We start from the raw sequence: 230,686 nt of genomic DNA, 5'->3' as shown, positions 1-230,686 counted from the left end.
CAAAAGTTATCCCTTCTATGATTTTTATGTATTTTATTTTATTTCTGTTAACGCTTACATTAAGGATGTAAATAACTTATATCATGTAGGGGGCTTACATTATGAATAGAATGGAAGATAAGATTGCGATTGTTACTGGTGGAGCAAGGGGCATCGGCCGCCAGATAGTGGAAACGTTTGCCCATGAAGGAGCGAAACTGGTATATTCTCTGGATATGGGAACCGGTGATTATGAAATGCCAAATGTACGACATGTTCAACTGAATGTAACGAATCGTGACCAGGTTGCGAAATTTGTCGAAGAAGTAAAAAATGAGTTCGGCAAAATCGATGTTTTGGTAAATAACGCAGGCATCACTCGCGACGCATTAATCCAAAAGATGACAGAAGATATGTGGGATGCAGTAATTGACGTAAACCTTAAAGGTGTGTTCAACCTGACTCAGGCAGTTGCGCCAATCATGATGGAAAATGGCAAAGGGTCGATTGTCAGCATCTCTTCTGTTGTCGGTGTCTATGGCAACGTTGGCCAGACAAACTATGCAGCAACTAAAGCCGGTGTAATCGGCATGACTTATACTTGGGCAAAGGAATTCACCCGCAAAGGTGCTGCTGTCCGCTCAAACGCAATCGCTCCAGGATATGTTGAAACAGAAATGATGGCAACTGTGCCAGATAAAGTCCTTCAGCCGATCAGGGAGAAGACTCCGCTTGGACGTCTGGGACAGCCACAGGAAATCGCAAATGCAGTCCTCTTCCTTGCAAGCGATGAATCAAGCTATGTCAATAGCCATGTCCTTGAAGTGACAGGCGGTTTAAGACTGTAATCGACAGAATAAGAATACGACAATGAGGTGTTGAACATGTCTTCTGTTAAAATTATTTCATCACAAGAAGCAGCAGGTCTGATCACCGACAATGCGGTAGTTGGTCTGGGCGGTTTTATCGGCGTAGGCGTCGCAGAAGAGATTTATATAGAGGTAGAAAATAGATTCCTGAAAAATCAATCTCCGAGGAATTTGACCTTGGTATATGCTGCAGGTAACGGAGATGGAGTCGAACGCGGCATGAATCACTATGCCCACGAAGGACTCGTAAAAAGAATTATCGGCGGGCACATGGGACTTGCCCCTAAGTTCCAGCCACTTGTTGTAAATAACAAAATCGAGGCATATAACCTGCCTCAAGGTGTCATTTCGCAAATGTTCCGTGATGGTGCTGCAGGTAAGCCGCGCACGATCACCCATGTCGGGCTTGGAACGTTTGTTGATCCTGATATTGATGGCGGCAAGCTTAATCAAGCTACAAAAGATGAAATCGTCGAAAAGGTAACCTTTGACCAAAAACCTTATCTTGCCTATAAAACGCAGGAACTTGATTTTGCTTTGCTTAAAGGTTCGGTAGCTGATGAAAGCGGTAACATTAGCTTTGAAAAAGAACCACTAACACTAGAAATCCTTTCGATAGCTATGAATGCACGCAACAGCGGCGGCAAAGTGATTGTCCAGGTAGAAAAAATCGTCAAAAACGGTTCGATCGATCCTAAGCTGGTAGCTATTCCGGGAATTTTGGTAGATTACGTGGTTGTTGTGGAAAATATGGCTAACCATATGCAAACATTCGGTACACAGCACAATGAAGACTTTTACCGTGGCGATATTGTTCATCAGCAGTCAAATAAGAAATATCCGCTAAACGAGCGCAAGGTAATTGCCCGCCGTGCCGCGATGTTATTAAACGAAGATATAAAAGTACTAAACTATGGAATCGGAGTTCCGGAAATCATCGCGAATGTCCTTCAAGAAGAGGGAATGAGTGACCTGTTCACTCCAACGCTTGAACCTGGAGCAATTGGCGGTACAGCAGCAGGCGGACTGGATTTTGGCTGCTCAATCGGCCCACAGGCGATTATTGACCAGCCATATATGTTCGATTACTACGATGGCGGCGGAATTGATGCAGCGTTCCTTGGCCTGGCTCAATGTGACGTAAAAGGTAATATCAACGTATCAAAGTTTGGCCCTAAAATTGCCGGTTGCGGCGGATTCATAAATATAACCCAAAATGCTGGACAGATTGCTTTTTGCGGTACATTCACTGCAGGCGGCTTAAAGGTGGACGCTAGCAATGGCAGGCTTGAAGTCCTCCAGGAAGGTAAAGCTAAAAAATTTATTGAAGTCGTAGAACAAATCACTTTCAGCGGTGATGTGGCACGTGAAAACAATAAAAAGGTAATCTATATTACTGAACGCGCTGTTTTCGAGTTGCTACCCGAAGGTCTGACGCTTACGGAAATTGCACCAGGTATCAATCTAGAGAGAGATGTACTTTCCCAAATGAATTTCCGACCATTGATTGCCAAAGACTTAAAGTTGATGGACAGCAGGATTTTCATGGATGAACCAATGGGACTGAAAAATGAAAGCAAAGTTGCTCTTAATAGTAATATTGCAGCAATCTAAGAAATGATCATTTGAGTATTAGAGAGGGGTTCCCTATATGGAGCTATTTATTATACTTTTAGCGCTCGGCTTGCTGATGTTCACTGCCTACAAAGGATACTCAGTCATCCTGTTTGCACCAATCGCAGCATTGCTTGCTGTCCTGCTGACAGATCCAAGCCATGTGCTTCCATTCTTCAGCAACATCTTCATGGAGAAGATGGTAGGATTCATTAAAAACTACTTCCCGGTATTCTTGCTAGGCGCGATTTTTGGTAAGGTCGTCGAGATGTCAGGGATTGCCGAATCAATCGCGAAGTCCATCATTAAATTGGTAGGCGGCACCCGTGCGATTCTTGCCATCGTATTAATGGGGGCAATTTTAACATACAGCGGCGTCAGCTTGTTCGTTGTTGTATTTGCCATCTATCCTTTTGCTAAAAACTTATTCAGGCAAGCGAATATCCCGAAAAGACTTATTCCTGGAACGATTGCGCTTGGAGCGTTCACCTTCACAATGGATGCTCTTCCGGGTACACCACAAATCCAGAATGTTATTCCAACAAGCTTCTTCGGAACTGATATATACGCAGCACCAGGCCTCGGAATCATTGGTGCAATCTTTGTTTTCACATTAGGTATAATTTATCTTGAAACGCTGCGAAAGAAAGCTGACAAGCGAGGAGAAGGCTTCTATGGATTCGATAACGCTGAATCTGCTGCTGCAGCTGAAGCTGATGCTCTTGAGGAAGGCGTTAACAAGATTGATATGACTGCAAAAACAAGCACTTTAAGAGCAGTCCTGGCTTTTGCACCTTTAGTGCTTGTTGGTGTCGCTAACAAATTTTTCACAGTGAATCTGCCAAAATGGTATCCAAATGGATTTGATTTTTCAACAATCGGGTTAGAGTCATATGGAACCGTCCAGATGTCTGGAGTAGTTGGAATTTGGTCAGTTGAACTAGCACTCATTCTTGGAATAATCGCTACTCTTTTATACGACTTTAAAAAGGTTACTGGCGGCTTCAAAGTTGGTGTCAACACAGCAATTGGTGGGGCATTGCTTGCTGCGATGAACACAGGAGCAGAATATGGATTTGGCGGAGTCATTTCCTCACTTCCAGGATTCTCCGTTGTAAGTAAGGGAATTTCATCTACATTTACAGATCCGCTTGTCAATGGAGCCATTACAACAACTGCACTTGCAGGTGTTACAGGGTCTGCTTCAGGCGGTATGGGAATTGCATTGAGCGCCATGGCAGATACGTATATGAAAGCAATAACTGAGTTCAACATCCCGCCTGAGGTTATGCACCGCGTCATCTCGATGGCATCCGGCGGCATGGATACACTCCCACATAACGGAGCTGTCATTACCTTGCTCGCTGTTACAGGATTAACTCACAAACAGTCTTATAAAGATATCTTTGCGATCACAATCATTAAAACGCTAGCCGTATTCTTCATTATTGCAGTCTACAAGCTAACTGGACTAGTATAATACGAAAAGTGCAAGCGCCTTGGTCAACCCCGACAAGCGCTGTCCGCCTAAAACCGCAACGTCCTGTGGCAGGCGGATCAGCACATCGTGTGCCACAGAGGGCCGACCGGTGAAGTCGTTCTTTGACTACATCAGGCGGACCGAAACCGAAAAGTATAACCGACTGTCCAGAAACGCAGAAACTGGAGGCTCCGATAAAGCGCTTTTTGCTTCTGCCGGCGGAGTTGAAGTTTCGGAGTTTCTAGGAGACGACACTAGACAATTCGAAAAGCGGAGGCGACTGCCCAACTCCGACAAGCGTTGGAGGGCCTGACAGTGAAGTCGCTCTTTGACTTCATTGGCAGGAACGAAACGTCTCGAGAAGTTAGGAGCCGCAGCTAGACAAGCGACTCGAGGGGCTAGGCGCTGGAGCTGGAAAATTCTCGAATTGATAATTTATACTTTCTTATATAATAACAACAACAGAAAAGGGAGCTAATCTCCCTTTATCATTTCAATTTTGAAAGGGGCAGTAAAAATGGAAAACACAATCGTTATTGCAAGTGCGGTAAGGACCGCAACTGGAGCATTTGGCGGTGCATTTTCTAATGTCTCAGCTGTGGACTTAGGAGCAGCAGCTATTAAATCGGCACTAGAAAAAGCGAATGTCAGCTCGGATGTTGTCGATGAAGTCATCATGGGGAATGTCCTCCAGGCTGGACTTGGTCAAAACCCGGCACGCCAGGCTGCGATGAGAGCTGGACTTCCTGAAACATGCCCTTCCATGACGATCAACAAGCTGTGCGGTTCAGGTTTAAAGGCCGTACACCTTGCTTATCAAGCGATCGCCTCCGGTGAAGCTGATATTGTTGTAGCAGGCGGCATGGAAAATATGAGCCAGGCTCCATTTTTACTTAAAGGCGCACGCGAAGGCTTCAAAATGGGGGACCAGAAGCTTGTTGACACATTGCTTGGTGATGGACTCGTATGTGCGTTCAATGATTATCATATGGGAATCACAGCCGAAAACCTTGCGGAAAAGTATGAAATTTCTCGTAACCAGCAAGATGAATTCTCTGTAAAGAGCCAGAATAGAGCGGAAGCGGCGATTACTTCCGGACGCTTCAAGGATGAAATCGTCCCTGTAGCTGTAAAACAAAGAAAAGGCGACCCAATCATCGTTGATCAAGATGAGCATCCGAAATTTGGCAGCACGCTTGAGAAAGTTGGCAAGTTAAGGCCTGCATTCAAAAAAGACGGTACAGTTACTGCAGCAAACGCTTCTGGAATTAATGATGGCGCAGCAGCCGTAGTTGTTATGAGCGGCAAAAAAGCAAAAGAACTTGGTGTATCACCGCTTGTGACAATCAAGGCAAATGGCTCTGCGGGCGTTGACCCTTCCATCATGGGAATCGGCCCGGTTAGTGCTGTTAAAAAAGCACTGAAAAAAGCGGGAATGGAGTTAACCGACATAGATTTAGTTGAGGCAAATGAAGCATTTGCCGCACAGGCCCTTTCAGTGATGAAAGAGCTTGGCATGAGAGAAGATAATGTTAACGTAAACGGAGGAGCAATCGCACTCAGCCACCCAATTGGCGCGAGCGGTGCGAGAATTCTTGTAACACTGATCCACGAATTGAAGAAGAGAGAGCAAAAGTATGGATTGGCAACTCTCTGTATCGGCGGCGGCATGGGTGTTGCGACCATCATTGAAAATTTTATAGATTAATAGTAAAAAGCCTGTGGATCGGTCCACAGGCTTTCATATTTCCGTCAGCTTTCAAACTAATTGATCTTCTGTTAATTTACTGCAAGCATTCGATAGATTCTGCAAACATTCCATTCTTAGCTTCTCGTCGCATATAAAATCATTCAGCAGCTCTTCTTCAAGCTTCATTTGAATTTGATTGATTTCTTCTCTCAGCCGCTCTCTTTTTTCAACCTCTGATAAATGAAACTCAATTTCCCGTTCGAAGTACTCTATTGTCCCGAATAAAACAGTCAACGCTTCCTCCACCTTCCGTTTAAATTTTCAAATTCTGCGCAAAAACTAAACCTGCCAAAAGGATTGTTTTATTTTTCCTGTCAAGTATCTTAAGTATTATTTATCCCATCTCACAATATACAAACTTAAAATTCAGTTCTTTTTGCAATATTGGACAGAAAGAGACATTCCAAAATAAAAATCCCTAAAAAGATGGCGGAATTTTGACAAGAAGGAAAACGAAACCATTCACCTATCTGTTATGTACGTCCGATCTTTTTTTGGCAGCCCGACGATCATAGCTGAAATGCCTTAGACTCGCGGCTTTGCGTCCTTACCTTTCGATAAGTTTGCCTTTTTCAGTTCTAATTAAAATATAAATCTTAAGAACTATTTTATCAACAAAATTCGCCAATTACTTACAAACATGAGTCTATTATCCTACAAAGAAGTGAAGTGAACTTATGAACTAATTATTGCTGGATAAACGACAAATTTTTTTAAGAAAAAAATTACCTATTCGAACTTCCACCCTTGACTCTGCGATAATTTTTCACGAAGTTATCCCGGATTCGAACTTTTTTACACTCTGTCACTTTATTTTCGCCAATGCCTGCTTCGGTTCAGAGTAGATTGTTTTAACAATGTAATACTGCAGCAATCAACATGTAAAATTCAGTTGCTAGAATAGAAAGAAGAAGCTTTAATACAGGCGAATGGCAGGAGGATCCATATGGAACAGCATGTTAAGATGTCGCTAGATGAATGGAAAGCAGAAATCGAAGAGATTCTTAAAGAAATTGACGCGGAATATGAAGAAGTGAAAAACGAGCTAAAGGTATATACATATAAATTCAACATTACAAAGCAGGTTGTCCAGTCAACCGTCAATCCTGATTTGAACAGGAAGATCCGCGAGTTGTACCATCAGCCATTTGAGGAAAAATTCAATGATTTGAAGGAATATATCAAGGAGCTGGAAGAGAAGAAAAGAGTCTTCCAAATGTTCACTGATAAAATAGAGAAAGTTACTGAAAAAGAAGAAACACCCCAGTTGGCAGTGGCACAATCAGAGTAAAATCAAAGCCTGGCTGATGAAACTCATCAGCCAGGCTTTTTTAATTTATTTCTTCCACCAGGAGTCGAACATGGATGCAGGTATATGACGTTTGTGCTCTGAAGTAAGGTATCTTCGTTCAATTTTAGCTGCATCTGCTTCGTCAATCTGCTTTCCTTCCAGATAATCATCGATGGCTTCATAGCTCACACCAAGCTCAGTTTCATCTGCCTGAAGCGGCTTGTTGTCGAGAAGGTCTGCTGTAGGCTCTTTAAGATACAGTCTTGGTTCTGCGTTCAATGCTTTGAGCAGCTCCCTTCCCTGCCTCTTGTTCAGTCCAGTTAGTGGAAGCAAATCGGCTCCGCCATCTCCGTATTTTGTAAAGAATCCTGTAACGGCCTCCGCTGCATGGTCTGTCCCAATCACAAGCAAGCCTTCCTGGCCGGCAATCGCATACTGAGTGATCATCCTCATGCGGGCTTTCGCGTTCCCTTTATTAAAATCGGTCATCTTATCACCAATTGCATCTTCAAACTGTGAGTTGAAAGTATCTACTGCAGGCTGGATGTTAAAGGTGATTGTTTGATCGGCCTGGATGAATTCCAGCGCTTTCTGAGCATCATCTTCATCCTTTTGCACTGAATATGGAAGTCTTACCGCCACAAATTTTGACTCTGTACCCTCAGAGCGCAGTTCCTCGACTGCCAGCTGTGCCAACCTGCCAGCTAGTGTAGAATCTTGCCCGCCGCTGATACCCAGAACGAACCCTTTTGCTTTTGAGTTCTGTAAATACTCTTTAAGAAAGTCAATTCTTTTCCTGATTTCCTCCTGAGGATCGACTTCCGGACGGACATTTAATGCTTCTATAATCTGTTTTTGTACGATCATATTATACCTCCTAAATCACTATTAACTATTTATCATGCTCTTTCGCTAATTTAGGTTAGAACACCATTTTTAAAAAAGCATATCTCTAAAAAAGTTTAAAGTCCAGATGTTGGTCAGAAAATCTAACATTCCGATTAATGCGTTCACGATTTATTTTACCCATTTGCTTATTGTTCGTAACATTTTGTCCGACAAGAGTTTTTTGCTAGACTATAATCTAGACTATAAATGTATTCAAATTGGAGGCATTCACAATGGCAGCAAATGAAAAATTCACAGGCTATTTCGGTACATATACAAAAGGTGATAGTGAAGGGATCTATTCTTTTTCACTGGATGTAACTAATGGGAAAATTAATGATGTTAAGGCAGCAGCAGCTCTTGAAAATCCAACCTACCTGACAATCAGCGAAGATAACCGCTTCTTATATGCAGTTGCAAAGGAAGGAGCATCAGGCGGTGTGGCAGGATTTGGCATTAGTGATACAGGACAATTATCGTTCATCAACACCCTGCTCTCTCCAGGAGCCTCTCCATGCCATGTGAGCGTGAACAGAGAAAACAACCTGCTATTATCCGCAAATTATCATAAAGGATCTGCAGATTCGTATTTACTAAACTCTGAAGATGGAAGCATTGAAGCTGCTTTATCAAGTGCTGTACACGAAGGCTCAGGTCCAGATGAACGTCAGGAAAAAGCTCATACCCATTATACCGGCTTTACCCCGGATGGAAACTTTGTTGTTGTTGTAGAACTTGGCATTGATCAGGTCCTCACTTATTCACTTGATAATGGCCAGTTAATCGAGAATCATGTATTGAAAGTAGAGCCTGGAAGTGGTCCAAGGCACTTAGTCTTCCACCCAAATAATCAAATCGCCTTTGTGATGACTGAGTTCAGCTCAAAGGTTCTTGTGCTGAAGTACAACTCAGGTGATGGCAGCTTTGAACAAATTCAAGCGATTTCAACGTTGCCAGCAGAATTCACTGAAAACAACCAGGGCAGCGCCATCCACCTTTCATCCGATGGGAAATTTGTCTACGCTGCCAACCGCGGTCATGACAGCATCGCTATTTTTAGCGTTGACCCTGAAAGCTTTGAGCTTACCTTTGTTGAACATACTTCTACAGAGGGAAATTGGCCAAGGGATTTTGTACTTGACCCTAGCGAGAAATTCCTGATTGCAACGAACCAGAATTCCAGCAATGTCGCTCTCTACTCACGCGACGAAGAAACAGGCAGATTGACATTGCTGCAGTCTGATGTGAAAGTTCCAGACCCGGTATGCGTGAAATTTTTGAACTACTAAGAAAAACAGGGCAAGTGCCGTTAAGTGCACCTGCCCTGGTTTTTACTTGTCGCTTGGAAATTTGACACCCATTTGCGACCTTGCTTCATCAAGAATCTTCATTGTGATTCTCGAGTTCTCAAGCGAGTTGTTACATGATTCCGATTTCCCTTGCTGAATTAACGTCATGAACTCATCTGCTTCATAGTACATATTATCCGCCAATTGCTCTCTCGATATATCTTCATGCTTGCCATCACGATAGATGATTTCGACTTTTTCAGGTGAACTGATTTTATCAATTTTGATGTTGCCATCCTCGCCGTGAATTTCAGATGGAAGCGAAGAATCCGTGATTTTTGAGAACATGATGACAGCATCCATTTCCTCGTACTTCAATATCAGGCTGCCTTCTCCATCTACTCCTGACTCAAGCACATAGCCATTCGCCTGGACTGATTTTGGCTCTCCATACAAGACTACCAGCGGATAGATGCAATAAATGCCGATGTCCATCAAGGAACCTGCCGAAAATTCCGGGTTAAAGGCATTCATCACTGTGCCCTCTTTATATTTGTCATATCGGGAAGAATACTGGCAATAGCTTGCAAAGTATCTTCTGACCTTGCCGATTTTATCAATATGATTCTGGACAGCTTTAAAGTTAGGCATGAGGGTTGATTTTAACGCCTCCATCAACACTACCTGATTTTCTTTTGCAGTCTTAATCATGTGTGAAAGCTCAACGCTATTGGACGCGATCGCCTTCTCGCACAGCACATGCTTGCCATTTTCCATGAATGTAATCGCCTGGCTTGCATGCATGGAATTTGGGCTAGCGATATAGACCGCATCAATCACATCACTTTTCGCCATCTCTTCCAAGTTGGTAAAAATTCTATTCACACCGTATTTATCTGCGAATTCCCCAGCGCGTTGCTCTGTGCGCGAAAAAACGGCCGCAAGCTGAAAATCCTCATGATGACTAGCGCCTTTTATAAAAGCTTCTGTAATCCAATTCGTACCTACCACTCCGAAACGTACCATGTTGTTCACCCTTTCAATTAGCAAAAGCTGACGGCAATGCTTGCAGCTCTTTTTCAATCTTATCGAAATGGAAGCTCGATCACAAACTTTGTCCCTTTGCCGTGTTTGCTTTCCACTGAGATTTTTCCATCGTGCATTTGTACAAGCTGTTTAACAATCGACAAGCCGAGCCCGAATTCCCCGAACGGATTGCTCGTCCTTGAGATGTCCGCTTTGTAAAAGCGATGCCAGATTTGTTCGATTTCAGCAGGGTCGATTCCGATCCCCGTATCCTCGATTTCAATCACCGTACTGGTTCCATCCATCCTGCCGCGCAGCCAGATTCTCCCGTTTTCAGTGAACTGAATGCTGTTTTTCGTAATATTGATTAAAATCTGGACCAATCGATCATAATCAGCTTGAACAATAGCCGACTCTTCAGCTTCGATCTCGATGTTGTTATTGCGCTCCTCAGCCTGAAACCCGAGCTGATCCTGGATGATTTCCAGCACCTCGACCAATTCAATAGCTTCCTTAAATAGCTGGACCTGATTCGAGCGGATCTTATCATAATCGAGGTTTTCATTCACCAGCCTGATCAGCCGCCTCGTTTCCTTGCTGACCAGATTGATGCCGCGCTCTTTTTCTGCTTCGGGGATCATATCAGACTTAAAGCCCTCGATGATTCCGCTGATCGTCGTTAGCGGGGTCCTCAATTCATGGGATACATCCGACATGAACTGGCGACGCCGGTTTTCCAGGTTTTCTATCTCGGCCTTCGATTCGTGGAGTTTGCTCACCATACTGTTAAAATCATTCGCTAATTCCCCAATCTCATCGAAATCCGAGGTTGGAACTTTTACGGTATAATCCCCAGATGATACAGCAGAGGTTGCTTCCTGCAGCTTTTTGATCCGGTTGACATGGATGCGCGACAGCAACCAGCTCAACAGAAACGAAACAGCAAGCGCGATCAGCACTGTATAAAATAGATATTTATTGATTTCTGCAATCATTTCCCGTGTCCCGCTGATTGGGGAGGTGAGAAGGATTCCGCCGATGAATCGACCTTGGTCCAAATATGGCAAAACAACCAGGGTCACGGCCCTGTCAAAGCGTTGAAGGTCATAGTTTTTCACAATCGGATCACCGTTTGTAAGCTGGCTCCACTCATTCTCTGTCAATTCAATGGCTGGCCCTCTCCACCTGATTGGATTCAGGAGCTGGATATTCTCGTCAAACACACTGAACTGGATATCCCTGCCGAAAAGAACGCGTGCATATTGATTGATCACCGGGTCCGGCAGTTCTGCACCGCGGTCGAGGTCGCGCAGGATATTCTCTCCGTAGGAAATCAGCTCCTCGGTCTTGTTTTTATAAACGAGCGTTTCAACATATTGTGTGAATACGAGACTTAAGATGAGGAAGGCGACGATGATGATGCTGATATGGCTGAGGAATTGCTGGTAAATATACTTAACCTTCATGCCCATCCATACTTTCATCAAATTTATAGCCCACGCCCCACACAGTATGGAACAATGGCTGTTCAGGCGTGCCAATCTTTTTCCTCAGACGCTTGATATGAACATCTACAGTACGCTCATCCCCGTAAAACTGGTAACCCCAGACACGCTCGAGAAGCTGCTCCCTTGTAAAAACCTGCCGTGGATGCTGGGCGAAGAAGATAAGCAGATCGAACTCCTTCGGTGTCAGGTTAGTGACTGGTTTGCCGGCCAGAGTCACTTCACGTGTTTCTTTATTTATTTTAATGAGACTTGTCCCAACTTCACTGTTCTCTTCTGGCTTTAACTTCTGATAGCGGCGAGCCACCGCCTTGATCCTTGCCATCAAAGCCAATGGACTGAAAGGCTTCGTCACATAATCATCAGCACCCATTTCCAGACCAAGAACCTGATCCGACTCACTGTCCTTTGCCGTCAGCATGATGATTGGCACATCGCTGCCCTCCTGCCTGATCTTCCGGCACAAAGTCACACCATCCATCCCAGGCAGCATCCAGTCGACAATCAGCAAATCCCATTCTTCATTTTTAAAAGCCTCGTACCCCTTCAGTCCATCATTCACAAACTCGCCCCGGATGCCCTCTTTTGAAAAGAACATCTCAATCATCGCGCAGACACTTTCATTATCCTCAATGACTAAAATTTTCACGCTAATCCCCTCTTATCGGATATCTGTTATATCTAAATTATAGCTCAGAGCCAGCAGAATCAACTGTTTCGCCTGATGTTACAGATTATTTAATATGTTGGTCATAGTTTGTTCATGATTTTAGCGGACTTGGTTTCAGTCATATTGCATAGATTGCTTAGATTACTCATCGCAGTATTCAGGGTATGCCCTTCTTCAGTTTCTTACATTTTCGGACGCCAATGCGGACTATTGGTCATTTCTTTTTCCTGTATTCTTACATTTTCAAGCAACAATGCGCCTTATTGGTTACATTCTTTTCCTATATTCTTACATCTTAGGGCGCCAATGCGGTTCATTGTTTACCTATTTTACCTTATTTTTACAAATTTAGGGCGCCAATACGGTCTATTGGTATCCTATTTTCCCGTATTTTTACAAATTAGTGCACCAATACGGTCTATTGGTATCCTATTTTCCCGTATTTTTACAAATTAGTGCACCAATCCGGCCTATTGGTTACCTTCTTTTCCTATATTCTTACATTTCAGGGCACCAAACGGTCTATTGGTTACCTCTTTTCCTTAGGACACCAATAAGCTCCATCGGCTACCTCTTTTCTCGTATCTCAGGATTTAGGACACCAATACTCTCAGTTGGCGTCTTTTTTTCATACCTTCACTTATTCAGGTCACTACTAACAATCTTTTCTCCTTTACACAAATAAATAAAGCCAGCTCATCAACTGAGCTGGCCCTCATTCTTTAGTTTTTTTTCACAGGTAGTCCTTCTTCTTCCCATGCGGAGAAGCCGCCTTCGAGATTGACTACGTCCTTAAAGTCATTTTTCAAAAGCAGGCTTGTACCGATTGCCGAGCGTGCGCCTGACTGGCAGTGTGCGATGATTTTCTTGTCTTTAGGAACCTGATCAAGGTTATCATTCAGGTTTCCCAGCATCAGATGGTGGGCACCTGGAATATGGCCGCTGTCCCACTCACTCTGGTTGCGGACATCGATCACAAAGTAGTTTTCGTCTTCCATCAATTCTTTTGCATCGCTTGCCGTTACGGTCTTGTACTCTTCCAACTGACCATCAAGTTCTTTCGGATCGATGAAGCCAATGACCTGGTCAAGTCCGATTGACTGCAGGGACTTTTCCACATCAGGTAATATTTCAGGATCAGCAATCAGCACGATATCCTCATCATAGCTTAATAGCCAGCCTGCCCAGTTCGTGAAGGATTTATTGTACGGGATATTAATTGTCCCTTCTGCATGTCCGTCCGCGAACTCCTCTGCCGGGCGGGTGTCAACAACGGCTGCATTGCCAGCAGCAGATAATGAAACCTTAGGTGTTTCTTCACGACGAAGTAATTCTGGTCCAACTTTATTGAGCTTTTTCATTTCTGCGAAGTACTTTGGAGGTTCTGGCTGACCTGCAAGCAGTTCTTCAACGAATTTATCCTCCTCGTTGATCTGAAAAGCCCAATTGAATTTTTTTTCATAGCCTAAAGTGGACATCGGCACAGCGCCGAGGGATTTTCCGCATGCACTGCCTGCGCCGTGTGCTGGCCATACCTGCAGAAAGTCCGACAGTTTTTCCACTTTACGAAGCGATTCGAACATTTGGCGTGCCCCTGATTCAGATGTATCTTTGATGCCTGCCGCTTTTTCCAAGAGGTCTGGGCGGCCGACATCGCCTACGAACAGGAAGTCACCGGTGAATATGCCCATCGGTTCATTAGCTCCGCCGCCCTTGTCAGTCAATAGGAATGAGATGCTTTCGGGTGTATGGCCCGGTGTGTGGATAACTTCGAAATAAATATTTCCGATATGAAAAGTCGATCCCTCAGTCAGCAATTCATGCTCATATTGATTGACATACTGATACTTCCAGTCTTTATCCCCTTCGTCTGATACATAAAGCTTGGCCCCATGATGGTGGGCAAGCTCTCTTGCACCTGAGAGATAGTCTGCGTGAATATGAGTTTCTGTTGCTGCAGAGATATTGAAGCCTTCTTTTTTTGCGATATCCAGGTAAGGCTGGATGTTTCTCGCCGGGTCAATGACAATAGCTTCACCCGTTCGCTGGCAGCCTATCAAATAAGACATATGTGCTAGTTGATCATCAAAAAAAGATTTGAAATACATAACGATTCCTCCTGCATTTTTTGTTTTCATAGGTTCATGAATTCCGTACTCTTCTATACCCTGCACCATATTTTTTAAAAGTATTAAAATATGTCAGCGGGCGCTGCCTTAATTCCAATATATACCTACAACTGTATTTTACTTTGTATAACCCATTGCTTCAAATAAAAAACCTGCTCCGGTATGGAACAGGTCTAATTTCTCACGGTTCTTCTTCCCATAAAAATATATAAGATAATCGAGATGGAAACGGAAATGGTTGAGGCAATGTAGATGCTGCCATATCCGAGCCAGTGCCCAATCTGGCCAAAAGCCATTGCGCCGACCCCAACCCCTAAATCGAAAAAAGAGAAGAAGGTTGCGTTTGCCATACCCTTGCGATTCATTGGCGCATCCTGGACTGCCCATGCTTGCAGTGCCGGCTGGACGGACCCAAACCCGAATCCATATAACCCTGCTGCGATGAACATAACTAGGCTATTCGGCAGCCATGCCAGCAGAATCATCGCGACCATGATTAAAAACGTCCCTGGCAGGAAAATCGCACCGTGCCCCTTTTTATCATAGATCTTGCCTGCAAAGGAACGTGACAGCATCAGAGCCATCGCAAAAATAAAAAAGTACCACTGAATTCCCTCAATACCTTTCTGGGCGGAATAGAGGGGCAGAAAGGACGCGATTCCTCCAAAAGTCACCGTGATGAACAATAATAATAAAGATGGCTGTAATGCGGATTTCTCATATACATCCCATCTGCGCCGTTCCACTTCCCTGTCGCTTTTTTCAACTTTTTTATACGTGATCCTTGATGCTAATAGGAACGCAGTCAGGCCGAGAAAGGCACTAGCTAAAAACAGCTGTTTGAATGTAATAATTTCAGCAAGTGCGAGTCCGAGAGTCGGTCCCATCGCAAGCGCAACGTTTCCGGAGAGCCCAAAGTAGCCCATCCCTTCCCCTCTGCGGCGTGGAGGGATTAAATCCGTAGCAATTGTGCCAGAAGCAGTAGTAGAAAAACCCCAGCCAACTCCCTGCACTACCCTCATTAAAAACAAGAAGGCGATGCTGACTGCAAACCCAAATGAGCCCACCGAGACCACGAATATGGCCAGGCCAATCAAGTAAACAAAGCCTCTCCCCTTCGTTTCAAGCATTCTCCCTGCGAAAGGACGGACAAGCAATGCTGAAAAAGTGAAGATTCCTACGACGAAACCAATCAGCTGGTCATTGCCACCAAGCTGCTCTACAAACAATGGTATCGTTGGCAATGTCATTTGAAATCCAAGAAAAATAAAAAAGTTAGCAAGGAAGATGAATAAAAAATCCCTGCTCCAGATTTTCTCAGTGCCCGGATTTGGTTGAGTTGCTCCTGATTGTTGGTCCATGCTTTTCATCCTTTCTGTTAGCCCCTTTGCTTAGGCACTGTAACCAAAAATGTATCCTTTTTTTAGAGGTCATGTTCATCATTCCGTCAATTTGTTGTTGCATTTTTGTGAAAAACTTCACAATTAACTCATTTTTATTTCGGATTTTGATATATTGTAAGTGTAATCAATAATTACTTTTTTTTGAAGGGAAGCGATTTATATGTTTGCTAATTGGTTAAGAGAAAACAATATTGCTGCTGGCCTGTTGACTGTCATCAGGGTTTGGCTCGGATATAACTGGATGACTGCCGGATGGGGCAAATTGACTGGTGATGGATTTAATGCGACTGGATATTTGAAAAACGCAGTGGCGAATCCAGTTAAAGGTCCTGACGGTCACATGGTTTATGGTTGGTACGTGAACTTCCTTGAAAGCTTCGCGATCCCGAACGTCGAAATATTCAACTTCATCGTGCCGCTAGGTGAATTCCTTGTAGGACTTGGATTATTGCTTGGAACACTGACAACTGCCGCTATGTTCTTCGGCCTGGTAATGAACTTCAGTTTCTTCCTGGCGGGAACAGTATCTCACAACCCAACTGACATCTTCTTCGGCTTCATCATCCTGTTCGCCGGCTACAACGCTGGTAAATACGGTCTGGACCGCTGGGTCGTTCCATTCATCCGTAAAACTGTATTCAAAAGAGAAGTTGAGACTGCGCATAAAGCAGTTTAACTCATACTATTAACAGCGAGCCTGGCATTTGCCTGGCTCTTTTTTTTCGTATCAGCTCTGACTATTGTTTTGACTAGCTGTTTTTTGCGGGTAACTCTCTTGCCTGATATTTTGAATGGCTTCTTTCTGCCGTAAATTCCTCTGCATGTATTTTGACTGGCTTCTTTTTGCCGTAAATTCCTCTGACATGTATTTTGACTGGCTTCTTTTTTGCCGTGATCTCCTTCGTATTTGCTTCCCTCGCTATTTTCCGTTAATCCTCCACATGAGCACTTCTAAACTAATTTACCGTCATCACCTTCCCAAAGTGTTCAAATTCCTGACAATATGTTTTTGCTAATTTGTGAACAAGGACATTCGGTTCGCATTTAAATTAAGAAAGTAAATATATTGTAGTGTAATCAAATAATAATTCATTCTTGAAAGGGAGCGATTGATATGTTTGCTGAATGGCTAAGGGGAAACAAGATTGCTGCTGGCCTGCTGACGGTTATAAGATTATGGCTAGGCTACAACTGGATGGTTGCTGGATGGCATAAAATGACTGGGGAAGGCTTTGATGCAACTGGATATTTGAAAAATGCCGTCGCCAATCCGGTAAAAGGTCCTGATGGAAACATGGTTTATAGCTGGTATGTCTCTTTTCTGGAAAACTTCGCGCTGCCGAACATTGAGCTTTTCAACTTCATAGTACCGGTTGGTGAATTCCTTGTCGGTGTGGGACTCATCCTCGGCTGCCTGACAACTGCTGCCATGTTCTTCGGGTTATTGATGAACTTCAGCTTCTTCCTTGCCGGTACCGTATCCCACAATCCAACAGATATTTTCTTCGGATTCATTATCCTCTTCGCCGGTTTTAACGCAGGCAAATACGGGTTGGACCACTGGGTAATACCATATATTCGAAAAACAATCTTCAAACAGAAAGCATCTACTAAATGATTTGTCACGCCTCCTGAGCTTATGCAGGAGGCTTTTTGTACTCCCTTGTCTCAACTGGAGAACTTGGCTATAATTTCACATAGTACGCCTACTAGAATTGGAGCGATCCCTTTGTTCAATCTCGATGCAATAAAAAATCAACAAATTTTAAATAAAATCAATGAGAATATTTTGATTGCAAATGAGGATTACAAAATCGTTTTTATTAATGATTCTGCAATGAAATTATTAGCGCAAATTGGCCCTTATGTAGGAATTAATGATCCAGAAGAATTTATCGGGAGGGACGTAGGAGAGTTCCATGGCAGCCGCCCACAGAAAATCCTCGCCAAAGGTGAGTTCCCTCATTCTGCAAGCATCACTTTTTTCAATAAATTTTCGGCTGAAATTATGGTGGATATACTAACCAATAATGAAGGAAAGGAATGCGGATTTATCCTTACGTGGAAGGATGTAACCGAATTTGAAGAAACACTGGAGGAAAACAGAAAACAGCTTCAAATTCTTGATATGCCCGTCATCCCGCTTTCGGTGGACTCAGCAGTACTCGTTCCGATTATGGGAAAATTAACTGAAGATCGACTGGAATTGCTAGGGGAAAAAATCCTCTCACACAGCGCCCATCAAGGCAATCAGTTTGTCATTTTTGACTTTACCGGTGTTTCGGATGAACTGGATGCATCCATAGCGTTCCATCTGCAGCAGGTCATCAATGCCTTGAAGCTCATGGGTGTGCAATCAATTTATGTAGGAATCAGTCCAGAAATGGCCAAATCCATCGTGTTGAATGGTTTGCATGTTAATGTTCCAACTTTTAATACATTTGTCCATGGAATTCGCTACGTGTGGAAAGAAACTGGATTTGAACTAGTGAAAATTGAAGAATAATGAACAAAAATCATTGGATTAAGAAAACTGCATAATTAGTTATCCATAACTTAACAACTTGATAAATTCCTTTCCTATTAAGAAAAGCGCAAACGCCTCGTTCAGCCCCGACAAGCGCTGGAGGGTCGACCGGTGAAGTCGTTCTTTGACTTCACCTGAGCGGACCGAAATCGAATTGTATAGCCGACTGTCCAGAAACGGAGAAACTGGAGACTCCGACAAAGAAGCGCTTTTTGCTTCTGCCGGCGGAGTTGAAGTTTCGGAGTTTCTAGGAGGCGACACTAGACAATTCGAAATGCGGAGGCGACTGCCCAACTCCGACAAGCGTTGGAGGGCCTGACAGTGAAGTCGCTCTTTGACTTCATTGGCAGGACCGAAACGTCTCGAGGAGTTAGGAGCCAAAGCTAGACAATTCGAAATGCGGAGGCGACTGCCCAACTCCGACAAGCGTTGGAAGGCCTGACAGTGAAGTCGCTCTTTGACTTCATTGGCAGGACCGAAACGTCTCGAGGAGTTAGGAGCCAAAGCTAGACAATTCGAAATGCGGAGGCGACTGACCAACTCCGACAAGCGTTGGAGGGCCTGACAGTGAAGTCGCTCTTTGACTTCATTGGCAGGACCGAAACGACTCGAGGGGCTAGGCGCTGGAGCTGGACATTTCTCGAAGTGAAATTTATCCTTTCTTATCTATGAAAAAAGGCTTGGTCATAAACCGAGCCTATTAAGCTATTTATATAGATGAAAGATCGGAAACTGTTCTTTCATTCACTTCTTCACCTGTATTAACGGTTGATTTTGGTTCAAAGAAGATGACATGCGCTTCCTCCTCCGCAATGGGAAGATGCTCCACTCCTTTTGGAACAATCATGAATTCTCCTTCTTCCAGGTGCACATCATTATCCCTGAACTTAAGCAGCAGCTTTCCTTTCATGACGAGAAACATTTCATCCTCATGATCATGTTTATTCCAGATGAACTCACCCTTCAGCTTGGCGAACTTAACATGCATATCATTGATTTCCCCGGCAATTTTTGGACTCCAATAGTCACTAAAAAGCGAGAACTTTTCGCTGATATTTACCTTCTCCATCTTTGCCACTCCCCTATTCTGATGTATTTCCGAAAGGAAACTCTGTGTCTATCTCCCAATATTTCGTGACTGTATTCCCATTTGTTAAAATAACCCCTATTTGTACTTTTTTTGTTTTATTTTCAAAGGTCATGATGCCATGGGGTAAATAATCGTATGTTAAGCCGTTGTCAAATTTGAAATTACGCGGGCTTTCATTAATGTCTGATATGATTTTTGCAATCTCGTTCCTGTCTTTTAAAACCTGGATTGTCTCGCCTTTCATGCCGTGGATGGTCAGTTTATCAAAATCCCCGGAAAGTATCTTGTGATGGTACGCCCAATATAATGTAAAAAGGACGACACTCACCAGAATGAAAATTAATGATAAAAGTAATTTCCTTCTTGCCATGAATCCCCCTCCCATAATCATACTACCATTTATTTCATATCGGCTGATACAGTAAAAAGACCAATCCCGCAGTGGATTGGCCTTTCATTAATTTTCACAAAACAATAAGCTTAAAAATCGTCAAGCCGATACCAATCAGGAATCCACAGACAGCACCGTTCACCCTGATCCATTGCAGGTCTTTACCGACGTTGTTTTCCATCATATCAATCAGTGTTTCCGTATCAAGCTTGTCTAGATTCTCACGAACAAGCTTGCCGATCTTCGAATGATTTCTTTCAATCAGGCCTGCTATTTTAGCGTGGAGCCAGCTCTCGATCGCCGCCACTTTACCCTCATCTTCTTTGATCTCCTGTATGAACCTTTTCACCACTGGAGTCACGGTATTGTCAACAAAGCTGTCTGCTTCGATGAAAGCAATGACACGATCCTTTGACTTTGCCAGTACACCCCTGATTTGTCCAGTTAGATCCATATTCTCAACCATCATGTTTTTCCAATTCTGGATTTCGGACATTAATGCTTCGCGCTCATTTATGCTGCCAAGTTCTTTGCGGATTTTCTCAAGAATCATATGGCGGTAGCGATTATCTTCCTCCTGCAGGTTTTTCATTCTTTTTAAAATAAAGGACTGCAAAATGTTGCCGACTTTTTCTTCGGTGATCATATTGCTGAATGATTGAATGGCAAATTTCAACAGACCATCCGCTTCCGTAGTATCAATTGCTTGTTTTCCAAGTTTGCCAAGAACTATTTTTGCTTCATCCTGCGACGCCCACTTCTCCGTCTCCTTCAGTACATAATTAAATGCTGCCGCATCATATTCTTTCGCCAATACGTGGCTGGAGGCTTTCTGCAAGAGCTCAGAGGAATCTGCTGATAGAAGGAAGCCTTTGATTTCCTGTTCAATATTTGGCGCAAATCTTTCTACATCTATTTTTTTCACGACATCCAGGCTGAATGACTGGATGCTCTGCTTAACAGACTCAGAATGCAGTTCCTTCTCAACCGTTTCAAAAATTTTATCCAGAATATGAATCTGCTTGAACTTATCCATGATGCTCTCTTTCGTGAGCCAGTCATTTTCAAGCATATTAATTAACGCGCGCGTTACTTTATCACGATTTTTCGGCAGAAGCGCGGTGTGAGGAATTGGGATGCCCATCGGATGCCTGAATAGTGCTGTTACAGCAAACCAGTCCGCAAGTCCCCCGACAAGCCCGGCTTCAAAGCCTCCCATAAGCAGTTTGCCAATCAATGACTCCTGAAACGGCATCGTCGCGAGGAACCCCGCCCCCATAATCGCCAGCGAAATAGCCGCCAAATGTCTAGATCTCTTATCTCGATTTTCCATAAATCTCCCTCTGTTACTGTTAGATTGATTTCAAATGACATTCCATTACCTGTGAAAGGCTCGCAATGTCCTTTCAACTGCTCGTCCCGCTTGTATAGAGTTTACCTATGTGACCGTTGTTGTTTCGCAGCCTCATTTTGGCTTCTCATTTTGGCTAATAGATTTATTCTGTCGGACCTTTTTTGCTCTGCAGCATCATTTGACTAGTTAGTGCAGATTCTACTATAAAAGAACTATAGAGCCTACCAAAAAGAGTCTCTTCAATATTTTACCCAATATATAGGTGAGAAAGCTATAAAAAAGGAAAAGTCCCGGGAGCTTGGCGCCGGGACTTCATTATTATGGGTCTTTTACTTCATCCATTCTGGCTTTCCGAAGCCTTTGAATTCTTCATCGATGATTTCTTCAAATTCTGCAGATTCTACGACTTCTTTGATGTCCTTTGCAAATAGGGCATCCTCGTCTTTTGTATTGATGACGACACGGTTGCGGTATTGGTCTGGCATATTTTCCAGCTGCAGTGCCTCAAGCAGGTCCATTTTTGCTGCAAGCGCAAAGTTGCCAGGTACAGCTGAAAGGTCGACGCTATCTACTGCTCTTGGAAGCTGTGCTGCTTCAATTGGCTTGAACTGCAGTTTCTTGACATTGTCTTTTACATCTTTTTCAGAAACGGTAAGTGGGTCAGCATTAGGGTCAAGCTTAATCAAGCCAGCGTCTTCAAGAATCAAGAAGGCGCGTGCTGCATTTGTCGGGTCATTTGGAATCGCGATGGCAGAACCCTCTGCAACTTCATCCAGTGAATTGAACTTCTTAGAGTAAATCCCCATTGGCGCTGTTGGCACGACGATGACTTCCGATAGTTCAAGCTTATGTTCTTTCGCGAAGTTTTCCATATAAACCTTGTGCTGGAACAGGTTAGCGTCAAGATCATCCTTTGACAATGCCAGGTTCGGCTGGATGTAATCGCTGAACTCGACTACTTTCACTTCATAGCCTTTTTTCTCAAGAAGTGGCTTGATGGCTTTTGAGACCATATCGCTGTATGGACCGGATGTCGCTCCGAATGTCACTTTTTTTGCATCTCCGCTGGATGATGAGTCGCTGCCGCATGCAGCGAGCAGTCCGATTGATAAAAATAACACTACTGAAAAGAATAATTTTCTCATTTTAAAAGAACCTCCTATTATTTACCTTTTGTCTACTACTCTTGCAATTCTGTCTCCGCCAAACTGGATCAGCTGGACGAGGCAAATCAGGATGATGACTGTCGTGATCATGATTGTATTGTCGTATCTGTAATAACCGAAGCGGATCGCGAGGTCACCGACTCCGCCACCGCCGACAATGCCGGCCATTGCCGAATAGGCAACAAGGCTGATGATCGTGATGGTCACACCCTGAACGATGCCAGGCTTAGCCTCTGGTATAAGGACATCTTTAATAATCATCCACGGCGTTGCGCCTGTCGCAACAGCAGCTTCGATGACACCCTTATCGATTTCCCGAAAGCTTTGTTCTACGATTCTCGCAAAGAACGGGATTGCCGCGACCGATAAAGATACAGATGCGGCTGTCGGCCCGATTGTCGAACCCGCAATCAAATTCGCGAGTGGCAAGAGAGCGATCAACAAGATGATGAATGGAACCGAGCGAATCATATTGACGATGAAGCTGGCAATATTTTTAAAAACTTGATTTTCCAGAAAAAGTCCTTTATCAGTGACAAAAAGCAGAACCCCAGTAGGCAAGCCGACAATTATTGCGACAAGGATGGAGATGCCAACCATATAGATTGTTTCAAAAAATGCTTTGTTCAATTCAGGCAATAGTTCAATAAGGTTATCAAGCAGCATCACCAATCACCTCCAGATTTGTCGTCCTTGCCGCTATGTAGGCAATCGCCCGCTCAATCTCCATTTGTTCTCCCGTGACCTCCATGATGAAAATCCCCAGTGGAATGTCCTGAATATATTCGATTTTCCCATGGAGGATATTGCCGCGCACCTTAAAGGTTTGGAAAACATCTGAAATGACACCCTCTTCAGCAATCTCACCCTGGAAATAAATCTTGATCAGCTTTCCTTGACGCTCCTCCAGCAACCTTTCCGGCAATTCGAATTGAAGGATGGAGTTGACGAAGTCCTTTGTGAGCGTCTGCTGGGGATTCGCGAAAACATCATAAACATTGCCTTCTTCAATGATTTTCCCATCCTGCATGACCGCCATCCTGTCACAGATCGTCTTGACGACTTCCATCTCATGGGTGATGAGGACAATGGTGATCCCCAATTCACTATTAATCTTTTTAAGTAGAGATAGAATCGATTTCGTCGTGCTCGGATCAAGAGCGGAAGTAGCTTCATCACACAAAAGCACTGATGGATTGTTCGCCAGCGCCCTGGCGATGCCGACACGCTGTTTCTGTCCGCCTGACAATTGTGCCGGATAGACATCCTTTTTATCCGAAAGACCAACCATATCAAGGAGCTCTGTCACTCTATCCTGTATTTTTGCTTTCGGAAGGCCGGCTGCTTTCAACGCAAATGCAATATTTTCACTAACTGTCTTTGCGCTGACAAGATGGAAATGCTGAAAGATCATCCCAATTTTCAAGCGCGCCTTTCTAAGGTCATTTTTATTCAAAGAAGTAAGCTCTACTCCGTCAATATGTATCTCTCCTGATGTCGGCTTTTCAAGGAGGTTCAGGCATCGTATCAAAGAACTTTTCCCGGCACCGCTATAACCGACAATTCCATATATCTCGCCCTTTGCTACTTTTAATGAAACATGGTCAACACCTGTAACTGACCCTTTTTTCGTTTCGTATATCTTGACCAGGCTTTTCACTTCAATCATGTTTGCACCCCCGTTTTTTAAAAATAAGGCTCTGTTAAAGCCCAATCTTGTTATTACACCGTGTTGATTGTAGTGGAAGGCGCATAGACTCCTGCGGCATGAGCAAGTCATAGGGAGACCCCGCAGACGCATATAGCGCCGAGGAGGCTCCCCCACTGCCCTCGGGAAGCGAAGCGCCTGGAACGGAAATCAACAAACAGAGCTAAAAATAAAAATGCCTCTTTCATTCAAAGAAAGAGGCATCGTAAACATCTATACGACTTATCTTTCAGAATGAACTCATTCTGCAGGAAGTGGCACCTTTCCTAAAAAGGAGGTTGCCGGACGTCACAGGGCCTAATCCCTCAGTCTCTCTTGATAAGTAACTTATTCAATTAATTTCGATAATTGAAATATTAAAACTATCTGATATATTTGTCAATATAGTTTTTTCAGCGTTTTTTAATGACACCGCTTACATGATTGTCGGAGTAAGGAAATGTTTTTAAAAAAAGAAAAACCCTTGTTCACGATAAAACAAGGGCGCCGTAAACAAGGGAACCTGCGATGACATATGCAGGGTGGACTTTCAATTTTTCCATCAGGATGAAGCTGATTCCGCCAATCAGAATGGTCTGCATTAGACCGACCCCCTCATAGGAAGAGAAAAAGAAATCATAGGTCATGACTCCTAAAAGGACGGCAATGACAGGGCGGACGACGATTGTCAGCCTTTTGACACGCGGGGAATCTTTGAACTTCATTAAAAGTCCGAGCAGGCTGATCATTAGGATTAAGGATGGTGCGACCGTGGCAAATACCCCAACGATAGCACCGAGGATTCCGCCTTCTGCATATCCAATATACCCAGCCATCTTAGTTGCAATCGGGCCTGGCAGGGCGTTGCCCATTGCCAGCACTTCACTGAATTCGTTGACAGACATCCATTCATAGCGGTCAACAACTTCATTTTCAATTAACGGTATGGAGGCAGGTCCACCTCCATATCCTAAAATCCCGGGAATGAAAAAGTCCAAAAATATATGAAAGTAAATCATTGCTGCTCCCCTCCTGTTTGTTTGTTTTCAACTGGAGCAGGGTCTTTTTTCAGCAAGGCACCGAGCAGCAAGACAAAAATCAAAATAGCGGGATGCAGATTGAAGAATTGAAGAAGAACCAGACTGCCTATTAGCGCCACAGCTGTCCAGACCCATCCAAGCTTTGATTTACCTGACTTCTTGATAAAATCCCATGTAAGGACAGCAAGCATGACTGCAACAACTGGAACAACAGCCTCCGCCATACCTTTCACCCATGGCTCATCTTTGTATGAGTTCAGGCCGGTCAAGAGGAGGATCATCAGGATAATCGCCGGGATCATCGTTGCTGCCAGAGCATTGATCATGCCAAGATATCCCCCTACTCGATAGCCTATATAGCCAGCCATTTTCGTAGCAATCGGGCCTGGCAGTGCATTTCCCAAAGCAAGGACATCACCGAACTCATCAGAGTCCATCCATTTATATTTTTCTACCACTTCCTTATGTACAAGCGGAATCGAAGACGGGCCGCCTCCATAGCCAAGGATTCCCACGCGAAAAAACGCTAAGAATAAATCTCGTTGTTTCAAAACTTCACCTTCTCTTTGGTTATTGGTGCCTAAAGCGGTCTCTTTCTATAAATCTTATTGCTTTAATTTTATTATAGACTCCTATATTCGATACTGCATGTCAAATTCATATTAATTTGCAGGTCGATTGCCACACTAATTTACATCTTCCCCTTTAAAAGGTTCAGATCAGTGAAAATTCTCCTCGTCCCTTGACTTATTGGCGAATTTTTAATTTTCCCGACCACATTTTAAGTTATTTTGACCACATTTGTAATTAATTCGACCACATTTACACATATTCCGACCACATTTTGAATTAATTCGACCACTTTTTCAAATAATTCGACCACATACCCAATTAATTCGACCAAGTCGCATTTTTGCAGGTAAAAACACTTCCTCTGATTGAGTAACCAGCACGTCGGATAAAAAAAGTACCATAGCCCTAAGGCTATGATACTCTCTAAATTATCTATTAAACTTAAAAACAGAAACAGAATCATTCAACTCATTTGTCAGCTTTCTCAAGTCAGTAACCTTTTTCGATAGGTTGTCAAACGCCGATAATTGTTCAGTGGTGGAAGCAGAGATTTCTTCGCTTCCTGCTGCTGTTTCTTCGACGACCGCACTGATGGATTCGACATTATGAAGGACCCTGGCACCCAGTTCTTTAGATGCCTCCATACCTTCGACAAGCTGGGTGATTTTTTCAGAAATGCCGGTTACCTTTGACTCGATATTTCCAAATGCACTCATCGTTACATTCATTGACTCCATCTGCCAGTCTGCGATGGTAACGCCTCTTTTCACTGCCTCCCCAATCTCAGCGAGACCGCTTTTCAACTGGTTGACCATGTCGAAGATTTGTGTTGTGGCAGTGTTGGATTCTTCCGCCAGCTTTCTGACCTCTGCGGCGACTACCGCGAAACCTTTTCCTGCCTCACCTGCCCTTGCTGCTTCGATCGCAGCGTTTAAAGCGAGCAAATTCGTTTGAGCAGCGATTGCCGAAACGGAGGCGGTCATATCTTCAATTTTTGCTGCATAGCCTACAAATTGGTCTGTTGCCGACTGGATCGAATGGGAGGCGTCCTTGTTTTCCGAAATCAAGGCTTTTTGTCCTTCGATAGCCCTTCTTCCTTCGCCAATTGCTTGCACAGCTTCCAAGCTGTAAGAAGACGATTCCTGGGTATGGTCCAGGTTAAGCATAATTTCTTTATCCATATCTTCTATCAGTTCGACTGATTGCTGCAAATCTTCTGAAACGGTTTGTGCCCCTGCAGACAGCTCATCCGTTGAGACAGCGACTTGATTGGAGATTTCGGTCAATGCGATATTTTCCTGCTCAATTCCTTCTGCAAAATGCTCTACTTCCTTGCTCGCCATATTCACCTTTTGCAGCAAGGTTGTCAATTGTGCAGCCATCAGATCAAACGACTCATTCAAAGTTCCCAGTTCATCATTATGTTTATAAGAAATTTTTTTAATCATCAAGTTTCCTTTGGCGATTTCCTGTGCATTTATAGCAATCTGCTTCAATGGCTTGGTGATCGAACTAGTCAGCCTGATTCCGATTCCTCCGGCAACTAACACAAGCAGAATGCTGCCTATGATTGCCGACAATATAATGAATTGGATCTGATTATCCAGGTCCTCTTGCATCAAATCGTAATAATCATTGACCTGTATATTCAACAGGTGAAGATCATTCAGGATTCCTTCAATGCGCAGGGACTGGCGCTTCACTTCCGCACTATTATTCTCATCAAGTGCTTTTTTAGCTTCACTTTCCAAGGCAGTGAACTTTTCAAAAGCCTTGTTTAAAACATTTTTGCTATCATCCTGTTGAATCAAACCTTTGGCGTTCGTGAAAATTTGGGAAGTATTCTCCATTTTTGTCAAAGCATCCTGCCTGTTCCCTTCGGTAGGGTTGAACGAAAAATTGCTCAGGGATTGCTTCGCAGCAGATGTTTCGGACTGAAGATTCTGCACTGTCAGCAGGACCTGTACGTAATCCTGGTTGGATGCCTGGACCATCAGCATCCTGTAGATAATGAATGAGATCATCACAATCGATAACCCAATCGCAAGTAATAAGTTAAGTAGTAATTTCTTTTTTATTGTCATGTCGGCTCCCCCAGTTGCACCTTGTTAATCTAGCTGTATTGAAAGCTCATTTCTTGATAGTTTAGCTTCCAGGTCTTTTAAGCTTTTTTCCTGTTCTGGCGTCAGCTTGATCACCCTGATAGGCGCAAGCCCGACACCTTTTTCATTTATGCCTAATTCGATTTGCTTTGCTTTAAGCTTACTTTCCGTCTGAAACTCCTTGACTGTTTCATAAAGCGCGACATCGACATTTTTCAGCATCGAGGTAATGATGGCTTTTTCGGCAAAAAAGTACTGGTCACTATCCACACCAATAGCAAACTTTTTCTTGGATTGTGCTTCCTTCAATACACCGACACCCGTAAAACCTGCCGCAGCATATAGAACATCCGCACCTTCCTCAATCATTCCTGAAGCAATCTTTCCTCCAAGCTCTGCGTTGCCAAAATCATTTGCGTATGCAATTTTGACCACTGCTTCCGGATTCACAGCCTTTACTCCCTGTTCAAATCCAGCTTTAAACTTGCGGATCAGCGGAACATCCGCTCCGCCTACAAATCCAACGACATTTGATTTTGACGCCATTCCAGCCAAGGCACCCGCGAGGAAACTGCCTTGTTCTTCTTTAAAAGTAATGGAGGTGATGTTATCCAATTGTGATACAGAATCAACCAGGATAAATTGCTGTTCAGGATATTTTTCAGCTACTTTCTCCAGATCCTCAAGAACCATGAAGCCCAACCCGATGACAATATCATTTCCTTCTTCTACTAGCTCAGTGAACCCTTTTTCATAAGTACCTACAGACTGAAGTTCTCTATAATCAAATAGAATATCAAGCTCGTCTCTCGCTTTTACCAGTCCGGCAAAAGCCGAATCACTGAAAGATTGGTCTCCAAGTCCGACGTCAGACAACATTATGCCGATATTGACCCTTTCTTTCACTTTCCGTTCCGAGTTTGCACACCCAGCAAGGGTGCCAATCAGTAATAATAAGATTACAAGCATATTCATAATTGGTTTCATCTAGATGTCATGCTCCCTTTTCATCATTTATATGTATTTCATCGACCATAGCCATTTATTGTTTACGGGTATACAGAAAGTCTATCTTTTGTTAATTTTCTCACTACTCAAGGATAGAAAAAGCAGACTGTGCAAAACAGCCTGCTTCGATTTTTCATTATTTAATTTTCGTAAACCTGTTCAAGTCGCCATTTTCGCCAAGTACAATCAAGATATCCTCTGCTCTCAGCGTTTTCTCAGGATCTGGAGAGATGTCGACCTTGTTGGCAGTTTTAACGCCAATTACTGTGATATTGTATTTAGCACGCAGATTGATTTCAATCAAATTTTTTCCAGCCATGCTCATAGGAAGCTTTATTTCCTCAATACTGTAATCATCGGAGAGCTCGATAAAGTTCAAAACATTTGGTGATGCCATCAGCTGATGGGCGACTCTCTCCCCCATATCCCTTTCCGGGAAAATGACCTTGTCGGCTCCTACCTTGAACAATACTTGCGCATGGTGTTTGTTAAGAGCCTTGGCAACGACATTGGCAACTCCCATCTCTTTTAAAATAAGTACCGTGAGGATACTAGCCTGAATGTCATCCCCAATCGCTACAATGACAGTATCAAAGTTCCTTATCCCTACTGCCTTCAATGTTTGCTCATCCGTTGAGTCACCGATTACTGCATGAGTGACATGTTCTTTGTAGTCCTCAATATGTTGTTCACTTTTATCAATCCCCAACACTTCGACTCCTTCATTGTATAAAGTCGTCGCTACACTTGATCCGAAACGGCCCATGCCGATTACTGCGTATTGCTTTGCCATAAAAAACATCCTCCTACCCAATCATCACTTTCCCAGCCGGATATCGATAATGATCCTCTTTTCTTCTTTTCGCTACTGCAAATGCCAGTGTTAGCGGACCAACTCTGCCCGCGAACATGGTAATCGTTATTAATATTTTTCCGTATGATGACAGTTCTGGCGTCAAGCCCATTGAAAGTCCTACTGTTGAAAAGGCTGAGACTGTCTCAAAGAATATCATCAAAAAATCTTTTCCTGGTTCAGTGATGGTCAGCATCATTGTAATTAAAATCACTAAAAAAAGCGCAATCATTGTAACCGTCAATGATTTGGAAATGATGCTATGCTCCATTCTTCTGCCAAAAAAAGTGACATCCTCCCTGCCGCGAATTTGTGACTTGACTGCACCGATCAAGACGGCAAATGTCGTTGTTTTAATCCCGCCGCCTGTCGATCCTGGAGACGCCCCAACAAACATCAGGAAAATAATGAAAAACAAGGTCGATTGCTTCAGGTCCGGAATATTCAATGTATTGGATCCCGCTGTCCTTGGGGTGACAGCCTGATAAATTGCACCAAATATATTACCAGTCATTGTTAACGGCTTCAAGGTGGATGGGTTGTTAAATTCAAGAATGAAAATCAGGAGAGCTCCTCCGAATACCAGAACTCCCGATACAAATAAGACGATTTTTGTATGCAGGGAAATTCTTTTCGTGCTTCGATATTCAAACAGCTCATTCATGACGATGAACCCAATCCCTCCTAAACTAATAAGAGCAATCATGGTGAGATTGATAATCGGGTCTTCAGCATAGGCAGTGAGCCCGTTGAATCCACCCATCAAATCAAATCCAGCATTATTAAAATTAGAAATGGCATGAAAAAAACCAAAATAAATCGCTTCTCCTGCAGCCATTTCCTGTGAAAACCTCAGTGAAAGAATGATTCCACCAGCAATCTCGATCACCGCTGTAAAAAGAAAGATTCGTTTGACAAGCCTGACAATCCCTTCTACAGTCGCGTTATTCAATGATTCCTGGATGATCAGCCTTTCTTTAAATGAAATTCTTTTTCCTAAAATAAATGCAAATAAAGTGGCGAAACTCATGAAACCCAATCCGCCAATCTGAATCATCGAAAGGATGACCATTTCCCCGAATCTTGTGAAGGTATCACCGGTGTCAACTACGACAAGCCCTGTTACACATGTTGCGGAGGTTGCAGTAAACAATGCATCCAAAAACGGAAGTCCTTTCCCATTTACTGTTGAAGATGGCAATGACAGCAACAGTGTCCCTAAGAAAATAATTGCTCCAAACCCAAAGACAAGAACTTTCGGTGGGTCCAGCCTAAAAAATATTTTCCTGCGCATGATCCTTCCTTCTTTCCTTAGTATGAGGAATTATGCGTCTAATATTTCTATTCAGGGATTTTGTTCATACTGGAATTTTAAAATAGGCGACATATCTAAAATACAGCAAAACAAAAAAGCCCCCAGAGGCTAAAAGATTGCAGCCTTGTGGACTTATCAAAATTCTCGTCGCACAAGCTTCATCTTCCTCTTCTGCAACGCTTACGGAGTTAGCTGTCGGATTAGGGCTCAGAATAGCCCCGCCTAATATTAGGCCTCACCCCAAGTGGATTGCCTCCACAAAGTTGGTTCCCCCGCTCCAATCGGATTCAGCGATTTAGAAATATGAAACTCATTAAATTTTCGTTCAGAAATCTGAAACTGTTGTAATCATACTCCTGCGGCATTCCATTGTAAACACGAAAAGGAAGCCAAAAATGACTCATTTTATTCAATTTAATCCAATATTGATGACAAATCTTCGTTTCTCTTACTGAATCGCTGTTTTTCTTTGTTTTTCATTTTGGGCATAAGGATGACTTTCACTCCAGCGCTCGCGGTTTATAGCCATTCATTTAAAGGTAAATAATAGGGTTGATATTGTTAGTTTTAAATGTTTTGCAAACATTTTTTTTGGGAGGTTAGCGGGATGAAAGCCATGATTATATTAAATCCATCGTCAGGAAAAGAAAAAGCGACTGACTACGCTGAAAAAATAGAGGAAACCTTACAGGATAGGTACGATGTTATCGATATACGGAGAACCGAGAAAGAAGGCGACGCTTCTGCATTTGCTACTGAGGCCTGCATTGGTTTATACGATGCGGTCATTGCAATGGGGGGAGACGGGACAATCAACGAGGCCATTAATGGACTTGCCGAACAAGCCCACCGGCCTGCTCTCGGCATCATCCCACTCGGAACGGTCAATGATTTTGCCAGGGCACTCAGTATTCCGCTTGATCCCTATAAAGCCATTTCAATTCTGGCTGAGCAAAACCTCAAGCCTGTGGATATAGGTAAAATCAATGAGAATTATTTCGCCAATGTTATAGCATTAGGGGCCCTTGCAGAAGCTTCTTACAATGTAAGCCCTGAACTAAAAACCAGACTTGGTTCGCTTGCTTACTTTATGGAAGGGGCAAAATCTTTCTTACATGGAGAGGCAATCGATTTATGTGTCGAACACGAAAACGGTAGATGGGAAGGGCATACGTTCCTGTTGATCGCCTCCCTCACGAATTCTGTCGGCGGGTTTGAAGATCTGGCCCCCCGAAGCAAGCGTGAATGATGGAAAGTTCCATGCTTTTATAATCAAGAAGATGTCCGTCCCGAAAATCGCGTCACTCATCCCATCGCTTCTGAAGGGTGAATTGGAGGAAAGTGAAGAAGTTGAATATATCCGGACCTCCTTCCTTAAGGTAACTTCTGACAAACAGCATGTGGTGAACATCGACGGTGAAGAAGGCGATCCATTGCCTTTCAATGCCAAAGTCCTACCTGGACATGTTGATGTTTTTGTTCCTTTTAAAAATGAAAAAAACTGAGCGGGAATGTAATCCTTGCTCAGTTTTTTCGTATTTACTTCATACTAGAATTAAAGTTATAGAAGAACTTAGCTGTGATTGAGCCATCTTCGTTTTCCTTGATGTCCGTTACGTGAATACCAGAATCAGCCGGTGTTGCACCATAGCCCTTCCAGAAGTAGTAAGAACCTGTGTGGTACTCGGCAGGCACTTGTCCTGGCATGTCACCAACCGGCTCATCACCGTCAGGATATTTAGCCAGCAATACGAGCACAGGAACATAGCCTGTTGCTTCATTGTATGCCACATGATTAGGCTCTTCAATTGAAACCTGTCACAATAACGATGTTTTCTTGACAGCTATAGACTTCCTACCTTTTATCTAAAAAAACAAGACTTCGCAGGAGCGAAGTCTTGTTTAAATATATCCTACAGGATATCCATCCAAATCTTAATCGCAGTACCCAAAATCAATACTGCAAGAATGTACTGAAGGATCTTCGTATTTACTTTCTTACCTGCATTGGCACCGAGTGGTGATGCGATTAGACTCGCTACAACCATGATCAATGCTGGCCAGAATTCTACCTGTCCCGTGGCAAGTTTACCTACTGTGGATCCAATTGAAGAAATGAATGTAATGGCAAGTGATGTTGCTATTGTCATTCGAGTAGGGATTTTCAACACAACTAGCATGATTGGTACGAGCAGGAATGCACCAGCTGCACCTACGATACCTGCTCCAATCCCAACAATAAATGCGAAGAATGCTGCAAGCCATTTATTGAAAGTTACCTGGTCTAGCGGAATATCATCTACGCCCTTTTTCGGAATAAACATCATAACAGCTGCAATCAAGGCAAGGATACCGTAAACAAGGTTGATGCCGCCTTCAGACATGAAGCGGGATCCGTAGCTTCCGATCAATGAACCAACAAGGATTGCTGAACCCATATAAATGATCAATGTCTTGTTTAAGTACCCGCCCTTACGGTATGCCCAGACACCGCCGATAGTGGCGAAGAATACCTGGACCGCACTGATACCTGAAACCTCATGGGCACTGAATGCCGCGATGCCGAACAATGGCGGTATATATAATAGCATTGGATACTTAATGATTGAACCGCCGATTCCAACCATCCCGGAAATATAAGACCCGATAAAACCAATTAAAAATATGACGATAAGAAAAGTCAAATCCATTAGGCTTCCTCCTTATAAAAAAACTTTGTTGGTTAAGGAATAATAAAAATCTATTAAAAACCAAAAGAAAAGGGAGACAAACTCCCCCTTTTTCAATTACGCTTTCTTCATCCAGAACTTGAACACACCGTTTTCTTCTTCGTGATTCAGAAGTTCATTGCCAGTGGATTGTGCCCAAGCCGCCAAATCTTTTACAGCGCCTTTGTCAGTTGTATGGATTTCTAATACTTCTCCAGATTGAAGGTCAGTGATTGCCTTCTTCGTTTTGACGATTGGCATTGGACAAGCCAGTCCTTTTGCGTCTAATACTTTTGCTACATTCATGTTAAAATCCTCCTTGGTTGTTAAAAAAGTAATGTTTTCCTAATTGAATTATCTTACCGCACAGCGGTTTGGCCCGATTTCCCATTTCTCTTTGCTTTTCATCGTCCGGGTTGATTTTACCCATGTTTGTTTCACGAATCTCCTGGTATGCATTCGGCTGCGGTGGCAGATTCTCAGTGACCAGTTTTCTGAACTCAGCTTCGTCTTCAATGTTCAATCCGTGGTTTTTCGCGAATAGTGTACCTAATTTTTCAGATACGCTGCCATCTTCGTTTAACTCGTCGATGATCATGAAGTGTGCAGGAAGAACGACGAGCTCATCAGAAAGCTGCTTGTAACGAGTATAAAGAGAGTTTCTCAGGTCTGCTACCCAGTCTTCTGCTTTACCAGCCAGGTCAGGGCGTCCAATTGAGTCAATGAATAGTATATCCCCAGAAAGAAGATATTTTTCATCTACCACAAAGGATGTAGAACCGATTGTATGGCCTGGAGTGTAAAGTGCATTGATGTCGATGTTTGTTTCACCGATTTTTACAAGGTTGCCATCTTCTAGTGGCTGATAGCTGAATGTAACCTCATCAGCGTCTTTCGGTGGCAGCCAATAAGTGGCACCTGTTGCTTCTGCGATTTTTCTGCCGCCGGAAATGTGGTCTGCGTGCAGGTGAGTATCAAATACGTGCTTGATTTGAACGCCATGTTCTTTAGCGAAATCAAGATACACATCAGTCATTCTTGTAGCATCGATCAAAGCAGCTTCACCGTTTGAAACAACTGCGTAAGATAGGCAGCCTTTACCGATACGGACGAACTGGTACATGGCTCCTCCATCTTTAAGATCGCCAACCTTGACTGGCTCAAGGTGTTCGCTCCATGCTTTCATTCCGCCTTGAAGGTAAGATACTTCACGGCCTGCTTCTTCAAGCATTTCAGCAACCATTACTGATGAACCTTCTTTTGCACAGACAACAAGAACTTCTTTATCAGTTGGTACTTGATCTAGGATTTCTTCCACTCCGTCAAGAAGATCGAAGTAAGGAACATTCAGGTATTCGAAGTTTTCGCCTTCGATTTTCCAGTCGCTGAAGTCGCTCTCGTTACGTACATCTAAGATGAAGAATGATTCTTTATTGAATACTTTTGTAGTTACTTCTTTAGACGTCATTGCTTTCATAAATCACTTTACCTCCCAGGGTATAATTTTTCCCAAAAAATAATTACTGAACCTTATTTTCAGTTGGGCCATTCCAATCAGTCATGCCTGGTACTACATTCCAGACTTTCTCGAAGCCTTTACTAGTAAGTGTCTGGGATGCCATGTCACTCCTGTTGCCTGTGCGGCAAACAACAAGGATTGTTTTTGATTTATCAAGTTCTTCAAGTCGATTTTCAAGTTCCCCAAATGGAATAGATACAGCATTTGGGATATGTCCAAACGCATATTCAGCTGGCTCTCTTACATCAAGGACAACAACATCCTCATTTGCTTCAAGCTTTTTTACAACATCGTCGTTTGAAACAATGTTTGGATATTTTGTTTCTTCCTGTTCTTCACTTGCACCGCCTTTGCGGATATAGTGCTTAAGAACGGCGCCTTCTTCAATCGTTCCAAGGTACTGATTGCCTGAGCTTTTAGACCAAGCCTGGATATCCGCCCTAGAACCTTTATCCGTTGCAAGCACTTCTAAAACCTCGCCTGGATTTAAATTGTTAATTGCTTTTTTGGTTCGGACAATCGGCATTGGGCACGCAAGCCCTTTTGCGTCGACTGTGAAATTTGTTTTTACAGATTCCATTTGTAGACCTCCAATTTTAGTATCTATTAGATGAACAGGTTGACGTTTCCGTTCTCAGCATCAGCCAGGTAAGCAGCTACACCAGCAAACTCTACGCCTTCCATGATCTCTTCTTGCGTAAGACCGAATAAGTCTACTGTCATTTGACAGGCAACAAGCTTAACATCCTGTTCTTTTGCCATGTCAATCAAGTCTGGAAGCGGCATGGCATTATGCTTCTTCATAACGTCCTTGATCATTTTAGGACCGAAACCTGCATAGTTCATTTTTGATAATCCCAATTTGTTCGCGCCTCTTGGCATCATCTTGGCAAACATCTTCTCAATGAAGCCTTTGTCAGCCTGGATTGGCTCATCTTTCCTAAGAGCGTTCAATCCCCAAAATGTGTGAAAGATTGTCACTTCATGATCATAGGCAGCAGCACCATTAGCAATGATATAAGCAGCCATGACTTTGTCATAATCTCCACTGAATAAAATAATCGTGGTTTTTTTCTGTTCTCCCATTATCTCTCATCCCCTCTTTAATTACCGCAACGGGTATTTATGACTGCAAAAAAATATAATATCTTTTGTAACGTGATTACGTTGTTAAATACCTCACAGGGTATATATTATAAAAGATTAATACTTTTGTCAACCTTAATTATGAATTTTTTATGACTTTCTTATCGTCATTAGTACGCAGATAATAACATCCTATGAGTCGCTGTTGAATTGTTGAACTGAATTTGTGTTAGATCAATCTAGGTAAATGTAAAAGACGTGAGGTTGGCGACATCTTTATATAGAAGAAAGTAGTTTTTTGGAATAGTAAAATCATGAAATATCAGCAAGTCGAATCAGAGATCGACAGTGATTGGAGTTTGAAGTAGCAATAGTGGGATAGTAAAGTTAAACAGAAGCCTGGAAAAAATATATCTTTATAATTAGCAGATTGTAAAGATTGTGAATCCAGGTTTGATCATTCTTCATCAAGCATTCGATATTTTACACTTTCATCGTAAAGCCGGTTTTTCTTGCTCCAAGCCCAGACAATCCCTGCTGAAGCAGTGAATGCGAACATAACCATGAGTAAGAGCCAAGCTCCAGGTACCATAATTGCACCCCCTTTTTGAAAATTGTCCTATACTATCGCATTACTCTAACAGAAATTCCGGAAACCGTCCAGAGTATATATTAGGGGGTTGTAAAAAAAAAACTTTGAGATTACAATGTGTTCAAATTAATTTGGGAGGTAAACGAATGGAACATGAATCCCTGGGTTTTTACTTCGATTTGCTTTATTATATCGGAGTCCCTATCCTGATTATCTTCGTCCTTGATACACTGCGCAAAAATTATAATAAAAAAGAAGAACAAAACGAATAATCTCTGACAGAACGAAATTTTTTCGTTCTGTTTTTTTTTGCCAAAATTGTAAATAAGGCTAGATTTTTTCCAATTAGGCAGGTCGTATAAAACAATTGGATAAGGCTATAAAAAACTTGAATAAATTTAATTCTCTATGGGATGTATCATGTAACATAGCAGATTGTGAAGAAATCGTGAAATGTTTGTGTTTATTTTATGAACAAGGGAGTGTCAAGATGTTTACAGACGAAAAATGGAGTTCATCCAAGAATTGGTTCATCGCTGCTGTCTTTTGGATCATCATCGGCATGAGCATGGGACTTCTTACTGCAACAAAACAAATCTGGCCAGAATTATTGAACAATCGCTGGACAACTTATGGGCATGTTCGCTCGGCGCACGTAATGCTCGTTATCTACGCTTGGTTATCAATGGCTTATGTGGGATCCATGTTCTACATGATTCCTAAGCTTTCTAAAACGAGGGTTTATAGCGAGAAACTCGGGAATTTCGCTTTAGTATTTTATAACATCGTCATTTTAGAAGGATTCTTCGCATTGCTTTTTAGCCAAACCGAGGTCATCGAATATGGAGAATTTCCATTATGGGTAGACGTTCAGCTTCTTGTCGCAATTGGACTTGTTGCTTATAACCTTTTTAAAACAGTTGGACGCCGCCAGGAAAAAATGCTTTATGTCAGCCTATGGTATTTCCTTGGCTCATTGCTATGGCTGCCATTGACTTGGATTGTCGGAAACTTCCCGGCCCAATGGATTCCAAGTGGAGTACAGCAAGGTTTGATGGGCTGGTTCCTTGGACATAACGCAATCGGCCTTTGGATGACAACAGTCGGTGTCGGACAGATCTACTACTTGCTGCCTAAATTGACAGGACGTCCATTATACAGCCACCAGTTATCCATGATTGGTTTCTGGGCAATCGCCACTTTCTATGTTTGGAATGGTCCTCACCACTTGATGAACGGACCAATCCCAGGCTGGATCTCGAAAGCGGGGGTCATTCCCTCCATCGTCCTATTGATTCCTGTTTGGGACGTTCTAGCCAACTTCTGGGGAACGATGAAAGGTTCTTGGTCACAAACAAGATCAAGTGTACCGCTTCGTTTCACAGTGGCAGGTACAATTTTTTACCTGTTCGCATGTCTACAGGGACCATTGCAAGCCCTTCCATCAGTAAGTTCAGTCATTAAGTTCACTCACTGGACTGTCGGGCATGCTCATATGGGACCCTTCGGTGCGTTCTCATTCACATCTTTCGCAGCACTCTATTACATCCTTCCTAAAATCGTAGGACGCGAAATGTTCAGCAAGAGAGCAATGGAAGCTCACTTCTGGTTCTCTACGGTTGGTTTCCTGGTATTCGCATTCTCATTGTGGATCGCAGGTGTTGTACAGGGATTCGCCTGGATCGAAGGTGTTCCATTCCTGCAGACTGTATTGATGATGGAGCCTTACGTACAAGGCCGCGCAATTGGTGGAACAATGATGTATGTAGCTCAGTTCTTCCTTGCATGGAATATGTATAAAACTATTAAACTTGCAAAACTTGAGAAAAAACAGCAAGCACAGCAGCAAGCTGCTACTGCTTAATGAGGAGGGAACACGTTGGAACGTAAACCATCAGCTGTATTAATCGTTGCTTTAATTCTATGGACTTTCGGTGTAGCCGGAACGGTCATCCTTCCCCTCTTCGACCAGGAAATCAACTCTGCGACCGCGAGCGGTGAGCTTCGCAACTATGCAGAAGATTCTGCTGAAGCAAGAGGAAGAGAAGTATATGTCCAGAATGGCTGCCAGACTTGCCACACTCAATTCGTCAGAGCCTTGCCTGCCGATACAAATCAAAATCTTGGCCCTGTATCAAAAGGCGGCGACTACAAATATGATTTGCCCCATCTTTTGGGATCGAACCGTACAGGCCCGGATTTGATGTGGGTTGGCTTGAAATATAACGAAGACTGGCAGCGCCAGCACTTGATTGATCCCCAATCAACAAGCCCAGGCACAATCATGCCTTCGTTTGATTATCTGTCCAATCAGGAATTGGATGATCTTGTTGCTTACTTGATGAGCCTCAAGCCGACTCAAGAAAGACTTGAAGAATACAAGAATGAAATGAATGAAGCGGAATCAATGGACCATAATTAAGCCTCATTCACATAACCATTACCTTAGGCCCCAGTGGTTTAAGGTAATGATTTTCTATCACAGCATTTTAAAGGCAGGTGTAAAAAATGAAAAAAGAATATCAGCAACATGATAGCAAAGAGGCGGATATTGTCTCTGGCATTAAAATTCAGCACAATAAAGTGCCGAAGCTCCTGATAGCTGTATTTTATGTTGTGGTCATCTGGGCGATCGGATATGCGATTTTCATGCCTGGAAAGCTTGCAGTCGAACCTGCTGCCGCTCCACAGGATAATAAAGGAGAGCTTATTTTTGAAGGCACTTGCCTGAGCTGCCACGCTACAGGTGCAGCACCTGACTTGAAAGGTGTAACCGACAGGATGCCGGAAGAGGATATCAAAAATGTCATTAAAAAAGGCCGTAACACGATGCCTGCTATTGGTCACCTTTATACAGAGAAAGAAATCGATAAAGTTTATGAATACTTAGAGGACTACAGATAAAGAAAGGGGGATTCACGTGGGTAAAACTATATCAAGGTGGGCATTTTTCATCATTATTTTCACACTGCCATTCTGGAACGGTTTTCGGATGGACATCGACAACGAAAAACTATTCTTGTTCGGCTTTCAATTATCCTATGAAGCTGGCTACCTATTTTTCGTTTTTTTATTCTTGTTCTTGATGGCTTTCCTTGCACTATCAATGATCGTGTATAGGGCGTTTTGCCAGTATTCATGCCCGCATAATACCTTCAGCATGCTTTTGAACAAGATTGAAGCGAAATTAGGTGAAAAAGGTAAGGCGGTAACCTTCCTGCTGGCTTTCGTTGTAAGCATCTTCATGGCGTACGCGACTGTAAGTTACTTTTACAACCCGATTACAATCTGGGAATCATTTGTTAACTTTGAAATGAACAAATACTTCTTCCTTGTTACTTCAACTGCTGTTTTATATACAGCTCTATCATACAAGGCAAGGAACTCATTCTGTAAAGTTTGCCCATATGGACTTGCTCAGGGCATTTCCCGTGTGGATGACAAAACCCAATGGCTTACACATCCAGGAGTATGGATTACATGGGGTACGACGGCTGCTCTTGTACTAGTGCTGCTTGTTGGATGGTTTTAAAAAAAATCAAAGCGAGGTGAAAACATAAATGAATAAAATCTTGAAACTGTCAGCATTCGCGCTTCTTTCCATTTCACTTGCTGCCTGCTCTGAAGCCGCAGTAAAAGATGCATCACTTGATAATAAGAACGAAAAAGAACTTCCACCAATTCATGAGGACTACTCCTCTAACTGGTGGAAAGATCAGCCGAACGGAAACGCAGATACCAATACGGATTGGGATGGTGAGGGATGGATCCTGTCTGCAAACGAAGTTAGTAATGGCATTGCAATCGCCGATATCAAAACCGGCAATCCGGTAAAATACATCCAAAGCTCAGGTACACCCCACCATGTCCACCTGAACAAGGAGCAGACATGGGCTTTTGCGACACAGCGTTACGGAACTAGCGTTTTAGCGATTAATATGGAAACTCTGGAGTCGCATAACATTGACTTCCCTGGCTTTGATTCAGACCCTGCCCCTCAGCATTTGACGTTTTCAAGAGACGGAAAATATGCTTTTACCTCTTTGAACGGGGTTGGCGGGGTAGGAATGATTGATGCTGAAAAAGCTGAACTTGTTAAAGTTTTTAAAGATGTTGGTAAAAAGCCAAGGGATTTGAACGTCACTCCTGATGGCAAAAAGCTATTTGTCAGCTTACAGGCAGAATCGTTCATCACAGTCATCGACATTGAAACTGGTGATATGAGATACCTGGAAAGAACAGAGACTGACTACGGAAAAGGAACAGGTTCAGGTCTCGATATGTCTAACGACGGGAAGCTTGTCGCGGTTGCCAATACAGCTGACAATGAAGTGGCAATTTATGATGCCGAATCCGAGAAACTGCTAAAGAAATTCGGAGATATCCCAAAACCTGTTAATGTTAGCTTCATGGGGGATACGTATGATTTAGCCTCAGGGAATCGTAACGATGGGTCAATTTCCATCATCGATGCAGACAAATTAAAGTTCGTCAAAACCATCAAGACAGGTCCAGGAACTAATATTCCTTACCTCGGTCCAGACGGATATTGGTATACTTCGCAGAATGGTGCCGGTTATTTGACTGTTATGGATCCGGAAGATAATTATAAAATTGTCAGGAAAATCTGGGGTGTCCAGAATATCCACTGGCTCGCATGGAGCCCGGATGGCAGCATGATGTTCGGTTCTAACTGGGGAGATAAGACGCTTACTAAAATCGACCTTACAAAGAAGAAGGATTTCAGACAGACAATTCCTGTTGGTTTGAATCCTAACGGAATCGCCATCAAAACAAATGTGCCAAAAGACCAAATTCTGGCTCACCAGAAAGGCAATGCGGAAGAAGCCAACAAAATCAAGAAAGCTTCCACACTTGTTTTCCCGGATGCGAGGAATATCAATGAAGAGGCCTTCCTGGGTACTTGTCTGACATGCCATGATATCGGCCGAATCATGAGGAACAACAGTAAAGGCTCAGAGGCATGGACCTCAGTTGTAGATCGGATGGCTGGAAACGGTGCAAAAATGTCTGATGAACAAAGACAACAAATCATCGATTATCTTGCTTCTGATGAGCATAAATCTCTTTCAATCCAGACTGAGCTTGAAATGGAATTAGCTGAAAAAAATAAGGATAAAGAATAATGTAAAAAGCGCAAGCGCCTTGGTCAGCCCCGACAAGCGCTGGAGGGCCCACCAGTGAAGTCGTTCTTTGACTTCACCTGAGCGGACCGAAGCGACTCGAGGGGCTAGGCGCTGGAGCTGGACTAAGAAAAGCGCAAGCGCCTTGGTCAGCCCCGACAAGCGCTGGAGGGACGACCAGTGAAGTCGTTCTTTGACTTCACCTGAGCGGACCGAAGCGACTCGAGGGGCTAGGCGCTGGAGCTGGACTAAGAAAAGCGCAAGCGCCTTGGTCAGCCCCGACAAGCGCTGGAGGGTCGACCAGTGAAGTCGTTCTTTGACTTCACCTGAGCGGACCGAAGCGACTCGAGGGGTTAGGAGCTGGAGCTGGACTAAGAAAAGCGCAAGCGCCTCGTTCAGCATCTAAACTGGAGCTGGTCAAAAGAAAAATCCTAATGCTTCTTAACAGGAAGCATTAGGATTTTCATCTAGTTCTTTTATAAAGTCCCATACTCTCTCATGGAGATTGGATTTGAACTGTTTATCCTTTCTTAACAAGAAGAAGGGGCGGAAACGATTTCTGTCATTGAATGGACTGACAATAAGCTGCCTAGATTGAACCTCTGGACAGATTGACAGCTTGGAAAAGACAGCGACACCAAGTCCATTTTTCACACCTTCTTTGATGAGTGTGTTGCTATTATAAACAAGGACGGATTTGGGTTTGATATTCAAGCCATTCCATAAATCCAGCGTAGCCTGTCTCATCGCACAGCCCGGCTCTCTGATCAGCCAGGTCATTTCCTCGAGCGTTAAAGGGTCCTGGTTTGCAGGATTTGCCCGAAGCTGTGGAGATACACCAAGAACAAGCAAGTCATCATAGAACTCATGAGAAATAAAGTCATATCTTCCAGCTTGTCCTTCGACAAGAGCGAGGTCAATTTCAGAAGCATAAAGCAAATCCGTAATATGAACAGAGGTCCCGATAGTAATCTGAATTTGGCTGCTTGTTATCTCAGGATTCGACTTTATGAAATCCTGTACCATTTTCGAAATCAGGCATTCACCGATCGTGTTGCTGCAGCCAATCTTGATTGTTTGACTTGAGTCCCCTTCTGCCAGGAGATTTTCCAGTTTCTCATTCAATGCGATCAACTGCTGTCCATGTTCATACAAAGTTTTACCGGCCTCTGACAATCTAATTTTCCGGTTGGCTCTGATGAATAACTGTTTATCGTAATAAGCCTCTAACTGGCTGATTTGATGGCTTACGGCTGGCTGGGAGAGATTCAGCATCTTCCCTGCCTGGGAGAAGCTCTCATATTTAGCCGCTGCAATAAATGTCTTGAGATGTTCAAGGTTCAATATGATTGCACCCCTTTATCCTATTAAATTGGAGGGAATATAATGAAAAAGTTAGATATTATCATTACTGTTGTTGTATTATCTGTATTTATTTTCGGCTTGATGTACTTTACCAAGGATGATTCTGTCACATATCGCGATGTTAAATTCGAAATCGCCTCTTTGGCCATTTTATCCACCGTATCCCTGTTCACTTATTTCGGAATTAAAAGAAATTTAGAGCATTAATTGGCATTATACCACATAGGGTTTAAAATGTAAGAGAAATAAAGATGTGCAACCCAGGAGATGATCCTGGGTTTTATTTTTTTTTCTAAAACAGTATACTAGCAATCAAATGGATTGATCTTGAGCAATGAAGTGAGAGAATAAAATTGATAGTTTCCTACAGTAATTATACAATATAACACAAATACCAACATGGGTATATTTTTAAATACTCTTAATTAACCCTTAACAAAAACATCACAATATAGATAACAGAAAAGGAGTGAATGTTTTATTATGGCTGATATCGGATTATTCTTTGCTTTTACAGCTGGTATTTTATCATTTTTCTCACCATGTGTGTTCCCTCTTCTCCCTGCTTACATAACACATTTGACTGGTGGAAAGATCGAGGGCTCTAAAGTAGCTGTTGATCGTGCAACCCTTTTTACCCGTTCATTTGGATTCATTGTCGGTTTTAGCTTAATTTTTATCGTCATGGGTGCCTCAGCATCGTTCCTTGGACAGGTTTTCGCCAATTACAGGACAATCGTGATGCAAATTGCTGGATTGCTGATCATCATTTTCGGCCTGCAGATGGCCGGTTTGCTGAACATTAAATTCCTGATGATGGAGAAAAAGATTCAATCCGAAACCAAATCAAAAGGTGCATTCAGTTCAGTGTTTCTTGGAATGGCGTTTGCCAGTGGCTGGTCACCTTGTGTCGGACTTGCACTCTCCTCCATCCTGCTGTTGGCAAGTTCTTCCGACACTTTATATCAAGGAATGTACCTGCTGACTTCCTATTCTCTTGGAATGGCAGTTCCTTTCCTTATCATTTCTTTCGTCATTTCATATTCATTAAAAGCAATCAAGAAGATCAACAAATATCTTTCTAAGCTTGCTCTCGTCAATGGTATGATTATGGTAGGAATGGGCTTTCTTGTCCTTTCCGGGCAGATGCAGAAAATCAGTGCGTGGCTGTCTGCTTACAGCTTATTCGGAGTTTAAGAAACCTGCTGTAGTTATTTTTCATAAGTCGATGCAAGGCAGTTTTAAGGAGTGACCTAAGTCGTGAAGAAGGAATTGATTGGCAAAAGTGTACTGGTTGTTGAAGATGACCCTAAAATCCGCACACTTGTTAAAATTTACTTGACGAATGAAGGCTATGAAGTACTAGAAGCTGACAACGGAATTGCCGCTCAGGAAATAATCGAAAAATATGATCCATGCATCCTCATCCTTGACCTGATGCTTCCCGGCAAAAGCGGTGAGGAGATTTGCCGCTGGCTGCGGAATGACCTGGAGAGCATGATGCCTGTCATCATGCTGACCGCAAAGGCTGCTGAGAAAAATAGAATCGATGGCTTCAAGCTTGGCGCAGATGATTATGTCGTAAAACCATTCAGCCCTGCTGAGTTGATGGTCAGGATTGAAGCGGTGTTAAGAAGGACGTCAAGCAGATGCGGGAAACTGACATTTACAGGCCTTACAATCAAGCCTGCAAAAGGCGAGGCAATGGTCGACGGTGAACCACTCGATTTGACCAATTTTGAATTCAGGCTGCTTCATATGTTCATGCAGCATCCAGGTCAAATCCTTTCGAGGACACAAATACTCGACACGATCTATGAAAACAACGAAAAAGCCGTGACTGAGCGGACGATTGACGTGCATATCAAGAATCTCCGGGAAAAAATAAAAGAAAAAACGCCTAAGGATTATATCCAGACAGTAAGAGGAATGGGGTATAAATTTGCGGCGAATTAAAAGCATGGCAAATTTGTTACTATCTAAGCTTGTGGCAGTCAACAGCATCGTCATCCTGCTTGTCATCATGCTTGCAGGGATATCTGTGAAAGATTACGCCTGCTTCCTTGTCAATAACCAACAGGTGACTGGGACTCAGCTCGTTGACACATTGAATTCATTCCTTATCAAGGTTAGCATCATAGCATTCGTCATCGCTGGACTTTTGCATTATTTTTCGGTAAAGCGGATCGTGAAACCGGTGAAGACAATGGCATTTGCCGCCAATCAAATCAAAGAAGGCAAGATCCCTGCGAAGATAGATGTCACGGCAAGCGGTGAATTGGGTGAACTTGTAACGAATTTTAATGCGATGTCAGAAACTCTTTCTGCTGTACAGACAAGACGGGAAGAAATGTTAAAAGACATCGCCCATGAGCTTAGGACCCCTTTGACGAATATCAATGGCTACCTTGAAGCCCTTCATAACGGTATATTGCCAGGTGACCGTGAGCTGTTCGGCTCCCTTTTGGAGGAATCAAAGCGGATTACGAGGATTGTCGACCTGATTGCTGAGCTTGACGCGTGGAATAAAGAGGTTTACTTTCTTGAGAAACAGTTTGAAGTAACTGATATGAAACAAGTCATGGGAGAATCACTGGCAGCTTTCCAGCTGAAATTATATAACAAATTTGAAACGGTCAGTCAGCATATCGAACAAGTCCCCATTTTCGGACATGAAGACGGCTTAAAGCAAGTCCTCTCCAATCTGCTGCAAAATATCATAGATTATGATACGGGCGGGAACCTTACAATTGTTGCACAACCTGTTGATAAGGTGTACAAAATCACTTTATCGCATCAAGGAAAATACATCGATCCGGAAATGAAAGAACTCATTTTCGAACGATTTTACAGGGTGGAAGAATCACGCAGCACAAAAGCTGATGGTGCAGGTCTCGGACTTGCCATCGCCAAAAGCATTATTGATGCCCATCAAGGAAATATTGGCATTGATACTGATGGGCATCATCACACATTTTGGATAACGATTCCAATCCAGTTCGAATCTTAATCATTCCTTAACATTACGATCACATACTGAACTGTAAATGATGTTTTCGTACAAAAGGAGCGATTGTGATGGAATTTACGTACTATAATGAAAAACTAATTGGTCAGCTTGAATATGGATTCCTGCCAATATCTCCAAATACGGAGATGGGCTACAGGCCTTTGGAGCTGTTCGTATCCTCCTTAACTGGATGCAGCACCTCGGTGCTCGCAAATATTCTTGCTAAGAAGCGAATAGACTATAAAAGGATTGACGTACAAGTGTCAGCAGCGAAGAACTCGGAAAAGGCAAACCGGATTGAACAGCTGACCTTCAATGTAAGTGTTCAGTCTGATACTATTGATAAGGCTGATCAAGCTGAAAAGCTTGCCGGACTTGTCCTGAAAAATTGCGGCATGATCCAATCTGTAATTGGTAGTATCGACATTGGTTATCAGATTGAGTTCACGCCAGACCAGCCAAAAAAAGGTGATGTTGCTTGAACTATATAACTATTGGCAGATTCACGCTGCCTACAGATTTGCTTGCAGCGTTTGCCGCCATTTTTATCGGAGCCTTGATTTACCGAATCAGGGAAAAAAAGAGTATCGATGATTGGTATTGGAACAGCTTCTTCATCTACATAGCGATTTACAAAATAAGCTATGCAATTTTTAACTTTAAGCTGTTCATCGACACCCCCTTATCCCTTCTCTACTTTAATGGCGGTACAGAGGGCCAGATTCTAGCATTTCTGGGAATCGCAATCTATTTATATTGGCTAACAAGAAAAAAGGGCAGCACTATTAAACCAGTGGAATATCTCCCTGCCTACTTTATATTCTTTTTACTGTATTGGACTGGATTATTTGCCTTTTCACAGGACTTTCTCGCAGCTGCGATCCAGGCCGTCCTATTAGTGATGTTCTTATTATTTTATGTAAAAAACATGAAGCTTGCTGTTGAGTATGCAATCTTGTTCCTGATGCTCGAAGCACTAATACTTAGCCTTTTTTCCGATATCCTTTTAGTTGAAAATCTCTTGATTTTCGCACTTGGAATTTACTTAATCATTTTTCAGCGTTTTAATAAGGAGGAAGTTCAGCATTGAATAAAAATCTTTTATCATTCGCGATTTTAGCACTGGCTGTCGTTGTTCTTGTCGTGAATATCTGGAAACCCGGATCAACAGAAAGCGAGAAGAACACAACAACTCCAGCAGGAGAATCTGTAGAAGCAACAGAAGATATTCCGGGCGCGAAGCTGTCTTCTTTGCGGGAAGGCGCTGAGGCACCTGACTTTGAATTGAACACCCTTGATGGAAACACAATCAAGCTATCTGATTACCGTGGAAAAAAAGTGATACTCAATTTCTGGGCTACATGGTGCCCTCCATGTAAGGCTGAAATGCCGCATATGCAAAATTTCCATGAAGACTACAAAGACCAAGGCGTTGAAATCCTCGCTGTCAACCTGACAAATATGGATAAAGGTGAGGATGAGGTCAAAAAATTCGTCGAGGAATATGGTCTGACTTTTACGATTCCGATGGATGAAGCAGGTAACGCCGGAACCACATACCAGGCATTCACCATTCCAACCAGCTACATCCTCGATGAAAACGGCGTGATTACGAAGAAAATCGTCGGACCGATGGATGAGAAAATGATGAAGGAACTCACTGGGGTTAAGTAAAAAAGTCGCGGCTGGGACCGCGACTTTTTGTGTGTTAACCGGTATTGGGTGCTGCTTCCCCTTCGAAATGTCTATAAAACCTCTTTCTTAGACATTTTGGTGCTGCTCCGCCTCTGAAATGTCTATTAAAACCTCTTTCTTAGACATTTTGGTGCTGCTCCGCCTCTGAAATGTCCATTAAACCTTCTTTCTTGGACATTTTGGCCTTGCTTCGCCTTCGAAATGTCCATTAAAAAGGGATATTAGGTGCTCAGGATTCTTGGTTCTCCATCGGCCTTGAATGTTCCCTTTTCCAGCAAATACTGCTTAATAACATCAATAGCATGGACACCATGGTAGGTTTTATCAGCTTCTGCCCCTTTAAAGAGCTGCTTGCCGGCACCAGCTATCTTGTATTTCTTTTTCAGATCGATCTCCTGTCCGCCAACGAGCAGCTTTTGTATCCTGTTCCCTTCCGGATTATATGGCTTGAATGACATGAATAACCCAGAGGACCTCAGTATATATCCGCCTTTTTGCTTGAACGGGTCTCTTGAGAACACCATCTCCAGATTCTTCTCTAGGGCATTCCTCACGCGCTCTCCCGTCATCTCGATCGTGAACACTTCCGGATTCGTCGGGATGATAGTATGCAGGTCATACTCGGTAATATCCCCTGCAGGAACCGGAGTACCGTACCTCCAACCGTGGGAAAATGCCACATCGCTATCGTAGGCATGAAGATAAGCATCTGTGATTAATTGATCCATCGGTGCTTCATTTAAGGTCATTCTGTGTAAAATCGACTCCGTATTGCCAATGATATTGCCCCGTTCGTTACTGTATGGCTCTATAATATCAGCAATGATTCCCGCCATTTCCTCATCCACGGGGAGGCTTTCGTCAATGGGCACTAGTTCGTACCGATAATCCTCTATCCTTCCGCCTTCAAGGGTGATATCAAGTTTTCCAAGGAATGATGCACTAGAACCAGCCTGGACGATTAGCGTATCATTTACCGTAATCGCCTCTTCTACCCTGTCATGGCTATGTCCCGACAGGACTATATCAATATCATCGACGAAGGTTGCCAGCTCGACATCAAGAGGAAGTCCCATATGGCTTAACAACACAACAAGGTCCACTTGGCCCTTTAATTCTTCCACGCAAGCACGTGTCTCATCTACGCCTCTTGAGAATGCAAGGCCTTTCGAGAAGCTTTCAGGCATGGTTTCATCGACATACGGATAAGTCAGTCCAATGATACCGACCTTGACGCCATCTAGCTCCTTGATGACAAATGGCTTCATAAACGATTCGTTTGTTTTTGCATCTCTTACGTTGCAAGCGACTGTGGGAAAAGGCAAGGCTTCTACCAGGGAAGACAACTGCTCCTTCCCATAAGCAAAATCCCAGTTCCCCGGAACCCATCCATCCAAGCCTATCTTTTTCAATGATGGCAAAATAGCTTCACCCTTCGATGCTACTAGTGGGAGCGTCCCATGGAAAAGATCCCCTCCATCAAGAAAAAGGAGATTCTCATTCTGCGATTTAAGATCCTTTACATACTTCGCAATTCTCGGAAATCCGCCTGTTTTACGGAGTTCCGGTTTGTTGTCCTGCCAAAATAATTCATGATGAAGATCCAGGCTCCCATGGGTATCGTTTTGCTGTATAATCGTCAACTTTGTCATAGTATCCTCTCCTCCATTGATTTAAAGCTTTTTCCATAAACGTCCTGATTAGCATGAAGCTTATGGAAACAGCCTTTTTTTTTATATACAAAAGGAGTACCTTACACCAGGTACCCCTTTTTGATTGGCCAGCTTCAGTGCCTAACCAATCAAGATGCTTCCGCTTTTATATTTATCTGACTGCACAGCGGTTTGGTCCGATTTCCATCTCCCGCTGTTCTTCGATATCCGGGTTGATTTTCCCCATATTCATCTGCCTGATTTCCTGATAGGAGTTTGGCTGTGGCGGAAGATTTTCTGTAACGGTTTTCCTGAACGTATCTTCTCTGTCGATTTGCAAACCATGGTTCTCGGCGTACAAAACTCCAAGTTTTTCTGAAACGCTGCCGTCATCATTCATTTCATTGATTCCCATATAATGTGCTGGCAGGACAAGAAGTTCGTCAGCAAGTTCTTTATATCGATTATATAAAGTGTTCCTCAAGTCTCCTACCCAGTCCTGAGCCAGGCAGGCCTAAGGTCAGGGCGTCCAATTGAGTCAATGAACAGAATATCACCAGTCAATAAATATTGGTCATCAATGATGAAAGAAGTACTCCCGATTGTATGACCCGGAGAGTAGACTGAACGAATCACGGTGTTTCCAACCCTGATTTCATCGCCATCCTGAAGAGGCTCATATTGAAATGTTACTTCCTCAGCGTCTTTAGGAGGGAGATAGTATTTAGCTTCCACTTTTTCAGCAAGCTTTCTTCCGCCAGAAATATGGTCAGCATGAAGGTGTGTATCAAGCAAGGCAACAAGTTTGAAGTCCTTACCTGACATAAATTCTTCATATTGTTCAATCATCCGGTTTGTATCAATGATTGCAGCCTCGCCATTTGATTCTACGAGGTAGGAAAGGCATCCTTTGCCGATACGGACAAACTGGTAAAGGGAACCTCCGCCGTTAATGTCACCGATTTTCACAGGCTCTAAATGTTCACTCCATGCTTTCATGCCGCCTTCAATAGAGTAGACGTTACTGTAGCCAGCCTCTTCAATTTGCTCGGCAACAAACTCGGACGATCCACCTTTTGCACAGACGACATAAATCTCCTGATCTTTCGGCAAAATATCCTTTACTGGATCGACGCCTTCAAGCAGGTCAAAGTACGGCGTATTATGGACTTTCACGTTACGGCCTTCGATCTTCCAATCATCAAAGTCGTCAGTATTTCTCGTATCAAGGATAAACAGGTCTTCATGGTTGATGACTTTTCGAGCTAATTCTTTTGCTGAGATCGTCTGTACCATTTGATTCCTCCTGTTTTGCTTTGATTTATTAGAATGTCAAAGTAATGTTAGCGTCGCTTGCGAAATGAAGGAATGAAGCAGCTCCACCCACATCGATTCCATCTACAAACTGTTCTTTCTCAAGAGACATGACATCCATTGTCATCTGGCAAGCGATCATTTTGACGCCCATTTCCGATGCCATTTCAACAAGCTGTTCTACTGGAGGAACATTTTCTCTTGCGAAGCCTTCCTGGAAGTGTTCAGCTCCTGCAGGCATAGGAAGCTGCTTATGTGCTTCCTTATGGATCAGATTCAGACCTTCAAATGTGAAGAAAATCCCTACTTCTGCGTCTGTTGCTGCTGCCGCAGTCGCGATATTGAATACTTTGTATGCGTCGAACATTCCGCCGTTAGAAGCGATGATAGCTACTTTCATTTTTGGAGTTCCTCCTTTTTTTTCAACTGAAGTTTCGGTTGGGCCTGTCCAGTCCTTCATTCCCGAAACGACATTAATTGTTTTTTTGAATCCTTTTTCAGAAAGCTTTGCTGCCATGTCACTTCTCGAGCCAGAACGGCAGATGATATAAACATCCTCTTCAGGATTAAGTTCATTGAAACGCTGCTCCAACTCCCCAAGTGGAATTGATTTCGCATTGGGGATATGCCCAAATGCGTACTCAGCTGATTCCCTGACATCCAGAATCGTTATTTTTTCATTTCCCTCAAGCTTTGCCAGCACATCTTCAAGTGATGCAGTGTGTGGATGAGGTGATTCGTTGTTCAGTTCTTCTTCACTAGCTTTACGGAGATAATGTTTAAGTACATTTCCTTCAGTTATTGTACCGAGGTATTGATTGCCTGTACTTTCAGCCCATGCTTTTAGATCTGTTGTTGATCCTTTGTCAGTAGCCTGCACTTCCATGACCTGGCCTGGCTCTAATTCATTCATGGATTTCTTTGTTTTGACAATTGGCATCGGGCACGCAAGACCTTTTGCGTCCAGTACTTTATCCGCAGAAATTGACATAGTAGTCCCCCTTCCTACACATTAGTATTTATGAATCCACGGAATCCATACTGCAAAAATACTCCCTAGTTTATATACCTCATACGGTAAAAACTATGCGTATATTGAAAAAATATAAAAAAACAGCAGCCATTTTGTCATGGCTGCTAAATTTTTCTCTTATCAGAAGTTGATTCAATGACTCCCCGCCATCTTACTTCCTTCTTTTTCTCTTTGTTGTCCAATAATAGTAGGAGATCCCAGCCACCACCGCAAATATTGCTGCAGCAAGCTGGTATTCGGTTTCCCAGCCAAGTACAGTATGAACTGAATATGCCTCAATAAAGAGGGCCGGTATTTTACCAATAGTACTTGAAATCGCAAATGCCCATGTCCCCATCCTGCTGTATGAAGCAGCCAGGGTGACGAGTCCGGACGGTGCAAAGGGAAAAAGCCTTAGTAAAATAACAAGCACAAATGCCTCAATGCCTCTTGTTTGCTTGAGCCTGTCCAGAATTCTTATCGTTCTTAATGAATCGATATTAGCACTCAGTTTTTTTAGCCCTTTCCGATACAGAATAAAACTTATGACCGCCCCTATTGCTTCGCCGAGTATGGAGATTAAAAGTCCCCAGACAAATCCGAAATAAACGATGTTCGCAGCGGTAACAAAAGCACTAGGAATAATACCGGCTATGGCAATCACTATACTGACTGCAAGGCTAATGATGATGGCAAACCAAATTGGCTGGCCAGATAGAATTTCTAATAATGACATATACAAGTCTCCAGTCAGATTTCAATACTTTGTCACTGCTTCTGCTTAGTTTTTGCAAACTGTCCAGGTAAGATTTATGTATATCTCAAAGGAGCTGACCAGGACATGAGAAAACTAATGTTAAGTTTTTTAGGAGCAGCATTGATAGCTGGAGCAAGCACTGCTGTCTTTGCAGAAGATGGGACAGAAGGTAATGGTACATTTAATTTTGGTCAAATGAAGCCGTTAATCGAAAAGATGCACCCCGGCTTGTCCGATAAAGAAGTCAAGCAAATGTACAATGACTGCCACGGTACAAACGGTGCTATGCCGAACAAGAAATTTAATATGATGGCCCCTAATCATATGGACATCCAAAATTAAAGTAGCCATCAACAATTTAATGTTAAGCATTGCTGGTTCTGGAATCCCCAGAGCCTTTTTCTTTTTCAAGAAATATACTGTAAAGTCTTAAAGAGTATAACAAATTTGTTTTAAAACATAAAAAAACCTGACCAACAGGTTCAGGCTGTGCGTAAATAGTTACGACATTGTATGTTGAGAAGGAAGATCCTCCGCTGTCTCACCCTGCGAATGCTGCGATGGCAGGCCTGCTACTGACTGGACTTCCTGCGAATGCTGCGATGGCAGGTCCGCTACTCTCTGGACTTCCTGCGAATGCTGCGACGGCAGGTCTGTTACTGTCGAATCCTTAAGTGAATGCTGTGATGGAAGGTCTGCAAAATTGTAGGTTATAGCGCCAAACCCAACGGCAACATAAAGCACAGTCGCAATCGCAGTCAATAACAGAGCTTTTTTCATTTATGATCCTCCTCTTACACTGGTTGTTCAGTATGATGTGTTTAACAATACTTCAATAATTCTTCCATTTCAGCCTCTACTAAACTGGCAAACTTCTCGTTTCTCTGGAGTACGAAAATAGTTATTGCTTTTTCCAGATAGCTTTTACCTTTTTCTAATTTACCCAATTTTATAAAATTCATGCCTGTTTGGTAATAAAGTTCTCCCAATAAATACATGTTTTCTTCATAAATACAATTGTCGATTCCTTTGCTGCAATAGATGAGAGATTCTTCAAATCTCCCAAGCTTTGACAGTGCCTGGTCCAGTCCGTAAAGGATCCTCAGCCAGATCCTTGAATCCTGGACCTGAGGCAGCCCTGTAAGCTCGTTCAGGGCATTCTGAAAAAGTTCGACACCCTTCTTAAGGTTACCGCTATCTTTTTCGATAATGGTCATACTGGTCAAAATCTCAATTTCCCGTTCTCTCATTGCGGCCTTTTTCTGATGAGTCAGATCCAAAGCCTGGCCAAGCAAGTCGATCGATTTCTGGCGGTCTCCTTCAAGGTAATAGCAGCATATCCCCTGGTGCCAAACCAGAAACTGATTGAATGAAGTATGTTTGAACAGCGGGTTATCCTGTGCGTTTTGGATAATTTCATGAATAGCAGCATAATCACGATCTCTCTTATATTTTTTTATTAGCTCAGTGACTGAGATTGCGTAATTGTATGTATCAGTGGAAGCAATATCAAAAAAATGGTTAAGCTCTACGTCCAGCTTTAAGGCCATTTTAAATAATTGATCGATTGTTGGATATTTCTCTTCTTTTTCATATTGAATGATATCATCTTCAGAACATATACCTTCAGCCAACTGTGCTTCATTCAAACCTTTAAAAACCCTAGAAGACTTAAGAATTACTCCGAAGTTATACCCAACCAGGCTCATCCCTACACCCCATTTATACGTAATTACTTATATATTATCATAGCGTTTGCAAAATTTGAAAATTTGTACACAAAGAATAGTGGAGGCGACTGCCCAACTCCGACAAACGTTGGAGGTCCTTAGCCTGTACCGTCATTAAAAAGAAATATAATGCAATGCGATACATGCCAATGCTAGGAAAATGACTACAGCCGATCCGATTTTATTCTTTTGCCGCCAGAGTGTAATCCCAAATAAAACATAATATATAATGATGTAAGCAATGGCGATCCATGAAATGACAACCATCTAATCTCTCACCTCTTCTAGCTTAGGCAGTTTCGACTGGCGTCCAAATTCACCAAAGCGAATCGAAACATTCACCTTCACTTCCGCATCAGGATAAGTATACATCCAATTGAAATCGCGGAATTCGCGAAGGGTAGAAAACTCTCTCCTGATTGGAATGGATAAATTGAATGTATTACCTTTAAATTCCTCCTGTCCATATGCAACAAAATCCGTCAAATTCTTTTCGATTGCCGCTGTAAGTGACCTTTTTAGTATGTTTACCTTTTCTCGGTTTTTTGCGTAATTTACCATGCTTGGATCGCTTAATATCTCTATAAATAACGGGACTTCTATTTCAATGATCGGTCGCCAGTTTCCGGTTATGAGTCGATATTTATTTTTTCGTTTTTGAGAAAGCCTCATGGACAACTTATATCGTTCATCAAATGGATCTTTAATGGCCGTCAGGATATCCTCCGTAACCCAAGTGTTATCCAACAGACTTGATATCCGCGTCTCTTCTCCTGTGATCTTGCCAATCATCTTTCCTTCCTTGAAGACAGCTGAGCCAATGAACTGGGCATTAGTCGCCGTACCTTCCACTTGAATCTCACCAGCCAGCAAGTCATCATCTGTTGTCTGCATTTCATCCTTCTCTATCTTTTTGGTGGCAGCGTAAATCGCCAGATATAAATCGGCATCGCTTTCTGTGACGCGAAAAAAACTATTCAAATCTGCTTCGGGAATCATACCTGTTTCCTAGCCACGTTCAATCATTAACTCTAAAAATTTATGGGGTCTGGTTTCAATATTGGATTTATTATTATTTATAAACTCAGATGCATTCTCCCGTGAGACAATCAACTGTGTACTGCGCTTAATTTCCCGGTCCTTGGTTGCACTGTATATTAACCTGATAAAATCCGGATCCTTCGCTAATTCCTCTGACACAATGATCACCTGCAGAAGATCATAGGATATTTCCTTAGCCACTACCGTATTCGCTGTATTTCTTGATGAAATAAAATCATCTGCAATCAAAGTGACAATTTCCTGGGGCGGTTCATTTGCTCCGCCTGATGTCTGCTGTGATCCAACTTCCGGGTTTGCCATTAAATAGGTGACTTTAACCTTTCCCTCTGCTTTATGCTGATCAAGTCCAATGCCAATGACATAGGCCTTCTCATCCAGTTCTTTTTGATCGAAGCATCCTGAAAGACTCCAAGTGATGATCAACAGCATCAATATTTTGATCATTTTAGAGTGAACTATCATTTTTAAAATCCCCCCGAATTTTAGCGATGACCCACATCAAAGGCGGCATGATCATGAAGGTAGGGCTCAATAACATAAGAATGTATTCTCTAACATTATAGAGAGTGATGGATGGAGCGTTAGGTGTTAATCCAACTAGCAAAATGATTGTTGCGATTAGAGGGATAAGGTATTCGAACTCTTTAATTTTCAATATGCCTCCCAGAATTGTGGCAATCAAGTATAGATAAAACGAAAAGCGGATGAAGGTCGCGACCAGCCAAAAAGGAAAAAACAAGGTTTCGACATTTGCCAGAAAGCCTATCTGAATAAAGCGGATGGTTTCGTGAAATGGATAATTGAGCATTTCAGCAGTGGTGTAATCAAACAGAACGATAAACGCCACAAGTGCAAGACTCATTTCAACTGTTATAAATGCCAGACCGATCAGCGTTCCTTTTTTCATATCATTAAATGTTGAAATGAGAGGCACAATTAAACCAAGGTAGAAAAAGTCAACAAATATCGAAACGTTTTTAGCAGAGGCCTTTGCCACTTCAATAGGTGCTTCGCCCCAAATTGGGAATAGATACCCGATCGTCCCTTTTTTAAAGGTAAAGATCAGGGCAACAAACAAGGTAATCTTGATATACGGAAGCAAAAGCCACGCAGTAGCCCCAATTTGTTCAATCCCCCTCTTGGCTCCATAAGCACAGATAACCATTAAGATGATGTAAATGATGATTGGCGGTGTTTTTGTAAAATACATTGATCCAATGATATCTACGTATGTACCAGAGTCTGCGATGACCGCTGCTAAGCCGCCGATTAAGAGGCCAATGGAGATAACAGTCCCCAAGAACCTCCCGAATAAGTGCAGGATAATTTCATGGAGGTTTTTCCCTTGATGCACTGAGTACACTTTTATCATTAACAGAATGGGAAGCAATGACATCATACCAATCAACAGCGCTGCCATCCAACCGGCATTTTTGGCATTTTCATAAATGATTGCAGGGGTGTCATCACTTAACTTGGCTCCAACGGTCAAGGAGATCAGCGCGAAATATTCTTTTATGCCAATTTTCCCCTTGTCACGTTTCATCGGTTATTCTCCATTAGTTTTTTTTTGTAGATCGGTTGTTTTCAAGAATCCTGGCCTCAAGTATTCATTTTTCGTTAATCTGCGAAAAATTGTATCATTTGACGACTTGTAATTCGGAGACATAGGCGCAAAATATGGTACACCAAATGACTTAATCGAGACCATGTAGAATAACCCCCCAACAAACATTGCGGTCATACCGTATATTCCCATCATCGCTGCACTTAGGATAAAGAGGAAGCGCGTCAGCCTTACAGCAAAATTCAAACTTAAATCACTGACTGCAAACGAACTTAACCCTCCCAGCGCGACAACAATAATGACAATGGGACTAATAATATTCGCTTCAACCGCTGCCTGCCCAAGGATGAGAGCTCCAACGATCCCTATCGTCGGGCCTATCGGACTGGGAACACGCAACCCGGCTTCTCTGATTAGTTCGAAGGCAAGCTCCATGATCAAGATTTCAATAACAGCCGGAAAGGGAACTTTCTCCCGTGACGCCGCAATGGCCAGCAACAGGTCTGGCGGAATCATTTCAGCATGGTAAGTAGTGATTGAAATGTAAATCGCCGATGTGAAAATCGTAATGAATAGGGCAGTCATCCTTAATGCCCTCGTAAAATTCCCATAAAGGAACCTCAGGTAGTGATCCTCAGGACTGTGAAAAAAAGCCCAGAACGTTGCCGGGAGAACGAGGCTGTCCGGTGAATTATCCATTAATAAGACGATGTAGCCATCTTCTAAAAAAGAGGCAGCCCGATCTGGCCTCTCTGTTGAAAGAATGCTGGGAAGTAATGAATAATTTCGTTCCTCTATATATTCTTCAAGCAGTGAGAGGTTCTGAATTGAATTCACATCAAGGCTCCGAAGTCTTTCCTTAATATTGTCTATCAATTTTTCATTAGCGAGACCCCTCATATAGAGGACAAAAACATCATTATGAGAACGCTCAGAGATTTCGATTGCTTCAACCATGAGGTTCTCGTTCCTGATTTTCTTTCTGAGTAATGATATATTGACTACAGCCTTTTCATTGAATGCTTCCTTCGGTCCCTTGATGAGAATCTCACTCTCCGGCTTTTCAATCGCCCTGCCTTGAAAATCAGGACAATCCATAACATACGCCTTCGATTCTCCATCGAGGATGAGCAGTGCATTTCCTTTGTTAAGCTCCTTGACCGCATCCTTGTATATGGTAATCTCATGAACCATTTGGATCGCTACGATATCCTTGACCATTTTATTGGAAGCGGTATTCTCCGTTAATGGCTTAAGGATATTTTCTTCGACACTCTTCACATCTGTTATAGTGCTGATGAACACAAGGGCAGCATTTTTGTTAAAGCCTTCGAGATACATTTCCCGCAATTTTATATCCTTATTGTCAGGAATGCTGTAGAGCTTTTTGATCACTGACAAATTATCCTGAAGATTCCTGCTGAACTCCTGTTGTTTTAAGGCTGTTTGCTCACCCGGCAGTTTTTCCACTGACAGAGAGGTCTGTTTTGATTGTTTTCTGAACAACGGAAGCATTTCCTTTAACATCATCCATCTTCTCCCTGACAAGCGTGAATACTATTTCCTTTTCATAACTTTTACTAATCTGCTATGTTTTATGAGTTTTAAACATGAAAAAACTCAGGAAAGTTCCTGAGTTGATTAAAGGTTCTTTTGTTTTCGGGCTGCCATTATGTATACTGCACCTCCCCCTAACGCTAGGATGCTGATTGGGATGATAAATGGCTTGGCAATGTCCTTGATCCCTGACCAATTTTCACCGAGGACAATTCCTAGATAAAGAAAAAATACTGTCCATGGAATCATCGCGGCAATAGTATAGAGTGTGAACTTGATAGCTGACATGCCAGCAATCCCCGCTGGTATAGAAATCGCATGTCTTACGACGGGAATGAACCTCGCCGAAAAAATCACACCAGGTCCATATTGCCTGAACCATTTTTCTGATAAATCAAGGTGGTGCTGGTTGATCAGAAGGAATTTTCCGTATTTTTCAAGCATTGGGCGGCCGCCAAAATAACCAAGCCAGTACAGGAACAGCTGTGCAATCGTCCCGCCAATGGTTCCAGCGATGATTGCTCCTGTGAAACCAATACTCCCTTCAGAAATCATATACCCGCCATAGCCAAGGACAATTTCACTCGGAATGACCTCGAGCATCAAACCAAGAGCAATTCCGATGTACCCAAGGCTCGACAGCCAGTCCAGAGCGCTCATCATGTAATCCTGCATTTTACCAACTCCCATTCAATTCCCCTCTTTTAAGAATATATTGAACGATGTACAAGTTTATCTCTATTTTTCTATAAACAGAAAAAAGGACCTGCCACTTAGACAGGTTCTTTTAGCAAGAAACATTAACAGCGCCAGCCGCCTTTGAACAGTACGCGCAGGCCGATAAAAATAATGACGAAAGCGAAAAGTACGATAACAATTACACCAATGATTCCAAAGATGCCCAGCCCAGCAAGAGTCAACAGAATCGGCCCGAATTCAATCAGTGCCCAACCTGCAAGCATACAGGCGAGAAATAACAATACATTGGATCCCCAGTTGAATGACATATCATCATCCCTCCTTTACTTTTCAGGATATGTATGTCCTTGAATAGGGTACGGGCTGATGAACTATTGCCTTGTTTTTTGTGTAAAAATGGGTTGGCTAGACGAAAATAGAATACATGAATTTTCCTAAGCCTGTTTTTGATCTGATAAACAAGGGAAAAGTAATTATTGTTTTCATATAAAGCAAGAAATAAAAGGGGGACTATGATGACTAATCATTTATATATGCGTTTCGTAAAACTTCCGATTTTATTGAGGATCCTGATGATTGCCGCTATGATGATTTCATTGTTTGGCATTGTCATTCATTTTGTTGAACCAAAAAGCTTTCCGACTGTTTTTGATGGTGTCTGGTGGGCTATCATAACTGCTTCAACAGTTGGATATGGAGACTTTTACCCGGTAACTACGATGGGGCGAATCACAGCCATCCTGCTTCTGTTGATTGGTACAGGGTTTTTATCCTCGTATTTTATCCATCTATCAGCAGCGACCGTCACCAAACAAAATGCCTATGCAGAGGGGAAAGTAGGCTATAGAGGAAGCAGCCATATCATCATTATCGGCTGGAACGAGAGGTCTCGTTCGGTTATTCGCTCTCTCATAGAGGCGGATGAAACTATCATATTAGTAGACGATTCACTCGGGTCAAATCCCATTGTGGATGATAATGTCCATTTTATCAGAGGCCGCGCGAATAAAGATGAAACCTTATTGAATGCTGGCATTTCAACAGCCAGGAAAGTGATTATTACATCAGACCAGAATCTTGATGAGCTGCAGGCCGATATGAATACAATCCTCACGCTGCTCGCCATCAAAGGATTAAATCCGGACATCCGCTGCATCGCTGAAATCCAGACGAGCGAACAAATCAATAATGCGAGGAGAGCTGGAGCTGATGAGCTGATTCCTGCAAACTCTCTGACCAGCGCGGTACTTTTGAATAGCATCGCCTCAGTGGAGGTCGTGGACCCTTTATTGGATTTACTGGGGCAATTGAATGGAAAGCGCTTGTCTTATATTGAACCGGAAGCTTCTCTTATCGATAAGGGCTTTCAGGAGGCAAGCAGCTTTCTGCTGAAAGAAAGAAACATTATATTGATTGGACGCAAAAGAGGGGATGACATAATCGTCAACCCCAAAAACAATATCAAAATTAAATACGATGATCAGCTGCTTGCAATACACAATGATCAATGAAGCAAAGCAGATTCAACTTCTCGAACAAGAGACCGGCCTACTTCGATATATTTTTCTGGAAAGCTTGCATCCTTATCAACCGGTTCCTGGAACTGGTTGAAGGATGCGCTCGCATTCCCGATCTCCGCATGATCATCGATCCCGCGCTGATATTTATGCGAAAGCAGGAAAGGCCGTTCAAATTGAACAGTACAGCCTTTCGAATCAAGCTGGCCATCAATTGCCTTGAACGGAAGCCTCAAAAACTGGTATCCAACTTCATCATCTATTTTATAATCGAACGCTCCATGGTCGTAATCCCAGTTTCCTCCGATGGAATATCCCAACGGTTTCAGCATCTGCTCCAGTTTAAAAAGATCAAAGTGCTTGCCCTCAAGCTCTGACTGTATCTCAATCAATGATCGTTCCGCCCTTCCAAGTGTGTTTATGCTTAGTTTTAACCAAAAGCGGTATTTTAATGAGCATTAAACGCTCGTTTAGGATGGATTCAAGCTTGAGGTAGGTGATACTGAAGAGTGTTTCACGTTTATTGGCGAAAAAATTTTTTATTGGCGTTTTCACAACTTTTATTGGCGAAAATCAAAATTTATTGGCGAACTGGAAATATCGCTCGATTTTTTCCAATTTTTAAAAAATTTAATTACTAAAAAGGAGCACCCAGCTCGTGCCGGGCACTCCTTTTTTGTGATTTATTTAAGTCGTTTTTCCAATTCTGCTTTCTTTTCTTCGAAGCCTGGTTTGCCGAGCAATGCGAACATGTTCACTTTGTACTCTTCAACGCCTGGCTGGTCGAATGGATTTACGCCGAGCAAATAGCCGCTCATTGCGCAGGCTTTTTCAAAGAAGTATACAAGGTAGCCGAATGTATACTCGTCAAGTTTAGGAATCGTCAGAACCAGGTTTGGTACGCCGCCATCAGTATGGGCAAGCATTGTTCCTTCAAATGCTTTATTGTTCACGAAGTCAACTGTCTTGCCAGCAAGGTAGTTCAACCCGTCTAAATCGCTTGCAGCCTCTTCAATCACCATTTCATGGCGAGGGTTCTCAACCTTGATGATAGTTTCGAACAAATCCCGGCGTCCTTCCTGCACATATTGACCAAGTGAGTGAAGGTCAGTCGAGAAGTTCGCTGAAGAAGGATAAATACCCTTCTGGTCTTTTCCTTCACTTTCGCCGAACAGCTGCTTCCACCATTCAGAGAAGTACTGAAGCGATGGCTCATAGTTGATCAGCATTTCGATTGTTTTACCTTTGTTGTAAAGCGCGTTTCGTACAGCTGCGTATTGGTAGGCAGGGTTTTCTTCAAGCTCGGACTTGCCGAAATCCTCCATCGCCTGTGCTGCACCTTTCATCATCGCTTCGATATCTGAACCGCTGACAGCGATTGGCAGCAAACCTACAGCCGTCAATACAGAATAACGTCCGCCAACATCATCAGCAATCACGAATGATTCATAGCCTTCTTCGTCAGCAAGAGTTTTCAATGCACCGCGTGCTTTGTCCGTTGTTGCATATATGCGTTTGCGGGCTTCTTTCACTCCATACTTCTCTTCAAGTAGCTTGCGGAAAATACGGAATGCGATCGCTGGCTCCGTTGTTGTACCTGATTTAGAAATAACATTGATGGAGAAATCTTTTCCATCTAAAAGGTCCATAACATCTGTCATATAACTTGAGCTGATGTTGTTGCCGATAAAAATGACCTGCGGTGTGTTGCGCTTTTCTTTCGGAAGAGCGTTATAGAAGCTGTGCTGCAAGAATTCAAGTGCTGCGCGAGCCCCTAAATATGAACCGCCGATTCCTACAACCAGCAATACATCAGAATCACTCTTGATTTTTTCAGCTGATTTCTGGATGCGTGCGAATTCTTCTTTATCATAGTCTACAGGCAGATCCACCCAGCCTAAGAAGTCGCTCCCTGCACCAGTTTTTTCGTGTAATGAATGATGGGCTACTTTTACAAAATCTCTTAAGTATGTAACTTCGTGTTCTCCAAAAAAGCTTAGCGCCTTTGAGTAATCAAAACGAACATGTGTCATGTCTGATCCTCCAATATTTTATATTCTCTATCACTTTAACGAAACAGATGCCAAGAATCAAGGAACATCCTTTAATGAAAGCGTGACCAATTATGAACTTTTCACTACTATTTTTTCATCTTTCGCCCACCTTATACAAACCTTCCTCCAGCATGCCTTTTTCACAGGGACAAGTATCTTCCATTTTCCCCTTATAGAACAAGATACCCGCCCATTTCCCCTTCATCTAAGGCATCATTGACCCTGGCTTTAAAAATGCAGAATGATTCAAGGCACCATTTTGGCTTTAACAATCAATCGATGTGTCGCAGTGTCAATCGGGGTACATGTAATGAGAGTCAATGTCTTTTCATCTTGACTGCTATTCAGCACTGAAACATCCTTGGGTTCCACTACCAGGGTGTCATAGACCTGGTATTTGTAAGTCCCTTTTTTATCCTTAACTGTAACAATATCACCAGCACCGATTTCATCAAGGCGATTGAACATTCTTCCGTAAGTGCGGCTGCGATGAGCAGCAATGGCACTGTTCCCTGCCATACCTGGAAGAGAAGTTCCAGACAAAAGGCCCGATGCCAGGTCCAGATTACGCGCTGAGGCCCCATATAGAATCGGAAGTCGCACGTGGATCTTATCTATTTCAATCACACCGAGAACCCCATCCTGTTCAGTATTTGTTCCTTTTATGGATGAACTCTCTTGATTATTTTTGCCAGCATTTCCAGCCGTGTCGGTATCCGTTTGATCGATTTCCGATGCTTCTGCTACTTGACTCTCTCCATTCATACTGAAAACCTCATTCAATTTTTCCAGGCTCTCATTGACGTCTTCTTTGCTAAAAGCTTCCTTAGCAGCTTCAGCCTCAACTACATCGATCTTCTCCCACTCACCTATCAATTTTTCCTGCTGATAATCTATACAAAGCTCCGACAAGGTAGGATATAAAAACAGGATTATACCAGAAAAGATCAAAAACAGTGACAGTCCTTTTTTCATTTAGCACACTCCAATAACGCTTAATTTTGTTCGCTCCGTTTTTCTTCACCGCTCTTTGCCAGGAGCGAAATCTATTTTGGGGTAAAATAAACCGGTTTTGGATAAAAGAAAGAGGGGAATTTCTTCCCCCCTACTCTGTTATAGCTGATTGATCGGCTTTTTCATTCTTAAAACTAAACCTGCTGTCATAAGAAGGAAGCCATAGATATAAAACATCATCTTGCTGTTTTCACCCGTTTTTGGCAGCATGTCGCCATACCAGCCTTGCTTTTCATCTCCATGACCTGAAGAGTCATTATCATTGTTATCAGGTTGGACAGCTCCTGTATCCTCATCATTATCATCATCGGAATCAATTCCAAGGACAGCTTCATTTATATCCACTTGAATAATCTCATTTTCCAGCTCAAAGGAAAGCATGTTCAAGGCAACTACTTTTGTTGTTCCATCCTCAAACTCAAACTCTATTCCAGTGATATCAGAAACATTTAAACCACTTGTAATGAAGAGTTTCCAGAGATAATTAAGCTTGTTAAATTCAAGGTTTTCGCCATCCTTGATCAGCAACGTCACCTTTACGACTGATTCAATATTTTTATTGATTGTGATGTACAGCTCTTTGACTATTTCAATTTCTACATCAGATTCTTCGTCTTCACCCGGTTCTTCAATATCATCTCCAGGTTCTTCTGTACCATCGCCTGGTTCTTCTGGATTTTCATCCTCTGGTATCGCACAGTCCTGCAGCCAGTAGTTAATCGAACCTTCTGCTTCTATACCTGTCTTGACTTCTTCCACACTATAGGTAATTTCAGCGCCTGACTCAAATTGAAGCTTAAATGCAGTGATGTCATCTTTAACAAATTCTCCCCCATCTTTTAGCTTATAAAGCGGAGAGTTTCCTGGATTCGTCATTTCAATCCATTCACCATTTAATTCAACAAAGACTTTCGCAACAGGTGCCACACAGTTTTTTAGGTGCAGGTGGATTTCTGTGCTTTTATTTCCTTTATTATCCCCTTGGCCATCTCCGGGTTCTTCCGTGCCTTCACCTGGTTCCTCTGTTCCTTCACCTGGATTTTCTTCCTGCTCATCTTCTGCTATGTGGCAGCCCTCAAGCCAATAGTTAATCGAACCTTCTGCTTCCACGCCTATCTTCACTTCTTCCATTCCATAAACTTGTTCTTCGCCTGATTCAAAAGAAAGCTTGAATGCAGTTATATCATCCTTTACGAATTCCCCGCCGTCCTTCAGTTTGTACAGGGGAGAGTTACCTGGATTCGACATCTCGCTCCATTTTCCGTTCAATTGAACTTCCACTTTTTCAACTGGTGCTGTGCAATTCTTTAGATGTAGATGGATTTCTGTGCTTTTATTGCCATTTTCCTTTGTACCTTCTTCAGATTCTTTGTCTTCCTGATTTGATTCATCGTTTTCTTCTTGGTTTGATTCATCGTTTTCATTCTGATTTGCTTCATCGTTTTCTTCTTGGCTTGAGTCATCGTTTTCATTCTGATTTGCTTCATCGTTTTCTTCTTGGCTTGAGTCATCGTTTTCATTCTGATTTGCTTCATCGTTTTCTTCTTGGCTTGAGTCGTTATTTTCTTCTTGATTAGATTCATCGTTTTGTTGCTCTTCAGCAGGTTCATTATCTTCTGCGGGCTCTTCGGATTCTCCGCCGCCATTATCTGTACCTTCTTCAGTTTTTTCTTCATCTGCAGGATTTGCTTCTTCTTGCTTGTAATAGAAGGCCACATGACTGATTCCTTTGTTATCTGGTGCAATAAGGCCAGATCCTTCAGTTGCGCCTTTTTCGTAGCTGTTAGTAAGTCCGCCTGGCCCACCTTTAACATATACCGAAAAAACAGGGATATTAGAAGACCAGCTGATACTTTTTGGTTCATTTTCTTCCACTGTAAAAGTAACATTTACAGTCAGCGGTCCATGTGTATACGTTCCATCCTTTAGATTGCTGCCTTCAATTTTAAACATGGTGTATCCTTCTTTTTCCGGCGCTGCTCCTCCATTACCATTTGCAAAAACTCCAGTGACCGGTACGGTGAGGGAAAATAACCATATAAATGCAACCCATGATAAAAATAATTTTTTCTTAAAAGTAGTTTTCAATTCGATTTCTCCTTTTTGAGTGATTTAAAACAATGCATAATTAATAAACTGAATATTCAGTAATTTCAAACGGTAAATAGCCTCCTTCTTATCGAAATACCCTTTTCATTGGACAAAAAAAACCGCCAGGAATGATTTCTTTCCATGGCGGCTGGACGATCATAGCTGCATTTTTGCAGCCTTAGACTCCTGGCTTTGCGTCCCTGCTTTTCAGCAGGTTTGCTATTAGCATGAATGTTGATTTTTCTTATGTATGTTACTCCTCTGGCTCCTTTGTCCTACATTTAGAGACTTACCACAGTTACCCAGCAACCTAAACATTTAGCCTCAGAAAAAATACTGGTAATTTTTTCTTAGGTTTCTTTAATTACCCGTAAATTATGAATATCGAAGTGTTGTTTTGCCTATTTTTAAAGAAACTCCATGAGAATTTTTGCCCACATAAAGACAAAGGACCCAGGGGATATCCCAGGGTCCTTCAGCTTTTATAATGACATACGATAAATTTCCATTACATCCTCTTTATTCAATTTTGCAAAGTTGCCAAATTCCCCATTGACCATTGCTTTATCAGCCATTAATTCAAGCTTGCTGTCATCAATGTCGTAATCAGCAAGTCTAGATGGGGCACCGATGCTGTTCCAGAATTCACGCAGCTTTTCGATACCTTCCAACCCAGCTTCTTCGTCTGTCTTGCCTTCTGGATTAACGCCGAAGACCCGTACAGCCATTTTCTTGAAGCGCTCTGGTTTCACTTTAAGGTTATACTTCATCCAGTTCGGGAACAGAATAGCCAGCCCGCCTCCGTGAGGGATATCATATACTGCTGATACGGCGTGCTCAATATTATGGGATGCCCAATCGCCGCGATAGCCCATATTAAGAATGCCGTTCAAGGTCATCGTTCCTGAGTAAAGAATCGTTGCGCGATACTCGTAGTTCTCTAAATCCTCAAGTAGCTTTGGAGCTGTTTCCATCACTGTCAAAAGTAAGGATTCGGCCATGCGGTCCTGGAATTCAGTATTCTCTGTCAGATGGAAATAATGTTCAAATACGTGGGACATCATGTCAACAATGCCGTAAATTGTTTGGTCCTTCGGAACGGTAAATGTGTTCACTGGATCAAGGATTGAGAATTTCGGGAATGAGACCGGGCTTCCCCAGCCATACTTTTCATTCGTTTCCCAGTTTGTGATGACAGAACCGGCATTCATTTCAGATCCTGTAGCGGCTAATGTCAAAACTGTTCCAAATGGAAGTGCTTCTGATGCAAAAGCCTTCTTTGTGACAAGGTCCCATGCATCGCCATCGTATTTTGCACCAGCAGCGATTGCTTTTGTGCAGTCAATGACACTGCCGCCTCCCACTGCGAGGATAAATTCAATGCCCTCTTCTTTGCAGATTTTCACACCTTTATGAACAGTCGACAGACGAGGATTTGGTTCCACACCGGAAAGCTCAAATACTTCCGCGCCAATCTCCTTTAAGGTCTCTATAACAGAATCATAAAGTCCATTGCGTTTGATGCTGCCTCCGCCATAAACCAGCAGAACTTTCTTGCCGTATGGAGGAACTTCGTTTTTCAATTCCTCAAGCTGCCCTTTTCCAAATATCAATTTCGTTGGATTGTAAAAAGTAAAATTATCCAATTAAATCACCTTCCTCTAGGGTTTATTATGTTCTTTTTCTAAAAGCATTGCAAAAAATACACTTCTTAATGTGCTCCAATGTACAGAGAAATGTTAAAAATTTTTTCATGAGGATAGGTAATAAATGCAAGAGAAATGAATAATTCATTTCGTGCTGAAACAATCTATAAAAGAACATATTTAATTTTAAGGGAGGAAACATCCATGAGCGGTATTCAACGTGCAGCACTAGTACTTACCATTATCGGCGCCATCAACTGGGGCTTAGTAGGATTCTTCCAATTTGACCTTGTTGCAGCTATTTTCGGCGGACAGGATTCAGCATTGGCTCGAATCATCTATGGATTAGTCGGTCTTGCGGGTCTCATAAATATCGGACTTCTATTCGCACCAAGCGAAAGGGAAGAGAGAGCGGCAGAACCAAGGGCAACTAGATAATTTAATTTCACATGAGAAAAGCGCAAGCGCCTTGGGCAGCCCCGACAAGCGCTGGAGGCCTGACAGTGAAGTCGTTCTTTGACTTCATTGGCAGGACCGAAGCGACTCGAGGGGCTAGGCGCTGGAGCTGGACACTAATCTAAATACAAAAAATTTATATTTTATTATTCAGTAAAAAACCCGCCAACGAAGGCGGGTTTTCCTGTTTATGATAATACTTTCTTGATTCTTTCTATTGCCCAATCCAGTTCTTCCTCACTGATGACAAGCGGTGGAGCGAAACGGATGACCGTATCATGCGTTTCTTTGCACAGCAGCCCTTCCTCTTTAAGCTCTTCGCAATACTTGCGTGCAGGCTCAGTTAGCTCGACACCAATGAACAAGCCGCGGCCACGGATGTCCTTAATGATGGAATTGTCAATTTCACGGAGCTTGCTAATGAAATACTCTCCCAGTTCAAGGGAACGGTCAGCAAGCTTCTCATCGATCAAGACATCAAGGGACGCAATGGATACTGCGCAGGCCATTGGATTGCCGCCGAAAGTGGACCCGTGGGAACCTGGGTTGAATACTCCTAGTACATCATTGTCGGCAACAACACATGAGATTGGGAAAACCCCGCCGCCAAGCGCTTTTCCTAGGATATACATATCAGGCTGTATTCCCTCCCATTCGCATGCGAACATTTTTCCAGACCGTGCGAGACCAGCCTGAATTTCATCCGCAATGAACAGGACATTGTTTTCTTTACATACATCGTAGGCAGCTTTCATGAAGCCTTCTGGTGGAATGACGATCCCGGCCTCTCCCTGAATCGGTTCAATCAAGAAGGCTGCAGTATTAGGAGTGACCGCTTCCTTCAGCGCATCAAGGTCACCGTAAGGGATCAGTTTGATTCCTGGCAGCATCGGGACGAAGCCACGTTTGTATTCTTCTTCAGACGATAAAGAAACTGCCGTCATTGTGCGCCCATGGAAGTTGCCGATACAAGCAATGATTTCAGCCTGGTTTTCCGCAACACCTTTCACATCGTATGCCCAGCGGCGAGCTGCTTTAATAGCCGTTTCTACTGCTTCCGCTCCAGTGTTCATCGGCAAAGCCATTTCTTTATTCGTCATCTTGCAAATCTTTTCATACCATGGTCCTAGCTGGTCATTGTGAAATGCTCTTGAAGTAAGAGTCACACGGTCCGCCTGATCCTTAAGCGCCTGGATGATTTTAGGATGGCGGTGCCCCTGGTTGACAGCTGAATAGGCACTAAGCATGTCCATATATCTGTTGCCTTCAGGATCCTCTACCCAAACACCCTCTGCATTTGAAATAACGATTGGCAGAGGATGATAGTTATTCGCACCATACTTTTGAGTCTGCTCGATCAAAGAACTAGTTTTTGTTGCCATGAACCTTCCTCCGTTCCAATGAAAAAATTGGTTAGACAATCATATTGTAACCTGTAAGCCGTTTCATTTTAACCCCCTAAAAAAGATTAAGGCCGTTTTTCCGCTTAACTGATATGCATAAGGACAGCTTTCTTTGGTTTTACGGGGTACTTGTCCGAAGTTGACGCGTGTTCTGACAGCTTTTCTTGATTCCCTCTGAAACCTGTCCGAAGTTGGCTCTTCTTCGGACAGCTTTTCTTGATTCTCGCTGAAACCTGTCCGAAGTTGGCTCTTCTTCGGACAGCTTTTCTTGATTTCCACTGAAACCTGTCCGAAGTTGGCTCTTCTTCGGACAGCTTTTCTTGATTCCCTCTGAATCCTGTCCGAAGTTGACGCGTGTTCTGACAGCTTTTCATGATTCCCTCTGAATCCTGTCCGAAAAGACCTCGGTTTCGCATCTCAAAGGTCCCTTTCCCATTCCATGCAAGAAAAAAAACCGGACGAAGTGTCCGGTTTCCCTAATCAAACTTATTTCTTAGCCATATCTGACTGGTTGATCCACTCTTGAAGCTTATCCTTCAAAGTGTTGAAGCCTTGAGCTGAGTCATCCTGGTGCTGAACTACAGCAGCTGGACGCTTGGCGCTGCGTGGCTTCTTAGCGCGTTGTGGTTGTTCTGGTGCTTCTTCAGTAGCACGGATTGATAAGCCAATTTTTCCAGCAGCTTCATCAATTGACAAAACTTTCACTTTCACTTCATCGCCAACTGTAAGGTGCTCGTTAACATCCTTAACATAACCGTGTGTGATTTCTGAAATGTGCACTAGACCTTGTGTATTTTCATCTAACGCTACGAAAGCGCCATATGGCTGGATTCCTGTAACTTTTCCTGTTAAAACGCTGCCTACTTGAATATTTTCTGACATGGAAACACTCCTATAAATTGTTTTATTTTATCCCATTAATACGCAATTAAAAATTATATCATATTCTCTAGCATTTATCAAAAGGAATAAGATAATTCTATATGAGTGTTTCCATTATTGGAATGGCAAAAACTGGACTTTCCAGACGCCGCCCTCCTGGACCATTTGGAAGACGGGTCCATCTGGACGTTCTGCATAATGCAACTGGACACCGACTACTTTCTCAGGGTCATCCTCCGCATGATAAAGTGTGGCATATTCATATCCTTTCAAAAGCGCATCGCCCAGATCCATATTTGCGATCTTTTGTTCTTTTATATATTGTTCCTTTGTAGGCTTCCCGTCATTCTGGCTATACAAAGCATACTTCGTTTCGTAATCCTTTAGGCTGTCAGCATAGAAATACAGTTGCATGATTTCGAAAGGTCCATAATCCTTTAGGATGTTAAAATCCTTTTTAGCCTTAAATCCCTTGTAAGCTGACAGAAGGTCGTCCGGCAACAGGTGTATACTTTGGGTAAATCTTTCTTCCTCGTACCCCTGCTGTGCCGGAATCTGAAGGTATTCAGGGAAAAGTTCGACCCTTAACGCAGTTGGTTTTTCAAAACCGGATTTCTCCAATTTTTCGTAGTGAGTTTTCAATGCCTCCGCAGTATCGGTGGCTGGATACTGTTTGATCACAAAATGATACGCCTTTTTAACCTCCTCTTTTAAAAGATTGTTCTCGTCGAACAACGGGTTCAACGAAGATCCAATTACAAATAGCGAAAATAAAGATTCGGCATCATTGACGATCGTTTGGTGGATCATGCTATCCTTCACGCCTTCGCTTTCCTTCTCAAGCTTGACTAATAGCTCCCCCAGTTGCTCATAGGACATTACAACCCCGTTTCGATCCTGGATGGTGTTGCTTCTTAAAACCAAGTATTTAATAAAATCCTCGTTTCCGTGTGGCTTCAAGCGCTCAGCAACTCTCAGGAAATCAATGTAAGGCAGGATCTTTCCATCCTCTTCCCTGAAAGCATACCCATTATCAACAGCTCCTGTCGCCAGCTTTTTCAAACTTTCAGATGGCAAGCCCTTTCCGCCCCCATTTAGCTTTTTAACTACTTCTGAAGCCTTTTCCTTTTTCATGACCTGATCTAAATCCCATTCATATAACACCATGGATTGAATATAAGCCCCCAAATAGGATTCGAGCTGCAAAGATAACAATTCTTCTTTTCGCCCGACTTCTTTGTTGGCCTCCTCTTTCGAAATGTCAGCAATCAGTTCTGCAGGCAGCGTAAATCCCTCATCGATTGTCCCTCTTAGTTCTCTGACAACTTCTTTGAATTCAGTACGATCTGTGTTTTCAAGATTTTGAAGAATTTCCGCTTCCGTTGCCTTAAGTTCATCCATGCTATGAAACAGCCAATTTTCATAACCTGCTCCAAGGCCTAATTTTTCTTTCGTCTCCTTCTGTCTCACTGAATAATATTTTCGCAGTTCTTCAAACTCTGCCTTCACGTCATCTTCATCCAGCTCAACAGCTGCATTATCGCCGGAGACTTGGTGCTGTTCTGATTTCTCGCCGGAAGGGACATGGTCTCCAATATATTGCATCATCAAAACTCCTGCAATCATTCCCACTCCAATAAAGCTGGCGGCATATGGCAGGTGAAACCACTTATTTTGCTTTTGCTTCTTTTGGTCTTTCTTGATTGTCGCGAGGATCGCTGAACGATTCTCATCTTCAGGCATCTCATTGTATGCTTTTTTCAGGTTCTCCAAACGCTTTTCCAATAACTGATCATCCATGGTTTGCACCCTCCTTCTTTTCGGCTAGAGTGAGCAGTTTCTTCAAGTGTTCCTTTCCTCTTGACATCCGTGTCTTTACATTTGCCAGCGACACCCCTGTAATTTCAGAGATTTCATCGTAGCTTTTTTCGTGAAAATAAAAGAGGACGATTGGTGCGCGATATTTCTCATCAAGCTTTTGTATGCACTCATGCAAAGTCCTGTCTTCTTCATACCGCAGAATGCTTTCTTCTGCTGTTTTTCCGTTGTACGTTCGCTCCTTGCCAATTTTCAGGACCTTTTTGATCTGCCTTTGCTTGCTCCGGGCAAAATCCCTCGTTACATTCAAGGTGATTTTATAGAGCCAGGTTGTGAATTTGGCATGAGAAAATTGGTCGAGGAAGCGGTATACCCTGACGAATACTTCCTGAGTGATATCATCTATGTCGTCATATTTATTTCCAAGCTGGAAGGCAAAGCGCTTGACGGTTGGAGTATGGATATCAATCAACTCCGCGAAAGCCTGCATATTGCCATTCCGGGCACGGAACACTAATTCATCATCATTCATTTTGGAACCCCCCAAACTGATACCTTATCTTCTTTTTTAACGGAGACGGCTGCGGCCGCTTGCAGTTCCGTTTCTTCAGGCGAAAGTCGCTTCATCTATAAAACGGAGTGTTTAGTTTTTTGTTTCAAAAAAATAACAAAAAGCTAAAATATTGTTTAAAGCCTGAAAACACTATGCTTTTTCTTGAAAAAATAGTAACATGAAAAGGTATTTTTTCATTTTGTCAGAAAATATAAATATTCAGATTTTTTAAAGGGGGTTTTCTCATGAAACAGCAAGAACAATGGACATCTAAGCTCGGGTTCATCCTGGCTGCGGCGGGATCCGCCATCGGACTCGGGGCGATTTGGAAATTTCCCTATATGGACGGAACAAATGGAGGGGGCATTTTCCTGATCTTCTTCCTGCTGATGACTATTTTTATTGGGGCGCCTATTTTGTTGGCTGAATTCATCATTGGCCGGAACACCCAAAAGGACGCCGTTATGTCTTATAAACACCTTGCTCCAAAAAGCGCATAGCCTTTGCTTGGATATGGCGGTGTCATTGCTTCCTTCCTGATCCTGTCTTTTTACAGTGTTGTCGGCGGCTGGATCCTATCCTATTTAGCGCGGAGCTTCACTGGATCACTTTCAGGATTGACCCAGGCAGAATATGGTGCAACATTTGAAAGCATCATATCCAATCCTTTTGAAGCAGTTGGGGTACAGCTTTTATTCCTGATTTTAACCGTCTGGGTCGTACAGGGCGGCATCCAGCAGGGCATTGAAAAAGCGAGCAAATACATGATGCCCGCTCTGTTCATCCTATTTATCATCCTGGCAATCAGGTCTTTGACACTTGATGGAGCAATGGATGGGGTAGAGTTTTTCCTGAAGCCTGACTGGTCAGCTGTAACAGGGCAAACCATTTTGATGGCACTGGGACAGTCCTTTTTTGCTTTAAGTGTCGGACTGTCCGTAATGGTAACTTACGCTTCTTATTTGTCCAAAGGGGAGAGCCTGGCAAAATCCGCGCTTTCAGTAGTCGGTTTGAATATTCTCATATCACTGCTCGCCGGCCTTGTCATTTTCCCGGCTGTATTCGCGCTTGGTTTTGAGCCAGAAGCAGGACCTGGACTTGTTTTCGTAGTGCTGCCTGCTGTTTTTAACGAAATAGCGTTTGGCGGTTTATTCCTGACGATTTTCTTGATATTACTGCTTTTCGCGACACTGACCTCCGCGTTTTCAATACTTGAAATCATCGTCGCCGTACTTTCTAAAGGAGACAAAAATAAACGAAGAAAGTTTTCGTGGATTGCGGGCCTGCTTGTTTTTGCTGCGGGAATCCCGAATGCCCTATCTTTCGGAGTCTTATCAGAAGTGAAATTTTTCGGTAAAACCTTTTTTGATCTTGCAGACTTCCTGACAAGCAATATCGCTCTGCCGGTTGGCGCATTCTTCATATCCATATTCGTCGGGTATGTGCTTCCCCGAAAAATGGTCAAACGTGAAATGGAGGAAGGCAAGGGAATTAATCCGCTATTATTCAACATCTGGTACTTCTCCATCCGCTATATCGTACCTATTGGTATTGGCATTGTTTTTTTACATTCGATCGGTATAATCTAAAGTTAAGAAAACGTTCACATTATTGTCGATATTTTCAAAAATTTAATGATAAACTTATAGTAAGAGATATTTTATTTTTGGAGGTGATGAGCGATGACTGCAATAGGCCAGAATATCAAGGTTTGCCGTGAACGAGCAGGAATTTCACAGGAGGAACTCGCTTTAAAAATCAGGGTAGGTACGCGGACGATTCAAAGATACGAAAGCGGCGAGCAGACACCTAAATCGCAGACGATTCTAAAGATCTCAACTGCCCTCGATGTCCCTGCGTCAGAGTTAATGGGAGATATATATTACGCTGCACCACCAGAACTCGACGAAAGACCAAGCAGCTTGTAGCCTGAATATTCATCATACACCTTAGCAGGCAGACTTTCTGCCTGTTTTATTTTTTATAAAAGCTCTTTTAAACTTTGTTGCTATTGACAACAAAATAGGATGGAATGAGCTATGTTTCCTCACAAATGAAAGCTTATTATGAGAAAAGAGCCTGCACACTTAATATCGAACTTCAAACTGGCTTTTTATCACGTTAAAATCGGCTTTAGGATTTTAACAACCATTTTCTCGAAAACAATCTTTATAAAAACCTTTTCGTTAAAAATACTGAAAATAATGTATACTATTCTGCCAATCTGGCTATCCTAGTACCATAAGGCTTTCTAGTATTCCCCCCTTTTTTAATGGGCACCAGTATTGGTGTCCATATTTTTTTGTTTCTGGTGATTTTTTTAGTGTGAAGTCACGTTTTGCGGGGAAAATAAATGGCATACCTTGTCTAATTTGCTAATCATGTCAGGAGTGAGAGCCGATGGAGTTCGCCAGAAATAAAACCGTAAGAGGGATCGATCTTTACTATGAGCACTACCAGAATCCAGAATCGAAGGAAACACTGGTATTGCTTCATGGATTTCTTTCCTCAACTTTCAGCTTCAGGCATTTGGTCCCCCTGTTAAAAGAGGATTATAACGTCATTTCTGTGGATCTTCCCCCTTTTGGGAAAAGCGGCAAGATCTCCAGCTTTAAATATTCCTACGAGAACCTTGCTGCGACGGTTGTTGAATTGATGAAATCCCTTGGCATCCGTGAATTCAATGTAGTTGGCCATTCAATGGGCGGCCAGATAGCGATGAACATCCTATTGCATCACCCGGACCATGTGAAAAAAAGGAATTTTGCTTTGCAGTTCAGGATATTTGAAAAAGGCAAAGCTCCCGCTCGTACTTTCAAGCTACATTCCTTATTTCCATCTGTATGTAAAGTTTCATCTGGCACGCTCCGGAGTAAAGCAGAACCTGCAAAACGTCGTCTATGACCATTCATTGATCAATGATGAGATGCTGTATGGATATCTTTCTCCATTTTTAGAGGATGAAATTTTCAAAGCCTTGACGATGATGATCCGCCACAGGGAGGGCGATCTTGCAGCGGAGGAATTGCGAAGAATAGATGCGCCATGCCTGCTGATCTGGGGTGAACATGATAAAGTCGTTCCGGTCCGTATTGGGAGAAAGTTGAATAATGACTTGAAAAATTCAGAGCTTGTCATTTTAAAGGAAACTGGTCACCTTGTCCCCGAGGAACGCCCTGAAGATGTCCACCAGCTCATCAACAGGTTTATGGCAGCAGAGGAAACAGCAGGAGCAACAGCAAACGGCAGCCTTTGATGGCTGCCGTTTCTGTTAGTGGATTGTGCTCATTTTTATAGAGAACATGCGTCCTTGTTCTTGATTGCCAGCAATTTGTTCGCCATCGAAAGACACTCTTCGTATGGCAAAACTTCTTCAAATGAAAATTCAAAAACAGACTGAATCTTTTCGGCGATTTTATCGGCTTCGTCATGATCATGGACAGCCTGAAGGATATCGGCGATTTCCGGATCGAACTGGCCTGCGCCTACCTTGAAAGGATCCCATTTATTTAAAACATCGATCAATTTATAACTAAGTTCTTTAGATTCCAAATTCAATCACCTGATTATTTTTTAAAAATATCTTATCATATTGTTAGTGAGAGATAAATTTTTCAGGAAAAGGCGGTGCGTACATATGGAAAGAATAGATTTTGACAAAGTAGTGGACCGGAACAATTCACATTCAGTGAAGTGGGATGCTGTCGATAAGGTTTTCGGCAAGGACGATATCCTGCCAATGTGGGTCGCGGATATGGACTTCCATCCTCCACAGGCAGTTACCGATGCACTGAAGGACCGGATCGAACACGGGGTTTTTGGATATACGTTTGTCCCGATGTCAGTGACAGAAGCCATCCGGGACTGGATGAAAAAACGCCATGACTGCGAGTTCAAGAAATCATCTATCGTTTTTAGCGAAGGCGTTGTCCCTTCAATCAGCACGGCAATTCGGGCATTTACTGAAAAAGGCGATAAAGTGCTTGTTCATTCTCCTGTGTACCCACCATTTTTCAACATGGTCAATAATAATGACAGAACTCTGGTAACATCTAATCTTCTTTACGAAAACGGGAGATTCGAACTCGACTTTGCTGACTTTGAAGCAAAGCTGAAAGAAGGAGTGAAGATGTTCATCCTTTGCAACCCGCATAACCCGGGTGGCAGGGTATGGACGAGAGAAGAGTTGGAAAAAATCGGCGACCTGTGCGTGAAGCATGACTGCCTGATCGTTTCTGATGAGATTCACTCCGATTTAGTGTTTAAGCCTAATGTCCATATCCCAATCGCATCAATCAAGGATGAGTTCAGGGAAATCACGACGACATTCGTTGCGCCAAGCAAAACATTCAATCTTGCTGGCCTGCAGGCATCTGCCGCATTGATTCCTAACAAGGATTTGAAGGTGAAATTCAAGGAAATCCATGAGCAGCAAGGCTTCTTCACATTGAATGCCTTCGCGATCGCCGGAATGGAGGCAGCCTACCGCGGTGGCGAGGAATGGCTTGATCAACTGCTAGCTTATCTGGATAAGAATATGAAAATCGCTACAGACTTCATGGCAGAACATCTGCCCGCACTGAAGCCGATGAAAGCAGATGCCACTTACCTTTTGTGGATCGATTGCCGCGAGCTTGGACTGAGTGACGAGGAGATAAAGGATACGCTGCTCAACAAAGGCAAGCTTGGACTTGAACCAGGAACGAAGTACGGTGAAGGCGGAGAAGGCTTCGTCCGGATGAATCTCGCCTGCCCGCGTGAGACTTTGTATGATGGACTGGAAAGACTGAAACTTGCGTTTAGTTAGACTTTCAGAATGCAAAAATGGAGCCGTCCCAATCGGGATAGCTCCATTTTTATGCACTGACTTCCAGCGCTTCGTAATATGGCTCCAGGGAATAGCCGATGATCGTGTCCATGAACGGATGCAGTTTTTCAGGAATCAGCACACGAGCGTAATCCCACGCATTCATCTCAATCTGGAGAGCAATCTTCTTCCTTAACAAGTCATTGCCGGTTTCCTCCATCCGCAGGATTAGCTCGGCAAGTTCGCGGTCCTCGGCATGGTCAATTTCATGTGCAAAAACGACCGAAAGATAATCTTCAAATTGATTTAATGACGAAAAGAGCTGCAGGCATTGAGCCTTGATCTCTTCAATATATAAAGTAATTGTATGAGTTCCAAAATTATATTTCCCGCCCGCAAACCGGTCCCCAGGAAAGAAATCCTCAAGTTCCACTAGGACACTGCTGCCAGATTGGACATGCAATGTCTTGACTATATTCTCTATCTGTAAGTTCTTCAATTTATACCCCTACTCTTGAATTTAGAATACAAATGGTATTATAACGCTTTTGAAAAATAATGAAAACATGACATTTACCCCGATTTAACCTATTCTGCAGCGATTTTCGTAGGGGTAATTCTTCATTTTACATTTATATAGCGAAAATCTTGATTTTATAGCGAAAAAATAAATTTAATAGCGAAAAGTAAAATTTTATAGCGAAATTAGCCATTTAATAGCGAAAATCTAGTTTTAATAGCGAATTGGAAATTCCGCTCGATTTTTACCAGTTCCAGTTCAAGCCATAAAAAAGAACAGCCGCTGATCAGCTGTTCTCCTTTGTATCGTTCATTCGCTTCATGATTTCCTGCTCGTGTTCTTTGGCTTTCTGCGCTTCCCTTTTGGAAACTTTAATGATGTATCTCATCGTCAGGACCGCCCCAATCAGAAAAACGAGTGAAGTGATCGCGGCTGGGATATATTCAGTCTTGTCTTCTGGAAAATATAAAAATAATGAGATGACAAACCACTTACTCATTCTCATCTTCCTTTCTTAAGCTCTCAAAACATTATATCAAGCTTTAGGAATCCGTCCAACATGATGCCCTGTGCTACTTCAATACATTGATTTTTTCGATGACGACATCTTTCTCCGGCTTGTCCCCAGCCGCTGTTGGAGTTGCAGCAATTTTGTCCACTACATCCATTCCCTCAACCACTTGTCCGAAGACGGTATGTCTGCCATCAAGATGAGGCGTCCCGCCGTTTTCATACATCTTTAGCACTTCTTCCGGATAGCCTGCCTGCTTCATCTTTTCTGGCAAACTAGCATCCAGCTCTTTATTCTGGACGATAAAAAACTGGCTTCCATTCGTGTTTGGCCCTGAGTTGGCCATCGACAATGCACCGCGGATGTTGAAAAGCTCTTTTGAAAATTCGTCTTCAAACGGACCGTCGTAAATGCTTTCGCCGCCCATTCCAGTTCCATTAGGATCACCGCCCTGGATCATGAACCCATCAATGACACGGTGGAAGATGATGCCTTCATAGTATCCATCTTCGCTGTGCTTAATAAAATTCTCTACTGCCTTTGGAGCCTGTTCTGGGAAAAGCTTGATTTTAACTGTTCCCATCGAAGTGACCATTTCCACAAGCCTTTCATTATCCTGGACTTCAGCTGTCGCTTGAGGGTAATCAAGATCCTCCTCGGCTTGGCCAGGTTGTCCAGCATTCGTTGTTTCTTCCTTCTGCTCGTCTGCTTCCTGCTTCTCATCAGCCGTGCCGCATCCTGCAAGTACAACCATCATTGCAAATAAAATCGCGAATATTTTTTTAGTCATTGTATGTATCCCTCCTATTAGACACTTTAAACGATTCCAAAATGTTTTGCATCTGTCTTTTTTGCTATAATATAAGAAAAGCGCAAGCGCCTTGGTTAGCCCCGACAAGCGCTGGAGGGCCTGACAGTGAAGTCGTTCTTTGACTTCATTGGCAGGACCGAAGCGACTAGAGGAGTTAGGAGCCGCAGCTAGACATGCGTCTCGAGGGGCTAGGCGCTGAAGCTAGATACTAATCTAAGTGCAAAAAAATTATGCTTTCTTATTCAGTAAGAAAATATCTTGAACCCGAAAGGAGCTTCAACATGGCTGAATTGAACATCGGCGATCAGGTAACCGGTATTTATAAGACCGGCAAATACATAGGTGAAATTACGGAACGCAGACCACAGCACTATCTTGTCCGAGTATTGGCTGTCTCAAAACATCCAATGCAGGGCGACCTCCATAATCCAAAGAATGCAGAAGTTGGCTTTTTCCATGAAAGAAAAGCACTTTCCTACCGCGAACAAGCAAACATCCCGGAAAAAATGGTCAAGCCATTTGATGGGGATATCCCTGAATACACACAGTCATTAAAAGAAGCTACAATTAAGCTTCGTGCTGAACTACAAGGCGACGATTCTGCCTGGGCGCAGCAAAGCTTAAAAAACCTTGAGGCTTTGGAGAAAGATTATTTTAAATAACATACGCAAAAAGCCAGATTGTCTAATCCAATCTGGCTTTTTTATGCGAATTTATTGAGCAGTTTAGAAAAATCGACCATATCTCCAATTGTTGCTGGTTCTGGTTTTTGAAGATATTGTTTGTCTTTTTCGACGAGCTTATAAATATGGTATGTCGTCAAAGCATCATCCAGTGCGCGGTGATGTTTTCCAGTTCCTTCCCTGCCATACTCCTGTACCGCCTTCCATAGACCCGTCTGATTCTGGTCGCCGAAGAAGCGCTTATACTCCATTGACAAATCAATTTGCTTTCCTGGCAGCGGAAAAGCTACTGAAGCCTGTTGGCAATTTTGCTGTAATACCTTCATGTCCATATTGCCCCAAGTGACAATCTGGCAATTCTTGTTTCCGCCCATCGATTTAAGCTTATCTACCAAAGCCTTGAACGTGATACCTGAATTCACCTGCTCTTGAGAAATGTTCAGGAATGAACGGCAGCGTTCTGTCAAAATCGGAAATCGCATCGGCCTTACATAAGACGAAAATTGTTCAACAATCTTGCCGTTCTCAACAAGAACTGCGCCAGCTTCAATGATTTCCGGGTAAAAGCCTCTTCTCCTGCTGTTGCGGTCAGGCATCGTAAACTCAAAATCAATAAATAATGTTGTCCTTTCTTTTTCGCTCATGCTTCCCCAACTTTCTGAAAAGCCAGTAGTTGTATGTAACCAGTATATGCTTTTCGATCGATTATTTTTTCTATTATATCACGTTTCTTCGTAAATTTTTAAATTTTCTGCAATTTATGCTTAGCATTTTTTTATGCGGAAGGGGTATCGGAAAAAGAAGTGAAAAATCAGCTCATTCGTTCCGATAATAGGATGAGCAATAAAATCCATCTGACGCAGAAAGGAATTACCGTGAGAATTACAACAGGCTATCTTTTGATTTTACTATTGATCCCAGCGTTTATCGCTATTGTCATGCTAACTTTCACCGAAGCAGGCAATGTCGCAAGCTTCAGTGCTACGCTTGATGAAAAGATCGATCTTACCGAGACGAAGCTTTCTCAAACCAGTTTAATCCTTGCCAATAACGGCGAGGTCATTACCGAAATTTATCGACCGATGAACAGGAGCTATGCTGCAGGGCATGAAATCCCTGATTTTATAAAAAATGTGTTCATTGTTTCCGAAGATCGTAATTTTGAAAAGCATCCTGGCTTTGACCTTCCGGCGATTGGCCGTGCATTCGCTATCAACATTCATTCCGATGACATTGAACAGGGCGCGAGCACCATTACCCAGCAGCTGGCTCGGAATCAATACTTAAACCATCACAAATCATATAATCGTAAGCTGAGCGAAGTTCTTTATGCTTACCAGCTGGAGAAGTCTTTTTCAAAGGCAGAAATTCTCGAGCAGTATTTGAATGCGATATATTTTCACAATAGTGCTTATGGAATCAAAGCTGCCGCTGATTATTATTTTAAAAAAACGCCTGCAAAATTAACAGAAGCAGAACAGGCTTTTCTCGCTGCAATTCCAAATAATCCATCCTACTATGACCCGATTAAACATTTTGAACGAACAAAGAAGCGACAGGAACGGCTGATTGACCAGATGGCTCAACATGGAAAAATCAAACCAGAAGCTGCTAACAAGGTCAAAAAGGAACCGATTATTCTGACAGTCGATTCAAGGAAAAATTCATATCCGGATTATTCTTCCTATGTCTTACATGAACTGAGAGAATTGATTTCCGAACAGGAAAATCTCGATAACCCTGATGATTTAAGCGCAAGGATAGTGGAGCTGCTTCGTTCAGGGGTGACCCTACATACAAATCTTGATATTAACATGCAAAAACGGGCAGTCCAGGCAGTCTCAAAGCATCTGCCAGACGCAGAGATCCAGGGAGCTGCTACAGTCATCAACCATGAAACTGGCCAGATAGTCGCTATGTCAGGAGGAAAAGGTTATCAGAGTGGAGACTTCAATCGCGCATACCAGGCTTTTCGTCAGCCAGGCTCAGCCGTAAAGCCATTGCTTGTCTATGCCCCGTACTTTGAAAGATTTGATGCAAACCAGGATTCTCAAATAAACGCAGGCCCGCTTTGCGTAAAAGGATATTGTCCCAAAAACTACGGCGGTTCCACTTATGGAATGGTTTCACTTGAAAGGGCGTTCACGAACTCCTACAACACACCTGCAGTGAGAATTTTACAGCAGGTTGGCGTAGACGAAGCGTTCGGAGACCTTAAAGCATTTCAATTTGGAAAAATCACAAAGCAAGATCACGTTCTCGCATCGGCAGTCGGTGGATTCACAACTGGAATGAGCCCGCTAGAAATGACATCAGCATATACGGTTTTCAGCAATAAAGGGATTTTCCTGAAGCCAAGGGCAATCTCCAAGGTTACCGGTTTTACAGGAGAGGTACTTTATCAGTGGAATGAAGATCCTCTCCAGGTTTGGAATCCAAGCACCGCAGCAAAAGTCAGAATCCTCCTGCAAAAGACGGTAACTTCAGGAACGGCACGAAAAGTGGCGGGTGCCGGTCTGGACGCTGGCGGAAAGACCGGAACGACAAATGATTTTAAGGATTTCTGGTTCATCGGCTTCAACGGTTCAATGACTGCAGGCGTGTGGGTCGGCAAAGACAAACCAGAGAGCATGGAAAAAATCAATCATCAGTCGCCACATCTATTGATTTGGAAAGACATCTTAAAAAAATAGACCGGGCAGAAGTTCCGCCCGGCCCTAGTTATTTTTGCCGTCATCACCACTATGACGGACACTTTCCCTTGCTTCTCGCCCATTTCTGTCCGTCATCACCACTATGACGGACACTTTTTCCTTCTTCCCGCCCAATTCTGTCCGTCATCACCATGATGACGGACATTTTTTCCTTCTTCTCGCCCAATTCTGTCCGTCATCACCAGTATGACGGACACTTTTTCCTTCTTCTCGCCCATTTCTGTCCGTCATCACCACAATGACGGACACTTTTTCCTTCTTCCCGCCCAATTCTGTCCGTCATCACCACTTGTCACTCTGAGTGACAATAAAAAAATGGACTGGCTTTAGAATGATAAACTGGTTGGTCCTTAAATCGGCAAGCTTGCAATCAGGCTGTTATACACTTTTACCGCGAGATATATGATGCCAAGGACGAGCGTACTCCAGAGAATGACCTGGAAGAACACGATTCCGATCAAACCGGTCATGGTGAGTTTGGCGCTGATTTTATAAACAAAATATATGAAATATACCAATGTTGTAACAGTGAAAATGGTCATGATACCAATAAAGCTATAGAAGCTGAGCAAGGATATTACGCTGCCGACAAAATAAATCGTAGCGCCATGGCGAATTAAATACAGACTCTCCCCATCATGGTCCTTCGAGAAAAACAAGAGACTGACCTCGTTTATGGTATCTGCAAGCAGCTTCATGGCTGCGAACACCATGAAATACACTACCACGAGTAAAATCAGTAAGGATAATTTAATCCCGGTATCAGAAAAGAATTCAAGCATTCCATCATAGATTCCGGCATTTTTCAGGATGGAGATCAATTCTGTTTCCGTACGAACGGATAGGGACAAACTAAAAATAATGATGGACAGCAGCGGAAAGTAGCTTGTTAAATATGGGTTCCTCATATGATACTTCACTCAATTCTTTCATTTCCTACTAAATATTATGAAAGAATTTTTCAATACCAGCAACAAAAAGAAAAAAGCCCCTTTGCAGGAACTTTAATTTTTTTGAAACCTTTATGGAGCTCGTCCGTATAAAAAGGTTGGTGTTATTGCGGCACAATCCGGACGTATTCTCTTGAACCGAATGGTACATATGTGGCAGTTTCAACCTCGTCCAACTCTGACTGCTGAACCTTCAGCACTCCAGGTCCTGGTTTTGACAACTCTTTGTCATTCCTGTTATCGAGAAACATGAACCCTGAAAATAAACTAAGGAATATCCCAATGCATACAGTCAGCTTTCGGTCCATGGCTTATCCCCCCTATTCACTGTTAGTATGCAAAAAGAATGACAGATTTATTCAATGGTTTGGAAAAACCTTGATTCATCAAGGTCGATGACATGCATCGCCACCTTTTTTACGATATAATTTTCACATCAGTGGGTTGGAGGCATGAACTTGGTTAAATTGGCAAAAAATATAATGTTAAGCCATGAATTTGGAATTAAATAAGGAGGAATTATCACTTGTCTTTACTTCACCTTGCAGTTTTATCACCGCTTTTACTCGCGATATTAATTCCATTTTTACATAAGTATTTCAACAACATCCATACAGGCTGGTTCCTTTTGCCGCTGCCTGCCGTGCTGTTTGCTTATTTCCTGCAATTCATCAGTACGACCAGCCATGGCGGCACCGTTATGGAAAGTGTTGCTTGGATTTCTTCTCTTGGGATTAATTTCACGTTAAAAGTTGACGGTCTTGGGCTATTATTCGCCCTGCTGATCACCGGAATCGGCGCTTTGGTTGTGCTGTATTCAATTTATTATTTAAATCCGGACAAGGAAAAGCTGAATACTTTCTATGTCTACTTGCTTTTGTTCATGGGCGCGATGCTCGGAGTGGTTTTATCAGATAACCTGATTGTTCTCTATACCTTCTGGGAATTGACCAGTTTTTCATCCTTCTTGCTAATTGGATATTGGAACCATCGCGAGCGTTCCCGCTATGGTGCTCAAAAGTCCATGCTGATCACTGTTTTCGGGGGATTATCCATGCTTGGTGGAATCCTGATGCTCTATATCATCACAGGAACCTTCAGCATTACTGAAACAATCCAAATGTCCAATGAAGTTGTCAACCATCCTTTATTCACTGCGACATTGATTTTATTCTTGCTTGGGGCTTTTACAAAATCGGCTCAGTTTCCATTCCACATCTGGCTTCCAGACGCGATGGAAGCACCTACGCCTGTCAGTGCGTACCTGCACTCTGCGACGATGGTTAAAGCGGGTATTTACCTTGTTGCCCGTATGACACCAGTTTTCGCCCATTCAGGTACATGGGTTTGGCTCGTAGCAGGAGTTGGGGTTGTCACATTATTCTGGGGTTCATTCTCAGCGGTAAAACAAACCGATCTAAAAGCGATCCTCGCTTTCTCAACTGTCAGCCAGCTGGGGATGATCATGTCACTTCTTGGGGCTGGTGCTGCAGCACTTCATTACGGCACGATTGAAGACGGCTATTATATTGTCGCTGTCACTGCCGCAGTCTTCCATTTGGTCAACCATGCCACATTCAAGGGTAGTTTGTTCATGGTGACCGGGATCATTGACCATGAAACGGGGACAAGGGATATTCGTAAGCTTGGCGGTTTAATGAATTTCATGCCAATCACGTTCACGCTAGCAATCATTGGAACATTCTCGATGGCCGGAATTCCTCCGTTCAACGGTTTCCTGAGTAAAGAAATGTTCTTCACCGGCATGCTGCGTGTAGCGGAAATGGATATTTTCAATATGGATACATGGGGCATCCTGTTCCCGATCATTGCCTGGACTGCAAGTGTTTTCACATTCCTGTACAGCATGATGTATGTATTCAAGACTTTTATGGGCAAGTACCAGCCTGAGAAACTGGAAAAGACACCACACGAAGCACCAATCGGAATGCTGATTTCACCGGTGATCCTTGCATCACTTGTCATCATTTTCGGTATTTTCCCGAATGTGCTGTCCCATAGCATCATTTCGCCTGCTATGGGGTCGATACTTCCTTCATTGCTCGGAAACGGCGAAGGATTCGATGTTCATATTTCTCACTGGCACGGGCCAACAGCTGAATTGTTCATGACAATCGGTGTTGTCACGATTGGAATTTTGCTCTACAAGTTCATGCCTAAATGGACCGGGGTTTATCGCAAATTCCCTGAGCGTCTGGCGCTGAATCGTTTTTATGACCGCGGTTTGGAACTTCTAGAGCTAACGTCAAGAAATATTACGAAGTCTTACATGACCGGGTTCATCAGGACCTATCTCGTTTATATCTTTTCATTCTTTATTTTGGCCCTTGCTTCGACACTCGTTTTCAAAAACGCATTCAAACTGGATTTGAGCAATGTTGCACCAATCCGCTTTTTTGAAGTTATGCTTGTGTTGATCATAGCCGTTTCAGCGATTAGCATTCTGTTTGCCAAATCAAGACTGACTTCGATCATCCTGCTTGGCGCTGTTGGCTATACGGTAGCACTGTTCTTCGTCCTGTTCAGAGCGCCTGACCTGGCACTGACACAGCTGGTCATTGAAACAGTATCTGTTGCTCTGTTCCTGCTAGCGTTTTACCATCTGCCACAAATCAGGAGAAATGAGGAGAGAATACGCTTCAGGGCTACAAACGCGCTGATTTCGATTGGCGTAGGGGCAATTGTAACGATGATTGCTTTATCTGCTCACAGCAATAAGGAGTTTAGTTCCATTTCAGAGTACTATGTTGAAAATACTTACAAAAAAGCTGGCGGTGAAAATATGGTCAACGTAATCCTCGTTGATTTCCGCGGCTTCGATACAATGTTTGAGATTGCCGTTCTTGGTATCGCTGCCCTTGGTATTTTTGCGATGATCAAGCTTCGGCTGACAAGGGGGAGAGAATTGGATGAAAACAAATGATGTCATCCTCCAGACTGTTACAAAGTTCGTCCTATTCGTCATCATCCTGTTTTCGATCCACCTGTTTTTCGCATGCCACTACTATCCGGGCGGTGGATTCATCGGCGGATTGATGACCTCTGGAGCGATTGTATTGCTTTTATTAGCATTCGATATCAAAACAGTCAAAATGATTTTGCCGTTTGATTATATAAAAGTTGTCGCTGTCGGTCTGCTCATTGCGATTGGAACAGGTGCTGGTGCGTTATTTTTCAATAAGCCGTTCCTGACGCATGCATATACTTACGCTTATTTGCCGCTCCTCGGCAAGACATCTTTGCATACAGCGGTTTTGTTTGATACAGGGGTCTTTCTTGTCGTCATTGGTGTTACAATGACCATTATTCAAACGATTGGAGAGAGCGAATAATGGAAATCTTAATGGCTTTTCTAATTGGAATTTTATTTATGACAGCCACTTACCTCATGCTTTCAAAAAGCTTGCTCAGGATCATTATCGGGACAGGGCTGTTAAGTCACGGTGCCCACCTTCTCCTGCTGACAATGGGAGGCTTAAAAAGAGGGGCGGCCCCGCTATTGGGAGAAAATGCACCTTCCTATGCCGACCCGCTGCCACAGGCACTGATCCTGACAGCGATCGTTATCAGCTTTGGTGTTACAGCATTCTTCCTGGTTGTGGCCTACCGTGCCTACCAGGAACTAGGAACCGATAATATGGAACGCTTGAGAGGAAAGGAAGGACATGAATAATCTAATCATATTACCCATCTTGATTCCTCTGATTACAGGGGTAGTACTTATTTTTTTCACTAAAAACATCATAGCCCAGCGATGGATTTCAGCGATAAGCGGACTGTTAACAATTATTGCTTCCTTCATGCTGGCAAACCATGTTTATCGGAATGGCATCCTGACGATGGATCTCAGTAATTGGGAAGCACCATACGGCATCACGCTTGTCTCGGATATGTTTTCAGCCCTGCTTGTATTGACGACAAGCATCATCGCTTTTGCTGCCTTGTTTTACTCCTTCAAATCCATAGGGGAAGCTCGCGAAAGATTCTTTTATTATCCTGTCGTCAACTTCTTGGTTGTCGGGGTTAACGGAGCCTTTACGACGGGCGATATTTTCAACTTGTTTGTATTTTTTGAAGTGATGCTGATGTCATCATATGTATTGATTGTGTTGGGCGGGACGAAAATCCAGCTACGCGAATCGATTAAATACATACTCGTGAACGTTATTTCGTCCGCCTTATTCGTTATCGCTGTTGCCTATTTGTATTCAGTGGTAGGGACGCTGAATATGGCACATATCTCCGTCAGACTCAGTGAAATTGGGAATGCCGGAATCATTACGGTCATCGCCGTATTGTTCTTGATTGTATTCGGGCTGAAAGGCGCGATTTTCCCGCTTTATTTCTGGCTGCCAGGGTCGTATTATGCACCGCCAGCTCCAGTAATGGCACTGTTCGGAGCACTGCTGACAAAGGTTGGCGTATACTCGATCACAAGAACCTATACTTTGTTCTTTTACCATGATGTCGGCTACACCCATCAATTGTTGCAAATCCTCTCAGTCATGACGATCATTGCTGGGGTCATCGGGGCACTGGCTTATACTGATATCAAGAAAATCATTATCTATAACATTATCGTTGCGGTCGGGGTCATCTTATTTGGGGTATCAGTCCTGACACCTGAATCGCTCACTGGATCGGTCTTTTACCTGATCCACGACATGAACATCAAGGCGACTCTGTTCCTGTTGATTGGGATAATCATCGTGATTACCGGAACGAGCGACCTTGATAAAATCAGCGGTCTGATTAATCGATACCCTGCTCTTGGATGGACGTTCTTCATTGCTACTGCTGCACTTGCCGGTATTCCGCCGCTTAGCGGTTTTGCAGGCAAATTGATGGTTGTGCGCTCTGGATTTGAAACTGAAAACTATATTGGTGCTTTCGTTGTACTGATGTCGAGCTTGCTTGTTCTGTTTTCAGTGATGAGGATTTTTATCAGAGGCTTCTGGGGCACGCCAAGAGCCTATAAGAATGAAGATCAGGCACCTGTAAAATGGCTGCTTGTTGCCCCTGCAATTCTGACTGTGTTCGCTGTGTTATACGGCTTCGGAACTGAGGCTATTTATCCGGTAATTTCAACAGCCGCCGAAACGCTTGCCAATCCGGAAATCTACATCAATGCTGTTTTGAAGGAGTGATGAGCTATGGCTTTTCAAATCTTGCTGAATTTTATACTGGCCTTTGTCTGGATGTTCCTTAAGACATCCTACTCCCCGGCCTCCTTTTTTGTCGGGTATTTCTTCGGCCTGCTCATCATTTATATTTTCAGGCGGTTCTTCACTTCCCGCTTCTACATACTGAGGGTAGTCGCCGTGCTGAACTTGATTTATATTTTTAATTTGGAACTGGTTCTTTCGAATGTAGCTGTTTTAAAGGCAGTACTTAGGCCAAAGCTTAATATCAAACCGGGCATCTTCGCATTCCCGACAGAATTGAAAGAAGACTGGGAAATTACGATGCTCGCAAATCTCATTACATTGACCCCTGGTACACTTGTCGTCGATGTTTCGGACGACAACAGGATATTGTATGTCCATGCGATGGACATTACGGATGCAGATGAAGCAATCCAGAGTATCAAAAATACGTTTGAAAAAGCGATTATGGAGGTGAGCCGATAATGTTTGAAGCGGTTTTGTGGATTTCAGTTACCTTCATATCACTTGCGATGATCGGCATGATTTACCGAGTGATCAAGGGGCCAACCGTAGCAGATCGGGTAGTTGCCCTTGATGCTATCGGTATCAGCCTTGTTTCTGTGATTGCTTTAGTATCAATTGTTCTTGAAACTAGTGCTTTTCTTGATATCATCTTGTTGATTGGTATCCTGGCATTCATCGGAACAGTTGCCTTTTCAAAATTCCTTGAGAAGGGAGTAATCATGGAATATGACAGAGATGGAAATCGTTAAGTTTTTTGCAGGGTTGTTCATTCTGCTCGGAGCCTTTCTTAGCCTTGTGACAGCCTTTGGACTGATCAGGCTTCCTGATGTTTATACAAGAAACCATGCAGCATCGAAAAGTGCCACAATGGGGGTCATGCTTGTCTTGCTAGGCACCTTCCTATACTTTTGGTTGATTGAAAATCATTTTAATTCCCGCTTATTGCTGGGAGTTGCGTTCATCTTCCTCACTTCTCCTGTTGCCGGGCATTTAATTGCAAGAGCAGCCTATAACAGCGGTGTTAAGCTTTCGGACCGCACTGTCCAGGATGATCTTGCAAAAGCGCGAAAAAAGATGAAAACTGAAGGACATCTAAAATAATGAAGATTGAACAGCCATCAGGTATATCCACCTGATGGCTGTTTTTGTCCATGAAAAATTCAATTTTTATCCATACCAACCAAAGGACCTGTCAAGTATAGTTAAGGTAAACAGAATCATGATTCCTGTTTTGCGGAATGGAGGTTAACGATATGGACGATGCAAGGATCTCAATCGTCGGCGGCGGAATCAGCGGGTTATGCACAGCAATTGCTCTGCAGAGAAAAGGAATTCATGTGAATGTCTATGAAAAAGAAAAAAATGTACATGAACAAGATACTGGAATTATCTTAAGTGGTAATGCCATTAGGGCATTTTACATTATGGGATTAGGACCCGATTTGCGAGCAAATGGATTGGATTCTGATGGCTGTTTGCTAAAATCCGATTCTGGAAATATCATTGCTGAATTCGACTACCATGCGCCATCACATATCCCGAATTACCTGTTCATCCACCGTTCTGAGCTTCAAAGAATTTTGACAGATGCTCTCCTCCCTGATTCTCTCCATCTAGATAAGCATGTGATTGATATTAAACACGACAATACAATATCATTATTTTTCAAAGATGGCACCAGTGCTCAATCAGATTATCTTATAAGCTGCGACGGTGCAGCTTCACAAATTCGCACAAAGCTGTTCCCAAATAGCAGGCTGACATATTCAGGTTTCTCCTGCTGGAGAGGCATTTTAGAGAATCCGCCCATGAAGGTAAATACCTACACTGAAACCTGGGGAGCGAGGGGAAGGTTCGGAATCGCTCCGTTAAAAGATAATCAGGTGTTCTGGTATGCATTAAAAAAATCCTTCGAAGAAAATAGCGAAAAGAGCGAATGGTCCCCTATCGATTTATTGTTCAACTTTTTTTACTACCATGAACCAATCCAGGAAATACTGGAAAACACTTCATCCGACAAAATCATTTTCGATAATCTCTATGAAGTGAAACCCTTAACACCGCTCCAATATGATAATATCCTGCTACTCGGTGATTCGGCACACGCTTCAATGCCCAATATAGGCAAGGGAGCTTCACAGGCTGCCGAGGATGCCGTTTACCTGGCTAAATGGATGAGCAGCGAAGAAACAATTGAGAACGCATTTTCAAAGTATGAAACACACAGACAAGATCGGATGAAGTTAGTGAAAGATGAAATGAAGATTTACGGGTTGGCTGCAAAGATTGATTTCCCTGTACTTTGCTCACTCCGTAACAAACTTCTTCAGATGACACCCGCTTCATACCATAATGACAAGCTGAGGAAGATAGTTGAGATTGAAGAGGATATAGATTCATTGTAATTGAGTTTTGGATGAATGACAGCTTTGCCGGGTTTCCTGGGGAAGCTGTCTGAACTTTGGGTGACTTCGGACAGCTTAGAGCCGCTTAAAGCCAAACCTGTCTGAATGGTAATCGTTTCTTGGTTTCTTGACAGCTTTGACTCCATATCCTGAAAAGCTGACACAATAATGAGCTTTTCTTGACAGCTTTTCCTCCTAACAGACCAAACCTGTCACAATAATGGCTCTTTCTTGACAGCTTTTCCTCCTAACAGACCAAACCTGTCACAATAACGGCTCTTTCTTGACAGCTTTTCCTCCTAACAGACCAAACCTGTCACAATAACGGCTCTTTCTTGACAGCTTTTCCTCCTAACAGACCAAACCTGTCACAATAACGGCTCTTTCTTGACAGCTTTTCCTCCTAACAGACCAAACCTGTCACAATAACGGCTCTTTCTTGACAGCTTTTCCTCCTAACAGACCAAACCTGTCACAATAACGGCTCTTTCTTGACAGCTTTTCCTCCTAACAGCCCAAACCTGTCACAATAATGGCTCTTTCTTGACAGCTTTTCCTCCTAACAGCTCAAACCTGTCACAATAACGGCTCTTTCTTGACAGCTTTTCCTCCTAACAGCTCAAACCTGTCACAATAACGGCTCTTTCTTGACAGCTTTTTCTCTTAACAGACCAAACCTGTCATAATAACGGCTCTTTCTTGACAGCTTTTCCTCTTAACAACCCAAACCTGACACAATAACGGCTCTTTCTTGACAGCTTTTCCTCTTAACAACCCAAACCTGACACAATAACGGCTCTTTCTTGACAGCTTTTCCTCTTAACAACCCAAACCTGACACAATAACGGCTCTTTCTTGACAGCTTTTCCACTTCACCCTCCAAACCTGTCACAAATAAAAGAAGCAATTGCAGACAATGACCCTCATTCTTTTCAAGTCTGTCCAAAAAGCAAAACCAGCCAAAGTCGGCTGGTTCATTTTTTGCGTTTTATGACGGCGATCGTACATCTGGAGACGCAAACAAGCTTTTCTTCTTCATCGGTGATTTTGATATCCCAAACCATGGTTGTTTTTCCCTGGTGGAGAACAGTGCCTACAGCTGTAACCAGTCCGTCCTTTTTTGCTCTTATATGGTTCGCATTGATTTCTAGGCCGACCACTACTTCGTTTTCCTTGTCGACTAGCTCGAATGATCCAACGCTGGCGACTGTTTCTGCCAGGGCTACAGACGCACCGCCGTGCAGCAGGCCAAATGGCTGTCTTGTACGGTCATCCACAGGCATTGTTGCGACAACCTTACCTTTTTGCAGTTCTGTTATTTCTATTCCAAGTGAGCCAAGCAGTGTTTTATTCAGTTCCAATTTTATTACCTCCTAGTATTTAGCAAACTGATTATGACGAACTCAAGGGAAACTATTACTTTTCTTAGCAAAAGGACGCATCATTCAAATGAGGTGATCCATATGAACACAATTCGTGAAGGCATCATTGCTGGGGTGTTAGGAGCTGCTGTTACAGCAGTTGGTTACGCTGCGAAACAAAATCGCAAAATCGATAAAATGGTTTCCAATACTTTATTCGGTTTTGGAATTCACATATTGTCCTTGGAGCGATCGATTTTTTCGAAAATCGAAATGAATTTTAGCCTGTCAAGCTACTCTAGCATTAAAAAGTAATATAGTGTTTTTTCAGAAAGGGTCATTTTTGCTGCCCTTCCTGAAGAATTATTTCTTCTGAAACAGCTGCAGCCCTTATTTTTTTCCTCCGGTACACGAAGATGATGCTGATCATCGCTAAAGCAAGTGCGACCAGCCAAAATTCTTTATTGTACTTCATGACTATATCCATTTTATCTCCAAACAAATACCCTAGCACAAAAATAATTGAAACCCATACGAATGCACCACTATAGGCAAATAGAGCAAAGGTTTTAAACGGAAGTCGACTGAATCCGTAAAGCAATGGCACCAAGTATCGGACTCCAGGAGCAAAACAACTCAACGACAATGAAAATGCATGATATTTCTCCATCAGCTTCATTGCAGATTCAATTGAATTCGCGAAACGCTTCTTTTTCTCCAACATTCGAAGCAGTCTAGTTCCAATCAGCCTCCCCAGCAGGTAGCTGGAGCTAAAGGCTGCAGAGATGCCCATGTATGTAACCAAAAATGCAAGAATGGGGTTCAAGGCTCCCTTGGATGAAGCGAGACCCACAGTCATCAAAATAACCTCATTGGGAACAGGAATGACGAAAACCCCGAACCATAACCATAAAAATAAACCCAAATAGCCATTATCTTCAATAACATTGATGACCATCTCCAGATCCATGGTTCTCCCCCTTTTTCCGCCTTGGTCCGATTCTATTTCACAATAGAAGTTAATATGTATAACAATTCTCCCTACTGCCCTATTTACCCTCTTTTTTTCATTATTGAACTGCTTTTGGCTTTTTCAATCCTCATACTTAGAGATTTATGTTCATACATTGAAAAAGGTCTAAAACTTACCCATAAGAAAGGGGTAGCTACTTATGCATTGTTTATTTTTTCATCAAAATAGGGTTGGGACTGACTCTGATCGTCCGTATCCAGAAGTGAATGCAACACTATTCAGAACTTCCGCTGCTAAAGCAATTTCCCTGATGGAAGACGCAAACCTTGTGATGTCCAAAATAACTTCCTCGGATTCTTATTCCAGTGAATTAATGGCTGCCGCCCAGCAATCAAACCAAAAGGAAGTAGAAAGAATAATCCAATCAACAGGCATTAAGAAAAAGCCAAAAATCACGTATAACCCAGATGGAATCACAATGAACTTCGTGGATTATGCAGGGGACAAGGAATGCTGTCATATCATCACGCAGTTGAGGTGGGAATAAGAAAAGCGCAAACGCCTTGGTCAGCCCCGACAAGCGCTGGAGGGCGGACCGGTGAAGTCGTTCTTTGACTTCATTGGACGGACACCGGTGAAGTTGTTCTTTGACTTCATTGGACGGACACCGGTGAAGTTGTTCTTTGACTTCATTGGACGGACTGAAGCGACTCGAGGGGCTAGGCGCTGGAGTTGGACAATTCTCGAAGTGAAATATACCTTCTCATCTCATAAAAAAAAGCCGATGTTCACTCTGAACAGCGGCTATGTCATTTGTTTTTCATTTAGTAATAATACGGATAACCTCCATATCCGGATCCATAACCGTAAGGCGGGAAACCGCCGTAACCGTAACCATATGGACGCTGATACAATAGTGCGCTGCCTAAAAGGACTCCGAGTACTCCTCCAACAAAAGGGCCTCCAAAGCCAAAACCAAATGGGCGTCTGCCACCATAATATGGTCTTCTTCTATACATCAAGCTACCTCCCTCATATATTTGCCTATATTACTTCATATGCAAAAAGTGAGGGGGTTGAATGGGCGTTTGTCCACTACAGTAGAAAAAAAGCCTAGTCCCAGGTCATCCGCTGTTCCTTCCATGGATCTCCATACATATGGTAGCCATTCTCTTCCCAGAAACCAGGCAGGTTTTCGGATGAAAATTCAATTCCTCTGACCCATTTTGCACTCTTCCAGAAGTATAGATGTGGAATGACTGCTCTCAATGGATAACCATGTTCCGGGGTAAGCTTTTCCCCGTTATGGGAATGGGCTAACAGACTTGTCTCCTTAAGAAAATCCTCAATGGGAAGATTTGTCGTCCAATTTTCCTCAGCATGAAGAATGACATATTTAGCTGTTTCCTTTGGACTGGCCAGCCTGACCAAGTCCTGAGTGGATATCCCCTCCCAGACATTGTCCAGCTTTGACCAGCCAGTCACACAGTGGATGTCATTGCCTGAGGTCGTCTGCGGCATAGCCATTAAGTCTTTGTATCGTAGTACCACTTCATTTTCTACAAGACCAAAAATCTTCAAGGTCCAATCATCGAGATTCTTATAATATGGCACATTGCCATAATGCAGGACAGGAAAAGAGGTCGTAACATTTTGGTTCGGCGGGACTCTGTCCGATGGGCCCTTTTTACGCGCTCTTCCAAAATACATGATTTGATCACCCCTTTTTATTATATAAGAAAGAAGGTATAGAACTCTTAGATTAGTGTCTAGCTCCAGCGCCTAGCTCCTCGAGACGCATGTCTAGCTGCGGCTCCTAACTCCTCGAGTCGCTTCGGTCCTATGAAGTCAAAGAACGCCTTCACTGTCAGGCCCTCCAGCGCTTGTCGGAGCTGACCAAGGCGCTTGCGCTTTTCTTATTATCCTACCGAAATTCTATTTTAAAATAAACAAAGCCGCCCTGCCCAAAGAGCAAGACGGCTATAGCTATTCCGAACTTATAGAACCATTGCGGCAATCCAGCCGAAAATGATCAACGGAATATTGTAGTGTACAAATGTCGGAACAACCGTATCCCAAATGTGGTTGTGCTGAGTATCAGCATTCAAACCAGCGGTAGGCCCAAGTGTACTGTCAGATGCCGGTGATCCTGCGTCACCAAGTGCAGCAGCCGTTCCTACAATCGCAATCGTAGCCATCGGACTGAAGCCCAATTGAAGGCTTAGAGGCACAAAAATCGTAGCAATGATTGGAATCGTTGAAAAGGATGAACCGATTCCCATTGTAACCAAAAGTCCTACAACAAGCATTGCCAACGCGCCAAGGGCTTTATTATTGCCAATTGTATCAGCTGCCTGTGCTACAAGTGTTTCAACGTCTCCGGTTTCTTTAAGAACATCAGCAAAACCGAAAGCAGCAAGCATGACGAATCCGATGAATGCCATCATCTTCATGCCTTCTGTTAGAAGATTATCTGCGTCACGCCACTTGATTGCTCCGCTGACGTACACGACTAGGATCCCTGCCAATGCACCGATAATCATGGATCCAAAATAAAGCTGTGCAGCAAGCGCTGCAATAATTGCCACGATTGAAAAAATGATCCCAACTTTGGAATACTCACTTTTCTCGACCTGAACCACTTGATAATCCTCGTAGGTTCTTGGCTTTCGGTATGATACAAAAATCGCGATCAATAATCCAACAACAAGGCCAGCAACAGGCAGCAGCATCGCTGTCGGGATGTCTCCCATATCGATTTCCATTCCGCTGTCAGCCATGTTCGTAGCCAGGATGTCGTGAAAAATCCCGCCAAACCCAACTGGAAGCAAAATATAAGGTGCCGTCAGCCCGAACGTCAACACGGAAGCAATTAAGCGACGGTCAATTTTCAGCTCGTTGAAGACAATCAACAACGGTGGAATTAAAATCGGAATAAACGCGATATGGATCGGAATCAGGTTTTGTGAGAAAATCGCCATCATTAAGATCAAGATGACAATAATCGCCTTAGAATACGTCTTTGCTTTCGACTCTCCATTTTTGCCTATCATGCCAATCATCCAGTCAACCAGCAGATTGGGCAAGCCAGTCGTGGAAATAGCAACAGCGAATCCTCCTAGCAGCGCGTAACTTAGCGCAACCTCGGCACTGCCGCCAAGCCCTCCTGAAAATACTTCAATCGTCTTCTCTATACTCAAGCCGCCTGTCAGTCCGCCAATCAGCGCTCCAGCAATCAATGCCAACACAACATTGACGCGAAGCAAACTAAGGATCAGCATTGCCAGTACTGCAATAACAACTGCATTCATGATGAGTGCTCCTCTCGGTGTTTATATATCTTACTTTAGCATGGTAAATTGGTAGAGAATTAAAATGACAAGTATTAAATTATCATAGATTTGTTTTTTATGTCAATAGGTTTTTAATAGTTTTTGGATATGGTTGTGCTTTTTGTCTGAACCCTGGACTACTTCAGACAAAATCCTTCTGATGTGACTGTGCTTTGTCTGAACCTTAGGCATCTTCGGACAAAACTCCTCTGGCGTGACCTCGTTTTGTCTGAACCCTGGACTACTTCAGACAAAATCCTTCTGATGTGACTGTGCTTTGTCTGAACCTTAGGCATCTTCGGACAAAACTCCTCTGGCGTGACCTCGTTTTGTCTGAACCCTGGACTACTTCAGACAAAATCCTTCTGATGTGACTGTGTTTTGTCTGAACCTTAGGCATCTTCGGACAAAACTCCTCTGGCGTGACCTCGTTTTGTCTGAACCCTGGGCTACTTCAGACAAAATCCTTCTGATGTGACTGTGTTTTGTCTGAACCTTAGGCATCTTCGGACAAAACTCCAATGGCGTGACCTCGTTTTGTCTGAACCCTGGGCTACTTCAGACAAAATCCTTCTGATGTGACTGTGTTTTGTCCGAACCTAAGGCATCTTCGGACAAAATCCCACTGGAGAAACCTCGTTTTTGCCCGAACCTTAGGCACCTTCGGACAAAACTCCAATGGCGTGACCTAGTTTTGTCTGAACCTAAGGCACCTTCAGAGACAAAACTCTACGGACGCTACTTGGTTTTGTCAGAACTCGGAGTGTACCTTCAGTAAACTCTATTCAGTCTAGACCAAACCCTTCTCTCTGTTTGCATTACCTGAAAACTTAAAAACCCCAAAGCCGCTCAGGCTTTGAGGTAATCAAACTCAGCTTATTCTTTATCTCCTGTTTCAAATCTTTCGACCAGCAATGCCAGTGTGCGCGCCATGACACCGGTTGCGCCAGATGGGACAAGGTCGTATTCTTTGCTTGTGGTCGCTGTTCCGGCGATGTCGAGGTGCACCCATGGAGTGCCTTCGGCAAATTCACCGACAAACGCTCCGCCCATGATTGCATGGCCTTCTGCGCCTGGAGAATTATTCAGGTCGGCGATTTTGCTGCCGCGTACACGTTCAATATCGCGCTCGAACAATGGCAGGCGCCAAATTGGCTCACCGGATTCATATGAAGCCTCCAGCACTTGTTCAAAAAACTCTTCGTTGTTCGTCAATGCTCCGGATGTATGCAGACCTAACGCGGTAATGACCCCGCCAGTCAGGGTTGCAATATCTACTAGATAGTTCGCACCATGATGCTTCGCATAAGTCATAGCGTCAGCAAGCACGAGACGTCCTTCTGCATCTGTGTTCAATACTTCAATCGTCTTGCCGCTCATTGACGTGATGACATCATCCGGCTTGAATGCTGTGCCGCTGATCATATTGTCTGTTGATGGAATTACCGCTACGACATTTTGCTCAGGCTTCAGCTCACCGATGATCTCCATTGCCCCAAGCACCGCTGCTGCACCGCCCATATCGGACTTCATACCGACGATGCCAGCTTTTGTTTTGATGGAGTAACCGCCTGTATCAAACGTGATGCCCTTGCCGACAAGGCCAATGACATCCTTCCACTCTTCCTTGCCCTGGTATTTAAGGACGATCATTTTTGGCGGTTCTGAAGATCCCTGGTTGACCGCAAGAAGCGCGCCCATGCCGAGCTTTTCCATTTCTTCTTTTTCTAAAATTTCTGCTTCAAATTCATATGTCTCTGCCAGTTTCATCGCATATTCAGCCATGTCTGTAGCAGTCAGCAGGTTTCCAGGAGTATTTACGAGTGTACGTGCCGAATTCGTCCCCTTGCCGAAAACATAGCCAACCTCAACTGCTGCTTCCACTTCGCCATCTTCGTCTGCGCTGTATACTGTCAGGCTTTCGATTCGCTTTTCAGGCTCGTTTGATTTTTGCTTATAGCCTTCGAACTCATATGTAGCCATCGGTAACGCTTCACCTAAAGCATGCGCGGCGTCATTGAGCTCGACCTTCTCGCTCGTAAAAGTATCTAAAAGAACGGCTGCTTCCGTCCATTTTTCTTTCTTCGCAGTTTTGAACAAGCGGCCTAATGCATCTCTTAATGTTTCGAAATTGTATTCTTTTTCATGCCCAAGTCCGACAAAATATACTTTTCTTGCACCGATTTTACCGAAAGTATGTATCTTTGAGATCGCTTTTTTCTTAGTTGAAATATCCCCGCTTTTAACTAGTTCTGTCAGCTGGCCGTCAAAAAGCTGGTCCGCTTCGCCAACGGCACCTTCAAGTCCAGACGGTTTGTTGAACAAGCCAATCACCAGGCAATCATGGCTGTTTGATAAATTAAATTGATCATTAACTTTAAACAAATCATTCACCCCTACAAAGTTATAAGTTCATTATAGCGAAACTCTTAAAATATTTCGACTTCCTAACATTACAGGCCATTTCTTTCTTCACACTCATTATTAAATAACGCCCATATCAATCTTCAAGATACACAAATAACAACGGAAGCTCGGGAAGGTTCACAACTTCCTCATATGGAACCCGATCCAGTTCCACAGGAAATGTCTGAAGGCACTCTTCAATGAAAGGATAAATCTTCTCCAAATCAAGCCCCCAGTGGACAGGGCGATAAGATTGCAAATAGTCATGTGCTGCCTGCATCATCAGCCGGGCTCCCTTAATATTCCCATAACTGTAGTGGTAAATGGCAACACTCATTTGCAACAGGCCTTTTAAAAACAGATTGCCTTTATCGGTCATCCACATATCTTCAAGCAAGTCGTGGCAGGTATAATAGTCCCCTTCGTTGAATTTTATAAAGAACTCGTAATATTCATCAGGGTAGTCCGTCAAATCCCTCACCTCAATCCTGAAGTATAAGAACTATTTTATCAAACCTTTAAAAATAGCTGTAATGTTATAATTGAACTTGGGTATTACTTAAAGAGGTACTTTTTTATAATAGGGGGGAACAGCCATGGAATTATTAACGAATTTCCCATTATGGGCTTCACTTGCTGCAATTTTTTTCGCGCAGTTCGTCAAGGTCCCGATTCAATATATCGCGACGAGGAAAATTGACTGGTCGCTTTTGACAAGCACAGGCGGAATGCCTAGTTCCCACTCTGCTGCAGTTACAGCATTGGCTACGGGTGTAGCGCTTGAAACCGGGCTGAATTCAGCCGTTTTCGCGGTTGCCGCTGTTTTTGCGATTATCACGATGTTCGACGCATCCGGGGTCCGCAGGCAGGCAGGCGAGCAGGCCATCGTCCTGAACCAGCTTGTAGCTGACTTCGGCCGGTTTGCACAGGAAGCAAGAGGCTGGCAGGCTAAGCCTGAAAAAGAGAAACAGAAAGAATTGAAAGAATTGCTCGGCCACAAACCGATTGAAGTGTTTTTTGGAGGATTGACAGGTATCATCCTGACCTTACTGCTGCACTACTTATTTTAAAAGCAGGTGAATTAAATGAGAGTCATTTCACTATGTCCCAGCAATACTGAAATCATGGAATTTTTGGGACTGACTAATCTTCTTGTTGGAGTCGATGATTTTTCAGACTGGCCAGAAGCAGTAAAATCAATTCCTCAGCTCGGTCCGGATTTATCGATCAACCTTGACCTTGTCGAGGAATTGAAGCCCGATCTCGTTCTTGCCTCATTAAGCGTTCCAGGGATGGAGAAGAATATTGAAGGTTTAGTAGCTCGTAACATTCCGCATATTGTATTAAATCCGCAATCGCTAGCCGATATTGAAAATGATTTAGTGATAACGGCCAATGCCTTGAAGATGCCTGAACGCGGCAAGGAGGCAGCTAACCGGTTCAGGAGCAGGCTTGAGAACATCAAGCAAGAAGGTGCCAGTGCAGATTGGAGCCCAAAGCTTTACTGGGAATGGTGGCCAAAACCAGTATTTACTCCTGGAAGCATAAACTGGCTGACAGAAGTGTCCGAGGCTGCCGGTGGCGAGAATGTCTTTAAAGACGTTGAACTCGCAAGTGTACAGACTGACTGGGACGATATAAAATCACGAAATCCGGATTATATTTGCGTCGCCTGGGTTGGTGTCAGGAAGCAAAAGGTGAAGAAGGAATTAATCACAAACAGGCCTGGCTGGGAGGAACTTGATGCTGTCAAAAATGACCGCATCCTGATCCTCGAAGAAGAATTATACTGCCGTCCATCACCACGGCTTTTGGATGGCCTGGAAAAATTGCATCGACTCCTCCATGGATGAACTAAATAGGCACTTTCCGATTCAAGGAAAGTGCCTAAACTTTTATGATTTATTTCCGCCTGTATATTGCTGGCGGAAAACCTGCATCGATTCATTCTCATTAAGGGATTTTAAATCTTCCTCTGTCAGCTTGCCATTGCCCTTCTCAATTACATATACATCCAATGTCTTTTTACCCCACTGTTCATATACATCCTTGACGGTATCATAGTAAAGGTCGACTTTATTTCCCTTGATTGCGCCCCCTTTATCGGCAACAACACCGAATCCATATCCCGGGATGAAAAGGATGGTCCCAATCGGGAATACGTTTAAGTCAGCCGCGACAGTTGAATATAAATCACGTTTAACTTTTACACCTGAATAGGTAATTCCATACCCAGGATGCCCAGGGTTTTTACCTGTCGATTCAACACCTGCTGTATAGCCTGTCGCTACAATTTTCTTAGTCGGGTATTGTGACCAGTTGAGTGATTCTTCAAGAGTCGGCTGCTTCCCGGCAACCTTTTCACTTGAAGAAATTTTAGTTTTGAAGTCAGATATCTTTTTAAGAAACTTAAAAGCGAGTCCTATGGATTTCTTTTTATGATCAGTACTTGAACTATCCTCTTGTTGAGTTCCTGCCCTATCAAAGACGTATGTAGATACAGTGGAAGCTTCAACTCCCGAAATAGAATGGAACGTAGAAGTTATAGCAGCAAAAAATAAAACTGCCATTGCTGAGCGTCTGGCCCATATTTTTAAAATATTCATACAATTTTTCACTCCTCCCAAAACTATTAATTTCCCAACAAAACAAGAAATATTCCAAAAGGAGCAAAAAAAGTGCCAAAAGACCTATTTACACTTCCATTAAAAGTAAAATATTGCTGCTATTTAATTATAGTGTCCAGATTCATGCCGATTTTTATGCATGAAAAAAACCTCCAAATAATTGGAGGTTTCAGTATTAGAACATCTGATATCCTTTTTTGCGCAAAAGCCTGATGACTACACCAGCTAAAATCGCGCCTGCCAGACCGCTGCTTAAAATCAGAATGTCTGCCATTGCTAATTGTGAAAGCCTCTGTCCAAGATCACGGAAGGCTTCACCACTATTCCTGAAATAGTCGATAAACGGATATTTATCAATAATAAAAATCGCAATTAATGGATAAACTACCGCCATGATCCATGACATCCTCAGCAGCATATTTAATAAAAAGCCAATCCCGAAAAACAGGACAAAAAACAACAACATCGAAATGATCAGTGTGACAACCGTCATCATGTCTATATCCCCCCATTAAACATCATTTCTAGTTTACTGTTTGTCCGTTTTCGAGTCAATGAAATGGTGATTTTCATCCTGGTTCGATTTTTGGCAAAAAGAAAAACCCCGCTATGTGCGAAGGTCAAAGGGGCATTATCTTATTTTTTTGATTTGCCGGACCCGCTGCAGCATGTGCATGTTTCGGAACCGCCAAGCAACAGTTGGAAATAGCCTTTACCTGAGCAATATGAACATTCCTTTGAATCATGTGTATGCATTTTCATTAGTGAACCACTCCTTTTATTATTGAATTTTCTGATAATATAACAGACAATCATTCTACTTGAAAAGGTTCAAATTTGACCAAAAAACCATATTGAAAACGGATACATTGCGTGTTTTCTTTAATTATCTGTCACTTCCTTAAGATTTCAGAAAATTATAAAAATACTTTATATGCACTATAGTGAAATTGCTTTCCTGGATCCATTCCCTCCGCTCCCTCCAAAACTTGGCCAATGGGTTTACTTAAAAGGTAATGCAGCAGAAGCGAGGTATCAGGATCCTCTTTTAGTTCTTCAGTTGTCATAAATTTCGCATCGTATAGCTCACTTTCCTCGACAGTCACCATTTGACCTGGCAATGGAGTCAATTGAAATACGAGCATATTATCGCTGATGGACTCCCGGATCACTCCAGTTCGCAAACCTAGCAGTCCTGAAACTGTACAGACTACACCTGTTTCTTCTTTCACTTCCCTGAGGACTGCCTGATCGGCCGTTTCCCCTTCATCTACGAAGCCTGCTGGCAGCGACCAGCTTCCTTTCAAGCCGCCATAGCGCTTTTTGACGACCAGCCAGCTTCCATCTTCCGAAATAACCACACCTGCGACACCGAGCCAGACATTTTCACGTTTCCCCATTCAATTCCCGTCCCCTTGATAATAATTACTAATATTGTACCCTACAGGTGGGGATTCGTCCTGACTGCAAGGTTTTACAGAGTTTCGAAGTTTCTAGGAGGCGACACTAGACAATTCGAAAAGCGGAGGCGACTGCCCAACTCCGACAAACGTTGGAGGGCCTGACAGTGAAGCCGCTCTTTGATTTCATTGGCAGGACCGAAATCGGAATGTATAGCCGACTGTCCAGAAACGCAGAAACTGGAGAATCCGACAAAGAAGCGCTTTTTGCTTCTGCCGGAGGAGTTGAAGTTTCGGAGTTTCTAGGAGGCGACACTAGACAAGCGTCTCGAGGAGTTAGGGAGCCGCAGCCAGACTAGCGTCTCGAGGGGCTAGGCGCTGGAGCTGGATTAAGAATACTACATGTAGTTATCCACACATAAATATATTTATAATTTCCTAAGCAAGAAAAACAGACCCCCTCAGGAGCCTGCTTAAAATATCTATTATAAAACGTTGAATTTACCCTTTTTAAGAACCAATGAAGGACCGCCGATCATGTATAGCGCACGGTTGTCGATCATTTTTTTCATGAAGGAAGCTTTCGTTCCGACCATTTTCTTGCCGAATGCAACGCCGATCGCGTCGTCTTCACCAAGTGAACATACTGTTCCTTTGATATCAGGAGTGAAAGTTTCAAACTCGGATTTGCCGCGTACTAGAGCTGCAATATTTCTTGCACAAACTTCTCCTTGCTGCATGGCGATCTGTGCAGTCGGAGGATATGGACGATTGATTTCTTCGTTGATGATCAATGAGCAGTCACCGACAATAAATACATCGTCTGAACCTGGAAGGCGAAGGTCTGGCTGCACTTTTACGCGGTCACGCATAGCTTCAATCCCGGATTTTTCGATAACAGAGTTACCGCGGACACCTGCTGCCCAAACCACTGTGCCAGCTTTGATTTCTTCGACTTCTTCTTCACCTTTAGCAACGATGATGCCTTCTGGAGTCGCTTCTTTAATTGCCGTACCGATTTTGAATTCCACACCTTTTTTCTCAAGTGTAGTTACCGCATAGTTGACAAGCTCTGGATCGAAACCTGGAAGAACCATTGGTGCCGCTTCGACACAAACGATTTTTACTTTATGGTAATCTACATCATATTCACGGCAAAGTTCAGGAACGCGATTCGTCAGTTCACCAAGGAACTCGATTCCTGTAAAACCAGCACCGCCGACAACAATTGTCAGGCGCTCATCTTTCTTTTCCGCTTCCGTATTGTATGTTGCGAATTGATACTCGATATGCTCACGGAGTTGTCTGGCTGAATTGACATTGACGATAGAGAAAGCATGCTCTTTCAAACCTTTAATACCAAAAGTTTCAGGTTCAGCACCAAGGGCAATGACAAGGTAATCATAGACAATGTCACCATTCTCGAGGATTACACGCTTTTCATCCAGCTTGATTTCTTCTACAGCACCTTGAACGAATTCAACCTTATGGCGATCGATTACATCACGTACATCATAACGGACTTTATCATGGTGCAAAGTTCCTGCAGATGCTTCGTGCAGCCATGTAGTTTCATAGTGGTAATCATTTTTGTTTATAAGGACAATGTCAGCCTCGTTTACTCCAACAGCTTTTTGTAAACGGGTAGCTGTCATTAATCCCCCGTATCCTGCTCCTAAGATTACGATCTTTGGCTTTCTCAAAGTGATCACTTCCACCTTTTTAAAATATTTTTGGTTGAATGGCTCTCTATCTGCCGCCATCTTTTTCCGGATAAGTTTGTGATAATATTCACTAGGGTGTTCAAAAAAATGTCCTAAAAATGTCACAAAATCTTAACATTATTGCCTACCATCCATCTTATTCTTTTTGCGACGCATTTTCAAGCGATTGAGTTAACTTAGAAATATTCAGAAAATAGGCTGATTTCACTATTTTTCAATATAGTAAAGGTATTTTTCTCTGAAATATATTGTTCCACAAGGAATGTTCAATTATGATTAGGAGTTTATTTTTATAATTTATGGTATTATAAAAATTGGAGCAATTTTACTACATAGTGAGGGGGATATGGAGTGAAAGAAGATCAAAAAGTTTATGACATCACGATTATCGGCGGGAGGCCTGCTGGTCTGTTCACAGCTTTCTACGGCGGAATGAGACAAGCATCTGTTAAGATTATTGAAAGTTTGCCACAGTTAGGCGGGCAATTATCAGCACTTTATCCTGAAAAGTACATATATGATGTGGCCGGTTTTCCAAAGGTTCGCGCCCAGGAGCTGATCAACAACCTGAAAGAGCAAATGGCGAAATTCGAGCCTGCGACTGCTCTTGAGCAATCTGTTGAAAAGCTTGAAAAACTGGAAGATGGATCAATTAAACTGACTACTGATAAAGAAGTTCATTATACAAAAACAGTCATCATCACAGCAGGAAACGGTGCATTCCAGCCACGCAGGCTTGAACTTGAAAGCGCTGCCCAATATGAAGGCAAGAACCTGCACTATTTTATCGACGACTTAAATCAATTCGCCGGCCAAAAGGTTGCGGTATTAGGCGGAGGCGATTCAGCTGTTGACTGGGCATTGATGCTCGAGCCAATCGCTGAACAAGTAACAATCGTCCACCGACGCGATAAGTTCCGCGCGCACGAACACAGTGTTGAAAACCTGCAAAACTCTAAGGTTGATATTAAGACTCCTTACGTGCCAACTGAACTTGTCGGTGATGGTGAAAAAATCAGCCAGATCATTCTTAAGGACGCGAATGGCGAAGATACTGTAGCCGTTGACGTTGACGCAGTCATCTGCAACTTCGGTTTCGTTTCCTCTCTTGGACCAATCAAGGAATGGAGCCTTGAAATCGAAAAGAATTCCATCGTCGTCAACTCGAAAATGGAAACGAATATCGCTGGCGTTTATGCTGCAGGCGACATCTGCACATACGAAGGCAAAGTCAAGCTGATCGCGACAGGATTTGGTGAAGCTCCAACAGCTGTCAACAACGCAAAATCCTACATGGATCCAAAAGCGAAGACACAGCCGCTTCACAGTTCATCAATGTTTAAGTAAGAAAAGCAGAGGCGGCTTAGTCAGTCCCTACAAGTTCTGGAGTGCCAAACGGATATAACTCTATTAATGCAAAAAAGCAAGGTCCAGGGACCTTGCTTTTTGTTTTCGATTAACATTCTTCAGGTGTACCTTCACGAGTTGCCGTTTTGAAACTAGAACCACAGCCGCATGATGCGATCGCGTTCGGGTTTTCGATGGTGAAGCCACCGCCCATCAAGGATTGCTTATAGCTGATGGTTGTGCCATTCAGCACGGGAGCGCTGTCCTTATCAACAAGGATTTTTATGCCGTGCTGTTCGAGCTCGGTGTCGCCTTCCTCCACTTCATGAGCAAAACCCATGCCGTAAGATAAGCCGCTGCAGCCGCCGCCTTTTACAGAAACGCGAAGATAAGCGTCTTCCGTTTCATTTTGCTTCATCATATCTTTAACCTGCAATGCAGCTTCTTCAGTAAGAATCACAATATTATTCACGATAAAACCTCCTTGTTCCCTTTCTTATTAGTATACTCACACAACTTCCAATCCTCAACCAATCAAGCCGAAAAAGAATATTATTCAATTTTTGCGACCGAATAGCCTATTAAATTGATATAATATACCCATAACACAAATAGGTAATTAGGCAGGTGACAAAATGACTCAAATAGAACCGCTCTATGATAAAAAATATCACTGTGAAATGTGCGAGCAATCTTTTACCACAAAAAAAGTGCGGTCCCGCTTTGTGAAAGTCCTGCGTTTTGATACTGATTTTGCCCCTATTTATGCCGATGGCTTTGAAAACCCTAATTTTTATTATGTGAATGTCTGCCCGAATTGCGGCTACTCGTTTACCGATGATTTCAAGACTTATTTTCCGCCGGGCGGTAAGAAGCTCATCCAGGATAAAATATGCAATCAATGGGCTCATCATAATTATGGAGATAAGCGAACTGTCCAGGAAGCGATGAACACTTTGAAGCTCGCAGCTTATAGCTCGACTCTAAAAAAAGAGAAGCATATCGTTTCAGCCGGGTTGTACATTAGACTTGCCTGGCTGTATCGATCAATAGAAAACCACGAACAGGAAATGCGTTTTTTAAAACTCGCCCTGAAGGAATATACTGAATCTTACAGCACTGGAGATTATAAAGGAACTCAAGTCTCAGAGCTGCGGCTGATGTATCTGATTGGCGATCTTGCAAGAAGGCTTGACCAAACGCAGGACGCAGTCCGCTTTTTCTCAAAAGTAATCGAGAAGCAGAGGCAATCGGTAGAACCGCAAATCATCCAGCTGGCTAAGGATCGCTGGCATGAAATGCGTGAAGAACAAACGATTGGAAAGTAAGATAGGTTCAAATGAGAGAAAAATGAATAGGGCTGGCGATGGGATTTTACCATGCCAGCCCTTTCTATATTAAAACATCGGATTCTCGTCCAAATATTGATAGATATTTTCTACTAGTTCTTCGGGAGTATCTCCCACTACCGGATCCCCATTTACTAGCGCAAACATGGATTGTGCACATTTGCCGCAGTAACCAAGGCAGCCGTATTCAATGACGTCAAGGTCAGGGTCACGCTCCAGCTCCGCCCTTGCTTTTTGAGAACCACTTGCTAAATTGCTGATGCAAAATTCAATGATTGGCTTAATCATTTTTTCACCTCTCTACTAATTTTTAATCGTAACCTTTTTCCAGGAAATCGTCAATTTTCCGGACTTACGTCATCCATAAAATTGTTGTTATTTTGTCACAATTTCGTTATACTTTTAATGGTGATTTATTGAGCATAAAAATATTGCGGAATAATTTCGAAAAATGTATCCGTTTACGGATTTTGTAGAACGAGCTGGAGAAACTTCATTAACTGTCATTCGATGAGTTAAAAAGGGGAAATTCACATGAAAAATCTCGTTATTCTTGGCGGCGGCTATGGCGGCATGCGCGTCCTTCATAAATTGCTGCCGAATGACCTGCCGGAAGATGTATCGATCACGCTGATTGACCGTGTTCCATACCACTGTTTAAAAACAGAATACTATGCCCTAGCTGCAGGCACGATTTCTGACCAGCATATCCGGGTTGCTTTTCCAGAGCATCCCCACCTTCAGTTGAAGTATGCTGAAGTCACTGCCATCAATCTCGAGGATCGCAAAGTGGAGCTGAAAGGTGATGAGTCCGTTCAGTTTGATGACCTTATTATCGGACTTGGCTGTGAAGATAAATATCACAATGTCCCAGGAGCTGATCAATTCACATACAGCATCCAATCCATTGAAAAATCACGTGCCACCTATCAGGCACTAAACAATTTGCCAGCAGGTTCAACCGTTTCAATCGTTGGTGCAGGGTTAAGTGGAGTTGAGCTTGCAAGTGAATTGGCTGAAAGCCGTAAAGATTTGAAAATAAAGCTTTTTGACCGCGGCAATCATATCCTGTCCGCATTTTCTGAACGCCTGAGCACATATGTGGAGAATTGGTTCGACAATCACAATGTTGAAATCATCAACAATGCGAATATCACGGAAGTTCAGAAAAATGTTCTCTATAACCACGATGAGCCGATTGTTTGTGACGCAATCGTTTGGACAGCCGGCATCCAGGCAAATCGACTTGTACGCGAGATGGACGTTGAGAAAGACAGCATGGGCCGCGCAGTGGTAACTCCACAGCACAATCTGCCAGGCTATGAAAAGGTTTATATTGTCGGAGATTGTGCTAGCCTTCCGCACGCACCAAGCGCACAGCTTGCAGAAGGCCAGGCAGAGCAAATCGTCCAGGTACTGCAAAAGCGCTGGAAAGGCGAAGAACCGCCTGAATCCTTCCCGCCGATCAAGCTGAAAGGCGTCATCGGTTCTCTTGGCAAAAAGCACGGCTTCGGCCTTGTCGCCGAACGCCCGATCACCGGCCGAGTTGCGCGACTGCTGAAGTCAGGGATTTTGTGGATGTATAAGTATCATAATGGGTGATGTGTTTTAAAACCGGGCGATGATGCCCGGTTTTTTTATGAGTGTGCAGACACAAAATTGGTAAAAAGTCGTACAAATTACCAATTCGCTATAAAAAAGAATTTTTCGCTATAAAATTTATTTTTTCGCTATAAAAAAATTTTTTTTCGCTATTAAAATGACAATTTCGCTATAAAAATCAGATTTTCGCTATAAAAAATTTTTACTGCTAATTATAAGTCGTCACCTTCATAGTTAGCCTTCTCAAAATAGAAAAAAGCACCCCAATTTGGAATGCTTTTGCATGATTTAAGCTGGAACGTACCCATATTTCTCTAATTCTGCGTAAATTGTTTTTAATTTAGGGTTTCCTTCACCGACAATCTTGCCTTCGAGCAGGACGACAGGGTAAAACATGTCTTCCTCAATCACTTTTTCGGCGAATTCCTTTTTAGCTTCCTCTGATGGAGGATTATGGATGTCGACGTAAACAATTTTGAACGGCTGTTCTGAATATTTGCGGCTGATTGCTGCTTCGAGCCATTCATACGTTTCTTTTGAGGATGGCAGGTTCACACAGCTTGGGCATAATACTTCTGCACCGTAAACGACAATTTCTACCTCTTTACGTTCCATTATCAATTACCCCCAGTTATTTTCTTTTATTTTACTATACGTTGAAAAGGATGCATAAGGAAAAAACTGTGTTCATTGGTTTTTCGGTTTTATTGGATAGATTTTTCCGGCCGATAAGATTATAATAAGTATTATGAAAGGAGTCGATTTGCATGACTGAACAGCAAATGTTTGAGCAAGTACAGGAAGTATTAGATAAATTGCGCCCATTCCTTCTTCGCGACGGTGGAGACTGTGAACTAGTTGATATTGAGGATGGCATTGTTAAACTTCGCCTGCTAGGTGCATGCGGTAGCTGCCCGAGCTCCACAATCACGCTTAAAGCTGGAATTGAACGCGCACTTTTAGAAGAAGTACCTGGTGTAGTTGAGGTTGAACAGGTATTCTAATTAACCAATAATAAAGCGGTTTTGCCTATTTAGGCAAAACCGCTTTTTTTTATGCATGGTCCACTTCTTCACCTACGTGATGACCTGCATCCTTCGTTATCAATCTGCAAACTGAAAACCTCCAACCCTACTAGGTGCTGCCTCAATTTTTCCGCTAAAGCGTCCCCTTCACCGGGTACAGCCAGGCAAATTATTGAAGGTCCCGCTCCGCTCAATGCAACTCCAAATGCTCCTGATTGAACGGCTTTTTCCTTCACATCTTCAAAAAATGGCACAAGTGCTTTCCTATAGGGCTGATGGAACAAATCAGCGCTCATCATTTTACCTGCAAGGGGCCAATTCTTTGTCATCAGGGCGGCAATCAGCTGATTAGCCACTGCACTTGCCTGGACACTACGCTGAAAATCGACCACTGTCGGGAGGACGTCTCGTGACGTTTCAGTCAGCAACTCCTCCTTAGGAACGACAAGTACTGGGTCAAACTGAATTTGGTCGAGAATGGTTAAATCGACCTCATCCCCAATTTGACTGCCAACAACGACGCCACCGAACAGGCTCGCCCCTGCATTATCAGGATGTCCTTCAAACCGTGAAGCGACAGCCAATTTTTCATACCTTGTCAATTGTAAGCCACAGAATTCATTTGCCAATTCGACTCCAGCGACGATCGCTGCCGCACTGGAACCAAGTCCTCTTGCAAGCGGAATCTCGCTTTTTACATAAACATGGAGCGAGGGCATTTCCTGCTTGTACATTTCAGCTGTTTTCATCGCAACCTGGCAAATGAAGTTTTTTTCATCATCTGGAAAACCTGTTAATGAATGAGATAAAGCTGTTACCTTCCATTTATCGCTTTGTTCAGCCTCGACTTCCGTGTAGAGGTTCAGGGCGACACCTATCGAGTCAAAACCCGGGCCAAGATTCGCTGAGCTGGCCGGAACTTTTACTGATAAAACGTTCCCTCTGGCTGTTCTTGCAGCTAATGGTTCCTCAACCCCCCTTCATTGCCGGACAACTCCCCTGATATAGTCGCTGACGATACTCTCGTCATTTGGAAGCAGCACTGGGGAAACCGAACGGATGTCCATTGCAGTTGAAGGATCTTTCAATCCATTTCCGGTCAGCACGGCAACTATTCTGGACCCTTGAGGTATTTCGCCGCGTTGTAGAAGTTTATAGATTCCCGCTAGCGATGCAGAGGACCCTGGTTCAGCGAAAATTCCCTCCGAGGCCGCCAGCTTGCTGTACGCTTGTAAAATTTCGTCATCTGTGACGAAATCGATTTTTCCTTCTGATTCGTCACGGGCTGCGACGGCGAGGTCCCAGCTCGCCGGATTGCCAATGCGAATCGCCGTCGCGATGGTTTCCGGCTGTTCGATCGGCTGTCCCTTGACAATTGCGGCAGCTCCTTCCGCCTCAAAGCCGAACATTCGCGGCAAGCCAGTACGCTTACTGGCATTGTATTCTTTGAATCCTTTCCAATAGGCGCTGATATTGCCGGCATTCCCCACCGGAATCGCAAGAATGTCAGGTGCGCCGCCAAGCTGGTCACAAATCTCAAATGCAGCGGTTTTTTGCCCCTCAAGTCGGTAAGGATTGACTGAATTGACGAGGGTAACCGGTTCTGTTTCACTGATCGACCTGACCATTTTTAATGCTTCATCAAAGTTTCCTTCAATCGAAACGATGCTTGCGCCATACATCACAGCCTGTGCAAGTTTGCCCATCGCAATTTTCCCTTCAGGGATGACGACGATGCATCTTAATCCTGCTCTTGCTGCATAGGCAGCCGCAGAGGCGGAAGTATTGCCTGTTGAGGCGCAGATCACAGTGTCACTGCCCGCCTCCTTCGCCTTGGCGACTGCCATGACCATCCCTCTGTCTTTAAAAGAGCCGGTAGGATTCACTCCTTCCACCTTTACATATAAATCGACTCCCCATTCCTCTGACAGCTGATTAAGCCTGATCAGCGGGGTATTTCCCTCATGTAGGGTAAGCAATGGTGTCTCGGCATTGACAGGCAAGTATTGATGGTATTCACTTAACAATCCACACCATCTCATCATCCAACACTTCCTTCGACCCTGTAGGAACTCTTGACATCCTTCACAAACTTTAAGTCACGCAGCTCCATTAATACATTCTGGTAATCCTTCAGGGAAGCCTGATGCGTCACAACCACAATCTCTGCAAGCTCCTTTTCCTTTAAAGGCATCTGGAGGATTTTCTCAAAGCTGACGTTATGGCTTGCGAAAAGAGAGGTGATTTTCGAGAATACACCGACTTCGTCATGGACCTGGAGACGGAGGAAATGCTTTGAATTCACTTCTCCATCATCCTTAAGCTGTTTTTCATACTGCGGAGTGACAAAAGAACTGCCGTTTACTCCAAGGCGCATGTTCTTGACAACACCAACCAGGTCTGAGACTACAGCAGTAGCAGTTGGCAAGCTTCCAGCTCCAGGACCGTAAAACATTGTCTCCCCCACTGCTTCTCCATACACATATACCGCATTGTACTCATTATTCACAGAAGCAAGCGGGTGTGATGACGGCAGCAATGCTGGTTCAACACACACCTCGACTTTATCGCCTTCACGAACGGCGATACCGAGCAGCTTCATCGTATATCCTAGCTGCTTCCCATATTGCAGGTCTTCTTCAGTTACAGAAGTTATTCCTTTCGCTTTGACATCATCAAGATCAATTTTCATTGAAAACCCTAGTGATGCCATGATTGCCATTTTCCGAGCCGCATCTAGTCCATCTACATCAGATGCAGGGTTTGCCTCTGCGTAACCAAGCTGCTGTGCTTCTTTTAACACGCTATCGTATGCCAGTCCCTCCTGGCTCATTTTCGTTAAAATGTAGTTTGTTGTGCCATTCACAATCCCCATCATTTTTGTGATTCGGTCAGATGCAAGACCATCCACCAGACTGCGCAGAATTGGGATTCCACCTGCGACACTCGCCTCAAAAAAGAGATCGCAGCCATTTTCATTCGCAACGGTTAAAAGCTCGGAACCGTGGACAGCCATCAAATCCTTGTTTGCCGTCACAATATTCTTTTTGTTTTTTAATGCCTGAATTAAGTGTTCTCGGGTATCTTCAATCCCGCCCATAACCTCGATGACCACTTCAATCTCCGGGTCTTCCATAATATCAGCTGGATTCACCGTCAGGAGAGATGGGTCCACTTTAACCGATCTTTCTTTTTCAACATCCTGAACGAGGATTTTCTTCACTTTAATCGGGCACCCAACCTGGTGCATCAGTTTATCCTGGTGGTTTTCAATAATCTTGACTACACCTGACCCTACTGTTCCCAAACCTAGAAGTCCAACCGAGATTGCCTGCATTTTCTTTTCCCCTCTCTTCGTGTCTGCTTGAAATGAACATTTGTATTTGTATAGTAGACATTATAAATACCAAAAACAGCCTTTACAAGGGATATTTAGGAAGCATTTCCTGTGTAAACGCTTAATCATAGATGGCTCTAAGTGTAAAAAATTATAAAAATTTTGATTATACTAATTTTTTTCCATATAAAAAATCCTTCCCGATCATAAGGGAAGGATTTGCAGATTATTGAAGTACTTCTTTGTTGACGATTGTCTTTGGCGTGTCGCCTGTAAGGACGGCTTTCACATTTGTACAGCACAGCTTGATCATGATTGTCCGGGTTTCGGTGCTTGCGCTGCCAATGTGCGGAATTGCAGTTACGTTTGGCAGTTCCAACAGTGGATGATCGACGGAAATAGGCTCTTTTTCAAAGACGTCAAGACCTGCTGCAGCAATCTCACCATTTTTCAGCGCATCATATAAAGCCTGCTCGTCCACAACCGGTCCGCGGACTGCATTGATGAAAATCGCGCTTTTTTTCATTTTTGCAAAGACATCCGCCGTAAAAAGATTTCTTGTTTCCTGCGTTAACGGTGCTAATGACACTACAAAATCAGATGTCGCCACAAGATTCTCGAAAGTGCTGTAAGCAGCGCCCAGTTCTTTTTCAGCATCATGTTTCCGGGAGCGATTATGGTAGAGTATTTCCATACCGAAGCCTTTAGCCCTGCGAGCGACCGCTTCTCCGATCTTACCCATACCGACAATGCCGATTGTCTTTCCATACACATCATGCCCAGCAAGCAGGTACGGACTCCAGCCTTCCCACTTGCCAGCCTTTATATATTCCACTGCTTCAACAATACGTCTTGCGGATGCCATCAGCAAAGAAAACGTAAGGTCTGCGGTTGTCTCTGTCAGCACATCCGGCGTGTTTGTAATGATGATTCCACGCTTTGTTGCTGCTTCTAGATCAATATTGTCAAAGCCGACTGCCAGATTGGCCACGATTTTGAGGCGATCACCTGCTAATAATACTTCCTCATCCACTTTGTCAGAGAGCATTGTGATTAGCGCACTTGCTTTTTGCGCTTCTTTTAAAATAACTTCCCTTGGTGCAGGGATATCTTCATGATCCCACATTTTCACTTCAAAAAAACTCGGTGAGATCGATAATTGTTTCTTCAGGTAACTTCCTGGTGATATAAACATACGGTTTCATAGTCTAACTCCTTTTGAAAGCGTTTAATATAGTAGAATAATTTCATTCTACCATAAAGTCACACTTCCTTAAGGAGGAAAGACTCGACTACCTTAATAACCAATCGACTGCCGGAAGTTTTGCCGCTTTTACCGGCGCTTCGCTAAGCTGGTAAAAATGGCTCAAGAAGCGTTCATGATCACTGCTTTGATTCAAATACTTATGCAAGCGGTCTTCAAGCTGGCGCTTCGTCTGTTCTGACTGAGTGATATAGTAATTTTCAACAGTCTCATAATAGTGAAGCGGGAACAGCAACCTTGCATAAAGCAGCCTCCACGAAAACGGTGAGAGGACCGTCATTGATTGGTATTCTGCCAGGAAGTTCTTGATTTCCGGCTGGCTCGTCTGGATGTTGGCAAAATAACGATCCCTGATCCATTCAGCCAGGTCCCGGCTACCGTGATCGAATACCCATTCAAAAGGATTTTTAACAAAATACGTTCCTCTCCAAACATTGTTCGTGAAACGCTCATGGCAAACAGTGCCATGGTCTATATTTGTCGGCTTATCATCAATCTCCGTATCAGCAAGGTATTGAATGGCATTTTCAGATAGCCCCATATAATACGGAAAAGATTCCATGAACATCTTCTCAAAATCATTCTCCGGCTCAGTATACAGCTTTCCGCTCCATACCTTTTCCATCTGGTCAACCCGCTTTTCCCAGAGCTGTTTCCATTGACCCACCCTGCTCATGCTTTCAACCTTGAACGGAATTTGCCGGCCTCTTGCATGAAACTTGGCTAGCTTCCTGCCTGTTTTTATTTTTTCAGGCATAGGGGCTGCGCGGTTCATCAACACACAGTATTTTCTTCCTTCCCATTCGCAAATTTGTTTTCCTTCCTTATCCGCCATCAGCCTCGATACATTCCGGTCTCCAACTGTTTGCATATGGTCAGCAATCCTCGCCAGTTCGCTTATCTCTTGCTCTTTTACACCATTAGCGTCCATAATCAAATAAAGTCCTTCATTATGCTTATATCCATGATATCTTCCAAGAGATACTTCTGAATCTGCTGAAATCCCATATACTTCTTTTAACATCTTCTGAAACATATTAGCACCTCATTTCCAAGCACTCTTTTACAAATATATGTTTTGGTTTGTAAAACTTGAATGAACATTACAATGAATAAGCGGCTTCATTAGGGAAATGATTTAAAGGAATGAATTCTTTCACTAAAATGGATTAAGCAGAATATTTTAGGTTAAATAGGATAAAGAGTATGCTGATATAAAAGCGCAAGCGCCTTGGTCAGCCCCCGACAAGCGCTGGAGGGCCTGACAGTGCAGTCGTTCCTCGAACTCATTGGCAGGACCGAAATCGAAATGTATAGCCGACTGTCCAGAAACGCAGAAACTGGAGACTCCGACAAAGAAGCGGGTTTTGCTTCTGCCGCCGGAGTTGAAGTTTCGGAGTTTCTAGGAGGCGACACTAGACTAGCGTCTCGAGGATTTAGAGCCGTAGCTAGACAAACGTCTCGAGGGTCTAGGCGCTGGAGCTGGACAATTCCAGTCAAAAATAGAAAGGTGATGCAGATGTTAGAAAAAAAACGCGCCATCCATATGACAGAGGAAACTGCCCGGAAGTGGCTCCATGAACGTGGAGTGGAAATAGAAGATATTGCCGATCTCGTCTATTTCCTGCAGGAAAAGTACCATCCAAACCTGCAGATGGAGGATTGTATCGAAAACGTTGAACGAGTTCTATCCAAGCGTGAGGTTCAGAATGCGATACTAACTGGAATCCAGCTCGATATACTTGCTGAACAAAAGAAGCTTGGCGAACCACTTCAATCAATTATTGACACAGACGAAAGCTTATACGGCGTCGATGAAATCCTCGCATTTTCAATCGTGAATATATATGGTTCAATCGGTTTTACCAACTATGGTTTTATTGATAAAGCAAAACCAGGAATTCTTGAGAAGCTTAATGATAAGGAAGCGTCCGGTAAGTGTCACACTTTCCTTGATGATATCGTCGGAGCGGTGGCTGCTGCAGCATCAAGCCGCCTGGCACATAGAGCCGCAAATATAGAGGACTAAAAGAAAAGCGGAGGCGACTGCCCACTCCGACAAGCGCTGGAGGGCCTGACAGTGAAGTCGTTCTTTGACTTCATTGGCAGGACCGAAAACGAAAAGTATAGCCGACTGGCCATAAACGCAGAAACTGTAAACTCCGCCGGCAGAAGCGCTTGTTGCTTCTGCCGGCGGAGTTGAAGTTTCGAAGTTTCTAGGAGGTCACACTAGAACTAGCGACTCGAGGAGTTAGGAGCCGCAGCTGGACAATTCGAAAAGCGGAGGCGACTTGGTCAGCCAGGGCAAGAGCAAGAATAGAAAAAAGGGACTTGATGCCAGCTACGGCTCAGAGTCCCTTTTGTTGCTTTCGTAATTCTTAAACTTCCCAATCATCCAGCGAATCCACTGTATACGTTGGCATTTCTTCATACCCTTTCAGCAGTTCCCTGGTTGTTACACCTGTGTGGACAAGAAGTGTGTCCATCCCTGCTCTCATGCCTGCAAGGATGTCGGTATCGTAGTAATCTCCGACCATAAGGGTTTCCTCTTTGTCTGTCCCAAGGACCTTTAATGCCTGTTCCATAATCACAGATTCCGGCTTCCCGATAAAGATCGGATCAGTTTGAGTCGATACAGCGATTACGGAAGTCAACGAACCATTCCCCGGCAGCAATCCCCGTTCAGTCGGGATGGCGATATCCCCGTTTGTCGAAATGAAGGTTGCACCGTTCCTGACCGCAAGGCATCCGACAGCCAGCTTTTCATATGTAATGCCGCGATCGATTCCTGAAACGACGAAATCAGCGTCTTCCCCGGCAAATTTCATTCCTTTTTCCTGAATCGCTGTCTGAATTCCCTCTTCGCCGATCACATAGACGGTCGCATCCTGCTTTTGCTCATAAATGTAGTTTGCTGTTGCCTGGCTTGTTGTAAAAACCTGCTCCTCAGTCGATGGAATATCAAAGCTTCGGAGCTTTTCCGCTACCTGTGCAGGGGTGCGTGATGAATTATTCGTAACAAATAAATAGGGGATTTCAGCTTCAATCAGCCTTTTTATGAAATCAGAAGCTGCTTCAATCCGTTCTGATCCCCGGTACATCGTCCCATCCAAGTCAATCAAGTACCCTTTATATTTTTTCATAATGATCACTCCTAACTATATCGTTCCCATGTCATTCAAAAACGAATACTCCCATTTTATATAAGCTAAGCACTTAGTGCAAATAGGAAAAGCGCAAGCGCCTTGGTCAGCCCCGACAAGCGCTAGAGGGCCTGACAGTGAAGTCAATGCCTCCGCCACTTCGAAAAACTTATTCGCAGTATTTAACAATAAAAGAAAAGAGACCGCAGTTAGACGGTCTCCTAGTCATGGTTTACTTTTTAAAAGCGGAAACTGGTCCTAATTCATTCGTTAAGTACTCTCTCACTTTTACCGAAAAAAGCTTAAGATGCGGAAGCTCGGACTTGAAGGTTTCAATCAGGCCAGCATGGTCTACGGCAGTATACTGCTGCACAAGCATCTTTCTGAACAGGACGATTTTTTTCAATCCTTTGCTCATATCCTGCGTAACAACTTTTTCATCATCCAGAATATCAATGATGTCTTCATAACTTCCTGGGTCACGCATGATGAAGCCATCAATCATCGCGTTGCCCACATCAAGTACGGCTTCTACCATTGTATGCGCCGCACGCTCGAGGGCTGATTTTTCCATTGGCGATTCCCATGGTCCATTGCTTTCAAAAAAGTCGATTTGTCTGTCTAAAAACTGCAGTGTTTCTTCGATTTGATCCCTGTCAACAAAGTACATTCCTTATCACCTCATAAAGATGCTAGACGGTTTTCAGTAATCCAGGACGGGCATAAAAATATCCTTGTGCCAGTTCCACCTTGTTCCGTGAAAGAACAGATGCTTCATGCTCATTTTCGATTCCTTCCGCAATGACCGTGGACCCTGCTTCTCTCGCAACCAGCAGCAATCCTTTCAGCATGGACTCCTTCACAGAGTTCTTATCAATATTTTCGATAACGGAACGATCGATCTTGATGACATCCGGCATGATTTCACTGATCGTATTCAAGCTGGCATAACCTGCTCCAGTATCATCAACCGCTATTTTGATACCCATTCCTCTTAACACCTTTATATTATAGATAAAATTCTCGATTCCCTCAATCGAGTCCCTCTCCGTAATTTCTAAAGTGATCTGATTGGGCTGGATAGTTTCATATGATTGCATCATGTTTTTCAGGTCCCGGACGAATCGGGAATTCCCGAGCGTAATCGGTGTGAAATTGATAAATATGTCATCCAGGCAGCCAGTTGAAGTGATTTGGTCAAGCGTTTTTCTCAGCACAATCATTTCCAGGTCATAGAGCGTATTCGTCTGCCGTGCAACTGAGAAAAGCTGCAAAGGACTCTCAAGTGCCGTTCCCTCTGGTCCTCGTGTCAGCATCTCCCAAGCGCGAATTTCCTTTGTTGCGACATCTATGATAGGCTGCGCTAAAAGCTTGATATTTTGCTGTGCGATTATTCTTTTCATTTCATAAACCATTTCGTTGAATTGAGTTTGAATCCGTTTTTCCGCCATCGCAAACGCTTGCTGATGTGCCTTTAAGACCGCTCCTTGAATTGAATCCACCGATCTATCGATAAATATAAACCCGGTATCAAAGATAGGCTGGACAGTAGGATACTCTTGAAAAATCCTGCTTTCCGCTTCCCTGAGGATTTTTTTCATTTTCGCATCAATTTCAGAGATACAGTACCTGTTATGGTCAATCCGCATAAACAAACTCAGGCTGTCGCTATAGTAATCATGCAGGACAATCATGTCCTCCTTGTCGATTTCTTTTTCAATAACGCTTTTGAAATGCCGTTTCAAAGCCTTATGAAACTTCCAGCTCTCCTCACCAAGCTGCGAAGCAAGTTCCTGGTAGTTCTTGATCGTGTATGCAATAACAGCAACTTCAAAGCCACTATTAAAAGCTTTCTTTACCCCTGAAACGACAGGGTTCCGCAAAATGAACTGTGGAGGGTAATAACATATCGTTGAATGCGGCAACATTATTTTTCCCCAACCAAGCAGGTTGTCTAATATGCTAGTAACACGGCGGGCCATAGGTTTCAATCCTCTCAGAAGATGACTAGAACTTTTTATTAATTGTACCATATTTAGCTAAAATAGACCTTTTTTCCTAGATAGTTATTTCAAAAGATTTTTACTTCTTAATTTATAGTGATAATGTGGATAAGGGTTGCATTGATGTGGGGTGTATATGGATTTTGACACCTTTTCCTGCTTCGTTTTTAAACCTGTCACGATTTCGAGGTTTTCTTGACAGCTTTCTCACTTCACCTTTAAACCTGTCACGATTCCAAGGTTTTCTTGACAGCTTTTCCTGGTTTCCCTTTAAACCTGTCACGATTCCGGGTTTTTCTTGACAGCTTTTCCTGGTTTCCCTTCAAACCTGTCACGATTCCGAGGTTTTCTTTGACAGCTTTCTCACTCCACCTTTAAACCTGTCACGATTCCAAGGTTTTCTTGACAGCTTTTCCTGGTTTCCCTTTAAACCTGTCACGATTCCGGGTTTTTCTTGACAGCTTTTCCTGGTTTCCCTTTAAACCTGTCACGATTCCGGGTTTTTCTTGACAGCTTTTCCTGGTTTCCCTTCAAACCTGTCACGATTCCGAGGTTTTCTTGACAGCTTTCTCACTTCACCTTTAAACCTGTCACGATTCCAAGGTTTTCTTGACAGCTTTTCCTGGTTTCCCTTTAAACCTGTCACGATTCCGGGTTTTTCTTGACAGCTTTTCCTGGTTTCCCTTTAAACCTGTCACGATTTCGCGGTTTTCTTGACAGCTTTTCCTGGTTTCCCTTCAAACCTGTCACGATTCCGGGTTTTTCTTGACAGCTTTCTCACTTCACCCTCAAACCTGTCACGATTCCGGATTTTTCTTGACAGCTTTTCCTCTTTCCCCAGGAAAAATGTCCGAACTTAATGCTTCTTCTGACAGCTTTTCCCCTTCTCCCGTAAAAAACTGCCTGAATTCGGCATTCCTTTTCAATTAAGTCTTACCACGCCTTTTTCAAAGCACAAAAAATCCCTTGAAAAATTCAGAAATCATTATTTTTCTGGTAAGATTGATGTTGAGTGAGAATGCTGTCGAAAATGGAGGAGAGACATTTGGAACGCGAATTGGCACTTGAGATTGTCAGAGTGACGGAAGCTGCTGCACTGGCTTCTGCTCAATGGATGGGCCGCGGCAAGAAAAATGAAGCCGATGATGCAGCCACAAATGCAATGCGTAAGATGTTCGATTCTGTGAATATGGATGGAATCGTCGTCATTGGTGAAGGGGAACTGGATGAGGCTCCGATGCTTTACATCGGAGAAAGGCTGGGCACGAGGATGGGGCCGAAAGTGGATATTGCGGTGGACCCGCTGGAAGGGACGAATATCGTCGCCAAGGGGCATAATAATGCAATGGCCGTGATTGCGGTCGCTGATAAAGGCACGCTTCTGCATGCACCTGATATGTACATGCAGAAAATTGCTGTCGGTAAAAGCGCCGCTGGCAAAATCAGTCTTGATGATCCAATTGAAAAGACGATTGAAATCGTCGCAGAAGCCAACAACAAACGAATCCAGGATTTAACTGTCATCATTCAGGAGCGTGACCGCCATGATGATCTCATTGAACGTGTTAGGCAAAAAGGAGCGAGAGTGAAGCTTTTTGGCGATGGCGACGTGGGTGCATCGATTGCAACTGCCCTGCCGCATACAGGTGTCGATTTATTCGTAGGGACAGGCGGTGCGCCTGAGGGAGTCATTTCGGCCGCAGCCCTTAAAGCTCTTGGCGGTGATATGCAGGCAAGGCTTGTACCGCAAACACCGGAGGAAGAAGAACGTTGCATTGCTATGGGCTTGAAGGATCCAAGACAATTACTGATGCTACATGACCTGGTTTCCGGAGACGATGCGATTTTTGCTGCAACTGGCGTTTCAAGCGGTGAACTGCTCGATGGTGTGCGCTTCCTCGGCGGTGATCTTGTTGAAACACACTCCATTGTTATGCGGTCTAAAACCAAAACGGTCCGTTACATCACAGCACACCATCATCTGGAGCACAAGCCGCACTTATTGATGGTTTAGCAGAAATTACATATTTAGGAGAGGATCATTTTGACTGAACAATTTTTTCTATACGATGATACTGAACAAACAAAAACGCGTTATGTAAGCTTTGTAGGTGAAAACCAGCGCTTTGACCTTGCCATCATGCAGACCGGACGATACTACGGAAAAAGCATCGTGATGGATATCCAGGGAAGCCGATTTGCCATCCTTAGCCAGGATGACCTTGACGAAGAAGGTTATCTCGAATTCGCCTATAATCTTTCTGAAGAAGAGGCAGAGGAACTTCGCTCTTTCTTGCAGCCAATTCTTTAATCTGGAACGAACTTTTTGTTTGATTTGTCTTATCAAAGAAATACTAAGAGGACAACAAGCAAAAGAAGGTGAGTTCATGAGCGAGGAAGATCGAAAAAAGTACTCCGATTTTTCGAATGTAGAAAAGCAACGCAACTATGTTACGGCTGAGGACTATCCAGAGGGTCCCTATGGGTCTCCGTTCCGCAAAGATGAACCTGTAGAAGGCAAAAGCACGCCATGGCGCGAGGGACAGCGGTCTTACAGCAACTTCAATTACGAATTTAAGTCTCTTCATCAAGGAACACCTCGTAAAGAAGCAGGTGCCCACCCAACCCATGATGACCCAAATGAGAGTGAACAGGCGCCATATAGCGATGTATGAATGTGAAAATGCTCCAATCTTGATGATTGGAGCATTTCGACATTCCTTCTTATTTATCTACGTTTTGTTTCGCGACCTTCTTGGCTACAAAATAAGCACAGCCAAAATTGCAATACTCATATAAGTACTCACTTACGGTACTGATTTTCGTATCGAAAGTTGACTTCTGATTTTGATCATCGAAAAAGCCTCTTAACCGAAGCTGTCCATATCCCCAGTCGCCAACAATATAGTCATATTTCGTTAAAATTTCGCTGTATCTGGCGCGAAAGGCTTCTTCATTAAAGCCCTCCCTGCTTTCGTCCACTATTTCGTAACATAAATTATTAATGCAAATCATCGGTAGGTCCACCTCTTTTTCCGTAACGATCTGGATTGTTCTCTGTCCAATGGCAAGGATGGAACCTTGCACTTTTCTTAATTATAACTTATTCCCCATCAATTACTAAGCAAAAAAAATAATTTCAGAGCCATTCTAATGATTAGGGGGGTGTTTTAATTGAAAAAAGCAATAATGGCTCTCGGCATTTGCGGAACTGTAGCTATGACGGGATGTGGGGCCGATGATGATCAGGCTTCACCAAATGGACGTGATGGAGGGGCTGGAATTTACCAGCAGAGCGGCAACACATTAAATGTAAATGATGACCGTCCAGATTTATACAACGAAAATGGACGCAAAGGAATGAAAGACAGAAGCGAGGACTTCGGATATGTGCGCCATCAAAAAACAGGAGTGATGGGCGCCGATGATATGAACAATGCATACACAGCAATCGACCGCGAACAAATTGCAGATATGATCAGCAGATTTAGTTTAATGGCACAGAATGTAGATGATGTGTCGACACTTGTTACCGACGAGGAAGTGCTGATTGTATACGAAACAGACTCTGAGAATCGCGATCAGACTGCGGACCAGGTGAAACGTATGGCGATGTCAGTAGTTCCTCGCTGGTTCCATGTTTACGTGTCAGACGACACGACGCTTCGGAATGAGGTCGAGAACTTTGCCTCACTCGATACAGATAGCCGCGATGTCGACGATTTGGTCGATGGCGTCGTAAAACAAATGCTTAAATCTCCTCAAGGCCGTGACATGACTACTGGTGAAAATGCCAATGGTGAAGCAGAGGGCGAACTGAACGAAGAAACGGACAAAGACGATATCTCAAGACAGATGCAACAAGGAAAATAATGAAAAGAGTTCAGCATATGGTGTATGCTGAACTCTTTTTTTTAAAAGAAAATGTTCTGTAGTGTCTATGGGCTTTACGCTTGCTGAGCTTCCTGCTCTGCAAGCTGCTGTCTATGTTTAGCGGCTGAATTAACCTGCTCATCCGCATGATAGGATGAACGAACAAGTGGGCCTGCTTCACAATGGCTGAAGCCTTTTTCAATCGCAATTTCCCTCAGCTCGGCAAACTCGTCTGGGTGATAGTACTTTTGGACCTCAAGATGCTTCTTGGAAGGCTGCAGGTATTGACCAAGGGTAAGGATGTCCACATTATTGGCACGCAAATCGTCCATAGCTTCAATTAATTCTTCTTTCGTCTCGCCTAATCCAACCATTATACTGGATTTCGTCGGGATATCCGGCTGCATTTCTTTTGCACGGCGAAGGAACTCAAGTGAACGCTCGTAAGTTGCTCGAGCACGGATTCTTGGCGTCAAGCGCTTAACAGTTTCAATATTGTGGTTCAGGATATCTGGACGGGCATCCATGAGAGTTTTCAGGTTTTCCTCCACTCCGCCCATATCTGAAGGCAGTACTTCAATTGAAGTAAATGGATTTTTCTTACGAATTGCTCTTACTGTCTCGGCAAAAACAGCTGCTCCCCCCATCCTTCAGGTCATCACGTGCAACGGCAGTTACGACGACATGCTTTAGGTTCATAAGAGTAACGGAATCCGCCACTCTTTCTGGCTCCTGCCAGTCAAGCTCAGTCGGAAGGCCAGTTTTTACAGCACAAAAACGGCATGCACGTGTACATACATCCCCAAGGATCATGAAGGTTGCAGTTCTTCTTACTGCCCAGCACTCGTGGATGTTCGGGCATTTTGCCTCTTCACATACAGTATGTAGATTTTTCTCGCGCATCATCTTTTTTAAGCCTGTATAGTTTTCATTCGTGTTTAACTTTATTTTCAGCCAATCAGGCTTTCTCTGTACCTCTTTTTTGCTCATTATTTTCACTCCATTCCTGCTGCATTACATCAAGAACACCATGTAAAAATCTAAACCGGTATACAGCTTCTGATGTCACTTTAACACAATGAAAAACTATCGACAAGTACGGTAAACTTGCGATTACCATTATTTAATATTTATGAAAAATCCCCATCATCGCAAACTATAACAAGAAAAGCGGAAGCGCTTTGTTCAGTTCTGCCAGCGCTGGAAGACCTTGACAGTGAAGTCTTTCTTTGCCTTTATTGACAGGACCGAAAACGAAAAGCGGAGGCGACTGTCAACTCCGACTAGCGCTGGAAGACCTTTACAACGAAGTCGTTCTTTGACTTCATTGGCAGGACCGCAGCGTCTCGACGGGCTTTTTCAAGAATAAAGCGCTGATGCTGGAAATTAAAGGACCTATATCTCGAAGGGAGGAATACGGTGAAATTCCTTAAAACAGTTCTCGTTCTTTTTTTACTATCACCTTGCTTGTTCGTCAATAATGCAGCTGCAGCTGAGCAGGGGCAAGAAGATGTATATAAAAAAAGGATGGAACTCTATAACAAAGTAGAAGCTGTCACCCAGATTCCCTGGTACTATATTGCTGCGGTAGACCAATATGAGCGGAATGTCCGCCAGGCAAGGAAGGATTTGCCTAAGGCTGAAGGTGTTGCCGGGGTTTATTTTAAGCCTGAAGAGTGGGCAGGGCTTCTGAATCCTAATCCGGAGGATGACAATCCCGTTTCCATTCAATTTTTCAATGGAATTGGATTCGATGGGAATGGTGATGGCAAAGCCAGTTTAAAGGATGATGAAGATGTACTCCAGGCTTTTGCACAATACTTACTTTCTTATGGGACCGATCATGAAAACTTAAAAATTGGACTGTGGAATTACTATAAGCGCGACAAAACAGTTGGGATCATCATTGGCAAAGCGATGATTTACAAGCATTTCGGCAGGTTAAATCTCGATACACATGTATTTCCTATGCCACTCAGGAGCAACCACAGCTATAACAATACCTGGGGCGATGCCCGGGGCTGGGGCGGCAGACGAATTCATGAAGGTACCGATATATTTGCTGGCTATGGGGTGCCTGTACGCGCGACAGGATACGGAATCGTTGAGATGAAAGGCTGGAACAAATACGGCGGATGGCGGGTCGGCATTCGCGATATAAATAACACTTACCATTATTTTGCTCACTTAAGCGGCTTCGCAAAAGACCTTAAGGTAGGGCAAATAGTTGAGCCTGGAACCATAATCGGAGGTGTTGGCAGCTCCGGGTATGGACCTCCAGGAACAAGCGGCAAATTCCCTCCCCACCTGCATTACGGTATGTATAAGGACAATGGGTATACCGAATGGTCATTTGATCCCTATCCACATCTGAAAATGTGGGCTAGACAGGAAAGAGCAAGACTGAAAAAATAAATATGAAAAGCGCAAGCGCCTTGTTCAGCCCCGACAAGCGCTGGATGGCCTGACAGTGACGTCGTTCTTTGACTTCATCGGCAGGACGAAGCGACTCGAGGAGTTAGGAGCCGCAGCTATAGACATGCGTCTCGAGGGGCTAGGCGCTGAAGCTAGACAATTCTCGAAGCGGAAAATTTATACTTTCTGGTAAACAAAAAGGCCAACCATTCCGGTTGGCCTTTCCATTTTATGAACGGGCTTTCCTTACTGCGTGAATGACACTCGCAGCAAGTCCTCCCCAGATAATTACCACACCTGCAACCATCATTACTAATGCACTTAAATCCATTATTTTGAAACCCCCTTGTCTTGTGGAATTTCGTATAGCGATTTATCCCATTTCTTCACATTGGCAAAAACAAATCCGGCAACGATCGCACCGATCGCCACAAGCCAGCCAGAGTAAAGATTAAACATCACTGGGTAGCCGCCGTAGCTTGTTTTAATATCTGTCAGGATGTTCATGACCATCATGATACCCAAAACGATTGGAGTGATATATTTCAAAGAAATGACCCACCAGCTTCCAAGGCGGATATCAGAGATTTCATCAGCGTGGCTGCGGAGGCTGTTCAGCTCCTTCGCTACCCAAACGATAAAGACAACTTCGACAAGCCCTGCAAGAGCAACACCATAGTTATTGATGAACGCATCCGCTGAGTCGAGGAAGTTCAAACCGCCCTGAGTTGCAAACAGAATCGAAATCAAAGCAGATAGACCGCCGCCTATTGCTACAGCTTTTGTACGGGAAACATTGAATTTATCCTGCACACCTGCAACATAAGTCTCAACGATTGAAATCAATGAAGATAGTCCGGCAAGTGTCAAGCTGACGAAGAATAGTACTCCGAAAGCTGCGCTGAATGCTGGCAATTCATTAATGATTTGCGGGAATACCGCGAATGCAAGGATTACACCTTTGCTTACTACCTGGTCGATTGGTTGACCCGATTGCATTGCCATGAAGCCCAATGCCGCGAATACCCCGATACCAGCCAGCAACTCAAAAGAAGAGTTAGCAAATGCTGTAATGAATGCGTTGTTTGTAATATCAGATTTCTTAGGAAGATAACTTGAATAAGTGATCATGATGGCAAAAGCAATGGATAAACTGAAGAAAATCTGTCCATAAGCCGCAACCCATACTTTACCATTAAAGATCTGGCTCCAGTCTGGCTTGAAGAATGCATTGATACCATCAACAGCTCCATCAAGAGTCAATGCGCGAACAACGATTACCAAGAATAAAATAACAAGTGCAGGAATAAAAATTTTGTTCGCAACTTCGATACCTTTCTTAACTCCCTTGAACAAAATACCAAGAGTAATGACCCAAACAATGACTAATGGAAGGAATACACCAGGTACGATACTTCCAACCTGACCAGCGTCGACTACTTTTAGATAATCACCCACAAGGAATGTCAGCGGGTCGTCTCCCCATTGCTTGCTTAGCGAGAAATAAGCGTAGGACATTGCCCATGCGATGATAACTGCATAATAAGTCGAAATGACAAAGGATACAGCAAGCTGCCACCAGCCAATCCATTCAGCTCCTTTACGGATTCTAAAGTAACTTAATGGTGCAGAACCGCGATATTTGTGACCGATTGTGAATTCCAAAATCAAAATTGGAATACCTGCTGTCAAGAGTGCGAATAGGTATGGGAAGAAGAATGCTCCCCCTCCATTCTCATATGCTACTCCCGGGAAGCGCCAAATATTTCCCAACCCGACTGCCGATCCTACTGCGGCAAGAATGAATCCTGCCCTCGTTCCCCACTGTGGACGATTTTCCATTATTAATCCCCCTCGCTTTCTAATTATCTGGAAAATGTTGATAATTAGAAAGTTTTATATTTTCAGATTATTTAGTCTAGGAATAGTATAGCTAGTTTTTAATTGCTTGTCAAAATATTATTTAGTTCATAATAAAATTTTTCTAAAAAAATTTTCCCAACTATACCAATACTCCCTATTAATTAGGATTCTATTCCTACTTTTTGAAAAATATGAAAAAAGCTGTCTGAAAGTCAGACAGCCTTAACATTATTCTGCAAGATTTTCTTTTAACACTTCTTCCTGTGTTGTCTTGCTTCCAAAAATGAAAGCAAAAGCAACGAGCAGGATTGCCACAACCGCAAGTGCTCCTAAAGTGCTGCCAGTGAATCCAATGACCAGGAATCCTGCAGATGCAATCGCAGCGGAAATCAATGCGTAAGGCAGCTGGGTCATGACATGGTCTAAGTGGTGCGCGCCAGCTCCTGTTGATGAAAGAATCGTCGTATCGGATATTGGTGAGCAGTGGTCACCAAAAACCGCGCCCGCCAATACAGCTGCTAATGCTGGCAGCATGAGCGTGATATCAGCTGCAGCAGCGATATCGCCGGCAATTGGAAGCAGGATGCCGAATGATCCCCATGAAGTCCCTGTTGAGAAAGCCATGATTCCAGCTACAAGGAATAGCAGGAACGGCAGGAATGAGGTATTAATATTAGAGCTTTCAACAATACCAGCTAGATACTTGCCTGTTTCAAGTCTTCCAATCAAATCAACAATGACCCATGCGAAGACCAGGATATAAATAGCCGGGAGCATTGACTTAATGCCCTCAACAATCCCTTTGCTAAAAACATTAGCATTAACGCCTTTTAAAACTACTGCCTGCCTTACAAACAGAATCAGCGCAACAGCTAGGCCGAGCAATCCGCCAGTAACAAGAGACTTCGTTACATCTGTGTTTTCGAAGATCGCTAGGATGGTAACATTGCCTTCCACAGCGCTTGCTCCAGTCCAAAGCATCATACCTACAGTTCCAGCGACAAGGGCTACAATCGGCCATACAAGGTCTCCAACTGTTCCTTTTGTGCTTGTAGGAAGGTCATCCTTCAGTTCTCCCGGTACAGGCTTGTCCTGCGAAACGACAATTCCTTCAGTGATCGCACGTTCTTCATGCTTTTTCATAGGTCCAATTTCGATATTTCGAAGAGCAACGATAAAGACCATGGCTAACGCTGCCAGTGCGTAAAAGTTCATAGGCGCCATTTGCATGAAAGCTGAAAAAGCCGTATATTCGCTAACTCCATGAGCAGCAAGAATGGTACCAATCAAAGCAATAATGTATGCACCCCAGCTCGAAATCGGCGAGATGACACAGACTGGTGCAGAAGTAGAGTCAATCAAATAAGCAAGCTTAGCACGCGAAACCTTTTGTCGGTCTGTAATCGGACGTGTTATTTGGCCGACTGCCAAAGCATTGAAATAATCATCAATAAAAATAATAATCCCTAAAAATGCGCCGACTAACTGTGCGCCTACTCTGGTTTTAACACGCTTCATCGCCCATTCACCAAACGCGCGGCTTCCGCCTGAGATGGAAATGAATGCAGTGATGGTTCCCAATAATAATAAGAAAAGGATGATGTACAAGCTATATGTGTTCAGTTCTCCATCTGCGACAACGATTGCTTTTGCCGCATCCCACACGATAGCAAATGTTTCTGCGATATTAAATTCAGCTAGCAAAAAAGCCGCTGCGATGATGCCCGTCCCCAGCGATAGCAGCACTCGCCTTGTGATCACTACCATTAAGATTGCCACTAATGGCGGCAGCAATGAAAAAATTGTGTTTTCCATTCTTTCTTTCTCCTCCTTGTTTTTGACAGGGGGAAACTTTTACATGAACAGAGTTTAGTTGCTTCCTTTTAAAAAAATACAAAAAAGGGCAACGATAGAGAACATTCTATCGCTGCCCTTAATAAGCAACTAGTGTCTCCATCACGATCTGTAGCTCCCCATTATGGATATACCTCCATAATGACAGTGATACTCTTGTTCAAAGTATCCCCAGCAATAAAAAATGTGACTCACTTCCTATTGCTTCGGCAAAATTCCCTTTGAGCTGTGATCAACGTTGTCATCCTCACACAGCCTACTATTGAATCCTGCGCCTCTACCCCATCGGAATGATGTGGTTTATTATTCAATTGATTTTATAATATAACAATATCGCTAACTTGACAACTGTTTTTATTCGCCGGGAAGCTGGATAGCTGGTGTTGTAGATCCTCCGCCATTGTAAAATTGAGGTACTTTTCCTGGGTAGTAGAAGCTGCCAATTGGAATGTCTTCTTGAACCGTAGCTACTTCAGTCGAAAAAGGAATAATAATTTGCACATTGACCTTCACCCTAACCGAAACATTGATCAGTGTATTGTTAATGCCGTGCTCCTCTGTTTCCCAGACTACATCAGCAGTCACATCACCAATCGCGTTGAACTTGACCGGAACCCTCGGACCCATATTACCTAGAAGTGCATTATTGGTGGCCTGCCCTAATGGAACATAATAAATGATGCCTGCTTCCCTGTCTTCCTCATCGGTGACAAGCTCGACATCTGATAGCAACTCAAGCGAGGTGAGATTCCCTCTTTCAGCTTCTTTTAAATTCATCTGTACAATGTTAGTCGTTTCTGCTTTTACCCTGTTGATGATTTCAGTATTAAATTTCACTACAGTGGTCGTTCCGTTATCTACTGGCACAAACTCAATTACTTTATCAATATCCATGCCATTGGCAATCTTCTTATTGATTGCTTTATTGATTACAAGCGTAGCAATTTTTCTTGTTTGAGATCTTGCATAATCCATTAATGTGGGCTCGAGCCCTTTATCTATGATCCACAGCCCTGCTGCTGTTGAAAAGGAAAAAAAGACGAATGTCAGCAGGAATACATACCTGAAAGGCAAGGGCCCTTTCCGAGGCAGCCGCCGGCCGAATTTTGGCAAAATAAATCCCCCCTCTAAAGCTATATGTATGCTTCAAAGGGGGGAACTAGCCTAAAAAGTATTGAAAGATGTGCCTGCACACCTGAAAAAATTAATAATTAGCGGCATACTCATACTTAATAATCGTATCACAGCTGACGATCATCAAGCTTAGGTTCGACTGCAAATCAAGCTGGTATGGTTCTACTTTTCGTCCGTTTTCCTCCAGTATACGAACAACAGGGCGCTCACTCAACCGAGGATTCTGCTCAGCCACTACTCCCTTTCGCCCATCGCTTAACATGACGGTAAGGTCGGCTGGATATATTGCTACCGATCTTCGGAAGGCATCGACTACCTTCGGATCAAACAGACTGCCAGAACCCGAATAGAGGATTTCAAGCCCTTCATGCGGAAGCATCGCTGGACGATATACTCGATTAGAAGTAACCGCATCAAAAACATCAGCCACACCAAGTATCTTTCCAAATAAGTGAATCTCGTTCTCTTTCAATCCACGCGGATAGCCTGCACCATTCAAACGTTCGTGATGCTGATAGGCACAATGAGCCACGATCAGCGGGACGGTCGGGATATTCCTGAGCATCTGAAAGCCATCCTCAGCATGGGCTTTTATGACTTGGAACTCTTCCGCAGTCAGCTTGCCTGGTTTTGCTAAAATTTCTTCTGGAACCATCATTTTTCCAACATCATGTAAAATCGCACCAAGTCCCAGCTGCTCAAGCTCTTTTGGGGTCAGCTTCATTTCGATTCCAATCGCCAAGGCATATAAAGTAACATTCAATGAATGAGAAAAAATATAGTGGTCATGCAGAAACACATCGGACAGCAAATTCAACAGCTCTTTGCTTCTTTGAAGCTCATCAAGTAAAGCACTGATCAGCTTCTTAAATTCCCTCGCTGATTTTTCCAGTACAAAGGTTTGTGAAACCTTCGTATCCAGCTGAACTTGCTTGAATGTATCCCCAATCGTCATAATCGCATTAACGCGCAATTCATCAGAAATGGAATTTCTCACAATGATATCGTCTGTATCAGGGTCTTTGATATAAATATAGTCAATACCAAACTCTACAAGTCGGCTAAGAATTTTGCCTTCGAGCCTTGCACCTACGTTTAAAAGAACCTGGCCCTTATCATTATAGATGACTTTACCAAGTAAAGCCCCTTCCTCTACCGAAGTGGTGGCTACGAGTCTCATGTCAATTCCCACTTTATCTGTTAGTTGGTGGCGGCTCATTTCGGCGATAATTTCGCAATAAGCCAAAAAACAAGAAAATTTTACATAAAACGACAATATTTTCTTATATTTTATCACAATAATTATATGAGTGGTGATACCTTTTGTATTTTTGTGTTGGGAAAAAAGTATATCAACTATTATATCGGATAGTTCCATTGCTTCTTAACAATTGCCACAATATCATCACGCAAAAAGACAGCCCCCCAGGCTGTCTTTTTAATTCATGAGCAGCAATGCTTCTTTGCCGATCATACCTTTTATTGCTCCTAGGTTCTCCGCTTCATACGTGACGGACTCAAGCGGGGACTCAAGCAATTCCTCGATAGTTTTTACGCCAACCGCCCTGCCGGCAATGACCTTCCTGCTCTTAAGTTTTTCATTGAGAAGTGCGACATCCAGAGCACCGCACATAATATATCCTTTATCGCCTGTAACGACAAGCAGGTTTGTTTTCGGCAGTTTTACAGATATGCATAAAAACGTCCTGCCTTCAATCTCGATAGGTGACATGTCGATCATGATCACAACTCCCTCCTTCAATCCCAATAACACTCTATGAAGGAGATAGGAAAAGCGTGATATTTTGATTAAATATTTGTTATTAATCTTATATCAGGAAGCTAAAAAAATCTGCGCAATAATTATGCTTTCCTGCTCTGTCTTGAAAAAGACTCAAGCTTCCACTCAAGTAAATTGCGAAGGAACTCGGGTAGCCAGTATCGTTTTTCCTCAGCCCGCTGGATTTCTGGGAAAAAACGGCCGAAAGTAAACATATCAGGAATCGCCAGCGTATAGTGCTCCTTGGCGACGATCAGCTTACCATTGATAAGGACCTGGGTGACGTTCTCTTTTTGCCGAAACTCAATGCCATCGTACTCCATGACGCCCATAACGGTGCCGCGGAAACCAAGGCCCTTTATTTGCAGATGTGGCCATTTTCATCCCTTGTCTGAAGAAGCACTTCTTTTAGCTCGGCGCCTGACATTCTGATCGTGCAAGGGTTGATTGGGTGCGGACAAATTTCGAGAAGGTCGAACTTCGTTACACTTCCCTGCTTCAGGCCTTTAAGGATCATCCCGGCATTCATAAACGCACAATCTGCATCGCACCATTCTCTTAGTGCCTGAGTGAGCATAATGGAAAGCTTCGAATGCTGCAGCGGGTCTGCCGTTAAATCCTCTGGCAGTATGGTAACACGTTCTGCCATCAGCCTTTTGCCTTCGAGGAAATAACCTTCTGCGACTTCCAGCTCGTCATGAGCCTGATCAGCTTCGTTCATATCATAGAGTATCGCTTTCTTATTCAGAATTTCTTTTGTTTCCCCATCCAGCTTCAATGTCACATGGTCAGTGTAGTACCCAAACTTCCCTGCTCCTGCAAGCAAGCTGCCTCCAACTTCTTTTCCCTCGTGTAAAATATGGTGGGTATGCCCGCCGAGAATGACGTCAATTTCAGGGAACATCTCGGCAATCATTTCATCCTCATGAATTCCTAAATGTGACAGGAGGATAATAACATCTGTTTCCCCTTTTAACTGATCCACGCATTTCTTTAATTCATCGATCGGGTCGTTCAGCTTCCAGCCCAGCTGTGCATAAAACCGCGCAAAATTAACTGTGACGCCAATGACACCGATTTTAGTCCCGCTTTTGCTTATGTATATATGATATGGCTTAGTCCACTCCGGCCTGCTGCCATCCAGATTATATAGATTTGCTATCAGCATTTCGAAATTCTTTTCAAGATACATCGAATCCAGGTCTTCGAAAGGAAGAGTGATGCCTTCATTATTACCTATTGTCGCTGCATCATAACCGGCTTTATTCAAAAGACGGCAATTCGCCTTTCCCCTGGTTGCATCTGATAACGGATGCCAGCGGTCCATATGGTCACCGATATCGAACACAAGAACTTCGTCGCCCTCTTCCTCGTGCCAGCGCCGCCGCTCAGTCACCAGCTTATGGATGCTTGGCCAGTGCTCCAAATGGCTATGCAAATCATTCGTATGGTATATATGAATAACTTCTTCCATCTAACCATCCATCCTCTTTTTAAAAATGAAGTACCCTCCTGCATGTTGTCAGGAGGGAACCAGCGTCTTAAAACAAATCCAGTTGCCTCGGATTTAACCCTTCATACTCTATGTCCAGCAGCTCCACCATCTGTTTGGCATTATCAGCAGCATCCCCGCCGGAATTGTTGTTGAACAATGCGAAAACCTGTGATGTGCTTTCGTTTAACTTTTTCAGGTTTTCTTCCCATACTTTTAATTCTGCATGATTATAACGATATAAATAACGGACTTCCCTCCAATCCTGGCCTTTCCCTTTCTTGTTCCAGCCATGGACATTACGGCCGTGAAAGCGGACGAGCACTTTATCTTTGGAGGTGGACTCGAGTACTGTCGGAATCGATCCTTGACCTGCCTGCGGTTCATCGCAGATGCTGTGGATCCACTTTTCCTCCCTCATAAAATCCAGTGTCTTCTCGCGCATATCATCAGTAAACCATGACTGATTGCGGAATTCCAGCGCACAGTCGATATCCCCCATATGATCACGGCACCAGCGCAAATAATCGACATTCTCTTTGCGCAGGTCGAACCACGGCGGAAACTGGAAAAGCGTCATTGCGTGTTTATTCGCCTCAAGATAAGGCTTTAGCGACTCTTTGTATGCAGTGAACATCTCATTTTTATCAGCGAAAGGAATTTCACCTCGTTGGTGCCCTGTCATTCCCTGGTAAGCTTTAACGATGAATTGAAAATGATTCGGTGTATCATCTACCCATTTCGCGGCATTCCTCACAGGCTGCACAGCATAAAAAGAGGCATCGACCTCAACTGCTGGAAAGTGGCTGGAGTACTCCTTCAGTTTATCACGCGCTGAAACCTTGCCTTCATATAAACTGTTATGGTCTCCCCAGCCCGTTAAGCCAACATTAATCATCTGTGCACCTCCATTTTAATTTTATGATAGCATAATTAACTTCTGAATAAGAACTAAGACATCGTTTAACCTTAATTCCCAGTTTTTAAAGAGAGAAAACAGCTATCTGTTATAAATGATGCTTCATTTTCAGGAAGCATTACTGCCTTTAGCCGGTATTCACTACCATTGGGCTCCCATTCACTACACTTAAGCCATTAATCACCGCTTTTTTTGGTAACCACTACATAATCTCGCCGAATCACCACGAAATCTCGGATAATCACCACGAAGTTTCAGATAATCACTATCTTTTTCAAATGATAGAAGTACTTATATCATTTGTTCACGATTCAAATCCGGAATTGCACACTACCATGGAATATTCGCACATTAAAGCTCAATAATTGCCCAATGAAGTGCAGTATTTCCGTTATAAAGTTGATTAATTGCGTAAACAAACCTCTTAATTGCGTAAATATTCCTCCTAGCTGCGTAAACATTCCTCATAGCTACGTAAGCATTCCGCTTAATTTCGTCAACATTACTCTTAATTGCTTAAGCAGTGCTCTTAATTGCGTAAACATTCCTCTTAATTGCGTAAATATTCCTCTTAATTGCGTAAACAATCCTCTTAATTGCGTAAATATTCCTCTTAATTGCGTAAACAATCCTCTTAATTGCACATTTTTCCAACAAACTGGTAATCATTCTGTATTACTATGCTTTTATAAATGCAAAAATCCACCTGCCGACGCAGGTGGATTCCCGTAACTATTTTTAACCAATTGAACCTTCCATTTCGAACTTGATCAGGCGGTTCATTTCGACTGCGTATTCCATTGGCAATTCTTTTGTGAATGGCTCGATGAAGCCCATGACGATCATTTCTGTTGCTTCTTCCTCAGAGACTCCGCGGCTCATCAGGTAGAACAATTGCTCTTCTGATACCTTGGAAACCTTTGCTTCGTGCTCAAGAGAAATGTTGTCGTTCAGGATTTCATTGTATGGAATTGTGTCAGATGTTGACTTGTTATCCATGATTAATGTATCGCACTCAATGTTTGAGCGTGCGCCGTCAGCTTTGCGTCCGAAGTGGACGATACCGCGGTATGTTACTTTTCCGCCTTGCTTTGAGATTGACTTTGATACGATGGTTGATGATGTGTTTGGTGCAAGGTGGATCATTTTCGCACCTGCATCCTGGTGCTGGTCTTTACCAGCGATTGCGATGGATAATGTCATACCGCGCGCGCCTTCACCCTTAAGGATGACTGCCGGGTATTTCATTGTCAGCTTGGAACCGATGTTGCCATCGATCCATTCCATTGTCGCGTTCGCTTCACAGACCGCACGCTTTGTAACAAGGTTGAAGACGTTGTTTGCCCAGTTCTGGATTGTCGTATAACGGCAATATGCGTCTTTTTTGATGATGATTTCAACGACAGCACTGTGAAGCGAGTTCGTTGTGTAAACAGGAGCTGTACATCCTTCAACATAGTGTACGTGCGCGCCTTCATCAACAATGATCAAAGTACGCTCGAACTGGCCCATGTTCTCAGAGTTGATGCGGAAGTACGCCTGAAGCGGTGTATCCACTTTGATTCCTTTAGGAACATAGATGAAAGATCCGCCAGACCAGACCGCAGAATTCAATGCTGAAAACTTGTTGTCTGTTGGAGGGATGACTTTTCCGAAATGCTCACGGAAAATGTCTTCGTTTTCTTTCAGAGCAGAATCTGTGTCTTTGAAGACGATTCCTAGATCTTCAAGCTCTTCCTTCATGTTGTGGTATACAACCTCTGATTCGTATTGTGCAGAAACACCTGCAAGGTATTTTTGCTCAGCTTCAGGAATCCCAAGCTTATCGAAAGTCGCCTTGATTTCATCAGGAACTTCATCCCATGATTTTTCAGAGCGCTCAGATGGTTTTACGTAATAGGTGATTTCATCAAAGTTCAATGAAGCCATGTCTCCGCCCCATTGAGGCATTGGCATATTGTAGAAATGCTCCAATGATTTTAAACGGAAGTCCAGCATCCACTGGGGCTCTTCCTTCATTTTTGAAATTTCTTCAACGATTTCACGCGTCAGGCCGCGCTTAGACCGGAAGATGGAAACGTCTTTATCGGAAAATCCGTATTTATAATCACCGATCTCTGGCATTTTTTTAGCCATCGTCGAATTCCTCCATTCTTAAAGCAGGGAAACCGGGGTTTCCCGCTTTGTAGTTGTTCGCTGCAGGCCAATCCCCCGCAACTCAAAAGCAAAGCGTAGGCGCCTTGGTCAGCCCCGACAAGCGCTGGAGGGCCGACCAGTGAAGTCGTTTTTGACTTCACCTGAGCGGACCGAAGCGACTCGAGGGGCTAGGCGCTGGAGCTAGACACTAATCCAAGTTAAAAAGTTACACTTTCTTATACAGCGCAAGTAATCACCAAGCGATGATTTTCTTATTGGCTGTCTTCCTTTTCCTTCAGGCCCTTTCTCCATTGCCTTCCACGCAAGAGTAGCACATTTGATCCTTGCCGGGAATTTGGCCACACCTTGCAGTGCTTCAATATCCCCGAGGTCAAGATCATCCTCTTCATAGTCTTTTCCCTGCATGATGTCAGAAAAAACCGTTGAAAGCTTTAAAGCTTCCTCGATAGGTCTTCCTTTGACCGCCTGCGTCATCATGGAAGCAGAGGACATGGAAATCGAGCAGCCTTCCCCTTCAAATTTGGCGTCCGCTACCTTGCCGTCTTCGACTTTCATCGTCAACTGGATGCGGTCGCCGCATGTCGGGTTATTCATATTAACAGTCAGGCTGCCTTCTTCCAAAACACCTTTATTGCGAGGGTTCTTATAGTGATCCATAATAACTTGCCGATAAAGGTTATCTAAATTATTAAAAGACATCGCTGAAATACTCCTTTGTTTTGACAAGACCGGCTACGAGCTTGTCAATATCTTCTTCTGTGTTGTACAGGTAGAAGCTTGCACGTGCTGTCGCGGACGCCTTGAGCCATTTCATCAAAGGCTGGGCACAATGGTGGCCCGCGCGTACGGCGATTCCTTCAGCATCAAGCACTGTTGCTACATCATGTGGATGCACATCATCAATATTGAATGTTACGAGTCCAGCACGCTTGCCGGCTTCCTTTAGGCCATAGATCGTCATGCCATCGATTTCAGACATTTTTTCCATCGCGTAAGCCGCAAGAGTGTGTTCGTGCTTCTCAATATTATCGAGACCAATATCATTCAGGAAGTCGATTGCGGCACCAAGACCTATCGCCCCTGCAATGATCGGTGTCCCACCTTCGAATTTCCACGGCAGCTCTTTCCAGGTTGACTCGTAAAGACCTACGAAATCAATCATTTCCCCGCCAAACTCTACCGGCTCCATTTTTTCAAGAAGTGCCTTCTTGCCATATAATACGCCGATACCTGTCGGCCCGCACATCTTATGTCCGGAAAAAGCGAGAAAATCGCAGTTTAAGTCCTGAACATCAATCTTCATATGCGGAGCGCTTTGAGCACCATCGACAACCATGATTGCACCATTCTGGTGTGCAATCTCGGCAATTTCTTTGATCGGGTTCATAACCCCAAGTACGTTTGATACCTGCATGATGGAAACAATTTTCGTGTTTTCAGTCACTGTTTCTCTGACAGTATCAAGAGAAATCGTGCCATCTTCCTGCAAGTCGATATATTTCAATGTTGCACCCGTCTGCTTTGCAACCTGCTGCCACGGAATGATATTGCTGTGATGCTCCATATAGGAGATGACGATTTCGTCGCCTTCCTTAAGGTTATCACGGCCATAGCTTGCCGCTACAGTGTTGATGGCAGTTGTAGTGCCGCGGGTGAAAATGATTTCTTCAATTGATTTTGCATTAATGAACTTTCGAACCTTTTCCCTCGATCCTTCGTACCCATCAGTCGCTCTTGTTCCAAGAGTGTGGACACCGCGGTGTACGTTGGAATTATATTCGCGATAATATTTATCCAGCGCTTCGATTACCTGCACCGGTTTTTGTGACGTTGCCGCGCTGTCCAGGTAGACTAGCGGGCTGCCATTGACTTCCTGGTTTAGAATCGGAAACATTTCACGAATTTCGCGGGCGTTCATTATTTAACTTTCCTTTCGATTACCTCAACCAACTGCTTTTTAACTCCCTCGATCGGAAGTTCATTTACAACTGGCGCTAGGAATCCGTGGATAACAAGGCGTTCTGCCTCATGCTTTGGAACACCGCGGCTCATCAAGTAGTAAAGCTGCAATGGATCAACGCGTCCAACAGAAGCCGCATGGCCTGCTGTTACATCATCTTCATCGATCAGAAGAATTGGATTAGCGTCTCCACGTGCTTTTTCGCTTAACATAAGTACGCGAGATTCTTGTTCTGCGTTTGACTTAGAAGCGCCATGTTCGATTTTTCCGATTCCGTTAAAAATAGAAGTCGCGCTATCCTTCACAACACCGTGCTTCAGGATATAGCCTTCAGAATTTTTGCCGAAATGGATGATGCTAGTCGTGAAGTTCTGAGTCTGTTCACCGCGTCCGACAACAACTGTTTTCGTGTCGCCATATGAACCGTCACCAACAAGGTTCGTCGTGTTTTCTGAAATTGTGTTTCCGTCATTCATCATGCCAAGAGCCCACTCGATACGAGCATCTCTTCCAGCGTGTCCGCGACGGTTCACATAAGTTGTAAGACCTTCAGCCAGAGTATCAACTGCACCGTACTGGATTTTTGCATTTTGTCCTGCGATTGCTTCCGTTACGATGTTCACCAATCCATTCACTTTGCCAGTAGTTGAAATATAGTTCTCAACATAAGTTACAGAACTGTTGTCTTCAGCTACAACAAGTACGTGATTGAACAGGTTCGCTTCTGCATCATCATGAAGGAAGATCGCCTGAATTGGATTCTTCACTTGAACATTTTTAGGAACATATAAGAATGCTCCGCCATTCATGAATGCTGTGTGAAGGGCAGTCAAACGGTGCTCATCTGACTTAACGGCAGTCATGAAATACTTCTTCAGCAAATCACTGTATTCGCGAGCCGCTGTGAAAATATCTGTGAAAATGACTCCTTGCTCCTGCATTTCCTTTGAAAGCTGAAGATATGCAGGCTTGTTGTTGCGCTGAACATACAGGCTGCTATCCTTTGCTTCTTCGTCAACGAGCGCTTTTACCTCTTCAGGAAGCTCGTCGATTGATGAAAAAACATCGCTTTTAACGAGCAGTTTTTCAAATTGCGTAAAATTCCATTTATCAATCTTCGTCTTATCCGGTTTTGGCATTGAGGTATCTTCTGCTTTTGCAAGAGATTGTACACGAAGCTCTGTCAGCCATTCCGGTTCATTCATTTCTTTTGAGAAGGAAGTAATGTACTCCTGGTCAAAAGCCCATTTCGTTTCCGTAGTCATTATAAATCCCCCCAACGCTTAAGCTTCTTGCCCAACTGTTTCGTCTTCGATGCCAAGTTCTTTCTTAATCCAGTCGTATCCTTCTGCTTCTAAGCGCTGCGCAAGTTCTGGTCCGCCAGACTTCACAATGCGGCCCTGCATCATAACGTGTACATGGTCAGGAGTGATGTAATCAAGAAGGCGCTGGTAGTGAGTGATAATCAAGCAACCGAAATCTTCGCCGCGCATTTCGTTGATTCCTTTAGAAACAACTTTCAAAGCGTCGATATCAAGACCTGAGTCGATTTCATCAAGGATTGCAATTTTAGGTTCAAGCATCATCAATTGAAGAATCTCGTTACGCTTTTTCTCACCGCCAGAGAAGCCTTCGTTAAGATAACGCTGTGCCATATCAAGATCCATTTCAAGGAATTCCATTTGCTTATCCATCTTGCGGATGAACTTCATAAGAGAAATCTCATTTCCTTCGCCAAGACGGCTGTTCAAAGCAGAACGAAGGAAGTCAGCGTTCGTTACACCGCTAATTTCGCTTGGGTATTGCATAGCAAGGAAAAGACCAGCGCGTGCTCTCTCATCAACTTCCATTTCAAGAACATCTTCGCCATCAAGCGTAACTGTTCCGTTTGTTACTTCATACTTAGGGTGACCCATGATTGCAGAAGATAGAGTGGATTTACCAGTACCGTTTGGTCCCATGATCGCATGGATTTCTCCGCCTTTAACTTCAATATCCACACCTTTTAATATCTGCTTGCCTTCAATCTCAACTTGAAGGTCCTTAATTGATAATACAGATCCTGCCATAATATTACCTCCGTCAATATAGAAAAGATTTTAAGCCGACTTCAGCCGTCTTTAACTCTATTCTCATTTTATTCTCATTACAATCTTATAACAAATAGAATGTGTTAGCAACACTTTAGAAGTGGAAAGAAATACAACGAGCCCTGGAGACATTTGTAAAATTCCATTTGATTTTTTGGCTCATGCCGAGTGGGAAGGGAACGACCGGGCAAATTCATTTGCCCGCAGCCTTTCATTCACTCTCGGCAGCTTTTCAGCCGTGGCTGAAAATCCAGTGAAGCGTAAGTTTCACGCCAATGAGCCAAAAAATCAGCACAAACTAATTTATATTAATTTCATCAAGAATCTTCATTTTCTCTCTTTATTTCTTTCAACTTCCCGCCACCCGCCTTTCAGCTTGCTGATAGGCGACAGCAATGTTCAACACTCATCTCCATTTTACCAGACCAAGCCCCGCAAATCAGGATTTCCCGCTCACAGCTCGTACATCATTTTATTTTTTACCTTCTGTTATAAAAAAATGTACTAGAAGTAAGAGGAATAGTTAATCCTACTCTTTTCGGTGGACTCCAGGGTTCGGACAAATTCATGAGGAGTTCCTTCAACTTTGTCTGAAGTTGCACCAGGTTCGGACAAATTCATGAGGAGTTCCTTCAACTTTGTCTGAAGTTGCACCAGGTTCGGACAAATTCACGATGGGTTCCTCCAATTTTGTCTGAAGTTGCACCAGGTTCGGACAAATTCACGATGGGTTCCTCCAATTTTGTCTGAAGCCGATCAGGGTTCGGACAAATTCATGAGGAGTTCCTTCAACTTTGTCTAAAGTTGCACCAGGTTCGGACAAATTCATGAGGAGTTCCTTCAACTTTGTCTGAAGTTGCACCAGGTTCGGACAAATTCACGATGGGTTCCTCCAATTTTGTCTGAAGTAGACCAGGGTTCGGACAAATTCACGATGGATTCCTTAAACTTTGTCTGAAGATGACCAGGGTTCGGACAAATTCATGAGGAGTTCCTTCAACTTTGTCTGAAGTTGCACCAGGTTCGGACAAATTCACGATGGGTTCCTCCAATTTTGTCTGAAGTTGACCAGGGTTCGGCAAATTCATGAGGAGTTCCTTCAACTTTGTCTGAAGTTGCACCAAGTTCGGACAAATTCACGATGGGTTCCTTCAATTTTGTCTGAAGTTGACGCGGGTTCTGACAAAAATACGATAGGTTTCTCCAATCTTGTCCGAAGTCGACCAGGGTTCGAACCCAAAATTATAAATCAACACCAGTCTGATCCAAAAGGAGTCGATTGCCATTACAACAAACTTTTTTCTCTTGATCTAACAACACATAATAAAGAAACCAGTGTAAGAATACACTGGTCCCCAAAACATTTCTTCTATTATATATACTATCGCTTACGAGTGGACTCTTCTGTCCAGGTCAGCTACCATCCGTTGGCTTTTGATATAGTCTCTTTCGCGTTTTCTTTCGACTTCCATTCTTGCGTCATGGTTCATGCTGTATACCTCGTAACTAATTCCATGAGCTCCTTGCATTGCTTTTTCCATTTCACTTGTGTAGTTCAGTTTTAGCTGACTAATAGTGAATCATCCCTTCGGTTTTTCGCTTTAATAAGCGATTTTTTTGATAGTGCAATCTTAACACCTTTTATTTACCACTATCAAAGCGGTTAAAACCGTTAAATTTTGGATGTGATGGAGTAAGGGGTCCTAACACGACTTCACCTCTGCCATTCTTAGAATACTGGCAATATCCTCCCAAATGGAGCCTTTCCTGTTATTTAACAGCCAGTTCTGCTGTATAAAACAGCTTTTATTGCTTCAAAGTATTCAGTTCAGCCATTGCTTCCTGGACGAGTGTCACTGCCTGGCTCATTGCCGCGCCGCCGCCAAAGGCAGCTGTAACTCCTACAGCTTCCAGAATTTGCTCTTCCGTTGCTCCCTGGTCAAGGCAGCCTTTTAAATGATATATAATGCAATATTCATCCTGTGAATACAATGAAATTCCTAATGCAATCAGCTGCTTTTCTTTTTGCGTTAAAGTCCCTTCCTGAAAACAAACTTCCGTAAACGAATTATAATGTTTGGCAAGCTCTGGCATTCTTTTTGTAAATTCACCCAGGCCTTGTTTATATTCATGCAGTGCTGCTTCTGTTGAATTCCGAGGTTCATAATGATGCTCCATTGCTTCCACTCCATTCTGCTTTTTTCTCGGTTAGTATGTTAATTTTAGCAGTCGGTTATGCGGCAAAAAGAAAAAGCAGGCTGTGCGCCTGCTTTTAGCTCATTATTCTTTTACCGGTACAACTGCACCTTCATATTTTTCAAGGATAAAGTCCTGGATTTCTTTAGAGTGAAGCACTTCAACTAGTGCCTTGATTGCCGGTTTGTCGGCATCGCCTTCACGAACAGCAATTACGTTTACATATGGAGAATCGCTTTCCTCAATCGCGATCGAATCGTTTAGTGGATTCAATCCAGCATCAATCGCATAGTTAGAGTTGATCAATACTGCATCTCCTTCACCATTGTTGAAGATCTGCGGAAGCAGTGCTGCGTCATATTCTGTATCAAACTTTAGTTCTTTAGGATTTTCTGCAATATCATCAATTGTAGCTTTTACTTTTTCTACACCTTCTTTAAGAGTGATCAACCCCTCTTTTTCAAGCATAGTCAAAATACGGCCATGGTCAGCTACAGAACTGCTCATGATAATTTGTGCACCTTTTGGCAGATCGTCCAAAGTAGTATGGTCTTGAGAATAGACACCGATTGGCTCGATGTGGATTCCACCAGCATTTTCAAACTTATAGCCATGTTCAGCCATTTGTGACTCCAGGTAAGGGATATGCTGGAAGTAGTTTGCATCAAGCTCACCTGAATCAAGTGCCTGGTTTGGAACAACATAATCATTGAACGTCTTTATTTCCATTTCATAGCCTTTTTCTTCAAGTAGCGCTTTTGCTTCTTCTAAAATTTCTGCGTGTGGTACGTTTGAAGCACCAACGACGATTTTTTTACTTTCTTCCTTGCCGCCTTCTCCTGAAGTGTTATCCTCAGAAGTTCCGCAAGCTGCAAGTCCTGCTGTTAATACTAATGCTAATAGAGCTAATAACCATTTTTTCAATTCAAATCTCTCCTTTATCTCTTATCTAATTTTCTAGTGAAGTAATCACCAACAAACTGAATCAAAAACACGATAATCAAAATAACGATTGTTGCCATCAAGGTAACATCGTTCCGGCTTCTCTGGAAGCCTTCCATATAAGCCAGATTTCCAAGTCCGCCGGCGCCAATGACCCCTGCCATCGCTGTGTAACTGACGAGCGCGATTGCTGTCACCGTGATACCGGAAACCAATGCTGGCATCGATTCCGGCAATAGCACTTTCCAGATGATCGTTGTTGTTTTCGCACCCATCGATCTTGCTGCTTCAATGACTCCTTTATCAATCTCACGCAAACCAATCTCAACCATCCTTGCGTAAAATGGAGCCGATCCAATGATCAGCGCTGGCAATGCAGCGTTTTCCCCGATCATCGATCCTACGATGAACTTTGTAAAAGGAATCAGAAGGACGATTAAAATAATGAATGGGATTGATCTGAAAATATTAACGATTGCGCTCAATACTAGATTTACCGGTTTGTTTTCCCATATATTACCCTTTGATGTCAAAAAGAGCAGCAGTCCAAGGATCGCTCCAAGAATGAAGGTAGCCACAACAGAGATGGCACTCATGTAGAGGGTTTCAATTGTCGCTTCCCACATTCTGTCCCAGTTGACATTAGGAAATAAATTTTCAGCCATTCGAAATCACCTCCACGCCGACTTCATGCTGGCCAATATACTCTATTGCCCGGCCAAGTTCGCCATCCTCACCATCAAGATGGATGAACAGAGTTCCGTATGAACCATCTTGTGTCTGAGATATTTTACCCTGAACAATATTGACCGTTATTGAAAACTCACGGATCAAATTGGTGATCAGTGGCTGTTCGGTTCCTTCACCGACGAATGTCAGCTGGACAACGCGACCGTGTGGATATCGCTCAAGTAAGTGATCAACAGTTTCCTTTGTTTCCTCAGGTTCGGTCACCTGCTGGACGAATCTCTTCGTAATTGGCTGTTGCGGGTTCTTGAACACTTCCAATACGGGACCTGTTTCAACAATTTTCCCGCCTTCCATGACGGCTACTCTGTGACAGATTTTCCTGATAACATGCATTTCGTGCGTAATCAGTACGATCGTAAGACCAAGTCTCTTATTTATATCAACAAGCAGATCAAGAATCTGGTCGGTTGTCTCTGGATCAAGCGCTGAAGTTGCTTCATCTCCAAGAAGGACTTTAGGGTTATTAGCCAGTGCCCTGGCAATTCCGACCCTCTGCTTTTGACCGCCACTCAACTGGGATGGGTAGGCATCTCCCCGACCCTTAAGACCTACTAGTTCGATTAGCTCTTTAACCCGCTTATCTCTCTCAGATTTAGCTACTCCGGCAATTTCAAGTGGAAACGCGATATTCTCCGCAACCGTTCTTGACCAGAGCAAATTGAAATGCTGGAAGATCATACTGATTTCCTGGCGAGCCTTACGCAATTTAACTCCCTTGATCCTGGAAACTTCCCTGCCAGCTACCACGACAGAACCTGAAGTTGGAATCTCCAGACCGTTCAGCATTCGGATCAAGGTGCTTTTACCGGCCCCACTATAGCCGATGACCCCATATATTTCGCCTTCCTTGACTTCAAGGCTGACATCATCAACCGCTTTAACGTCTCCCTTGCTGGAAGGATAAATCTTTCTGGCATTTTTTATCGTAATCAATTGACTCCCCCTCTTTACACCTACACTTTTTAAAACCATTACATATCCCCTGAAAATTAAGAAGGTTATCAATCTAGTTTCCCATTCCCTAATCGAAAAAATTCAATCTCCAGCAAAAATGGCAATAGACTCAATCTTAAACGAGGATGTTTGTGCTCTAATCATAAATTCTTATTGAACAAGCTTTTCAGCTATAGCTTATTAAGCTTTTTTCAAAAAGGGCAAAATAAAAGCCTTCCTGCAAGTGAGCAGAAAGGCATAGTCATAGTGGATTCCTTTCTCTCATCTGCCAAAGCGATCCGCTTTGTGTGAATTGGCACCATTTCAGCAAGCAATGCTTACTGACGGTTGCCGGGTTTCATAGGGCACATCCCTCCACCTCTCTTGATAAGAGCACGCTATTAAATTATCTAATGTGTTTTAAGTTACGAGTGTGATTGTAGCACGGAGTAAAAAAGGGTGTCAACAAAATTATTTCCGAATACCAATTGGAACCTTATGGATATTAAGCCTTGGCTGGAATTCCTGGTACTCCGGTCGCTTTTTCGATTGCCTGCTCCAGATCTTCAATGATATCCTCGACGTTTTCAATTCCGACTGAAAGGCGAATTAAATCTTCCGGAACTCCGGCTGCTTTAAGACCTTCTGAATCCAGCTGCTGATGTGTGGTGCTTGCAGGATGGATGATCAAGCTTTTTGCATCGCCGACATTCGCGACGTGGGACCATAATTCTAATGAGTTAATAAGCTTTGCTCCCGCTTCCCTACCACCTTCAATCCCAAAAATGACAACTGCACCGGCTCCCTTAGGAAGATAGCGAGCCGCGAGCTTTTTATCAGGGTGTGATTCATAGCCTGGATATCTGATCCAAGTAACAGCAGGATGGGATTCAAGATAATCTACGATTTTACGTGTATTCTCAACATGCTCCTTCATGCGAACATGTAAAGTTTCTATTCCTAGATTGAATTGGAATGCACTCTGTGGACTAATTGCTGGTCCAAGGTCCCGCAAAAGCTGTACTCTTGCTTTTACAATAAATGCGGCAGCTCCAATTGCATCACTATACACAAGGTTATGGTAGCTGGAGTCCGGTTCATTGAATCCTGGGAATTTAGGTGACTTCCAATCGAACTTTCCTCCATCCACAATGACCCCGCCCATGACAGTGCCATTTCCCAATAGCCATTTGGTTGCCGAGTGGACGACGATATCTGCGCCATGTTCAATTGGCCGGCAAAGATATGGTGTCGCAAATGTATTATCGATAATCAGCGGAACACCTGCATCATGGGCAACTTCAGCGACAGCTTCAATATCCAGGACCCTGAGACTTGGATTACCGATTGTTTCTGCATAGACTGCTTTTGTTTTCGGAGTGATCGCTTTTCTAAAATTGGCAGGATCCGTTGAATCGACTAGGTGAACTTTTATTCCATACTTCGGCAGGGTTACAGCAAATAGATTATAAGTGCCTCCATATAGATTGGAAGCAGCGACAATCTCATCACCCGCATGTGCAATGTTCAAGATTGCCATCGTGATGGCAGACATCCCGCTTGATAATGCAAGAGCCCCAATACCTCCCTCAAGCAGAGCTACTTTTTCTTCCAGAGCAGTAACAGTCGGATTATGTAGCCGTGAGTAAATGTAGCCCGGTTCTTTAAGCGCGAATAAATCTGCTGCATGTTCCGTGTTTTCAAATTGGAACGCATTGCTCGAATAAATCGGAACTGCCCTTGCTCCGGTCACTGGGTCTGGTGACTGACCTCCATGTACCCCTAGCGTTTCAATTCTGTAATTTTTTTGCTCATTAGCCATCTCCATCTCTCCAATCTACATAATTTTTCTGGAAAAACTGATACAAAAAACCCTCTTCATAAGAAGAGGGTCATTTATCATCTCTCCTTATCTTTACAGAGCAAGTAACTCTGCTGGAATTAGCACCGTGTTTTCATAACCGGTTGCCGGGCTTCAAAGGGCCAGTCCCTCCACCTCTCTGGATAAGTATATTCAATTCGTTTTTACTGCGTTAAAGTGATAATATCACGCCGCAAGATAGCAGTCAATATATTTTGACTATTCAGATAAAAATTTACACAGGAAGTGGTCTTGCAAGATAAAATATCGATTCCAGTACCAATAGGTCACGAAATGTACAATCAATTGTTAAATGATTATATTTCACCCCATGCAGCAGTTTAAGGTCTCCCTCAAATAATTGATCCAATAATGCATCCGTACCCGAAATTGTTGCAGTGTATCCGTTATGAATACAAGTTTCATGGCAAACCACCTTGCCATCCTTGAAAGACAAGTAAAATATACCACTCTTTGCTTCTATTTTTATGATCAGGTCCAGTTTATTTACTAACTGCAGAATATGTTCCTTCTTTGGAATTTCAGCCACAAACCTTTCAATTTGTTCTCGCATTCCGATCAGCTCCCTTATATTACATATTCCTTGTACTCGGGGAAAAACCTGTTTGAATCCTTCGACAAATACATAATTAAATTTACAATATGATTAACGTAAAAAAAAGACAATACCGTTTGTTATTTCGGCATCGTCTTTCATTTCCCGAGAAATATATCCAAAGAAATACAGTAATCAAGCTGGTTTTGTCTTCATCATGCCGGATTTTGGCTTATCCATCGTTTTGAAAACCAAAAAGAAATAAGTGGAACCTACTAAATACAAACCTGCAGTAATCGTAAACACAGTCGCATATCCCCAATACGAACCGTATTTCAAGACGATTCCAGTCGATACCGGCCCCATAACCGCCCATCCGAGGTTAAACACCATTTGATTCACAGAGTTGGCTAAACCCTTCATGGAATCATCAACCTTCGACATCATTAGCGACATCTGGATAGGATTACCTGCGTTCATAAGTGCCTGACGAAATAAAAATCCTAGAGCAGCAAGCCAAAAGTTCTGTGTGTACGCTGTCAGCAGCAAAAATGGCAGGGACAGCATCTGCAATACAACTACCGCTCTAACTTCACCAAGTCTGCGAACGACCAATGGACCGATGATCATCGCAACAGCTGTGGCTCCCTGTCCTAATGAAATGACCAAGCCAATCAATGAATTGGAAGCCATGAACCGATCTGCAAAATATAGGTTTAAATACGGAATGACCAATCCAGCTCCAAAACCAATCATCAATTGCGCAACTGCAAACAGCAGAATGATTTTGAAGCTTGCTTTGTGGGGAATACCTTTAGTTTTTTCTTTTGTATCGCCAGCCGATATGCGAGCTGGTCGATTTTCATTCAACCTCAAAATTGGAATCAAAGCAGCTAAAAACAAACCTGAACCAATGATCAACGTGTACCTTATACTCTTCAATTCAGGAATGACCATTGAAAATAAGTCAGTAAGAATTCCCCCTAAAAGACTGCCCACCACGTTAGCAGCAGTCATCGCAGCGAAATGTATACTGAATAGGTGTACTCTCTGTTCAGGCTTGGAATTTTCCGCAAGCCACGGAATAATCGAAACTTGAATGAAAGCTGACGCCAGTCCTGTTCCAAATGCGAACAAAACCAACAGTGCCTGGGTTTCGACCATGCTGCGGGCAAATAAGATTAAGCCTGTCGATAATGCACCATACAACATCAACTTTTTCCTGCCAGCTTTGTCGCTTAATATTCCTGCGGGAATAAGGATTAGAGCTGTCGCAAGCGAAGTCATCGAAATCACTTTTCCGTTAACCAATTCATTGAGACCCAGCTCGCGTATGTAAAAGTTATATATGACCATGAAGATCCCAAGGTCAACCTGGGTCAGGATATTTGCTAAAAATGTAAGTTTCACGTTTCGGTTATAGCTTCTTATGTGGGAAGACCATTCTTGATATAGAGCCATTTTATTTCGCTCCTCAATTATTTCGATAACCTAAATATAATATTTTTGGAACGATATGTAAATGTTTTAAGGTTAATTCAGCTAAGTAAAAAATTTTTGTAATGACTAAACGAATTAAATACAAAAAAAAACGGCTAAGCCGCTTAATTACACTTTTAACTCTTTTAGTTTTTCGAAAAGATAAGGAACAGACTGAAAAGCATAGATTTTCTCCTGCACCTCTCCGTTTTTTAATACAATCAGACATGGAACACTCTCAATTCCAAATCGTTCCGCCATTTCAGGCAAGTAATTTAAGTCAGTTTTCCCTGAGGGTACATCAGGTAATAGCTGCTCTATTACAGTTAGCATCTTACTTGCCACCTGACAAGTTCCGCACATTGGCGTGTAAAAGTATAGGTAACCTGTTCGGTCTTCCTCCAGGAAGTTTTCCATCTCTCCCTTAGTCCATTCTTCCATCTACCGTCATCCTTTTTCTAAATACTCTGCATGAACATCGATATTTGCTCCGATTAAAACTGTAGCAAGATGATTTTCGGGTGCCGTAGCCACTTCCCTGTACATTCTGTCGATATATAAATGGTGCGCTTCTGGAAACTCTCTCTTGAATTGCTTCCGGAGCTTTTCCCCTGACGCATCCGCGTCCACCAAAATATAAACATCTTTATCAAAAAGGGAGTCAATTAGTTCGTCGAGCTTCGAGACACCAATCGTCCCATTTGTACAAATAATTTCAACCGGTTCATTTAGCACAGCTTGAACTTTCTTTTTGTCTGACGAGCCCTCCACTATGATCACCTTGTGATTTTCGTCCATCGTCATAACCACCTATGCACCAGAGATAACTACCTTACAGTATTATAAACATGAGTATTGAATTTGTGCTGTTATGTTCATATTTCTATTGTCACTGTTTTTAGAGGAGATTGCAAAAAATTAGACTAGCCTGCTTAAAGGAACGCTGCTGATATATATATGTTGATGCATAGAAAAAACAGCGGCATGGTTGGCCGCTGTTTGGATTTCCTTAACACCAGCCACCTTCATCACAATCAGTATACCGAGGTTCTGATTGATCCGGCACTGATACATGCTGGTAAATCTTATTCTGTTCAGCCTCAAAGTGATGCTCCAATTTCATCTGCATTCCTCCTGGCAGTTCTATGGATCCAATGTGTTCGTTTTCTAGGTAAAGCCGTATCTGTCCGTTTTCAAGCTTTCCTGTCACTCTGTCTGTTATATCGAGTTTTTGTTTGTTCAAAGTCATGATTTTCACCCTTTTTCGATAGTTGATTACTTTTAGCTTGTCCGAATTCAGAGAATGAATTGATGGTAAAAAGAAGAAGTAAAAAAAGGAGTTTATGCTGGGGGAATTAGAAAACGCCTTGAACATCAAGGCGTCAGTAAAATTTATTCTTTGATCATCTCTTCATATTGTTCAGCTGTCATAAGCTTTTCTACTTCACTGTTGTCAGATAGTTCAACAGTAACCATCCATGCTTTTTCGTATGGAGATTCATTAACAAATTCAGGGCTGTCATTTAACTCTTCGTTGATTTCCACTACCTTGCCGCTTACTGGAGCATAAAGCTCGGATACTGTTTTAACGGATTCTACACTTCCGAATGGCTGGTCAACAGTGATTTTGTCGCCTACTTCTGGCAGTTCGACGAAAACGATGTCTCCAAGTTCGGATTGAGCGAAATCCGTGATTCCGATGCGAACCTTTTCTCCTTCAACTTTTACCCATTCGTGTTCTTCAGAATAACGCAACTCTTTCGGTGCATTCATTGACTATCCCTCCAATTGTATATCTCTATCGATTAATATCGATGGGACCAAAATTACAGCCAGGCATTTTTGAATTCTTCCTCTTTGAAACCTACAGTTACTTTTTCCCCGTCTGTCATCAGCGGGCGTTTGATGAGCATGCCATCAGATGCAAGCAGTTCCAGCAGCTCACTTTCTGATGCAGTCTTGATTTTGTCTTTCATCCCCAGTTCCCTATACTTCTGGCAGCTCGTATTGAAAAATTTCTTAATATCGATGCCACTTTTGTCCAGCATTTCTTTAAGCTGGGATTGGGAAGGCGGAGTTTCGACAATATGTATTGCATTATAGTCCACTTCATGCTGGTCCAACCATTTTTTGGCGTTCCTGCATGTACCGCATTTAGGGTACCAATAAAACGTCTTTGCCATATTTTTCACCACCCTTTGCTAGTATCCCATTAATGAAACCCTCTAATCGGATAGTAACATAATAGGGCTGAAAAGCACCAACATTCCGTGTTTAATTTCCCCGATATTTCGGCATCCATTACTTTATTCAACATAATCCGCGAAATTCCTGCATGAATTAAAAGGTGTTTTAAAAAATGAAACACTTCTCCTGAAAAAGCAGGAGAAGTGTTCGAGATAGTTCTGGATTAAACGATAAAACGCTCTGCTTCGATCAGCTTTTCAGATGCTTCACGTTTCTTCGCGATCACATTGATTGGAGTGTGCCTTGTGAACTTGCGCAAAGCTGAAGTCAGCATGCGAAGAGCGTCTCCTTCTTCTGTTGCAACAAGAGTTTCTCTCGCGTCACGCTCGATTTCATGGAATGCTTCCTGGCAGAAGATTTGTGTGTAAAGAAGCTTCTGCTTGCTCTTTTCAACTCCATCTTTAGCGATAGCCTTTTCTGTACGAAGAACAGCAGATTCCATTGAATAAGCATTTGAGATGATATCCGCGATATTAACAAGGATTTCTTGCTCTTTTTCCAATGCTTTTCCAAACTTCTGAGCTGCCAGGCCAGCAGCAAGCAAGCCGATTTTCTTCGCGTTTTTCACAAGGTATTTCTCCTGTGCCAACGGCTCATCACCTGGCTCTTCAGGCATAAGCATCATCAGTTCTTCTTGAAGCTGCTGTGCTTTTTGCAATAATGGAAGCTCGCCCTTCATTGCTTTACGAAGGAATGTACCTGGCACCAACAGGCGGTTGATTTCGTTTGTGCCTTCGAAAATACGGTTGATTCTTGAATCACGGTAAGCTCTTTCGATTTCATACTCCTGCATGAAGCCGTATCCACCGTGGATCTGAACACCTTCATCTACAACATAGTCAAGAGTTTCGGTTGCGAACACTTTGTTCATTGAGCACTCGATCGCGTACTCAGCAATTGAGTCAGCAACTGCTTTGCCGTTATTGATTTCTTCATCAGACAACTGGTTCATTCTTTCTTCGAACAAGCCTACTGTACGGTATACAGAGCTCTCAGTTGCATAGATTTTCGAAGCCATTGTCGCAAGCTTCTCTTTTGTAAGATTGAACTGGGAAATAGGTGTTTTGAACTGCTGACGCTGGTTCGCATACTTTACAGTCAGGCCGAATGCCTGCTTGGCACCGCCAGTTGCGCCTACTCCCAATTTATAACGTCCAATGTTCAGGATATTGAAGGCGATAAGGTGCCCTTTTCCTGCTTCACCAAGAAGGTTTTCCACAGGTACTTGAGCATCTTCAAGGATCAATGTACGTGTAGAAGAGCTCTTGATCCCCATTTTCTTTTCTTCTGCGCCTACTGATACTCCAGGGTATTCTCTTTCAACAATGAAAGCTGTGAACTGTTCGCCATCGATCTTTGCATACACAACGAATACATCTGCAAAGCCAGCGTTTGTGATCCATTGCTTTTCGCCGTTAAGTACATAGTGAGTGCCTTCCGCATTCAGCTTAGCTGTTGTCTTTGCCCCTAATGCGTCTGAACCTGAACCAGGCTCAGTAAGTGCGTAGGCTGCAAGCTTTTCGCCAGTTGCCAATGGAGGAAGGTATTTTTGCTTTTGCTCTTCATTACCGAAAAGCACGATTGGCAATGAACCGATTCCTACGTGTGCACCGTGGGAGATTGAGAAACCGCCTGCAACGGCCATTTTCTCTGCGATCAAAGCTGAGCTGATTTTATCAAGGCTCAATCCGCCGTATTCTTCAGGAACGTCTGCGCCAAGAAGGCCGAGCTCTCCAGCTTCCTTCAACAGTTTTACAGTGCGGTCAAACTCATGCTGCTCGATATATTCAACCTGAGGCAATACTTCGTTTGTGACGAAGTCCTCCGTTGTTTTTGCGATCATTTTATGCTCATCAGTGTAATCCTCTGGAGTGAAAACGTGGTCGTATGTTACATCTTCGATTAAGAAGCTTCCGCCTTTTACAAGCTTTTCTGTTTGGTTACCCATTTATTGTTCCTCCTGTCCATTATGGGGAGGGGCTAAAGCCCCTCCATGTATTAATTTGTTATCGCTGTTTTCGCATTAACTTTTATATATTTAGCTTCGAAGGGATAGACCCTTTTATAAAAGTTCAAAGACTCCAGCTGCACCCATTCCGCCGCCGATACACATTGTAACGACACCGAACTGCTCGTTTCTTCGTTTCATTTCATGAATCACGGTCAAAGTCAGTTTCGCTCCAGTTGTTCCCAGCGGGTGGCCCAACGCGATTGCTCCGCCGTTCACATTGACCTTATCTTCATCAAGGCCCAGTTCACGAATTACCTGAATAGATTGCGAAGCGAATGCTTCGTTCAGTTCGAATACACCAATATCTGAGACTTGCAGACCAGCAAGCTTCAATGCTTTAGGAATTGCTACCACAGGACCGATTCCCATGATTTCAGGCGGTACTCCGCCAAGTGCAAATGAGCGGAATTTCGCAAGCGGCTTCAAGCCAAGAGATTCAGCCTTTTCACGGTCCATGACCATGACAGCCGCTGCTCCGTCACTAGTCTGTGAAGAATTCCCTGCAGTTACTGTACCTTTAACATTGAAGGCCGGGCGCAGTTTCGCAAGTGCTTCGAGATTTGTATCTGGGCGTACCCCTTCATCCTGTTTGAATTGGATTGTCTTTTCAACAAGCTTATTGTCTTTTCCTACTGAACGGAGGGTTACATCGACTGGAACGATCTCATCCTCGAATTTGCCTTCCTGGATTGCTTTTGCCGCGCGCTGATGGCTTCTTACAGCAAAAGCGTCCTGCTCCTCACGGGAAATGCCGTACTTTTTGGCAACTTCCTCTGCTGTATGGCCCATTCCCATATAATATTGCGGAGCTGTTTCAGCCAGCTTCGCATTCGGGCGGACAACGTGGCCCATCATTGGCACCAGGCTCATTGATTCCGCTCCTCCAGCAATGATGGTGTCTGCATGCCCAAGCATGATTCTCTCCGATGCATTCGCAATCGCCTGCAGTCCTGAAGAGCAATAACGGTTGATTGTGATTGCCGGCACTTCATGTGACAGTCCGGCAAGTGCGCCGATATTCCGCGCCATATTCAACCCTTGCTCTGCTTCTGGCATTGCACAGCCGATGATCAAATCATCAATATTCCCTTCATAATTGCCTGCTCGTTTTAGAGTTTCTCTTACTACAAGAGCTCCAAGATCATCAGGGCGGACATTAGCAAGAGTTCCTTTTTTTGCTTTTCCGACCGGTGTCCGGGCTCCGGCTACGATTACCGCTTCTCTCATCTCATTCCCTCTCTTTCCTCGGATGTTATTTGTATAGTTCCCTTTTAAGCTATCAATCTATTAGTTGCGCAATGGCTTGCCTTTTACGAGCATATGCTGCATGCGCTGCTGAGATTTCGGCTCTGCCACAAGGCTCAAGAAAGCTTCTCTTTCTAGGTCGAGTAAGTATTGCTCATCTACCTCGGTTCCGTATGGCACTTTTCCGCCGGCGATAACATACGCTAGTTTCTTCGCGATTTTCAAGTCATGCTCAGAAATGTAACCTGACAGTTGCATAGTTTGGGCACCCAGAAGCAGAGTTGCATAGCCTGGCTCCCCAGTGACAGGTACTTTCTTTCTCACCGGTGCTTTATAACCGCTTTCATATAAATTCAATGCAGCCTGTTTCGCATCATATAACAGGTGATCGCTGTTCACGCTGATGCCATCTGCTTCATTCAGGAAGTTATTATCGCGAGCTTCTTCTCCAGAAGTGGAGACTTTAGCCATTGCGATCGTTTCAAATACTTTATTCGCAACTTTTTGAAGGTCGAAATCCACGCCTTTTGGCAGTCCTTCAAGATGCTTGATGTAAAGCTCCTTGTTACCCCCGCCGCCAGGAATCAGGCCTACACCGGCTTCAACAAGTCCCATATATGTTTCCATAGAAGCCTGGATATGCGCTGCCGGCAAGCACATTTCAGCGCCTCCGCCAAGCGTCATTCCGAATGGTGCAGCTACAACCGGCTTAGAAGAGTACTTGATTTTCATCGTCGTCTGCTGGAATTGGCGAACGACCATATCAAGATCCCAAATGTTATCGTCTTGCGCTTCCATCAGAATCATGGCCAGGTTTGCACCAACTGAGAAGTTTTTACCCTGGTTGCCAATGACAAGGCCCTATAGTTCTTTTCCACTTCATCAATCGCGAAGTTGATCATCTGGAGGATGTCTGGCCCGATTGAGTTGCTATGTGAGTGGAATTCCAGCAATGCGATGCCATCGCCAAGGTCGATCAGGCTCGCGCCGCCATTCTTTTTGATGACGCCTTTTTGCTTTTTCAATAGCTTCAGGTTGATCGCTTTTGGATTTTCTTCTACAGCTACGTATTCACCGTTGTGATAGTAGCTCAGCTTGCCATCTTCTTCTTTATAGAATGAAGTGAAGCCTTTCTCGACCATTTCTTTTACCCATCCAGGAACAGTCTTGCCTTCAGACTCCATTTTGCTGATGGCTTTTTCGACACCTAGTGCATCCCAAGCTTCGAAAGGTCCCATTTCCCAGCCGAATCCCCACTTCATCGCCCGGTCCACGGCGACGATATCATCGGCAATCGTACCTAGAAGGTCAGCGGAGTAAACGAGCACAGGGCTGAAAATATTCCATAAAAGCTCACCTGCACGGTCATTACTATAAACAAGCGCTTTCATTTTATTGGCAAGACCTTTTTCCTGCTTCGCCATTTCAGTAGACGCTGTCTTCAGTTTTTTGCGTGGTCCGTATTCAAGAGTTTCCGGATCCAGTTCAAGGATCTCTTTGCCCTGCTTCAGGAAGAATCCCTAGCCTGACTTGCTTCCTAGCCAGCCGTTCTCAAGCATCTTCTTCATGAACTCTGGAACTTCAAAGACTTCCTTTTCTTCCCCATCAACCTGGTCATACACGTTTTTCGCAACATGGGCGAAAGTATCAAGACCGACGACATCGAGCGTGCGGAATGTGGCGCTCTTAGGACGGCCAATCATTGGTCCAGTTACAGAGTCAACTTCACCAACACTGTAGCCGCCTTTCACCATTTCCCTTACTGTTACCAGCAAGCCGTAAGTACCGATTCGGTTGGCGATGAAGTTAGGTGTATCCTTCGCTTCAACGACTCCCTTGCCTAATTTGTCTTCACCGAAAGTCTTCACGAATGAAAGGACTTCAGGGTCCGTATCTTTAGTAGGGATTACTTCAAGCAGCTTCAGATAGCGCGGCGGGTTGAAGAAATGGGTGCCCAGGAAATGCTTCCTGAAATCTTCAGAACGCCCTTCAGCCATTGCCTCGACAGAAATCCCTGACGTGTTAGAGCTGATGATGCTTCCCTGCTTGCGATATTTATCTACATCAGTAAAAACTTTCTTTTTTATATCAAGGTTTTCAACAACTACTTCGATTACCCAATCAACATCCTTGAGTTTTTCCATATCGTCTTCGAAATTGCCCGCTTCTATCAGAGCAAGATTCTTTTTGGAGGCCAAAGGTGCCGGTTTTTGCTTCAATAACTTTTGCACTGATCCTGCACTAATCCGGTTGCGCACCTGCTTGTCTTCAAGCGTAAGGCCTTTCGCTTTTTCCTGTTCCGTTAATTCCCGAGGTACAATATCAAGCAGCAATGTAGGAATCCCGATGTTTGCCAGATGTGCGGCAATCCCTGATCCCATGACACCTGAACCAAGCACCGCTGCCTTTTGAATTTGTCGCATCAAATTTGTCTCCCCCTTTAACTCTTTTTGAATGAATACTCATTCATTTTTGCATCAAAAAAAAATATGCATATAAATGAGTTCTGTTAATTACTACTATAAAATATTTAAAAAATTTCCGCAATAATAAGGTGCGGAAAAAAGAAAATTTTTTGAATCTTTAATCCTTCTACTTATTTCAGCAGACTTGGATATCCTAAAAAAGCGTTACTCTTATCTTTTTAAAATACGGAGGTAATAAAATGGCCAGATTGAAAAAGAATCCGTCAAAGGCTGGAGTCAGCGCAGCCAGTGTGAAAGGAAATGCTGGCCCGTCAATGGGACAGGGCGGCGAAAGAAAGCAGAACAGCCAGAATAGCCAGTATAAAAAATAAAAGCGTAAGCGCCTCGGTCAGCCTCGACAAGCGTTGGAGGGCGGACCAGTGAAGTCGTTCTTTGACTTCACCTGAGCGGACCGAAATCGAAAAGTATAGCCGACTGTCCAGAAACGCAGAAACTGGAGACTCCGACAAAGAAGCGCTTTTTGCTTCTGCCGGCGGAGTTGAAGTTTCGGAGTTTCTAGGAGGCGACACTAGACAACTCGAAATGCGGAGGCGACTGCCCAACTCCGACAAGCGCTGGATGGCCTGACAGTGCAGTCGCTCTCTGACTTCATTGGCAGGACCGAAGCGTCTCGAGGAGTTAGGAGCCGCAGCTAGACAAGTCTCGAGAGGCTAGGCGCTGGAGCTGGATAACTCTCAAAGTAGAGTTTTACACCTTCCTGTAAAAAATAATAAAAAAACAGGCTGACATCTGTCAGCCTGTTGATCATTATTTCTTTAACATTCCTTTTAAAACAAATGCAACGTTTGCCGGACGTTCTGCCAGCCTGCGCATGAAATAGCCGTACCAGTCTGTTCCGAATGGGACATAAACGCGCATCGTGTACCCTTCTTCCGCAAGCTGCAGCTGCCTTTCCGGCATGATTCCAAATAGCATCTGGAACTCGAACTGGCTTTTTGGGATATTATTTGCCTTCGCGAATTCCTTCGTGAAGTTAATGATATTGTCATCGTGTGAGGCAACAGCTGTATAATTACCGTTCAGCAGATGCATCTTAATGATTTTCTTGAAGTTCTCATCCACATCTTTTTTCTCTGGGAAAGCAACTTCGGGTGACTCTTTATAGGCACCCTTCACAAGACGGAGATTTGGAGAAAATTGATTCAGGTCCTCAATATCTTTTTCAGTCCTGTACAAATAAGCTTGGATGACCGTGCCGATGTTGTCGTATTCAGACTTTAACTGTTTGAAAATATCCAGAGTCCTCTGGCAGCGCTCGTAGTCCTCCATGTCGATGGTCACAAATACATTATTCTCTTTAGCTGTATCCATGATTCGACGCATATTGGTCATAACCACTTTTTCAGAAATATCAAAGCCGAGTGAAGTCATTTTCACGCTCATCTGAGCATTTAATTTTTCACAGCCAATCGCCTTGATCATCGCAATTGAACTTTCTGCTCTCTCGTTCGCTTCTCTTTCATTGTCAACGAATTCCCCAAGAAAATCGACGGTTGCCGCAAGATTCTTTCTGTTTAGCTCTTTAATGACTTCCACAGACTGCTCGACCGTTTCCCCGGAAACAAAACGTTTTGCCCCTAAACGAAGACCATATTTCTTAGCCATTTTTGTGAAAAATTTATTTTTTGATAAAAAAAGAAAAAAGTTCCTCATTAGTTGTTCCATAGCTTTTCCTCCCCTTAATGAAAACGATTACATCGCCCTTTAAAAAAATTACTTCATCTATATCTATTTTGCAGAATCATTTTATCACTTTTTCAGTAGTTTGAATATTACTTTCGTAGGAAAATGTTCTTTTTTGACGAATCTTGTCCTGCATACTTTATTTTGCCTCGGGAACGATAATATCCGATGGAATTATTAAAAATCAGGAGGGTCAATTATGCAGCAGCAAAACATGAATTTTCAGGGCCAGCAGCAAGGGATCATGCAGACGCCGCCTTCAGTAGTTTCAACTAAAGATTCTTTATATTTAACAGATATGCTTTCATGGAATTTACTTGCGATGAAAAAAGCACATTTCTTTGCCCAGCAGTGTCAGGATCAGGAGTTGAAGATGGAAATCGAAAAGTGCGGTCAAATGCACCAGAAGCACTACCAAAAAATCCTAACCCATCTTAATAGCCAACAGAACCAGAACTATTCAGGAACTTCAGGTATGCAATAAACAAAGCTGCAAAACATATCAATTTTACAGGAGGAAAAGCGGATGAATCAGAATCAGAATCAGAACCAGAATCAGCAAAAAATCCAGAATCCAGAAACACAGGTCCAAAAAACACCGCAGATGAATGACCGTGATTTCATCAATGATATTTTAACGACTGAAAAATACATGACTCAAGGTTATGATACGGCGTTAAATGAGGTAAGCCACGATCAGCTTTACCAGGATGTACTCGCCATCTACACAGAAACAGCGAATGCACAGCGCAGCATCTATAATCTCATGTTCAAAAAAGGCTGGTATGGAGTAGAAGCGGCAGAGGCGCAAAAGCTTCAGCAGTCACACCAGCAATTCCAGGGATATTCAAACCAATTCCCATACGGCGGCCAGCAGCTTCAATAATTTCTTTATCTCAGCTTTGGACCGGGCAAACACGCCCGGTTCTTTTTGCTTTGCTAGTCGTTCCCGCCCTTTCTTTCCCCTTTTCACTGTAGCGCTTGGATTTAAACTCAAAAAAGAGGGATTATTAGAAACAAAAAACCACCTCATACCGAGATGGTTTTTCCTCATTTTTGTCGGTTCTTCTCATTCAGTTCTTTGACTTCTGCGATGACGTTCTTGATTTGATCCTTGGCTTCAGGATATTCTTCATTCCAGTGCCTCGCCAATGGAGGCATCGACTTGGCGATATGGCTGTAAATTATCCATGCTTTTACCTTCTCGACATTATCAGCGGAGCCTTCACCAACCAAAAGCTCTGTGTATTTATCCAGTAATCCATTAATTTGCTCTGTAAAATTCTTGTCCATTTTCACACTCCTCCTTTACATTCCGCAAGTTCGCGGACAGGTTTTGCAATAACTTCCTTTTTCTTTGAGCATGTAGCTGTAACAGCAGGTTTTTCGGATTCTGATCGATGAATCGGTCTCTTCCTGATAGACTGGTTCACTGTAAAACCTCGAAATCGGATTGTTAGTATAACGTCCAAACAGCTTCCCAGGAGCGGATTCGACCAAATAAGAAAAGTCTTCTGCCGCCCGTGACTTCACCTCAGGATCCTCAGTTTGGTTTAAGATTTTTTCATAGAGCCAGAAAATATAGACAGCTACATTTTCCCACAGAATTAGCTTTGAGATTTTCGCAGATTTCGAGATTGCATCCATAACCGGAAAAAGATTCTCTGCGAACAAGTGCCTTACTGCTTCCGATCTCCATTCATCGCGTCCATCTGCCGGGCATACTTCCGTACTTTTGTTTATCAGATAAAACCCAGGCAGCCAAAGACCATCATGAATGGCATCCTCCAGAATAATATTCTCAGGTGATACATCCATCTTTTTGTTAAAAGCGCTCATTGAATATAAATATAGGGCTGCAAGAAAAGCATGTCTCTTCATGAATACAGAAGCTGCAGTCTTCAGGTCTGGAGCCCCTAGCTCGTTTTCGAACCTTTTCAGATAGGTGCTCATCGTTGACTCATTTAAAAAAGGGCTAAACTGAATTTGGACATCTTTGTCTGGTTCAGAAACCACAAAACGATAGTTAGCGAGAATCGCTAATTCCTTGGGCGTCAGGTCAGCTTTCATGTTCATACTCCAATTTTGTCCTTAAGGATACAACGTCCTTTTCCATACGGGATACAAAGTGGTGTGCCAAAAAGCGGATCGATTGTCACTTCACATGCCATGCCGAAAACATGTTGAACAAGCCCGCAATTAATCACTACTTCCGGCTTTCCCTGGTCGAAAATCTTCTGGTCCTTTATCGCCACGATATTATGGGCATATCTGCAGGCTAGGTTCAGGTCATGCAGAACCATGACAATCGTTCTGCCTTCATTTTCATTCAATTCATACAGCAAATCAAGAATCTCTATTTGATGTGTCATATCCAGATAGGTTGTCGGTTCATCAAGCAAGATGATATCAGTATCCTGGGCAAGGGTCATCGCGATCCAGGCACGCTGGCGCTGGCCCCCGGACAAAGAGTCGACTGTGCGATCCTTAAGATGATCGATGCCTGTCGCCTTTAACGCATTGGTTACACTCTTTTCATCCTCTTCCGACCATTGCTTCAGCCAGGTCTGGTAAGGATATCTGCCCTGCTTGACAAGCTGCAGGACCGTCAACCCTTCTGGCGCTGAAGGAGACTGGGGAAGGATGGCCATTTTGCGGGCAACTTCCTTTGTTGACAATTTTGCAATTGAGTCGCCTTCAAGAAGGATAGATCCTTCCCTGGGCTTGAGCAGTCTTGCAATCGAGCGCAGCAAGGTCGATTTTCCGCAGCCATTTCCTCCTATAAAAACGGTAATTTCACCTTTAGGAATCTGTATATCTAATTCATTTATGATAATCGAATCTCCATAGGAGAGTGTCAGTTTTTCCGTTTCGATTGCCTGATTCATGTCCATTTCCCCTTTCTCTTCAACTTAAGTATTTCTAGTCTTGAATAGCAGGTAGACAAAATACGGAGCTCCGATCCCTGCGGTGAAAACGCCAGCCGGGACTTCTAATGGAGAAAACATGGTCCGCCCGATCAAATCAGCAAGCATGACAAGGATTCCGCCGATCAAAGCCGATACTGGCAAAAGCGCACCGAATGCTGAACCAACCATCCTCCTGGTCATATGCGGAGCCATCAGCCCAACAAAACCAATGCCGCCTGCAAAAGCAACCGAGCTGGCTATGAGCGCAGTGCTGACCAGCAAAAGCGCAAACCGCTGACGCTGGACATGTCCACCGACCCCAGTGGCTATATCTTCCCCTAATTCCTGTACATTCACATTCCTGGCAAAGATAAAGGCAATCAAGAGCATAATGACTGTCCACGGTACGAGCACCGCTACATTTCCCCATGTCGAGCCATAGACTGTACCCGTAATCCAGATATTCGCCTGGCTGGCCCGGTAAATTGGCCCCATGATCATCATCAGTGTAGTCAAAGCCTGCATCATGGCAGAAATCCCGATTCCAATCAGTACGAGCCGTACAGGCGAAACTCCATTTTTCCAGGAAAGAAAATAAACCAGGAATGCTACGATTGCGGCGCCCGCGAATGCGGCAACAGGCATCCATTCTATACTTACTGTCAAAGCGTTATTATCATCACTGAAAATAGCTAAAAACCCTACAACCGCTACCGATGCTCCACCGGTGATGCCCAAAATATCAGGTGAAGCAAGCGGGTTCCGAATCATTCCCTGGAGAAGTCCACCGGCGACAGCCAAACTGATTCCTACCATCAGAGCAACGATAATTCTCGGAAGACGGAACGATTGCACAACCAATCTCTCCATATCGCTTCCCCCGCCAAAAAACACAGCAAGGACGCTTATTGGGCTTATATCCATATCGCCCAGGCCGGTACTGATGACAAACACGGCAAATGCGGTAACCAGCAGACCCAGAAAAATCAGTGCAGCTTTTTTATCAATCAAAAAAGAGATTTTATCCTTAAAAAGTCTTAAGCTTTTGTACTGGCTCATTTTCCATTGAACCCCTTTCTCGCAATATAGATGAAAAATGGAGTTCCGATCAGCGCCGTCATGACTCCGACAGGGATTTCCTGCGGCATTAGCACATAGCGGGCAGCGATATCCGCTGCCAATAACAGCATCCCTCCAAAAATCGCTGAGAAAGGAATGACCCAGCGGTGGTCAATGCCAACCACAGCCCTCGTCAAATGCGGGATTACAATCCCGATAAAACCAATGGGACCAGCAACAGCAACAGCCCCTCCCGATAAGAGAACAATAATAACACCAGTGCCAAGCTTGACAAACCCAGTATTCAAGCCTAGGCCCTTTGCTACATCCTCGCCCATTGACAAGATGTTCATTTTAGAAGAAATCAAAACAGCTGCAATCCAGCCAATCGCTAAATATGGGAGGACTCCAATGAGAGTCTCCAGCTTGCGCCCCTGTACAGAGCCAGCGAGCCAGTACAGAACCTGCTCTAAAGCAGCCTCATCCAGTACGAGCAAGCCCTGGGTGAACGAAGAAAACATCGCGGTCATCGCCGCGCCTGCAAGCGTCAATTTCATCGGGGTCAATCCTTCACGGCCTGCAGAGCCAATCACATAGACACTGATTGCCGCCAATGCCGCACCCAAAAAGGAAATCCATGTAAACGCCTGGAGGCTGCCGACTGAAAAAATCGTCACTGCCACTACTACCGCGAAACCAGCCCCCGCATTCACGCCAAAGATACCAGGTGAAGCAAGTGGGTTTTTCGTCAGTGTCTGCATCAGCACACCCGCAATCGCCAGACTTGCACCGACTGCAGCAGCAATCAATGCCCGCGGAAGGCGAACGGATTGAATAATAATATGTTCATTTGAACCGTCATAATTCATGAAAGCATCATAGGCAGTTTTCCATGAAGTATCCGTATAACCGTAAACGATACTAGCGCATATTAAGAATAAAATTAATAGGGTGGAAATCAATAATCCGCCCAATCTTTGTTCATTAGTCTTCAGCAGCATTTCAATTTACCTTTCTTTTTTAAGGAAGTTGTTAATATTGTTATTTAACTTTAAGTGATATGAGATTCGTTTTCATTAGTTCATTGGAAAGTTCACAAAATCGTCAATGATTATGAAAATCATTATCAATTAGTTATTGACAAGGTCTCCCTTTAGATTTTATCATAAAGGAGCAGTAATTGAAAATGATTATCAATCACATTCTAGGAGGAAATACATATGAAAGCTTCAAAATTATTGCTGAGTCTTATTACGATCTTCACAGTCCTGCTTTTGGCAGCATGCGGAGGTAATGAGGATAAGGAAAAGGAAACAGCTGAACAACCAAAAGAAAAAGAAGAAACGAGCTACACTGTTGAACATGCCATGGGTTCTACTACATTAGAAAAAACACCAGAAAAAGTCGTGATTTTAACAAACGAAGGAACGGAAGCTTTGCTTGCGCTGGGCGTTACTCCTGTTGGTGCTGTCCAATCGTGGACTGGCGATCCATGGTATGACCATATCGCTGAAGACATGAAGGATGTCCAGGTGGTCGGTGTCGAGAGCCAGGTGAATGTCGAAGCCATTGCCGCGCTTCAGCCTGACTTGATTATCGGCAACAAAATGCGCCAGGAAGATATTTATGAGCAGCTTAAAGCTATCGCCCCAACGGTTTTCGCTGAAGATCTTCGCGGAAACTGGAAAAACAACTTTGAACTTTACTCAAAAGCTGTAAACAAAGAAGAAAAGGGCAAGGAAGTACTTGCTGCTTATGATCAGCGAATAGAAGATCTTAAAGAAAAACTCGGTGATAAAGTAAATACGGAAGTTTCCATGGTTCGCTTCATGGCTGGTGACGTTCGTATTTACCACAAGGATTCATTCTCAGGCGTCATCCTCGAGCAAATCGGAATGGCTCGTCCTGAAAGCCAGGATAAAGAAGACTTTGCTGAAAAAGGCGTGACCAAGGAAAGAATTCCGGCTATGGACGGAGATGTACTCTTCTACTTCACATATGATGAAGGTGATGGAAAAGCGACTGAAGTTGAAAAGGAATGGATCGAGGATCCGCTATTCCAAAATCTTGAGGTAGCGAAAAAAGGTGAAGTCTACAAAGTAAGTGATGCAATCTGGAATACAGCTGGCGGCGTAAAAGCTGCTAATTTAATGCTAGATGATCTTGAAAAACATTTGTTGAAATAAAATCCCCCCAAGATTTTATTTAACTAATCCCCATTCCCATATATAGAATAGGCAGCCCTCGCAAATGTTGATTTGCGGGGGCTGTTGTATTTACCCCGCTTCCCCCCTTTTTGATCTTCATCCACTTATGACAAAAATTCCAAAAGAGTTTCATAATCCTCCCATTTTCGGAAATGATAAGCGTAAATCAAGATTGGCGGAGATTATCAATGAGACATCCATTCAAGAAAAAGCTAATGCAAGAAATTGAGAAAGAAGCGGCCCGTCAAGATACAGAGGGACAAAAGCCAGAGCAATATCTCAATGAACACGAATGGGAAAAAGCGCTTTTAAAGTCACATGATTTTAAAAAGACTTTTTACGTGAATCAAAAATCAGGAAAAAAGTTCTGCTTCTCTTTTATGTCAACTCTAATAGATGAAAGCATTCTTCAAAACAACGCCCTGCCCTATCTGCTGGAAGGCGATTTAACCAAAATCGAAGATGTTAAAAGCCTGATCCCCATTGCTGATGTCCAGGTATCAGACCACAATGAGGATATTGAAACGAAATTATTTAACGGATATGTACTCCTGACGCTTGAGGGTGAAGAAAAGTATTTCGCCTTTGTTGCAGCCCAAAAACAAGTTGTCAGAAACGTTGCACAGCCTGAGGTTGAATTCAGTGTTATCGGACCAAAGGAATCTTTCGTTGAGTCTATGGACCATAACCTCAATATGATCCGCAAAAGGGTCCCTGTGAAAGAACTGATCATTGAGAATTACACGGTAGGTTCGATTTCCAAATCAGGGGTGGCTGTCCTGTATATTGATGGAATTACGAATAAGGAAAACGTCAATACTGTAGTACAGCGAATCAAAGATATTGAGTTCGATGAAATCACGGATAGCTCCTATATCGTCCAATTGATATCGGATAACCAGAATTCTCCCTTTCCGCAGCTACTTGATACAGAAAGACCGGACCGTATTGCAGCAATACTTGCAGAAGGTAAAATCGCTATCCTTGTAGATGGTTCCCCTCACGCATTGATTGGTCCAACGACCCTGGTTGAATTTTTCGGGTCTTTTGAAGATTATTTCCTAAATTATTTACTATCTTCCTTTTTCCGTTTGGTGCGACTATTCGCCGTTGCGTTCTCGATTTTGATTACGCCAATTTATGTGGCAGCCCTGTCCTATCACTATGAATTGATTCCACAGGATCTGTTAAGTACGTTGATTACATCAAGGAGGGAGATCCCGCTCCCTCCCATTCTTGAAGCATTGTTCCTTGAACTGACGATCGAGCTATTGCGTGAGGCCGGAGCCCGCCTTCCGACAAAGGTCGGCCAGACGATTGGTATCGTGGGCGGAATCGTAATCGGGACAGCTTCCGTTGAAGCAGGCCTGACAAGTAACGTCCTGCTCATCATTGTCGCATTGGCAGCTCTGGCGTCTTTCACTACGCCAGTTTACCGGATGGGTAATACCATCAGGCTGTTGCGGTTCCCGTTCCTATTCTTCGCAGAGCTTTGGGGGATGCTTGGAATCGTCGTTGCCTTCTCGTTTCTCCTCACCCATCTGCTTAGACTGACATCATTGGGAAGGCCTTTCCTTGAACCTTTGTATCCTCCAAGGATAACAGATTTCAAAGATGCGATTATTCGCTTGCCTTTTACAATGCAGTATAATCGGCCACAATACTTGAGAACTGAAAATCCAGTCCGCTTCAGTGAAAAAAAGGCAAAGGAAAAAAAGGACATCGATGAGTGAGCATTGGAGGTTTTGAAAAAACATGCAGCAGCCAATACCTGAAAGATTGCAAGTATCACCATTTCTCGTTCTCTACCTGATCATGTCGATGCAGATTGGCATCGGCGTCCTTGGCTACCAGCGGATCATCGCGAAGAATGCGGGCTATGATGCATGGATTTCAGTTCTTGCTGCTGGCTTAAGCATCCATATCATCGTTTGGATGATCTATAAAATTTGCGGGACAGTTGAAGGAGATGTCGTGGCAGCCAATACCTATGTATTCGGCAAAAAAATCGGCAATCTCCTAAGCACTGTTTTCGTCGTCTATCTGCTGATTTTTGCATTGGCTGTTTTAAGGACCTATCTCGAAGTTGTCCAAGTATGGATGTTCCCTGAGATCAGTCCTTTCTGGTACAGTCTTGTCTTTTTGATTCTCTCGATTTATATCGTTTTTGGAGGTTTCCGGACCGTAACTGGTATAGCTTTTTTCTGCATCGTCCTACCGAGCTATCTGCTCCTGACCTTTGGTTTTGCACTCAAGTTTGCAGATTTCAGCAATTTGCTGCCGATACTTGACCATTCCTTAAAAGATATGACTATCAGTGCTTTCAATATGTCCCTGACATATATAGGTTTTGAAATACCGCTATTTTTCTATCCATTTATTAAAGACGCACCTAAATCACAAAAATGGGCCCATTTAGGTGTTTTTATAACGACCATTATTTATACCATACTGGCGATTATTACTTTCACTTATTTTTCAGAAGCTCAACTCGCCAAATCCATTTGGTCCACTCTTGAAATGTGGAAAATCGTCAGCATGCCCTTTGTTGAACGCTTTGAATATATCGGAATTGCAAACTGGAATCTGATTATCCTCCCGAATATTTGTATCGCGCTCTGGGGTGCCAGTATGATTTTAAAAAGATCCTATAAGCTGCAGCAAAAAAAAGGTGTGATTGCCCTAGCACTCATCTGCTTAATCGCCATTCCTTTTTTAGATACAAGAGCAAAGATAAATTTACTGAATGACTGGGTCGCACGAATTGGATTCAGTGTGACCTTCGTCTATATCCCTTTTTTATTTATTGCAACGATGATTGCTAAGAAGGTGAAAAATAAAAATGATAAATAGAAGATATTTGCTTATCCCGGTTTTCTCCTTGCTGCTTACAGGATGTGTTGAAAAGGAAATTATTGATGATGTTAACATCGAAATGGGAATAGGCTATGACCAGAAAGAAAATGATGTAATTGAAGGAACTATCATGATCCCTATTTTTAATCCCGACAAGAAAATCGGCAATTTCACCTTTTCTGCCACCGCTGACACTAGCCGGGAATTAGTTCAGGAAATTCAGCGTAGATCAGCTCAGCCGCTCGTGACAGGCTCCCTGGAAATTGCTCTATTTGGCGAGGAAATCGCTAGCAAGGGAATCAAGGAATTCACTGATGCTCTCGAACGTGACCCGAGTATAGGAGCAAGAGTTTATTTCACGGTAGCAGATGACAAGGCTAAAGAAATCTTATCCGGAACATACGGAAACAGAGGAAATGCCATCCATTTATCACAATTGATTAAGCACAATACCGAAGACCGGAATTTGCCCAACACAAATATGCACCTCTTTCTATTCGATTTATACCAGAAGGGGAAAGATCCGATTCTGCCAATTCTGAGAAAAGAGGAACCTGAAGTAATAGACATTGCCGGGATCGCTCTTTTCAAGGACGACAAATTGGTAGGTGAACTACCTGCCGATAAGATGTTCTTCTTAAAGCTCCTAACCGATAAATACAGCGAAGGATCTTTTAAGCTTGATGTTGACGAAGAGCAAGTCGTGGTAAAAGATCTGAGTTCAAAAAATAAGTTCAAACTTATTAAACGGGAACCATACGTTGTGGATGTCGAACTCAAAATCGAAGCGCTTATCCGTGAGTATACCGGAGACATTGTGACCCCTGAAATCATAAAGAAGATTGAAAAAGAATTCGAAAATCAAGTCAACAAGGAAGCAGCGGCAATGATACACGACTTTCAGGAAAAGGGGATTGATCCAGTCGGATTTGGCCAATTCATCAAATCCAGAACAAGAGGATTTGATTTTAAAAGATGGGAAGATGAATATGAAAATTTAACCGTCCATGTTAAAACAGATATGGTAATCACTGAGGTAGGGATTGTCGAATAAAGTGAAAGAGGGTGTCCAAATGGACACCCTCTTTCACTTTTATGCAGTGGTTGAGAACATGTATTTCTTATAATGGTACCGTATCGAGAAAATCAGGCTTACTGCCAGCATATTTCCCATGAGCGAGCTTCCCCCATAACTGATGAACGGCAGAGGGATACCTGTGATTGGCAGCAGGCCTATGGTCATGCCGATATTCTGGAATACATGGAAGGTGATCATGCTGATGACACCAACACAAATATAGGTATAAAAATCATTTTTTGTTTCCATTCCGATTTTTGTAATTTGGTAAATCAGTAGGAAAAATAAGCTTACGATGATACTTGCTCCAACGAAGCCGAATTCTTCGCCGATGATACTGAAAATGAAGTCAGTGTGACTCTCAGGCAGGTACACTTCCCTTGTTCCATACCCCTTCCCCACTGTTTCACCTGAACCAATGGTCAACAAAGACCTTGTCAGCTGGAAGCCGGTTGTGCTCTGGTAATTATATGGGTCAAGCCAGGAATAGATCCTTCCGAATTGATATTCCTTTACTCCCAGATACTTTTCCAGTATTTCTGGTTTCCAAATAACAAAATAGAATATGACCGAAATCAATGTAAACCCTGTCCCGAAAATGGGCACAAGCAGCTTCCAGGTAATACCCGAAATAAAGATCATTCCAAGCATGATTGCAATATAAACGAGCGAAGTACCAAGGTCAGGCTGCTGCATGACGAGCAGGAGCGGAATCATCGTGACAAAACCAATTTTAATCAAGAGCCAGAAGTCCGTTTGCATGCTTTTCAGCCGATATTTCTGATGATGGTCGACAATCACCCTCGCAAGCGCCAGGATGATGAACACCTTCACCAATTCCGAAGGCTGCAGGGTACCCATAGCCGGCACTCTGTACCAGCTTTTCGCACCATTGATGACAGGAGCAATGGTTGACGGAGCAACGATAAGCCCAGACAGTAGGACCAATCCAAAACCATATGCGTACCAGCTCAGTTTTTGCAGCTGATCGGAATCAAGTGTGATGACAGCGGTAATGATGCCAGTGCCGATTATGTACCAGATTATTTGCTTTACCAAAAAGTTTTCAGAGCCATATTGCCCCGTCGTCTGGGCGCTGTAAATGGCGATGCAGCTTGAAAGAAACAATAGGATCAATATCGTCACCAGCCCATAGTCGAGCCGGGAATTCGTTTTTTGATTCGAAGTCATTTTTATTCCCCTTTTAAAATGAAGACAATTTCCAACTGAGAATTAAGTAAGCTATTTTAACAGGCATAGACTCGAGCCTTAATTGAAGAACTGTTCAATACTTCATTATATTTTTTTCGACAATAAATCACAACTTATGACTATGAAATGGTTATTATTACATACTGGAAACATTTTATTCAGGAAATTTGACGCAGGGAAATGGGTGTTGCTTCCTTTTTGGATTGCTTGGTTAATTATTTGTTTTACTCTTTTATTGTGGTCGCTGATCAACCAATTAGAATGTCGGACAGTTTGGCTGCTTTCTTGGGGATTTGTGTATGTGATGGACGTGATGACGCACAGGTTTCCTGCTTTTCCTAGATTTATGTCCGTCATCACCTTGATGACGGACAGGTTTCCTGCTGTTCCCCAGATTTGTGTCCATCATAACCCTGATGACGCACAGGTTCCCTCCCGGAGTTTCTGTCATAGAGGCTGCTGTTAATTTTGCGTGCATAGAGATGGGACTTGTTTCATAGCTTTGTAAGGGACAAAGTCTTTGAAAAAGTGGGGATTCTGTATGCTATCAAAAATTGAAGCTTTCATCCTTGGTATTATCCAGGGCCTGACTGAGTTTTTGCCGATCAGCAGTACCGGTCATCTTTATCTGGGCAGGAATTTATTCGGTCTTGAAGAGGCCGGCCTGCTGCTGGACACGATGCTTCATGTAGGTACGCTGCTGGCGGTGTTTGTGTTTTATAGATATGAATTCATCAAAATTCTAAAAAATCCATTTGGGAAGCTGACCTTTCTCCTTGTCGTCGGTACGCTGCCGGCTGTCGTTGTCGGCTTGCTGTTTGAGGATTACTTTGATGAGATCTCCAAGACCGGTGTGACGATTGGCTGGGAATTTCTGATTACTGGGACATTGATGTGGTTCGCCGATTCTATAAAAAATGGGCGCAAAAAGATGGACGATATCAGTTATACGGACGCACTTGTAATAGGAAGTTTCCAGGCGGCGGCAATTTTTCCAGCGATTTCCCGATCCGGCTTGACGATTGTCGCGGCGCTTTGGCGGAAGCTTGATCGCGAGACAGCGGCCTACTTCTCCTTCCTGCTGTCGACACCAGCGATTCTTGGTGCAATTTTTCTGCAGGGAAAAGACCTTTTCAGCGGCGGCAGTGAGACGATTTCAATTCAGGCATTGTTGATTGGCATCATTTCAACAGGAATTTTCGGTTATATCGCAGTAAAATGGATGATTGGCTATTTAAAAAATCACTCTTTGAAGCCTTTTGCGATTTATGTGTGGATAATGGGGCTTGTTGTGCTGTATTTTCAGCATGCAGGGCAGTTCTAAAATTTTTTATAGCGAAAATCTGGATTTTATAGCGATTTTTTCGTTTTTATAGCGATTTTCTCATTTTTATAGCGAAAATCCAATTTTTATAGCGAATTGGAAATTTAAGCTGATTTTTTCCAGTTCAATCTACTATCAAACAAAAAAAGCACACCATTCGCATGAAATGGTGTGCCTTTTCCATTCTATCAGCAGCCGCCGTCTCCGCCCATAAGGACCAGACCTTCACGGTACTCGTCATACTCAAGTGCCATGCCCTGAGTATAGTCCACAATATTGGATTCGATAGCGACCTGGATTTCATTGATTACAACTACATGATCATCTTCTTCCGGCTCCTCCAGAGCCAGCCCAATCTGCGGGCCTCCTCAGCCAAAGCCGCCGAAGTAGACGCGGATACCTTCTGCTTTGCGCTCGGCGAGAATTTCTTTTAAAATGTCGCGCGCTTTATCTGAAATTCGCATTCTCCCTGTTCCTTTCTACATCAATTCTGTCTAATGCTTAGTTTACCATGGTATCTATAAGAAATATATAATACTGCCCGGAGTATTATGTGAAGGTTATATTTGGAAAAAAACAAGCGCCTCCAGCTACAATTGTGAACGTTTTATGATTAAAACGTGACGAAACTAAACAAAACATAACAAAACCAAACAAAATGTATATCCATCTACTAAATATTCTATTATATTTAGTTTAGGATGAAAAGGAGGTAATACATTGCAAATCTACACTCCAGATGAAATCGCTTCCATGCTGAAAATCTCCAAGAATACTGTCTATGAGATGATAAAGCGTGGCGATCTTGCAGCTTTTAAGGTCGGCAATAAAATGCGGATCGAAGAAAGCGAGTTTGAAAGATTTAAAGCTAGCATGTCCGCAAACCCGATAAAATCACAGGAATCAAAGACGGCAGCACAGCATTCGTTACAGCTGGCAGGCAGTCACGATTTCCTTGTCGAACAGCTAGTAAAATACATAGCCTCTGAAGGAACAGGACTTTCCGTCACTCCCTCCTATATCGGCAGTCTTGAAGGATTGATGATGCTTTACCGAGGCAGTGCCGATATCGCTGCCGTCCACTTGCTCGACCCAGCATCGCAGCAATACAATCTTCCCTTCATCCGCCAGCTGTTTGTTCATGAACCGATTACGGTGATGAGACTTGCTTCCCGGGATCAGGGCTTGATCGTGGCAAAAGGCAATCCAAAGAACATCACCGGAGTCAAAGACCTGGCAAGAAGTGATGTCATGATCATCAATCGGCAAAAAGGAGCCGGAACCCGCTTCCTGCTCGATTCCTTTCTGGCGAGTGAAAAGCTTGAGCCCGTGGCAGTGAAGGGTTATGAAAATGAAGAATGGACACACCTTGGCGCGGGGGCCCATATCAGCAGAGGAACAGCTGACGCCGCTTTTGGAATTAGATGTGCAGCAAGCCAGCTTGGACTCGATTTCATCCCGCTGACGAAGGAACAATTTGATCTTGTATTCCGCTGGACTCCCGGAAACAAAGAAGCTCTCCACCATTTGATTGATCTGATTCAGCTTACCAATTTCAAGGACAGCATTGCAGACCTTGACGGCTATGATGCTGAGGAATTCGGGAAAATCATTTACGGAAATCACTTGTCGGAGGCATAAAACAATGAAACTGAAAAAATTACTTTCTATCTTACTTGTATTTTTGTTAGCTCTTGTGACCGGTTGTTCAGATTCTTCATCTGATTCAACGGTCAAGGAACCAGAAAAAGCGTCAAAAGAAAAACCAACGGATTTAATCCTTGCGACGACTACCAGCACACAGGATAGCGGATTGCTTGATGTATTAATACCGGAATTTGAAAAAAACAATAACTACAATGTAAAAACGATTGCGGTCGGAACTGGCCAAGCACTTGAAATGGGAACACGCGGTGAAGCCGATGTCCTTCTTGTCCACGCTCCTGCAGCGGAAGAGGAATTGGTGAAAAGCGGTGATGCGATTAATCGCCAAAAGGTCATGTACAATGACTTCATTGTAGTTGGTCCTGCTGAAGACCCAGCTGAAATAAAAGGATTATCTGTTCCTGAGGCATTGGCGAAAATCACCGAATCGAAGGCTTCATTCGTGTCCCGCGGTGACGATTCTGGTACTCATAAAAAAGAACTAGAGCTTTGGAAGAAATCTTCCCTTGATCCCAAATCATTGGGCGATGCCTATATTGAGTCTGGACAGGGCATGGGTGCAACCCTCAAGATTGCTTCCGAGAAAAAGGGCTATACTTTGACAGACAGAGCTACCTACCTCGCACAAAAAAAGAACATGCCTGATACTGAGATTTTGGTAGAAGGCGATGAAAGCTTGCTGAATATATACCATGTTATGCAGGTAAACGACGGAAAGCATGAAAAAGTGAATGCAGATGGTGCGAAAGCATTCGTTGAATTCATGATTGCAGGTGAAACAAAGAACATCATCAAGGAATTCGGCATGGATGAGTATGGTGAGGCTCTATTTTTCTTATTCGAATAGCATAGTTAGTAATGTATAATTTTACTATACAGATAAAATTAAGATAGAAAGCCTGATTGCGCATGGAACTTTTACTAGAAGGATTGAAAAAAGCGATAGAGATGATCTTATCGGGAAACCGGGAAATTATCGAGATTACTTTGCTGACATTGAGAGTCTCGATTACCGCTGTCCTGATCAGTACATTGATCGGCATTCCGGCTGGGATGTTCCTTGGACTAGCCCGCTTTCCAGGCAGGAAGTTCATCCATGCCGTAGTCAATATCGGCATGGGACTCCCTCCTGTGGTCGCCGGTCTGTGGATCACTCTTTTCCTGTGGCGTTCAGGCCCGCTTGGCGATCTTGCCTGGCTTTACACGCCGACTGCGATCATCATGGCTCAGATATTGGTATCGCTGCCGATTGTTACAGCGCTGACAAGTACGGCATTCCAGCAGATCAATCCGAAGTTGATTTTACAGGTGAAAGCGCTTGGTGCGACGAAGCTGCAGCTTTACTGGATTTTGATGAAAGAGGTAAAACTAGCGATCCTTGCTGCCATCATCGCCGGGTTCGGACGGGTCATTGCCGAAGTCGGTGCGGCCATGATGGTCGGCGGCAATATCAGCGGCGAGACAAGGATCCTGACGACCTCGATTGTCATGGAAGTATCAAAAGGCAACTTCGATGTCGCCCTGGCACTTTCGTTCATCCTGATGACTCTGGCTTTCATCATTACGTTTACCCTGACTTATTTACAGCAAAGGAAGCGAAGCCAATGATTACTGTTGAAAACCTGGAAGTGAGAGCCGGCAAAAAAATTCTTCTATCCATCCCCCATTTTGAGATTAAGGAGGGTGAAGTGCTCGGGATCATGGGTCCGAACGGCTCTGGAAAAAGTACATTCATCAAGGCTTTGGCTCTGCTGGAAAAGCCTGCTGAGGGATCGATTTTTCTGAGTGGCAAGGACATAACGAACGAATTGACACTGGATATGCGCAGAAGATTTGCAGTCGCAATGCAGCAGCCGCTTCTCCTTGATACTACAGTCTTCCAAAACGTCGCGGTCGGCTTAAAGCTTCGCAAGCTGCCTCGACAAGAGGTCAAACAGAAGGTCGCCTATTGGCTCGATAAATTCCAAATCAGCCATCTTACAAAAAAACATGCCGCCCATCTATCCGGCGGCGAGGCTCAGCGTGTCAACCTTGCGAGGGCGATGGTGCTCGAGCCTGAAGTCCTGTTCCTCGATGAACCTTTCTCTGCCCTTGACTTCCCCACCAAGGTGCAGCTATTGAAGGACATTAGGACGATCATACAGCAGACGAATACGACGACCGTCTTTGTCAGCCATGATCTTATGGAATTGAAATACCTTGCCGGAACGCTGGCGATCCTGATGGATGGCAAGCTTAAACAGACCGGTCCCACAGAGGAAGTGTTGTCATCCCCCAACGCATCTGCTTCCACTTTTATAAATGAATGGAAAAGTCTTCTCAATTAGTTGCAAACAGCATGGCAAAAAAGCCATGCTGTTTTTTTCTCGCTGGAACATCCTTTTCAATCGGCTTTTTGCATCGTGCTGTTTTTTTATAAAAAGGAAATTGCTCTCTTTTGTCTAATTACTACTTTATAAAACCTTCAAAGGAGTCTGCTAACATGGAAATGAATTTGGATTTTACAACTCATAAACAAATGGCGATTGACTTGTTCAACCTGACTTGGGATCTGATCGAAAAACAGGTTCGGACGGAGAGTGATGATGATACCATGCTTTATGCAGCAATGGCTTCTCGCTATCATTGGAGCATCGTCGGCACGCCTCTGAACTTTGCCCGCGGGGAATGGCAGATTTCAAGAGTGTATGCGATACTTGGGAGAAGCGAGGCTGCCATCCATCATGCGAGGAAATCAGAGAAACTTTGTCTGGAGCATGATCTTGGCGAATTTGACCTAGGTTTTGCTTATGAAGCCCTCGCACGTGCATATGCCCTGTCAAGAGACGCTGCCAATCAGGAACAGTATATAAGTCTCGCGCTTGAAACTGCTGAAAAGGTTAAGATGGAAGCGAATAGAGACTGGCTTTTGAAGAATATTCATTCAGTCAGCACTGGGTTCCTGCCAGTGTGAAGCTAAATTAAGAACTGTCAGTTCCATAAAGGAGAATTGCAATGAACTATGCGATCGTAACCGGTGCCTCAAGGGGACTTGGAGCATCTGCAGCACAAGAATTCATCTCAAAAGGAATTCCTGTCATTACCGTTTCCAGGAATGAAAACAGCGCTTTGAAACAGGCTGCAGACAATGCCGTGATCAGTTATACACACTATAGCTGTGACCTTTCATCTGCTCAGCAGGTTCAAAGCGTCTTTGCAAACATCTGCGAGGAAGTTTTTCAACATGCGGAAAATGTGTATGTCATCAATAATGCCGGAGTCATCGAACCGATTGAAGTGGCCGGGGAGCTTGATACATCCCTAGTCCAGACGAATATCCAGGTGAATCTGACGGCACCGATCCTGATTAGCAATATATTTTTACAAAAAGCAAAAGAAAACAGCAGCAGAGTCATCATCGCAAATGTAACCTCCGGTGCTGGTGAGCGGCCAATCCAGGGATGGAGCATTTATTGCAGCACTAAAGCCGCTGTCAACATGTTCACGATGACCGCCGGTCTTGAGCTTGAGAGCAACGGAGACAGCAGTAAGGTCATTGCTTTCAGCCCGGGTCTGATGGATACGGACATGCAGGTGACAATCCGTTCTTCCTCAGAAGAAGCATTCGCTGATATAGATACCTTCAGGAATTACAAAGAAAGCGGCAGCCTTCGCAGTCCTGATACCGTTGCTGGAGCGCTTGTAAAACTAGTACTGTCTGAAAACCTCGAAAACGGGAAGATTTATAAGGTGAATGATCTGTTATGATCACTTAAAGCGAAGGAGCACTGCTTCTTCGCTTTTCTGCTCTGTTTTTGGATATTTTTTTAGTATGATGGTTTTAAGATGGGAGTGACATATATGGATCGGATTTCTTTTAAAATTGGGGCAGTTTTTTTCATAACGATATTGCTGGTCGAAGGGGTATTATTCTACTACCTTCACTCTTCCATCATCCATTCAAGGATCGACGAGGAGCTGGCTTCCCTGCAAACGCGCGGCAATAACCATCGTGATATTCTGGAAACTTCCTATTCTGAAGAAACCATTCACCATATTACGACTATGGAATTAAGGACGGACACCCATGTTATTATTACTGATCAAAGAGGCGTAATCGTTTCTTCTTCCGTACCGACCGATGCCTCTATGCAGGACATCTTAACCGAAACACCAGAAGATGTTCCGAGGGCTGGGTTAATTTTAGAGGATGACTGGCAGGACAAGCAATATATTGCTTCAGTAAGCCCCATGGAGAATGACGGTGCTGTTTATATGTTTAAAAACACCCAGAAAGTCCAGAGCCTGATTATCAAAATGAACAAGCACTTCTGGCTCGCCGGTATCCTTCTGCTGACGTCAATGGCGGTGATCACCCTTTTCCTATCCAGATTCATTACTAAGCCAGTCATTAAGATGAATGAAGCGACTTTAAAAATCCGCCAGGGCGACTATTCCGTCACTCTGCCCCGTGGCGGAAACGATGAATTGGGCGAACTGGCAGAATCAATCCAGGTGCTTGCTGATGACCTAAGCCACATGAAAAGGCAGCGGAATGAATTCCTCGCGAGCATTTCGCATGAATTGCGCACACCTCTCACTTATATAAAAGGGTATGCAGACATCGCGGGGAGGCCAGGCATAACCTCAGATGATAGAAGCCAATACCTGCAAATCATCCACGAAGAGGCAACCAAGCTTTCCGGTCTGATAAAAGGGTTATTTGACCTCGCAAAAATGGATGAAAACACTTTTACCATTCAAAAAGAACGTTTGGAACTCTGTACATTCATGCGGGGAATTCACTCAAGGATGACACCATCTTTCACCGAAAAAAATATGACGCTTAATTTTGCCTGTCAAGGGGAAGTCTATATCGAGGCTGACCCGGTCCGCTTTGAGCAAATTATCATTAATTTGCTGGATAATGCCAGAAAGTATTCAGCAGAAGGAACGACGACTAGAATGGAGACTTATAAAAAAAATGGTCATATCCATATCACTGTCATCGATGAAGGAAAAGGGATCCCCGAAGAAGACCAGGCTTGGGTTTTTGACCGTTTTTACAGGGTGGACAAATCCAGGTCGAAGGCATTAGGTGGATCAGGACTCGGACTTGCGATTGTAAAGGAACTTGTAGAAGCTCATGGCGGAAAAATAACGGTTCGCAGCGAACTGGGGAAAGGAACAGCCTTCGAAATAATTCTTTGAGTGGTTTTAAATGTCTGAAACATGGAATACATAAACTAGAGGGGTGATGTCATTGAAACGAGTTAATTCGTTAGTGGAAATTGTTGAAGCTGTGAAGAAAGAACGCCATGGCAATAAAGTCTTGCTCAATCAGCACGAAACCTCACGCTCCGCTGTCACTTTGGGTGACGAAGACACAGAATCCGGCACTAGGCTTAACGTGAAGGCTTTGCTGAATGATTCCCTTTATTACTCAGAGGTATTTTCAGATGACACGCTGTATGAGGAAGCGAACGGGTTGATCCAGGAGTTGAAAGATCTCGCTGAGGTTGAGTTAGTGAGCGAGGAAGAGATTGACGAATTAGTTAAAAAATGAGTTTTAAAGGGCGGCTGAGTGCAGGCTGTCCTTTTTCATTGGAGAAATGAGTGAACTGAATCTCAGTTTAAAAAGTTTTTACATATTGCCACCCTTATTCCGGGAAAACTAACTTTGTACTTACTATAAGGAGGGCTTCTAATGACGAAAAAGTACAATAAAGGCAGCAACAATCAAAATTCGCCAAAGCTCGGTAATCAGATGGCCGAGTTTTCCGGTGAATTGACGAGCGGTGACAACAGCAAGGGAAACAAACGCAACAAAGACCAAAGTGACAAAACAGACCGACACCTTTAAAAGGGTCAAACCCATTAATCACGGCAAAAGCCGGCAAAACATTGCCGGCTTTTAGTCCATATCAGTCAGGATGGCTGTCTGGTTATTCAGGTTTGCAGGGTCTACTCCATTGCTTTCATTTTCATCGTAAAAAGCATCCTGGAGCTTCATGTTCGCTTCCGCTGTTTTCGTTTGGTCTTGTTCAGAATCTTGATTTACAGGCTTTGCTTTTGGATCAATATTCACATACTTGTCCTTATCCATGTTGGATCCCTCCTGTTGGTAGTATCAGCGTTATGCTTTACTTTTACCCGGAATATGGCTATTACCAACTTGAAAAATCAGGAATTACTTTGCACAGAGGCTTCCATCTGGACATAAAAATCAGTTCCGCATTCGTCGCAGTCGGATAAAGCGGCGAGAACGCCCCGATTAACTCAGATATAATCGTCCGTCCCTCAGAAGCATTGAGCGCCTCTTTCAAATCCTATCCCGACATTTGTTCAAAATCAGTTGCTGTGCAATCCAGCAGACGCGTCGTAGAATATCCATCCATTTTCGTACAGGCTCTATTCCATTTTGATCACCTGTGAAAAAAGACCTGGCAGTAAAGTACTGCCAAGTCTATCTTCTCTATTTCCGCTTCATCTCATTGGTCAAAAATTCCACATCGGTTCCTACAATAACTTGAAGGTCTGTTTTATTAAGCTTCAATACACCTTTTGCTCCCAGGCGCTTCAGCTCTGCTTCATTTACTTTTGCCATATCATCGACTTTTAAACGAAGGCGGGTTACGCAATTGTCCAGTTCCTTAAGATTGCTCTTGCCGCCTAATGCTGCAAGGTATTGGTCTGCAAGCTCCGCATAATTGCCTTTTGACGCGCCGCTTTCCGTGAACTCGCCATCCACTTCGTCTTCACGACCTGGCGTCTTGAGGTCAAGCTTGATGATGAGGAAGTAGAAAATCACGAAGTACAAAACTGCGTACACGAGGCCGACACCAAGCAGCAGCAATGGCTTTTGCGCGATCCCGTAGTTCAGTACATAGTCGATTGCACCGGCTGAGAATCCGAAGCCGTGGTGGATACCTAGCATATAGGTAATCGACATGGCCAAACCAGTCAATACGGCGTGAATTCCGTAAAGGACTGGAGAAAGGAACATGAACAGGAATTCGATTGGTTCAGTGATTCCGGTCAGGAAAGAGGTGAAGGTCACACCAACAAGCGCGCCTGTTACAGCCTTCTTGCGCTCCTTTTTCGCCGCGGCGATCATTGCGAAAGCTGCAGCTGGAAGGCCGAACATCATCACTGGGAAGAAACCGTTCATGAAGATACCTGCATCAGGATCACCTGCGAAGAAACGTTTCAGGTCACCTTTTACAACTTCTCCCGCAGCGTTTGTGAATTCACCAAATTCAAACCAGACAAGCGTATTCAATACATGATGAAGACCCATCGGAATCAATAAACGGTTCAGGAATCCGAATACACCTACACCAAGCGCACCTGCGCCAACAATCCATTCACCGACATTATTAATGCCAGTCTGGATCGGCGTCCATACAAAACCAAATACTCCGGTCAAAACAATCATCACCAATGAAGTAATGATCGGTACGAAGCGCTTTCCGCCGAAGAAACCGAGCCAGTCAGGCAGCTTGATATCATGATAACGATTGTAAAGCAACCCGGCGATTACCCCGGATAAAATCCCGCCAAGCACCGCCATATTGATTTCTTCATTGACAGCGCCTGCACCCTTTGTCAAAACGAAATAGCCAATCGCACCTGCCAGTCCGGCCGCGCCATTCCCATCCTTGGCAATACCAACTGCCACACCGATCGCGAACAATAATGCAAGGTTCGCAAAAATCGCGTCACCTGCTGCAGAAATAAAAGGAATATCCAATAAGTCCGGCTGCCCTAGTCGCAACAATAACGCAGCTGCAGGTAAGACAGCGATTGGAAGCATCAAAGCCTTCCCGATTCTTTGTAAAAATCCTAGCACCTTCAACACCTCTTCCGCTTATAATTGTAAATGCTTACATTTTTCAGGAACATTGCAGAAATTTGTAAACACACACCCAGTTTAACAATTCGAAACCCTAAATAAAATCCTGAAAAATGACTATTTTTAATATTTCGACTTCAAAAGTTTCGGCACTCCCTTCCTCAGTATGTCACCCTCATAATCGGACAGGGCTGATACTTATAGCTTATTCGCATTTTTTTTTAAAATTCCCCTCGGCAATGACGAAGGAACAAAAAGCGCAAGCGCCTCGTTCAGCCCCGATGAGCGCTGGAGGGGCTTACAGTGAAGTCGTTCTTTGACTGCATTAGCAGGATCGAAGCTTCTCGAGGGGCTAGGCGCTGAAGCTGGATTAAGAAAATACGTGTAGTTATCTATACTTATATATAATTTTAGAATTTCCTAGCAACAAAAAAACCTGCATTTCTGCAGGTTCGACCATAGTTTACAAGGCTTTGGCCTTCGTACTTCTGGAACAGCGGTCCAACCGTGAATACTTGACGATTCCCATAACCGCTCCGGCTATTTCCATTACCTCGCCATTGTTCATAACAGGCATGAGCGATATTGCATACGTTTGACCGCCAATTTCAATTTCAAAGACAATCTTCTCGTTATTTTCCCAAACACAGTCATAGTACCTTTCAATTCTCCCCGCCTTATCGGGCAGGAATGCATCGAGGGTCTTACCATTAATCTCATTCGGGGTGAAGCCAAGATCATTCAGCAGCCCGCCGCCAACAAAGTGATGGATGAAGTCATCGCCCTGCTTTGACAGTTTGAAAATGATTCCATAATGACTCTGGATCATCTCCTCACTCTGCCGCCACATTTTTTCATGAGGATCTTTCAGTAAACTTTCGTCCGCAATCGTCGAAAAGTAGAACCCCCTCATGATAAAAAAGTAGCCAAGCGCCTTGTACAGATGACCCGTGAAATTGTCGATATCATAAACGCTCAGGTAAATTGTGAAAACGAGTTCAGACAAAAACAGAAACGTGAATGCCAGCGCTACATACAGGTGCTGGCTGTTCTTGCCTTCATAATAATAATAAAGAGAGATGACAATTGAGAGGAAGTGCAGGAAACTGATACCGTATTCTATTAGATTTTTCAAGAGGGTTGTGCCTTTGCCTTCAATGACGAGCAATGGAAGGCTTTGTTCGAAACTGAAAATCACGAACATAATGACTCCGATGATTGCAGAGCAAACAGCCAGACATATGCGCCTTGGATCCTGCTCTAGCTTCCGATCCGGCAGGACGAGTACGAGCACGATCAAGATCGCCTCAACGCTGCGGGCCGAAACCCAGAACCAAGTCGCCTTCGCGATGGAGCTCTCCGTTATGAAAAAGGGCATTCCCTGGAATGTGAGTGTATGCAATAAATCGAGCGTTCCGACAATGAAAAACAAAAAGCTCAGCATCAGGATTTTTCTGGACCGCGAGAAGCCGAACACTTTCCAGCCATATGAGAAAATCGAAAAAGAAACGGCCATGCTGAAAAATTCCAAAATCGTATGGATGGCAATATAATTTTCAGGGTTCAAATAGGATGAAAGGTCGGCATGATAGAGATGAATCAGCATCAGAAGCATGACCGCAGCTACAATATATACAAGGAACCTTCCCCTCCGACATGCTCTTCTCCATTTTGCTCACCTGCTTCGGGAGGATATAGTTACCTTTATTATAAGTACCATCCAATTCCCCTGCTCAGCACACATATATCTGTTTTGTGAATATTGACAATTCAAGAAAGATACACATATGGGTTTTGCTATTTTTCTTTTATTCGGTAAAGTGGTAACTAGATAGATTTAAAGGACGTGTACTACATGAAAATAAATGAACTGCTGCCCCGTTTTACCATGCCTGTCATGAAGGGGATTGCCCTGACTCTGGCGCTGGCTCTCGCTGCCCGGTTGATCGCCGGCCTGCCATTCTTTTCGATCATGGGCCAGCTTGTCATTGCCATCATGCTGGGAATGATTTGGCGGGCGTCTGCCGGAGTGAACGACGGCCTGTTGGAAGGTGCTTCCTATTCAAGCAAAAAGCTGCTTCGTCTCGGAATCATATTGCTTGGATTCAGGCTGAATCTGTATGATATTTACAATGCCGGATCGACGGTATTTTTAATTGCCTTTGCGAATCTGGTGTTTGCCCTGGTCGTAGTCTATGGTTTGAGCAGGCTTTTTAAGGTTGAAAAAAGGCTTGGCATCCTGACTGCCTGCGGGACAGCGATTTGCGGGAGCTGCTGCAGTTGTTGCCATCGCCCCAGTCATCAAGGCTAATGAAAAAGAAACCGCTGTAGGAGCAGCCAATGTCGCTGTATTAGGAACGATTTTCACCATTCTTTATACCTTGATCTTCTCGTATCTTGACTTGAAAGCACTTGATTATGGAGTATTTGCGGGTGGCACCCTGCATGAAATCGCCCATGTCGTCGCTGCTGCCGACCCGGCGGGACAGGCTGCCCTCGACCTCGCCATTATCGTAAAATTGACCAGGGTAGCGCTGCTTGTTCCCGTCGCTATTTTAATAGGATTCTTTTTACAGCGGAAAGAAGCTGGTGACGCTGGTCAAAAGATGACATTGTCCAGCCTTCCGATTCCATGGTTCATCCTTGGGTTCCTTGCAGTGAGCGCGTTCAATACAACAGGCGTTGTCAGCGATGGCGCAGCGTCTGCCAGCGTCAGCCTCGCCTATCTGCTCATCGGCATGGCAATGGCTGGACTCGGATTGAATGTTGACTTTAAATCATTTAAGCAAATGGGCGGAAAGGCTTTGTCGGCAGGACTTGCTGGTTCTGTGCTGCTATCGCTGTTCGGGTATTTATTGGTAGTGCTAATGCTGTAGGTGAGTGATTGTTCGGACGGATAGACTGAGGAAAAGTGGCGTGATTGTAGACGAGCCGGGGACTCTTAGGACAGCTTCGGGGTTTTTGCTTCGATTTATCCGATAGGAACCTTCTATCGGACACTTTTTTCGGGTTCCCGGTTCCGTTTGTCCGATAGGAATCTTCTATCGGACGCTTTCTTCCGTTTCCATCCGGATAGTTGTCCGAACTCAGGGCTAGTTCGGACAGCTTCTTGGTTTCAATACCCACAGTTGTCCGAAACCAAGCCAGAACCCAATTTCATCCGGATTATTCCACGAATATCTTCCCAGGATTGAGAATACCGTTCGGATCGAGGGTTTTCTTGATCGACTTCATGACATCATAGGCAGCGCCATGTTCTAACCGCTGGTATTTTGCTTTCCCCAGGCCGACACCATGTTCGCCTGTGCAGGTACCGCCGCGATTCAGTGCGTAGTGAACGATTTCTTCATTGATCCGTTCGCCTTCTTTTACTTCTTCGGGATTTTCTTTATCTATCAACAGCAAAACGTGATAATTACCATCACCAACATGGTCGACGATCGAGCCTTCAATCGGAGATGCATCAATCAATTCACGGGTGTGGAGGATTGCGCCCGTCAACTCTGAAACCGGGACACTGACATCTGTCAGCATGATGCTTTTCTTGCCGGCTGTGTGCTTATAGGCGTAGAGAAGATTATGCCTTGCTTCCCAAAGCTGGTTGCGTGCTTTTGAATCTGCCTCGAATTGGAAGTCCGAGCAGCCATGGTCCTTCAAAATTTCAGCGGCAAACTCAACATCCTGTGCCAGTCCTGCTTCGTTGCCATGGAATTCCATGAACAGTGTCGTGCTTTCCTCATAATCTGTTTCCATGTATTCATTCACTTTTTTCACCGACTCAGCATCGACGAATTCTATCCTGGTCACCGGAATGCCGCCGGCTAAAATACCCACGACGGCGTCGACGGCATTTTTTACAGATGGAAAAACTGCCCGGGCAGCAGTAATTGCTTCTGGTATTCCATACACTTTCAGCGTAAGTTCAGTGATGACACCGAGTGTTCCCTCCGAGCCGACAAACATGCCGTTCAGGTGAATTCCTGATGAAGACTTCGCGGCAAGGCTGCCGGTATGGATGATATCACCGTTCGCAAGCACAACCTCAAGGTCCCTGACTTGATCTCGCATGATGCCGTAGCGGACTGAAGTCGTGCCGCTCGCATTCGTTGCCGCCATCCCGCCAAGCGTCGCATCTGCACCCGGATCAACGGTGAAAAATAAACCGTACTTTTTAAGTTCCTTGTTCAATACCGACCTCGTGACACCAGGCTGGACTTTTACGAGAAAGTCACTTTCCTTCACTTCGACGATGGCATTCATCTGTGAAAGGTCGAGAGAAATTCCGCCATGTACAGGGATGACGTGTCCTTCCAGACTCGTACCCAATCCGAATGGGACAACTGGAATTTTGCGCTCGTTCGCAAATTTTAATACCTTGCTGACGTCCTCTTTATTCCGCGGGAATACAACGACATCCGGCAGGCGTGGCTCGTGATAGGATTCATCCCGGCCGTGGAGCTCCAAAATTGTTTCATTCACCGTTACAAGCTCTTCACTTATGAGTTTCTTCAACTCATCTATGTAAGCTGCCAATTTTCTCTCTCCTTTTTTAAATGCTAAATTCGTTTTACTTGCCAAGTTCTATAAAAAACTATGAACCCAGGTATCTTGCATAATATGATTTTGCTTTTACCGTATCATTCGTGCCATGGACAAGCACCCTTCCGTCCTGAAAGATGACCATGGTGATTTCTTCATCCGGCATGAAGCGCAGCAAAAATGGATTGCCTTTGACCTCGCCATTATTTTTCAGGCGGCCAGCGAGTTTCTCCAGATTTTGTTTTATTTTTTGCCGAGGATTAATCTGGATCGTGTTGCGGCCGCATAAGGATACAAAGTTGATTTGTTGGTCCGATGACCGGTCTAGGAATTCATAATTATGGTGGACACATGCCGGGCATTCTGGATTGCGTCCACCGCTGATGTCCATCTGTAAAAAGGAGTTGTACCAGATATCCATTTGCTCAAGATTCGGGTTTGACTCTGCCCCTACGAGCAGCTTGATCGCCTCGACTGCTTCAAAAGATCCAATGATATCAGTGATCGGCGATAGTACACCAATGCTGTCGCATGTCTCTCCCAGTCCAGCAGGAACGGATGGAAACAGACACCGATAGCAGGGGGTCTCCCCCGGTTTGATGGCGGCGAACATCCCACGCGAGCTTACAGCGCCGCCGTATACCCAAGGAATGCCATGTTTGGCAGCAACATCATTTATCAGATATCGGTCCATGAAATTATCGGTTCCATCAACGATCACATCGAAGCCTGCAAGCAGATCCTCTGCGTTGTCTAGCGTCAAATCAGCGATGATGGGCTCTACTTTTATCTCTGAATTGATCTTTTTCAGTTTTTTTTCAGCGGCGATGACCTTTGGCAGGTTCTCCCCTGCATCATCCTCATCATAGAGAGTCTGACGCTGCAGGTTTGAGAGCTCGACTAGGTCACGGTCGATGATGCGGACATGCCCGACACCTGACCTGACCAAATGATTTGAGATCACCGTTCCCAGTGCGCCCATGCCAACAATGACGGCAGAACTTTTTAAAAGTTTCTCCTGTCCTCCCCTTCCTACTGGCTGGAATAAAATCTGCCTTGAATAACGCTCCAAATCCTTCATCCATATCCCTCATTTCTATTATATTATATCTTTAAATAAAGCTTTTTTTTAGACTGAATTTTCACTATACTTAAGATTAAGAGGAAAATAGGCCTCTTGTATTATTTTTTATCCATACTAAATGAAAGAGGTGGATTAGTTAAGATGAATTTTGGGGGATTTAAAAACAAAGAAGTCGTAGTGGACTTGTCAAACGGTACTGTCGATTACAGAGGCATCAATGAAGATGATGTGAAAAAGTATGTCGGCGGCCGCGGTCTTGGGGTTAAGTACGTTCTTGACAACGGGCCTGAGGTTGAGCCTCTATCAGAAGAAAATATCCTGTGTATCATGACAGGTCCTGTAACTGGATCACGTTCATCGATGAGCGGACGTCTTGCAGTCGTGACAAAGTCTCCATTGACTGGCACGGTTACTGACTCACACATGGGTGGATGGACAGCTGCCCGTTTGAAGTGGGCTGGCATCGACAACGTAATTTTCAAGGGCAAAAGCGACAAGCCTGTATACCTTTATATCGAAGATGGCAAAGCAGAGATCCGCGACGCTTCGGGGTTGTGGGGATTGAGCACGCGCGCGACTGTGCAGGCTATGAAAGACGCTCATGGAGAAGAAAATCTAAGCGTCATGACAATCGGCCAGGCTGGCGAAAATGGCGTACGTTTTGCTGGTTTCATGAACGAGCACGACCGCTCAGCTGGACGCGGCGGTACTGGTGCGGTTGCAGGTTACAAGAAATTGAAAGCAATCGTCATCAAAGCAGCGCAAAAGGGCAATATGCCAGAGCCTGCACAAAAAGATGATTACAACCAGGCGAACAAGAAAGCGGTTAAAGCGATTCTTGAAGGCGGATTGACGGCTCCTAACAAAGGCGGATTGTCCGTATATGGAACAAACGTCCTTACTAACTTGATCAATGAAGTGGGAGCGCTTCCAACACGAAACTCTCAATTAACACACTGGGATGAAGCTGAAAAGCACTCAGGCGAGTGGGTAAACGAGCATCTGCTCGTTGCCAACAACACATGTCATGCTTGCCCGGTTGGCTGTAAGATCGAGGTTGAAGTCAAGGAAGGCAAATATAAGACTCGCGTTGAGAGCTTTGAGTTCGAATCTGCATGGGCACTTGGTGCAAACAGCGGATTGAGCGACTCTGAAGCGATCGCATACTTAATCGACATCTGTAATGAATACGGCATGGATACAATCGAGCTTGGCCACGCCATCTCTGTCACAATGGAAGCCTATGAAAAAGGAATTGTTGAAGAGAAGCTTGATTGGGGCGACGCTGACGGCATGATTGAAATCGCTCGCAAAATCGCATTCCGTGAAGGGTTCGGCGGCATCCTTGCTGAAGGTCCTGCACGCGCGACAGCTGCATGGGGCGTTCCTGAACTGTCAATGTCAGTAAAAGGCCAGTCTATTCCAGCTTACGATCCACGCGGAATCCAGGGTATCGGCCTTGGCTATGCGACGAGTAACCGTGGTGCCTGCCACCTTCGCGGCTACACAATCGCATCTGAAATTGCCGGCATTCCTGAGCCAACAGACCGTACTGTAGCAGAAGGAAAAGCGGAGCTTCTGAATGTATTCCAGAACCTGCTTTCATTCTCTGACTCTATGAATATCTGTAAATTCTCATCCTTCTCTGAAAATGCAGAGCATTATGCTGAGCAATACAGCACAATGACTGGCATTCCAATGACAGCGGATGATGTCATGCTTGCAGGGGAAAGAATTTACAACCTTGAGCGTTACTACAACAACCTAGCCGGCTTCAACAAGCGTGAGGACGACTTCCTGCCAAAACGCTTCACTGAAGAAGGCGCATCTGGCAACAGTGTAGGACTTGTTTCTCGCATGGATATCATGCTTGATGATTATTACAATGTCCGCGGCTGGAAAGATGGCGTTGTTACAGAAGAAAAGCTTCGCGAACTCGGCATTATTGGTGAAGAAACAACACCAGCAACTGAAGAAGTTTAATATTTTTGAAGAAAACCAGGCGAGTTTGCCTGGTTTTTGTTTTTTAATCGTTGAAAAGGTTGCCAGAAAATCTTTTATAGCGGAATTTTCATTTTTTATAGCGAGTTTTTCATTTTTATAGCGACTTTTTCGTTAATATAGCGACTTTCTGATTTTTATAGCGAACTGGAAAAAACGGCTGATTTTTTCCAGTATGGCTCTTATCGTCAACTTTATTGCTTTTCATAATATGTTCAAAATAGGCATCAATCCATGAGAGGTCAGCCTCCTGTAAAAAAAGGTCCCGGCAATAATTTGCCGAAACCTTCGCTACCCGCCAACTCGGGTTGTTTTATAACGGTAATTTTTAATCAACTGCTCGAGTTCTTCCAGGCTTTCCGCTTCAAAGCGGATATGTACGGCATTGACAATGAATGTTTTTGTAAAAGCAAGCTCATCCTCGCTTAAAATTTCCGCTCTCCAGCTGGCTGCTTCATAGACGAATGGGAAGGAGTCGGTCACGAGCCTGCCGCCCAGCTCTTCAAAATACATGCCAAGGTGATCCCTGTTGATTCCTCGGAATTCTAGTATTCTATCTACCATATCAGCCACCGGCAACCGGAGGAAACAACGCGAACTGGTCGCTTTCTTTTACATGCGTTTCAAGCTCCTGATCATGGACGATGTTACGGCCGTTAATATAGACATGCACAAATGGCTTAAGCGTCTTTTCTTCTGTGAAAATTTCTTCGTGCAAATCCGGGAACATTTCGCACATTTTATCAAGTACATCCATTACCCGGTCACCATCAGGTTTCACTTCGACTGTCACACCTCCGCAAATCTCCCTGAGATTGGCAAATACCTTAACCTGCATCCTAAACGCCCCTTTCTCCATACCTCCATAATAAATTGAAAAATGAAAAATGTCATTAGCTCATTCTGTCCGGACTCTTTTTACTCTTGTTACTGATCTGTACTCACGATTTCAGATAACTGCCTGATAATCAGCCGATTTTCAGCATCTGAATGGGTCACGAGACAAAATTCCCGCTCGTATGGTTCGAAGGTGTCAACAATTTTTATGCGTCCTGCTTTTTCTGCAGGCATAGCCGCCAGTCTTGAAATAAAACTGATACCCAGTCCTGCTTCGACCGCTGCGATGACGGCTTCCGTACTTCCGATCGAGACGGCAATTTTCAAGTCTTCAAGCGACAGGCCTTTTTCTGCTAAGTAACGCTCCATCATTTTGCGTGTGCCCGATCCTTCTTCACGCAGGACGAAGTCATATTGTTGAAGTTGCGAAAAATTTGCAGATGCCGTATGGATCAATGGGTGGTCTTCCGGCGTGACTAAAACAAGGGAATCAACGGCAACCGAAGTGCTTTTTAACAAACGGGACTCGACCTTCATCCCGATGATTGCAGCATCAATCTGGTGGTTCTGCAGTTTTTCAATGATCTTCTTCGAATCACCGATTTCAATTTTCACATCCACCTTCGGAAAAAGGCTGCGGAATTTTTTTACCCAGCCGGGAAGCAAATAGGTTCCAGGTATGGTACTCGCCCCAATTGCCAGTGTGCCTGTCAGGGTTCCCTGGAATTCACCGAGTTCACCCTCAAGCATTCTCCACCGCTTGGCGATATCCTTAGCCGCTGTGTAAACAAGCATTCCTGCAGACGTCGGCTTGATTCCTGCAGCTCCCCTGTCAAGCAGTTCAAATCCGAGCTCATCTTCAAGGCTTTTGATTTTCAGGCTCACAGAAGGCTGTGAGCTTTTCAGTGCAGCCGCTGCCTCGGAAAAACTATTCTTTTCCACAACCATTATGAATGTCTCTAGCTTTTTTAGATTCATGCATTTCTCCTATTCCAGACATATTATATAATCCAATATTAATACGGATTGCCCTGATACGGACAATAAATTATAATTAATAAGATTTTATTAGACATTTTAGGGGCTGGCAGTCGTCAAAGTGTCTATTAAAAGCATTTCTTAGACATTTTACTTCATGACAGCTATCAAAATGTCTATAACAAGAAGCTTCTTAGACATTTCGGAGAGTAATGGACCTCATAATGTCTATTAAACAGTTCTTCTTAGTCATTTCGGAGAGTAATGGACCTCATAATGTCTATTAAACAGTTCTTCTTAGTCATTTCGGAGTGTGATGGACGTCAAAATGTCTATTAAACAGTTCTTCTTGGACATTTCTAAGAAAACGGCCTTCAAAGTGTCTATTATGCAAGGTCACATAGACACTCCTAGGGTATCGAGCTTAAAAAGAAAAACTTTCCTTGTCTAATAGTATTGACATATTATTATCTGAATATTAATATAGTTCTTGTAAATATATATCACAATAGTAAAAATCGATGACGAGAACACGTCCTTTATGAAACCTGATCCCCAGAGAGCCGGTGATTGCTGCAAGCCGGTGTTCAGAATATAGAGGAACATCATCTCTGAGATGCAAAGCTGAAATTCAGTTACAGTAAGCTTTTGCCGGCTTGTCCGCCGTTAAATGGAACACGTATGATGGTACGTTGACGAGAGCCGCATGTTTGTGCGGAATCAGGGTGGTAACGCGAGCACAACTCGTCCCTATTTTCAGGGGCGGGTTTTTTGTTTTTCTTTTTATAACATTCCGTTTCTAATTTCCTATACTCTCAGTGCCAAAACATTATTTTAGGAGGAGAAAAAGGATGGGAAGCTTAAGAGGTAAAGAAACACTCACAATCGGTCTAATGTTATTTGCATTATTTTTTGGAGCAGGGAACCTGATTTTCCCGCCATTTTTAGGACAGGAAGCTGGCGCAAACTTTTGGCCGGCGATGCTTGGTTTTGTAGTAACCGGAGTCGGGCTGCCATTATTGACTGTTGTTGTCATTTCAATGGCTAAGGATGGCATAAAAGAAATCGGGACGAAGGTCCACCCGCTTTTCGCAGTCGTTTTCAGCGCAGCTGTTTACTTATCGATTGGGACGTTCTTCGGTATTCCGAGAAGCGCCAATGTGGCATTCGAAATGTCCGTTAAACCGTTCCTTGGATCTGGAACAAATCCATTGCTGCTTCTACTGTTTACATTAGTCTTTTTTGCCCTTGTTTTCTGGGTTACGTTAAACCCTTCAAAGATGGTTGAACGGATCGGCAGCATACTGACGCCTGTTTTGCTTGCAGCCATCGTCCTACTCGTGATCGGCAGCTTTTTAAAACTGGATGGATCATTTGGAGAAGTATCAGAAAAATACACGTCAGCTCCATTTGCTACAGGTTTCCTTGAAGGGTACCTGACAATGGACACAATCGCTGCATTGGCATTCGGAATCATTGTTGTTGGGGCTGTTCAGCAGAGAAAAGCGCTGGAACGAAAGCAGGTTGTAAGGGAAACATTGAAAGCTGGCATAATCGCTGGCATCGGATTAGCTTTTGTCTATGTAACAGTAGGCCTTCTCGGTGCTAAAATGGCCTCGGTTGAAGAATACGAAAATGGCGGTGCGATTTTAACAGAATCCGCAAAACTGATGTTTGGGGCACCTGGCATGCTGCTGCTCGGATTGATTGTAACGCTTGCCTGCTTCACAACGGCAGTTGGCCTTGTAGCCGCGACAAGCCAATTTTTCGCCAAGATGATGCCAAAGGTTTCTTATAAAACTTACACACTCGTTGTCACAGTGGTCAGCTTATTGATCGCGAATCTTGGTCTTAACCAGATCATTTCGATTTCCGTACCTGTGTTGATCGTTCTTTACCCGATCACAATCGTGCTTGTCATTTTATCCTTCCTGGACCGTTTCTTCAATGGAGCCCGCGGTGTCTATGTTGGAGCAGTGTTTGCAACCACACTTGTCAGCGTAGTTGACGGTTTGAAGACATTCGGAGTTGAATCAGAAGCACTGGCATCACTTCTAAAAACACTGCCGCTTTATGCGGAGGGACTTGGCTGGCTTCTGCCTGCGATAGTTGGCGCACTTGCTGGCTGGATCTTCACAAAGTTGGGACAATCCAGGAATTTAAATCCAGCTTCAGAATAGAACGTTAGTGATAACTCCTGGTTGTTTAAGAAAATAAATTCAAGAAAAGCACCTATAAAAGACTGGACCGGACATGATTATATGTCCGGTTTTCATTATTGGGAATTCCGTAAACGTAAAATCTATATTACAAATACATTGCATAATCCTTCCACTTCCCCATCTTACACACAATATTTCCATATATCATCCAAAAATAAACAAATTTTGTCATGAGATCGTTTTTACGAAACCAAATTATTACACTATATTTCAAATCGTGGTGACAATGACCTGCATTAGATTTCTTTTTTTACAGCATCAGACTATCGTACGAATTTGAAATCCTGTTCAGACCGCTTCCATTTTTTAACGGAATCGTTTTCATTCCCATTCAATCCCTTCCTCGGGACTTATGAAACCTGCCTTCAAACAAGTATATACAGGTGTTGACGATAGTCTGCTAAATCAATAGAGTCAGTGAGGTAGAAAAATTGAATGGAGTTGTGGACATGGGACCTATGAACAAAACGCTCAGATTGTTTGTCATGATCAGTACTGTGATCATGCTGGCACTTTCAGCGAATTTAAACTTTGCCTTTGCGGCAGTTACACAGCCAGAAGCAGATACACCTTTGAAAAAGGAAAATCTGCAAAAGCTGACGGCTCAAAGCGTCAAGAAATTGGACAATGGTGTTCAATTCGATTTAGGAGAATACAATGCATTTATTCGTATTTTTTCAAAAGATCTTGTAAAAGTTTCTATTTTAAAAGAAGGAGAGAAGGAAGAGTTTTCACCTGCTATTAAAAAGCAACAATGGGAAACTCCAAAATTCAAGACACAAGATGGACAAAAGGAATTCACCATCTCAACGGATGAATTGACCATCAAAATCAGTAAAGCACCATTCGGTGTGAAATTTATGGACAAGCAAGGCAATGTCATCAATGAAGACTACCTGCAAAACGGTTCGGCCGCTGGTTATGAAGACGGCAAGCCATATGTTTTCAAGAAGACCGAAAAAGGCGAGAACTTTTACGGTTTCGGTGAGCAGGCTGGCCTGAATTTCAACCAGCGCGGTGAAAGCATCGGCATGTGGAACACAGATGCTTATTCATATGACAAAGACACGAAGTATGTATACACCTCCATTCCTTTCTTCATCGGTTTGAAGGATAAAAAGGCATACGGAATTCTTTTCGATAATTCCTACCGTTCTTACTATGAAATGGCGAGCGAGTCAGATGACTACTATTACTTTTATGCCAATGGCGGCCCTCTTACGTACTATTTCATGAACGGACCTGAAATCTCGGACGTACTGGATGTTTATACAGAATTAACCGGTAAAATGGACCTTCCTGCAAAATGGACATTAGGTCTCCACCAGAGTAAGTGGGGATACACAGCGGATGAAATCGTGAATGTAGCGAAAACATACCGCGAAAAAAATATCCCTCTGGATACGATGCACTTTGACATTGATTACATGGATGGATACCGTGTTTTCACTTGGGACGAGAAATACAAGCAAGCCTTGAAACAGCTGAAATCGATGCCTGGATTCCACGCAATCGCAATCAATGATCCAGCTGTTAAACAGGATGAAAATTATCGTTTGTACCAGGAAGGTACGAAAAATGATTACTGGGGAAAGAATGCAGACGGAACACCGTTCATTGGTCCAGTCTGGCCAGGACAATCTGCTTTCCCTGACTTCTCAAAAGAGGAGGTCCGCACATGGTGGGCTAAGAACCACAACATATTGTTTGACGAAGGAATTGACGGTATCTGGAATGATATGAATGAGCCGGCTGTATTCCTTGATGACAACAAGCATAATCACACGATGCCGCTCGATTCTTATTTTGGCTATGAAAATGATAAAAAACTGCATACTGAATACCATAATCTATACGGTCATGATGAAGCTGAAGCAACTTATGATGCTTGGGGAGTGCACAAGCCAAATGTACGTCCTTTCGTTTTGACTCGTGACATGTTTGCCGGAACACAGCGCTATGCTGCACTTTGGACTGGCGATAACGTAAGTAACTGGGAACATTTGCAAATGTCTATTCCGATGAACACCAATATCGGTCTTTCAGGGGTATCATTCGTAGGAAACGATATTGGCGGTTTCGCTCAGCGGACGGATGCTGAATTGTTTGCGCGCTGGATTGAGGTCGGGGCATTCCTGCCATTCTCTCGGATCCATTATGATAGTGATGCCAAAGCAGCGATCAAACAGGGTCAGGAGCCTTGGGCGTTTGGTCCGGAAGTTGAAGAAATCTCCAAGAAATATATCGAAATGCGTTACCAGTTGATGCCTTACCTTTACAATGCATTCAAAGATTCTTCTGAAACAGGCACACCGGTCCAGCAGCCGCTTGTCTACCATTACCAGGAAGATGAGAACACGTATGACATCAACGATCAGTTCATGTTCGGCGATTCTATGATGCTTGCTCCTGTTGTTACACAAGGGCAGACTAGCCGTGACGTATACCTGCCACAGGGTGAAACATGGGTAGATTACTGGTCAAACAAAGAGTATGACGGTGGACAAACAATCAAGGTGGATGCACCACTTGGTCACCTGCCAATCTTCGTGAAAAAGGACTCAATGATCCCGACTCGTGAAGTACAGCAATATACAGGTGAAAATGAGTTGACGAATCTTGTATTAGACACATACCTTAAAAATGAAGCAACATATAGCTTCTATGAGGATGACGGCGCATCACTTGACCATCGCAATGGCGAATTTGATGTAACCGACTTCCATATCGAGAAAAAGCAAAACAAAATTGAATTCGGAAGAACGATGTCAGCGGACAATTTCGATTCTGCCATCGAGCAATACACATTGAAGCTGAATAACGAGCAAGCGCCTAAAAAAGTCCAGGCTGCACAGCATCGTTACAAAGCAGTTACATCTGTGGAAGAAATGACAGAAACAAAACGTTCTTATTTCTTTGAAACGGAAACGAAAACTTTGTACGTAAACATCCCAGCAGAGGAAAGCAAAAAAGTACAAATCAAATTTTAATGACTTTAGGGGCTAATCACTTACGATTAGCCCCTTCTATCATTTTCTAATAGGTGGTGATCAAATGAAGCAGAAAAGAGTTTGGCTATTCCTGATATTGATTTTTCCAATTATCCTATCCATGTATGTGATCGGGACGTATCCAAAAGAAAGTCCTCAAATTCACACTCCTGTAGCCGGAAAGAAGCTATTCACAGGTTTACAAACACATCAATCACGCTACAACCCTGGTGATACAGTAGAATTCAAGCTTGCTTCCGACGTCACAGAATATAGACTTAATGTTTCCTATTTTCATTTAGACAAAAAATTAAAAGAGGAAGAATTCACGAACAAAGACTCGTGGTCATGGGTTCCACCGAAGGAAGATTTCAGAGGATACCTTGTGGAAGTCAAATTTTTCACTGAAGATGAAGTACAGACCGAAACCATTGCAGTGGATGTATCAAGCGATTGGAGCAAATTCCCACGTTACGGGTTCCTTTCCAGCTTCAACAAAATGCCATATGAGAAGCTAGAAAAAATAATCTCCACTTTAAACCGCTATCATCTCAACGGGCTGCAATTCTATGATTGGCATTATGAGCATCAACAACCTGTCAAGCTGAACTCTGGCTCGCCTGCATCACACTGGCAGGATGTGGCGAATCGCGAGATAGCTCTTCAGACTCTTAACCATTACATCGCCTTGGCACACGATCGCAATATGGAAGCCATGGCGTACAATTTACTATATGGATCTTTCGAAAAACGAGCGCTGCCAGATCAGTGGCATTTGTACAAGGACCGGGAACAGAATACAATCGATCAGCACCCCCCTTCCTGAGCAGTGGAAAAGCAATATTAAGATCATGAACCCCACCAACCCATGGTGGCAGGATTATCTGATTGACCAGCAGCGCATGGTTTATGAGGCCCTCCCCTTCGATGGCTGGCATATTGACCAGTTAGGTGATCGCGGCGAAGTCTTTAATGAGTGGGGAGACCAACTATCGATCGATGAGAGCTTTGCTCCTTTTTTAAAAAAGATCAAAGACAGCTTTCCCGAAAAACAGATTGTCATGAATGCCGTGAACCAGTATGGACAAACTTCGATTTCACAGGCATCACCAGCCTTCTTATATACGGAAGTCTGGGATGAATTTAGATATTTCAATGACCTGAAAAAAATCCTGGATGAAAACACATCTCTTTCAGGCGGAAAAAGCTCAGTTCTTGCTGCTTATATGAATTACCAGCATTCCAACGAGCCAGGTGAATTCAATGAACCTGGGATATTGCTCGCGAATTCGGTTATTTTTGCGAATGGAGGCGCCCATCTGGAGCTTGGAGAACATATGCTGTCCAAAGAATATTTTCCTCATAACCAGTTACAGCTTCCAGCTAATTTAGAAGAGAAACTGATTTCTTACTACGATTTCCTGACAGGATATGAAAATTTGTTAAGAGATTCCGTAACTGAATCAGGTGTTTCATTGAAATCTAAAGATGGATTGCCTTTATCCGTTGATGCAGCAAAGCAGAATGAACTTTGGGTCATTGCGAAAAAAAAAGAGGATAAAAAAATTCTTCATTTTATTAATTTCCTTCATGCCAATTCAATGGAATGGCGGGATCCAAACGGCGAACAGGCAAAACCGGAAACGCAGAAAAACCTACCCTTTGTAATGACAGATGCTAAAAAAGCAGAGAAAATCTGGATGGCTTCACCGGATGTCAAAGGCGGGAAACCCATTTCCATTCCTTTTAGACAAAATCGGGATAAAATCATTTTCACTCTGCCGTCGCTCACTTATTGGGATATGGTGGTCATTGAATATGAATGAAATGAAAAGAGGCTGCAGCGTGCAGCCTCTTTTTTTCCATTCACTTATACTCTTTTAAACGGCCACCAGTTTGCTTCACCGAAGTTCTTCACCAAAACCGGGATGAACAGCGGCAGCATGATGAAGGCATATAAGAACAATCCTACCAGGAGAATCGAAGCGATTTGCAGCAAGGACATCATTCCCGATGGCATCATCGCCGCAAATGTTCCTCCAAGGATGATCGCTGCAGAAATGATAACAGTTCCCATCTTTTTCATCGAAAGAAGCATAGCTTCTGAGATTGATAGATGCTTATATTCATTGAAACGGTCCATCAAGAAGATGCTGTAGTCGACGCCAAGGGCAACAAGTATGACAAACGCAAAGAACGGTACTGCCCAGCTGATGCCTGAGTAACCAAGGATATCAACATAGATAACCTCGTTGACAGCCATTGCCGTATAATACGTTAAAATCAGTGAGCCGATCATGTAGATTGGCATGATGATCGAACGGAAAAGGAATACCAGGATGATTCCAATCCCCAGCAGCATCAAGATGACTGTACGGGAGTAATCCTGTCCGGACATCGTATCAAGATCTGCATTCGTGCTCGTGATGCCGCCGATTGCCACATCTGCGTTTTCAAGCTTCGTTCCTTTCGTCGCACGCTCGACGGCTGCCTCAATTTCAGCTACCTGAGCCATTGCTTGATTTGAATAAGGATTCGCTTCAAAAATAACATCCATTGTCATGACTTTACGGTCTTTTGACATATAGACATCGAAAACCTGAGTGAAGTCTTCACTCTCTAGAACATCTGCCGGCAAGTAAAAGCTATCGGAATCCGATTGAGCCAGCCCATCCAAATATTCCTGCGCAGAGCCAAGACCTTCAGATACCTGGTTCAAACCATCAGTACTCTGACTAAGACCATCTGTAAGCTGGTTCAATTGTCCACCAAGACCTCCAAACCCTGCAAGCAACTGCTGTTGTCCGGCGGTGATTCCTGTCAGACCATTCGTCAGTTTAGGGAAATTGTCGACAATCTGTCCCTGTCCGTCAGCGAGATGATTCAATCCAGCCTGCTGCTGCTCAATCCCGTCGATGAGCTGCTGAAGACCAGGACCGAAGCCAGCTTGCTGTGCAAGGGCTTCAGCAAAAGCTTTATTAGCTTGTGCCATTCCTCCTGTCAGCTTGGGCAGTTCCTCATTTAGTTGACTAAGACCTGCTGATGCTTTGGACAGTTCACCTTCAAGATAGCTAACCTCGCCTTTGATTTTTTGATAGTTTTGGTCTGCGTTTAACGTATCATCTCTTTTTTCTAAATAGCCAAACAGCTGGCCATGCGCCTGGAGGATTCCTCCAGATAGGCTGGCTATTCCATCTCCTGCCTGCTTGTAGCCATCTTCTAGCTGCTCAAGACCAGTTTGCATCACAACATAGTTAGCCTGAAGCTGTTTATACCCGGCAAGCAATTCCTCTGCTCTCGCCTGAGCTTCCTCCAATCCGGCCTTAATCTGGCCAGCGCCAGCAGACCCTTGGCGGATGCCGCTCTTGATAGTCGACAGATTGGTCTGGATCTCACCAAGACCTGACTTAATTTCCGTCGTTCCACTGATTAACTGGTTGATGCCATCTGCTGCACCTTCCAATTCCGGAGCTGATTTGGACAGCTCTGCTTCCGCATCCTGCAGGCCTTCACTGATTTTATCCAGACCTTCTTTTCCTTCTCCCAGGCCTGAACCGAGTGTTTCTGCCTGCTTCGAAACAAAGAAGTCCTCGATTGGTTCACCAGTTGGTCTTGTGACCGAACGAACTGTATCAACCAGATCGACCTTTTCCAGTTCAGAACTGATTTTCTCTGCCAGCTCGACGTATTCAGCTGAATCCATTCTTTCGTCATTTTTCAGGATAACCTGTGTCGGCATCGATTCACCAGGTCCGAAGCTGTCAGCAATGGCGTTAAAAGCCTTGATTGAGTTTACATCGCCACTGATTTCATCCAATGAGTTATAGCTTAGCTCCCCATCGTAGGCAAACAGGAACGGCACGCAAACCGCGGCTACAATCAGGAGACTCAGGAATGGGCGGGCCAGTGAGAAGCTCCCGACTGTTCCCCATAACTTGCTTTCGCCATGCTCTGCGCTCTGTTTTGAAGGCCAGAAGATTTTCGGACCCAGGATCGCCATGAAGAACGGGACAATGGTGAATAGTCCAAGCAGCAGCATCGCGACGCCAATCGCTACAGCAGCCGCAGATTGATAGAGGATGAATTGTGAGAAACCAATTGCAGCAAAACCGATCATAACCGCTACACCGCTGAAAAATACTGTACGGCCTGCGTTCTTGTATGTCGTGATGATTGCCGCCGGTACGCTTTCATTATGTGCCAGCTCTTCCTTGAATCGACTGAGCAGCAAAATACAGTAATCCGTACCGATTCCGAACAAAACCGCCACAAGGAAAATCTGCGTGTAGTTCGAAAGCGGGAAATCGAATTGATCAACAAGCATCGCTACGATTGATTGTGAAACAAGGTAAGACATCCCTACCGTCAATAATGGAATGATGGGAGCGATGACAGACCTGAACACAAGCAGCAGCACAACAAGGATAAAGACAACTGTAATTCCTTCTGTCTTCTTCAACCCTTCCTCAGAACTGTTCATCAAATCCTCATTGATTAGCCATTGACTTGTATAATAGTGGTCAACATTAACATCCTCAATTGTTTCATAGAGCAGCTTGCTGACCTGTGCTGGTTCGCGGTCATTCCAGTTGACCGTGACTGAGGTCAATATTGATTTTCCATCGTCGGAGACAAGCTGAGCCTTCAGACTTTCTTCATTGAAATGTGTCAGGATTTCGGTGATCCCGATTTCTTCACTATTTTCTTCAAGTTCACGAATTGCTTTCTCCGCTTCTTTGATTTCTTCCTGTGTCAATGTCTTTTCACTATGGAAAACAAGCGCGACCTGGGTATCATCCCCTCCACCTTCTTGTTTCCTTACGTCATCCATTATTTTGCCGGCCAATGTTGACGAATACTCATCAGGAACAGTAATCTGCCCTTTTTCCCTTACAAGCTCAGCCATGTTTGGTGCAGTCATGAACAGGCCTGCAGCAACCAAAATCCAGGAGATGATAACAAACCATTTCTGTTTAATTATGAATTTCACGTTTATTCCACCCTGCTCTTTCTATCTGTTAAAATTTCATTCAGTTTGTCGTACGTCTCAAGGAACTGGACGATCTCATCCTGATCGAACTTTTCAATAAAGGATCCCACCAAAGCCTGGATCCGCTCCTCTGTTTTTTGGAAAAGTTCATTTCCCTTCTCAGTTAAAGCCAGATAAACTAAACGCCGATCATTTTCGTCCCGCGTTCTCTGAATTAGCCCTTTTTCCCACAGCCGGGTAATAATCGCTGTGATCGCACTCTTTTTGACATCGAACACTTCCGCCAGTTCGGAGGAAGTACAGGTGCCCACCTTGTTGATATACCGCAATGTATAATGCTGGTCATTCGTCAGGTCTGTTCCTATTTCTTCTTTGATCATTCCTTCGGCAATCTTGTTGACCGAGAAAGTAACATGGATATAATGGTCCACTAAATCTTTGATCGATTTATCACACATGTTTATATATTCACCCCGTCTAAAACTTATTCCACCGTTTAACTGTTCAACTGTTTAACTATTAACCTTTTTAACTTTAATCCTGAGCAAATCCTATGTCAATAGAAAAACAAAAAGACTGCCTAAGTTTATTAGGCAGCCCAGATATTTAAAAGGTGTTATATATATTCGCACATTCTTCACCCGTGGGTTCATAAAAGCAGTGACGCTTAAATCGGCCAACATGCGGCTGATTGTACCATGTCGGCGGACAATCCCCTGACGGCCGGAAATACCACAGGCTGAATTTTGCCGGCCAAACCCTCTCCCCTTTAAGCGCTCGCCTTGCGAGTCTTTTCTCAGACTCTCTAGCACGCTGATAAAAATAACCCTTTTGAGTTGCTTCAAAAGCATGTTCCTGATAAATCATCTGCGGAACAGTCCTTAACCCCTTAAAATCAGAACAATTCCCACGTATCCGGTTAATCCCTACATTTCCCACCATCAGCATTCCCTGTTGCCCTTCACCCTCAGCCTCTGCTCTCAATAATCGCGCCAGCAGATCAACATCAGCCTCCGTATGCTTTACTACTGCCATGGCATAACCTCCACCATCGGATTCTCAATATATAGTTGAATAACCCCTCTGTTTCCGGGCTACACTCCTTCACTTCTAATCCTATTATTCAAGAGCTTGGGCTATACGGATTTCTTATTGTTTTGCTTAACGGATTCCGCTTGGGCTGTATAAGATGGTAGCAGGATGAAAGTGGAGATGATCATGGATAGAAAACAGAAAGAACTTTTCGGTGCGTGGGTTCAAGCCTCAGGAACCACACTCGCAGCAATCGGAAGCACACCTCTGAAAAATTTTTCAGAAAGCCAGCTGACCAGCCTTAACCTGTGGGGAAATGAACTCCAGGCATTAGGCAATGCATTGATCGCAGATAGCGAAGAACGTTTTACGCTGGAGAAAATCGGGAACCAGATCCAGTCGGCAGGAAATATTACCGTGATTGCGGGCATTATTCTTCCTTTGGATGATGTAACGGGACAGGAGCTGGATATCAAAGGCAATTTGATGCAAGCAGTAGGAGGCACCGCAGCCCTCAAAGATACTTTAACAGAGGAACGTTCAGTTGAGTCCCTTTACAATATATATGGAGGCTTGCTTCAAATCATTGGGAATTCCATGCATGCCATCGCAGGTATCATCGTGTTACAGGGCCGGGAAGGCGGAAACATCAATACCTCCGGAAGCTGGATTCAGGCTGCCGGCTCCGTGATCCAGGCGATAGGAACCACTAAGGATTACTCGGATGAATATGGTTAAAATGCTGCAATATTCTTGTTTCCTTCCAATCAGCACAGGACTCGTTCAAGGTCCCAGGCTGTGAACGAAGCGAAAAGAATGGCTGGATAGGCTGACACGCTCACTTACATTCATGATGATGACGGGAAGATTGAAGACCATTACAGCAGCTGATTTCCCACACCACAATAAAAGCCCTGCATTGCTGCAAGGCTTTTTACTATGCTGTTTTCGTTTTGAGTGTTGTTAAGTCAGGATAAAAGCCCTTTTGTAGTCGGTATATGTGTACAAGCTCTTTTTCAAAATAAATCTTTAATTTTGTGAAGAAATATAGATCATTCAATACTATTTTGTTGTCAATAGCAACAAAGTATGAGAAAGAACCTTTTACAATTAGGCTTTTAAAACATCGTGATCGACATAACGCTCCCCGTTCAGCTCACTGATGACGTTGATGGCAACCTTCGCGCCATCGCCAGCTGTGATGATTGTGTGCATGCTTACGCCTGCGCAAGTGCCTGCAGCCCAAACGCCTTCAACATTTGTTTTACCGGCAGCATCGACGTTGAAAATTGTCTTGATTCTTGGCTCTGTGCCGTCTTTTGTTTCAAGACCTGATGCCTCGGCTACATCCGTCATCATGCCTGACGCGATGATGACATGCTTGGCTTCATACTCGCCGTTTTCAGTTACCAATTTAACGCCGCTGCCTGTTTTGCTGACAGAAATGACTGTCGTTTCAACGAACTCAGCACCGAATTTCTTCGCTTGTTTAATTCCTGTTTCAACTAAGTCAGGTCCAGAGATTTCAGGAGCACCATAGTGGTTCTCCATCCAGGCACGCTTCGTTACACTTTTATTGTTTTCCAGCACGATTGTTTTCTTGCCAGCCTTCGCTGCGAAAATCGCTGCGCTTCCGCCTGCAGGGACTGCTCCGATAATGGCTACTTCATACATATGACAATTCCTCCTTTAAATTTTGTCCTACATTTATGATAGCAAAAAAATCCTTCTGTTTACTAATAGTTTGAAACTATAACTTTTTTTAAAAACAGCGGTTTGGTATTTAAACAAGTTTAATAGTGTCGATATATACTATATTAGACTAATTAACTAAAGGAGTATACGATCCATGGAGATATCCCTATACGAAAAAATGAGTTCCAAAATCCTTACCTATGCTTTAATCGGTTTATTGGTATCCTGTATTCCAATCATCCTGATTCTCGCCCTGTTCAAACTTGTGACCTGGAATGATTTTTTCGCCCTGAGCTTGATTACACCCATCTTAATTGGCGTTCTATACTTCATTTATAAGAAAACCCATTCAGGACTTAGAGGGAAGTACTATATTTCCGCAATTTCCTTTTTCATTGCCTTCGTTTTCTTATGGTTCATCCCTACAAAAGAAATTTGGGGTGCCCTGCTTTTATATATGGCCCTTTCCTTGATCTATCTTGAGGCTAAAGTCATCTTGCTTGCAACCGCTTATGCGATTGCGGTCAATACTATCTATCTCTTCATCCATCCTTATTATCAGAGCCTGAGTTTGCTAGACATCATTGTGACCTACATCATCATTCTCATGATTGGCATCGTCTCCTATTTCATTACCCTGATGGGGAGGAAGATGCTTGAAGATGTGGAGAAAAATGAAGCCATCGTGACGGACTTACTTTTGGAAATCTCCACTTCCATCGAGGCAATAGAGCGATTTGGTAAAAATTTATACAAGAATGTAGAACACACCACCGATATATCAAATGAGATTTCGTTTGGGTATTCGGAAATTGCCAAGGGTGTTGAAATGCAGGCGGCAGGAGTACAGGATATTAACGAGAAGGTATTTGGTACCAATGAGTTCATTCTCGGTGTAGCGGAAAATGCGAAGGTGTTAAAAGAATTATCGATTTCAACATCGGATGTCACTCTTCAAGGGAATGAAAAGATGCACAAGCTACAGGAAGACCTCGGGATCGTCTCTGAAATTCAGGCAGAGAGTGTAAACTCCATTCAGCTGCTTGAAGAGAAAACAGGCAAAATCAATGAGATATTGAATGCCATTCACGGAATTGCACAACAGACAAATCTATTGGCCTTGAATGCCTCCATTGAAGCCGCCCGTGCTGGAGAACATGGAAAAAGCTTTGCAGTAGTAGCTTCTGAGATTCGAAAGCTCGCAGGAAGTGCCGGATCCTCAGCAAAGGAAATTTCCTTGATCACAGAGGACATCCAAAGCCAGACACATCAAGTTTCCTTACAGATTCAAAAAGGAAATCAGGCGATTGACCAAAGCCAAAAAGCGGCAGATTCATCAAAAGAATTTTTCCATTCCATCACAGACAATATGAACGATGTTCTTGGCAAGGCGACAGATATTCAATCCATGCTGAGCAAGCTTGAAAAGAACTCAACAGACATCGGTCATGAACTCGGCAACATCTCGAATATCACCGAAGAATCAAGCGCCTCCATTGAACAAATGAGCGCGTCACTCAGTGTCCAGACCCAACAAATCGAAGCAATCAGCACGAGCTTTAAGAACCTTGAACAAATGATTGACACTTTACAAAGACTCGCCAATAAGAATGAGAATGAGTAGACAGGACTGCTGACAAAAAGGAATACAGAACTATTCCTTTTTGTTAGGTTTATTGGTGTCCTCTTTTCCGCCATTCCATGATATTAGGACACCCATACTGCTTATGGGCGTCCTCTTTTTTGTATGTCCAAGATTTCGTGGCTGATTCTTACAGTCAAATGAGTTTCCGATATGTGAGAATACTCTGAGTATGGTAAAGTAAGGATATATAAATCAAGAAATGTTTTCTTTTTAAAAGGAGGCTGGTTATGAGGGATTTTTTTAAACCTGGCACAGAAGATGTTTTTCAGCTTTTTTCCAGTGTCCACCTTTATACGCTGGCTGCATTCCTGTTAGTCATGATTGTCCTCTTCTTTTTTCGTAAACCATTAAGAAATGCACGTATCTATTCTTTTGTACGGATCAGCTTGTTTCTTGTGCTCATTGTCTCGGAACTAAGCCTGCAGGCCTGGCTCTGGTGGAGCAGCCATTGGGGCTATCAGTATTCACTACCTCTGCATTTGAGCAGTATCTCTCTCATTCTCTCAGCCATATTGCTTTTGACTCAACGGTATGCATTGTTTGAATTCACCTATTTTGTCGGCGTCGGCAGTGCCCTCCAGGCGATGATTACGCCGGACATCAGCCTGTATACCTTTCCACACTACCGCTATATCCATTTCTTCATTTCACATGGCGGAACGGTAATCGCCAACCTGTTCATGGTGTTTGTCGCAGGATACAGGCCGACCGGAAAGTCCATCTGGAAAGCATTTCTCTGGCTGAACGCCTATACACTCATCGTCTTCATCGTCAACTTTTTGATAGAAGGAAACTATATGTACATCTCCGAAAAGCCCGTCAATCCCTCACTGATCGACTATCTCGGACCATGGCCGTGGTATATTATTTCCTTAGAAGCCATTGCGCTAGTGACTTTCTTTATTTTGTATGTACCGTTCTGGTTTTCCGATCGAGTTAAAAGAGAGCAGGAGAGGAATTGAAAATCCATGGTAAGTTCAGAGATGTTCTCTGGGCTTTTCTTTATTCTTCCTAAAAAATTGCATTATCGTTTTCATCGAATTTATTAAAGTATATAATTGACTAAGAACACTTGTTCTTTTTTCGAGGAGGTGGAAAATGGAGATATGGGAAGCATATGGGAAGCAAGTTATATTGCAGGTGTTATTGATGGGGAAGGAAGTATAACGTTAACAAGAATGCATGAAAAAGAACATCGTCGCCCAATACTTACAATTGCTTCTACGGATAAAGAACTTTTAATCTATATTCAGTCTTTGACTGGAGGGATCATTACTAGTAAAAGGAATTATAAACCAGGAGTACATAGAGACTCTTACACATTGAACATAAAGAATTAAGTTGAAGTCCTGGCGACTCTTCAATGTATTCATCCTTTTTTAAGAATTGAAAGAAAAAAACGCAGAGCATTGTGGATTCTTGAGAGATATGAGTTAGTTACTCCAAGCAACGGCATGTATAGACCTGAAATGTTAAAAGCTAAAATAGAATTTGAAGACTTTTTCTTTAAGATCTAATTAATCTTTGGTCATAAGTTACTCTCTCTTACAATAAAAAAAGCATAAGCCTGCCATTTGGCAAACTTATGCTTAAGGTCACAAAAATAAAAATCCACCAACATATGTATTGGTGGAGACGGTGGGACGTGCTATTCCATGCTTTCGACATGGCACTGACTATATCTTGAACCTGTTTGTACAGGTCCTCCGGCGTATTATGCGAGATGTAATTTTACCCGGACTCCCGGATAGATCACGCATCCTAGTACTGCCAAGTTGGCAGCCTATAAGTCGATACATGGCTGTTGGATTGCTCCACATACCACTCGGCATTGCCCTATCGCTATTCGCGACTTAGGTTTCACCGATAAAGCCGGATTTTCACTTGCGTGTTGCCACACAAGGCGACTAATAACTAATCGAACCCACGTCCAAAGATATTGGCACTTAAGCTTCTACGAGTGTAGTCGGCATATTGGCATTTCGCTGGTCCTTTTGCCTACCGACAGGCGGCCGGCCAGCTAGCCTGGTTGTTCTCTTCCTTCATCCTCAGGCGGTGGAATCCGGCGTAGCCCACTTAGAGTGAGTCCGCTACCCTACCACATGGGCGATGGAGGGGCGAACCGCTATGCAGTATTAAGCTGCGAAAGCGAAGTTGTTGTTTTCTTTGCCAGTTATAGGCGTTGACGTTTTAACGAGGCCGATCCCCTCGACTCGCCACCTAAGCTCAAACTACCCCTGTCGAATCCGTAACGTCCCCATATAAAAGGTTGCTGTATCCATGATACAGACGTTAGGAGAACTCGGTTAAGCCGAGCATTAAGTTATGTTGTCACTCGTGGTGACAGTTATTATTATAACACACTGAGTACTTTTTTCAACTGGTACACTCTTCCTCAGCTGACAAGCTTATATTTTCTGGCGTTCGCGGAATGCACGCTCGATATCGCGGCCTGCTTCCTTCTTCTTCAGCGTCTCGCGCTTGTCATAGTTCTTTTTACCCTTACCCAGGCCGATTAAAACCTTCGCATAACCGTTCTTCAGATAAATCTTCAACGGCACAAGCGCATATCCTGCTTCCTTCGTTTCACCAATCAGCTGAGCGATCTGGCGTTTGTGAAGCAAAAGCTTCCTTGTACGCAGCGGATCATGGTTATACCGGTTACCCTGTTCATATGGGCTGATGTGCAGGTTATATAGAAATAGTTCTCCGTTATGCACTTTCGCATATGAATCCTTCAACTGGACGCGACCGTTGCGGATCGATTTAATCTCTGTTCCTTGAAGGACGACTCCGGCTTCATAAGTTTCTTCGATGAAATAGTCGTGGTTCGCTTTTTTATTTTGCGCGACGACCTTTCCCTCTCCTTTTGGCATAAAAACTTCCCCCTTCTATTGTTTATCATTTTAGCAAAAATGACCTTCTGCCACAATGATAAGCAAAATGACTGTACCGTTTGGACAACAGAGAGCCCCTAATCAGGAGCTCTCAAAGAGTTGCCTATTTTCTCTTTTTTGATTTTCGCTTTGCGGACGGAGCGTTCTCAAAGAACTTTTTCTTCTTGTTCTTTGGTTTTGGACCGGAGCCTGAACCGGAGCCATTTCTGCCTCCTCCTGATCCTCTTCCACCGCCAGAACCTCTGCCGCCTCGCTTGCCTTCTTCTTCTTTTCCGCGGCGCGGCTTTTTGTCGCTGCTGCCGGTCTTGAAGATCTTTGGCTGGGACGGACGCTCACGTCTTGGCGTGCCCTTCATGCCGACGATTTCAAAATCAATGGAGCGCTCATCTTTGTTCACCTTGATGACTCGGACAGTAATTTCATCACCGATTCGGAACACATTGCCTGTTCGCTCGCCGATCATTGCCAGATGGCGTTCATCATAGCGGTAATAATCATCAGTCATGTAGCTTACATGTACCAGGCCTTCGATAGTATTAGGAAGCTCGACGAACATCCCAAAGTTCGTGACCGAACTGATGATGCCATCGTATTCCGTACCGACCTTATCTTCCATGTATTCCGCTTTCTTCAGCTCATCCGTTTCACGTTCCGCTTCAACCGCACGGCGCTCCATGTTGGATGAGTGCTCGGCGATATCCGGCAGCATTGCATTCCATTTTTCCTTCGTTGCCTGGTCAAGCTTGCCCTCGATCAAGTAGGTCCTGATCAAGCGGTGGACAATCAAGTCCGGGTAACGGCGGATTGGTGATGTAAAGTGCGTGTAGAACTCTGTTGAAAGCCCGAAGTGTCCAAGGCTTTCTGGATAGTATTTCGCCTGCTGCATCGAACGGAGCATGACCGTTGAAACGACCATTTCCTCCGGCTTGCCTTGTACTTCTTCAATGATTTCCTGCAAAGCTCTTGGGTGTACTCCATTTGCGGAACCTCTGACAAGGTATCCGAAGTTTGTAATGAAATCAAAGAATTTTCTCAGCTTATCCTCTTTTGGATCTTCGTGAATACGGTAGATGAATGGCACGTCAAGCCAGTGGAAATGCTCAGCTACCGTTTCGTTCGCTGCGAGCATGAATTCTTCGATCAGCTTTTCAGCGACAGAACGTTCGCGCAAAACGACCTCCGTTGGGTGGTCTTCTTCATCAACCAGTACCTTTGATTCTTTGAAATCAAAATCGATGGCGCCTCTTTCCATCCTTTTTCTACGAAGGATAGCGGCAAGCTCTTCCATCATCTCGAACATCGGAACAAGAGAATCATAACGTGAGCGCGTTTCTTCGTCTTGATCAACAAGAATCCTGTTCACATCGAAGTACGTCATTCGCTCAGTCGTCTTGATGACACTTTGATAGATTTCATGATCTACGACCTGGCCTTCAGGAGAAATCTCCATATTACACGATAGCGTCAGCCGGTCGACTTTCGGATTCAATGAGCAAATACCGTTTGATAATCTGTGCGGAATCATCGGGATCACTCGGTCAACGAGGTACACACTTGTTGCACGTTCTTCTGCTTCGCGGTCAATCGGTGAATCCTCGGTTACATAGTACGTAACATCGGCGATATGGACACCAAGTTTATAGTTGCCGTTTTCAAGCCTTGTAACCTGGACAGCATCATCAAGGTCCTTGGCATCGGCGCCATCAATCGTGACGATGACTTCATCACGCAGGTCGCGGCGGTTTGCGATCTCACTCTCATTGATCTGGTCCGGAGCTTCATTCGCCTGCTTGAGAACCTCATCAGGGAACTCCATCGGCAGTCCGTGCTTGTGAATGACGGACAGGATATCGACGCCAGGATCATTTTTATGACCAAGGATCGCGGTAACCTCTCCCTCAGCACTTTTCCGACCCTCAGGATAGCTCGTCAGTTTTACGACGACCTTATGCCCTTCGACAGCACCCATCCCAGCCTCTTTCGGAATGAATATGTCACTTGTGAACTTTTTATCATCTGGAATGACAAAACCGAAATGCTTGCTTTCGGTGTATGTACCGACGATTTGTGAAACGCCACGTTCGAGAATGCGCACGATTGTTCCTTCGCGGCGCTGACCTGAACTGTCCGAAGAGACTCGTACAAGGACTGTGTCACCGTTCATTGCATTGCTCGTTTCATTCGGCGGGATGAAGATGTCGTCCATGTCCTGTTCTTCCGTGATAATAAATGCAAAGCCTTTGGCATGAGCACTGTAGCGTCCGCGTACGAGATTCATTTTTTCAGGAAGTCCGTACCTGTCACTTCGAGTCCTGACGACTAGCCCCTTTTCCTCCATAACCACTAACGCCTTAACAAAATCCTTGAATGTCGAGGAATCCTCGATCCCAAAGGCGCTTTCCAGTTCTTGAACTGTAAGAGGCTTGTAAGCTTCATCCTTCATATAATGCAATAGCCTGTCTATATGGCCTTTAATATTCTCATCCATTAATAAATCCCTCCTTTATTGGGCTATTTCCGTGATCTTGCCGCTCTTGGTGCAAAAACAACACAATAAATTTTCATATATTTTTATTCTTTCCAATTTAATGACTCAAGAAACTCGTAAACATCTTCATGCAGCTGATCACGTTCTTTATCGAGTGTGATGACATGCCCTGATTCCTCATACCACTTCAACTTTTTATGTTCAGACTCGATATTGTCATGGATGATATTCGCACTGTCAGGATCGATGATGATATCATGTCGCGCCTGGACAACAAACGTCGGGGTATAAATCAGGTCGATGCTTCCGCGGACTTCCTTGATGAGTTCCTGGAGGTCTTTCAGCGTAGCCATCGATTTTTGTTCGAGGTCCTTTACCTCCGCCTCGATTTGCTCTTCAGGCTTGCCTTCCATCCTCTTATATTCGCGCGCATACTCGAGCACACCGCGGTACATTAACTCTTCGGTCTTAAGGTGCATCGGTGCGCACATTGGCACGATTCCTTTTAGCGGCTTGGTGTATCCAAGCTTCAAGGACAGGATACCTCCCAGCGACAAACCAGCTACCGCTATTTCCTCGTAGCCTTCGCTCTTAAGGAAATCATAGCCATCAAGCGCATCCTGCCACCAATCCTCAGGACCAGTATGTATCAGTTCTTCAGGAGGTACACCATGTCCTTTAAAAACAGGCGCATGGCATGTATATCCTTTTCCTTCTAAAAATCGGCCCATCATCCTGACATCCGCAGAATTGCCGGTAAATCCATGCAGCAGCAATACCGCTCTTTTTCCAGCTTTAAATGTAAAAGGTCTTGGCACTAACTTTCTCATTTTCCTACTCCCTCTATCAGATATCTTACTTAGTTTTAACAAACATGCTTGTAACATTCAATTAAAAGCCTTTATATATGTAAATACCCAGATCCACCAGAAATATGTGAGGATTTTGCTTGTGTAAACACAATAAAACCCAGCCTCTATTGAAGCCGGGTCATTGTGTATTATAGTTCGAAATAAGTAACGGCAATAGTCAAAACAAAGAATAAAACAGACAACACGATCGTTACACGGTGCAAGACAAGGTCAAGGCCTCTTGCCTTTTGCTTACCGAACAGTTGCTCAGCGCCGCCGGAAATCGCACCGGACAGACCAGCACTCTTGCCTGATTGAAGAAGAACAACTCCAATAAGCCCAAGGCTGACAATCACTAAAAGAACAGTTAATAAAGTATGCATGACGTACCTCCCGATAAAACTGCTAACAGTACTTTAAATTTATCACATTTTCAAGAATGAAACAATACTTGTCTGAATTGTTGAGGATTAAATAGGGACATTTCATGTATGATAGGGGTAATTTAGTTTCTTTTCTCACAATCTCTGTCCGATCCAATCTGGATGACGGACACTTTCTTCGCTTTTGTCGCTATTTCTGTCCGTCATAAACTTGATGACGGACACTTTCTTCCCTTTTGCCGCTATTTCTGTCCGTCATAGACTTGATGACGGACACTTTTTTCCCTTTTGCCGCTATTTCTGTCCGTCATAGCCTCGATGACGGACACTTTCTTCCCTTTTGTCGCTATTTCTGTCCGTCATAAACTTGATGACGGACACTTTCTTTCCTTTTGCCGCTATTTCTGTCCGTCATAGACTTGATGACGGACACTTTCTTCCCTTTTTTCGCTATTTCTGTCCGTCATAGACTTGATGACGGACACTTTCTTTCCTTTTCCACTATTTTCTGTCCGTCATAGTCTCGATGACGGACACTTTCTTCCCTTTTGTCGCTATTTCTGTCCGTCATAAACTTGATGACGGACACTTTCTTTCCTTTTCCACTATTTTCTGTCCGTCATAGTCTCATATAACGTTAACTTGGCATTCGATAAAAAACGCCGGCAGCATCGTCATGCTACCGGCGTCCTATTTTTCGGAGCGTTGATCCGCAGTTATTACTTCTTAAGGTTGTAGAAAGATTTGATTCCGTTGAAGCGAGCTGTTTCGCCAAGCTGATCTTCAATGCGAAGAAGCTGGTTGTACTTCGCTACGCGGTCTGTACGTGAAGGTGCACCAGTCTTGATCTGGTCAGCGTTTGTTGCAACAGCGATGTCGGCGATTGTTGAATCTTCTGTTTCACCAGAGCGGTGAGAGATAACAGCTGTGTAGCCTGCGCGCTGTGCCATTTCGATCGCGTCGAAAGTTTCAGTCAAAGTACCGATTTGGTTCACTTTGATCAGGATTGAGTTGCCAACGCCTTGCTCGATCCCTTGGGAAAGCTTCTTCGTGTTTGTAACGAACAAGTCGTCACCAACAAGCTGAACTTTTCCGCCAAGGCGCTCAGTCAATAGCTTGTGGCCTTCCCAGTCGTTTTCATCTAAGCCATCTTCGATTGAGATGATTGGGTATTTAGAAGCCATTTCTTCGTACCAGTCAACCATTTCAGCAGAAGTTTTCACAACACCTTCACCAGACAGGTGGTACTTGCCGTCTTCTTTGTTGAAGAACTCAGAAGATGCAGCGTCCATAGCTAGCATGATTTGCTCGCCTGGCTTGTAGCCTGCTTTTTCAATAGCCGTTACGATTGTTTGAAGTGCTTCTTCGTTTGAACCAAGGTTTGGAGCGAATCCGCCTTCGTCACCTACGGCTGTGTTCAAGCCTTTTTCTTTTAATACTGACTTCAGGCTGTGGAAGATTTCCGCACCCATGCGAAGTGCTTCACGGAAGTTTTCAGCGCCAACAGGCATTACCATGAATTCCTGGATGTCTACGTTGTTGTCAGCGTGCTCGCCGCCGTTCACGATGTTCATCATTGGAACTGGAAGCTGCTTGGAGTTGAATCCGCCAAGGTATTGGTATAAAGGAAGGTCAAGGTAGTCTGCAGCAGCGTGTGCAACAGCCATGGAAACGCCAAGGATTGCGTTAGCGCCAAGCTTGCCTTTATTTTCAGTTCCATCTAATTCGATTAGCGCCATGTCGATTCCGTTCTGGTCAAGAACGTTGAACTCTTCGCCAATTAGGAATGGAGCGATGATTTCGTTTACGTTTTCAACTGCTTTTAAAACACCTTTGCCAAGGTAGCGGCCTTTGTCGCCGTCACGAAGTTCAACTGCTTCGTATTCACCTGTTGAAGCACCACTTGGAACTAGTGCACGTCCGAATGCGCCTGATTCTGTGAAAACTTCTACCTCAACTGTTGGGTTACCGCGTGAATCTAGTACTTCGCGTGCATATACGTCTGTAATGAATGGCATAGTAATCTCTCCTTATTTTTTAATTAATGATGTTCCAGTCATTTCTGCTGGCTTATCCAAACCTAGTAATTCTAATATAGTTGGAGCAAGGTCGCCGAGGATTCCGTCTTCACGAAGCTCTGCGCCTTCTTTCGTCACAATGACAGGCACCGGATTTGTCGTGTGGGCAGTCATTGGGTTTCCTTCAAGCGTCACAACTTCATCTGCATTTCCGTGGTCAGCAGTGATGATCGCAGTACCGCCTTTAGAAACAATCAGGTCAACGATGCGCCCCAGGCACTCGTCCACTGTTTCAATCGCCTGGATGGTCGGTTCAAGCATGCCTGAGTGACCAACCATATCAGGGTTCGCAAAGTTCAATAGTATCGCGTCGAAATTATCCGCTTCGATTTCCTTGATTAAAGCGTCCGTCACTTCATGTGCACTCATTTCCGGCTGCAAGTCATATGTCGCAACTTTAGGTGAGTTGATCAGGATCCGCTTTTCGCCAGGGAATTCCTGCTCACGTCCGCCGCTCATGAAGAACGTCACGTGCGGATATTTTTCCGTTTCAGCTATACGCAGCTGAGTCATGCCAGCCTGAGAAATCACTTCACCAACCGTGTTGTCAAGGTTTGATGGCTCAAACGCCACATAACCATCAACTGTCTCACTGAAGTGAGTCAAGCAGACGAAGTGAAGATTTTCAGGATGAGCTTCACCTCTGTCAAACGACCGGAAATCTTTATTTGTAAAAGTGTTTGAAATCTGGATTGCGCGGTCAGGACGGAAGTTGTAAAAAATCACAGCATCGTCGTTCTGGATCGTCGCAACCGGTGAACCATCCTTGCGCACAAGCACAGATGGAACAACGAACTCATCAAAGATCCCATTATTATAGTTATCTTCGATCAATTCCATTGGGTTTGAATACGTAGGTCCGTCGCCGTACACCATTGAACGGTAGGATTTCTCCACACGCTCCCAGCGCTTATCGCGGTCCATAGAATAGTATCGCCCGGAAATCGTCGCAAATTCACCGACACCGATTTCTTTCATTTTTTCTAGTGTTTGTTCAATATAACCTGGCGCTGTTTTCGGTCCGACGTCGCGTCCGTCAAGGAAGCCATGGACGTAAACCTTTTCAAGGTGCCTTCGCTTGCAGCAAGCTTCAACAAAGCAAACATATGCTCAATGTGGCTGTGCACGCCTCCGTCAGACAACAAGCCCATCAAGTGAAGAGCAGTGCCTTTTTCCTTTGCATGCTTGATCGCTGCATGGAAGGTTTCATTTTTCTCAAATTCGCCTTCACGAATCGAAATGTTCACGCGTGTAAGGCTCTGGTAAACAATTCGGCCAGCACCGATGTTCAGGTGTCCAACCTCTGAGTTACCCATTTGGCCTTCTGGCAGGCCAACCGCTTCCCCGCTCGCGATTAACTGCGCATGCGGATAGTGGTTCCAGTAGCGGTCAAAATTCGGCTTTTTCGCCTGGGCTACGGCATTACCCATCCGTTCGCCGCGCAATGCGAAGCCGTCCAGAATGATTAAAGCTGTTGGTGACTGTTTACTCATTCGAACCTGCCTCCAATAGCTGCAAGAAGGAATCTGTCTCAAGGCTTGCTCCGCCGACCAATGCGCCGTCGATGTCAGGCTGTGACATGTATTCCTGGATGTTAGCCGGCTTCACGCTGCCGCCGTACTGGATGCGGACTGCTTCAGCAACTTCTGGTGAAAATTGCTCTGCAATTACACTACGGATGTGCGCGCAAGTTTCGTTCGCATCTTCAGCTGTAGAAGATTTGCCTGTTCCAATCGCCCAGATTGGCTCATAAGCGATGACAGTTTGCTTGACCTGCTCTTCTGTCAGGCCATTAAGGGCTGCTTTGATCTGGCCGCCAACAAACTCGTTTGTTTCGCCATTTTCGCGCTGCTCTAGTGTTTCACCGCAGCAAACAATAGGAGTCAAATTGTATTTGAATGCAGACAAAGTCTTTTTATTCACTGTGTCATCTGTTTCATTGAACATTTCTCGGCGTTCAGAGTGTCCGATGATCACATAATTTGCACCGATGTCTTGCAATGCTTTCGGGCTGACTTCACCTGTAAAAGCACCGCTCTCTTCAAAGTGCATGTTTTGCGCGCCAATTTCAACGTCCGAATTTTGGGTTAGCTCGACAAGCTGTCCAAGGAACAAAGCAGGAGCACAAACCACAGATTCAACCTTGTCCTTTGAAGGAACAAGTCCGCTAACTTTTTCGATAAAATCCTTTGCTTCAGGCAGCGTTTTATGCATTTTCCAGTTACCTGCAATGATAGGTTTTCGCATGCTGACACTTCCTTTCAAAATTGCTGTATTTTACACAGCGTTGTAATACTTATTTAAAAAATCCCCACTGGATGTAAGGCTTAAAAGAGCGACAGGACAGCAGTGATCAGGATCCGCACCCTACCACTGCTGGCGGCACCGCCTTGCTAATCTATACTAAAACTTACTTATCGTTCAATGCCACGACGCCTGGCAGCTGCTTGCCTTCCATGAACTCAAGGGAAGCACCACCGCCAGTGGAGATGTGGCTCATTTTTTCAGCGAGGCCGAATTTTTCTACAGCCGCTGCAGAGTCTCCTCCGCCAATAACCGAATATGTATCACTAGCATCGGCTAGAGCTTCTGCAACAGCTTTTGTTCCTTGTGCGAACTTGTCAATTTCAAAAACGCCCATTGGACCATTCCAGATGACCAACTTGGACTTTTGAATCACGTCGCGGTAAATTTCAGCTGTCTTAGGCCCGATATCAAGAGCTTCCCAGTCTGCAGGAATGTCTTCGATCGCTACGACCTTTGAATTTGCATCAGCAGAAAAATCATCAGCTACGATGGCGTCTACAGGCATGTAGAAGTTTACACCCTTCACCTTTGCTTTTTCCATGAAGCTTTTAGCCAAATCAATTTTATCTTCTTCTAATAGAGATTTGCCGATTTCGTGGCCCTGTGCTTTTACGAATGTATAAGCAAGTCCGCCGCCGATGATCAGGTTATCTACTTTTTCCAATAGGTTGTCGATGACACCGATTTTGTCTTTAACCTTTGCGCCGCCAATGATGGCTGTGAATGGGCGCTCTGGGTTTGATAATGCTTTTCCAAGAACATCAAGTTCTTTTTCCATTAAAAAGCCGGAAACTGCTGGAAGGTGCTTGGCAATGCCTTCTGTTGATGCATGGGCGCGGTGTGCAGCTCCAAAAGCATCGTTTACATATACATCTGCCAATTCAGCAAACGCTTTTGCAAGTTCAGGATCGTTTTTCTCTTCGCCAGGATAGAAGCGGACATTCTCAAGAAGCAGGACATCGCCTTCGTTCATGCTGTCGATTTCGGATTTTACAGACTCACCATAAGCTTCATCTGTTTTCTTTACATCCTTGCCAAGCAGCTCAGACAAACGCTTTGCTACTGGAGTCAAACGTAATTCTTCAACAGCCTGGCCTTTTGGACGGCCAAGATGGCTTGCCAGAAGGACCTTCGCACCCTGATCAACCAGGTATTGGATTGTCGGCAGCGCTGCACGGATTCTTGTTTCATCCGTTACTTGTCCATCCTTCATCGGTACGTTGAAATCAACGCGGCAAAAAACTCGTTTTCCTTTTTTACATCCACATCTTTTACTGTCTTTTTGTTCAAGGCTAGAGACCTCCTTCAGAATAGCGCCAATGCGCGATTAGGCAGAAAAAGGGGAGAGGGAATTTACCCCGCTCCCCTTTTCATCCCACTACATTATAGTCGTAAATGGTTGGTTAATCCAATATTTGCTTACAGGCCTTTTAGCGATGAAATCTACAAGGTCAACTACACGGTGAGAGTAGCCAGACTCGTTGTCGTACCAAGAGATAACCTTCGCCATGTTGCCTTCCATTACCATAGTAGATAATGCATCGATTGTTGAAGAATTAGGGCAGCCATTGTAGTCGCCAGATACTAGCGGCTCTTCGCTGTAGCCTAGGATTCCTTTAAGGTCGCCTTCTGCAGCTTGCTTAAATGCACTATTGATTTCTTCAACTGTTACGTCTTTGTCAAGTTCAACAACAAGGTCTACTAATGAAACGTTTGGAGTTGGAACACGCATTGCTCCACCGTTCAATTTGCCTTTTAGTTCAGGCAATACTAGTGAAACTGCTTTTGCAGCACCAGTTGTTGTAGGAATGATATTTTCCGCAGCTGCACGTGCACGACGATAGTCTTTGTGCGGAAGGTCAAGGATTTGCTGGTCATTTGTGTATGAGTGAACAGTTGTCATCATACCGCGCTTGATTCCGAACTTGTCGTTCAGAACTTTAGCGAATGGAGCCAAGCAGTTTGTTGTACAAGATGCATTAGAGATTACATGGTGGTTAGCTGCATCGTATTTGTCGTCGTTAACACCCATAACGATTGTGATATCTTCTTCAGATGCTGGAGCAGAGATGATTACTTTCTTAGCGCCTGCTTCAAGGTGCTTCGCAGCGTCTGCACGCTTAGTGAAACGTCCTGTTGATTCTACTACTACTTCTACGCCAAGGTCGCCCCAGCCAAGTTGAGCTGGATCTCTTTCAGCGATAACTTTAACACGCTTGCCGTCAACAACAATTGAATCGCCATCAACAGATACTTCTGCATCTAAAGTTCCGTGAACTGAATCATATTTTAAAAGGTGAGCAAGCATGTTTGCATCAGTTAAATCGTTAACTGCTACTACTTCCACATTAGGGTTCTTCAATGCTGCGCGGAAAACTACGCGTCCAATTCTTCCAAATCCGTTAATACCAACTTTTACTGCCATGTGTATTTCCTCCTTTGATTCCTATAAAGGTGTTGTTTATATTAAGGTGTTACCCTTGTAACAATGTTTTAGCGGCGCCTTCATCCGTTACCAGTATGGTTGAGGAAGGTGCCTGTTTCATATAGGCTCTGATTGCCTTAGCCTTTGATGCTCCGCCGGCAACTGCAATGACATCCCCTACGTTTTTGAGATCAGCCATTTGAAGACCGATCGTCAGCGCTTTGTGAACGATTTCCCCGGCTTCATTGAAATAGTAGCCAAAAGCCTCGCCGACTGCTTTTCCATCGAGGATTTTATGTAAATCCTCGGAGCTGGTATTGCGACGTTCCGCCATTGTAATAGCGTCTCCAATACCGTGTAAAACCATGCTTGCTGATTTAACTAAATTCCAGACCTCATAAATCAGCGGTTCTTTGATGAAGGTTTTATAAACTTCGCTGCTGACCTGGTCGGGTACATAAAAGACCCGGTTGCGTGAATTCGTGTTATCCGCCATAATCGCGCAAATCGTATTTGCCTGATTCTTGACGTCCTCGCCAATTCCTCCCCTTGCCGGCACGAACAGCAAATCCTTCTCGCCGAAATCTGGTGTCAACATTTCCGCCACAGCCGCCATAGTCGATCCTCCGGTCACAGCAATTATATTTTTGCTTTGAAGAAGATTTTTCATACTATGTGCTGTCGCGCGTCCCAGCTCACTTTTCACCCAAGGTGACTGGTCGCTGTCCCCCTGGACAACAATCACTTTCCTGATCCCCATGCGTTCCTGCAGCTGGCGCTCTAATCTGTCTATACCCGTAATGTCTCGCATTACACTATCAAGACTTTCCAGTATATCTTTTCCCTCTTTGGTCAGTGTCATTCCCTGACCGGACATCGAGATCAGATTCTGGTCCTTCAAGAACTCAACCTCAGAACGCAAAACCCGTTCAGTCAAATTCAGGCTTACTGAAAGATTTCTCCTGCCAACTGGCTGCATCACGTTTATGTACTGCAGGATGAGGTATCGTTTTTGCATAACTTGCAATAAATCGGGTAATATTCTTTTTTGAATATCAATGAGCGAAAAGTCCATGTTGATATTCTCCTTTTCCAGAGCTGGACTAAAAATGTCCCGCTAAGACATATTATGTCCCACTCGCGGTAAAAAAAATCACCCCTGCTACAAATTTCATTCTAACAGGAGTGAAAACCTTATTCAACTAATAAAGTCGAGGTTTTTTCTTGTAAACGCTTCACTTATGAACTTTTTGTTCACAATACCATATTGGAGCTCTTCACCGTCCAATTCAACGACAGGAATCATGATTCCATACTTCTCGACAAGCTCGTCGTCAAGGTCGATATTGATTTCTTCTATTGTAAAATTCCAATCTCGCTGGAGTTCCTCCAGGATTTCTCGCGCTGTTTCGCACAAATGACAGCGCGGGCGGGAGTATAGTTTAACTGTTTTCTTCATATGAATCTCCTTCGACTAAACTTCAAAACCCTTTTCGTATACATTGTGGCTTTTGTTCAAACAATCAATTTACAGCTTCAGAAAACTACCTACCATTAAAGCTTTAATCAAATCTCTTCCGCTTCGAAGACGATGGTATGCCTAGCTGGTCCCTGTATTTAGCCACAGTTCTTCGGGATACGACCATTCCTTCATTGTCCTCTAGCATCTCCACTAGTTTCTGGTCTGAAATGGGCTTCTTTTTATTTTCTTCTTTTATATAATGCTGTATGGCTGCTTTTACTTTTTGCGAGGAAGCCTGGTCGTTCTCGGTTGTCTGGATTGCACTTGTAAAGAATGATTTCAATTCGTAAGTGCCCGCTGGTGTCTGCATGTATTTTTCACGGACTGTTCGGCTTACGGTCGATTCATGGATTTCAAGTTCTTCGGCAACTTCCCTCATCGTCATCGGGTTCAGATGGGCAGGTCCGATCAAAAAGAAATCCTGTTGTTTTTCAATAATTTTCATTGATACTCTCTGGAGCGTTTCCTTTCTTTGTGCAAGACTGCGCTGGATCCACTGATAGTCCCCCTGCTTTTCCTGAAGGAATTTGTTCAATTCAGGATCCTTGTGGCCAGATAGCTGGCGGAAGTACCCTTCATTAAAAGATACCTTAGGAATCAGCGAATCGAACACACTTACCGAGAGTTCATCCCCTTGGCGTTTCACCACAACGTCAGGAACGATATAGGCAGGTTTTTCCCGCTGGAACGATGCACCCGGTTTTGGGTTAAGCTGCTGGATATTGTCATGGACTTTTTGGATGTCTTTCACATCGATATTCAGCATCTTCGCCAGCGCTTTCCATTTTTTCTCAGCAAATAGAAGGAACTGATCACGAATGATTGTGATCGCCAACTCATTTTCAGGTGTCCGCTTTTGCCTCGTCAGTTGAAGCAGCAGGCATTCCCTGAGATCATGAGCCCCGATACCGGCCGGGTCCAGCGACTGAAGTTTAAAAAAAGCAGATTCAACAATTTCATGTTCTACTTGATATCTGTTTACTAGACCTTCTCGATCGAGGGTCAAGTAACCGTTTTCATCTATATTTTCAATCAATTCATGTAAAATCAATTTTTCCTCAGCAGTAGCTTTTAGCAAGTTTAATTGTGAAAGCAGATAATCTTCAAGCGTGTCACTCGCTCCTGCTCCGACCTGCTCAATCAAGTTTTTCTGGTCCCGTTCGAACGTCCTTGTTCTTGTCTTCCTCGTACGGTCCATATTGGAATCAAAGTGAGTAATATTTTTAAAGTCTACTTGAATCAGGGGATTTTCCATTGACCTAGCTTCAAGAAATGCCGCAAGCTCCTGGGCTGAGTATTGCAAGAGCGCGATTGCCTGGGTCAGCTCCTGAGTCATCGCTAATTTTAATGTCTGCTTTTGCCATAAACCAGCTTTCAAATCCATCCAAATCACCCCTTCATCCATTTTACATGATAAACAGGCTCTGGTGTATGGAAAGAATTTGGCATAGGTCATATAAACTGCTTGGGTTTAATCGGCAAAAAAGCAATTCAGGCACAACAGTATGTTCATCACCCGAACAGAACCCGGACAAATGGTAAGCGAATCAAGTAACCTACCAATTTTAAAGTGTTTTTTTTGAAAAAAACCAGTAAAAAGCAACTGGAAAAATTATTCTCTTAAAGAGTCGCTATAATTGCACTATCAGAGGATATAATTGCGCATACTCACCCGATAATTGCACAATACCAGAGCATAATTGCGTAAACATCAGTGATAATTGCAGATTCTCCCATTTTAAGGAAAAACTAATCAAAGTTCGGTTTATAAAAAAAGGCTTTCGAGAAACCCCCGACAAAACTTGGACAGTTTTATCTGAGCAATCTCAAAAGCCATTTCCATTAAGTAGTGACGCCCTCGGAGGGAATCGAACCCCCATTTCAAGAACCGGAATCTTACGTGCTATCCGTTGCACCACGAGGGCATGTTTGAAGTTAGCGTTACGCTTACCTATTATAGGGTAAGATTGGTCCCTTTGCAAGGATGATTTTTTGGGATCTCGACCGCTTGTTATTGTTTAAAAATTACATTCTTGGGTAAGATGGATACGGTACAGTAAAATGGAATATACATTATTGTCGAACAGTTTCTGCAGGCTAATCAAGCGATTCGTTTGACCTTTATTGACCATGCGTGTATCATAAAACTACATAGGTGTTCTGGCAAGCGAACCAGTTTATGCCAGCCTGCAATTTGCCTTTTTAAAAGGAAGGAAATTGCCTTATTGAGGCAGACCAGCTTTTTAAAAAGTGCAGTAAAAAGAGATCTTTACGTTAAAGGAGGAAAACAAACATGAACTTGATTCCTACAGTTATTGAACAAACGAATCGGGGCGAAAGGGCTTATGACATTTATTCCCGCCTTCTAAAGGATCGCATCATTATGCTGGGAAGCGCAATCGATGACAATGTTGCCAACTCAATCGTAGCCCAGTTGCTTTTCCTGGAAGCTGAAAATCCGGAAAAGGACATCTCCATCTACATCAATAGCCCGGGCGGCAGCATCACTGCCGGCATGGCAATCTACGATACTATGCAGTTCATCAAGCCAAATGTACAAACAATCTGTATCGGTATGGCAGCTTCAATGGGTGCATTCCTGCTAGCTGCTGGTACAAAAGGCAAGCGTTTTGCCCTTCCGAATGCAGAAGTAATGATTCACCAACCACTGGGCGGTGCTCAGGGACAGGCGACAGAAATCGAAATCGCTGCAAAGCGCATTCTTTTCCTTCGTGAAAAGTTGAATACAATTCTTTCTGAGCGCACTGGCCAGCCAATTGAAGTCATCGCGAAAGATACTGACCGCGACAACTTCATGACAGCTGAACGCGCGAAGGAATATGGTCTTGTTGACCAGATCATCACTCGCAACGTTCTTGAAGAAAAGAAAGATAAATAATCATCCGAATTAAAAACTCGCTCTCTAACGGGAGCGAGTTTTTTGGTTATTAAGATCTTTTTAGTTTTCTTTTTGGATATATTCTGCCAGCTTTTCCACTGCTTCTTCTTCATCATTGCCTTCTGCGATCAGGTTCACGGATGCGCCAGCACTGACGGCAAGGCTCATCAATCCCATGATGCTTTTAGCATTTACCTTTTTCCCATCCTTCTCAAGAAAAATATCGGATGTGAACCTGTTTGCTTCCTGTACGAACAATGCCGCAGGTCGAGCCTGTAAACCAGTTTTTAATTTTACTTCCACCTGTTTTTCCACCATTGAGTATTCCTCCTCCAGCCCACTATTTATTTGTAATTTGTCCGGCACGCAGTTTATCTGCTATTTCATCAATTTTACGCAGCCGGTGATTGATTCCTGATTTACTGATTGCTCCCCCGCTTACCATCTCACCTAACTCTTTAAGGGTGACATCCTGGTAATCGACACGGAGCTGAGCGATTTCCCTCAGTTTATCGGGTAAAATTTGCAGGCCGACGGTATCCCTTATGAAGCGGATATTCTCCACCTGTCTCAGTGCAGCGCCGATTGTTTTATTCAAGTTAGCAGTTTCACAATTCACAAGACGATTAACCGAGTTTCTCATGTCGCGTACAATCCGGATATCCTCGAATCGCAGCAGCGCATTATATGCACCAACAATGGTTAAAAACTCAGTGATCTTTTCAGCTTCCTTCAAATAGGTGATGAAGCCTTTTTTTCGCTCAAGCGTTTTGCTGTTCAACCCGAATGTATTCATCAGCTCACATAATGAGTCATTATGCTCCTGGTACATAGAGGCAATCTCTAGATGATAGGAGGACGTTTCCGGATTGTTCACGGATCCTCCTGCAAGGAAGGCACCTCTTAAGTATGATCGCTTACAACATTTCTTTTTCACCAATTCAGGTGAAATTTCATGGATAATTTCAAAGCCTTCTCCAATAATCTTTAAATCCTCCAGAATATCCCTGGCTGATTCCTTAAGGCGGACAATATAAACATTATTCTTTTTCAGCCGCATTTTCTTTCTTACCAGCAGCTCTACCTGAACCTGATAACTTTTTTTGATCAAGGTATAGATCCGCCTGGCAATCGCGGCATTTTCCGTCTGTATGTCTACGATGAGTTTTCGATTTGAGAAGGAAAGGGAACCATTCATCCGGATCAAAGCGGACAGTTCCGCATCAGCGCAGCAGCCCTTCACGTCAATGTTCGTGAGTTCCTTTTTTTGTTTCCGAAGCGAACGACACCTTCTCACCCCCCCTGTTTATACACCGCTGTCCCTTTTGTAAATCAGCAAGCGTGACAGCTGTCTTTTTATTTTATTTTTGCATTTAGACTGTAGGCCCCAAAAGAGACAAACGCTTGCATCCTATATCTACGCGTTATATCTCTTTTTGGTTTCATCTATTATCATAGAATATAAAATTTCTGAAACTTTTTTTTGTATCATGCCTGATGACATTGCCATCTAGTTCAGCAATTTCATCCTGGACAACTTCAATTCCCAATGACATCAGCCGGTCAAGGTCAAAATGGACAGGCTGGGCAAGCTCTTCCTTATAACGGAGCTCAACATCCGGCGGAATGGTCTCACTGTTGACAAGGATTGTATCGATAAAAGCACAATCCATATGGTCATAGATTGCTTTTACATGATCACTGGCAGCAAAATCATGCGTTTCCCCTGCCTGGGTCATCAGATTACAGATGTACACCTTGCGTGCTTTTGCTTTGCATATTTCTTTGCCAAGTCTTTTTACAAGCAAATTCGGCAAGATGCTTGTATACAAGCTGCCAGGCCCGATGACGATCAAATCAGCTTCCCTGATCGCCTGGAGCGTCTCAGGCAATGGCTTTACGCCTTCTGGATTCAAGAAGACTCTTTTGATCCTTTTCCCGGAGTAAGGGATTTTCGACTCTCCCCTGACAATGCTGTCATCCTCCATCACGGCATTGAGCATGACGCTCCTGTTCGCCGCGGGCAGTACTTTCCCGTGCACATTCAGGACCTTACTCATTTCTTGGATCGCATGGACAAAATTGCCGGTGATCGACGTCATTGCAGCTAAGATCAAATTGCCGAGCGAGTGGCCCGACAATTCATTGGCCGTGTTGAACCGATGCTGAAACATTTCTTCAATGAGCGGCTCCACATCTGATAGTGCGGCAAGGACATTCCGGATATCACCTGGCGGAGGAATATGCATATCCTCCCGCAGCCGGCCGGAGCTGCCGCCGTCATCAGCAACAGTGACGATGGCAGTGATGTCGACAGGGTGCTTTTTCAACCCCCGCAGCAGGACTGGGAGACCGGTTCCACCGCCGATGATGACGATTCTTGGAAGGTCATCTGTCATCATTTTACAAGCCCCTGCCTTTTATCGATATCACGGTGCGTCACACGTGTGTGATAATCTTTTTCGAAAAACTTGGCGATATGTTCAGCCAGGGCAACAGAACGGTGCTGGCCGCCTGTACAGCCGATGGCAATGATAAGCTGCGCTTTCCCTTCACGCTTATAGTGAGGGAGCATGAAACCCAGCAAATCCGTCACCTTTTCGAGGAACTTGGCAGTCTCATTCCATTTTAAAACATATGTCGACACATCTTCATCGAGACCAGTTTTTGGACGCATATGTTCAATATAATGCGGATTCGGCAAGAAGCGGACGTCGAAAACAAGGTCGGCATCAATCGGTATTCCATGCTTGAAACCGAAGGACATGACATTAACGGTAAAAATCGTCTTCTTGTTTACCGAGAACTCCTCAAGGATTTTTTCACGAAGATCCTTAGGCTTCATGCCGGTTGTTTTATAAATAAGCTGCGCCCTGCCCTTCAGCTCTTCCAAAAGCTCGCGCTCAAGCTGGATGCCTTCAAGCGGCAGTCCAGAAGGAGCAAGCGGGTGCGAACGCCTCGTTTCTTTATAGCGGCGCACAAGCGTGGAATCATCCGCGTCAAGGAACAATACCTGCGGTGTCACCCAGGAAGTTTCAGCCAGATCATCCAGAGCTTTGAATAGAGAGTCAAAAAATTCGCGGCCGCGCAAATCCATAACGAGTGCCACTTTATTCATTTTCGTGCCAGATTCCTTCATCAACTCAAGGAATTTCGGCAGCAATGTTGGCGGCAGGTTGTCGACGCAGAAAAACCCAAGGTCTTCGAAACTCTGGATCGCGACAGTTTTACCCGCACCAGACATACCTGTTATAATCACGAGCTGGGTATCAGTGCTTGAACCAGTACTCATTTCTCTTTCCCCCTGAAATGTAAGTTATTTATCAATTTGGATCGAGCCTGTAATTGATCAGCTCAAAATCCGGTGTATAAGTAAAAGCGCCATAGATAATCCCTTGTCCATGGACCATGTATTCAAGAATATGATAATCTCCCGCTGCCATTGGCAGGTCTTTGATGTCGTCGAGCTCATGCCAGGAAATCGTGCCTTCTTCTGATTCATCGAGATTGATGCCATCTGCCTCAGTCGCGTAAAACGTGAACATCATCCACTCAGACACGACTTGATCGTCTTCCTTGATGACAAATGTGAAAATCCCTTTGATTTGGGGATTGCGAAGATAAATCCCTGTTTCCTCGCGAAACTCCCTGACACATGAATCCTTCACGGTTTCTCCTGGTTCCATTTTTCCGCCTGGAGCCACCCACCAATTTCGGCGCGGCTTTTGCAGCAGCAAAATTTTATCATCCTTTACTAAAACACAATTCGTCACTCGCTGCATCCAATCCACCTCTTTATATGTAGGCCAACTAGGCTTTTAAAAGTTTTTTGTATGCTTTGCCGTATTTAACACAGAAGTAGCAGCTGCTTCTCGATTCTGATCAAGATCAAAAAAAGCAGCATAATCTGAACAAGCAGTCTTGCAAATCTGCTCAACTTTTATTCTTTCCATTATACTATTTTTAGTTTTTCGCCACAATGAATACAAAGATGATATTTTTGTTAAGAAGTAAGTGGAAAATGCAGAATCAAAATACGGGTTCCGAAATGGTGTTATAATCCTCTGCTATAGCCTGTTTCATTTTTTTGTAAAAAAAAAGAGCACAGGATAACCTGTGCCGTCAAAGGATTATATTTTTAAAAGGGGGTCAATTTCTACTCCTATAATACCCCACGATTGTTTCACTACTGTTACAGGAGAATTAATAAATAATTACGTTTTGTTAATTTATGACGAGACGGGATTTTTTTACCATTCTGTTGGAAATACCCTTAAAAACCCGCTGAATCAGATCCAGCGGGTTTGGCATGTATATTATGCTTTTGCTTTTAATTCTTCCACTAGTTCTTCAACATAATGCTGTGCGTTTTGCGCTGCGATACTGCCGTCGCCAGTTGCTGTCACAATTTGGCGAAGTGTTTTTTCACGGATGTCGCCAGCTGCGAAGATTCCAGGGACTTTCGTTTCCATTTGCTCGTTCGTTTCGATATAGCCATTGCTATTCGTGATGCCCAGGCCTTCAAATGGTTTCGTTAATGGAACCATTCCGATGTAGATGAACACACCATCTGCCACGAATTCCTGCTCAGCTCCATCCTGTGTTGAAACAAGAGTCACGCTTCCGACCTTGCCATCTTTGTCATTGATCTGCTTGACTGTGTGATTCCAGATGAAATCAATTTTTTCATTGGCAAATGCACGATCCTGCAGGATTTTTTGCGCACGAAGCTCATCGCGACGGTGAACGATTGTCACTTTCGAAGCGAAACGAGTCAAGTAAACGCCCTCTTCGACCGCTGAATCTCCGCCGCCGACAACAACAAGTTCTTTGCCTTTGAAAAATGCGCCGTCACAAACCGCACAGTAAGAAACACCGCGACCGCCAAGTTCCTGCTCGCCAGGCACTCCCAGTTTCTTGTACTCTGCACCAGCAGAAAGAATGATTGCGCGCGCCTTGTATTCATTGTTGCCAGCTTTGATGGTTTTATATTCCTTGCCATCGATGACTTCTTTTACATCACCGTAAGCATATTCAGCTCCAAATTTTTTCGCATGGTCGAACATTTTAGTTGAAAGCTCAGGTCCAAGAATATGGTCAAATCCCGGATAGTTCTCAACTTCTTCTGTATTGGTCATCTGTCCGCCAGGCACGCCGCGCTCAAGCATCAGTGTCGACAAGTTCGCACGTGAAGTATAAACAGCAGCAGTCATCCCAGCCGGCCCGGCACCGATGATAATGACGTCATAAATTTTCTCTTCTGACATGGTGTACAACTCCTTTGAATATCATAATCCGCTAATTTTCGGTTTTCATTCGAAATTATTATTTCCTGCCTAAACATATCCTATAAAACAAGTGGCGCATAGTCCAAAAATATGCTTAATAAAGGTTCCTGTTCACTAAATTGACAAAAGAATAGCACCAGCGCATTGGGCAGCACCGAAAAGCGCTGGAGCTAGACACTAATCTAAGTGCAAAAGTTTTATATTTTCTTATCCAGAAACAAAAAGAGGGTAAACCTCGTCTGCTGATCACAGACTTAGTTTACCCTTTTAGATGCTGTCTTCTTCCTGAAGAAACTCGTTAGCCAAACTTATATATTTGGACAGCGTAGACACGGACAATCCGTATTTTTTCGCTACTGCTGCTTTTGATGTCTTGATATTTCTTAGCTTATCCCAGAGATAATCAACCGCTGCGGCCCAAGCTTTTTTGTTTTTGAAGTCATAGCCAGCCTGCGCTGCCTGCTCAAATACTGAGAACCACATAATGTAGACACCAGCTTCATTTTTGCCGATCGGCTGGTGGTGGTCATAAAGGAGCTTCGCTGTTTCGTGCGCGCCCTTTACTTCCTCTTCCTTGCTGCTGCTCAGCTTGCCTGAAGTGACATACGCCAAGTATGATTTTTCCATTTCGGTCATTTTATCCGTTGATGTCTCCGCCGCAAGAATTTCCTTCTTTTTCGCGGATACAGATGTGAGGAATAGCGCAAAAAGGCGCTCCTCAGTATAATCGCTGTTCAACTGATTCAGGATGGCTGAAACCTGCGTTTCGAACTTGACGCCCGGCTTATCTGCCCAGGGCTCCATTCCTTCTTTTTCAGGACTGAACTCGAGTACCTTTTTCCATGCATTCCGTGCAGTATTTTCTCTGCCGGTAAAATATGAAGCATGAGACAGCCAGTAATAGAAAGCACCGTCACCTTCAAAACCTGTTTTTTGCAGCTTCTTCAGCCAGCGGTAAGCCAGTTCGTATTCGCCGACAAGCGCAAACGTGGCGCCAAGCTTGAACTGGTGTTCAACGTGGATCGGATGGATTTTTTCCAGAGCGTCCTTAAGGTCCTGTCCCTCTTTCTCTTGTCC

Annotated in this window: 229 protein-coding genes, 1 tRNA gene, 1 other RNA gene, 15 pseudogenes, 7 riboswitches and 1 other annotated feature (1 of these 254 only partly in view); of the genes and pseudogenes, 94 read left to right on the top strand and 152 right to left on the bottom strand. The window is 43.6% G+C overall.

Going from position 1 to position 230,686, the window contains the following annotated elements; genetic code table 11:
- The first annotated feature begins 101 nt into the window (after nt 1–101).
- The 6 genes from LC048_RS02265 (at nt 102) to LC048_RS02240 (ending at nt 5,650) form a co-directional block, all read left to right on the top strand.
- Complete coding sequence (locus LC048_RS02265) at nt 102–827, top strand: beta-ketoacyl-ACP reductase (protein ID WP_306049333.1); 726 nt, start codon at nt 102–104, stop codon at nt 825–827.
- A 36-nt stretch (nt 828–863) separates the two neighbouring features.
- Entirely contained in the window at nt 864–2,462 is a 1,599-nt protein-coding gene (locus LC048_RS02260) for an acyl CoA:acetate/3-ketoacid CoA transferase (protein WP_226601891.1), read from the top strand.
- 37 nt (nt 2,463–2,499) lie between these two features.
- On the top strand, nt 2,500–3,942 hold the full coding sequence (locus tag LC048_RS02255; RefSeq protein ID WP_226601890.1) for a GntP family permease: 1,443 nt from the start codon (nt 2,500–2,502) through the stop codon (nt 3,940–3,942).
- A gap of 109 nt (nt 3,943–4,051) precedes the next feature.
- Nucleotides 4,052–4,255 carry a hypothetical protein gene (locus LC048_RS02250; RefSeq protein ID WP_226601889.1) on the top strand — a complete coding sequence of 68 codons (204 nt, stop codon included), beginning with the start codon at nt 4,052–4,054 and terminating at the stop codon, nt 4,253–4,255.
- A 15-nt stretch (nt 4,256–4,270) separates the two neighbouring features.
- The gene (locus LC048_RS02245; RefSeq protein WP_306049330.1) at nt 4,271–4,420 is read left to right on the top strand and encodes a hypothetical protein; all 150 of its coding nucleotides are present in this window, start codon (nt 4,271–4,273) and stop codon (nt 4,418–4,420) included.
- Nucleotides 4,421–4,459: 39 nt separating this feature from the next.
- Complete coding sequence (locus LC048_RS02240; RefSeq protein WP_306049328.1) at nt 4,460–5,650, top strand: acetyl-CoA C-acetyltransferase; 1,191 nt, start codon at nt 4,460–4,462, stop codon at nt 5,648–5,650.
- Between the two features lie 51 nt (nt 5,651–5,701).
- Here LC048_RS02240 and LC048_RS02235 read toward each other — a convergent pair whose 3' ends face one another.
- Nucleotides 5,702–5,926 carry a hypothetical protein gene (locus LC048_RS02235; RefSeq protein ID WP_226601887.1) on the bottom strand — a complete coding sequence of 75 codons (225 nt, stop codon included), beginning with the start codon at nt 5,924–5,926 and terminating at the stop codon, nt 5,702–5,704.
- Between the two features lie 259 nt (nt 5,927–6,185).
- Nucleotides 6,186–6,270: riboswitch (cyclic di-GMP riboswitch) on the bottom strand.
- 368 nt (nt 6,271–6,638) lie between these two features.
- Between LC048_RS02235 and LC048_RS02230 the strand changes: the two genes are divergently transcribed.
- Nucleotides 6,639–6,983 (top strand): hypothetical protein, encoded by a 345-nt coding sequence (locus tag LC048_RS02230; protein ID WP_226601886.1) that lies wholly within the window; start codon nt 6,639–6,641, stop codon nt 6,981–6,983.
- 45 nt (nt 6,984–7,028) lie between these two features.
- Here the strand turns inward: LC048_RS02230 and nadE are convergent, their stop codons facing one another.
- The gene (gene nadE, locus LC048_RS02225) at nt 7,029–7,850 is read right to left on the bottom strand and encodes an ammonia-dependent NAD(+) synthetase (protein WP_226601885.1); all 822 of its coding nucleotides are present in this window, start codon (nt 7,848–7,850) and stop codon (nt 7,029–7,031) included.
- 254 nt (nt 7,851–8,104) lie between these two features.
- Between nadE and LC048_RS02220 the strand changes: the two genes are divergently transcribed.
- Nucleotides 8,105–9,160, top strand: coding sequence for a lactonase family protein (locus LC048_RS02220; RefSeq protein ID WP_226601884.1), 1,056 nt, complete (start codon nt 8,105–8,107; stop codon nt 9,158–9,160).
- 42 nt (nt 9,161–9,202) lie between these two features.
- On the opposite strand, the gene LC048_RS02215 is transcribed toward LC048_RS02220, so the two are convergent.
- The 5 genes from LC048_RS02215 to LC048_RS02195 all read right to left on the bottom strand — a co-directional run bounded on the left by LC048_RS02215 (nt 9,203) and on the right by LC048_RS02195 (nt 15,851).
- A complete protein-coding gene (locus tag LC048_RS02215; protein WP_226601883.1) occupies nt 9,203–10,186 on the bottom strand; it encodes a Gfo/Idh/MocA family protein in 984 nt (327 codons plus the stop codon).
- A 59-nt stretch (nt 10,187–10,245) separates the two neighbouring features.
- Nucleotides 10,246–11,652: a sensor histidine kinase gene (locus LC048_RS02210; protein WP_226601995.1), complete on the bottom strand. Its 1,407-nt coding sequence runs from the start codon at nt 11,650–11,652 to the stop codon at nt 10,246–10,248.
- Nucleotides 11,642–12,340: a response regulator transcription factor gene (locus tag LC048_RS02205; RefSeq protein WP_226601882.1), complete on the bottom strand. Its 699-nt coding sequence runs from the start codon at nt 12,338–12,340 to the stop codon at nt 11,642–11,644. The genes LC048_RS02210 and LC048_RS02205 overlap by 11 nt, the downstream gene beginning before the upstream one ends.
- A gap of 743 nt (nt 12,341–13,083) precedes the next feature.
- Nucleotides 13,084–14,469 (bottom strand): MBL fold metallo-hydrolase, encoded by a 1,386-nt coding sequence (locus tag LC048_RS02200; RefSeq protein ID WP_226601881.1) that lies wholly within the window; start codon nt 14,467–14,469, stop codon nt 13,084–13,086.
- A 194-nt stretch (nt 14,470–14,663) separates the two neighbouring features.
- Nucleotides 14,664–15,851 carry an MFS transporter gene (locus tag LC048_RS02195; protein ID WP_226601880.1) on the bottom strand — a complete coding sequence of 396 codons (1,188 nt, stop codon included), beginning with the start codon at nt 15,849–15,851 and terminating at the stop codon, nt 14,664–14,666.
- 202 nt (nt 15,852–16,053) lie between these two features.
- Between LC048_RS02195 and LC048_RS02190 the strand changes: the two genes are divergently transcribed.
- The 4 genes from LC048_RS02190 (at nt 16,054) to LC048_RS02175 (ending at nt 18,739) form a co-directional block, all read left to right on the top strand.
- Entirely contained in the window at nt 16,054–16,569 is a 516-nt protein-coding gene (locus tag LC048_RS02190; RefSeq protein WP_226601879.1) for a DoxX family membrane protein, read from the top strand.
- 438 nt (nt 16,570–17,007) lie between these two features.
- Nucleotides 17,008–17,511, top strand: coding sequence for a DoxX family protein (locus LC048_RS02185; protein WP_226601878.1), 504 nt, complete (start codon nt 17,008–17,010; stop codon nt 17,509–17,511).
- Nucleotides 17,512–17,574: 63 nt separating this feature from the next.
- Nucleotides 17,575–18,399, top strand: coding sequence for an STAS domain-containing protein (locus LC048_RS02180; protein ID WP_226601877.1), 825 nt, complete (start codon nt 17,575–17,577; stop codon nt 18,397–18,399).
- A 145-nt stretch (nt 18,400–18,544) separates the two neighbouring features.
- The gene (locus LC048_RS02175) at nt 18,545–18,739 is read left to right on the top strand and encodes a hypothetical protein (RefSeq protein WP_226601876.1); all 195 of its coding nucleotides are present in this window, start codon (nt 18,545–18,547) and stop codon (nt 18,737–18,739) included.
- Nucleotides 18,740–19,129: 390 nt separating this feature from the next.
- Here the strand turns inward: LC048_RS02175 and LC048_RS02170 are convergent, their stop codons facing one another.
- The 12 genes from LC048_RS02170 to LC048_RS02115 form a co-directional block, all read right to left on the bottom strand.
- Nucleotides 19,130–19,489 (bottom strand): cupin domain-containing protein, encoded by a 360-nt coding sequence (locus tag LC048_RS02170; RefSeq protein WP_226601875.1) that lies wholly within the window; start codon nt 19,487–19,489, stop codon nt 19,130–19,132.
- Nucleotides 19,490–19,502: 13 nt separating this feature from the next.
- Nucleotides 19,503–19,880, bottom strand: a complete 378-nt coding sequence (locus LC048_RS02165) for a hypothetical protein (protein WP_226601874.1) — start codon at nt 19,878–19,880, stop codon at nt 19,503–19,505.
- A 94-nt stretch (nt 19,881–19,974) separates the two neighbouring features.
- Nucleotides 19,975–21,234: a DUF445 domain-containing protein gene (locus LC048_RS02160; RefSeq protein ID WP_226601873.1), complete on the bottom strand. Its 1,260-nt coding sequence runs from the start codon at nt 21,232–21,234 to the stop codon at nt 19,975–19,977.
- A 350-nt stretch (nt 21,235–21,584) separates the two neighbouring features.
- Entirely contained in the window at nt 21,585–22,400 is an 816-nt protein-coding gene (locus tag LC048_RS02155; RefSeq protein ID WP_226601872.1) for a MetQ/NlpA family ABC transporter substrate-binding protein, read from the bottom strand.
- Nucleotides 22,401–22,421: 21 nt separating this feature from the next.
- Nucleotides 22,422–23,087, bottom strand: a complete 666-nt coding sequence (locus tag LC048_RS02150) for a methionine ABC transporter permease (RefSeq protein WP_226601871.1) — start codon at nt 23,085–23,087, stop codon at nt 22,422–22,424.
- Nucleotides 23,077–24,090 carry a methionine ABC transporter ATP-binding protein gene (locus LC048_RS02145; protein ID WP_226601870.1) on the bottom strand — a complete coding sequence of 338 codons (1,014 nt, stop codon included), beginning with the start codon at nt 24,088–24,090 and terminating at the stop codon, nt 23,077–23,079. Before LC048_RS02145 ends, LC048_RS02150 begins: the two co-directional genes overlap by 11 nt.
- Nucleotides 24,091–24,348: 258 nt before the next feature.
- A riboswitch (SAM riboswitch) is annotated at nt 24,349–24,454 on the bottom strand.
- A gap of 142 nt (nt 24,455–24,596) precedes the next feature.
- The gene (locus LC048_RS02140) at nt 24,597–25,127 is read right to left on the bottom strand and encodes a chromate transporter (protein WP_306049320.1); all 531 of its coding nucleotides are present in this window, start codon (nt 25,125–25,127) and stop codon (nt 24,597–24,599) included.
- Complete coding sequence (locus tag LC048_RS02135) at nt 25,124–25,699, bottom strand: chromate transporter (protein ID WP_226601868.1); 576 nt, start codon at nt 25,697–25,699, stop codon at nt 25,124–25,126. The genes LC048_RS02140 and LC048_RS02135 overlap by 4 nt, the downstream gene beginning before the upstream one ends.
- 450 nt (nt 25,700–26,149) lie before the next feature.
- Complete coding sequence (locus LC048_RS02130) at nt 26,150–27,805, bottom strand: methyl-accepting chemotaxis protein (protein WP_306049318.1); 1,656 nt, start codon at nt 27,803–27,805, stop codon at nt 26,150–26,152.
- Between the two features lie 24 nt (nt 27,806–27,829).
- Nucleotides 27,830–28,810: a BMP family lipoprotein gene (locus LC048_RS02125; protein WP_226601866.1), complete on the bottom strand. Its 981-nt coding sequence runs from the start codon at nt 28,808–28,810 to the stop codon at nt 27,830–27,832.
- A gap of 157 nt (nt 28,811–28,967) precedes the next feature.
- Nucleotides 28,968–29,624, bottom strand: a complete 657-nt coding sequence (locus LC048_RS02120) for a potassium channel family protein (RefSeq protein ID WP_226601865.1) — start codon at nt 29,622–29,624, stop codon at nt 28,968–28,970.
- 13 nt (nt 29,625–29,637) lie between these two features.
- Nucleotides 29,638–30,978, bottom strand: coding sequence for a TrkH family potassium uptake protein (locus LC048_RS02115; protein ID WP_226601864.1), 1,341 nt, complete (start codon nt 30,976–30,978; stop codon nt 29,638–29,640).
- Nucleotides 30,979–31,160: 182 nt separating this feature from the next.
- Nucleotides 31,161–31,302, bottom strand: a riboswitch (cyclic di-AMP (ydaO/yuaA leader).
- 304 nt (nt 31,303–31,606) lie between these two features.
- Here LC048_RS02115 and LC048_RS02110 point away from each other — a divergent pair.
- Together LC048_RS02110 and LC048_RS02105 are read left to right on the top strand one after the other, a co-directional pair.
- On the top strand, nt 31,607–32,248 hold the full coding sequence (locus LC048_RS02110) for a diacylglycerol/lipid kinase family protein (RefSeq protein ID WP_306049315.1): 642 nt from the start codon (nt 31,607–31,609) through the stop codon (nt 32,246–32,248).
- On the top strand, nt 32,214–32,504 hold the full coding sequence (locus LC048_RS02105; RefSeq protein ID WP_306049313.1) for a diacylglycerol/lipid kinase family protein: 291 nt from the start codon (nt 32,214–32,216) through the stop codon (nt 32,502–32,504). Before LC048_RS02110 ends, LC048_RS02105 begins: the two co-directional genes overlap by 35 nt.
- A 34-nt stretch (nt 32,505–32,538) precedes the next feature.
- Here the strand turns inward: LC048_RS02105 and LC048_RS02100 are convergent, their stop codons facing one another.
- The 7 genes and pseudogenes from LC048_RS02100 to LC048_RS02070 form a co-directional block, all read right to left on the bottom strand.
- On the bottom strand, nt 32,539–32,790 hold the full coding sequence (locus LC048_RS02100; RefSeq protein WP_226601862.1) for a hypothetical protein: 252 nt from the start codon (nt 32,788–32,790) through the stop codon (nt 32,539–32,541).
- 122 nt (nt 32,791–32,912) lie between these two features.
- Nucleotides 32,913–33,689: a sulfite exporter TauE/SafE family protein gene (locus LC048_RS02095; protein ID WP_226601861.1), complete on the bottom strand. Its 777-nt coding sequence runs from the start codon at nt 33,687–33,689 to the stop codon at nt 32,913–32,915.
- A 96-nt stretch (nt 33,690–33,785) separates the two neighbouring features.
- Nucleotides 33,786–34,013, bottom strand: coding sequence for a sulfurtransferase TusA family protein (locus tag LC048_RS02090; RefSeq protein WP_226601860.1), 228 nt, complete (start codon nt 34,011–34,013; stop codon nt 33,786–33,788).
- 48 nt (nt 34,014–34,061) lie between these two features.
- Nucleotides 34,062–35,184, bottom strand: a pseudogene (locus LC048_RS02085) (MBL fold metallo-hydrolase).
- Between the two features lie 43 nt (nt 35,185–35,227).
- Nucleotides 35,228–35,806 (bottom strand): sulfurtransferase TusA family protein, encoded by a 579-nt coding sequence (locus LC048_RS02080; RefSeq protein WP_226601858.1) that lies wholly within the window; start codon nt 35,804–35,806, stop codon nt 35,228–35,230.
- A gap of 26 nt (nt 35,807–35,832) precedes the next feature.
- On the bottom strand, nt 35,833–36,312 hold the full coding sequence (locus LC048_RS02075; RefSeq protein WP_226601857.1) for a DsrE/DsrF/DrsH-like family protein: 480 nt from the start codon (nt 36,310–36,312) through the stop codon (nt 35,833–35,835).
- 457 nt (nt 36,313–36,769) lie between these two features.
- Nucleotides 36,770–36,904, bottom strand: coding sequence for a hypothetical protein (locus LC048_RS02070; RefSeq protein WP_264188344.1), 135 nt, complete (start codon nt 36,902–36,904; stop codon nt 36,770–36,772).
- Between the two features lie 146 nt (nt 36,905–37,050).
- Here LC048_RS02070 and LC048_RS02065 point away from each other — a divergent pair, with 146 nt between their 5' ends.
- From LC048_RS02065 to LC048_RS02040, 6 genes are all read left to right on the top strand, one after another.
- Nucleotides 37,051–37,176, top strand: coding sequence for a hypothetical protein (locus LC048_RS02065; RefSeq protein WP_264188343.1), 126 nt, complete (start codon nt 37,051–37,053; stop codon nt 37,174–37,176).
- 218 nt (nt 37,177–37,394) lie between these two features.
- On the top strand, nt 37,395–38,768 hold the full coding sequence (locus LC048_RS02060; RefSeq protein ID WP_306049309.1) for a cbb3-type cytochrome c oxidase subunit I: 1,374 nt from the start codon (nt 37,395–37,397) through the stop codon (nt 38,766–38,768).
- 15 nt (nt 38,769–38,783) lie between these two features.
- Nucleotides 38,784–39,326 (top strand): cbb3-type cytochrome c oxidase subunit II, encoded by a 543-nt coding sequence (locus LC048_RS02055; RefSeq protein ID WP_226601855.1) that lies wholly within the window; start codon nt 38,784–38,786, stop codon nt 39,324–39,326.
- An 86-nt stretch (nt 39,327–39,412) separates the two neighbouring features.
- Entirely contained in the window at nt 39,413–39,808 is a 396-nt protein-coding gene (locus LC048_RS02050; protein WP_306049307.1) for a c-type cytochrome, read from the top strand.
- Between the two features lie 16 nt (nt 39,809–39,824).
- Complete coding sequence (locus tag LC048_RS02045; protein WP_226601853.1) at nt 39,825–40,436, top strand: 4Fe-4S binding protein; 612 nt, start codon at nt 39,825–39,827, stop codon at nt 40,434–40,436.
- A 28-nt stretch (nt 40,437–40,464) separates the two neighbouring features.
- Complete coding sequence (locus LC048_RS02040) at nt 40,465–42,051, top strand: beta-propeller fold lactonase family protein (RefSeq protein ID WP_226601852.1); 1,587 nt, start codon at nt 40,465–40,467, stop codon at nt 42,049–42,051.
- A gap of 438 nt (nt 42,052–42,489) precedes the next feature.
- Here LC048_RS02040 and LC048_RS02035 read toward each other — a convergent pair whose 3' ends face one another.
- A complete protein-coding gene (locus LC048_RS02035) occupies nt 42,490–43,392 on the bottom strand; it encodes a LysR family transcriptional regulator (protein ID WP_226601851.1) in 903 nt (300 codons plus the stop codon).
- A gap of 42 nt (nt 43,393–43,434) precedes the next feature.
- Here LC048_RS02035 and LC048_RS02030 point away from each other — a divergent pair, with 42 nt between their 5' ends.
- The 7 genes from LC048_RS02030 to LC048_RS02000 all read left to right on the top strand — a co-directional run bounded on the left by LC048_RS02030 (nt 43,435) and on the right by LC048_RS02000 (nt 48,097).
- A complete protein-coding gene (locus LC048_RS02030) occupies nt 43,435–43,620 on the top strand; it encodes a hypothetical protein (RefSeq protein ID WP_226601850.1) in 186 nt (61 codons plus the stop codon).
- A gap of 276 nt (nt 43,621–43,896) precedes the next feature.
- A complete protein-coding gene (locus tag LC048_RS02025; RefSeq protein ID WP_226601849.1) occupies nt 43,897–44,610 on the top strand; it encodes a cytochrome c biogenesis CcdA family protein in 714 nt (237 codons plus the stop codon).
- 63 nt (nt 44,611–44,673) lie between these two features.
- The gene (locus LC048_RS02020; protein WP_226601848.1) at nt 44,674–45,369 is read left to right on the top strand and encodes a response regulator; all 696 of its coding nucleotides are present in this window, start codon (nt 44,674–44,676) and stop codon (nt 45,367–45,369) included.
- Nucleotides 45,370–45,373: 4 nt separating this feature from the next.
- Complete coding sequence (locus LC048_RS02015; RefSeq protein WP_226601847.1) at nt 45,374–46,423, top strand: HAMP domain-containing sensor histidine kinase; 1,050 nt, start codon at nt 45,374–45,376, stop codon at nt 46,421–46,423.
- A 68-nt stretch (nt 46,424–46,491) separates the two neighbouring features.
- Nucleotides 46,492–46,905 carry an OsmC family protein gene (locus LC048_RS02010; RefSeq protein WP_226601846.1) on the top strand — a complete coding sequence of 138 codons (414 nt, stop codon included), beginning with the start codon at nt 46,492–46,494 and terminating at the stop codon, nt 46,903–46,905.
- Nucleotides 46,902–47,513 (top strand): hypothetical protein, encoded by a 612-nt coding sequence (locus LC048_RS02005; RefSeq protein WP_226601845.1) that lies wholly within the window; start codon nt 46,902–46,904, stop codon nt 47,511–47,513. The genes LC048_RS02010 and LC048_RS02005 overlap by 4 nt, the downstream gene beginning before the upstream one ends.
- Entirely contained in the window at nt 47,510–48,097 is a 588-nt protein-coding gene (locus LC048_RS02000; RefSeq protein WP_226601844.1) for a redoxin domain-containing protein, read from the top strand. The genes LC048_RS02005 and LC048_RS02000 overlap by 4 nt, the downstream gene beginning before the upstream one ends.
- A 242-nt stretch (nt 48,098–48,339) precedes the next feature.
- Here LC048_RS02000 and LC048_RS01995 read toward each other — a convergent pair whose 3' ends face one another.
- The 5 genes and pseudogenes from LC048_RS01995 to LC048_RS01975 form a co-directional block, all read right to left on the bottom strand.
- On the bottom strand, nt 48,340–49,770 hold the full coding sequence (locus tag LC048_RS01995; RefSeq protein ID WP_226601843.1) for a bifunctional metallophosphatase/5'-nucleotidase: 1,431 nt from the start codon (nt 49,768–49,770) through the stop codon (nt 48,340–48,342).
- Between the two features lie 172 nt (nt 49,771–49,942).
- A pseudogene (locus LC048_RS01990) lies at nt 49,943–51,066 on the bottom strand (MBL fold metallo-hydrolase).
- A gap of 28 nt (nt 51,067–51,094) precedes the next feature.
- Nucleotides 51,095–51,472: pseudogene (locus tag LC048_RS01985) on the bottom strand (DsrE/DsrF/DrsH-like family protein); the annotation flags it as partial.
- 45 nt (nt 51,473–51,517) lie between these two features.
- Nucleotides 51,518–52,075: pseudogene (locus LC048_RS01980) on the bottom strand (sulfurtransferase TusA family protein); the annotation flags it as partial.
- Nucleotides 52,076–52,268: 193 nt separating this feature from the next.
- The gene (locus LC048_RS01975) at nt 52,269–52,832 is read right to left on the bottom strand and encodes a TVP38/TMEM64 family protein (RefSeq protein WP_226601839.1); all 564 of its coding nucleotides are present in this window, start codon (nt 52,830–52,832) and stop codon (nt 52,269–52,271) included.
- A 105-nt stretch (nt 52,833–52,937) separates the two neighbouring features.
- Between LC048_RS01975 and LC048_RS01970 the strand changes: the two genes are divergently transcribed.
- Nucleotides 52,938–53,195 (top strand): hypothetical protein, encoded by a 258-nt coding sequence (locus LC048_RS01970; protein ID WP_226601838.1) that lies wholly within the window; start codon nt 52,938–52,940, stop codon nt 53,193–53,195.
- Between the two features lie 159 nt (nt 53,196–53,354).
- On the opposite strand, the gene LC048_RS01965 is transcribed toward LC048_RS01970, so the two are convergent.
- The 9 genes from LC048_RS01965 to LC048_RS01925 all read right to left on the bottom strand — a co-directional run bounded on the left by LC048_RS01965 (nt 53,355) and on the right by LC048_RS01925 (nt 59,776).
- Complete coding sequence (locus LC048_RS01965; RefSeq protein WP_226601837.1) at nt 53,355–53,633, bottom strand: hypothetical protein; 279 nt, start codon at nt 53,631–53,633, stop codon at nt 53,355–53,357.
- Nucleotides 53,634–53,674: 41 nt separating this feature from the next.
- Nucleotides 53,675–54,562 carry a helix-turn-helix domain-containing protein gene (locus tag LC048_RS01960; RefSeq protein WP_306049303.1) on the bottom strand — a complete coding sequence of 296 codons (888 nt, stop codon included), beginning with the start codon at nt 54,560–54,562 and terminating at the stop codon, nt 53,675–53,677.
- A 135-nt stretch (nt 54,563–54,697) separates the two neighbouring features.
- A complete protein-coding gene (locus LC048_RS01955) occupies nt 54,698–54,850 on the bottom strand; it encodes a hypothetical protein (protein ID WP_226601835.1) in 153 nt (50 codons plus the stop codon).
- Nucleotides 54,851–55,582 carry a Ger(x)C family spore germination C-terminal domain-containing protein gene (locus LC048_RS01950; protein ID WP_306049301.1) on the bottom strand — a complete coding sequence of 244 codons (732 nt, stop codon included), beginning with the start codon at nt 55,580–55,582 and terminating at the stop codon, nt 54,851–54,853.
- A 9-nt stretch (nt 55,583–55,591) separates the two neighbouring features.
- Nucleotides 55,592–56,107 carry a Ger(x)C family spore germination protein gene (locus LC048_RS01945; protein WP_306049300.1) on the bottom strand — a complete coding sequence of 172 codons (516 nt, stop codon included), beginning with the start codon at nt 56,105–56,107 and terminating at the stop codon, nt 55,592–55,594.
- Nucleotides 56,091–57,191, bottom strand: a complete 1,101-nt coding sequence (locus LC048_RS01940; RefSeq protein WP_226601833.1) for a GerAB/ArcD/ProY family transporter — start codon at nt 57,189–57,191, stop codon at nt 56,091–56,093. The genes LC048_RS01945 and LC048_RS01940 overlap by 17 nt, the downstream gene beginning before the upstream one ends.
- Before the next feature lie 3 nt (nt 57,192–57,194).
- Nucleotides 57,195–58,742 carry a spore germination protein gene (locus LC048_RS01935; RefSeq protein WP_226601832.1) on the bottom strand — a complete coding sequence of 516 codons (1,548 nt, stop codon included), beginning with the start codon at nt 58,740–58,742 and terminating at the stop codon, nt 57,195–57,197.
- Between the two features lie 111 nt (nt 58,743–58,853).
- Nucleotides 58,854–59,444 (bottom strand): undecaprenyl phosphate transporter UptA, encoded by a 591-nt coding sequence (locus tag LC048_RS01930; RefSeq protein ID WP_226601994.1) that lies wholly within the window; start codon nt 59,442–59,444, stop codon nt 58,854–58,856.
- A gap of 125 nt (nt 59,445–59,569) precedes the next feature.
- A complete protein-coding gene (locus tag LC048_RS01925; protein ID WP_226601831.1) occupies nt 59,570–59,776 on the bottom strand; it encodes a hypothetical protein in 207 nt (68 codons plus the stop codon).
- Between the two features lie 204 nt (nt 59,777–59,980).
- On the opposite strand from LC048_RS01925, the gene LC048_RS01920 reads away from it, so the two are divergent.
- On the top strand, nt 59,981–60,979 hold the full coding sequence (locus tag LC048_RS01920; protein WP_371931980.1) for a potassium channel family protein: 999 nt from the start codon (nt 59,981–59,983) through the stop codon (nt 60,977–60,979).
- Here the strand turns inward: LC048_RS01920 and LC048_RS01915 are convergent.
- From LC048_RS01915 to LC048_RS01895, 5 genes are all read right to left on the bottom strand, one after another.
- Nucleotides 60,973–61,377, bottom strand: coding sequence for a YugN-like family protein (locus LC048_RS01915; RefSeq protein WP_102264151.1), 405 nt, complete (start codon nt 61,375–61,377; stop codon nt 60,973–60,975). The two genes, LC048_RS01920 and LC048_RS01915, sit on opposite strands and share 7 nt — an antisense overlap.
- 291 nt (nt 61,378–61,668) lie before the next feature.
- A complete protein-coding gene (locus tag LC048_RS01910; protein ID WP_226601829.1) occupies nt 61,669–63,018 on the bottom strand; it encodes a glucose-6-phosphate isomerase in 1,350 nt (449 codons plus the stop codon).
- Nucleotides 63,019–63,285: 267 nt separating this feature from the next.
- Nucleotides 63,286–64,014 carry a class D sortase gene (locus tag LC048_RS01905; protein WP_226601828.1) on the bottom strand — a complete coding sequence of 243 codons (729 nt, stop codon included), beginning with the start codon at nt 64,012–64,014 and terminating at the stop codon, nt 63,286–63,288.
- A 138-nt stretch (nt 64,015–64,152) separates the two neighbouring features.
- Entirely contained in the window at nt 64,153–66,141 is a 1,989-nt protein-coding gene (locus LC048_RS01900; protein ID WP_226601827.1) for an LPXTG cell wall anchor domain-containing protein, read from the bottom strand.
- A 143-nt stretch (nt 66,142–66,284) separates the two neighbouring features.
- Nucleotides 66,285–66,375: riboswitch (cyclic di-GMP riboswitch) on the bottom strand.
- 251 nt (nt 66,376–66,626) lie between these two features.
- On the bottom strand, nt 66,627–67,790 hold the full coding sequence (locus LC048_RS01895) for an iron-containing alcohol dehydrogenase (RefSeq protein ID WP_306049299.1): 1,164 nt from the start codon (nt 67,788–67,790) through the stop codon (nt 66,627–66,629).
- Between the two features lie 204 nt (nt 67,791–67,994).
- Between LC048_RS01895 and LC048_RS01890 the strand changes: the two genes are divergently transcribed.
- Both LC048_RS01890 and LC048_RS01885 read left to right on the top strand, forming a co-directional pair.
- A complete protein-coding gene (locus LC048_RS01890) occupies nt 67,995–68,228 on the top strand; it encodes a DUF378 domain-containing protein (RefSeq protein ID WP_023626663.1) in 234 nt (77 codons plus the stop codon).
- 11 nt (nt 68,229–68,239) lie between these two features.
- Complete coding sequence (locus LC048_RS01885; RefSeq protein ID WP_264188342.1) at nt 68,240–68,371, top strand: hypothetical protein; 132 nt, start codon at nt 68,240–68,242, stop codon at nt 68,369–68,371.
- Nucleotides 68,372–68,434: 63 nt separating this feature from the next.
- Here LC048_RS01885 and LC048_RS01880 read toward each other — a convergent pair whose 3' ends face one another.
- From LC048_RS01880 to LC048_RS01865, 4 genes are all read right to left on the bottom strand, one after another.
- Nucleotides 68,435–69,628, bottom strand: coding sequence for an ornithine--oxo-acid transaminase (locus LC048_RS01880; RefSeq protein ID WP_306049298.1), 1,194 nt, complete (start codon nt 69,626–69,628; stop codon nt 68,435–68,437).
- Between the two features lie 507 nt (nt 69,629–70,135).
- Nucleotides 70,136–70,531, bottom strand: a complete 396-nt coding sequence (gene yugI / locus LC048_RS01875; protein WP_102264158.1) for a S1 domain-containing post-transcriptional regulator GSP13 — start codon at nt 70,529–70,531, stop codon at nt 70,136–70,138.
- Nucleotides 70,532–70,645: 114 nt separating this feature from the next.
- Nucleotides 70,646–72,331: a hypothetical protein gene (locus LC048_RS01870; RefSeq protein ID WP_226601824.1), complete on the bottom strand. Its 1,686-nt coding sequence runs from the start codon at nt 72,329–72,331 to the stop codon at nt 70,646–70,648.
- Nucleotides 72,324–72,881, bottom strand: coding sequence for an RNA polymerase sigma factor (locus LC048_RS01865; protein WP_226601823.1), 558 nt, complete (start codon nt 72,879–72,881; stop codon nt 72,324–72,326). Before LC048_RS01865 ends, LC048_RS01870 begins: the two co-directional genes overlap by 8 nt.
- A gap of 266 nt (nt 72,882–73,147) precedes the next feature.
- Between LC048_RS01865 and LC048_RS01860 the strand changes: the two are divergent.
- From LC048_RS01860 to LC048_RS24885, 4 genes and pseudogenes are all read left to right on the top strand, one after another.
- A pseudogene (locus LC048_RS01860) lies at nt 73,148–74,491 on the top strand (sodium-dependent transporter).
- A 93-nt stretch (nt 74,492–74,584) separates the two neighbouring features.
- Nucleotides 74,585–74,830 carry a helix-turn-helix domain-containing protein gene (locus LC048_RS01855; protein ID WP_226601821.1) on the top strand — a complete coding sequence of 82 codons (246 nt, stop codon included), beginning with the start codon at nt 74,585–74,587 and terminating at the stop codon, nt 74,828–74,830.
- Between the two features lie 472 nt (nt 74,831–75,302).
- A complete protein-coding gene (locus LC048_RS24890; protein WP_371931979.1) occupies nt 75,303–75,806 on the top strand; it encodes an alpha/beta fold hydrolase in 504 nt (167 codons plus the stop codon).
- Complete coding sequence (locus LC048_RS24885) at nt 75,688–76,158, top strand: alpha/beta fold hydrolase (protein ID WP_371931978.1); 471 nt, start codon at nt 75,688–75,690, stop codon at nt 76,156–76,158. The genes LC048_RS24890 and LC048_RS24885 overlap by 119 nt, the downstream gene beginning before the upstream one ends.
- 35 nt (nt 76,159–76,193) lie before the next feature.
- Here the strand turns inward: LC048_RS24885 and LC048_RS01845 are convergent, their stop codons facing one another.
- Complete coding sequence (locus tag LC048_RS01845) at nt 76,194–76,454, bottom strand: DUF1871 family protein (RefSeq protein ID WP_226601819.1); 261 nt, start codon at nt 76,452–76,454, stop codon at nt 76,194–76,196.
- A gap of 85 nt (nt 76,455–76,539) precedes the next feature.
- On the opposite strand from LC048_RS01845, the gene LC048_RS01840 reads away from it, so the two are divergent.
- Entirely contained in the window at nt 76,540–77,709 is a 1,170-nt protein-coding gene (locus tag LC048_RS01840) for a MalY/PatB family protein (protein ID WP_264188339.1), read from the top strand.
- A 49-nt stretch (nt 77,710–77,758) separates the two neighbouring features.
- On the opposite strand, the gene LC048_RS01835 is transcribed toward LC048_RS01840, so the two are convergent.
- The 3 genes from LC048_RS01835 to LC048_RS01825 all read right to left on the bottom strand — a co-directional run bounded on the left by LC048_RS01835 (nt 77,759) and on the right by LC048_RS01825 (nt 79,530).
- Nucleotides 77,759–78,208 (bottom strand): hypothetical protein, encoded by a 450-nt coding sequence (locus LC048_RS01835; protein ID WP_306049295.1) that lies wholly within the window; start codon nt 78,206–78,208, stop codon nt 77,759–77,761.
- A gap of 307 nt (nt 78,209–78,515) precedes the next feature.
- On the bottom strand, nt 78,516–78,728 hold the full coding sequence (locus tag LC048_RS01830; RefSeq protein ID WP_226601817.1) for a hypothetical protein: 213 nt from the start codon (nt 78,726–78,728) through the stop codon (nt 78,516–78,518).
- Between the two features lie 73 nt (nt 78,729–78,801).
- The gene (locus LC048_RS01825; RefSeq protein WP_226601816.1) at nt 78,802–79,530 is read right to left on the bottom strand and encodes a peptidylprolyl isomerase; all 729 of its coding nucleotides are present in this window, start codon (nt 79,528–79,530) and stop codon (nt 78,802–78,804) included.
- Between the two features lie 302 nt (nt 79,531–79,832).
- Here LC048_RS01825 and LC048_RS01820 point away from each other — a divergent pair, with 302 nt between their 5' ends.
- Nucleotides 79,833–80,213: a kinase-associated lipoprotein KapB gene (locus LC048_RS01820; RefSeq protein ID WP_226601815.1), complete on the top strand. Its 381-nt coding sequence runs from the start codon at nt 79,833–79,835 to the stop codon at nt 80,211–80,213.
- A gap of 41 nt (nt 80,214–80,254) precedes the next feature.
- Here the strand turns inward: LC048_RS01820 and kapD are convergent, their stop codons facing one another.
- A complete protein-coding gene (gene kapD / locus LC048_RS01815) occupies nt 80,255–80,878 on the bottom strand; it encodes a 3'-5' exonuclease KapD (RefSeq protein WP_226601814.1) in 624 nt (207 codons plus the stop codon).
- A 159-nt stretch (nt 80,879–81,037) separates the two neighbouring features.
- On the opposite strand from kapD, the gene LC048_RS01810 reads away from it, so the two are divergent.
- Nucleotides 81,038–82,927, top strand: coding sequence for a transglycosylase domain-containing protein (locus tag LC048_RS01810; RefSeq protein ID WP_226601813.1), 1,890 nt, complete (start codon nt 81,038–81,040; stop codon nt 82,925–82,927).
- A gap of 49 nt (nt 82,928–82,976) precedes the next feature.
- Here LC048_RS01810 and LC048_RS01805 read toward each other — a convergent pair whose 3' ends face one another.
- The 3 genes from LC048_RS01805 to LC048_RS01795 form a co-directional block, all read right to left on the bottom strand.
- Complete coding sequence (locus tag LC048_RS01805; RefSeq protein WP_226601812.1) at nt 82,977–83,114, bottom strand: hypothetical protein; 138 nt, start codon at nt 83,112–83,114, stop codon at nt 82,977–82,979.
- A gap of 184 nt (nt 83,115–83,298) precedes the next feature.
- The gene (locus tag LC048_RS01800) at nt 83,299–83,856 is read right to left on the bottom strand and encodes a DUF5366 family protein (protein ID WP_306049293.1); all 558 of its coding nucleotides are present in this window, start codon (nt 83,854–83,856) and stop codon (nt 83,299–83,301) included.
- 146 nt (nt 83,857–84,002) lie between these two features.
- Nucleotides 84,003–84,206, bottom strand: coding sequence for a hypothetical protein (locus LC048_RS01795; RefSeq protein WP_306049291.1), 204 nt, complete (start codon nt 84,204–84,206; stop codon nt 84,003–84,005).
- Between the two features lie 218 nt (nt 84,207–84,424).
- Between LC048_RS01795 and LC048_RS01790 the strand changes: the two genes are divergently transcribed.
- From LC048_RS01790 to LC048_RS01755, 8 genes are all read left to right on the top strand, one after another.
- A complete protein-coding gene (locus LC048_RS01790; protein ID WP_226601809.1) occupies nt 84,425–86,842 on the top strand; it encodes a Na+/H+ antiporter subunit A in 2,418 nt (805 codons plus the stop codon).
- Nucleotides 86,829–87,251 carry a Na(+)/H(+) antiporter subunit B gene (locus tag LC048_RS01785; protein ID WP_306049288.1) on the top strand — a complete coding sequence of 141 codons (423 nt, stop codon included), beginning with the start codon at nt 86,829–86,831 and terminating at the stop codon, nt 87,249–87,251. The genes LC048_RS01790 and LC048_RS01785 overlap by 14 nt, the downstream gene beginning before the upstream one ends.
- Entirely contained in the window at nt 87,251–87,592 is a 342-nt protein-coding gene (locus tag LC048_RS01780; protein ID WP_226601807.1) for a Na(+)/H(+) antiporter subunit C, read from the top strand. The genes LC048_RS01785 and LC048_RS01780 overlap by 1 nt, the downstream gene beginning before the upstream one ends.
- Nucleotides 87,585–89,066 carry a Na+/H+ antiporter subunit D gene (locus tag LC048_RS01775; protein ID WP_306049286.1) on the top strand — a complete coding sequence of 494 codons (1,482 nt, stop codon included), beginning with the start codon at nt 87,585–87,587 and terminating at the stop codon, nt 89,064–89,066. The genes LC048_RS01780 and LC048_RS01775 overlap by 8 nt, the downstream gene beginning before the upstream one ends.
- Before the next feature lie 6 nt (nt 89,067–89,072).
- A complete protein-coding gene (locus tag LC048_RS01770) occupies nt 89,073–89,549 on the top strand; it encodes a Na+/H+ antiporter subunit E (RefSeq protein ID WP_226601805.1) in 477 nt (158 codons plus the stop codon).
- Nucleotides 89,549–89,839, top strand: coding sequence for a Na(+)/H(+) antiporter subunit F1 (locus tag LC048_RS01765; RefSeq protein ID WP_226601804.1), 291 nt, complete (start codon nt 89,549–89,551; stop codon nt 89,837–89,839). The genes LC048_RS01770 and LC048_RS01765 overlap by 1 nt, the downstream gene beginning before the upstream one ends.
- Nucleotides 89,817–90,191 carry a monovalent cation/H(+) antiporter subunit G gene (gene mnhG / locus LC048_RS01760; protein ID WP_226601803.1) on the top strand — a complete coding sequence of 125 codons (375 nt, stop codon included), beginning with the start codon at nt 89,817–89,819 and terminating at the stop codon, nt 90,189–90,191. The genes LC048_RS01765 and mnhG overlap by 23 nt, the downstream gene beginning before the upstream one ends.
- Before the next feature lie 152 nt (nt 90,192–90,343).
- Nucleotides 90,344–91,495, top strand: coding sequence for an FAD-dependent monooxygenase (locus LC048_RS01755; RefSeq protein WP_306049284.1), 1,152 nt, complete (start codon nt 90,344–90,346; stop codon nt 91,493–91,495).
- A gap of 974 nt (nt 91,496–92,469) precedes the next feature.
- On the opposite strand, the gene LC048_RS01750 is transcribed toward LC048_RS01755, so the two are convergent.
- Nucleotides 92,470–92,856 carry a hotdog fold thioesterase gene (locus LC048_RS01750; RefSeq protein WP_226601792.1) on the bottom strand — a complete coding sequence of 129 codons (387 nt, stop codon included), beginning with the start codon at nt 92,854–92,856 and terminating at the stop codon, nt 92,470–92,472.
- 102 nt (nt 92,857–92,958) lie between these two features.
- Here LC048_RS01750 and LC048_RS01745 point away from each other — a divergent pair, with 102 nt between their 5' ends.
- Nucleotides 92,959–93,171 (top strand): hypothetical protein, encoded by a 213-nt coding sequence (locus LC048_RS01745; RefSeq protein ID WP_371931977.1) that lies wholly within the window; start codon nt 92,959–92,961, stop codon nt 93,169–93,171.
- A 22-nt stretch (nt 93,172–93,193) separates the two neighbouring features.
- Here LC048_RS01745 and LC048_RS01740 read toward each other — a convergent pair whose 3' ends face one another.
- Nucleotides 93,194–93,826 carry a DedA family protein gene (locus LC048_RS01740; RefSeq protein WP_226601791.1) on the bottom strand — a complete coding sequence of 211 codons (633 nt, stop codon included), beginning with the start codon at nt 93,824–93,826 and terminating at the stop codon, nt 93,194–93,196.
- A 202-nt stretch (nt 93,827–94,028) separates the two neighbouring features.
- On the opposite strand from LC048_RS01740, the gene LC048_RS01735 reads away from it, so the two are divergent.
- On the top strand, nt 94,029–94,376 hold the full coding sequence (locus LC048_RS01735; RefSeq protein WP_226601790.1) for a YuzC family spore coat inner layer protein: 348 nt from the start codon (nt 94,029–94,031) through the stop codon (nt 94,374–94,376).
- A 51-nt stretch (nt 94,377–94,427) separates the two neighbouring features.
- Nucleotides 94,428–94,946: a hypothetical protein gene (locus LC048_RS01730; RefSeq protein WP_226601789.1), complete on the top strand. Its 519-nt coding sequence runs from the start codon at nt 94,428–94,430 to the stop codon at nt 94,944–94,946.
- Here the strand turns inward: LC048_RS01730 and LC048_RS01725 are convergent.
- From LC048_RS01725 to LC048_RS01710, 4 genes are all read right to left on the bottom strand, one after another.
- The gene (locus LC048_RS01725) at nt 94,943–95,539 is read right to left on the bottom strand and encodes a sulfite oxidase-like oxidoreductase (RefSeq protein ID WP_226601788.1); all 597 of its coding nucleotides are present in this window, start codon (nt 95,537–95,539) and stop codon (nt 94,943–94,945) included. The genes LC048_RS01730 and LC048_RS01725 overlap by 4 nt on opposite strands.
- 287 nt (nt 95,540–95,826) lie before the next feature.
- Nucleotides 95,827–97,140, bottom strand: coding sequence for a Na+/H+ antiporter family protein (locus LC048_RS01720; RefSeq protein ID WP_226601787.1), 1,314 nt, complete (start codon nt 97,138–97,140; stop codon nt 95,827–95,829).
- A gap of 897 nt (nt 97,141–98,037) precedes the next feature.
- Nucleotides 98,038–99,546: a leucyl aminopeptidase gene (locus LC048_RS01715; RefSeq protein ID WP_306049280.1), complete on the bottom strand. Its 1,509-nt coding sequence runs from the start codon at nt 99,544–99,546 to the stop codon at nt 98,038–98,040.
- Nucleotides 99,547–99,661: 115 nt separating this feature from the next.
- On the bottom strand, nt 99,662–100,039 hold the full coding sequence (locus tag LC048_RS01710; protein WP_226601785.1) for a DUF309 domain-containing protein: 378 nt from the start codon (nt 100,037–100,039) through the stop codon (nt 99,662–99,664).
- 124 nt (nt 100,040–100,163) lie between these two features.
- On the opposite strand from LC048_RS01710, the gene LC048_RS01705 reads away from it, so the two are divergent.
- A complete protein-coding gene (locus LC048_RS01705; RefSeq protein WP_226601784.1) occupies nt 100,164–100,637 on the top strand; it encodes a divergent PAP2 family protein in 474 nt (157 codons plus the stop codon).
- Nucleotides 100,638–100,652: 15 nt separating this feature from the next.
- A complete protein-coding gene (locus tag LC048_RS01700) occupies nt 100,653–101,420 on the top strand; it encodes a cobalamin-binding protein (RefSeq protein WP_306049278.1) in 768 nt (255 codons plus the stop codon).
- Nucleotides 101,421–101,462: 42 nt separating this feature from the next.
- Here LC048_RS01700 and LC048_RS01695 read toward each other — a convergent pair whose 3' ends face one another.
- From LC048_RS01695 to LC048_RS01680, 4 genes are all read right to left on the bottom strand, one after another.
- Entirely contained in the window at nt 101,463–102,173 is a 711-nt protein-coding gene (locus LC048_RS01695) for a 3D domain-containing protein (RefSeq protein WP_306049276.1), read from the bottom strand.
- A gap of 196 nt (nt 102,174–102,369) precedes the next feature.
- Nucleotides 102,370–102,690 carry a YuiB family protein gene (locus LC048_RS01690; protein WP_226601782.1) on the bottom strand — a complete coding sequence of 107 codons (321 nt, stop codon included), beginning with the start codon at nt 102,688–102,690 and terminating at the stop codon, nt 102,370–102,372.
- A gap of 140 nt (nt 102,691–102,830) precedes the next feature.
- Entirely contained in the window at nt 102,831–102,956 is a 126-nt protein-coding gene (locus LC048_RS01685) for a YuiA family protein (protein WP_226601781.1), read from the bottom strand.
- A 155-nt stretch (nt 102,957–103,111) separates the two neighbouring features.
- Nucleotides 103,112–103,594 (bottom strand): NUDIX domain-containing protein, encoded by a 483-nt coding sequence (locus LC048_RS01680; RefSeq protein WP_226601780.1) that lies wholly within the window; start codon nt 103,592–103,594, stop codon nt 103,112–103,114.
- A 167-nt stretch (nt 103,595–103,761) separates the two neighbouring features.
- Between LC048_RS01680 and LC048_RS01675 the strand changes: the two genes are divergently transcribed.
- Entirely contained in the window at nt 103,762–103,953 is a 192-nt protein-coding gene (locus LC048_RS01675) for a hypothetical protein (RefSeq protein ID WP_306049273.1), read from the top strand.
- A 126-nt stretch (nt 103,954–104,079) separates the two neighbouring features.
- On the opposite strand, the gene LC048_RS01670 is transcribed toward LC048_RS01675, so the two are convergent.
- A complete protein-coding gene (locus LC048_RS01670) occupies nt 104,080–105,297 on the bottom strand; it encodes an NAD(P)/FAD-dependent oxidoreductase (protein WP_306049271.1) in 1,218 nt (405 codons plus the stop codon).
- Nucleotides 105,298–105,669: 372 nt separating this feature from the next.
- Here LC048_RS01670 and LC048_RS01665 point away from each other — a divergent pair, with 372 nt between their 5' ends.
- Nucleotides 105,670–106,665 carry an NAD(P)/FAD-dependent oxidoreductase gene (locus tag LC048_RS01665; RefSeq protein ID WP_306049269.1) on the top strand — a complete coding sequence of 332 codons (996 nt, stop codon included), beginning with the start codon at nt 105,670–105,672 and terminating at the stop codon, nt 106,663–106,665.
- Between the two features lie 109 nt (nt 106,666–106,774).
- On the opposite strand, the gene LC048_RS01660 is transcribed toward LC048_RS01665, so the two are convergent.
- The gene (locus LC048_RS01660; protein ID WP_226601776.1) at nt 106,775–107,137 is read right to left on the bottom strand and encodes a HesB/IscA family protein; all 363 of its coding nucleotides are present in this window, start codon (nt 107,135–107,137) and stop codon (nt 106,775–106,777) included.
- A 163-nt stretch (nt 107,138–107,300) separates the two neighbouring features.
- Between LC048_RS01660 and LC048_RS01655 the strand changes: the two genes are divergently transcribed.
- Complete coding sequence (locus LC048_RS01655; protein ID WP_306049267.1) at nt 107,301–107,993, top strand: DUF2225 domain-containing protein; 693 nt, start codon at nt 107,301–107,303, stop codon at nt 107,991–107,993.
- Between the two features lie 69 nt (nt 107,994–108,062).
- On the opposite strand, the gene LC048_RS01650 is transcribed toward LC048_RS01655, so the two are convergent.
- A complete protein-coding gene (locus LC048_RS01650; RefSeq protein WP_023626618.1) occupies nt 108,063–108,302 on the bottom strand; it encodes a YuzB family protein in 240 nt (79 codons plus the stop codon).
- Between the two features lie 246 nt (nt 108,303–108,548).
- On the opposite strand from LC048_RS01650, the gene LC048_RS01645 reads away from it, so the two are divergent.
- Complete coding sequence (locus LC048_RS01645; protein WP_226601774.1) at nt 108,549–109,616, top strand: NAD(P)/FAD-dependent oxidoreductase; 1,068 nt, start codon at nt 108,549–108,551, stop codon at nt 109,614–109,616.
- 288 nt (nt 109,617–109,904) lie between these two features.
- Here LC048_RS01645 and LC048_RS01640 read toward each other — a convergent pair whose 3' ends face one another.
- On the bottom strand, nt 109,905–110,231 hold the full coding sequence (locus tag LC048_RS01640; RefSeq protein ID WP_226601773.1) for a YuzD family protein: 327 nt from the start codon (nt 110,229–110,231) through the stop codon (nt 109,905–109,907).
- A gap of 152 nt (nt 110,232–110,383) precedes the next feature.
- On the opposite strand from LC048_RS01640, the gene LC048_RS01635 reads away from it, so the two are divergent.
- Nucleotides 110,384–110,620, top strand: coding sequence for a NifU family protein (locus LC048_RS01635; protein ID WP_041966137.1), 237 nt, complete (start codon nt 110,384–110,386; stop codon nt 110,618–110,620).
- A 68-nt stretch (nt 110,621–110,688) separates the two neighbouring features.
- Here the strand turns inward: LC048_RS01635 and thrB are convergent.
- The 5 genes and pseudogenes from thrB to yutH all read right to left on the bottom strand — a co-directional run.
- Nucleotides 110,689–111,576 (bottom strand): annotated as a pseudogene (gene thrB / locus LC048_RS01630) (homoserine kinase); the annotation flags it as partial.
- 45 nt (nt 111,577–111,621) lie between these two features.
- Complete coding sequence (gene thrC, locus LC048_RS01625; RefSeq protein ID WP_226601800.1) at nt 111,622–112,683, bottom strand: threonine synthase; 1,062 nt, start codon at nt 112,681–112,683, stop codon at nt 111,622–111,624.
- On the bottom strand, nt 112,683–113,978 hold the full coding sequence (locus tag LC048_RS01620) for a homoserine dehydrogenase (RefSeq protein ID WP_226601771.1): 1,296 nt from the start codon (nt 113,976–113,978) through the stop codon (nt 112,683–112,685). The genes thrC and LC048_RS01620 overlap by 1 nt, the downstream gene beginning before the upstream one ends.
- Nucleotides 113,979–114,204: 226 nt before the next feature.
- Nucleotides 114,205–115,183: pseudogene (locus LC048_RS01615) on the bottom strand (2-hydroxyacid dehydrogenase).
- An 87-nt stretch (nt 115,184–115,270) separates the two neighbouring features.
- On the bottom strand, nt 115,271–116,278 hold the full coding sequence (yutH, locus tag LC048_RS01610; RefSeq protein ID WP_226601769.1) for a spore coat putative kinase YutH: 1,008 nt from the start codon (nt 116,276–116,278) through the stop codon (nt 115,271–115,273).
- 483 nt (nt 116,279–116,761) lie between these two features.
- Here yutH and LC048_RS01605 point away from each other — a divergent pair, with 483 nt between their 5' ends.
- The gene (locus LC048_RS01605) at nt 116,762–117,271 is read left to right on the top strand and encodes a phosphatidylglycerophosphatase A family protein (RefSeq protein ID WP_226601799.1); all 510 of its coding nucleotides are present in this window, start codon (nt 116,762–116,764) and stop codon (nt 117,269–117,271) included.
- A 51-nt stretch (nt 117,272–117,322) separates the two neighbouring features.
- On the top strand, nt 117,323–117,445 hold the full coding sequence (locus LC048_RS01600) for a hypothetical protein (RefSeq protein ID WP_264188324.1): 123 nt from the start codon (nt 117,323–117,325) through the stop codon (nt 117,443–117,445).
- A 175-nt stretch (nt 117,446–117,620) separates the two neighbouring features.
- Here the strand turns inward: LC048_RS01600 and LC048_RS01595 are convergent, their stop codons facing one another.
- The 3 genes from LC048_RS01595 to LC048_RS01585 form a co-directional block, all read right to left on the bottom strand.
- Nucleotides 117,621–118,385: a TIGR01457 family HAD-type hydrolase gene (locus tag LC048_RS01595; RefSeq protein ID WP_226601768.1), complete on the bottom strand. Its 765-nt coding sequence runs from the start codon at nt 118,383–118,385 to the stop codon at nt 117,621–117,623.
- Nucleotides 118,386–118,617: 232 nt separating this feature from the next.
- Nucleotides 118,618–119,055, bottom strand: coding sequence for a DUF86 domain-containing protein (locus LC048_RS01590; protein ID WP_226601767.1), 438 nt, complete (start codon nt 119,053–119,055; stop codon nt 118,618–118,620).
- A 22-nt stretch (nt 119,056–119,077) separates the two neighbouring features.
- Complete coding sequence (locus tag LC048_RS01585; RefSeq protein WP_226601766.1) at nt 119,078–120,313, bottom strand: EAL domain-containing protein; 1,236 nt, start codon at nt 120,311–120,313, stop codon at nt 119,078–119,080.
- A 1,120-nt stretch (nt 120,314–121,433) separates the two neighbouring features.
- On the opposite strand from LC048_RS01585, the gene glpX reads away from it, so the two are divergent.
- The 3 genes from glpX to LC048_RS01570 all read left to right on the top strand — a co-directional run bounded on the left by glpX (nt 121,434) and on the right by LC048_RS01570 (nt 123,063).
- On the top strand, nt 121,434–122,402 hold the full coding sequence (glpX, locus tag LC048_RS01580; protein WP_226601765.1) for a class II fructose-bisphosphatase: 969 nt from the start codon (nt 121,434–121,436) through the stop codon (nt 122,400–122,402).
- Between the two features lie 30 nt (nt 122,403–122,432).
- Nucleotides 122,433–122,699 carry a DUF3055 domain-containing protein gene (locus LC048_RS01575; RefSeq protein ID WP_306049261.1) on the top strand — a complete coding sequence of 89 codons (267 nt, stop codon included), beginning with the start codon at nt 122,433–122,435 and terminating at the stop codon, nt 122,697–122,699.
- Between the two features lie 76 nt (nt 122,700–122,775).
- Nucleotides 122,776–123,063, top strand: a complete 288-nt coding sequence (locus LC048_RS01570) for a cytosolic protein (RefSeq protein ID WP_226601763.1) — start codon at nt 122,776–122,778, stop codon at nt 123,061–123,063.
- A gap of 49 nt (nt 123,064–123,112) precedes the next feature.
- Here LC048_RS01570 and LC048_RS01565 read toward each other — a convergent pair whose 3' ends face one another.
- On the bottom strand, nt 123,113–123,403 hold the full coding sequence (locus LC048_RS01565) for a YutD family protein (protein ID WP_226601762.1): 291 nt from the start codon (nt 123,401–123,403) through the stop codon (nt 123,113–123,115).
- Nucleotides 123,404–123,562: 159 nt separating this feature from the next.
- Between LC048_RS01565 and LC048_RS01560 the strand changes: the two genes are divergently transcribed.
- Complete coding sequence (locus LC048_RS01560) at nt 123,563–124,261, top strand: YhcN/YlaJ family sporulation lipoprotein (protein WP_226601761.1); 699 nt, start codon at nt 123,563–123,565, stop codon at nt 124,259–124,261.
- A gap of 74 nt (nt 124,262–124,335) precedes the next feature.
- Here LC048_RS01560 and lipA read toward each other — a convergent pair.
- Nucleotides 124,336–125,251 (bottom strand): annotated as a pseudogene (lipA, locus tag LC048_RS01555) (lipoyl synthase).
- Nucleotides 125,252–125,728: 477 nt separating this feature from the next.
- Here lipA and LC048_RS01550 point away from each other — a divergent pair.
- Together LC048_RS01550 and LC048_RS01545 are read left to right on the top strand one after the other, a co-directional pair.
- Entirely contained in the window at nt 125,729–126,676 is a 948-nt protein-coding gene (locus LC048_RS01550) for a M23 family metallopeptidase (protein ID WP_264188338.1), read from the top strand.
- A gap of 55 nt (nt 126,677–126,731) precedes the next feature.
- Nucleotides 126,732–126,869 carry a hypothetical protein gene (locus LC048_RS01545; RefSeq protein ID WP_226601759.1) on the top strand — a complete coding sequence of 46 codons (138 nt, stop codon included), beginning with the start codon at nt 126,732–126,734 and terminating at the stop codon, nt 126,867–126,869.
- Between the two features lie 36 nt (nt 126,870–126,905).
- Here the strand turns inward: LC048_RS01545 and LC048_RS01540 are convergent, their stop codons facing one another.
- From LC048_RS01540 to sufC, 14 genes and pseudogenes are all read right to left on the bottom strand, one after another.
- Entirely contained in the window at nt 126,906–127,007 is a 102-nt protein-coding gene (locus LC048_RS01540) for a methionine/alanine import family NSS transporter small subunit (protein ID WP_226601758.1), read from the bottom strand.
- Entirely contained in the window at nt 127,007–128,518 is a 1,512-nt protein-coding gene (locus tag LC048_RS01535; RefSeq protein ID WP_226601757.1) for a sodium-dependent transporter, read from the bottom strand. The genes LC048_RS01540 and LC048_RS01535 overlap by 1 nt, the downstream gene beginning before the upstream one ends.
- A gap of 249 nt (nt 128,519–128,767) precedes the next feature.
- Nucleotides 128,768–130,354, bottom strand: a complete 1,587-nt coding sequence (locus tag LC048_RS01530; protein ID WP_226601756.1) for a Na+/H+ antiporter NhaC family protein — start codon at nt 130,352–130,354, stop codon at nt 128,768–128,770.
- 143 nt (nt 130,355–130,497) lie between these two features.
- Nucleotides 130,498–130,681: riboswitch (Lysine riboswitch) on the bottom strand.
- A gap of 66 nt (nt 130,682–130,747) precedes the next feature.
- Complete coding sequence (gene yunB, locus LC048_RS01525; protein ID WP_226601755.1) at nt 130,748–131,506, bottom strand: sporulation protein YunB; 759 nt, start codon at nt 131,504–131,506, stop codon at nt 130,748–130,750.
- Between the two features lie 91 nt (nt 131,507–131,597).
- On the bottom strand, nt 131,598–132,707 hold the full coding sequence (locus LC048_RS01520) for an HD-GYP domain-containing protein (RefSeq protein ID WP_306049258.1): 1,110 nt from the start codon (nt 132,705–132,707) through the stop codon (nt 131,598–131,600).
- Between the two features lie 258 nt (nt 132,708–132,965).
- Nucleotides 132,966–133,268 carry a YunC family protein gene (locus LC048_RS01515; RefSeq protein WP_306050408.1) on the bottom strand — a complete coding sequence of 101 codons (303 nt, stop codon included), beginning with the start codon at nt 133,266–133,268 and terminating at the stop codon, nt 132,966–132,968.
- Nucleotides 133,269–133,390: 122 nt separating this feature from the next.
- Nucleotides 133,391–133,639: a hypothetical protein gene (locus LC048_RS01510; protein ID WP_306049257.1), complete on the bottom strand. Its 249-nt coding sequence runs from the start codon at nt 133,637–133,639 to the stop codon at nt 133,391–133,393.
- A 26-nt stretch (nt 133,640–133,665) separates the two neighbouring features.
- On the bottom strand, nt 133,666–134,781 hold the full coding sequence (locus LC048_RS01505; RefSeq protein ID WP_306049255.1) for a bifunctional metallophosphatase/5'-nucleotidase: 1,116 nt from the start codon (nt 134,779–134,781) through the stop codon (nt 133,666–133,668).
- Between the two features lie 67 nt (nt 134,782–134,848).
- On the bottom strand, nt 134,849–135,697 hold the full coding sequence (locus LC048_RS01500; protein ID WP_226601752.1) for a DUF72 domain-containing protein: 849 nt from the start codon (nt 135,695–135,697) through the stop codon (nt 134,849–134,851).
- Nucleotides 135,698–136,456: 759 nt separating this feature from the next.
- Nucleotides 136,457–137,854 carry a Fe-S cluster assembly protein SufB gene (gene sufB / locus LC048_RS01495; RefSeq protein WP_306049253.1) on the bottom strand — a complete coding sequence of 466 codons (1,398 nt, stop codon included), beginning with the start codon at nt 137,852–137,854 and terminating at the stop codon, nt 136,457–136,459.
- Between the two features lie 300 nt (nt 137,855–138,154).
- A pseudogene (sufU, locus tag LC048_RS01490) lies at nt 138,155–138,574 on the bottom strand (Fe-S cluster assembly sulfur transfer protein SufU); the annotation flags it as partial.
- The gene (locus LC048_RS01485; RefSeq protein ID WP_306049251.1) at nt 138,564–139,793 is read right to left on the bottom strand and encodes a cysteine desulfurase; all 1,230 of its coding nucleotides are present in this window, start codon (nt 139,791–139,793) and stop codon (nt 138,564–138,566) included. The gene LC048_RS01485 and the pseudogene sufU, both read right to left, overlap by 11 nt.
- Nucleotides 139,793–141,100 carry a Fe-S cluster assembly protein SufD gene (gene sufD / locus LC048_RS01480; RefSeq protein WP_226601749.1) on the bottom strand — a complete coding sequence of 436 codons (1,308 nt, stop codon included), beginning with the start codon at nt 141,098–141,100 and terminating at the stop codon, nt 139,793–139,795. Before sufD ends, LC048_RS01485 begins: the two co-directional genes overlap by 1 nt.
- A gap of 18 nt (nt 141,101–141,118) precedes the next feature.
- Complete coding sequence (sufC, locus tag LC048_RS01475) at nt 141,119–141,904, bottom strand: Fe-S cluster assembly ATPase SufC (RefSeq protein WP_226601748.1); 786 nt, start codon at nt 141,902–141,904, stop codon at nt 141,119–141,121.
- Nucleotides 141,905–142,025: 121 nt separating this feature from the next.
- On the opposite strand from sufC, the gene LC048_RS01470 reads away from it, so the two are divergent.
- Nucleotides 142,026–142,433: a hypothetical protein gene (locus tag LC048_RS01470; protein WP_226601747.1), complete on the top strand. Its 408-nt coding sequence runs from the start codon at nt 142,026–142,028 to the stop codon at nt 142,431–142,433.
- Between the two features lie 1,298 nt (nt 142,434–143,731).
- Here the strand turns inward: LC048_RS01470 and LC048_RS01465 are convergent.
- The 15 genes and pseudogenes from LC048_RS01465 to LC048_RS01395 all read right to left on the bottom strand — a co-directional run bounded on the left by LC048_RS01465 (nt 143,732) and on the right by LC048_RS01395 (nt 158,568).
- Nucleotides 143,732–144,103, bottom strand: coding sequence for a carboxymuconolactone decarboxylase family protein (locus tag LC048_RS01465; protein ID WP_226601746.1), 372 nt, complete (start codon nt 144,101–144,103; stop codon nt 143,732–143,734).
- A 102-nt stretch (nt 144,104–144,205) separates the two neighbouring features.
- Nucleotides 144,206–145,045, bottom strand: coding sequence for a MetQ/NlpA family ABC transporter substrate-binding protein (locus LC048_RS01460; RefSeq protein ID WP_226601745.1), 840 nt, complete (start codon nt 145,043–145,045; stop codon nt 144,206–144,208).
- 14 nt (nt 145,046–145,059) lie between these two features.
- The gene (locus LC048_RS01455; RefSeq protein WP_226601744.1) at nt 145,060–145,728 is read right to left on the bottom strand and encodes a methionine ABC transporter permease; all 669 of its coding nucleotides are present in this window, start codon (nt 145,726–145,728) and stop codon (nt 145,060–145,062) included.
- Complete coding sequence (locus tag LC048_RS01450) at nt 145,721–146,746, bottom strand: methionine ABC transporter ATP-binding protein (RefSeq protein ID WP_226601743.1); 1,026 nt, start codon at nt 146,744–146,746, stop codon at nt 145,721–145,723. Before LC048_RS01450 ends, LC048_RS01455 begins: the two co-directional genes overlap by 8 nt.
- 279 nt (nt 146,747–147,025) lie before the next feature.
- Nucleotides 147,026–147,140: riboswitch (SAM riboswitch) on the bottom strand.
- A 111-nt stretch (nt 147,141–147,251) separates the two neighbouring features.
- Nucleotides 147,252–148,568: an O-acetylhomoserine aminocarboxypropyltransferase/cysteine synthase family protein gene (locus LC048_RS01445; protein WP_306049249.1), complete on the bottom strand. Its 1,317-nt coding sequence runs from the start codon at nt 148,566–148,568 to the stop codon at nt 147,252–147,254.
- Nucleotides 148,569–148,652: 84 nt separating this feature from the next.
- Nucleotides 148,653–148,757: riboswitch (SAM riboswitch) on the bottom strand.
- An 85-nt stretch (nt 148,758–148,842) separates the two neighbouring features.
- Complete coding sequence (locus tag LC048_RS01440; RefSeq protein WP_226601741.1) at nt 148,843–149,181, bottom strand: hypothetical protein; 339 nt, start codon at nt 149,179–149,181, stop codon at nt 148,843–148,845.
- A 177-nt stretch (nt 149,182–149,358) separates the two neighbouring features.
- Nucleotides 149,359–150,624: an MFS transporter gene (locus LC048_RS01435; protein ID WP_306049247.1), complete on the bottom strand. Its 1,266-nt coding sequence runs from the start codon at nt 150,622–150,624 to the stop codon at nt 149,359–149,361.
- 147 nt (nt 150,625–150,771) lie between these two features.
- Nucleotides 150,772–151,083, bottom strand: a complete 312-nt coding sequence (locus LC048_RS01430) for a thioredoxin family protein (protein WP_226601739.1) — start codon at nt 151,081–151,083, stop codon at nt 150,772–150,774.
- A 6-nt stretch (nt 151,084–151,089) separates the two neighbouring features.
- Nucleotides 151,090–151,446, bottom strand: coding sequence for a toprim domain-containing protein (locus LC048_RS01425; RefSeq protein ID WP_371931976.1), 357 nt, complete (start codon nt 151,444–151,446; stop codon nt 151,090–151,092).
- A gap of 205 nt (nt 151,447–151,651) precedes the next feature.
- Nucleotides 151,652–151,891, bottom strand: coding sequence for a YusG family protein (locus LC048_RS01420; RefSeq protein ID WP_226601737.1), 240 nt, complete (start codon nt 151,889–151,891; stop codon nt 151,652–151,654).
- Nucleotides 151,892–152,034: 143 nt separating this feature from the next.
- Entirely contained in the window at nt 152,035–152,415 is a 381-nt protein-coding gene (gcvH, locus tag LC048_RS01415; RefSeq protein WP_226601736.1) for a glycine cleavage system protein GcvH, read from the bottom strand.
- 53 nt (nt 152,416–152,468) lie between these two features.
- Nucleotides 152,469–152,825 (bottom strand): arsenate reductase family protein, encoded by a 357-nt coding sequence (locus LC048_RS01410; protein WP_306049244.1) that lies wholly within the window; start codon nt 152,823–152,825, stop codon nt 152,469–152,471.
- A 227-nt stretch (nt 152,826–153,052) separates the two neighbouring features.
- Nucleotides 153,053–154,837 (bottom strand): acyl-CoA dehydrogenase family protein, encoded by a 1,785-nt coding sequence (locus tag LC048_RS01405; RefSeq protein WP_226601734.1) that lies wholly within the window; start codon nt 154,835–154,837, stop codon nt 153,053–153,055.
- A gap of 114 nt (nt 154,838–154,951) precedes the next feature.
- Nucleotides 154,952–156,127, bottom strand: coding sequence for an acetyl-CoA C-acetyltransferase (locus LC048_RS01400; RefSeq protein WP_226601733.1), 1,176 nt, complete (start codon nt 156,125–156,127; stop codon nt 154,952–154,954).
- A 60-nt stretch (nt 156,128–156,187) separates the two neighbouring features.
- A pseudogene (locus LC048_RS01395) lies at nt 156,188–158,568 on the bottom strand (3-hydroxyacyl-CoA dehydrogenase NAD-binding domain-containing protein).
- A 242-nt stretch (nt 158,569–158,810) separates the two neighbouring features.
- Here LC048_RS01395 and LC048_RS01390 point away from each other — a divergent pair.
- Nucleotides 158,811–158,942, top strand: coding sequence for a YuzL family protein (locus tag LC048_RS01390; protein ID WP_226601731.1), 132 nt, complete (start codon nt 158,811–158,813; stop codon nt 158,940–158,942).
- Between the two features lie 61 nt (nt 158,943–159,003).
- The gene (locus LC048_RS01385) at nt 159,004–159,198 is read left to right on the top strand and encodes a hypothetical protein (RefSeq protein ID WP_226601730.1); all 195 of its coding nucleotides are present in this window, start codon (nt 159,004–159,006) and stop codon (nt 159,196–159,198) included.
- 180 nt (nt 159,199–159,378) lie between these two features.
- Here the strand turns inward: LC048_RS01385 and LC048_RS01380 are convergent, their stop codons facing one another.
- Nucleotides 159,379–160,296, bottom strand: coding sequence for a proline dehydrogenase family protein (locus tag LC048_RS01380; protein ID WP_226601729.1), 918 nt, complete (start codon nt 160,294–160,296; stop codon nt 159,379–159,381).
- A gap of 217 nt (nt 160,297–160,513) precedes the next feature.
- Here LC048_RS01380 and LC048_RS01375 point away from each other — a divergent pair, with 217 nt between their 5' ends.
- The gene (locus LC048_RS01375) at nt 160,514–160,798 is read left to right on the top strand and encodes a hypothetical protein (protein ID WP_226601728.1); all 285 of its coding nucleotides are present in this window, start codon (nt 160,514–160,516) and stop codon (nt 160,796–160,798) included.
- A gap of 42 nt (nt 160,799–160,840) precedes the next feature.
- Nucleotides 160,841–161,200, top strand: coding sequence for a spore coat protein (locus LC048_RS01370; protein ID WP_226601727.1), 360 nt, complete (start codon nt 160,841–160,843; stop codon nt 161,198–161,200).
- A 164-nt stretch (nt 161,201–161,364) separates the two neighbouring features.
- Here the strand turns inward: LC048_RS01370 and LC048_RS01365 are convergent, their stop codons facing one another.
- From LC048_RS01365 to LC048_RS01345, 5 genes are read right to left on the bottom strand one after another with little or no spacing between them, the layout of a single operon-like run.
- Nucleotides 161,365–161,607, bottom strand: coding sequence for a YusU family protein (locus tag LC048_RS01365; RefSeq protein WP_226601726.1), 243 nt, complete (start codon nt 161,605–161,607; stop codon nt 161,365–161,367).
- Nucleotides 161,608–161,622: 15 nt separating this feature from the next.
- Nucleotides 161,623–162,384 carry an IucA/IucC family C-terminal-domain containing protein gene (locus LC048_RS01360; protein ID WP_226601725.1) on the bottom strand — a complete coding sequence of 254 codons (762 nt, stop codon included), beginning with the start codon at nt 162,382–162,384 and terminating at the stop codon, nt 161,623–161,625.
- A gap of 2 nt (nt 162,385–162,386) precedes the next feature.
- Nucleotides 162,387–163,202 (bottom strand): ABC transporter ATP-binding protein, encoded by an 816-nt coding sequence (locus LC048_RS01355; RefSeq protein ID WP_226601724.1) that lies wholly within the window; start codon nt 163,200–163,202, stop codon nt 162,387–162,389.
- A gap of 24 nt (nt 163,203–163,226) precedes the next feature.
- Complete coding sequence (locus LC048_RS01350) at nt 163,227–164,282, bottom strand: FecCD family ABC transporter permease (RefSeq protein ID WP_306049241.1); 1,056 nt, start codon at nt 164,280–164,282, stop codon at nt 163,227–163,229.
- A complete protein-coding gene (locus LC048_RS01345) occupies nt 164,279–165,283 on the bottom strand; it encodes a FecCD family ABC transporter permease (RefSeq protein WP_226601722.1) in 1,005 nt (334 codons plus the stop codon). The genes LC048_RS01350 and LC048_RS01345 overlap by 4 nt, the downstream gene beginning before the upstream one ends.
- A 219-nt stretch (nt 165,284–165,502) precedes the next feature.
- Between LC048_RS01345 and LC048_RS01340 the strand changes: the two genes are divergently transcribed.
- From LC048_RS01340 to LC048_RS01325, 4 genes are all read left to right on the top strand, one after another.
- On the top strand, nt 165,503–166,468 hold the full coding sequence (locus tag LC048_RS01340) for an ABC transporter substrate-binding protein (RefSeq protein WP_226601721.1): 966 nt from the start codon (nt 165,503–165,505) through the stop codon (nt 166,466–166,468).
- 209 nt (nt 166,469–166,677) lie between these two features.
- Complete coding sequence (locus LC048_RS01335) at nt 166,678–168,222, top strand: spore germination protein (RefSeq protein WP_371931975.1); 1,545 nt, start codon at nt 166,678–166,680, stop codon at nt 168,220–168,222.
- Nucleotides 168,223–168,244: 22 nt separating this feature from the next.
- The gene (locus tag LC048_RS01330) at nt 168,245–169,342 is read left to right on the top strand and encodes a GerAB/ArcD/ProY family transporter (RefSeq protein ID WP_306049238.1); all 1,098 of its coding nucleotides are present in this window, start codon (nt 168,245–168,247) and stop codon (nt 169,340–169,342) included.
- Nucleotides 169,332–170,399 (top strand): Ger(x)C family spore germination protein, encoded by a 1,068-nt coding sequence (locus tag LC048_RS01325; RefSeq protein WP_226601719.1) that lies wholly within the window; start codon nt 169,332–169,334, stop codon nt 170,397–170,399. Before LC048_RS01330 ends, LC048_RS01325 begins: the two co-directional genes overlap by 11 nt.
- A 39-nt stretch (nt 170,400–170,438) precedes the next feature.
- Here the strand turns inward: LC048_RS01325 and LC048_RS01320 are convergent, their stop codons facing one another.
- Nucleotides 170,439–171,614 (bottom strand): FtsW/RodA/SpoVE family cell cycle protein, encoded by a 1,176-nt coding sequence (locus LC048_RS01320; RefSeq protein ID WP_306049236.1) that lies wholly within the window; start codon nt 171,612–171,614, stop codon nt 170,439–170,441.
- A gap of 562 nt (nt 171,615–172,176) precedes the next feature.
- Between LC048_RS01320 and LC048_RS01315 the strand changes: the two genes are divergently transcribed.
- From LC048_RS01315 to LC048_RS01270, 10 genes are all read left to right on the top strand, one after another.
- Nucleotides 172,177–172,959: an undecaprenyl-diphosphate phosphatase gene (locus LC048_RS01315; protein WP_226601717.1), complete on the top strand. Its 783-nt coding sequence runs from the start codon at nt 172,177–172,179 to the stop codon at nt 172,957–172,959.
- Nucleotides 172,960–173,679: 720 nt separating this feature from the next.
- On the top strand, nt 173,680–174,600 hold the full coding sequence (locus tag LC048_RS01310) for a helix-turn-helix transcriptional regulator (protein WP_226601716.1): 921 nt from the start codon (nt 173,680–173,682) through the stop codon (nt 174,598–174,600).
- A 4-nt stretch (nt 174,601–174,604) separates the two neighbouring features.
- Nucleotides 174,605–175,471, top strand: a complete 867-nt coding sequence (locus LC048_RS01305) for an ABC transporter substrate-binding protein (RefSeq protein WP_306049234.1) — start codon at nt 174,605–174,607, stop codon at nt 175,469–175,471.
- 62 nt (nt 175,472–175,533) lie between these two features.
- Nucleotides 175,534–176,232 (top strand): ABC transporter permease, encoded by a 699-nt coding sequence (locus LC048_RS01300; RefSeq protein WP_226601714.1) that lies wholly within the window; start codon nt 175,534–175,536, stop codon nt 176,230–176,232.
- Nucleotides 176,229–176,951 (top strand): ABC transporter ATP-binding protein, encoded by a 723-nt coding sequence (locus LC048_RS01295; protein WP_226601713.1) that lies wholly within the window; start codon nt 176,229–176,231, stop codon nt 176,949–176,951. Before LC048_RS01300 ends, LC048_RS01295 begins: the two co-directional genes overlap by 4 nt.
- Nucleotides 176,952–177,106: 155 nt before the next feature.
- A complete protein-coding gene (locus tag LC048_RS01290) occupies nt 177,107–177,577 on the top strand; it encodes a hypothetical protein (RefSeq protein ID WP_226601712.1) in 471 nt (156 codons plus the stop codon).
- Between the two features lie 41 nt (nt 177,578–177,618).
- Nucleotides 177,619–178,371: a (S)-benzoin forming benzil reductase gene (locus LC048_RS01285; protein WP_306049232.1), complete on the top strand. Its 753-nt coding sequence runs from the start codon at nt 177,619–177,621 to the stop codon at nt 178,369–178,371.
- Nucleotides 178,372–178,464: 93 nt separating this feature from the next.
- Complete coding sequence (locus LC048_RS01280; RefSeq protein WP_226601710.1) at nt 178,465–179,814, top strand: HAMP domain-containing sensor histidine kinase; 1,350 nt, start codon at nt 178,465–178,467, stop codon at nt 179,812–179,814.
- A gap of 52 nt (nt 179,815–179,866) precedes the next feature.
- Nucleotides 179,867–180,169, top strand: a complete 303-nt coding sequence (locus LC048_RS01275; RefSeq protein ID WP_226601709.1) for a hypothetical protein — start codon at nt 179,867–179,869, stop codon at nt 180,167–180,169.
- Between the two features lie 141 nt (nt 180,170–180,310).
- Nucleotides 180,311–180,466, top strand: a complete 156-nt coding sequence (locus LC048_RS01270) for a hypothetical protein (RefSeq protein WP_226601708.1) — start codon at nt 180,311–180,313, stop codon at nt 180,464–180,466.
- Between the two features lie 51 nt (nt 180,467–180,517).
- On the opposite strand, the gene LC048_RS01265 is transcribed toward LC048_RS01270, so the two are convergent.
- The 4 genes from LC048_RS01265 to LC048_RS01255 all read right to left on the bottom strand — a co-directional run bounded on the left by LC048_RS01265 (nt 180,518) and on the right by LC048_RS01255 (nt 184,064).
- On the bottom strand, nt 180,518–180,709 hold the full coding sequence (locus LC048_RS01265; RefSeq protein ID WP_226601707.1) for a hypothetical protein: 192 nt from the start codon (nt 180,707–180,709) through the stop codon (nt 180,518–180,520).
- 61 nt (nt 180,710–180,770) lie between these two features.
- The gene (locus LC048_RS25250) at nt 180,771–180,929 is read right to left on the bottom strand and encodes a DUF7916 family protein (RefSeq protein ID WP_443137078.1); all 159 of its coding nucleotides are present in this window, start codon (nt 180,927–180,929) and stop codon (nt 180,771–180,773) included.
- A 149-nt stretch (nt 180,930–181,078) separates the two neighbouring features.
- Nucleotides 181,079–182,455, bottom strand: coding sequence for an N-acetylglucosamine-specific PTS transporter subunit IIBC (gene nagE / locus LC048_RS01260; RefSeq protein ID WP_306049230.1), 1,377 nt, complete (start codon nt 182,453–182,455; stop codon nt 181,079–181,081).
- A gap of 466 nt (nt 182,456–182,921) precedes the next feature.
- Complete coding sequence (locus LC048_RS01255; protein WP_306049228.1) at nt 182,922–184,064, bottom strand: membrane-associated sensor domain-containing protein; 1,143 nt, start codon at nt 184,062–184,064, stop codon at nt 182,922–182,924.
- Between the two features lie 249 nt (nt 184,065–184,313).
- Here LC048_RS01255 and LC048_RS01250 point away from each other — a divergent pair.
- Nucleotides 184,314–185,334, top strand: a pseudogene (locus LC048_RS01250) (YeiH family protein).
- Between the two features lie 289 nt (nt 185,335–185,623).
- On the opposite strand, the gene LC048_RS01245 reads toward LC048_RS01250, so the two are convergent.
- Together LC048_RS01245 and LC048_RS01240 are read right to left on the bottom strand one after the other, a co-directional pair.
- Complete coding sequence (locus LC048_RS01245) at nt 185,624–186,991, bottom strand: FAD-binding oxidoreductase (RefSeq protein WP_306049227.1); 1,368 nt, start codon at nt 186,989–186,991, stop codon at nt 185,624–185,626.
- A gap of 58 nt (nt 186,992–187,049) precedes the next feature.
- Nucleotides 187,050–188,078 (bottom strand): ThiF family adenylyltransferase, encoded by a 1,029-nt coding sequence (locus tag LC048_RS01240; protein WP_306049225.1) that lies wholly within the window; start codon nt 188,076–188,078, stop codon nt 187,050–187,052.
- Nucleotides 188,079–188,222: 144 nt separating this feature from the next.
- Between LC048_RS01240 and LC048_RS01235 the strand changes: the two genes are divergently transcribed.
- A complete protein-coding gene (locus LC048_RS01235; protein ID WP_226601701.1) occupies nt 188,223–190,064 on the top strand; it encodes an aldehyde ferredoxin oxidoreductase family protein in 1,842 nt (613 codons plus the stop codon).
- 309 nt (nt 190,065–190,373) lie between these two features.
- Here the strand turns inward: LC048_RS01235 and LC048_RS01230 are convergent, their stop codons facing one another.
- The 3 genes from LC048_RS01230 to LC048_RS01220 all read right to left on the bottom strand — a co-directional run bounded on the left by LC048_RS01230 (nt 190,374) and on the right by LC048_RS01220 (nt 191,897).
- Complete coding sequence (locus LC048_RS01230) at nt 190,374–190,646, bottom strand: MoaD-like domain-containing protein (RefSeq protein WP_226601700.1); 273 nt, start codon at nt 190,644–190,646, stop codon at nt 190,374–190,376.
- A 1-nt stretch (nt 190,647) separates the two neighbouring features.
- Nucleotides 190,648–190,920, bottom strand: a complete 273-nt coding sequence (locus LC048_RS01225; protein ID WP_226601699.1) for a ubiquitin-like small modifier protein 1 — start codon at nt 190,918–190,920, stop codon at nt 190,648–190,650.
- 89 nt (nt 190,921–191,009) lie between these two features.
- Nucleotides 191,010–191,897 (bottom strand): selenium metabolism-associated LysR family transcriptional regulator, encoded by an 888-nt coding sequence (locus LC048_RS01220; RefSeq protein ID WP_306049223.1) that lies wholly within the window; start codon nt 191,895–191,897, stop codon nt 191,010–191,012.
- Between the two features lie 512 nt (nt 191,898–192,409).
- Nucleotides 192,410–192,652 (top strand) — a binding site (T-box leader).
- Between the two features lie 96 nt (nt 192,653–192,748).
- On the opposite strand from LC048_RS01220, the gene brnQ reads away from it, so the two are divergent.
- The 4 genes from brnQ to LC048_RS01200 all read left to right on the top strand — a co-directional run bounded on the left by brnQ (nt 192,749) and on the right by LC048_RS01200 (nt 198,935).
- Nucleotides 192,749–194,077, top strand: coding sequence for a branched-chain amino acid transport system II carrier protein (gene brnQ, locus LC048_RS01215; protein ID WP_306049221.1), 1,329 nt, complete (start codon nt 192,749–192,751; stop codon nt 194,075–194,077).
- Between the two features lie 473 nt (nt 194,078–194,550).
- Complete coding sequence (locus tag LC048_RS01210) at nt 194,551–197,109, top strand: glycoside hydrolase family 31 protein (RefSeq protein WP_306049219.1); 2,559 nt, start codon at nt 194,551–194,553, stop codon at nt 197,107–197,109.
- A gap of 64 nt (nt 197,110–197,173) precedes the next feature.
- On the top strand, nt 197,174–197,935 hold the full coding sequence (locus LC048_RS01205) for a glycoside hydrolase family 66 protein (RefSeq protein ID WP_306049217.1): 762 nt from the start codon (nt 197,174–197,176) through the stop codon (nt 197,933–197,935).
- Nucleotides 197,936–197,960: 25 nt separating this feature from the next.
- Nucleotides 197,961–198,935, top strand: coding sequence for a glycoside hydrolase family 66 protein (locus LC048_RS01200; protein ID WP_371931974.1), 975 nt, complete (start codon nt 197,961–197,963; stop codon nt 198,933–198,935).
- A gap of 44 nt (nt 198,936–198,979) precedes the next feature.
- Here LC048_RS01200 and LC048_RS01195 read toward each other — a convergent pair whose 3' ends face one another.
- From LC048_RS01195 to LC048_RS01185, 3 genes are all read right to left on the bottom strand, one after another.
- Complete coding sequence (locus tag LC048_RS01195; RefSeq protein WP_226601694.1) at nt 198,980–202,099, bottom strand: MMPL family transporter; 3,120 nt, start codon at nt 202,097–202,099, stop codon at nt 198,980–198,982.
- A gap of 2 nt (nt 202,100–202,101) precedes the next feature.
- A complete protein-coding gene (locus tag LC048_RS01190; RefSeq protein WP_226601693.1) occupies nt 202,102–202,557 on the bottom strand; it encodes a MarR family winged helix-turn-helix transcriptional regulator in 456 nt (151 codons plus the stop codon).
- A 148-nt stretch (nt 202,558–202,705) separates the two neighbouring features.
- Nucleotides 202,706–203,134, bottom strand: a complete 429-nt coding sequence (locus LC048_RS01185; protein WP_226601692.1) for a cell wall hydrolase — start codon at nt 203,132–203,134, stop codon at nt 202,706–202,708.
- A gap of 183 nt (nt 203,135–203,317) precedes the next feature.
- Between LC048_RS01185 and LC048_RS01180 the strand changes: the two genes are divergently transcribed.
- Nucleotides 203,318–203,869 (top strand): DUF6944 family repetitive protein, encoded by a 552-nt coding sequence (locus LC048_RS01180; protein WP_306049214.1) that lies wholly within the window; start codon nt 203,318–203,320, stop codon nt 203,867–203,869.
- Between the two features lie 372 nt (nt 203,870–204,241).
- On the opposite strand, the gene LC048_RS01175 is transcribed toward LC048_RS01180, so the two are convergent.
- On the bottom strand, nt 204,242–204,805 hold the full coding sequence (locus tag LC048_RS01175; protein ID WP_306049212.1) for an FAD-dependent oxidoreductase: 564 nt from the start codon (nt 204,803–204,805) through the stop codon (nt 204,242–204,244).
- Nucleotides 204,806–204,980: 175 nt separating this feature from the next.
- Between LC048_RS01175 and LC048_RS01170 the strand changes: the two genes are divergently transcribed.
- The 3 genes from LC048_RS01170 to LC048_RS01160 all read left to right on the top strand — a co-directional run bounded on the left by LC048_RS01170 (nt 204,981) and on the right by LC048_RS01160 (nt 207,811).
- Entirely contained in the window at nt 204,981–206,450 is a 1,470-nt protein-coding gene (locus LC048_RS01170; RefSeq protein ID WP_226601689.1) for a methyl-accepting chemotaxis protein, read from the top strand.
- Between the two features lie 248 nt (nt 206,451–206,698).
- Nucleotides 206,699–207,433: a YwaF family protein gene (locus LC048_RS01165; RefSeq protein ID WP_306049211.1), complete on the top strand. Its 735-nt coding sequence runs from the start codon at nt 206,699–206,701 to the stop codon at nt 207,431–207,433.
- Between the two features lie 144 nt (nt 207,434–207,577).
- A complete protein-coding gene (locus tag LC048_RS01160; RefSeq protein ID WP_226601687.1) occupies nt 207,578–207,811 on the top strand; it encodes an LAGLIDADG family homing endonuclease in 234 nt (77 codons plus the stop codon).
- 575 nt (nt 207,812–208,386) lie between these two features.
- Here the strand turns inward: LC048_RS01160 and ssrA are convergent.
- The 14 genes and pseudogenes from ssrA to LC048_RS01090 form a co-directional block, all read right to left on the bottom strand.
- Nucleotides 208,387–208,722: a transfer-messenger RNA gene (gene ssrA / locus LC048_RS01155) on the bottom strand.
- A 157-nt stretch (nt 208,723–208,879) separates the two neighbouring features.
- Nucleotides 208,880–209,347 carry an SsrA-binding protein SmpB gene (gene smpB, locus LC048_RS01150; protein WP_226601686.1) on the bottom strand — a complete coding sequence of 156 codons (468 nt, stop codon included), beginning with the start codon at nt 209,345–209,347 and terminating at the stop codon, nt 208,880–208,882.
- Between the two features lie 124 nt (nt 209,348–209,471).
- Nucleotides 209,472–211,856 (bottom strand): ribonuclease R, encoded by a 2,385-nt coding sequence (rnr, locus tag LC048_RS01145; protein ID WP_306049209.1) that lies wholly within the window; start codon nt 211,854–211,856, stop codon nt 209,472–209,474.
- Between the two features lie 83 nt (nt 211,857–211,939).
- A complete protein-coding gene (locus tag LC048_RS01140) occupies nt 211,940–212,686 on the bottom strand; it encodes an alpha/beta hydrolase (protein ID WP_226601684.1) in 747 nt (248 codons plus the stop codon).
- Between the two features lie 170 nt (nt 212,687–212,856).
- Nucleotides 212,857–213,090: a preprotein translocase subunit SecG gene (secG, locus tag LC048_RS01135; RefSeq protein WP_214907258.1), complete on the bottom strand. Its 234-nt coding sequence runs from the start codon at nt 213,088–213,090 to the stop codon at nt 212,857–212,859.
- Nucleotides 213,091–213,809: 719 nt separating this feature from the next.
- A complete protein-coding gene (gene eno, locus LC048_RS01130; protein ID WP_306049206.1) occupies nt 213,810–215,108 on the bottom strand; it encodes a phosphopyruvate hydratase in 1,299 nt (432 codons plus the stop codon).
- A gap of 12 nt (nt 215,109–215,120) precedes the next feature.
- Nucleotides 215,121–216,661 (bottom strand): annotated as a pseudogene (gene gpmI, locus LC048_RS01125) (2,3-bisphosphoglycerate-independent phosphoglycerate mutase).
- Nucleotides 216,654–217,415 (bottom strand): triose-phosphate isomerase, encoded by a 762-nt coding sequence (gene tpiA, locus LC048_RS01120; RefSeq protein ID WP_226601681.1) that lies wholly within the window; start codon nt 217,413–217,415, stop codon nt 216,654–216,656. Before tpiA ends, gpmI begins: the two are co-directional and overlap by 8 nt.
- A gap of 163 nt (nt 217,416–217,578) precedes the next feature.
- Nucleotides 217,579–218,765, bottom strand: a pseudogene (locus LC048_RS01115) (phosphoglycerate kinase).
- Nucleotides 218,766–218,853: 88 nt separating this feature from the next.
- Nucleotides 218,854–219,900, bottom strand: a complete 1,047-nt coding sequence (gene gap / locus LC048_RS01110) for a type I glyceraldehyde-3-phosphate dehydrogenase (RefSeq protein WP_306049204.1) — start codon at nt 219,898–219,900, stop codon at nt 218,854–218,856.
- A gap of 49 nt (nt 219,901–219,949) precedes the next feature.
- The gene (locus LC048_RS01105; protein WP_226601678.1) at nt 219,950–220,975 is read right to left on the bottom strand and encodes a sugar-binding transcriptional regulator; all 1,026 of its coding nucleotides are present in this window, start codon (nt 220,973–220,975) and stop codon (nt 219,950–219,952) included.
- 123 nt (nt 220,976–221,098) lie between these two features.
- Nucleotides 221,099–221,359 (bottom strand): glutaredoxin family protein, encoded by a 261-nt coding sequence (locus LC048_RS01100; protein WP_226601677.1) that lies wholly within the window; start codon nt 221,357–221,359, stop codon nt 221,099–221,101.
- Between the two features lie 103 nt (nt 221,360–221,462).
- On the bottom strand, nt 221,463–222,806 hold the full coding sequence (gene rpoN / locus LC048_RS01095; protein ID WP_226601676.1) for an RNA polymerase factor sigma-54: 1,344 nt from the start codon (nt 222,804–222,806) through the stop codon (nt 221,463–221,465).
- A 469-nt stretch (nt 222,807–223,275) separates the two neighbouring features.
- Nucleotides 223,276–223,347, bottom strand: a tRNA-Arg gene (locus LC048_RS01090).
- A 368-nt stretch (nt 223,348–223,715) separates the two neighbouring features.
- Between LC048_RS01090 and clpP the strand changes: the two genes are divergently transcribed.
- Nucleotides 223,716–224,321, top strand: coding sequence for an ATP-dependent Clp endopeptidase proteolytic subunit ClpP (clpP, locus tag LC048_RS01085; RefSeq protein ID WP_226601675.1), 606 nt, complete (start codon nt 223,716–223,718; stop codon nt 224,319–224,321).
- A gap of 60 nt (nt 224,322–224,381) precedes the next feature.
- On the opposite strand, the gene LC048_RS01080 is transcribed toward clpP, so the two are convergent.
- The 7 genes and pseudogenes from LC048_RS01080 to LC048_RS01050 all read right to left on the bottom strand — a co-directional run.
- Complete coding sequence (locus LC048_RS01080) at nt 224,382–224,639, bottom strand: HPr family phosphocarrier protein (RefSeq protein WP_226601674.1); 258 nt, start codon at nt 224,637–224,639, stop codon at nt 224,382–224,384.
- 22 nt (nt 224,640–224,661) lie between these two features.
- Nucleotides 224,662–225,610, bottom strand: a pseudogene (gene whiA / locus LC048_RS01075) (DNA-binding protein WhiA).
- A 128-nt stretch (nt 225,611–225,738) separates the two neighbouring features.
- Nucleotides 225,739–226,723: pseudogene (locus LC048_RS01070) on the bottom strand (gluconeogenesis factor YvcK family protein).
- Nucleotides 226,720–227,613, bottom strand: coding sequence for an RNase adapter RapZ (rapZ, locus tag LC048_RS01065; protein WP_226601671.1), 894 nt, complete (start codon nt 227,611–227,613; stop codon nt 226,720–226,722). Before rapZ ends, LC048_RS01070 begins: the two are co-directional and overlap by 4 nt.
- Nucleotides 227,614–227,644: 31 nt before the next feature.
- Complete coding sequence (locus tag LC048_RS01060) at nt 227,645–228,103, bottom strand: NUDIX hydrolase (protein ID WP_226601670.1); 459 nt, start codon at nt 228,101–228,103, stop codon at nt 227,645–227,647.
- A gap of 534 nt (nt 228,104–228,637) precedes the next feature.
- Nucleotides 228,638–229,588, bottom strand: a complete 951-nt coding sequence (gene trxB / locus LC048_RS01055; RefSeq protein ID WP_306049200.1) for a thioredoxin-disulfide reductase — start codon at nt 229,586–229,588, stop codon at nt 228,638–228,640.
- 288 nt (nt 229,589–229,876) lie between these two features.
- Nucleotides 229,877–230,686, bottom strand: the 3' portion of a protein-coding gene (locus LC048_RS01050; RefSeq protein WP_226601668.1) for a tetratricopeptide repeat protein. 702 nt of this gene lie beyond the right edge of the window; the window shows 810 of its 1,512 coding nt (coding positions 703–1,512); its start codon lies off the right edge, out of view — the gene reads right to left on this strand; its stop codon occupies nt 229,877–229,879.

This window comes from Mesobacillus subterraneus (genome assembly GCF_020524355.2).
GTDB classification, from domain to species: domain Bacteria; phylum Bacillota; class Bacilli; order Bacillales; family Cytobacillaceae; genus Mesobacillus; species Mesobacillus subterraneus_C.
This window is presented reverse-complemented; position numbering and strand designations above follow the sequence as displayed.

Coding starts and splice junctions, on each gene's coding strand:
- LC048_RS01240 (WP_306049225.1), bottom strand. CDS start 188,078: ATGAAGGATTTGGAGCGTTATTCAAGGCAGATTTTATTCCAGCCAGTA.
- LC048_RS01290 (WP_226601712.1), top strand. CDS start 177,107: ATGGAAATGAATTTGGATTTTACAACTCATAAACAAATGGCGATTGAC.
- LC048_RS02185 (WP_226601878.1), top strand. CDS start 17,008: ATGTTTGCTGAATGGCTAAGGGGAAACAAGATTGCTGCTGGCCTGCTG.
- LC048_RS01570 (WP_226601763.1), top strand. CDS start 122,776: ATGAGCGAGGAAGATCGAAAAAAGTACTCCGATTTTTCGAATGTAGAA.
- LC048_RS02030 (WP_226601850.1), top strand. CDS start 43,435: ATGAAAAAGTTAGATATTATCATTACTGTTGTTGTATTATCTGTATTT.
- LC048_RS01390 (WP_226601731.1), top strand. CDS start 158,811: ATGGCCAGATTGAAAAAGAATCCGTCAAAGGCTGGAGTCAGCGCAGCC.
- secG (WP_214907258.1), bottom strand. CDS start 213,090: ATGCATACTTTATTAACTGTTCTTTTAGTGATTGTCAGCCTTGGGCTT.
- LC048_RS01690 (WP_226601782.1), bottom strand. CDS start 102,690: ATGATGACGGTTGTCACACTGATCATTTCGATGTTGTTGTTTTTTGTC.
- LC048_RS01330 (WP_306049238.1), top strand. CDS start 168,245: ATGCAGCAGCCAATACCTGAAAGATTGCAAGTATCACCATTTCTCGTT.
- LC048_RS01515 (WP_306050408.1), bottom strand. CDS start 133,268: ATGATCGACATGTCACCTATCGAGATTGAAGGCAGGACGTTTTTATGC.
- LC048_RS01940 (WP_226601833.1), bottom strand. CDS start 57,191: ATGAAACGTGACAAGGGGAAAATTGGCATAAAAGAATATTTCGCGCTG.
- LC048_RS01520 (WP_306049258.1), bottom strand. CDS start 132,707: ATGAGACTCGTAGCCACCACTTCGGTAGAGGAAGGGGCTTTACTTGGT.
- LC048_RS01645 (WP_226601774.1), top strand. CDS start 108,549: ATGAAAAATCTCGTTATTCTTGGCGGCGGCTATGGCGGCATGCGCGTC.
- eno (WP_306049206.1), bottom strand. CDS start 215,108: ATGCCATTCATTACAGACGTATATGCACGCGAAGTACTAGATTCACGC.
- LC048_RS01325 (WP_226601719.1), top strand. CDS start 169,332: ATGATAAATAGAAGATATTTGCTTATCCCGGTTTTCTCCTTGCTGCTT.
- LC048_RS01965 (WP_226601837.1), bottom strand. CDS start 53,633: ATGAAAAAAGCTCTGTTATTGACTGCGATTGCGACTGTGCTTTATGTT.
- LC048_RS01865 (WP_226601823.1), bottom strand. CDS start 72,881: ATGAATGATGATGAATTAGTGTTCCGTGCCCGGAATGGCAATATGCAG.
- sufD (WP_226601749.1), bottom strand. CDS start 141,100: ATGACTACGGAAACGAAATGGGCTTTTGACCAGGAGTACATTACTTCC.
- LC048_RS01255 (WP_306049228.1), bottom strand. CDS start 184,064: ATGCTGATTCATCTCTATCATGCCGACCTTTCATCCTATTTGAACCCT.
- LC048_RS01105 (WP_226601678.1), bottom strand. CDS start 220,975: ATGGACTTTTCGCTCATTGATATTCAAAAAAGAATATTACCCGATTTA.
- rpoN (WP_226601676.1), bottom strand. CDS start 222,806: ATGGATTTGAAAGCTGGTTTATGGCAAAAGCAGACATTAAAATTAGCG.
- LC048_RS01160 (WP_226601687.1), top strand. CDS start 207,578: ATGGGAAGCATATGGGAAGCAAGTTATATTGCAGGTGTTATTGATGGG.
- LC048_RS01855 (WP_226601821.1), top strand. CDS start 74,585: ATGACTGCAATAGGCCAGAATATCAAGGTTTGCCGTGAACGAGCAGGA.
- LC048_RS01350 (WP_306049241.1), bottom strand. CDS start 164,282: ATGAGCCAGTACAAAAGCTTAAGACTTTTTAAGGATAAAATCTCTTTT.
- LC048_RS01770 (WP_226601805.1), top strand. CDS start 89,073: ATGGCTTTTCAAATCTTGCTGAATTTTATACTGGCCTTTGTCTGGATG.
- LC048_RS01205 (WP_306049217.1), top strand. CDS start 197,174: ATGAAGCAGAAAAGAGTTTGGCTATTCCTGATATTGATTTTTCCAATT.
- LC048_RS01270 (WP_226601708.1), top strand. CDS start 180,311: ATGACGAAAAAGTACAATAAAGGCAGCAACAATCAAAATTCGCCAAAG.
- LC048_RS02070 (WP_264188344.1), bottom strand. CDS start 36,904: ATGGTACCTGGAGCTTGGCTCTTACTCATGGTTATGTTCGCATTCACT.
- LC048_RS01535 (WP_226601757.1), bottom strand. CDS start 128,518: ATGGAAAATCGTCCACAGTGGGGAACGAGGGCAGGATTCATTCTTGCC.
- LC048_RS01335 (WP_371931975.1), top strand. CDS start 166,678: ATGAGACATCCATTCAAGAAAAAGCTAATGCAAGAAATTGAGAAAGAA.
- LC048_RS02200 (WP_226601881.1), bottom strand. CDS start 14,469: ATGTATTTCAAATCTTTTTTTGATGATCAACTAGCACATATGTCTTAT.
- clpP (WP_226601675.1), top strand. CDS start 223,716: ATGAACTTGATTCCTACAGTTATTGAACAAACGAATCGGGGCGAAAGG.
- LC048_RS02095 (WP_226601861.1), bottom strand. CDS start 33,689: ATGGATTTGACTTTTCTTATCGTCATATTTTTAATTGGTTTTATCGGG.
- LC048_RS01870 (WP_226601824.1), bottom strand. CDS start 72,331: ATGGATGATCAGTTATTGGAAAAGCGTTTGGAGAACCTGAAAAAAGCA.
- LC048_RS02120 (WP_226601865.1), bottom strand. CDS start 29,624: ATGGCAAAGCAATACGCAGTAATCGGCATGGGCCGTTTCGGATCAAGT.
- LC048_RS02075 (WP_226601857.1), bottom strand. CDS start 36,312: ATGGGAGAACAGAAAAAAACCACGATTATTTTATTCAGTGGAGATTAT.
- rapZ (WP_226601671.1), bottom strand. CDS start 227,613: ATGAGTACTGGTTCAAGCACTGATACCCAGCTCGTGATTATAACAGGT.
- LC048_RS01465 (WP_226601746.1), bottom strand. CDS start 144,103: ATGGAGCATCATTATGAACCTCGGAATTCAACAGAAGCAGCACTGCAT.
- LC048_RS01235 (WP_226601701.1), top strand. CDS start 188,223: ATGAATTTTGGGGGATTTAAAAACAAAGAAGTCGTAGTGGACTTGTCA.
- LC048_RS02115 (WP_226601864.1), bottom strand. CDS start 30,978: ATGCGCAGGAAAATATTTTTTAGGCTGGACCCACCGAAAGTTCTTGTC.
- LC048_RS01795 (WP_306049291.1), bottom strand. CDS start 84,206: ATGGACCGAAAGCTGACTGTATGCATTGGGATATTCCTTAGTTTATTT.
- LC048_RS01540 (WP_226601758.1), bottom strand. CDS start 127,007: ATGGATTTAAGTGCATTAGTAATGATGGTTGCAGGTGTGGTAATTATC.
- LC048_RS02125 (WP_226601866.1), bottom strand. CDS start 28,810: ATGAAACCAATTATGAATATGCTTGTAATCTTATTATTACTGATTGGC.
- LC048_RS01360 (WP_226601725.1), bottom strand. CDS start 162,384: ATGAAAGCTGACCTGACGCCCAAGGAATTAGCGATTCTCGCTAACTAT.
- yutH (WP_226601769.1), bottom strand. CDS start 116,278: ATGTTTCAGAAGATGTTAAAAGAAGTATATGGGATTTCAGCAGATTCA.
- LC048_RS01910 (WP_226601829.1), bottom strand. CDS start 63,018: ATGACACATGTTCGTTTTGATTACTCAAAGGCGCTAAGCTTTTTTGGA.
- gap (WP_306049204.1), bottom strand. CDS start 219,900: ATGGCAGTAAAAGTTGGTATTAACGGATTTGGAAGAATTGGACGCGTA.
- yugI (WP_102264158.1), bottom strand. CDS start 70,531: ATGTCAGAAAATATTCAAGTAGGCAGCGTTTTAACAGGAAAAGTTACA.
- LC048_RS01225 (WP_226601699.1), bottom strand. CDS start 190,920: ATGCAGGTTAAGGTATTTGCCAATCTCAGGGAGATTTGCGGAGGTGTG.
- LC048_RS01140 (WP_226601684.1), bottom strand. CDS start 212,686: ATGAGAAAGTTAGTGCCAAGACCTTTTACATTTAAAGCTGGAAAAAGA.
- LC048_RS01400 (WP_226601733.1), bottom strand. CDS start 156,127: ATGAGAGAAGCGGTAATCGTAGCCGGAGCCCGGACACCGGTCGGAAAA.
- LC048_RS01265 (WP_226601707.1), bottom strand. CDS start 180,709: ATGGATAAGGACAAGTATGTGAATATTGATCCAAAAGCAAAGCCTGTA.
- LC048_RS01425 (WP_371931976.1), bottom strand. CDS start 151,446: ATGACGATGGACGAAAATCACAAGGTGATCATAGTGGAGGGCTCGTCA.
- LC048_RS01890 (WP_023626663.1), top strand. CDS start 67,995: ATGAGCGGTATTCAACGTGCAGCACTAGTACTTACCATTATCGGCGCC.
- kapD (WP_226601814.1), bottom strand. CDS start 80,878: ATGAGCGAAAAAGAAAGGACAACATTATTTATTGATTTTGAGTTTACG.
- LC048_RS02150 (WP_226601871.1), bottom strand. CDS start 23,087: ATGCTGCTTGATAACCTTATTGAACTATTGCCTGAATTGAACAAAGCA.
- LC048_RS02015 (WP_226601847.1), top strand. CDS start 45,374: ATGGCAAATTTGTTACTATCTAAGCTTGTGGCAGTCAACAGCATCGTC.
- sufB (WP_306049253.1), bottom strand. CDS start 137,854: ATGGCTAAAAAAATGCCAGAGATCGGTGATTATAAATACGGATTTTCC.
- LC048_RS01445 (WP_306049249.1), bottom strand. CDS start 148,568: ATGGCTAATGAGCAAAAAAATTACAGAATTGAAACGCTAGGGGTACAT.
- LC048_RS01355 (WP_226601724.1), bottom strand. CDS start 163,202: ATGAATCAGGCAATCGAAACGGAAAAACTGACACTCTCCTATGGAGAT.
- LC048_RS01170 (WP_226601689.1), top strand. CDS start 204,981: ATGGAGATATCCCTATACGAAAAAATGAGTTCCAAAATCCTTACCTAT.
- LC048_RS01305 (WP_306049234.1), top strand. CDS start 174,605: ATGAAACTGAAAAAATTACTTTCTATCTTACTTGTATTTTTGTTAGCT.
- LC048_RS01735 (WP_226601790.1), top strand. CDS start 94,029: ATGCATTGTTTATTTTTTCATCAAAATAGGGTTGGGACTGACTCTGAT.
- LC048_RS01925 (WP_226601831.1), bottom strand. CDS start 59,776: ATGTCATTCAACTGGGGATCCAATGTATTGTTATTTCTCGCCTGTATG.
- LC048_RS01380 (WP_226601729.1), bottom strand. CDS start 160,296: ATGGAACAACTAATGAGGAACTTTTTTCTTTTTTTATCAAAAAATAAA.
- LC048_RS01970 (WP_226601838.1), top strand. CDS start 52,938: ATGAGAAAACTAATGTTAAGTTTTTTAGGAGCAGCATTGATAGCTGGA.
- LC048_RS01365 (WP_226601726.1), bottom strand. CDS start 161,607: ATGGACAAGAATTTTACAGAGCAAATTAATGGATTACTGGATAAATAC.
- LC048_RS01820 (WP_226601815.1), top strand. CDS start 79,833: ATGGCTGAATTGAACATCGGCGATCAGGTAACCGGTATTTATAAGACC.
- LC048_RS01880 (WP_306049298.1), bottom strand. CDS start 69,628: ATGGCAACAAAAACTAGTTCTTTGATCGAGCAGACTCAAAAGTATGGT.
- LC048_RS02255 (WP_226601890.1), top strand. CDS start 2,500: ATGGAGCTATTTATTATACTTTTAGCGCTCGGCTTGCTGATGTTCACT.
- rnr (WP_306049209.1), bottom strand. CDS start 211,856: ATGGATGAGAATATTAAAGGCCATATAGACAGGCTATTGCATTATATG.
- LC048_RS01935 (WP_226601832.1), bottom strand. CDS start 58,742: ATGATGTTAAAGGAAATGCTTCCGTTGTTCAGAAAACAATCAAAACAG.
- LC048_RS01830 (WP_226601817.1), bottom strand. CDS start 78,728: ATGAGTAAGTGGTTTGTCATCTCATTATTTTTATATTTTCCAGAAGAC.
- LC048_RS01370 (WP_226601727.1), top strand. CDS start 160,841: ATGAATCAGAATCAGAATCAGAACCAGAATCAGCAAAAAATCCAGAAT.
- LC048_RS02050 (WP_306049307.1), top strand. CDS start 39,413: ATGAAAAAAGAATATCAGCAACATGATAGCAAAGAGGCGGATATTGTC.
- LC048_RS01100 (WP_226601677.1), bottom strand. CDS start 221,359: ATGAAGAAAACAGTTAAACTATACTCCCGCCCGCGCTGTCATTTGTGC.
- LC048_RS01280 (WP_226601710.1), top strand. CDS start 178,465: ATGGATCGGATTTCTTTTAAAATTGGGGCAGTTTTTTTCATAACGATA.
- LC048_RS01885 (WP_264188342.1), top strand. CDS start 68,240: ATGAGAAAAGCGCAAGCGCCTTGGGCAGCCCCGACAAGCGCTGGAGGC.
- LC048_RS01180 (WP_306049214.1), top strand. CDS start 203,318: ATGGATAGAAAACAGAAAGAACTTTTCGGTGCGTGGGTTCAAGCCTCA.
- LC048_RS01650 (WP_023626618.1), bottom strand. CDS start 108,302: ATGATTAAGCCAATCATTGAATTTTGCATCAGCAATTTAGCAAGTGGT.
- LC048_RS01200 (WP_371931974.1), top strand. CDS start 197,961: ATGAACCCCACCAACCCATGGTGGCAGGATTATCTGATTGACCAGCAG.
- LC048_RS01960 (WP_306049303.1), bottom strand. CDS start 54,562: ATGAGCCTGGTTGGGTATAACTTCGGAGTAATTCTTAAGTCTTCTAGG.
- LC048_RS01510 (WP_306049257.1), bottom strand. CDS start 133,639: ATGGGCGTCATGGAGTACGATGGCATTGAGTTTCGGCAAAAAGAGAAC.
- LC048_RS01175 (WP_306049212.1), bottom strand. CDS start 204,805: ATGTATGAAGTAGCCATTATCGGAGCAGTCCCTGCAGGCGGAAGCGCA.
- LC048_RS02060 (WP_306049309.1), top strand. CDS start 37,395: ATGTTTACAGACGAAAAATGGAGTTCATCCAAGAATTGGTTCATCGCT.
- LC048_RS24890 (WP_371931979.1), top strand. CDS start 75,303: ATGGAGTTCGCCAGAAATAAAACCGTAAGAGGGATCGATCTTTACTAT.
- LC048_RS01800 (WP_306049293.1), bottom strand. CDS start 83,856: ATGAGGAACCCATATTTAACAAGCTACTTTCCGCTGCTGTCCATCATT.
- LC048_RS01440 (WP_226601741.1), bottom strand. CDS start 149,181: ATGCGAGAACAAATTGAAAGGTTTGTGGCTGAAATTCCAAAGAAGGAA.
- LC048_RS02080 (WP_226601858.1), bottom strand. CDS start 35,806: ATGGAATCTGTAAAAACAAATTTCACAGTCGACGCAAAAGGGCTTGCG.
- LC048_RS01435 (WP_306049247.1), bottom strand. CDS start 150,624: ATGGCTCTATATCAAGAATGGTCTTCCCACATAAGAAGCTATAACCGA.
- LC048_RS01080 (WP_226601674.1), bottom strand. CDS start 224,639: ATGGTGGAAAAACAGGTGGAAGTAAAATTAAAAACTGGTTTACAGGCT.
- LC048_RS01315 (WP_226601717.1), top strand. CDS start 172,177: ATGCTATCAAAAATTGAAGCTTTCATCCTTGGTATTATCCAGGGCCTG.
- LC048_RS02240 (WP_306049328.1), top strand. CDS start 4,460: ATGGAAAACACAATCGTTATTGCAAGTGCGGTAAGGACCGCAACTGGA.
- LC048_RS01685 (WP_226601781.1), bottom strand. CDS start 102,956: ATGAAAATGCATACACATGATTCAAAGGAATGTTCATATTGCTCAGGT.
- LC048_RS01165 (WP_306049211.1), top strand. CDS start 206,699: ATGAGGGATTTTTTTAAACCTGGCACAGAAGATGTTTTTCAGCTTTTT.
- LC048_RS01285 (WP_306049232.1), top strand. CDS start 177,619: ATGAACTATGCGATCGTAACCGGTGCCTCAAGGGGACTTGGAGCATCT.
- trxB (WP_306049200.1), bottom strand. CDS start 229,588: ATGTCAGAAGAGAAAATTTATGACGTCATTATCATCGGTGCCGGGCCG.
- LC048_RS01930 (WP_226601994.1), bottom strand. CDS start 59,444: ATGCAGGATTACATGATGAGCGCTCTGGACTGGCTGTCGAGCCTTGGG.
- LC048_RS01975 (WP_226601839.1), bottom strand. CDS start 52,832: ATGTCATTATTAGAAATTCTATCTGGCCAGCCAATTTGGTTTGCCATC.
- gcvH (WP_226601736.1), bottom strand. CDS start 152,415: ATGAATGCACCGAAAGAGTTGCGTTATTCTGAAGAACACGAATGGGTA.
- LC048_RS02065 (WP_264188343.1), top strand. CDS start 37,051: ATGGAACATGAATCCCTGGGTTTTTACTTCGATTTGCTTTATTATATC.
- LC048_RS02140 (WP_306049320.1), bottom strand. CDS start 25,127: ATGATTTACTTTCATATATTTTTGGACTTTTTCATTCCCGGGATTTTA.
- LC048_RS02230 (WP_226601886.1), top strand. CDS start 6,639: ATGGAACAGCATGTTAAGATGTCGCTAGATGAATGGAAAGCAGAAATC.
- LC048_RS01455 (WP_226601744.1), bottom strand. CDS start 145,728: ATGGCTGAAAATTTATTTCCTAATGTCAACTGGGACAGAATGTGGGAA.
- LC048_RS02025 (WP_226601849.1), top strand. CDS start 43,897: ATGGCTGATATCGGATTATTCTTTGCTTTTACAGCTGGTATTTTATCA.
- LC048_RS02040 (WP_226601852.1), top strand. CDS start 40,465: ATGAATAAAATCTTGAAACTGTCAGCATTCGCGCTTCTTTCCATTTCA.
- LC048_RS01905 (WP_226601828.1), bottom strand. CDS start 64,014: ATGAAAAAAGGACTGTCACTGTTTTTGATCTTTTCTGGTATAATCCTG.
- LC048_RS01950 (WP_306049301.1), bottom strand. CDS start 55,582: ATGATTCCCGAAGCAGATTTGAATAGTTTTTTTCGCGTCACAGAAAGC.
- LC048_RS01500 (WP_226601752.1), bottom strand. CDS start 135,697: ATGATTAATGTTGGCTTAACGGGCTGGGGAGACCATAACAGTTTATAT.
- LC048_RS01680 (WP_226601780.1), bottom strand. CDS start 103,594: ATGGGGAAACGTGAAAATGTCTGGCTCGGTGTCGCAGGTGTGGTTATT.
- LC048_RS01995 (WP_226601843.1), bottom strand. CDS start 49,770: ATGACAAAGTTGACGATTATACAGCAAAACGATACCCATGGGAGCCTG.
- LC048_RS01060 (WP_226601670.1), bottom strand. CDS start 228,103: ATGCAGCGAGTGACGAATTGTGTTTTAGTAAAGGATGATAAAATTTTG.
- LC048_RS01375 (WP_226601728.1), top strand. CDS start 160,514: ATGCAGCAGCAAAACATGAATTTTCAGGGCCAGCAGCAAGGGATCATG.
- LC048_RS01700 (WP_306049278.1), top strand. CDS start 100,653: ATGAGAGTCATTTCACTATGTCCCAGCAATACTGAAATCATGGAATTT.
- LC048_RS01190 (WP_226601693.1), bottom strand. CDS start 202,557: ATGTGTGATAAATCGATCAAAGATTTAGTGGACCATTATATCCATGTT.
- LC048_RS02190 (WP_226601879.1), top strand. CDS start 16,054: ATGTTTGCTAATTGGTTAAGAGAAAACAATATTGCTGCTGGCCTGTTG.
- LC048_RS01920 (WP_371931980.1), top strand. CDS start 59,981: ATGATGACTAATCATTTATATATGCGTTTCGTAAAACTTCCGATTTTA.
- LC048_RS01405 (WP_226601734.1), bottom strand. CDS start 154,837: ATGGGTAACCAAACAGAAAAGCTTGTAAAAGGCGGAAGCTTCTTAATC.
- sufC (WP_226601748.1), bottom strand. CDS start 141,904: ATGGCAGGATCTGTATTATCAATTAAGGACCTTCAAGTTGAGATTGAA.
- LC048_RS01185 (WP_226601692.1), bottom strand. CDS start 203,134: ATGGCAGTAGTAAAGCATACGGAGGCTGATGTTGATCTGCTGGCGCGA.
- LC048_RS01595 (WP_226601768.1), bottom strand. CDS start 118,385: ATGAAAAAATATAAAGGGTACTTGATTGACTTGGATGGGACGATGTAC.
- LC048_RS02170 (WP_226601875.1), bottom strand. CDS start 19,489: ATGGAGAAGGTAAATATCAGCGAAAAGTTCTCGCTTTTTAGTGACTAT.
- LC048_RS01775 (WP_306049286.1), top strand. CDS start 87,585: ATGAATAATCTAATCATATTACCCATCTTGATTCCTCTGATTACAGGG.
- LC048_RS01655 (WP_306049267.1), top strand. CDS start 107,301: ATGACTCAAATAGAACCGCTCTATGATAAAAAATATCACTGTGAAATG.
- LC048_RS01755 (WP_306049284.1), top strand. CDS start 90,344: ATGGACGATGCAAGGATCTCAATCGTCGGCGGCGGAATCAGCGGGTTA.
- LC048_RS01620 (WP_226601771.1), bottom strand. CDS start 113,978: ATGCAGGCAATCTCGGTTGGACTTCTAGGTTTGGGAACAGTAGGGTCA.
- LC048_RS01825 (WP_226601816.1), bottom strand. CDS start 79,530: ATGACTAAAAAAATATTCGCGATTTTATTTGCAATGATGGTTGTACTT.
- LC048_RS01945 (WP_306049300.1), bottom strand. CDS start 56,107: ATGATAGTTCACTCTAAAATGATCAAAATATTGATGCTGTTGATCATC.
- LC048_RS02160 (WP_226601873.1), bottom strand. CDS start 21,234: ATGGAAAATCGAGATAAGAGATCTAGACATTTGGCGGCTATTTCGCTG.
- LC048_RS02265 (WP_306049333.1), top strand. CDS start 102: ATGAATAGAATGGAAGATAAGATTGCGATTGTTACTGGTGGAGCAAGG.
- LC048_RS02010 (WP_226601846.1), top strand. CDS start 46,492: ATGGAATTTACGTACTATAATGAAAAACTAATTGGTCAGCTTGAATAT.
- LC048_RS01300 (WP_226601714.1), top strand. CDS start 175,534: ATGGAACTTTTACTAGAAGGATTGAAAAAAGCGATAGAGATGATCTTA.
- LC048_RS01785 (WP_306049288.1), top strand. CDS start 86,829: ATGAAAACAAATGATGTCATCCTCCAGACTGTTACAAAGTTCGTCCTA.
- LC048_RS01430 (WP_226601739.1), bottom strand. CDS start 151,083: ATGGAAGAATGGACTAAGGGAGAGATGGAAAACTTCCTGGAGGAAGAC.
- nadE (WP_226601885.1), bottom strand. CDS start 7,850: ATGATCGTACAAAAACAGATTATAGAAGCATTAAATGTCCGTCCGGAA.
- LC048_RS01585 (WP_226601766.1), bottom strand. CDS start 120,313: ATGTTGCCGCATTCAACGATATGTTATTACCCTCCACAGTTCATTTTG.
- LC048_RS01705 (WP_226601784.1), top strand. CDS start 100,164: ATGGAATTATTAACGAATTTCCCATTATGGGCTTCACTTGCTGCAATT.
- LC048_RS02220 (WP_226601884.1), top strand. CDS start 8,105: ATGGCAGCAAATGAAAAATTCACAGGCTATTTCGGTACATATACAAAA.
- LC048_RS01345 (WP_226601722.1), bottom strand. CDS start 165,283: ATGCTGCTGAAGACTAATGAACAAAGATTGGGCGGATTATTGATTTCC.
- LC048_RS01725 (WP_226601788.1), bottom strand. CDS start 95,539: ATGTATTTTGGAAGAGCGCGTAAAAAGGGCCCATCGGACAGAGTCCCG.
- LC048_RS01590 (WP_226601767.1), bottom strand. CDS start 119,055: ATGTACTTTGTTGACAGGGATCAAATCGAAGAAACACTGCAGTTTTTA.
- LC048_RS02110 (WP_306049315.1), top strand. CDS start 31,607: ATGAAAGCCATGATTATATTAAATCCATCGTCAGGAAAAGAAAAAGCG.
- LC048_RS02130 (WP_306049318.1), bottom strand. CDS start 27,805: ATGACAATAAAAAAGAAATTACTACTTAACTTATTACTTGCGATTGGG.
- LC048_RS01955 (WP_226601835.1), bottom strand. CDS start 54,850: ATGGTTGTCATTTCATGGATCGCCATTGCTTACATCATTATATATTAT.
- LC048_RS02195 (WP_226601880.1), bottom strand. CDS start 15,851: ATGGACCAACAATCAGGAGCAACTCAACCAAATCCGGGCACTGAGAAA.
- LC048_RS01565 (WP_226601762.1), bottom strand. CDS start 123,403: ATGATTTGCATTAATAATTTATGTTACGAAATAGTGGACGAAAGCAGG.
- thrC (WP_226601800.1), bottom strand. CDS start 112,683: ATGAGATGGTGTGGATTGTTAAGTGAATACCATCAATACTTGCCTGTC.
- LC048_RS01720 (WP_226601787.1), bottom strand. CDS start 97,140: ATGAATGCAGTTGTTATTGCAGTACTGGCAATGCTGATCCTTAGTTTG.
- LC048_RS01780 (WP_226601807.1), top strand. CDS start 87,251: ATGGAAATCTTAATGGCTTTTCTAATTGGAATTTTATTTATGACAGCC.
- mnhG (WP_226601803.1), top strand. CDS start 89,817: ATGACAGAGATGGAAATCGTTAAGTTTTTTGCAGGGTTGTTCATTCTG.
- LC048_RS01765 (WP_226601804.1), top strand. CDS start 89,549: ATGTTTGAAGCGGTTTTGTGGATTTCAGTTACCTTCATATCACTTGCG.
- LC048_RS02260 (WP_226601891.1), top strand. CDS start 864: ATGTCTTCTGTTAAAATTATTTCATCACAAGAAGCAGCAGGTCTGATC.
- smpB (WP_226601686.1), bottom strand. CDS start 209,347: ATGCCAAAAGGAGAGGGAAAGGTCGTCGCGCAAAATAAAAAAGCGAAC.
- LC048_RS01505 (WP_306049255.1), bottom strand. CDS start 134,781: ATGGAAGAAGTTATTCATATATACCATACGAATGATTTGCATAGCCAT.
- LC048_RS01695 (WP_306049276.1), bottom strand. CDS start 102,173: ATGAATATTTTAAAAATATGGGCCAGACGCTCAGCAATGGCAGTTTTA.
- LC048_RS02165 (WP_226601874.1), bottom strand. CDS start 19,880: ATGGCAAGAAGGAAATTACTTTTATCATTAATTTTCATTCTGGTGAGT.
- LC048_RS01840 (WP_264188339.1), top strand. CDS start 76,540: ATGGAAAGAATAGATTTTGACAAAGTAGTGGACCGGAACAATTCACAT.
- tpiA (WP_226601681.1), bottom strand. CDS start 217,415: ATGCGAAAACCTATCATTGCAGGTAACTGGAAAATGCATAAAACGCTG.
- LC048_RS01230 (WP_226601700.1), bottom strand. CDS start 190,646: ATGGTAGATAGAATACTAGAATTCCGAGGAATCAACAGGGATCACCTT.
- LC048_RS01420 (WP_226601737.1), bottom strand. CDS start 151,891: ATGACTTTGAACAAACAAAAACTCGATATAACAGACAGAGTGACAGGA.
- LC048_RS01605 (WP_226601799.1), top strand. CDS start 116,762: ATGTTAGAAAAAAAACGCGCCATCCATATGACAGAGGAAACTGCCCGG.
- LC048_RS01320 (WP_306049236.1), bottom strand. CDS start 171,614: ATGACTTCGAATCAAAAAACGAATTCCCGGCTCGACTATGGGCTGGTG.
- LC048_RS01635 (WP_041966137.1), top strand. CDS start 110,384: ATGACTGAACAGCAAATGTTTGAGCAAGTACAGGAAGTATTAGATAAA.
- LC048_RS01740 (WP_226601791.1), bottom strand. CDS start 93,826: ATGGATCTGGAGATGGTCATCAATGTTATTGAAGATAATGGCTATTTG.
- LC048_RS01220 (WP_306049223.1), bottom strand. CDS start 191,897: ATGAATCTAAAAAAGCTAGAGACATTCATAATGGTTGTGGAAAAGAAT.
- LC048_RS02090 (WP_226601860.1), bottom strand. CDS start 34,013: ATGAATGTAGCAAAAGTATTAGACGCAAAAGGACTGGCTTGTCCAATG.
- LC048_RS02210 (WP_226601995.1), bottom strand. CDS start 11,652: ATGAAGGTTAAGTATATTTACCAGCAATTCCTCAGCCATATCAGCATC.
- LC048_RS02215 (WP_226601883.1), bottom strand. CDS start 10,186: ATGGTACGTTTCGGAGTGGTAGGTACGAATTGGATTACAGAAGCTTTT.
- LC048_RS02145 (WP_226601870.1), bottom strand. CDS start 24,090: ATGATTGAAGTGAAAAGCCTGGTCAAGATATACGAAACGAAAAAAGGG.
- LC048_RS01410 (WP_306049244.1), bottom strand. CDS start 152,825: ATGGCAAAGACGTTTTATTGGTACCCTAAATGCGGTACATGCAGGAAC.
- LC048_RS01745 (WP_371931977.1), top strand. CDS start 92,959: ATGAACACAATTCGTGAAGGCATCATTGCTGGGGTGTTAGGAGCTGCT.
- LC048_RS01340 (WP_226601721.1), top strand. CDS start 165,503: ATGAAAGCTTCAAAATTATTGCTGAGTCTTATTACGATCTTCACAGTC.
- LC048_RS01530 (WP_226601756.1), bottom strand. CDS start 130,354: ATGGAAAACACAATTTTTTCATTGCTGCCGCCATTAGTGGCAATCTTA.
- LC048_RS01640 (WP_226601773.1), bottom strand. CDS start 110,231: ATGGAACGTAAAGAGGTAGAAATTGTCGTTTACGGTGCAGAAGTATTA.
- LC048_RS01295 (WP_226601713.1), top strand. CDS start 176,229: ATGATTACTGTTGAAAACCTGGAAGTGAGAGCCGGCAAAAAAATTCTT.
- LC048_RS02155 (WP_226601872.1), bottom strand. CDS start 22,400: ATGAGAAAATTATTCTTTTCAGTAGTGTTATTTTTATCAATCGGACTG.
- brnQ (WP_306049221.1), top strand. CDS start 192,749: ATGGGAAGCTTAAGAGGTAAAGAAACACTCACAATCGGTCTAATGTTA.
- LC048_RS01485 (WP_306049251.1), bottom strand. CDS start 139,793: ATGAACGCCCGCGAAATTCGTGAAATGTTTCCGATTCTAAACCAGGAA.